The organism is Rhizobium sp. T1470 (genome assembly GCF_042140505.1).
Taxonomy (GTDB): Bacteria; Pseudomonadota; Alphaproteobacteria; order Rhizobiales; family Rhizobiaceae; genus Rhizobium; species Rhizobium favelukesii.
In genome coordinates this window covers 115,343-346,028 of record NZ_CP148092.1, presented here as the reverse complement: position 1 = coordinate 346,028, position 230,686 = coordinate 115,343, and the positions used below count along the sequence as shown (strand labels likewise).

180 protein-coding genes and 12 pseudogenes (2 of these 192 cut by a window edge) are annotated in these 230,686 nt (G+C 59.1%); 112 read left to right on the top strand and 80 right to left on the bottom strand.

What is annotated here, in order from left to right; translation table 11 throughout:
* The 5 genes and pseudogenes from istB to WGT02_RS22690 all read left to right on the top strand — a co-directional run.
* Nucleotides 1-570, top strand: partial view of an IS21-like element helper ATPase IstB gene (istB, locus tag WGT02_RS22710; RefSeq protein WP_024317169.1) — the 3' portion only. The gene continues 186 nt to the left of window position 1, outside the view; the window shows 570 of its 756 coding nt (coding positions 187-756); the start codon falls outside the window, past its left edge; it ends in the stop codon at nt 568-570.
* Between the two features lie 53 nt (nt 571-623).
* Nucleotides 624-1,297: pseudogene (locus tag WGT02_RS22705) on the top strand (DUF72 domain-containing protein).
* Between the two features lie 953 nt (nt 1,298-2,250).
* Nucleotides 2,251-2,763 (top strand): sigma-70 family RNA polymerase sigma factor, encoded by a 513-nt coding sequence (locus WGT02_RS22700; protein ID WP_024317170.1) that lies wholly within the window; start codon nt 2,251-2,253, stop codon nt 2,761-2,763.
* A 481-nt stretch (nt 2,764-3,244) separates the two neighbouring features.
* A complete protein-coding gene (locus tag WGT02_RS22695) occupies nt 3,245-3,664 on the top strand; it encodes a CopG family transcriptional regulator (RefSeq protein WP_024317171.1) in 420 nt (139 codons plus the stop codon).
* 29 nt (nt 3,665-3,693) lie between these two features.
* The gene (locus WGT02_RS22690; protein WP_024317172.1) at nt 3,694-4,980 is read left to right on the top strand and encodes a PHB depolymerase family esterase; all 1,287 of its coding nucleotides are present in this window, start codon (nt 3,694-3,696) and stop codon (nt 4,978-4,980) included.
* An 87-nt stretch (nt 4,981-5,067) separates the two neighbouring features.
* On the opposite strand, the gene WGT02_RS22685 is transcribed toward WGT02_RS22690, so the two are convergent.
* From WGT02_RS22685 to WGT02_RS22675, 3 genes are all read right to left on the bottom strand, one after another.
* A complete protein-coding gene (locus WGT02_RS22685) occupies nt 5,068-6,189 on the bottom strand; it encodes an AI-2E family transporter (RefSeq protein WP_024317173.1) in 1,122 nt (373 codons plus the stop codon).
* A gap of 431 nt (nt 6,190-6,620) precedes the next feature.
* Nucleotides 6,621-6,827 (bottom strand): hypothetical protein, encoded by a 207-nt coding sequence (locus WGT02_RS22680; protein WP_225039993.1) that lies wholly within the window; start codon nt 6,825-6,827, stop codon nt 6,621-6,623.
* 121 nt (nt 6,828-6,948) lie between these two features.
* Complete coding sequence (locus WGT02_RS22675; RefSeq protein WP_024317174.1) at nt 6,949-7,470, bottom strand: sensor histidine kinase; 522 nt, start codon at nt 7,468-7,470, stop codon at nt 6,949-6,951.
* 564 nt (nt 7,471-8,034) lie between these two features.
* On the opposite strand from WGT02_RS22675, the gene WGT02_RS22670 reads away from it, so the two are divergent.
* The gene (locus tag WGT02_RS22670; protein WP_225039995.1) at nt 8,035-9,714 is read left to right on the top strand and encodes an adenylate/guanylate cyclase domain-containing protein; all 1,680 of its coding nucleotides are present in this window, start codon (nt 8,035-8,037) and stop codon (nt 9,712-9,714) included.
* A 105-nt stretch (nt 9,715-9,819) separates the two neighbouring features.
* On the opposite strand, the gene WGT02_RS22665 is transcribed toward WGT02_RS22670, so the two are convergent.
* Both WGT02_RS22665 and WGT02_RS22660 read right to left on the bottom strand, forming a co-directional pair.
* Entirely contained in the window at nt 9,820-10,023 is a 204-nt protein-coding gene (locus WGT02_RS22665) for a hypothetical protein (protein WP_208246913.1), read from the bottom strand.
* Between the two features lie 314 nt (nt 10,024-10,337).
* The gene (locus tag WGT02_RS22660) at nt 10,338-10,802 is read right to left on the bottom strand and encodes a diguanylate cyclase domain-containing protein (RefSeq protein ID WP_176703653.1); all 465 of its coding nucleotides are present in this window, start codon (nt 10,800-10,802) and stop codon (nt 10,338-10,340) included.
* Nucleotides 10,803-11,148: 346 nt separating this feature from the next.
* Here WGT02_RS22660 and WGT02_RS22655 point away from each other — a divergent pair.
* Nucleotides 11,149-11,409 (top strand): annotated as a pseudogene (locus tag WGT02_RS22655) (plasmid stabilization protein); the annotation flags it as partial.
* 306 nt (nt 11,410-11,715) lie between these two features.
* On the opposite strand, the pseudogene WGT02_RS22650 reads toward WGT02_RS22655, so the two are convergent.
* The 6 genes and pseudogenes from WGT02_RS22650 to WGT02_RS22625 form a co-directional block, all read right to left on the bottom strand.
* Nucleotides 11,716-11,935, bottom strand: a pseudogene (locus WGT02_RS22650) (cold-shock protein).
* A 654-nt stretch (nt 11,936-12,589) separates the two neighbouring features.
* Entirely contained in the window at nt 12,590-14,857 is a 2,268-nt protein-coding gene (locus WGT02_RS22645) for a glycosyltransferase family 4 protein (protein WP_208246911.1), read from the bottom strand.
* Complete coding sequence (locus WGT02_RS22640) at nt 14,854-18,093, bottom strand: glycosyltransferase (protein WP_208246909.1); 3,240 nt, start codon at nt 18,091-18,093, stop codon at nt 14,854-14,856. The genes WGT02_RS22645 and WGT02_RS22640 overlap by 4 nt, the downstream gene beginning before the upstream one ends.
* On the bottom strand, nt 18,090-20,435 hold the full coding sequence (glf, locus tag WGT02_RS22635) for a UDP-galactopyranose mutase (protein ID WP_375679451.1): 2,346 nt from the start codon (nt 20,433-20,435) through the stop codon (nt 18,090-18,092). The genes WGT02_RS22640 and glf overlap by 4 nt, the downstream gene beginning before the upstream one ends.
* Nucleotides 20,436-20,494: 59 nt before the next feature.
* Nucleotides 20,495-21,667 (bottom strand): glycosyltransferase, encoded by a 1,173-nt coding sequence (locus tag WGT02_RS22630; RefSeq protein ID WP_225039997.1) that lies wholly within the window; start codon nt 21,665-21,667, stop codon nt 20,495-20,497.
* 257 nt (nt 21,668-21,924) lie between these two features.
* Nucleotides 21,925-22,044, bottom strand: a complete 120-nt coding sequence (locus tag WGT02_RS22625) for a DUF6766 family protein (protein WP_309475092.1) — start codon at nt 22,042-22,044, stop codon at nt 21,925-21,927.
* 807 nt (nt 22,045-22,851) lie between these two features.
* Between WGT02_RS22625 and WGT02_RS22620 the strand changes: the two genes are divergently transcribed.
* The 3 genes and pseudogenes from WGT02_RS22620 to WGT02_RS22610 all read left to right on the top strand — a co-directional run.
* Complete coding sequence (locus WGT02_RS22620; protein ID WP_208246907.1) at nt 22,852-23,775, top strand: PhnA-like protein; 924 nt, start codon at nt 22,852-22,854, stop codon at nt 23,773-23,775.
* Nucleotides 23,776-23,797: 22 nt separating this feature from the next.
* Entirely contained in the window at nt 23,798-24,289 is a 492-nt protein-coding gene (locus tag WGT02_RS22615; RefSeq protein WP_024318608.1) for a ferritin-like domain-containing protein, read from the top strand.
* A gap of 197 nt (nt 24,290-24,486) precedes the next feature.
* A pseudogene (locus WGT02_RS22610) lies at nt 24,487-25,075 on the top strand (IS6 family transposase); the annotation flags it as partial.
* A gap of 46 nt (nt 25,076-25,121) precedes the next feature.
* Here the strand turns inward: WGT02_RS22610 and WGT02_RS22605 are convergent.
* From WGT02_RS22605 to WGT02_RS22545, 13 genes and pseudogenes are all read right to left on the bottom strand, one after another.
* Nucleotides 25,122-25,556: pseudogene (locus WGT02_RS22605) on the bottom strand (transposase); the annotation flags it as partial.
* Between the two features lie 115 nt (nt 25,557-25,671).
* Nucleotides 25,672-27,021: a group II intron reverse transcriptase/maturase gene (gene ltrA, locus WGT02_RS22600; RefSeq protein WP_341353390.1), complete on the bottom strand. Its 1,350-nt coding sequence runs from the start codon at nt 27,019-27,021 to the stop codon at nt 25,672-25,674.
* A 546-nt stretch (nt 27,022-27,567) separates the two neighbouring features.
* Complete coding sequence (ltrA, locus tag WGT02_RS22595) at nt 27,568-28,662, bottom strand: group II intron reverse transcriptase/maturase (RefSeq protein WP_263623046.1); 1,095 nt, start codon at nt 28,660-28,662, stop codon at nt 27,568-27,570.
* A gap of 99 nt (nt 28,663-28,761) precedes the next feature.
* Complete coding sequence (locus tag WGT02_RS22590; RefSeq protein ID WP_208245164.1) at nt 28,762-30,333, bottom strand: IS66 family transposase; 1,572 nt, start codon at nt 30,331-30,333, stop codon at nt 28,762-28,764.
* Nucleotides 30,334-30,387: 54 nt separating this feature from the next.
* Nucleotides 30,388-30,741, bottom strand: coding sequence for an IS66 family insertion sequence element accessory protein TnpB (tnpB, locus tag WGT02_RS22585; RefSeq protein WP_208245162.1), 354 nt, complete (start codon nt 30,739-30,741; stop codon nt 30,388-30,390).
* A complete protein-coding gene (locus tag WGT02_RS22580) occupies nt 30,722-31,180 on the bottom strand; it encodes a transposase (protein WP_208245161.1) in 459 nt (152 codons plus the stop codon). The genes tnpB and WGT02_RS22580 overlap by 20 nt, the downstream gene beginning before the upstream one ends.
* 275 nt (nt 31,181-31,455) lie before the next feature.
* Entirely contained in the window at nt 31,456-32,952 is a 1,497-nt protein-coding gene (locus WGT02_RS22575) for a DDE-type integrase/transposase/recombinase (protein WP_208245018.1), read from the bottom strand.
* A gap of 725 nt (nt 32,953-33,677) precedes the next feature.
* Nucleotides 33,678-33,920, bottom strand: a pseudogene (locus tag WGT02_RS22570) (IS6 family transposase); the annotation flags it as partial.
* 91 nt (nt 33,921-34,011) lie between these two features.
* On the bottom strand, nt 34,012-34,677 hold the full coding sequence (locus WGT02_RS22565; RefSeq protein ID WP_024317221.1) for a nitroreductase: 666 nt from the start codon (nt 34,675-34,677) through the stop codon (nt 34,012-34,014).
* 77 nt (nt 34,678-34,754) lie between these two features.
* A complete protein-coding gene (locus WGT02_RS22560) occupies nt 34,755-35,672 on the bottom strand; it encodes an MBL fold metallo-hydrolase (protein WP_208246905.1) in 918 nt (305 codons plus the stop codon).
* A 665-nt stretch (nt 35,673-36,337) separates the two neighbouring features.
* A complete protein-coding gene (locus tag WGT02_RS22555) occupies nt 36,338-37,090 on the bottom strand; it encodes an SDR family oxidoreductase (protein ID WP_024317223.1) in 753 nt (250 codons plus the stop codon).
* A gap of 91 nt (nt 37,091-37,181) precedes the next feature.
* Nucleotides 37,182-37,589 carry a cupin domain-containing protein gene (locus WGT02_RS22550; protein WP_024317224.1) on the bottom strand — a complete coding sequence of 136 codons (408 nt, stop codon included), beginning with the start codon at nt 37,587-37,589 and terminating at the stop codon, nt 37,182-37,184.
* An 85-nt stretch (nt 37,590-37,674) separates the two neighbouring features.
* Nucleotides 37,675-38,430: an SDR family oxidoreductase gene (locus tag WGT02_RS22545; protein ID WP_208246903.1), complete on the bottom strand. Its 756-nt coding sequence runs from the start codon at nt 38,428-38,430 to the stop codon at nt 37,675-37,677.
* Nucleotides 38,431-38,887: 457 nt separating this feature from the next.
* Here WGT02_RS22545 and WGT02_RS22540 point away from each other — a divergent pair.
* The 5 genes and pseudogenes from WGT02_RS22540 to WGT02_RS22520 all read left to right on the top strand — a co-directional run.
* Nucleotides 38,888-39,794, top strand: a pseudogene (locus tag WGT02_RS22540) (MASE1 domain-containing protein); the annotation flags it as partial.
* Nucleotides 39,795-39,866: 72 nt separating this feature from the next.
* The gene (locus tag WGT02_RS22535) at nt 39,867-43,457 is read left to right on the top strand and encodes a PAS domain-containing protein (RefSeq protein ID WP_263623116.1); all 3,591 of its coding nucleotides are present in this window, start codon (nt 39,867-39,869) and stop codon (nt 43,455-43,457) included.
* Nucleotides 43,454-44,092, top strand: a complete 639-nt coding sequence (locus tag WGT02_RS22530) for a response regulator transcription factor (RefSeq protein ID WP_208246901.1) — start codon at nt 43,454-43,456, stop codon at nt 44,090-44,092. The genes WGT02_RS22535 and WGT02_RS22530 overlap by 4 nt, the downstream gene beginning before the upstream one ends.
* Before the next feature lie 2 nt (nt 44,093-44,094).
* Entirely contained in the window at nt 44,095-44,472 is a 378-nt protein-coding gene (locus tag WGT02_RS22525) for a response regulator transcription factor (protein WP_024317228.1), read from the top strand.
* Between the two features lies 1 nt (nt 44,473).
* A complete protein-coding gene (locus WGT02_RS22520) occupies nt 44,474-45,166 on the top strand; it encodes a response regulator transcription factor (RefSeq protein WP_024317229.1) in 693 nt (230 codons plus the stop codon).
* A 216-nt stretch (nt 45,167-45,382) separates the two neighbouring features.
* Here the strand turns inward: WGT02_RS22520 and WGT02_RS22515 are convergent, their stop codons facing one another.
* Nucleotides 45,383-45,649, bottom strand: a complete 267-nt coding sequence (locus WGT02_RS22515; RefSeq protein ID WP_375679634.1) for a DUF4145 domain-containing protein — start codon at nt 45,647-45,649, stop codon at nt 45,383-45,385.
* A 243-nt stretch (nt 45,650-45,892) separates the two neighbouring features.
* On the opposite strand from WGT02_RS22515, the gene WGT02_RS22510 reads away from it, so the two are divergent.
* Nucleotides 45,893-46,201, top strand: a complete 309-nt coding sequence (locus WGT02_RS22510) for a transposase (RefSeq protein WP_225040001.1) — start codon at nt 45,893-45,895, stop codon at nt 46,199-46,201.
* A 58-nt stretch (nt 46,202-46,259) separates the two neighbouring features.
* Here WGT02_RS22510 and WGT02_RS22505 read toward each other — a convergent pair whose 3' ends face one another.
* The 8 genes from WGT02_RS22505 to WGT02_RS22470 form a co-directional block, all read right to left on the bottom strand.
* Nucleotides 46,260-46,772 (bottom strand): dihydrofolate reductase, encoded by a 513-nt coding sequence (locus WGT02_RS22505; protein WP_208246899.1) that lies wholly within the window; start codon nt 46,770-46,772, stop codon nt 46,260-46,262.
* A 526-nt stretch (nt 46,773-47,298) separates the two neighbouring features.
* On the bottom strand, nt 47,299-48,288 hold the full coding sequence (locus tag WGT02_RS22500) for a tripartite tricarboxylate transporter substrate binding protein (protein WP_208246897.1): 990 nt from the start codon (nt 48,286-48,288) through the stop codon (nt 47,299-47,301).
* Nucleotides 48,289-48,344: 56 nt separating this feature from the next.
* On the bottom strand, nt 48,345-49,850 hold the full coding sequence (locus WGT02_RS22495) for a tripartite tricarboxylate transporter permease (RefSeq protein WP_024317233.1): 1,506 nt from the start codon (nt 49,848-49,850) through the stop codon (nt 48,345-48,347).
* A gap of 9 nt (nt 49,851-49,859) precedes the next feature.
* Complete coding sequence (locus WGT02_RS22490; protein WP_007800836.1) at nt 49,860-50,321, bottom strand: tripartite tricarboxylate transporter TctB family protein; 462 nt, start codon at nt 50,319-50,321, stop codon at nt 49,860-49,862.
* A gap of 142 nt (nt 50,322-50,463) precedes the next feature.
* Nucleotides 50,464-51,447 (bottom strand): tripartite tricarboxylate transporter substrate-binding protein, encoded by a 984-nt coding sequence (locus tag WGT02_RS22485; RefSeq protein WP_208246896.1) that lies wholly within the window; start codon nt 51,445-51,447, stop codon nt 50,464-50,466.
* A 182-nt stretch (nt 51,448-51,629) separates the two neighbouring features.
* Nucleotides 51,630-52,973, bottom strand: a complete 1,344-nt coding sequence (locus WGT02_RS22480; protein ID WP_208246895.1) for a sigma-54 dependent transcriptional regulator — start codon at nt 52,971-52,973, stop codon at nt 51,630-51,632.
* Nucleotides 52,970-54,799 (bottom strand): sensor histidine kinase, encoded by a 1,830-nt coding sequence (locus WGT02_RS22475; protein ID WP_024317236.1) that lies wholly within the window; start codon nt 54,797-54,799, stop codon nt 52,970-52,972. Before WGT02_RS22475 ends, WGT02_RS22480 begins: the two co-directional genes overlap by 4 nt.
* Nucleotides 54,800-55,345: 546 nt before the next feature.
* Complete coding sequence (locus WGT02_RS22470; protein WP_024317238.1) at nt 55,346-55,627, bottom strand: hypothetical protein; 282 nt, start codon at nt 55,625-55,627, stop codon at nt 55,346-55,348.
* A gap of 358 nt (nt 55,628-55,985) precedes the next feature.
* Between WGT02_RS22470 and WGT02_RS22465 the strand changes: the two genes are divergently transcribed.
* From WGT02_RS22465 to WGT02_RS22425, 9 genes are all read left to right on the top strand, one after another.
* Nucleotides 55,986-56,255: an acylphosphatase gene (locus WGT02_RS22465; RefSeq protein ID WP_208246893.1), complete on the top strand. Its 270-nt coding sequence runs from the start codon at nt 55,986-55,988 to the stop codon at nt 56,253-56,255.
* A 159-nt stretch (nt 56,256-56,414) separates the two neighbouring features.
* On the top strand, nt 56,415-57,065 hold the full coding sequence (locus tag WGT02_RS22460) for a Rieske 2Fe-2S domain-containing protein (protein ID WP_024317240.1): 651 nt from the start codon (nt 56,415-56,417) through the stop codon (nt 57,063-57,065).
* On the top strand, nt 57,065-57,901 hold the full coding sequence (locus WGT02_RS22455) for an aromatic ring-hydroxylating dioxygenase subunit alpha (RefSeq protein ID WP_024317241.1): 837 nt from the start codon (nt 57,065-57,067) through the stop codon (nt 57,899-57,901). Before WGT02_RS22460 ends, WGT02_RS22455 begins: the two co-directional genes overlap by 1 nt.
* The gene (locus WGT02_RS22450; RefSeq protein ID WP_024317242.1) at nt 57,898-58,557 is read left to right on the top strand and encodes a glutathione S-transferase family protein; all 660 of its coding nucleotides are present in this window, start codon (nt 57,898-57,900) and stop codon (nt 58,555-58,557) included. The genes WGT02_RS22455 and WGT02_RS22450 overlap by 4 nt, the downstream gene beginning before the upstream one ends.
* 1 nt (nt 58,558) lies before the next feature.
* Nucleotides 58,559-59,938 carry an amidohydrolase gene (locus WGT02_RS22445; protein ID WP_024317243.1) on the top strand — a complete coding sequence of 460 codons (1,380 nt, stop codon included), beginning with the start codon at nt 58,559-58,561 and terminating at the stop codon, nt 59,936-59,938.
* Nucleotides 59,939-59,962: 24 nt separating this feature from the next.
* The gene (locus WGT02_RS22440; RefSeq protein ID WP_024317244.1) at nt 59,963-61,060 is read left to right on the top strand and encodes a BMP family ABC transporter substrate-binding protein; all 1,098 of its coding nucleotides are present in this window, start codon (nt 59,963-59,965) and stop codon (nt 61,058-61,060) included.
* Between the two features lie 3 nt (nt 61,061-61,063).
* Nucleotides 61,064-62,587 (top strand): ABC transporter ATP-binding protein, encoded by a 1,524-nt coding sequence (locus tag WGT02_RS22435; RefSeq protein ID WP_208246891.1) that lies wholly within the window; start codon nt 61,064-61,066, stop codon nt 62,585-62,587.
* On the top strand, nt 62,584-63,684 hold the full coding sequence (locus WGT02_RS22430; protein WP_024317246.1) for an ABC transporter permease: 1,101 nt from the start codon (nt 62,584-62,586) through the stop codon (nt 63,682-63,684). The genes WGT02_RS22435 and WGT02_RS22430 overlap by 4 nt, the downstream gene beginning before the upstream one ends.
* On the top strand, nt 63,681-64,592 hold the full coding sequence (locus WGT02_RS22425; RefSeq protein ID WP_024317247.1) for an ABC transporter permease: 912 nt from the start codon (nt 63,681-63,683) through the stop codon (nt 64,590-64,592). The genes WGT02_RS22430 and WGT02_RS22425 overlap by 4 nt, the downstream gene beginning before the upstream one ends.
* Nucleotides 64,593-64,617: 25 nt before the next feature.
* On the opposite strand, the gene xdhC is transcribed toward WGT02_RS22425, so the two are convergent.
* The 3 genes and pseudogenes from xdhC to WGT02_RS22410 form a co-directional block, all read right to left on the bottom strand.
* Entirely contained in the window at nt 64,618-65,460 is an 843-nt protein-coding gene (xdhC, locus tag WGT02_RS22420; RefSeq protein ID WP_024317248.1) for a xanthine dehydrogenase accessory protein XdhC, read from the bottom strand.
* 21 nt (nt 65,461-65,481) lie between these two features.
* A pseudogene (locus tag WGT02_RS22415) lies at nt 65,482-65,738 on the bottom strand (xanthine dehydrogenase molybdopterin binding subunit); the annotation flags it as partial.
* Nucleotides 65,739-65,838: 100 nt separating this feature from the next.
* The gene (locus tag WGT02_RS22410) at nt 65,839-66,900 is read right to left on the bottom strand and encodes an AraC family transcriptional regulator (protein ID WP_208246889.1); all 1,062 of its coding nucleotides are present in this window, start codon (nt 66,898-66,900) and stop codon (nt 65,839-65,841) included.
* 102 nt (nt 66,901-67,002) lie between these two features.
* Here WGT02_RS22410 and WGT02_RS22405 point away from each other — a divergent pair, with 102 nt between their 5' ends.
* From WGT02_RS22405 to WGT02_RS22370, 8 genes are all read left to right on the top strand, one after another.
* Entirely contained in the window at nt 67,003-67,770 is a 768-nt protein-coding gene (locus WGT02_RS22405) for a 3-hydroxyacyl-CoA dehydrogenase (protein ID WP_208246887.1), read from the top strand.
* 25 nt (nt 67,771-67,795) lie between these two features.
* Nucleotides 67,796-68,983, top strand: coding sequence for an acetyl-CoA C-acyltransferase (locus tag WGT02_RS22400; RefSeq protein WP_024317251.1), 1,188 nt, complete (start codon nt 67,796-67,798; stop codon nt 68,981-68,983).
* 21 nt (nt 68,984-69,004) lie between these two features.
* Entirely contained in the window at nt 69,005-70,132 is a 1,128-nt protein-coding gene (locus tag WGT02_RS22395; protein ID WP_024317252.1) for an acyl-CoA dehydrogenase family protein, read from the top strand.
* A 69-nt stretch (nt 70,133-70,201) separates the two neighbouring features.
* On the top strand, nt 70,202-71,434 hold the full coding sequence (locus WGT02_RS22390) for a 3-methyl-2-oxobutanoate dehydrogenase (2-methylpropanoyl-transferring) subunit alpha (protein ID WP_024317253.1): 1,233 nt from the start codon (nt 70,202-70,204) through the stop codon (nt 71,432-71,434).
* Nucleotide 71,435: 1 nt separating this feature from the next.
* Nucleotides 71,436-72,449, top strand: coding sequence for an alpha-ketoacid dehydrogenase subunit beta (locus tag WGT02_RS22385; RefSeq protein WP_024317254.1), 1,014 nt, complete (start codon nt 71,436-71,438; stop codon nt 72,447-72,449).
* A 3-nt stretch (nt 72,450-72,452) separates the two neighbouring features.
* Complete coding sequence (locus tag WGT02_RS22380) at nt 72,453-73,709, top strand: dihydrolipoamide acetyltransferase family protein (protein ID WP_208246885.1); 1,257 nt, start codon at nt 72,453-72,455, stop codon at nt 73,707-73,709.
* A 5-nt stretch (nt 73,710-73,714) separates the two neighbouring features.
* A complete protein-coding gene (gene lpdA / locus WGT02_RS22375) occupies nt 73,715-75,112 on the top strand; it encodes a dihydrolipoyl dehydrogenase (protein ID WP_024317256.1) in 1,398 nt (465 codons plus the stop codon).
* A 101-nt stretch (nt 75,113-75,213) separates the two neighbouring features.
* Nucleotides 75,214-75,741: a hypothetical protein gene (locus tag WGT02_RS22370; protein ID WP_208246883.1), complete on the top strand. Its 528-nt coding sequence runs from the start codon at nt 75,214-75,216 to the stop codon at nt 75,739-75,741.
* 238 nt (nt 75,742-75,979) lie between these two features.
* On the opposite strand, the gene WGT02_RS22365 is transcribed toward WGT02_RS22370, so the two are convergent.
* Complete coding sequence (locus tag WGT02_RS22365) at nt 75,980-77,362, bottom strand: FAD-binding oxidoreductase (RefSeq protein ID WP_208246881.1); 1,383 nt, start codon at nt 77,360-77,362, stop codon at nt 75,980-75,982.
* A 381-nt stretch (nt 77,363-77,743) separates the two neighbouring features.
* Between WGT02_RS22365 and WGT02_RS22360 the strand changes: the two genes are divergently transcribed.
* Both WGT02_RS22360 and WGT02_RS22355 read left to right on the top strand, forming a co-directional pair.
* Nucleotides 77,744-81,271 carry an adenylate/guanylate cyclase domain-containing protein gene (locus WGT02_RS22360; RefSeq protein WP_040680872.1) on the top strand — a complete coding sequence of 1,176 codons (3,528 nt, stop codon included), beginning with the start codon at nt 77,744-77,746 and terminating at the stop codon, nt 81,269-81,271.
* Between the two features lie 41 nt (nt 81,272-81,312).
* Nucleotides 81,313-81,573 carry a DUF4242 domain-containing protein gene (locus WGT02_RS22355; RefSeq protein WP_024317951.1) on the top strand — a complete coding sequence of 87 codons (261 nt, stop codon included), beginning with the start codon at nt 81,313-81,315 and terminating at the stop codon, nt 81,571-81,573.
* Nucleotides 81,574-81,731: 158 nt separating this feature from the next.
* Here the strand turns inward: WGT02_RS22355 and WGT02_RS22350 are convergent.
* Together WGT02_RS22350 and WGT02_RS22345 are read right to left on the bottom strand one after the other, a co-directional pair.
* Nucleotides 81,732-82,749 (bottom strand): annotated as a pseudogene (locus WGT02_RS22350) (LacI family DNA-binding transcriptional regulator).
* 639 nt (nt 82,750-83,388) lie between these two features.
* Nucleotides 83,389-84,312 (bottom strand): hypothetical protein, encoded by a 924-nt coding sequence (locus WGT02_RS22345; RefSeq protein ID WP_225040005.1) that lies wholly within the window; start codon nt 84,310-84,312, stop codon nt 83,389-83,391.
* Nucleotides 84,313-84,867: 555 nt separating this feature from the next.
* Here WGT02_RS22345 and WGT02_RS22340 point away from each other — a divergent pair.
* The 15 genes from WGT02_RS22340 to WGT02_RS22270 all read left to right on the top strand — a co-directional run bounded on the left by WGT02_RS22340 (nt 84,868) and on the right by WGT02_RS22270 (nt 105,067).
* A complete protein-coding gene (locus tag WGT02_RS22340; protein ID WP_208246879.1) occupies nt 84,868-90,150 on the top strand; it encodes a DUF4082 domain-containing protein in 5,283 nt (1,760 codons plus the stop codon).
* Between the two features lie 20 nt (nt 90,151-90,170).
* Nucleotides 90,171-91,394, top strand: a complete 1,224-nt coding sequence (locus WGT02_RS22335) for a GTP-binding protein (protein ID WP_208246877.1) — start codon at nt 90,171-90,173, stop codon at nt 91,392-91,394.
* 26 nt (nt 91,395-91,420) lie between these two features.
* A complete protein-coding gene (locus WGT02_RS22330) occupies nt 91,421-91,729 on the top strand; it encodes a hypothetical protein (protein WP_024317946.1) in 309 nt (102 codons plus the stop codon).
* Between the two features lie 38 nt (nt 91,730-91,767).
* Nucleotides 91,768-93,912: a peptidase domain-containing ABC transporter gene (locus WGT02_RS22325; RefSeq protein ID WP_208246875.1), complete on the top strand. Its 2,145-nt coding sequence runs from the start codon at nt 91,768-91,770 to the stop codon at nt 93,910-93,912.
* Nucleotides 93,909-95,315, top strand: a complete 1,407-nt coding sequence (locus tag WGT02_RS22320; RefSeq protein WP_024317944.1) for an HlyD family type I secretion periplasmic adaptor subunit — start codon at nt 93,909-93,911, stop codon at nt 95,313-95,315. Before WGT02_RS22325 ends, WGT02_RS22320 begins: the two co-directional genes overlap by 4 nt.
* A 145-nt stretch (nt 95,316-95,460) precedes the next feature.
* Nucleotides 95,461-96,354, top strand: a complete 894-nt coding sequence (locus WGT02_RS22315) for a PaaX family transcriptional regulator C-terminal domain-containing protein (RefSeq protein ID WP_024317943.1) — start codon at nt 95,461-95,463, stop codon at nt 96,352-96,354.
* 186 nt (nt 96,355-96,540) lie between these two features.
* On the top strand, nt 96,541-97,746 hold the full coding sequence (gene pcaF / locus WGT02_RS22310) for a 3-oxoadipyl-CoA thiolase (protein WP_024317942.1): 1,206 nt from the start codon (nt 96,541-96,543) through the stop codon (nt 97,744-97,746).
* Nucleotides 97,747-97,771: 25 nt separating this feature from the next.
* Nucleotides 97,772-98,776 carry a 1,2-phenylacetyl-CoA epoxidase subunit PaaA gene (paaA, locus tag WGT02_RS22305; protein WP_024317941.1) on the top strand — a complete coding sequence of 335 codons (1,005 nt, stop codon included), beginning with the start codon at nt 97,772-97,774 and terminating at the stop codon, nt 98,774-98,776.
* Between the two features lie 105 nt (nt 98,777-98,881).
* A complete protein-coding gene (paaB, locus tag WGT02_RS22300; protein ID WP_037118848.1) occupies nt 98,882-99,166 on the top strand; it encodes a 1,2-phenylacetyl-CoA epoxidase subunit PaaB in 285 nt (94 codons plus the stop codon).
* Entirely contained in the window at nt 99,166-99,945 is a 780-nt protein-coding gene (gene paaC, locus WGT02_RS22295; RefSeq protein WP_208246873.1) for a 1,2-phenylacetyl-CoA epoxidase subunit PaaC, read from the top strand. The genes paaB and paaC overlap by 1 nt, the downstream gene beginning before the upstream one ends.
* A 16-nt stretch (nt 99,946-99,961) precedes the next feature.
* Entirely contained in the window at nt 99,962-100,486 is a 525-nt protein-coding gene (gene paaD, locus WGT02_RS22290; RefSeq protein WP_208246871.1) for a 1,2-phenylacetyl-CoA epoxidase subunit PaaD, read from the top strand.
* Nucleotides 100,487-100,511: 25 nt separating this feature from the next.
* Nucleotides 100,512-101,588, top strand: a complete 1,077-nt coding sequence (gene paaE, locus WGT02_RS22285) for a 1,2-phenylacetyl-CoA epoxidase subunit PaaE (RefSeq protein ID WP_208246869.1) — start codon at nt 100,512-100,514, stop codon at nt 101,586-101,588.
* A 28-nt stretch (nt 101,589-101,616) separates the two neighbouring features.
* Nucleotides 101,617-102,393 (top strand): Phenylacetic acid catabolic protein, encoded by a 777-nt coding sequence (locus tag WGT02_RS22280; RefSeq protein ID WP_208246867.1) that lies wholly within the window; start codon nt 101,617-101,619, stop codon nt 102,391-102,393.
* Nucleotides 102,390-104,447 (top strand): phenylacetic acid degradation bifunctional protein PaaZ, encoded by a 2,058-nt coding sequence (gene paaZ / locus WGT02_RS22275; protein ID WP_208246865.1) that lies wholly within the window; start codon nt 102,390-102,392, stop codon nt 104,445-104,447. Before WGT02_RS22280 ends, paaZ begins: the two co-directional genes overlap by 4 nt.
* 5 nt (nt 104,448-104,452) lie before the next feature.
* Complete coding sequence (locus WGT02_RS22270) at nt 104,453-105,067, top strand: phenylacetic acid degradation protein PaaY (protein ID WP_208246863.1); 615 nt, start codon at nt 104,453-104,455, stop codon at nt 105,065-105,067.
* A 151-nt stretch (nt 105,068-105,218) separates the two neighbouring features.
* On the opposite strand, the gene WGT02_RS22265 is transcribed toward WGT02_RS22270, so the two are convergent.
* From WGT02_RS22265 to WGT02_RS22240, 6 genes are all read right to left on the bottom strand, one after another.
* Nucleotides 105,219-106,229 carry a ScyD/ScyE family protein gene (locus tag WGT02_RS22265; RefSeq protein ID WP_024317933.1) on the bottom strand — a complete coding sequence of 337 codons (1,011 nt, stop codon included), beginning with the start codon at nt 106,227-106,229 and terminating at the stop codon, nt 105,219-105,221.
* Nucleotides 106,208-106,948 (bottom strand): SUMF1/EgtB/PvdO family nonheme iron enzyme, encoded by a 741-nt coding sequence (locus tag WGT02_RS22260; protein WP_024317932.1) that lies wholly within the window; start codon nt 106,946-106,948, stop codon nt 106,208-106,210. Before WGT02_RS22260 ends, WGT02_RS22265 begins: the two co-directional genes overlap by 22 nt.
* A gap of 16 nt (nt 106,949-106,964) precedes the next feature.
* Nucleotides 106,965-108,026 carry an ABC transporter ATP-binding protein gene (locus WGT02_RS22255; protein ID WP_024317931.1) on the bottom strand — a complete coding sequence of 354 codons (1,062 nt, stop codon included), beginning with the start codon at nt 108,024-108,026 and terminating at the stop codon, nt 106,965-106,967.
* A gap of 5 nt (nt 108,027-108,031) precedes the next feature.
* A complete protein-coding gene (locus tag WGT02_RS22250) occupies nt 108,032-108,907 on the bottom strand; it encodes a carbohydrate ABC transporter permease (protein WP_024317930.1) in 876 nt (291 codons plus the stop codon).
* Nucleotides 108,904-109,827 (bottom strand): carbohydrate ABC transporter permease, encoded by a 924-nt coding sequence (locus WGT02_RS22245; RefSeq protein WP_024317929.1) that lies wholly within the window; start codon nt 109,825-109,827, stop codon nt 108,904-108,906. The genes WGT02_RS22250 and WGT02_RS22245 overlap by 4 nt, the downstream gene beginning before the upstream one ends.
* A 122-nt stretch (nt 109,828-109,949) precedes the next feature.
* A complete protein-coding gene (locus WGT02_RS22240) occupies nt 109,950-111,209 on the bottom strand; it encodes an ABC transporter substrate-binding protein (protein WP_208246861.1) in 1,260 nt (419 codons plus the stop codon).
* A 452-nt stretch (nt 111,210-111,661) separates the two neighbouring features.
* Here WGT02_RS22240 and WGT02_RS22235 point away from each other — a divergent pair, with 452 nt between their 5' ends.
* Together WGT02_RS22235 and WGT02_RS22230 are read left to right on the top strand one after the other, a co-directional pair.
* Nucleotides 111,662-113,065, top strand: a complete 1,404-nt coding sequence (locus WGT02_RS22235; protein WP_040680870.1) for a nodulation protein NfeD — start codon at nt 111,662-111,664, stop codon at nt 113,063-113,065.
* A 27-nt stretch (nt 113,066-113,092) separates the two neighbouring features.
* Entirely contained in the window at nt 113,093-113,854 is a 762-nt protein-coding gene (locus tag WGT02_RS22230; RefSeq protein WP_024316850.1) for a slipin family protein, read from the top strand.
* A gap of 301 nt (nt 113,855-114,155) precedes the next feature.
* Here the strand turns inward: WGT02_RS22230 and WGT02_RS22225 are convergent, their stop codons facing one another.
* The 4 genes from WGT02_RS22225 to paaG form a co-directional block, all read right to left on the bottom strand.
* A complete protein-coding gene (locus WGT02_RS22225) occupies nt 114,156-114,752 on the bottom strand; it encodes a TetR/AcrR family transcriptional regulator (protein ID WP_024316851.1) in 597 nt (198 codons plus the stop codon).
* A gap of 106 nt (nt 114,753-114,858) precedes the next feature.
* On the bottom strand, nt 114,859-116,169 hold the full coding sequence (gene paaK / locus WGT02_RS22220) for a phenylacetate--CoA ligase PaaK (RefSeq protein ID WP_024316852.1): 1,311 nt from the start codon (nt 116,167-116,169) through the stop codon (nt 114,859-114,861).
* A gap of 33 nt (nt 116,170-116,202) precedes the next feature.
* Nucleotides 116,203-116,652 (bottom strand): hydroxyphenylacetyl-CoA thioesterase PaaI, encoded by a 450-nt coding sequence (gene paaI / locus WGT02_RS22215; RefSeq protein WP_024316853.1) that lies wholly within the window; start codon nt 116,650-116,652, stop codon nt 116,203-116,205.
* The gene (gene paaG / locus WGT02_RS22210; RefSeq protein ID WP_024316854.1) at nt 116,649-117,443 is read right to left on the bottom strand and encodes a 2-(1,2-epoxy-1,2-dihydrophenyl)acetyl-CoA isomerase PaaG; all 795 of its coding nucleotides are present in this window, start codon (nt 117,441-117,443) and stop codon (nt 116,649-116,651) included. Before paaG ends, paaI begins: the two co-directional genes overlap by 4 nt.
* A 102-nt stretch (nt 117,444-117,545) precedes the next feature.
* On the opposite strand from paaG, the gene paaN reads away from it, so the two are divergent.
* Both paaN and WGT02_RS22200 read left to right on the top strand, forming a co-directional pair.
* Nucleotides 117,546-119,204, top strand: coding sequence for a phenylacetic acid degradation protein PaaN (paaN, locus tag WGT02_RS22205; RefSeq protein ID WP_024316855.1), 1,659 nt, complete (start codon nt 117,546-117,548; stop codon nt 119,202-119,204).
* 89 nt (nt 119,205-119,293) lie between these two features.
* Complete coding sequence (locus WGT02_RS22200) at nt 119,294-121,327, top strand: 3-hydroxyacyl-CoA dehydrogenase NAD-binding domain-containing protein (protein ID WP_208246859.1); 2,034 nt, start codon at nt 119,294-119,296, stop codon at nt 121,325-121,327.
* A 30-nt stretch (nt 121,328-121,357) separates the two neighbouring features.
* Here the strand turns inward: WGT02_RS22200 and WGT02_RS22195 are convergent, their stop codons facing one another.
* Both WGT02_RS22195 and WGT02_RS22190 read right to left on the bottom strand, forming a co-directional pair.
* The gene (locus WGT02_RS22195; protein WP_029710243.1) at nt 121,358-122,104 is read right to left on the bottom strand and encodes a CpsD/CapB family tyrosine-protein kinase; all 747 of its coding nucleotides are present in this window, start codon (nt 122,102-122,104) and stop codon (nt 121,358-121,360) included.
* Between the two features lie 137 nt (nt 122,105-122,241).
* Nucleotides 122,242-123,696, bottom strand: coding sequence for a Wzz/FepE/Etk N-terminal domain-containing protein (locus WGT02_RS22190; protein ID WP_024316858.1), 1,455 nt, complete (start codon nt 123,694-123,696; stop codon nt 122,242-122,244).
* Between the two features lie 347 nt (nt 123,697-124,043).
* Here WGT02_RS22190 and WGT02_RS22185 point away from each other — a divergent pair, with 347 nt between their 5' ends.
* Both WGT02_RS22185 and WGT02_RS22180 read left to right on the top strand, forming a co-directional pair.
* Nucleotides 124,044-125,345 (top strand): polysaccharide biosynthesis/export family protein, encoded by a 1,302-nt coding sequence (locus WGT02_RS22185; RefSeq protein WP_208246857.1) that lies wholly within the window; start codon nt 124,044-124,046, stop codon nt 125,343-125,345.
* 31 nt (nt 125,346-125,376) lie between these two features.
* A complete protein-coding gene (locus tag WGT02_RS22180) occupies nt 125,377-126,912 on the top strand; it encodes an O-antigen translocase (RefSeq protein WP_208246856.1) in 1,536 nt (511 codons plus the stop codon).
* A gap of 323 nt (nt 126,913-127,235) precedes the next feature.
* Here the strand turns inward: WGT02_RS22180 and WGT02_RS22175 are convergent, their stop codons facing one another.
* The 7 genes from WGT02_RS22175 to WGT02_RS22145 form a co-directional block, all read right to left on the bottom strand.
* Complete coding sequence (locus WGT02_RS22175) at nt 127,236-127,898, bottom strand: hypothetical protein (protein WP_225040010.1); 663 nt, start codon at nt 127,896-127,898, stop codon at nt 127,236-127,238.
* 624 nt (nt 127,899-128,522) lie between these two features.
* Entirely contained in the window at nt 128,523-129,701 is a 1,179-nt protein-coding gene (locus tag WGT02_RS22170) for a DegT/DnrJ/EryC1/StrS aminotransferase family protein (protein ID WP_208246854.1), read from the bottom strand.
* Nucleotides 129,698-130,672 carry an NAD-dependent epimerase/dehydratase family protein gene (locus WGT02_RS22165; RefSeq protein WP_024316863.1) on the bottom strand — a complete coding sequence of 325 codons (975 nt, stop codon included), beginning with the start codon at nt 130,670-130,672 and terminating at the stop codon, nt 129,698-129,700. Before WGT02_RS22165 ends, WGT02_RS22170 begins: the two co-directional genes overlap by 4 nt.
* Nucleotides 130,673-130,675: 3 nt before the next feature.
* A complete protein-coding gene (locus WGT02_RS22160) occupies nt 130,676-131,386 on the bottom strand; it encodes a DapH/DapD/GlmU-related protein (RefSeq protein WP_024316864.1) in 711 nt (236 codons plus the stop codon).
* On the bottom strand, nt 131,376-132,482 hold the full coding sequence (locus WGT02_RS22155; RefSeq protein WP_040680869.1) for a DegT/DnrJ/EryC1/StrS aminotransferase family protein: 1,107 nt from the start codon (nt 132,480-132,482) through the stop codon (nt 131,376-131,378). Before WGT02_RS22155 ends, WGT02_RS22160 begins: the two co-directional genes overlap by 11 nt.
* Nucleotides 132,479-133,516 (bottom strand): Gfo/Idh/MocA family protein, encoded by a 1,038-nt coding sequence (locus WGT02_RS22150; RefSeq protein ID WP_024316866.1) that lies wholly within the window; start codon nt 133,514-133,516, stop codon nt 132,479-132,481. The genes WGT02_RS22155 and WGT02_RS22150 overlap by 4 nt, the downstream gene beginning before the upstream one ends.
* Nucleotides 133,513-134,019, bottom strand: coding sequence for an acyltransferase (locus tag WGT02_RS22145; protein ID WP_208246852.1), 507 nt, complete (start codon nt 134,017-134,019; stop codon nt 133,513-133,515). The genes WGT02_RS22150 and WGT02_RS22145 overlap by 4 nt, the downstream gene beginning before the upstream one ends.
* Before the next feature lie 326 nt (nt 134,020-134,345).
* Between WGT02_RS22145 and WGT02_RS22140 the strand changes: the two genes are divergently transcribed.
* The 3 genes from WGT02_RS22140 (at nt 134,346) to WGT02_RS22130 (ending at nt 138,538) form a co-directional block, all read left to right on the top strand.
* Complete coding sequence (locus WGT02_RS22140; protein WP_208246850.1) at nt 134,346-135,587, top strand: glycosyltransferase family 4 protein; 1,242 nt, start codon at nt 134,346-134,348, stop codon at nt 135,585-135,587.
* 532 nt (nt 135,588-136,119) lie between these two features.
* Nucleotides 136,120-137,058, top strand: coding sequence for a glycosyltransferase family 2 protein (locus WGT02_RS22135; RefSeq protein ID WP_225040012.1), 939 nt, complete (start codon nt 136,120-136,122; stop codon nt 137,056-137,058).
* Between the two features lie 31 nt (nt 137,059-137,089).
* Nucleotides 137,090-138,538: a hypothetical protein gene (locus WGT02_RS22130; RefSeq protein WP_024316870.1), complete on the top strand. Its 1,449-nt coding sequence runs from the start codon at nt 137,090-137,092 to the stop codon at nt 138,536-138,538.
* Between the two features lie 15 nt (nt 138,539-138,553).
* On the opposite strand, the pseudogene WGT02_RS22125 reads toward WGT02_RS22130, so the two are convergent.
* Nucleotides 138,554-138,743: pseudogene (locus WGT02_RS22125) on the bottom strand (IS630 family transposase); the annotation flags it as partial.
* A 187-nt stretch (nt 138,744-138,930) separates the two neighbouring features.
* On the opposite strand from WGT02_RS22125, the gene WGT02_RS22120 reads away from it, so the two are divergent.
* Nucleotides 138,931-140,427 (top strand): hypothetical protein, encoded by a 1,497-nt coding sequence (locus WGT02_RS22120; protein ID WP_024316871.1) that lies wholly within the window; start codon nt 138,931-138,933, stop codon nt 140,425-140,427.
* Nucleotides 140,428-141,190: 763 nt separating this feature from the next.
* On the opposite strand, the gene WGT02_RS22115 is transcribed toward WGT02_RS22120, so the two are convergent.
* From WGT02_RS22115 to WGT02_RS22080, 8 genes are all read right to left on the bottom strand, one after another.
* A complete protein-coding gene (locus tag WGT02_RS22115; protein ID WP_225040014.1) occupies nt 141,191-142,573 on the bottom strand; it encodes an O-antigen ligase in 1,383 nt (460 codons plus the stop codon).
* 336 nt (nt 142,574-142,909) lie between these two features.
* Entirely contained in the window at nt 142,910-144,127 is a 1,218-nt protein-coding gene (locus WGT02_RS22110) for a glycosyltransferase family 4 protein (RefSeq protein WP_208246848.1), read from the bottom strand.
* Nucleotides 144,128-144,191: 64 nt separating this feature from the next.
* Nucleotides 144,192-144,812, bottom strand: coding sequence for a polysaccharide deacetylase family protein (locus WGT02_RS22105; RefSeq protein ID WP_225040018.1), 621 nt, complete (start codon nt 144,810-144,812; stop codon nt 144,192-144,194).
* 55 nt (nt 144,813-144,867) lie between these two features.
* A complete protein-coding gene (locus WGT02_RS22100) occupies nt 144,868-145,827 on the bottom strand; it encodes a glycosyltransferase family 2 protein (RefSeq protein ID WP_024316875.1) in 960 nt (319 codons plus the stop codon).
* A gap of 89 nt (nt 145,828-145,916) precedes the next feature.
* Nucleotides 145,917-146,192 carry an acyl carrier protein gene (locus tag WGT02_RS22095; RefSeq protein WP_024316876.1) on the bottom strand — a complete coding sequence of 92 codons (276 nt, stop codon included), beginning with the start codon at nt 146,190-146,192 and terminating at the stop codon, nt 145,917-145,919.
* A gap of 37 nt (nt 146,193-146,229) precedes the next feature.
* Complete coding sequence (locus WGT02_RS22090; protein ID WP_208246846.1) at nt 146,230-147,456, bottom strand: pyridoxal-dependent decarboxylase, exosortase A system-associated; 1,227 nt, start codon at nt 147,454-147,456, stop codon at nt 146,230-146,232.
* Nucleotides 147,453-149,036 carry an acyl-CoA ligase (AMP-forming), exosortase A system-associated gene (locus WGT02_RS22085; protein WP_208246845.1) on the bottom strand — a complete coding sequence of 528 codons (1,584 nt, stop codon included), beginning with the start codon at nt 149,034-149,036 and terminating at the stop codon, nt 147,453-147,455. Before WGT02_RS22085 ends, WGT02_RS22090 begins: the two co-directional genes overlap by 4 nt.
* 18 nt (nt 149,037-149,054) lie before the next feature.
* Nucleotides 149,055-149,867, bottom strand: coding sequence for a hypothetical protein (locus WGT02_RS22080; protein ID WP_225040020.1), 813 nt, complete (start codon nt 149,865-149,867; stop codon nt 149,055-149,057).
* Nucleotides 149,868-150,255: 388 nt separating this feature from the next.
* Here WGT02_RS22080 and WGT02_RS22075 point away from each other — a divergent pair, with 388 nt between their 5' ends.
* From WGT02_RS22075 to WGT02_RS22065, 3 genes are all read left to right on the top strand, one after another.
* Nucleotides 150,256-151,380: a glycosyltransferase family 4 protein gene (locus tag WGT02_RS22075; protein ID WP_331000933.1), complete on the top strand. Its 1,125-nt coding sequence runs from the start codon at nt 150,256-150,258 to the stop codon at nt 151,378-151,380.
* A complete protein-coding gene (locus WGT02_RS22070) occupies nt 151,352-152,287 on the top strand; it encodes a glycosyltransferase family 2 protein (RefSeq protein WP_024316881.1) in 936 nt (311 codons plus the stop codon). Before WGT02_RS22075 ends, WGT02_RS22070 begins: the two co-directional genes overlap by 29 nt.
* 371 nt (nt 152,288-152,658) lie before the next feature.
* Nucleotides 152,659-152,820 carry a hypothetical protein gene (locus WGT02_RS22065; RefSeq protein ID WP_157997387.1) on the top strand — a complete coding sequence of 54 codons (162 nt, stop codon included), beginning with the start codon at nt 152,659-152,661 and terminating at the stop codon, nt 152,818-152,820.
* 33 nt (nt 152,821-152,853) lie between these two features.
* On the opposite strand, the gene WGT02_RS22060 is transcribed toward WGT02_RS22065, so the two are convergent.
* On the bottom strand, nt 152,854-156,483 hold the full coding sequence (locus tag WGT02_RS22060) for a hydantoinase B/oxoprolinase family protein (protein ID WP_208246842.1): 3,630 nt from the start codon (nt 156,481-156,483) through the stop codon (nt 152,854-152,856).
* A 249-nt stretch (nt 156,484-156,732) separates the two neighbouring features.
* Here WGT02_RS22060 and WGT02_RS22055 point away from each other — a divergent pair, with 249 nt between their 5' ends.
* The 5 genes from WGT02_RS22055 to WGT02_RS22035 all read left to right on the top strand — a co-directional run bounded on the left by WGT02_RS22055 (nt 156,733) and on the right by WGT02_RS22035 (nt 159,782).
* Nucleotides 156,733-157,095, top strand: a complete 363-nt coding sequence (locus tag WGT02_RS22055; RefSeq protein WP_225040022.1) for a hypothetical protein — start codon at nt 156,733-156,735, stop codon at nt 157,093-157,095.
* A gap of 158 nt (nt 157,096-157,253) precedes the next feature.
* Nucleotides 157,254-157,766 carry a copper chaperone PCu(A)C gene (locus WGT02_RS22050; RefSeq protein ID WP_024316885.1) on the top strand — a complete coding sequence of 171 codons (513 nt, stop codon included), beginning with the start codon at nt 157,254-157,256 and terminating at the stop codon, nt 157,764-157,766.
* 47 nt (nt 157,767-157,813) lie between these two features.
* On the top strand, nt 157,814-158,182 hold the full coding sequence (copC, locus tag WGT02_RS22045; protein ID WP_024316886.1) for a copper homeostasis periplasmic binding protein CopC: 369 nt from the start codon (nt 157,814-157,816) through the stop codon (nt 158,180-158,182).
* Complete coding sequence (copD, locus tag WGT02_RS22040) at nt 158,179-159,057, top strand: copper homeostasis membrane protein CopD (protein ID WP_208246840.1); 879 nt, start codon at nt 158,179-158,181, stop codon at nt 159,055-159,057. The genes copC and copD overlap by 4 nt, the downstream gene beginning before the upstream one ends.
* Before the next feature lie 122 nt (nt 159,058-159,179).
* The gene (locus WGT02_RS22035; protein WP_024316888.1) at nt 159,180-159,782 is read left to right on the top strand and encodes a HupE/UreJ family protein; all 603 of its coding nucleotides are present in this window, start codon (nt 159,180-159,182) and stop codon (nt 159,780-159,782) included.
* A gap of 59 nt (nt 159,783-159,841) precedes the next feature.
* Here the strand turns inward: WGT02_RS22035 and WGT02_RS22030 are convergent, their stop codons facing one another.
* Both WGT02_RS22030 and WGT02_RS22025 read right to left on the bottom strand, forming a co-directional pair.
* Complete coding sequence (locus tag WGT02_RS22030) at nt 159,842-160,627, bottom strand: SDR family NAD(P)-dependent oxidoreductase (protein ID WP_024316889.1); 786 nt, start codon at nt 160,625-160,627, stop codon at nt 159,842-159,844.
* 25 nt (nt 160,628-160,652) lie between these two features.
* Entirely contained in the window at nt 160,653-161,330 is a 678-nt protein-coding gene (locus WGT02_RS22025) for a FadR/GntR family transcriptional regulator (RefSeq protein WP_208246839.1), read from the bottom strand.
* A gap of 126 nt (nt 161,331-161,456) precedes the next feature.
* On the opposite strand from WGT02_RS22025, the gene uxuA reads away from it, so the two are divergent.
* Nucleotides 161,457-162,644, top strand: coding sequence for a mannonate dehydratase (uxuA, locus tag WGT02_RS22020; RefSeq protein WP_208246837.1), 1,188 nt, complete (start codon nt 161,457-161,459; stop codon nt 162,642-162,644).
* 62 nt (nt 162,645-162,706) lie between these two features.
* Here the strand turns inward: uxuA and WGT02_RS22015 are convergent, their stop codons facing one another.
* Together WGT02_RS22015 and msrA are read right to left on the bottom strand one after the other, a co-directional pair.
* Nucleotides 162,707-163,111 carry a response regulator gene (locus WGT02_RS22015; RefSeq protein WP_024316891.1) on the bottom strand — a complete coding sequence of 135 codons (405 nt, stop codon included), beginning with the start codon at nt 163,109-163,111 and terminating at the stop codon, nt 162,707-162,709.
* A gap of 198 nt (nt 163,112-163,309) precedes the next feature.
* On the bottom strand, nt 163,310-164,011 hold the full coding sequence (gene msrA / locus WGT02_RS22010) for a peptide-methionine (S)-S-oxide reductase MsrA (RefSeq protein ID WP_024316892.1): 702 nt from the start codon (nt 164,009-164,011) through the stop codon (nt 163,310-163,312).
* Nucleotides 164,012-164,211: 200 nt separating this feature from the next.
* On the opposite strand from msrA, the gene WGT02_RS22005 reads away from it, so the two are divergent.
* Entirely contained in the window at nt 164,212-169,686 is a 5,475-nt protein-coding gene (locus WGT02_RS22005) for an alpha-2-macroglobulin family protein (RefSeq protein ID WP_208246835.1), read from the top strand.
* Nucleotides 169,683-171,764 (top strand): penicillin-binding protein 1C, encoded by a 2,082-nt coding sequence (gene pbpC / locus WGT02_RS22000; protein ID WP_208246833.1) that lies wholly within the window; start codon nt 169,683-169,685, stop codon nt 171,762-171,764. Before WGT02_RS22005 ends, pbpC begins: the two co-directional genes overlap by 4 nt.
* 286 nt (nt 171,765-172,050) lie before the next feature.
* Here pbpC and WGT02_RS21995 read toward each other — a convergent pair whose 3' ends face one another.
* A complete protein-coding gene (locus tag WGT02_RS21995; RefSeq protein WP_375679413.1) occupies nt 172,051-172,383 on the bottom strand; it encodes a VanZ family protein in 333 nt (110 codons plus the stop codon).
* Nucleotides 172,384-172,508: 125 nt separating this feature from the next.
* On the opposite strand from WGT02_RS21995, the pseudogene WGT02_RS21990 reads away from it, so the two are divergent.
* The 8 genes and pseudogenes from WGT02_RS21990 to WGT02_RS21955 form a co-directional block, all read left to right on the top strand.
* Nucleotides 172,509-172,718, top strand: a pseudogene (locus WGT02_RS21990) (BrnT family toxin); the annotation flags it as partial.
* Nucleotides 172,645-172,884, top strand: a pseudogene (locus WGT02_RS21985) (BrnA antitoxin family protein); the annotation flags it as partial. The pseudogenes WGT02_RS21990 and WGT02_RS21985, both read left to right, overlap by 74 nt.
* Nucleotides 172,885-174,548: 1,664 nt before the next feature.
* Entirely contained in the window at nt 174,549-174,941 is a 393-nt protein-coding gene (locus WGT02_RS21980) for a hypothetical protein (protein WP_208246831.1), read from the top strand.
* Between the two features lie 714 nt (nt 174,942-175,655).
* Nucleotides 175,656-178,169 (top strand): heavy metal translocating P-type ATPase, encoded by a 2,514-nt coding sequence (locus tag WGT02_RS21975; protein WP_208246829.1) that lies wholly within the window; start codon nt 175,656-175,658, stop codon nt 178,167-178,169.
* Entirely contained in the window at nt 178,166-178,561 is a 396-nt protein-coding gene (gene cueR, locus WGT02_RS21970) for a Cu(I)-responsive transcriptional regulator (RefSeq protein WP_208246827.1), read from the top strand. Before WGT02_RS21975 ends, cueR begins: the two co-directional genes overlap by 4 nt.
* A 139-nt stretch (nt 178,562-178,700) precedes the next feature.
* Nucleotides 178,701-179,240, top strand: coding sequence for a sigma-70 family RNA polymerase sigma factor (locus tag WGT02_RS21965; protein WP_024314447.1), 540 nt, complete (start codon nt 178,701-178,703; stop codon nt 179,238-179,240).
* Nucleotides 179,227-179,994, top strand: coding sequence for an anti-sigma factor (locus tag WGT02_RS21960; RefSeq protein WP_024314446.1), 768 nt, complete (start codon nt 179,227-179,229; stop codon nt 179,992-179,994). The genes WGT02_RS21965 and WGT02_RS21960 overlap by 14 nt, the downstream gene beginning before the upstream one ends.
* A 19-nt stretch (nt 179,995-180,013) precedes the next feature.
* A complete protein-coding gene (locus WGT02_RS21955; RefSeq protein WP_024314445.1) occupies nt 180,014-180,730 on the top strand; it encodes a Bax inhibitor-1/YccA family protein in 717 nt (238 codons plus the stop codon).
* A 135-nt stretch (nt 180,731-180,865) separates the two neighbouring features.
* On the opposite strand, the gene WGT02_RS21950 is transcribed toward WGT02_RS21955, so the two are convergent.
* From WGT02_RS21950 to repA, 3 genes are all read right to left on the bottom strand, one after another.
* Nucleotides 180,866-181,996: an RHE_PE00001 family protein gene (locus tag WGT02_RS21950; RefSeq protein ID WP_024314444.1), complete on the bottom strand. Its 1,131-nt coding sequence runs from the start codon at nt 181,994-181,996 to the stop codon at nt 180,866-180,868.
* Between the two features lie 158 nt (nt 181,997-182,154).
* Nucleotides 182,155-183,138 (bottom strand): plasmid partitioning protein RepB, encoded by a 984-nt coding sequence (gene repB, locus WGT02_RS21945; RefSeq protein WP_024314443.1) that lies wholly within the window; start codon nt 183,136-183,138, stop codon nt 182,155-182,157.
* Nucleotides 183,135-184,331: a plasmid partitioning protein RepA gene (repA, locus tag WGT02_RS21940; RefSeq protein WP_208246825.1), complete on the bottom strand. Its 1,197-nt coding sequence runs from the start codon at nt 184,329-184,331 to the stop codon at nt 183,135-183,137. Before repA ends, repB begins: the two co-directional genes overlap by 4 nt.
* A gap of 203 nt (nt 184,332-184,534) precedes the next feature.
* Here repA and cobF point away from each other — a divergent pair, with 203 nt between their 5' ends.
* From cobF to WGT02_RS21915, 5 genes are all read left to right on the top strand, one after another.
* Nucleotides 184,535-185,302 (top strand): precorrin-6A synthase (deacetylating), encoded by a 768-nt coding sequence (gene cobF / locus WGT02_RS21935; protein WP_024314441.1) that lies wholly within the window; start codon nt 184,535-184,537, stop codon nt 185,300-185,302.
* A gap of 66 nt (nt 185,303-185,368) precedes the next feature.
* Nucleotides 185,369-186,733, top strand: coding sequence for a precorrin-3B synthase (gene cobG, locus WGT02_RS21930; RefSeq protein WP_208246823.1), 1,365 nt, complete (start codon nt 185,369-185,371; stop codon nt 186,731-186,733).
* Between the two features lie 2 nt (nt 186,734-186,735).
* Nucleotides 186,736-187,368, top strand: coding sequence for a precorrin-8X methylmutase (locus WGT02_RS21925; RefSeq protein ID WP_024314439.1), 633 nt, complete (start codon nt 186,736-186,738; stop codon nt 187,366-187,368).
* Nucleotides 187,365-188,096: a precorrin-2 C(20)-methyltransferase gene (locus WGT02_RS21920; protein ID WP_208246821.1), complete on the top strand. Its 732-nt coding sequence runs from the start codon at nt 187,365-187,367 to the stop codon at nt 188,094-188,096. The genes WGT02_RS21925 and WGT02_RS21920 overlap by 4 nt, the downstream gene beginning before the upstream one ends.
* Nucleotides 188,093-188,857 (top strand): precorrin-3B C(17)-methyltransferase, encoded by a 765-nt coding sequence (locus tag WGT02_RS21915; protein WP_024314437.1) that lies wholly within the window; start codon nt 188,093-188,095, stop codon nt 188,855-188,857. The genes WGT02_RS21920 and WGT02_RS21915 overlap by 4 nt, the downstream gene beginning before the upstream one ends.
* Here WGT02_RS21915 and WGT02_RS21910 read toward each other — a convergent pair.
* Entirely contained in the window at nt 188,821-189,591 is a 771-nt protein-coding gene (locus WGT02_RS21910) for a cobalt-precorrin-6A reductase (protein ID WP_208246818.1), read from the bottom strand. The genes WGT02_RS21915 and WGT02_RS21910 overlap by 37 nt on opposite strands.
* Between WGT02_RS21910 and WGT02_RS21905 the strand changes: the two genes are divergently transcribed.
* Both WGT02_RS21905 and cobM read left to right on the top strand, forming a co-directional pair.
* On the top strand, nt 189,590-190,822 hold the full coding sequence (locus WGT02_RS21905; RefSeq protein WP_024314435.1) for a bifunctional cobalt-precorrin-7 (C(5))-methyltransferase/cobalt-precorrin-6B (C(15))-methyltransferase: 1,233 nt from the start codon (nt 189,590-189,592) through the stop codon (nt 190,820-190,822). The two genes, WGT02_RS21910 and WGT02_RS21905, sit on opposite strands and share 2 nt — an antisense overlap.
* 10 nt (nt 190,823-190,832) lie before the next feature.
* Entirely contained in the window at nt 190,833-191,594 is a 762-nt protein-coding gene (gene cobM, locus WGT02_RS21900) for a precorrin-4 C(11)-methyltransferase (RefSeq protein WP_024314434.1), read from the top strand.
* Between the two features lie 19 nt (nt 191,595-191,613).
* Here cobM and WGT02_RS21895 read toward each other — a convergent pair whose 3' ends face one another.
* Nucleotides 191,614-192,426 (bottom strand): TIM barrel protein, encoded by an 813-nt coding sequence (locus WGT02_RS21895; RefSeq protein WP_208246816.1) that lies wholly within the window; start codon nt 192,424-192,426, stop codon nt 191,614-191,616.
* A 702-nt stretch (nt 192,427-193,128) separates the two neighbouring features.
* Between WGT02_RS21895 and WGT02_RS21890 the strand changes: the two genes are divergently transcribed.
* Nucleotides 193,129-193,935 carry a response regulator transcription factor gene (locus tag WGT02_RS21890; RefSeq protein ID WP_024314432.1) on the top strand — a complete coding sequence of 269 codons (807 nt, stop codon included), beginning with the start codon at nt 193,129-193,131 and terminating at the stop codon, nt 193,933-193,935.
* Between the two features lie 98 nt (nt 193,936-194,033).
* Here WGT02_RS21890 and WGT02_RS21885 read toward each other — a convergent pair whose 3' ends face one another.
* Nucleotides 194,034-195,023 (bottom strand): sterol desaturase family protein, encoded by a 990-nt coding sequence (locus WGT02_RS21885; RefSeq protein WP_024314431.1) that lies wholly within the window; start codon nt 195,021-195,023, stop codon nt 194,034-194,036.
* A 245-nt stretch (nt 195,024-195,268) separates the two neighbouring features.
* On the opposite strand from WGT02_RS21885, the gene WGT02_RS21880 reads away from it, so the two are divergent.
* The 14 genes from WGT02_RS21880 to WGT02_RS21815 all read left to right on the top strand — a co-directional run bounded on the left by WGT02_RS21880 (nt 195,269) and on the right by WGT02_RS21815 (nt 219,122).
* On the top strand, nt 195,269-196,171 hold the full coding sequence (locus WGT02_RS21880) for a DMT family transporter (RefSeq protein ID WP_024314430.1): 903 nt from the start codon (nt 195,269-195,271) through the stop codon (nt 196,169-196,171).
* A 281-nt stretch (nt 196,172-196,452) separates the two neighbouring features.
* Nucleotides 196,453-197,202 (top strand): GntR family transcriptional regulator, encoded by a 750-nt coding sequence (locus WGT02_RS21875; protein ID WP_024314429.1) that lies wholly within the window; start codon nt 196,453-196,455, stop codon nt 197,200-197,202.
* A 68-nt stretch (nt 197,203-197,270) separates the two neighbouring features.
* On the top strand, nt 197,271-198,797 hold the full coding sequence (locus WGT02_RS21870) for a putative N-acetylmannosamine-6-phosphate 2-epimerase (protein ID WP_208246814.1): 1,527 nt from the start codon (nt 197,271-197,273) through the stop codon (nt 198,795-198,797).
* A 45-nt stretch (nt 198,798-198,842) separates the two neighbouring features.
* A complete protein-coding gene (locus WGT02_RS21865; protein WP_208246812.1) occupies nt 198,843-200,174 on the top strand; it encodes an extracellular solute-binding protein in 1,332 nt (443 codons plus the stop codon).
* A 52-nt stretch (nt 200,175-200,226) separates the two neighbouring features.
* Complete coding sequence (locus WGT02_RS21860) at nt 200,227-201,093, top strand: carbohydrate ABC transporter permease (RefSeq protein ID WP_208246810.1); 867 nt, start codon at nt 200,227-200,229, stop codon at nt 201,091-201,093.
* 2 nt (nt 201,094-201,095) lie between these two features.
* Nucleotides 201,096-201,917, top strand: coding sequence for a carbohydrate ABC transporter permease (locus tag WGT02_RS21855; RefSeq protein WP_024314425.1), 822 nt, complete (start codon nt 201,096-201,098; stop codon nt 201,915-201,917).
* 490 nt (nt 201,918-202,407) lie between these two features.
* Nucleotides 202,408-203,799 carry a nucleotide sugar dehydrogenase gene (locus WGT02_RS21850; RefSeq protein ID WP_208246808.1) on the top strand — a complete coding sequence of 464 codons (1,392 nt, stop codon included), beginning with the start codon at nt 202,408-202,410 and terminating at the stop codon, nt 203,797-203,799.
* Between the two features lie 111 nt (nt 203,800-203,910).
* Complete coding sequence (locus WGT02_RS21845; protein ID WP_024314423.1) at nt 203,911-205,566, top strand: glycosyltransferase; 1,656 nt, start codon at nt 203,911-203,913, stop codon at nt 205,564-205,566.
* A gap of 10 nt (nt 205,567-205,576) precedes the next feature.
* A complete protein-coding gene (locus tag WGT02_RS21840) occupies nt 205,577-206,707 on the top strand; it encodes an HlyD family efflux transporter periplasmic adaptor subunit (RefSeq protein WP_024314422.1) in 1,131 nt (376 codons plus the stop codon).
* Nucleotides 206,708-206,823: 116 nt separating this feature from the next.
* Nucleotides 206,824-210,540, top strand: a complete 3,717-nt coding sequence (locus WGT02_RS21835) for a NosD domain-containing protein (RefSeq protein WP_225040026.1) — start codon at nt 206,824-206,826, stop codon at nt 210,538-210,540.
* On the top strand, nt 210,537-211,706 hold the full coding sequence (locus WGT02_RS21830; protein WP_024314420.1) for an alginate lyase family protein: 1,170 nt from the start codon (nt 210,537-210,539) through the stop codon (nt 211,704-211,706). The genes WGT02_RS21835 and WGT02_RS21830 overlap by 4 nt, the downstream gene beginning before the upstream one ends.
* The gene (locus WGT02_RS21825; protein WP_208246804.1) at nt 211,703-214,651 is read left to right on the top strand and encodes an SEL1-like repeat protein; all 2,949 of its coding nucleotides are present in this window, start codon (nt 211,703-211,705) and stop codon (nt 214,649-214,651) included. The genes WGT02_RS21830 and WGT02_RS21825 overlap by 4 nt, the downstream gene beginning before the upstream one ends.
* Before the next feature lie 274 nt (nt 214,652-214,925).
* Nucleotides 214,926-217,805, top strand: a complete 2,880-nt coding sequence (locus WGT02_RS21820; protein WP_208246802.1) for a tetratricopeptide repeat protein — start codon at nt 214,926-214,928, stop codon at nt 217,803-217,805.
* 24 nt (nt 217,806-217,829) lie between these two features.
* Nucleotides 217,830-219,122 carry a tetratricopeptide repeat protein gene (locus WGT02_RS21815; protein ID WP_208246800.1) on the top strand — a complete coding sequence of 431 codons (1,293 nt, stop codon included), beginning with the start codon at nt 217,830-217,832 and terminating at the stop codon, nt 219,120-219,122.
* Nucleotides 219,123-219,161: 39 nt separating this feature from the next.
* Here WGT02_RS21815 and WGT02_RS21810 read toward each other — a convergent pair whose 3' ends face one another.
* Complete coding sequence (locus tag WGT02_RS21810; RefSeq protein ID WP_225040028.1) at nt 219,162-220,040, bottom strand: right-handed parallel beta-helix repeat-containing protein; 879 nt, start codon at nt 220,038-220,040, stop codon at nt 219,162-219,164.
* Nucleotides 220,041-220,439: 399 nt separating this feature from the next.
* Here WGT02_RS21810 and WGT02_RS21805 point away from each other — a divergent pair, with 399 nt between their 5' ends.
* The 11 genes from WGT02_RS21805 to WGT02_RS21755 all read left to right on the top strand — a co-directional run.
* Nucleotides 220,440-220,811, top strand: a complete 372-nt coding sequence (locus tag WGT02_RS21805; RefSeq protein WP_024314415.1) for a hypothetical protein — start codon at nt 220,440-220,442, stop codon at nt 220,809-220,811.
* Nucleotides 220,812-221,582: 771 nt separating this feature from the next.
* Nucleotides 221,583-223,022, top strand: coding sequence for an exopolysaccharide biosynthesis polyprenyl glycosylphosphotransferase (locus WGT02_RS21800; protein ID WP_208246796.1), 1,440 nt, complete (start codon nt 221,583-221,585; stop codon nt 223,020-223,022).
* Between the two features lie 49 nt (nt 223,023-223,071).
* Entirely contained in the window at nt 223,072-224,121 is a 1,050-nt protein-coding gene (gene rfbB / locus WGT02_RS21795; protein ID WP_208246786.1) for a dTDP-glucose 4,6-dehydratase, read from the top strand.
* Nucleotides 224,118-225,014, top strand: a complete 897-nt coding sequence (gene rfbD, locus WGT02_RS21790) for a dTDP-4-dehydrorhamnose reductase (protein ID WP_024314412.1) — start codon at nt 224,118-224,120, stop codon at nt 225,012-225,014. Before rfbB ends, rfbD begins: the two co-directional genes overlap by 4 nt.
* Complete coding sequence (rfbA, locus tag WGT02_RS21785; protein ID WP_024314411.1) at nt 225,011-225,895, top strand: glucose-1-phosphate thymidylyltransferase RfbA; 885 nt, start codon at nt 225,011-225,013, stop codon at nt 225,893-225,895. Before rfbD ends, rfbA begins: the two co-directional genes overlap by 4 nt.
* A complete protein-coding gene (rfbC, locus tag WGT02_RS21780; protein WP_024314410.1) occupies nt 225,892-226,452 on the top strand; it encodes a dTDP-4-dehydrorhamnose 3,5-epimerase in 561 nt (186 codons plus the stop codon). Before rfbA ends, rfbC begins: the two co-directional genes overlap by 4 nt.
* A gap of 70 nt (nt 226,453-226,522) precedes the next feature.
* Complete coding sequence (locus WGT02_RS21775; protein WP_029709968.1) at nt 226,523-226,906, top strand: hypothetical protein; 384 nt, start codon at nt 226,523-226,525, stop codon at nt 226,904-226,906.
* 101 nt (nt 226,907-227,007) lie between these two features.
* The gene (locus WGT02_RS21770) at nt 227,008-228,045 is read left to right on the top strand and encodes a LacI family DNA-binding transcriptional regulator (RefSeq protein ID WP_024314408.1); all 1,038 of its coding nucleotides are present in this window, start codon (nt 227,008-227,010) and stop codon (nt 228,043-228,045) included.
* 299 nt (nt 228,046-228,344) lie between these two features.
* On the top strand, nt 228,345-229,424 hold the full coding sequence (locus tag WGT02_RS21765) for a Gfo/Idh/MocA family protein (RefSeq protein ID WP_210363143.1): 1,080 nt from the start codon (nt 228,345-228,347) through the stop codon (nt 229,422-229,424).
* Nucleotides 229,425-229,435: 11 nt separating this feature from the next.
* Nucleotides 229,436-230,338 carry a sugar phosphate isomerase/epimerase gene (locus WGT02_RS21760; RefSeq protein ID WP_024314406.1) on the top strand — a complete coding sequence of 301 codons (903 nt, stop codon included), beginning with the start codon at nt 229,436-229,438 and terminating at the stop codon, nt 230,336-230,338.
* Nucleotides 230,339-230,403: 65 nt separating this feature from the next.
* Nucleotides 230,404-230,686, top strand: partial view of a sugar ABC transporter substrate-binding protein gene (locus WGT02_RS21755; RefSeq protein WP_024314405.1) — the beginning only. Its footprint extends 956 nt past the window's final position; only the first 283 of its 1,239 coding nucleotides appear in the window; the start codon lies at nt 230,404-230,406; the stop codon falls past the right edge of the window.

Genomic DNA, 230,686 nt, shown 5'->3' with positions numbered 1-230,686 from the left:
GCCAAGCTGCGTCATGACGCGCAGATCGAGAATGCCGACTTTCGTGTTGCACGCGGCCTCGACCGTAATCTGTTCATGGCGCTCGCCGGCTGCGACTGGATCCGCAAGCATCATAGTCTGCTTGTCACCGGGCCAGCCGGTGTCGGCAAAAGCTGGCTTGCCTGCGCACTCGGCCACAAGGCATGCCGCGAGGATTTCTCCGTCGCATACCACCGGGTTCCACGGCTGTTCGCCACGCTGGCGCTTGCAAGAGGTGACGGGCGATACGGCAGGATCCTCAAATCTCTCGCCAAGACCGACCTGCTTATCCTCGACGACTGGGGACCGGAAAAACTCAACGATGATCAGCGGCGCGATGTGCTTGAGATCATCGAAGACCGCTACGAGCGTCGATCGACAATCGTCACCAGTCAGGTCCCGCTGGATCGCTGGTGGGAAATTATCGCAAACCCCACGCTCGCAGATGCCATCCTGGATCGCCTCGTTCACAATGCCTATCGCATCGATCTCACCGGTGAAAGCATGCGAAAACAGCGCTTACCGATAGCGGCTGAAACACAGCACGCTTGACCTGAAACAAAACCAGATCCAAACATCAAACAGACCCAGGATCAGTCCGAGAAATGGCCGCCTTCAAATCGGAATCGATGGCCGGCTTCATCGGAATACGCACGGTGGAGTTGAACGCTCCATTCTACTCTTGGCCAACTGTCGCGACCGTCAAAATTTGGTTGCGTCAATCCAGAGCGGACTTCGTCTACACCGTCAAGGTGTGTGAACTCATAACGCATATCAGGCGTTTCGACGGAACAGCTACTCTGATTCGAGACTTCGGTTACATTGCTGATTTGCTCGGCAATCAAATGGGTTGTTTTCTGTTTCAACTACCCCGAGCGTTCGCTACAGTCCGGAGACACTTCGAACTATACTGAGCCAACTTGATCCGAACCGGCGAAATGTAGTGGAGTTCCGTCACAGAAGCTGGTGGAACGACGATACGTTCGCGCAATTCCAGACGGCGGGAGCCATCTTCTGCTCGTGCAGCGGGCCTAGGCTTCCCGACGAGTTGCTGAAGACAGCAGACGATATCTACATTCGCTTTCACGGCACAACACAATGGTATCGACACAACTACAGCGAAGCGGATCTGCTGGTGTGGGCTGATCGGGTAAAGCGACGTGATGCAAGAACTGTATGGGCATACTTCAATAACGACCGCGGCGGGAATGCTATCAGGAATGCCAAGTCGTTCTTGCAGATGCTGGGCTCGCACCCGGGCCTGGACAACCCCGCATGACCGTGATTGACGCTATTTCGATGATACCACCTCAGTCTGCCGACGGTAGCGATACCGGTTTTTCGGCGAAATGTGCTGGGAACCGCACGTTGAACCTGGGTGTTATCCTGCGTCCGCCTCGTCGAGAACACGATCCTTTACCGGAGTGAGGCGCAACGGCGAGTGCCTTGTCATAGACGTCAGAGGCGGATGTCCCTCCCCTGATCGACAATTGTCGACGCCTGCTCCGCGACAGTATCCTTTGCCGCGTCGGCATCGCTGCGGCTACCGCAAAGGCCAGCACAACCCACAAGCGGTTGATCCCGTCGTCTCGTGACCCATGATGTGCCCGGCATGCATTCCAGGCACGAGCCCCACCATACAGGTGGAGGTCCGATCCGTAGATGGGGCAACGTGTTACTTGATAATCGCATCGCGATCATCCTGAAGGACGGGATTGTCGACCTCTTCGCAACGAATGTCGCCGGGGGCCCTGCCAGGTCAATGCTCTCATGATGGTCTCCGCCGGTCGGTGGCGGTCGGCCGTGAAAAGGCGAACCTGCGGTCGAAAGTTTTGTTCCGACGTCCTTAGACAAACGCGGGTATCCCCTGCGCGGGCTGCAAAAAAACAAAGGCTCTCGACCGGAACTTCCATCAACGGCCGGAACAACACCCTCCCCGTTGGGCAAATATGGCCGACGTCACGAGATCTAGGCCAATGGATCACCGCGGATCCGAATTTCAGATGAGTCGAGGTGTGAGTTCCGTAGAACTCACCTCGTTTCAGGACCTCCCGCCAGATGGTGGCCGAGGGGGTTCCTCAGACCTACTTTTCGCCACCCACGAGAATGGCAAGATTCGTTCGTGGCGCGATCACGTCAAACCCAACCTTTTGGTTCGATATCGGACGGTGGGCAAAATGCCGGAACCACTAGTGCTCGTATCCATTGCGGTTGATGTTCGGAGGAACCGCAATGCCGCAATACGCTTCCCTTCAAGATGACATCGTTGCCCTGCGTCCTGTCATGCAGGCCTTCGCGCATCGCTTCACCAGATCAGATGCCGACGCCGAGGATCTTACTCAGGAAACGATCATGAAGGCCCTCAGCCATCTGGATCATTTCACGCCCGGAACCAACCTCAAAAGCTGGATGTTCACCATCCTGCGGAACCACTACTGCAGCCAGTACAAGCGCTCGAAGCGTTGCCGTCCAGCCTCCGATCTCTCCGACGGCTCCTTCGAGATCCCCGTGCCATCGGATCAGGATTGGCCATTGCGGCTGAAAGATGTTTCAGACGCGATTGATCGCCTGCCCCAACAGTTGAGACAAGCGCTAATGCTGGTCGTGGCCGGGCGCTCGTACATGGATGCTGCAAAGGAGTGCGGGTGCGAAATCGGCACCATCAAAAGCCGCGTCGCACGTGCTCGGATGGCTTTGATGCTGGCTTTGGACGAGGTCTCCTTCAGCGAAGCTGCAACACAATAGAACTGCGACCGCGTGCATCAGGCATCATTCGAGGCTGAGGCCGCTGGGCGTGCAAATGGAAGACCCTCCGCCTCGAGCTAGCAGGCCATCGCACCGAGGCGTCGGGCACCGGAATCCACACCCGTGATCAGGGCCACCTTTCCCTGCAGTCTGCCACTGCCTTTGTAGGAATGCTCCCATGCTCCGGGACCGGTTGCATCGCTCCTGCCGGTGAAAGGGACCGAAGGGTCGGACCGCTGCCTCAAAGGCATAGGATTATCGAGAGAATGGGGAGGCGGATCGATCAGCCCTTGAAGAATCAGAATGATGAGCCAGCCATCTCTATCCAAGCATTACTGGTTAGTGGAGTGACGATAGCACCTGTGACGCCCTCGGATCCCTATGCCTCTCCAAACGCCTGATCATTTTCGAGGTTTATCGTTGAGGCCCTTGTAAAACATCCGGATACCATCCATGTAACATCCATGTGGATGGTAAAAGCATGGCTGACAACGTTTACAAGCTTCGCGACAAAAACAGCGAGTCGGAAAAAATCACGATCAATCTCGGCTATGTCGATCTAGGTCGTATCGACCTTCTCGTGCAGGAAGGCTTCTATTCCAATCGCAGCGATTTCATACGAACAGCGATCCGAAACCAGCTCGCCAGCGAGGGTGAGGCGGTCAAACAGTCAATCATCAAGCAAACGCTGGAACTCGGCCTACGCGACTACAGCAAGGCCGATCTGGAAGCCGTGAAGGCCGCGGGAGAAAAGCTCGAGATCAAGGTGCTTGGACTGGCCCGCATTGCCCCGGATGTCACGCCTGAACTCGCCTTGGCAACAATCGAATCTATCACCGTGCTCGGCGCACTTCAGGCCAGTGCGGAACTGAAATCGACATTGGCCGAACGTATTCGCTAGGCCTGTAGCCCCACCAACGAGGACATTCCATGAACGATGATTTCTTCATTGCCGTGAGGCGGGCGACGTCCTTGACGCGAACCTCGAATATTGCCGAGGCAACCCGCGTGATCCAGGATGCACTTGCTGGCCGTCCCGCCTCCGGCGCTCGTGCCTCAACAGAACCCGACATCGCGGACACTCCTCGGGTGCATCATTCGAAACCTTTTCAGATAGATCCCAACGCCGAAATTATCGAGCCGGGCACACAGCCAGCGACCGGAGCCATGGAGCGGCATGACGGTCTTGGATCCGATCGGTTCCGAAAGCCCCTCGGCGAGACACTGCGCATCTTGCGCGAAGGACGGACGGCCTCTGGCGCATTCGCCTCAATGCCGGGCATAGACCTGCCCGGACTGGCGAAACATGGCCCCTCTCCTGCCGTGCCATCTGGAGCGCAATTTCTGACGCGATCCTATGCCTGCGCGGCCGGCATCCGAAGCTACAAACTCTACATACCGGCATCCGCGCTGGACCAGCCACGTGGACTGGTCGTCATGCTCCACGGCTGCAAACAAAACCCCGACGACTTTGCCACAGGCACCGGCATGAACGCCGTTGCTGAGGTGCATGGCCTCCTCGTTGCCTATCCCCACCAGACAGCATCGGACAATCCCTCATGCTGCTGGAACTGGTTCAGAACTGCTGATCAGAAGCGCGATGCTGGGGAACCCTCGATCATTGCAGGAATTACGGCGGAGATCATGGCGGAATTCGACCTCGATCGGAACCGGGTCTTTGTTGCGGGCCTGTCGGCAGGCGGCGCGATGGCCGCGGTTATGAGAGAGACGTATCCTGATCTCTACGGCGCCGTAGGCATTCATTCCGGACTAGCCTATGCTTCGGCAAGCGACGTCATGTCGGCTTTCTCCGTCATGCGAGGCGAAGCATGTCTCATATCTGAACCGAAACCCCGTTACCGCTCCAAACCAGAGGTTCGCACGATCGTGTTTCATGGAGGTGCGGACCGCACGGTCAATCCTTCCAATGCTGAGCGGATAGTCGCGGCCGCCATTCCGCCAGAGCCCAACTCCACAACACAAACGCACACCGGCCGCTCCGCTGGTAAGCGCGCCTATACGAGGAAAATTGTTACAAATGCGCAGCGGCTCCCGGCGCTGGAATATTGGTTGGTCGAGGGCGCCGGCCATGCCTGGTCCGGCGGTGATGCCGGCGGATCGTACACAGACCAGGACGGGCCAGACGCAACAAACGAGATGGTGCGCTTTTTCCTCGAACCCAGCAACGCTTCGCAGGAAAATGTGGCCGCTAAGTAGCTCGAACTAGCGGTGCGCGAGCCTCGCCGCATCCAGGAAAGGATCTTCCAATCGCTCGGCGCACATCGCTGGCAGCAAAAAGCGTAACTATTCGTCACCGCTGAGAAAGTGCCCGATGGCGGCAAGCGGCCGTATTCCATCGCAGACGATTTTGGTGATAGCCAGCATCGGCACCGCGAGGATCGCTCCGGGCACACCCCACATCCAGAACCAAAAGATCAGCGCTATGATAACAAGCACAGGATTAAGGGTAAACCGCCGGGCGAGGAGCAGCGGGGTGACAATCTCGCCCTCGACGATGTGGATCGCAAAATAAAGTGCTGCCGGCAGAAGAGCCAACCACAGTGTGTCGATCACCAAAAGGCCGGCCAGCAGAAAAATCCCGACGCCTAGAAGAGGCCCCATGATCGGGACGTAGTTGAGAAGGAAAGCTGCGACACCCCACAGAACCGGATCACCAAGGCCGGTCAGCCACATGGCAATCCCTGTGGCGAGCCCGACGGCAGCATTCATAAGGGTGATGGTGACGAGATAGGCAGAAATGTTCTTCTCGACATCCTGGGACAATTCCACGACCTGCCGCTTTTCCTTGAAATTGGGGAGAATTTCGACGGCCCGTTTCAGGAATGTGCTGCCTGATACTAGCAAAAAGAACAGGATGACGATCGTCTCGAAGAAGCTGGCGGCAAAGTGGGTCGTGCCCGCGAAGAGCGTCGCAGCGATCGTTGAACCGGAGCCGGTGTTCGATCCCGATCCTTGTTGCATGAAGCCGTCAATCTTGTGCAGAAATGTTTGCAAAGCCTCGACGGGTTCGTTCAGGAACTTAAGGCGCTCCTGCAATCGGGGAATGCCTTCGGGCAGTTTCGCAGCCCATTCGGTCGCCGGACCAGAGATCGCAGCGCCGATGCCAACGATGGCTCCGAACACCAGCAGAATGAGCACGAGGGCCGCAAGGCTTCGCGGAAGACGAAGTTTCTCCAGCAGCCGCATGCCCGGCTGAAACAGAAGTTTGAGGACCAGGGCCAACACGATCGGAAGTACAATTTCCGATGCCAGATACGCCAAGCATAGAACGGCGAGCGCCACTAATATTGCAAGCAGCACAACAATTGGATCGGAAGGAAGATCGAGAGATCTGACCCGCATGTCTGCGACGACCTCTAGCTCTTCTGTTGGGACAACCAATTCGGTCTTGTCATCGATGACCATGATGCTCTCCCTTTGACCGCACAAGCCTCAGCCGGGTGTTTCCGGCCACGGAATAATTTGAAGAAGCGCCCGGCGCGATCAGAAAAGTTCGGAGAGGCCGAACAAAGGCAAAAAAGCTCAGGAATTGTTCACCCCCTGTTTGCCGCTTTTATGGCTCTGCTCGCCGGCCTTGAGAGTTGCTCGTGAGAGCTGTCCTTCCGGTGGTTCCGCTTGACGATGGCATGAGTTCCTCCATTGAAGAGATCGGATGGATCTTTTTAGCAGAACCAGAATGGAGGTTAACTGTTCCGGTTTTATCCGCCGCACCGCGAACAAATCGATCGTGGTCACAGACGGCGTGTGCCCTAGCCGGGGAACTTCATTTTCCGGGAGATCCCTGAGCAAACTCGTCAAACTGGCATGGATATGACGCCGCCGACGTGCCGTTGAGATTAGAGAGGGATTGATGGAAACGCCCGCGCTATTTCGTCCGCAAGTTCTCCTGCGTCGTAGGGTTTACGCAAGGCCGTTTCATGACGATAACCGTCGATAAGACCATCGCTTCCGTAACTGGTCGCTAACACAAACGGAATGCCGCGTTCGTACAGAACCTGTGCGACGGCGAAGGATGAGGTGCCGGCCAGATTTACATCAAGCACGGCGAAATCGATCTCACCGGTACGGGCAAGATGGAGCGCTTCGTTGATGCGGCTGGCTGACTAGAGCACTTGATGCCCCAATTCCGTCAGCAAATCTTCAAGGTGAAGGGCGACCAAGTATTCATCTTCGACGATCAGAATCCGGATTGCTGTCTGGTTGGCCGCCAAGGTCCTTCAGCCATTCTGCCGACCGGCAGGGGTGCATCGATCGTGCAGACGACACCGGCGGGTCCGCCGCCAGCGCCCGCTCGATTAAGCGCGAACCGAAGCCCTTGTGTTTCGGGGGAACGACCTTCGGTCCCCCGTTCTCGGCCCAGTGCAGAATTAGGCGGCGCTCGTCGCCTTCGCCTTCCATCGCCCAAACGATGGAGACATGGCCGTTTTCGGTGGAAAGCGCTCCATACTTCGCAGCATTGGTGCACAATTCGTGCAGCGCCATGGCGAAGCCCAACGCGGCGCTCGGCGCAAGCTGCAGGTCTGGACCTTCGATGTGGAAGCGGTTTTCGCCACCCGCATGTGGCTTGACGGTGTCGGCGATGATCTCCGCCAGGTTTGCACTCGCCCAGCTTTCGCGAGTCAAAACGTCATGCGCCTTTGCCAGGTTGATCAGCCGCGACCCGAATGCATCGCGCGCTTCCTCCAACGTCGAGGCGTGGCCCCGTCCCGATATTGCCTCATCCCACCATCGCGAACTCCGAGACGGCGCTATGCAAACATGGCGGCAAATCGCACGCCTTCAATCCGCCTGAACCCCGCAAGCATTGCACTGACTTGGCTGTCGAATGTTAAGTTTACGATGGCGTCTGAACGCCCCAATCGATCATGCTGGCAATTTGGTCGTAGGGTTTGCCCGTCAGCATCTGCAAGACGAAAACGCCGCAGCCATCATCCCTTGGACATTGCGTGACAAAATTAAAGCGGACCTGACCGGCTGCGGGTTGTGTCAATGCTCAGTTCCTTAACTCAATTCCATAATGCACAGCATCAGCACCACGGAACTGGTAGCTCCGAGTTGGAGCTGCCTCCCATAATGGAGACTGTTGGGTCGGCAGAGTGGCGCTTCTGAAGCGCGAAGCGGGCGGCGACGACTGGCGGCCTAACGATTCGCCGTGACCGAATCGGTGCTTCGACTGTGGGGATGTGGTAGTGTCACGGTGCAGCCGTTGAGCAATGGTGGCGGATGACCCAGAGGCGATTGCAGGCGATCATGGCTACCGACATTGTCGGATACTCGCGGCTGATGGAAGCCAACGAGGAACAAACGCTTGCCGCTCTCGCACGATTGCACGGCACCATACTAGCAACCGAAATCGGCTCGCGCGGAGGGCGGATCGTCAAGCTCATCGGCGATGGCGTTCTGTCGGTATTTGATACCGCGAGCGAGGCGGTGTCCTGTGCCATGAACATCCAGAAGCTTCTCGGGAGCGAGGCCGAACTGAGGGTCTGCCAAGAACAAATCCGCTTGAGAATTGGTATCAACCTTGCGGAAGTCGCCGTGATCGAGGGTGACATTTTCGGCGAAGGGGTGAATGTGACCTCCCGTCTTGAGCGGGAAGCGAGTTCGGGGGGCATCTGCATCAGCGATGCCGCATATGCTCAGGTTAAAGGAACTGCGCATTCACTATTCAAGGACGGGGGAGATATTCGACTGAAGAATATCGCCAAACCGGTCCATGTTTGGCATTGGCCTCAGGCTCCCGTTCCGCGAGCCTCCGGCAGACCGGTCGTAGCGGTGTTGCCCTTCCGAAACCTAAGGGAAGCTGATGATCAGCCATTTGTTGCCGATGGTTTCACAGAAGACATCATAGGAGGTCTAGCCCGCTTTCGAAGTCTATCGGTGATCGCAGCCGCTTCGTCGTTCGCGGCCCAGGACTTGTCCGAAGATACAACCGAGGTCGCTCGGAAATTGGGCGCAACCTATCTCGTCACGGGCGATCTCAGGCTTGCTGGAGGTGTGATCAGGGCAACCGTCCGCTTGATCGAGGCGGCGAACGCTCGGCTCATCTGGTCGGAGAAATATGACCGCTGTGCCGGGGATATCTTCGACATCCAGGACGAAATCGTCAGAATGCTCGTCTCAAGTCTGGTGGGTCAAATTCACAACATCGATTACCAGGAGTCGTTTCGTAAGGCACCCGACAATCTCGAGGCTTACGAATTCTACCTGCGTGGCCTCGCGCATCTTCGAGGGTATGAATCCGATGACAATCTCAAGGCCTGCGAGATGTTCGAAGCTGCTGTCCATCGCGACAACGGGTTTGCTCTCGCCCACGCTTATCTCGCTCTGTCGCAAATCGCGGTACACGGATACGCCAAGGCTCCGCCTGATGTGCTTCGAGATTGCACTTCCCTTGCGAGAAGGGCCGTTCTCCTTGATGAAGCAGAGTCAGGTTCACACCGCGTGCTCGGTCTCGCCCTTCTATATTTGAAGGACTTCGATGGTGCGGAAGGGGAGCTTCGACGGGCATGCGCACTCAATCCAAGCGACGCGAACGCCGCCGTTCAATTGGGCGGACTCCTGGCGCGGCGCAACCGCGTTGAGGAGGGTGTTCGATGGATCGATGAGGGTATGCGGCTCAACCCATTTCCGCCGCACTGGTATTATGCCGTGCTAGGGAATGCGATGTATTTGGGGGGTGCCTATGAAGAGGCTTTGGCCGCACTTCGTCGGCTTCCCAATCCAGGCAAGTTTACTTGGGGACGGATAGTAGCTTGCCTCAATCGAGCGGGACGGTCGAAGGAGGCAGCCGATGAAGCACGACTTCTTCTTGCCGCCCATCCTGATTTCACTATCAATGAATTCTTACGGCATGGCGTAGTGGTTGAGTCCGAGGGGCAGCTTCTGCAGTTCCGAGAGGGTTTCGACCACCTTGACCTACCCAGCTAGCTGGCAAACGGCGTGCTATCGGCTCGATTAAGGAGGGGAGCCTTGGTCACGTGTGGGGGTCCGATCCACAAATGCCAAGCTCCCGCCACGTCCTCGGAGAGAGGATCAGTTGATCAGCAAATTCGGGCTGGTGATGAGGTGATCGTCTTCCACGTCCTCTTCGATCATCACGATCTCGATCAGGTTTGCGGAAGGAAAAACGTGTCGCCTTCCACCTGCCTGAACGACGACAAGACCGTCTTTCATCCGGATGCCGGTGGCGACGAGGTTACGCTCGTGGCCTTCGTGGAAGATCGATACGACAAACATAGTCTTGCCTTTAACAAACTCGACTTAGGTTTGCACACATGCGTTAGCAAATCGTCACTAAAAATTGTAGCGGAACCGCCAGTATCATGCTGTCTGGTCCAATGCGAACTCGGATGCTCGAGGCCGGAACGAGACTCCTGTTGGCTCGTTGAGGCAGTGGAACGCGCGGTATGTCAATCCCGTCAAATGGACCGGGTGCTGCGCATCCAAGCCAGAAAAGCTGGCGACCTGGCCCTGCGCTCACCCCTCGTATACGCGGGGCCATTTTTCGTGGGTAATTCGCGTGAACAGCGAGACCGCGGATACGGGGTCAATCATCCCGTAATCTCGCAAACCACCGCCGCCTTCAATCTCGAGGCCGTCTCGATCAGCACCTGGTCGCCGGCGGCATGACCTAAGCTGTCGTTGACCTCCTTGAAGCCATCGAGATCGATCGTGAGCACCAGTCGGCCCTTCTCCTTACTCATGCGATCGAACTTCTTCTGCAGGCCGCGCCGATTGAAAAGTCCTGTTAGCACGTCGGTGTCAGCATTGGCCTCAAGTTCGGCGCGTCGCAGGTGTTCTTCAGTAAAGTCGATCACCACGCCAATTATACGGAAGGGTGTTCCCTGAGCGTCCCTAAGCAGACGCCTGTCACAACGCATCCAGCGCTCTCCTTCGGTGGTTCGAAGACGATATTCCGCTACAGACTTGTCGACCTTCCCTTCCAGAAGCGGCGTCAGGTCGGCAGCAGGATGGTCATCTTGGTGCACGTTTACCAGGTACGCCTTGAGGTCCATTCGACCTGCCTGGGGTCCGCCGATGAAACGCGCCAGCCGGTCCGACGTCTCGAAACTCTTTGTCTGCAGGTCCATGTGCCAAAAGCCGCCCCTCGGCTTGGGTCCGACTTTACTTCTGTTGCCCGGACGGCGTCACGCAGGTTGCGCACTTCTGTATCAATGCAAAACTGCTGGGGCGCTGACCAATGCCATTACCAAGGCAGCGTTGACCGATGGCACTATCAAGTGCCTCGACCTAACCGATCTCCAACGTGGGTCCGAAGGCCGCAATCACGATTTCCGGTCAGCGGAACTTTGGCGCGAAAATGCAGTTCTCCTTGCTTCATGTCAGCCAAGGAGATGTCCGATGCCGCAAGGTGACAAGTCCGCATATACCGACAAGCAGAAGCGCAAGGCCGAGCATATCGAGGAAGGCTACGAAGATCGTGGTGTTTCTGAGAAGGAAGCCGAGCGCCGTGCCTGGGCCACCGTCAACAAGGAAAGTGGCGGCGGCAAGAAATCCGGCTCGGGCCGGGACCATGCCGAGGACCATGCCTCTTCCGAAAAGGGCGGACGCAAGGGCGGCGCGGCAGCTGCATCGCGAACCAAGGAAGAGCGTTCCGTTGCGCTGACAACAACAACTAATCTGTTATGCCCACTTTGGGGGTCGCTCCAACAGCGATCCATAGGGCATAACGTCGAAGTCGGATCAGGAGGCCAACAAAAAAAGCCGGGGCGAAATCGCACCGACCTTCCTCATCATTGCCTATTTGTCCTGCCAGTACATCCATGGTCAAAAGTCTCAAGCGATGACGGCAATCGCGAGCGGCGAATTCATTCGGCGCTCCAAGCAATGCCGATGTAGGTAAGGCGACGATTGTGTTGTAACAAAGACTCGTCGACCTTCAATCCCGCTCAATGAGACTGACGATTTCTAGAGAGCCCGGAGATCTTCCGCGGCGGTCTTGCCCGACTGTCGATCGCGCGTCGCTCGTAGCTAACCTTCTGGCCGTCCTTGAGCCCCTGAAGGCCGGAGCGCTCGACCGCAAAAATACGCACGAACACATCCGGCAGCCGTCGTCCGGCTGGATGAAAGCGTAACCCTTTTTAGAGTTGAACCACTTGACAGTAGCTGTTTCGAAACCTCGTTTGATTGCGGTGCCGAGATAGCGCCGGACAAAGCTCCTAACAAGGCGTTTTGCGCACCAACTTGGCCCTGGCGCCTCTTCCGCGAAGCGGTTCGAACGCGCTACCGCCTTATCCACTCGGCGTCGTCATCATGGTGGAACCGCCGCCGTTTCCTCCGGCGGTCGGATCCCGGTCGTTGGCTGTGGCCGGTCGACTGACTCCTCCTGCCGGATTTGTTGTCGAAGGTCCCGGCGCCATGCGGCTGCGCGTTGATCGAATTTGGAGCCGTCGACGCCGTGGTTTGCGGATCCTTGTCGATGCTCTCGCCCCAGAACTCCACCGCGCCCAAGCGATCATTGCCCACACCAGGCTGCTGACGAGAACGAGGAAGACTGGTCGGCCGTAGCTTGCCCCTGCCGGGCGTCGGTCGCCGTTTCCTCCATAGTCGAAGGACTGCCCCTCCAAAGCAGCCCCGACTCGGCGCCGTCCTCTGCCGTGAGACCGTGGGGCGGGTCCTCCGCGCCTCGGGGGCTTGGGTGGCCATCTTGGCTACAAAGCTGAACTCCATGTGGACGACGAAGGCGTCGTCCTCGATTATTCGCTTAGATCCCATAGAGAGTTTTTTGACCACTCTGCCACGGCGGAGGTTGTGGCGCGAGAGACTGGAGCGAAACTTAGCTTTAGGAAAGCCCGCTCCTTCCGATAACGTCTCGCTGTATACATTCCAACGCTTCTGCCAGAGGCTGATATACGACGCGAGTTGCGTCAGAAATTTCCGCCGACAGAAGACCGTTTTGACACGGTCGATCATCATCCCATCCGGAATGGTTTAGGATTGGGTACAGGCATATGCCTTCGATCGGAACCCCGGCATCCATCGCGGCAACGACCTCGCTATAAACATACATGACCCAATCAGGGCGCCTTTGGGCTTCGATACCGGTTTCGGCAGCGAATATCGGTTTGCCATATCGGGCATAGGTTTCGATCAGAATAGTTCTAAATGGTTTGTAAAGCACGTTGGTTACGTCGATCGGTGGCCCCCCGTGAATCCACTGATTGTTGTGATAGTAGTTTACCCCAACAATATCGAGATAGCGATCTGCACCGCCGATTTGAGGCCATAGCCTTCCTGCTAATAAATCCCACCCCTGGAACTGCGACTGCCGGTGTGCTTCGGCAACAAGCTTCTCCCAGGGTCGCGAAGGATCGATGATGACATTGATAACGGGATCGCAGTGTACGAAACGCGCCCGTGGATCGACAGCAAGGATGGCATCCATGGCGGCGATGGAAGCGCGCGCGAGTTGGACTTTCAATTCGAACCCGCGTCCGTTTGCAAAAGGGTTCAGGTAGCCGGCGTCACCTCCACTCCACGACAAAAACGAGATCTCGTTCACTGGGCAATAGAACGGAACGTCTCCCGTATTTTTCCGCACCACTGCGGCGACAGCACCAGCAAAATTAGCAAACCGCGTCATAAACTCCTGCCCCCAAATATCGATATGGTCTGGCCAGCCAAAGTGCAAAAGATCCCAGATGACCTGGGTGCCCGCCTCCTTCGCCGCTTCGAGCATTGGAAGAAAGCTAGACCAATCATAGTGGCCAGATGACGGCTCTATAAGATGCCAGCGGAGGCCGTCGCGCACGGTTTCGATCCGGTGCGCTTTCAGTTGATCGTAGTCCTGTCGCGCATGCGAGTCGTGGCCCGTCGAGGCGAGGACATCGAGACGCGTCCCCGCAGTTTCGCCCTCGCCTGGACGGAGGCGGTGCGTTGAACACTCGAAACCGCCCTGAATGAAAGATTTGAATAAACCAGATGGCCCGGCTCGCGCTCGATCTTCCAGGACATCCAGAAAGAGACCTTCCCATCGCGGCACGATCGTAGCAGCGCTGTAGTCATTTTCAACTTTTGACATCAAGGCCTTGCCCAACCGGGCACGCAGATCGGCTGACATAATCAGCTTCATCATGGCCTGAGCGACAGCGCTAGGATCGTTGTAGGGCACGAAGAGACCCGAAGTCCCCTCCTCGACCTGCTGAAGTGCGCCGTTATCAGGCGTCGCGATGACGGGCAGACCTGCTGCACCTGCCTCCGCGAGAACATGCGGCATCCCCTCGTCGCGCGAGAGCCAGGTAAAAATGTCGAAGGCTGACAGAAGGTTGGGAACATCCTTCCGATCTCCGAGAAAGGAAAGCACGTCACCCAATCCCCGCTTAGCAGCGAGTGACTGCAACTCTATCGCGTACTCCGGATGGAACGCGTCGGCCCCTCCTACAATTACAAAACGCGCAGACGCAACGTCCATATGCACCATTGCCGCGGCCTCTATGAAGTCTTCGACGTTTTTTTTGGGATCAAGCCGTCCGACCCAACCCACCAGGACCGAATCCTCGGCCACGCCCAGTGACGAACGGTTTGCGGCACGCCGGGTGGCGTCAAATTCCGAGAAATCGACCATCGACGGGATTTCAAGAGCACTTGATTCACGACCGGCCATCACGGAGGCTGCGGCGTCGCGGATTGATCGACAGACGCCGACGTAGCGACTTGTGAAGTGCTTCGGCCCAGCAAGCGCCTCCGACACCAGCCCGCCATGTTCGATCAGTGGCGGGCGGAGATGGAGACGTCCAAGCGCCGGGTAAATATCGGCGACGTTCTGGCAGGAGACCACCACGTCGTAGCTTGGGATTTTCGTTGCCAGATAGGTTATCGTATCCTCAAACGACAATTCATAAGGGGTCGTATCGACATCCACGCCCAACGCCGTTAGCTGCTCGTGTGTCTGCTCGGGCATGTTCGGCTTGTGGAAACATGCCACGACGTCAATGCGATAGCGGCTTCGATCGAGATTTCGGGCAAGGAGCCGGACTTCGGTCTCTTCACCGCCAACGACCAACCATGCGAATACGAAAAGGATGCGGACTGGTTGTTTGCCGGAGCTCATTCTTGAACCTTGAAAACAATTTGCAGGAATTCCGGCCGGTTCGTAACGAGATCGGCCAAGAATTGCGGCGCATCATCAAATGGAACGACGTGCGTGATCATGTGGTCGCGGATAGCAGAGCCGTGGCTTCGCATAAGGCCCACTGTCTCTCTGGCAAGCCGACATCGGTCCCACAACGCCCCCAATCCCCGCGGCACACGATTGATTTGGGCGCACCTGATGTTTAGACCATTGTGATGAAACTCTTCGCCAAGCCGCAATCCCTGAGCTCCACCTTGGTAAAAGGCGAGATCGATGACTGTTCCCTGCGGCCGCAACGCCTTAAGCGCAGCATGCAAGCTCGTCGCCTGCGCACGCGTCTGGAACACTATATCGGCGCCGCGGTCTCTGCCGCCGTTGTGCCACCGGGCCTTCACGTGCTGCCACACTAGCTCCTCCTCCATCGCGCTGAGGCCAAGATCGTGCGCCTTGTTCTGACGGAATTCCGACGGGTCGCCGACAATGACGTTGGAAGCTCCGCACTTCTGCGCAAACAGCGCAGTCATCAGACCCACGGTTCCCGCACCGAGGACAACGACGTTTCGTCCCTCAATGCCAGCGCCGAGGTAAGGCACGCTGCTTCCGAACGCCTCTGAATCGGCGTGCAAAATTCCATTAGCCGCGATCGGTCCCATCTGAGCGACGAACACTCCAAGCATGGGATCGATATCGTTGGAAAGCGGCACCAGCACGTCATGGCATGGGTCTGCAGTGTGGCCGCTCTTGTGCGCAAACGTCGTCGCGACAATATCGCCGTTCGCGAAGCCGGCTGCCCGCGTCTCCGAGACCCGCGCCACCTCCATGTAGCCAAGAAAGGGAACTGGATAGTGAAGGTCAGCCTCGCCTTCCACAAATACACCCCTCTCCCCATCGAACCTCGAATGGAAGTAAGGGTTGGTATTTTTCATGAACGTGAGTTCGGTACCTGCTGAAAATCCGCTATACAACGTCTCCAACCGGATGTGGCCTTCGGGGGGCGGGCCCTCTTCGTATTCCAAGAAGAATGCTTTCCCCGCACGTTCTATGCCCAGCGAACGAATTCGCCGATGGCCGGGCTGCAGGCCCTGCGGCTCCTCTTTTCGGAATTGATGCCGAAGAGGAGCCATCGGCCTGCGCTCGAAGACAGGAGGGTCGAGTCTTAGGGGTTCGTCTTGTCGAGCTGAGGCTGCGACAGCCAGCGCGATCCGATGCGTTGCGAGCGCGTCCGAGTAGGCACAGCGAATGTGGTTTTCCTGCCCGCGCACGGCGTCGACAAAATCGCGATCCTCGCGCCAGACGGGATCGCCTTCGGCTTGGCGAACCGGACGTCCTGCTCCGACATCGACCATGATGTCATGATCTGTCAATTCTATCGCAAGACGATCGGCGAAGATGTTGAGCCCCACCCTATGGTTCCAGCCGAGAAGGCAGGTTGAGGAAAAGTTGGCGATGACGCCGGATTCGAAGGTCATTGTCGCGGTCGCAACCGCGGGCACATCGAGGCCCGGAAATTCTAAACGATCTTTAAAGCCGACACGACCATATACGTCGGTAACTTCGCCAATGAGGTAACGCGCCAGGTCAATGATATGAGTGGTCTGTTCGATCATCTGCCCACCTGATCGATCAATCTTCCACCACCATTGCGGTGGAGGCGTCTGGTCCAACCAGTAGCCGGAGAGAAGTTGCGCCGGGTTTTCCACCAACAACCGGCGGGCCTCCTCTACAGTATCGAGGTACCGCCAGTGATAACCCACGGCCGTTATCAATTTCGCTCGCGCAATCATGGTTGCAAGTTCTTTAGCAAGGGCCAAATCGAGGGTGATAGGCTTCTCGACAAAGAACGGGATGCCGCGTTGGATCAGCTCCCGTTCCGCATCGCCGTGCGCAAAGGGAGGTATGCAAATATAAACCGCGTCGACCGCTTCGGCGTCCAGCATGGCCTGGTGGCTGGTGAACGCTTTCGCGCCAAAGCGCGATGCCGCGTCGCTTGCGCGACCTAAGTCAGGATCCGCAAAGGCGACGAGCGCCACATCGTCAAACCCGGCAAGGATGTCGAGATGGCGGTGCGCGATTCCTCCGCAGCCGATGAAGCCAATCCGTGTCTTGTCCATGAAAGGCTGTCCTCTTTTGACTTCTGTTTTGGCGGGGAGAAACCGTTGATAGATGGCAACCGTTTCGGTGGCCATCCGATCCGCTGAAAAGGCGCTGTGAAATCGATTCATGCCAGACTGACCTATTGACCTGGCGCGAATGGGATCAGAGAGCGCGTCGATCAAAACCTCAGCTAGGGAGGAGGAATTTCCTGGCTCAGCCAAGAATGGGTGATCTTCGCCAAGCGCTTCGATGGTCCCCCCAATTCGGGTTGCGACGACCGTTAGACCTACAGACATCGCTTCGAGCACCGCCAACGGCAGGCCCTCAAAGCGCGAGGGCAGGACAAAGAGGTCGGCATTCATCATGATGTTGGGAACGTCGTTTCGGTGTCCGAGAAACTGGACATGATCGCGCAGTAACAGTTCGTCGACCAGATCGTGGACAGCGTTCATTTCCTCGCCCTCCCCCACGAGAAGAAGCAAGGCGCTGGGATGGGCTGCAACCACTGTTGGCATTGCCCTTACGAGGGCAGCGTGATCCTTCTGTTTCGAAAACCGCGCCACCGTAAGAAGGGTTGGTCGGGATTGATACGGGCGTTCGCCCATGCCGTGTGCGTCGCTTTCCCCCCGATCCCACGCATAGATCCCGTTGCGGACAACCGTCAGCCGGGCCGGATCCACACCATTTCTTTCAAAACTCTTGCGAGAGGCCTCGGAGACCACGATATGATGGGTAACTGTCAAAATCGCCCTATGATATTGCGCGATCTGCTCAGCATCTGTCAGCACATATGGCAAATGCTCCGTTCGTATGACGGGAATTCCGCAATCGCCCCCTACACGGGCAATCCCGTGTCCCTCCCACCCGATGCCGGCATGGATGTGAAGCAGCGATGCCCCCGACGAACGCAGCCATTCTTCAAATGTCGCCAGGTCATCGGCGCTCTTGATCGCCAAGCCCCAGCGTACGGCGCGGGTCAGCAACGCGGAGTTCTGCGGAGCCGCTAGCGTGACTTTGTACTGTGTTCCAAGCGCCTGTCCGAGCGTAAGCATGTGCTCGCCCATCCCGGACGGCTCGCGGCTGTCGGTGGCGATAACGATGTGCTGCAAGTGACTGGTCATTTCACGCTCGCAGCAATGGTGCTCGCGTGCGCCTTTGACATCTTCCGGTATGTCGCCAGAGCCTGGCCCACCACCTGATCCATATTATAGTACTTGTATGTCGCCAGCCGACCGACAAATGTCACGTCGCTAGAACGTCGCGCAACAGCTTCATATTGCTTGTACAGTGCCTGATTGTCCGGTCGAGGGATGGGATAGTAGGGTTCCCCTTCTCCACCGGCGAACTCATAGGAAATGGTTGTCTTCGGATGGATCTGGCCAGTCAGATGCTTGTATTCGGTGATCCTCGTATACGGCACTGTCTCCGAGGGATAGTTGATCACGCCGACTGGTAGCAGGCGTCTGGCATCATGTGTTTCGTGTCGGAACTCAAGGCTACGGTATGGAAGACGACCGAAGCGATAATCAAAATATTCGTCGATCGGTCCTGTGAAAATCGTATGTGCCTCGGGATGGTCCCTTCGGATGTCCGCGAATTCCGTGCCGAGCGATACGGTGATGTACTCGTGGTCCAACATTTTCTCGAACATCCTAGTGTAGCCATGCAGCGGCATAGCCTGGTAGGTGTCGAGGAAATATCGGTCGTCATCGCTAACGCGTGCCGGGACACGCGAGGTTACCGATCTGTCAAGCTGACTCGGATCGAGACCCCATTGCTTGCGGGTATATCCTTGGAAAAACGCGCGGTAGAGATCGCCACCGACCTGGGAGACAACCGCATCCTTCGCTGTTTCGATCGGATCGCAAGGCTCTGCACGAGCGGCCAAAAATAAGGCGGCCTCTGCTTCGTCCTTCAGATTGAGACCGTAGAACCCATTGAGGGTCGTTCGGTTGATGGGAACTGGCAGTCGATGATCGCCGATGTCGGCGAGCACACGGTGTTGGTACGGCCTCCAATCGGTAAATTGTGACAAGTAGTCGAAAATTTCCTGACTGTTGGTATGAAAAATATGCGGTCCATATCGATGAACGAGGATGCCGTCTTCATTGTGAAAATCGTACGCGTTGCCGCCGATATGCGGACGCCTATCACACAAAAGCACATGCCTCCCATCGGCCGCCAATCTTTCTGCCAGCACCGAGCCCGCAAAGCCTGCACCGACGATCAGGTAGTCAAAGGATGACCTCGACCTGGCGCTTGTCGGTGGAGATGGGAATTGTGTGAGAGAATGTGTGAATGCGGACCGACGGATGATGGCTTCCTCAACCAGCACACTCATCGCGTGAAACGTGTCGTCCCACGACGAAGCGGCGAGAAGGGTATCAACTGATCTCAGCCAGGCGCCGTCGGATTCTTTTAAGACAAGCGCATCGTCGCACGCTGTGGCAAACTGCTCGGCATCCCGCGCAAGAGCAACACCGGAAACGCCCCCGTATTGACGCACGACGTCGGCGATAGGCGTCGATACGATTGGTCGACCGGCAGCAAGATACTCGGGCGTCTTGGTGGGGCTTATGAACCGTGTTGCGTCGTCGAGAGCAAATGGCATCAGTGCCCCGCTCCAGCCCGACACATACGCTGGCAGTTCGCCATATGCTTTTCGGCCCAGGTAATGGATGTTCTCCGCTTTGGGGAGGTCGTCGGGTGAAATCTTGACGATTGGCCCGATAAACACAAAAGAGAGGTTCGGTCTAGCGTTGGCTACACAGCTTATGAGGCCGAGGTCGAGGCGCTCGTCGATGACGCCATAATATCCGAACTTTGGAGCGCTGATGGACCTTTGATCGGCCGGCTCCTCGAGGTTTCCACGAGCAGCGTGGAAATGGTCTACATCGACGCCAGATGGGAAAGGATGAATATTGTCATGCAGATGCCGCTTGGCCTCATACAGGCTGTGGCCGCCGGTGAAGGCCACATCGGCGCGTTTAAGGAGTGCAGCCTCGGCGTCCTTGAGAGTTGGCGGCGCAAATTTGAAGTTGGCCAACTCGTCCATGCAATCGTAAATGACCGCCGCCGCATCGATGTGACGAGCGAGCCCATACATGAGCGGAGTATAGAACAATAGGATCGGGCGGGCCACGCCGTAGATCGACAATAGTTCATCCAACAGGTTTCTTAGTTCACGCTCCCTCTCGTCCTGACCTAACCAGTGAGGGATTCGTGGACGTATGGCTTTCACCGCCGTCCCCTCAAATGGATGGATCTCCAGATAGGCTAAATGGTGATCTGTGGGGATGAACTCTTCGAAATAGAAGACCTGTCTATCTCGCGCGAAACGCTCCATCAAATGCTGGGGACGCTGCAGCACAAAATCCCAGCGCAAATGGGAAAAACATATGATCGGCGCCTTGCGTTGTTCGGCTGTACGGAACCCTTGGGTGAGTGAGCTGGAAAGATTCATTTGCGGATCCGCGGTTTATGGAAGCCTTCCAACCTCCACTCCGGCGGTTTGTTCCGCAGTCATTTCTGCCCCGCACGCGAATCCATGATTTCGCAAAGCTTGCGGACTGAATGTGGCCACGTCCAATTATCAAGGACAACCTGGCGCGGCGAATAATTTGAGAGGTTTTCAAGCATGCTCGAAATGGCATGGTGAAAATGATCCGCTGCTACAGTCTCCCCTGTTCGCGGAGTAATATACTGAAGTCCACACACGAGAGCGCTATTGGCGAGAACCGGCAGGCCAGCCAGCATGTATTCGGTTAAGATTGCCGGGGCGCCGTCGTTGATGCCGCAAACCACGCCGATCTTTGCCTGGTTCATTAGACTATTAACCTCTGCATATGGCACGCCTGGCGGACCAACAAAGTCGACGTCAATCCCCAAGGCTTGCACTTGTGTGCGCAGCATATTCCCAAGTTCCCCATAGCCGCAAACGCAAAGTGCCCTCATGCCATGCGGAAGTTTAGCCAGGGCATCGAAAAGGATATCGTGGCGCTTGTAAGTTTGAGCGGCGGCTACATAGATAACGTCATATCGCCGTGGGCCATCGAGTGGATAGAACATGCTCTGAGACGCAAATTCCGGCCCGATCGGAAGGACCGCCGTCTTCATTTCCGGATGTCGCCGGTTCACCTCCTGCGACTGCCACAAGGCGCCGGTCAGCACCAGATCGAAATGTTGGCTAATTGATCGGGGAACTCGCCACGTAGGGGCATCGATAGAATTGTAGATTTTATAGCTGCTCTTGCATGCAACAAGTATGTCTTCTGAAACGCCAAGCCCCCACACGCAGAGAATATCGGGAGCACCAAACGTAAGGATGTGGGCCAGCATATCATTCGACGCGAATGGCGCCTTTGGGCCGTTCATTGCAAATGAACGGCGAACAAGAAACGGATTAGTCGTCAAATCCTCGGGGGGCGGGCGGTCGCCGCGCCAATGCGTCCAAACTTCGACGCTGTCGACTATACCCATCTTCAAGCAAGCAAGGGGCAGGCGTTCAATGTAACTGCCCTCCACCACTAGATCATGGATTGGCTGTTCGACAGTAAAGGGGGGACTTCCCCGCGCTCCACTGGCCCACTGGGCTCGCAACTCCTCGATAGCGAGCGGCGAGGGAGGCCCGGACCAGCCGGCTTGATAGTCACTGATAACGACAAGACGCTTTTTGCCTAAATATTGCCTGTTCAATACCCTCCACTCCGTCCACCCCTGATGCCGACCATTACGTTCGCAAACCAGCGGTTCGTTCTAGTCGCCGATGAGAAACCCACCGGTCCAATGCACCACACAGTCCGTGCCGTATCGAAAGTCCAGCTTCTCTCGCGGTGGCAATGAAAGCGGCTCGTACCACCAGAACGGCGGCAGAGGGAAACTCACTGCGAAGCCGCGTTGAAGAGGAAGGCGGTCAAAACCACGTAGGCGGACATGTGCAGGAATTCGCTCTCTCAGTTCTCGAACAACGCCGATAGGAAGCTGCCCGACCCCGTGTAGTCGAGCAATGTCAGTTGCGGGAAGCCGTGTTCCGCCAGATCCTGATTGAAGCTCTGCCATCCGCTGTGCAGCATGCCGACGATCGTGACAATGTAGCTGCGATGAGAACAATGGTCAGTCCTTTCTCGCGGAGAAATCGCAGTCCTTCGTTCAGTACGGCAGTAGGATCAGTGTTCGATGCTGCGCCGCGCCCACTTCAGATTAACTTGCATGGCCGACGAACGTTCCCCGCCTGAATGGTTTTCGTGCGGTCGCGATTCCGCGCACCCGCGGTCAGATTCCGACCGGCAGCCATTGCCTCGCGAGTGGTTCCCCGCCATGCCTCATCCTCTCCTCCATCAAAAGAGGGTTTCGATACCTGCATGCATTAGAGATAGCTCCCCTCCAAGGGGGTGACGAGCCAAACCTGCGAGCTACGTCAGCGCGTCACAATCGGCGAGAAAACTATGACCGCCCGGTACCAGGATGACGACGCACGCTTCATCCTGGTTGGATTGGAATTCGAGGGATTTCAAATTTCCAGATTGATGACAAAAATCCGAGATTTCGCGGCCGCCTACATCGAACGTATATCCGCGGAATTGAGGGCGGTCGACCTCCTCCGAGCTACCCTGTGGCGGAGTCGAGCGCCTGGACGGCAGCATGCCTCTCACTGTCTTCCTCCGGATTCCATTTGCGGACATACGTGTTCCCCAGCGTCACCATTGAATCCCTCGCGATCACGAGGCTTCAGACATTCGACACGTCCTTTGCATCCTGCTCGGCATCGATGGCGCTCAAGTTGACCGCTGGCAAAGCGAAAATACTCCTTGGAACATTCGGATGAAGCGGGAGTTGGGACGCATTCACAGAACCGCGAAAAAGCTCTGGAGGCTTGTACAATGTCCCAACCATCCATCTCCCGCCTGCCGGGCGATACTCCGTATGCGGTCAACCCGGTGGACCCGCGCATTACGGCCACTCTCAATAAGATATCATGGGGTGCGGTGTTTGCCGGCGTCGTGATTGCCCTCGCCGCACAGTTCCTGCTCAATCTTCTCGGCGTCGGAATTGGTGCTGCGGTCCTCGATCCCGCCACATCGGACAATCCTACAGCCGCTAGTTTCTCCATCATCGGTGGCCTCTGGTTCGTCGTTTCCGGCATCGTCGCCTCGTTTATCGGCGCATATGCTGCCAGCCGGCTGTCAGGCCGTCCGAGCAAGTCCACAGGCGGTTTCCACGGCATCACCTCGTGGGCCGTCACCACGCTGGTCATTCTGTACCTCCTGACGACCTCGGTCGGCGCACTCGTCGGCGGCGCGTTCAGCGGCCTTTCGAGCGTGGTCGGCGGCGTCGGCAAGACTGCAGCAACCGCAGCGACCACCGCGGCGCCGTCGATTGCCGCGGCAGCCGATCCGATGGCCGATATCGAACGGCAAATCCGCGGGGCCAGCGGTGGCTCCGACCCGCAAGCCCTGCAAACGGCGGCGGTGACGGCGATGAAAGCGGTAGCAACGGGCGACCAGAGCCAGGTCGAGGACGCCAAGGCACGGGCCGCCGACGCTCTAGCGAAAGCTCAGAATACTCCTGTCGACCAGGCCCGTGCGAAAGTCGATGAATACGAGGCCAACTACAGGGCATCGATCGATCAGGCAAAGCAACAGGCTTTGGAGGCGGCACAGACCACGACGGAGGTCGTTTCCAGCGGCGCTCTGCTCGGATTCCTCGCGCTCGTTCTCGGCCTGATTGCAGCATGGTTCGGCGGTGTAGCTGGCACGAAGCCTGGCCCAATCCTTGAAGAATATACACGCGACGGAAACCAATAATCTCAACACGAGGAACACGAACATGGCAGAACCTAAAAACCTCAGTGATCTCCTTTATGAGACCCTCATGGATATCTACTTCGCGGAAAAGCAGATACTGACCGCCCTGCCCAAGATGGCGGAAGCCGCACAATCACCTGATCTCAAGGAGGCATTCGAAACACATCGCGGTCAGACCGAAGATCACGTAACGCGCCTCGAACGGGCCTTCGAACTGATGGGCAAGCCAGCGCAGCCGAAGACCTGTAATGCCATCCTCGGCATCATCGAGGAAGGCAAGGAAGTCATGGAGGCGTTCAAGGGCACGGCAGCCCTCGATCCGGGCCTGCTCGCCGCTGCGCAGGCTGTGGAACATTATGAGATCAGCCGCTACGGAACGATGGTAACCTGGGCGGAGACGCTCGGTTTAGATGACGTAGCTGACCTCCTCGCGGAGACTCTTGACGAAGAGGAAACGACCGACGAACTGCTTACCGAGATCGCTAAAGCGACCGTGAACGCGCGGGCCGCCTGAATCCGGGCACCTCGCGAGCGAGACGTGTGAACATACGAGGTACGTCGGGTTGGTCGTCCTAGCGGCCAACCTGCACGTGGCGACCTAGTTCTAGTTCAACCCCTGAGAGGCTCATCTTGTGCGCGCCCGACGGCGCAGGATTATCATCGGCACCGTAACGTTAACCGTGCATCGATGAAAATGTGGGATCTGGTGGGATGACCAGATTTAGCCGTGATCCTCTTTATCGGCGCCACCGATTTCCAGCGGAGGTGATTGCCCATGCCGTTTGGCTCTATTTCCGGTTTCCGCTCAGCCTACGGATGGTCGAGGATATGCTCGCAGCTGGTGGCGTCATCGTCTCTCACCAGACGGTGCGACGCTGGGCTGAGAAGTTCGGCAGACACTTTGCCAATGATATCCGGAAACGATCAGCCGGCAGGCGCCGGTGACAAATGGCATCTCGATGAGGTTGTCGTCGCCATCGGTGGAAAGAAACACTGGCTTTGGCGCGCCGTTGATCAAGACGGCTTTGTTCTCGACGTGCTGGTGCAAAGTCGCCGCAGTGCCAAGACTGCAAAACGTTTGATGCGAAAGCTTCTGAAAGGGCAAGGCCGTTCGCCGCGTGTGATGATCACCGACAAGCTCCGGTCCTATGGCGCAGCAAAACGCGATATCATGCCCGGCGTCGAACACCGCTCGCACAAAGGCCTGAACAATCGGGCGGAAAACTCTCATCAGCCGATCCGACGACGGGAGAGGATCATGAAGCGCTTCAAGTCAGCGCGACAGCTTCAGCGTTTGGTGATGTCAGGTTAACTTCCTCAGGAACACTTTCCGTTAGGCGGGAGGCTCAGGCAGCGGTGCCCGTGACTGCTCTCCAATGCGCGATCGCTCTGATGCGGTGCAGGTGGACGGCGATGGCGGAGTGTTTGGAGCGTGGCGGGACGAAGAGATTTCGGACCGCCGAAAAGACGCTCGTGAAGCGTTGCAGTGCGCCTGGCGAGCGAAACCGTTGCATTATTCGTTCTCGTTTTCGCAGGGGTAGATGGGAGTTTTCGGCGCGATTGTTCAGCCCTTTGTGCGATCGATGCTCGACCGTGGGCATGATCTGCCGCAGTGCCGCGCCGTAGAAACGAAGCTTGTCCGTGACGATGCGCTTCGGTAAGCATCCCTGCTTCTTCATCAGCCGGGTCCGGCGGGCCTGAACAATCTCGTCGAGAACATAGCCGTCCCGATCGACGGCCCGCCAGAGCCAATGCCTTTTGCCACCGATCGTGATGACGAGTCGAGTGGCCCGGGGGAATTTCACCCCCAGGACTGGGTCACCGGAGGCAGTCACCCGCCCCCGGTTCCCACAGAACGTAGCGTGCGGATTTCCCGCACTACGCTCTTCGGCAGCTTCACAGCACCGCGAGTGCTTGCAGCTTCCCGTAAGGAAGCCGCAGCTTGGGTCGCAGCAGCGGGTTCCGTTCTTTGATCTGGTTGAAAGTGTCCCATGTGAGGCGGCCACCATCTCGGCTGCGGCTGCGTAACATTCGGCACCAGTACCGTTCCGTGGCCCGATACACCTTGAGCAGCGACCGAAGGTTTCCGGCGATGCCATAATAGGCGTAGTGGCCACGAAGAGCAGCGTTGATTTCGCTGACCTGGTCCCTGATGACGTAATGTCGAACTTGCCGCATCAGCTCCTGCAGAGACGAGAGACTACGTCGAAGCCGAGACTTCTCCGTGCGCATCCCGACCTTGAAGTTACCCTTTTGGTTCCGCGAGCAGTACAGCGTCATGCCCAGAAAGTAGATCGTCTCCGGGCGATTTCTGCCGCGTTTGCTCGCATCTCTCTGAGCAAACCGACCAAACTCGACCAACTTGGTCTTGCTCGGCTCAAGAGTGAGGCCAAACTTCCCCAAACGATGACGGAGAGCGTCCTCGACGCGGAGCGCATCCGATTGATGTTGGAAACAGATCACGAAGTCGTCGATATAACGCACCAGCCGGGCTTCGCCCTTGAGCTGGACCTTCACCACGCGCTCGAACCAGAGGTCGAGCACATAATGGAGATAAACGTTGCTCAGCAAAACGCTGATCGACCCTCCTTGAGGAGTTCCTTCATCACTCGGGTGGACAGCCCCGTCCTCAAGGACGCCTGCTTTCAGCCAGCGCCTGATCAAGCTGATCACGCGCGGATCCCCGACTCGATGCTCGACAAACCGGAGCAGCCACTCATGCGACAGACTCCCAAAATAGTTCTTCAAGTCCGCCTCCAGCACCCAGCTCGTCCGGCCGCCGCAGATTGCCTCGTTGAGGGTCGACAGGGCATGATGAGCGCTAAGATGCGGCCTGCCGCCGAACGAGCAGGGCAAGAAGTCCTGCTCGTAGATCGCCGACAGCACCGCAGCTGTGCTGCGCTGAAGCGCCCGGTCCGAAACAGTTGGCACCCCGAGCGGGCGCTTCTCCGTCTTGCCGGGCTTGGGGATGTAAACGCGCCGCACTGCCGGCGCGCGATATCCCTGGCGGTGAATGGATTGGAGCATCGGCTCTATCCATTCTCCAAAGCTCTCCTTCGCCGCCTTCACCGTCTGACCATCCACCCCGGCGGCCGAGCGCTGCGGAATCCTCAACAGATTCCTCTGCACCCGTTCGCGCGTGATGTGATGGGCAAGCGACGTAAAGCGGAGTTTCGGCTCACACCGAGCTTTCGCTGCTATATGTTCAAGTCCCGTTTCCATGGTCAGCTGATCTTCCCTTTGCATGAAAGGCCGTGTCTCCCGTTGAATGGAGCCCATGTTGCCCAAAAACATTTCAACTACCGCTGACCGCTTCCCCATGTGGCCGGCTCTCCCGACCTCGGAGTACTATCAGTCAGTCTGACTTCCACCCGGTCATCAGCCCCTTCTCGCCTCATCGGCTTGGCAGGTCCTACAAGCTTGCGCTTGAACCGGTTGGATCTCCCTTGTTCACGTCAAATCCTTCGATTGCATGCTGGCGGTACGAACCCCGGGAGCACCTTGGACCACTCGCAAAGACGCGGCCTGCGATTCCGCCTTCCCCTTTGAGAGACAGGGTCGGCTACTCCGATCACGTTCGATTTCGGGGCTATCTATCCGTTCACGTATGTTCCGGCCTACAATCTCCTTGTCTACGCTTCGCAGCGGCCGTTACCGGACACCACGCAAGACTCAGTACACGGCTGCTCGCTAGGCTTTGCCGTGGCCGTCATCTCAGACGGCTGAATTCAACGCGCTTGCAAGGCGCAACTCTCACAGATCCGGACGTGAGCGTCTCCACTCATCCGGCTCCTACCGTCCAGCCGTTGCCCGATACAGCAATCGCCAATGTGCAAACAGCGCTGGCTCCCGACGCCTTACGTCCTGGACCCAGTACCGCGCACGCCGACGATGGCGTCTCAGGCGTCGATATTTCGACATGGCCCAGCGTGCCAGGCGCAGATCGAGGTGCATCAATGCTCGGGAAAGTGCCGATTTGTGGTAACGACCATAGTAGTTCATCCAACCACGAAGGATCGGATTGAACATCTTGGCCAGATCATTGATGCGCTTGTCGATACGGCGGTCAAGCTGCCAGTCCCGCATTGTCTGACGGATGGCTTTCGCGGCTCGGTTGCTGATACCCGGACTGAAATTGACGAAGGTCTTGCCCCATCGGTTCATTGCCAGTCTCGGTCGAAAGGTGTAGCCGAGAAAGTCGAACTTCTGATTGGGGCAATGCCCCCGCCGAACGTTATCCTTGCAATACACGATCTGTGTCTTGTTTGGATGTAACTTCAGTCCGCATTCAGCAAACCGTTGCTCAAGATCCGTTTGCAACTTTTGGGCCTGACGCTCGCTGCTGCAATGACAAACGGCATCATCGGCAAAGCGTTCAAACGGAATCTCAGGACGGTGTTTGGCCATCCACCGATCGAACGCATAGTGCAAAAAGAGGTTCGCCAGCAAGGGTGAGATAACTGACCCCTGCGGAGTTCCCCTCTCCCGAGGTTCCAAAGTGCCGTTCTCCAGTTGCACGGGAGCCGTCAGCCACCGTTCAATGTACAACAACACCCACGTGCAGTCGGTGTGCTTTCGCACCGCCCGTAGCAACAGGTCGTGTGGAATGGTGTCGAAGAAGGCCTGAATGTCGAGATCGAGAACCCAGTCATGGCGCCAGCATCTCTGCCTTGCCATACCCACGGCCTCGAGTGCCGACTTGCCGGGCCTATACCCATAGGAATCGGGATGGAAATGTCTTTCCAGTTCCGGTTCCAGGTATGCCTTCACCACCCCTTGCGCAATCCGGTCTGAGACCGTGGGAATGCCCAACGGCCTTGTACCGCCTTGCCGCTTTTTGATCGCGACCCGTTTGACTGGCGGCGGAAAGTAGCTGCCAGATGACAATCGGTTCCAGAGCTTGAACAGGTTGTTCGTAAGCGCTCATTTCCATGCGCGTTGACGTGGCCCATTTGACGTGGGTCGCTTTGTGACGGCCCTATCGGATCAGGCAGCGGTAGTTTTGGCGAAGTTGAAGGGCAGCAAATCAGTGATGTCGGAATCTGTTGCGCGCTGCGGCAGTTCGGTAAGCACGTGGCGCAAGTAGGCCAAGGGTTCGATGCCGCAAGCTCGGCAGGTCAGCATTAGGCTGTAGACGACGGCACTGGCCCTCGCTCCGTCCACGGTGTCGCTGAACAGCCAGGATTTTCTGCCAGTGGCAAAAATTCTGATATCGCGCTCGAGTAGGTTGTTGTCGATCGGCATCCTGGCGTCTTCTGTGTAGCGCGTCAGGTAGTCCCACTGATTTAGGGTATAGGACACGGCATCGCCGATCTTGCTGTCGGGCAAGACCTTCGGGGCGATGTCGTTGAGCCATACCTTGAGAGCATTCAGGATGGGGACACTGTGTTGCTGGCGGAAACGGCGAATGCAATCGGCTTGCGTTTCGCCCTTGTCAGGCTTTGCGTTGCGCGCCTGGCTTTCAATCCGGTAGATCTGCTCGAAGAATTTCAGCGCCTGCTCCGGCGGACCGCCGCCTTTCTTTCTTGCCTTGAGGGCATCGACGAAGCGACGCCTGGAATGCGCCATGCATCCCAGATGGGTGGCCCCTGCCAGCGTGCGCCAGGCGGAATAGCCATCGCTCATCAGGATGCCGTGGTAATCGCCGAGGAAGGCCTGCGGATAAATCTGGCCGCGGCCGGGTTGATAATCGAGCAGCACGATCGGCTCGTCGCTGTCCTCTCCACTCCGATACGCCCACATGAATGATGTGCTGGTGGCCTCCCTGTCCTTTTCCTTCAGCACCTGGACCGTCGTCTCGTCGCCATGGATGATGGCTTGAGACCTGAGCCGCGATTTCAGCGCGTCATAGATGCGGGAGAGATGCCTCTCGCTCGAACCGATCACCCAATGGCCCAGAGCACCGCGGCTGACGGGAACGCCGGCGCGCTCGAAGGCCTGGGCCAGGCGGTAGAGCGGCGTGCCATCGACATATTTGTGAACAAGAGCAAATGCCAGCGTCGAGGCCGTGGCGATGCTGCCCGGCAAGGGCTGCGCGGGCATTGGCGCAAGGACAACAGGCGTGTTGATCCCGGTGCGATCGCAATGGCGGCAGGCATACTTGAGCCGCACATTCTGCAGGACCTTGGCCTTCACCTCGATGTGGAGCTGCTCGGTGACGGCCTCGCCCATGCGATGCATCTGGTGACGGCAGCAAGGACAGGCCTTCTGGTCGTCGGCAAGGTCATATTCGACGCGCTCGCGCGGCAGATGTTCCGGCAGGGGCTTGCGGCCACGTTTCTTGCCCTCTGGCTTCTCGATCGCCGCAAAGCCCGTGTCCGGCAGGTCGACGACCTCCCCATTGTCTCCGCCGGCGTCGTCTTCATCGGCAACCTGCTCGGCTTCATCGAAGAGGCGGTCCACGTGCTTTTCGCTTTTCGGCGCAAAACGATGAAGCCGCGCCAACACCAGTTCTTCCTCGAGCTTGACCACGCGTTCCGTGAGCTGACGGTTCTCCGCCTGCAGCGCCGCAATGCGCGCCATCAACTCCTCAACAGTGGGTTCGCCGGGTCGGATCATCAGATTCTTGAATCTGAACCGTTTCGCCCCGTCAACCGCAGACGTCGAGAACTGTCAGCCGGCGATCTGGTATTGCCGAACCGGATGGCGGACCATCGCGTCGATATCAATGCCGTCGAGAATCCAGTGTAATTGCTCGGTCGTCAGCGTTACCACCATCATCTCCCGACGTGGCCATCGGAACCGGTCTTCCGACAATCGCTTCAGCACCATCACAAAACCGGACCGATCGAAGAACAGGAGCTTCATCCGGTCACGGCGGCGATTGCAAAAGGCAAAGACCGCAGGCGCAAACGGATCGAGCTCCATCACCTCCTGCACCAGGACCGCAAGGCTGTTGATACCGGCCCGGAAGTCGATCGGCTCGCGGTGCAGGTAAACCTTGATATCAGCGCCCAGTCTGAACATGACCCAGAGCTCCGATGATCGCCGTCAACGCATCCACATCACCGCATTCCAGCGAAAGCTTCACGCCGTTCGGCAGCAACGCGCTGATTTTGGAAAAACCTGACAGATGGGCCGTCTTCTCCAGTGATGCCGGTTGTTCTTCACCATACGCGACCGGTATATCCAGCGAGCGCATCCCGACAGGCAGGCTGCCGTCTGCTGCGACGACCGGGATAAACGGCGAGCTTGCAGATACCGCCGACAAGCCAGCCTCCCTGGCCTCCTTGACCCACTTGCGTAGAAGGTTGGCATTGACCCCATGGCCAAGCGCAAGGCCTGATATAGAAACACCAGGCTGGAGGCAAGCCGTAACAAGCCGCGCCTTTGATCCTGGATCATAGCGCCGCCGACCATCACGCCCCACCAACCGCACACGCAGCTTCTGCTCTTCGTCATTCATATTTGGTGTCCACCTATTTCAAGTGGACACTTCATGCGGCAGAGAACTCAACGCGAAAAGGCGCATGGAAATGAGCGCTTACGGTTGTTCTTCACATCCCGCTCAAGATCCTCGATCGACTGATCATCGACCCCGGCTGCACCCCGGTTCGCCTTTACCCGTTGATAAGCCTATAGCGCGACGATCAGGATGAGACGCCGTATTGCCTCGCCTGTGAATGTTCCTGATGCACTTGATCATTGCCTCACAAGATTGCTCCTTTCTGCTGCGAGCGTTCAAGTCGCGGAGAGTTGAGCTGTTTCGGAATTTGCGCCGAAGATCATGGCATGGGCTTTATTTCGACGCCACTCTTTGACGCGCCGTTGCACTGTTCGCAGGAGTCCGTCGGGGTACTCATTCGGATAACGCTCTTGAAGCCGCTCGAGCAACTCGCGGCCTGTCCGCCAAGGTTCCTCCTCAAACCAAGAGCGGAGATCGTCGGTCACGCGGATGAGCGGGTCTGGTCTACGTCGCTCTCGGCGCAGTTTTGGTTTCGCTTTGGCCGTCGGACGGACTTCGCCTTCCGTCCAGGCGTGGCGCAGGTTCTGCAAGAACGTTTCGATATCCGGCGTGGCTGTTGACAGCGAGGCATTGCTGGCAACCTCGACAAGACGCTGCTGCGCTGTTCGAATATCGCGCAATAGTTTCACAGGATCCAACTGATCGCCGATGTGCGATAGCCGATTTCGGACTTCGGTCGGTGTTCTCGGATCTGCCAAGAGCCTCTGATAGGGTGTCGCAGGAGGATGATAGATCTTTTTGACCACCGCGCCATCGCGACGCTTCTCCCGCAGCTTAAAGGATGGCTGAAAGAAGTTTATGAACAAGCGCACCGATCGGTATAGATCGGCCAGGGTCGCAGCGGCCTCGACCCCCTCATAGCGATGATAACCAACAATGCGGCGAACGATCGACCCATTCTTCTGCTCGACGAAAGCCTGATCATTCTTGCGGTAGGGACGGCAACGCGTGAACTCGATATTGGAATCAAGGCAGTAATCCCTGATCGTTTCGTTGATGAACACGCTGTCATTGTCCGTATCGAAGCCGAGCAGCGGAAACGGCATCAGACGCCGCAACTCACTCAACACTTCCGTCAGAAGCTTCTGCTCACGCACAAGCAGAGGCGCACATTCCGTCCAGCCACTGGCAATATCGGTGAGGACTAGCGTTTGGACGAAGCTGCCCCGCGCAACGGGGCCGGAGTGGGAGACAAGATCTGCTTCAACAAACCCAGGCGCGGGATCATCCCAGTCAGAGAATGTCCGGACGGGGACGCTACGCCTTAACGCAGACGAAGCCACCGAATGCCGGCGTCGCCGGCCGCCCGCTGTTTCGCGAATGTCTTTCAGAGCGCGATCAATCGTCGCGGCGCTCATCTGCAATAACAGAGCCCGAACCCGGTCATCCAGGTTGAGGTGTCCGTGCCGCTCCATGGAGATGACCAGCGTCGGGAGCAGCGCCTTTAGCCGCTTTCCACAAACACGGTCGGACGACTCCCACAACACGATAAGCGCTTGGCGGGCGGCTTCGTCATAGATCCGAGGACGTGGTCGAGACGCGACTTGATTATGTGTGCCGCGGAGTAACCGCATCGCATGTTTCCGGTGCATGCCGCTGATCGCAACGAACTGATCGAGAATGCGCGATTTTTCCTCTCGGCTGCCTTGGAGGTAGCGCTTTGCTAAAGCTGCAATCAATTCTTTCTTGGTCGTCACGCTGATGTGCCTCATCTGATTTGCTCCGCACCCACAAATGCTGGGAGCAAATCAGATGAGGCAACGGCCAATAATCAAGGAGCATTTTTGGCGAGGCAATGCGAGTCTCACCTTGTTTGTCGCCGCGCAGATAAGCCTCCCAAACAGCCCGTTTAGGAATATCGAACGGCTTTGCTTTACCCAAAGGCTCCTCCCGCATGACGGTTGACCTTTCGATAAAGCTGGACAGTGTTGCGCCTTCGCTCCAACGCCATTACAGCACCTTCTTCACTACTACACGCAACTCCGTCCCTGTGCCCCGCATCGGTACTCGGATCCTCATGGTGCTTCCACTTGGATGTCTCCCTTCGCATCGGGGCGACAGGTTCCCACGTTCCACACAAGAGCCTGAAGCAAGGTCACGCCGCCTTCATGCCGGACGCCATCTGGGCAGTAGACAGGTATCTCCCAGACTTCTCCCGGGTTAACGAAGCCCACCCGGTTTTGACGCCATCTATGCACTTTTCGACACGTCGTCAGCGGTTCGCTCACGCTCGTCTCCTTGCATCTTACCTGACCGGATCAAGTCCGGCCTTTTCCTCAACGCTCACCACCATCGCTCTTTACGACAGCAGCTTGAGGTGGTTTGAAACCCGCTCCTGCAAGCCGGCTTCGAGGGGCCAGCCCTCATCTCCTGTGCAGCATGGCTGCTTGGGAAGTGCCTAAATCATAGCTCCTCCTTCGCGCCTTCGTGGCGCACCTTCGTCCAAATGCCACACGTCATTTGGGCTCGGTGCTTTGCGCCGCAAGAGGCCGGCATAGTCACGGCCGAACTTCTTCGCCCAACACCGGATCGTCTCATAGGAAACGACGATGCCGCGCTCCAGCAGCATCTCTTCCACTAGGCGAAGGCTCAGCGGAAATCGGAAGTACAGCCAGACCGCCCGAGCGATCACAGCGGACGGGAAACGATGACGCTTGTAGCTGACAGTCGACTCAATCATGACTACCAACTACCGCCTACAACTTCATCATCGGTTAACCTGACATCACCGATTCTTGAGGCGGATGCACTCCTTATTATGAGATATTCGGCTAACCGCCGACGAACGTGACCGTTTCGTGGAGCGGGGCGCGGCCCGTACGGGCGGAACTTGTCGAGAGGTCCTCGTACCCGATCGACATGCCGCAAAAGAGGATGAGCCCGTCCGGGGGTGACAGCACCTCCGCGACCGTCTCGCGGACCTGCGACCACGCCATCTGCGCGCAACTGTGCAGCCCTTCGGCGCGGAGCAGCAGCATGACGCTCTGCAGATACATGCCTACGTCGGCCCATTGGGGCCGGCCCAGGTCGCGGTCGATGTAGCAGAACAGGGCGGCGGGCGCGCCGAAACAGTTCCAGTTGGCGATGGCTGCCCGCTGCCGCGCCTCCCAGTCCTCGCGCGCAATGCCGAGCGCGCTGTAGCGCTCCTTGCCGAAGGCGGATCGGCGCTCCCCATAGGGGGACTTCAGCACTTGCGGGTACATCTCATACTGCCGCTCGTCCCAAGCGTCGCCGTGGGCCACGCGCTCGACGGCGCATGTCTTGAGCTCGGCCAGCGGCGCGCCGGTCAGCACGTAGGTGTTCCACGGCTGAATGTTCGATCCGGACGGCGACCAAGCTGCGGCGGATAGCACGCGCTCAAGCACCTCCCTCGACACGGGCTCGTTTTTGAATCCGCGCACCGCCCGTCGGCTTTTGACTGCCTCGTATACGTCCATGATGATCTCCTCCTTGTCGCCGGCCATCCGTTCGTTCAAATGCCGGTCGTCTAGTTCGGCCCTAATCCGACAGGCGGTCAGTAGTCCCAGAAGATCGGCACCCAACGAAAGGCATCGCCCTCCACCGCCACATGGCCGATGGATGGGAACGGCAGGTGAGTGGCCACCAGAAGCTCGCCGCTCGCCGACAGCTCCCGCAAAAGGCGGATCCGAACGCGGGCCGCTTCCTCGGGGTCGTGTTCGAAGCCGTTGAACCAGTCCGGGTGCTCGAACCCGACAGCGAACACGGCATCGCCGGCGAACATCAGACGGTCGCCGCCGGACGCGAGGCGTACTACGCTGTGCCCGGGTGTGTGGCCGCCGGTGCGGGTGACGACCACCCCCGGCGCGACCTCGTACTCCTCCTCGAACGTCTGCAGATTGCTGCGATACTCTTCCGCGAACCGCTTGGCGGCCGCCCGAAGCGCGTCCGGGAACCCCTGCGGCATGGAGACGTGGGAGAAATCGGGGTGCGTCCAGAACTTGACCTCGGCTTCCGCCACGTGGATTCGCAGGTCCTTACGCAACTGGTCCTTTACCCCGTCGACGAGCAGCATGCCAATGTGGTCCATGTGCATGTGGGTCAGCACCACGTCGGTCACGGACGGAAGATCGATGCCGGCGGCGACCAGCCGATGGGCCAGTTGCCCGGCCTTCGGCAAGTTCAAGTTCGGGTCGTCCCCCAGCCCGGCGTCGATGAGTACGGTCCGGCCGCCGCTGCGCACCACGACCACGTTCAGCCCCCAATCGAGCGTCTCCGTCGGCAGGAAATTGTAGTCCAGCCAGGCCGCCCGGACGGTCGGGTCGGCGTTGTGGCCCAACATCTTGCCCGGCAGCGTCAGCACTCCATCGCTGACCACCATTACGTCAATCTCGCCGATCTTCAACGCGTAGCGCGACGGAACCAACTCGTCGGCCCCCGGTCTACCGGGATGTGAAACGTTGTCCGAGCTCATGTTAACCTCCTGCTGATTTCCTGATTGAATTTCAATACTCGCGTTTGCAATGGAGAGTGAATCACCTTGTGGTATAGGCTGCGTATGTCTCACGCATAGGAATCGTTACCTGTGAATTCATTGCAGTTGTCCCTTCCGATGTTGGCGGGCGTGAAGTTGCCAGCCGATCACACCAAGGCAGATACCGGCTGTACAGATCGCGACCTCGGCCTCCTTAAAGAGGTCGATTGAGGCCGTCGAGTTCAGCGCGACTCTGTCCCGGATCAGCTGTGCCCGGCGTTCGTCGAAGCCCGATTCCCTTCAAAGGTCCTGGCAATATCGGCGGCTTCAACCTCGAAGCGCCTCGCCCGTTGAAGCGCTCATTCAGCGTGATGTCGTGGAGCACGGTCCCGACGGCGACCACCTCCGCGTCGTGTTCGATGGACTGAATTTGTCCCAACCGTGCCGCAAAGAGCCAGGAGCGGATAACGTGGTTGAACAGATACGGTTCACATCGTTCCCGGGCATACTCCATTGCTTGGGTCACAATCGGCGTGTCAGGAACCGAAATTCCCGGTCGGTTGCGTTCATGTCCATCCCAGTTTTGGTTCGGGAAGGGCGGAAGCCCTCCTTATCTCCCAGTTTGCTGGCCGTTCGCTGGTGTCGATGGCGATGTCGGAAGACGTCTAATTGGCCATGGAACGGTACAGCCAGTCGACATAGCTCAGCGAACCGACACGCGCTCCCGCAAGCGGCAGCAATGTGTCATCGTTCAGTTCGACGCCGTAGTAGCGGGCGCTGTTATCTGTCACGACCTGGCGCATGTCTTCGTTTGCTGCAAGGTGCATACGTGCAATCTCGTCGAGACCGAACTGGTCGTGCCCGCCGATCTCCACGGTATCGTTCTTTGCTGCCCCCATCGCCAATTCGACCAGCATCTCAGCGACGTTGTCAGCAGCGATCGGCCTTACTGATGCCGAGGGAAGCCGGAAGCCGTCTCCGTCTGCGCCCATGTCGACTACGCCACTGATAAACTCGAAGAATTGCGTGGAATGGAGGATGGTATAGGGCCGTCGCGCTGCCCTGATGAGATTTTCCTGCACCATCTTCGCGCGGAAATAGTCACTTTCAACAAGGCGCGGTGTTCCCACCACGGAAAGCGCGAGGTAGTGCCTGACCCCCGCATCTGCTGAGGCACCCAACATGTTCCGGGTGGAAGCCTTGAAAAAATCCAGGGCCGTGTCGTCGCCAAACGACGCGGCATTGGTGACGTCGATGACAACGTCGGAACCCACTATGGCCGCTCGCAGGCCTTCCCCCGTCACACTGTTGACGCCGAGTGAGGTGGACGCAGCTGTCACCTCTGCGCCTGCCTGCCCAAGTTTCTCTACGAGGTGCGTCCCGATTCGCCCGGTCGCCCCCATAACCGTGATTTTCATCGACTTGCTCCCTCTCTCGTGCCTTGGGCAGCGGTCTGGTTTAGCCCTGCCATGCAGCTGGCAAACATTGGACCGTCGCCAGCCTGGGGAGTCACTCCACCGGCATGACGACCGGAGCGTCCTTGTTCTTGAGCAGCACGACGATGAATTTCGCCGGTTCCGTCGTGCTCGCATTTCGGCTGATCAAATGAATGTCGGAGGGGCCTTCGTAGAAGGTCTCGCCCGGCGACAAGGTGACTTCTTTCTCTCCCTTGACCTGCATCACGATCGAACCCTCGAGAACGTAGACGAATGCATTTGCGTCGTGCTTGTGGATAGGGTCGGAGCCTCCCGGCCCATACTCGACCGATATCATGAGCGCCTCCTTGCCGGGATAGTTGGGAAGGTCCTTGCTCATGAGCGATGTGACCTTTGCAGCGTTTCCGGCTACGGCAACCTGCAAAGTGCCAAGTAGGCAAACTGAAGCCGACACAAATATCGTTAACAAAGCTGACTTCATTGTCGTTATCCCTTTGGTTGTTGAATGCATATGTGCGTTCGAAAGCTGGGCAAAAGACCAGCCCAGAGATGGTTCGACGCTTAGCTTACTTCGGCTGTTGGGACGAACGGAACCAGTCTTGGAAGCCGACCTTGCCGATCCGCGCACTTTCGCCGGGCACGATCGACTGATCGTTGAGTTCAGATCCGAAATAGCGCGCATGGACGTCTGCCTCGACCATCCGCGGGTCGTTGGCCGCTTTCAGGTACCGGGCAATGATCTCGTTCATGGGAGCGCGCTCGGGACCAGCAATCTCAATCGTGCCGTTAAGCGGCTTCCCGAGGGCGACATCCGCCATCACATCGGCAACGTCATCCGAGGCGATAGGCTGGAAAGCGGCCGGTGACAAACGAGCGACTGCGCCGACCGTCGCTTCGTCGGCAATACCCTTCAGAAATTCCATGAACTGGGTGGAATGGACGATCGTGTAGGGGATGGATGATTCCTTGATCAGCCTCTCCTGGGCAAGCTTCGCCTTGAAGTACCCGTTGTCCGGCAGCCGTTCCGATCCGACGATCGAGAGGGCAATGTGGTGTTTGACACCAGCCTTGGCATCGGCGGCGAGCAGGTTGCGGCCGGCCGTTTCGAAGAATTCAAGCACAGCCTTGTCTTCCCACGATGGTGCGTTTGCAAGGTCAATGACGACCTCGGCACCGGCCAGCGCTTCCGCAACTCCTTCGCCGGTGACGGTGTTGACGCCGGTGTTGGGCGACGCGGCCAGAACCTCGTGGCCCTTGTTGCGCAAGCGCGCTGCGGTCTTGGACCCGATGAGCCCGGTGCCGCCGATAATGACAATTTTCATGACTATCTCCCTCGTTGTGGCGCTCTCGGGCCAAATGACTCGATCGCATCGGAAAGTGACAGGGGAGACAAAATCATTCTATCGTGCAGAGGGTGTAGCGCTCTAGTCACCAGGTATAGGTGACATGTCCAAGGTGATAGGCGCGATACGCAGGATGCACGGGCTGACAATAACTGCTCGTCGGTTCAGCCGCCGACGTGGCTTCATTGCAATTCACTCCGTCATGCGCAGGTTCGAGAGTTTGCTCGATCCGGACACGATGAGTGACCGCGAACGGAGCTATGAGACAATTACCCTCGTTTGATGAGGTGATGTTGTCGCCTGGCCCGGCCGAATTTTTCCGGTTCGCCCGGGCCTATTCCAGCTTTCCAGACACACAGCGCAGCGGCAATGTCTCCCGACAATGCATGGATTTCCATGAGTTGCGACTGGAGCCTTGCGGGATTACGCTCGGATCATGAGTTCGCCAGCTCCAAAATCGAGAATACGTTCTGCACGAGACGCTGATGGTCCTCTGGCTTTCTTTGTCCGACAGGAGCTGCTGATGATGCGCATCTGGTCGCACCGCCCCCAATTCTTGCATCTGGGTCTTTTTATTGCCGCCTATGTCCTGGGCTGCGGATTCGCCCAGTTGCTTGCAATCGTGCCTGGAACAGGTATTTCCATTTGGCCGCCGAGCGGGCTTTTCATTGCTACGCTTGTTCTTGCCTCCAGGCCTAGCTGGCCGTGGTGGATTCTGGGCGGCTGTCTGGCTGAATTGTTCAGCAATTTCCTGTGGTTTCACAGTCCGCTGCCTGCTGCCTTCCTGATGTATATCGGCAACGCTTTAGAAGCGGTAACCGGGGCATGGCTCGTGAGCCGGACTTTGAGGCGACCGGTTCGGCTGGAAACCCTGCGGGAAGTTCTTGCATTCGTCTTACTGGGCGCAGGAATTGCGCCAGTTGTAAGCGCGACGGTGGGAAGTGCGACGCTTGCGTGGTTTGGCATACGATCGCAAACCTTCGGAGCGGCTTGGCCCCTTTGGTGGATCGGAGACGCCACTGGGGTCTTGATCGTAGCTCCACTGGCGCTGGTCGTATTTCAGAACTGGCACGGCAAAGCCCAGTTTTCGGCCCGTTCGTTGGATCGAAGCCTGCGTCCTGGGGCTGATCTTTCTCGGCATCGCCGCCCTTGCCCTGAGCGGTTACCTCCCCTTCGCCTATATCATCATGCCGCCTCTCCTTTGGGCTGCGGTGCGTTTCGAGTTCAAAGGCGCGGCCGTCACCTTGGCTCTCCTCGCACTGATCACCGCCGCTTTCACAATATCCGGCGCCAGTCCGTTTGCCGGCGATCCCGAGTCCCAGGAACACAAGCAGATCATGCTGCAGCTTTTTCTGGCGATCTCGGCATTTTCAGCGCTCATCGTGGCCGCGATATCCCGGCAGCACCAACTGGCGATGTTTACGTTGCGCCAAAGCGTAGAGGCCTTGCGCGACCGGGAGCAGGAGCTCTCGCAACTGGTCGATATGGTCCCGAGCCACGTTTGGCGTCTGAGGCCCGACGGCGAGCCCACCTTCTTCAACAGGCGCATGGTCGATTTCCTCGGTCTGGACGTCAGTGATGCCGACAAACCGGGCATGAGCCGGTTGGAGGCTGTCATTGGAACCGTCATTCATCCCGATGATGCGTTTGAGCTCAGGAACACCTTGAGACGTTGTCTTGTCACTGGCGAGACGTTCGCCATGCGCTATCGACTGCGGCGGACCGACGGCGTCTATCGCTGGATGTCAAGCCGTGCTGAGCCGATGAGGGATCAGACTGGAAGCATCACCCAGTGGTATGGCATCGGTCACGATGTCGAGGACCAGATGCAGGCCGAGGAGGCAGTGCGGCGCAGTGAGCGGCAGCTTCAACAACTGATCGACGCTGTGCCGGCCATGATCTGGACTGTAACGAACGAAGGAAAGCCGGACTACGTGAACAAGCAGTTCACAGAAATTGTGGGCGCTACCCTTGCCGATATGAGAGCGCCTGACGGCATTGCTTCATTAAATTTGATCCATCCTGAAGACAAGCAAAGGGCAGCACAGGCATTGGCCGACTCGCTTGTTACCAGACAACCTTACAGCCTGAGGCTTCGGCAAATTCGGCACGACGGGGTCTATCGCTGGGTTGAGGCCCGAGTTGCGCCTCTGCAAGATGAGTCCGGTGCTATCCTGCGATGGTACGGCGTCAATGTCGACGTCGACGACGAAGTTCGCGCGCAGGAGGCGCTGCGCGAGCGTGAGCGCGAGCTGTCGCTGATCGTTGATATGGTTCCGGTACATATTGGCCGCATGTCGCCCGATGGCGAGCCGACTTTCTTCAGCAAGCGCACCCTGCGATCCATCGGCATCGACCATGTCGCGGCCTGGGACAAGCCGGAGGTGAGCCGCCTGGCGGCACTCATCGGTGCAACCGTCCACCCTGAGGATGGACCGCGCATGCGAGAGGTGCTCAAACATGCGCTGGCCACCGGTGAACGCTATACCATAAGGTATCGCCGGCGCAGCGCGGACGGCGTCTATCGCTGGATGGAGGGCCGCGCCGAACCATTGCGGGATGAAAAGGGAGTAATCGTGCAATGGTACGCGGCCGCCATCGACATCGATGAAGAGGTGCGCGCGCAGCAGGCGTCGCAAGAGCGGGAACAGGAGCTCCAGCAGTTGATCGACGCGGTGCCGGCTCTGATTTGGGCCACTACACCCGAAGGAACGCCGATCTACATCAACAAGCGGTTCAGGGATGTAACGGGCGCTACACTCGAGGATATTACCGCGCCCGATGGTTCGCCGTCCCTGAGCGTGATCCATCCGGACGACAGAGACGCGGCTCGGCAGGACGTCAGCGATTCGTTCAGAACGGGTGCCCCCTACGTTCAGAGGTATCGTCAGCTGCGGATCGACGGCAGCTATCGTTGGACTGAGACCCGGGCAGAGCCGTTGCGCGACGATACCGGTGCGATTGTCCACTGGTACGGGGTCAGCGTGGATATCCACGATCTCGTGACTGCGCAGGAGGCCTTACAGCAAGGCGAACGCCGCTACCGCGACCTCTTCCACTATATGCCCATCGGACTCACCCAGGTGGATGCAAGCAAGCTCATTCCCCTATTCAAGGAGTTGCGGGCACAGGGTGTGACGGAACTCAAAACCTACATCGACGAACATCCCGAATTCCTGCCGCGTGCGGTGGATGCTCTGGAGGTTGAAGAAGTCAACCAACATATCATCGCGATGTTCGGCGCAAAGGATGCCGGAGAGATGCTCGGGCCGATTGCCCGTTACTGGCAACCGAGCATTGCCACCATACGCCGCTCCATCGAGGCGCGATATCGTGGCGAGGAAGTCTTTCAGGAAGAGACCAGGGTGGCGCGCATGGACGGCAGCGTCATCGATGTCCTTTTCACGACCGCTCGCCCCGGTGCGGTTGCCGACAAGAGTCTGGTCGGCTTCATCGATATCACAGAGCGCAAGAAGGCCGAGGTGGCATTGCGCAACCGGGAACGCGAATTCTCGCAGCTCGTCGACTTGGTTCCGAGCCTGCTATGGCGGCTAAGCCCGGCGGGCGAGCCGGTCTTCTTCAGCAAGCGCATGATCGAGTTCCTCGGTTTGGATGTAGGGGATTACGATGGGTCGGAAATGAGCGGGCTAGCTGCAGCCATAGCGGCTCTCGTCCATCCCCATGATGCGGTCCGACTGGCGGAAGCGCTCGACCACTCCTTCGCCACCGGCGAGACCTTTTCGCTGAACTATCGCCTGCGTCGTGCAGATGGGGTCTATCGCTGGATGTCGGGGCGTGCGGAGCCCCTGCGGGACGAGAGCGGGCGGATCGTCCAGTGGTACGGCCTCTCGCATGACATCGACGATCAACTGCGCATCGAGGAGGAGGTGCGCGAGAGAGAACGGTCGCTCTGGCAGCTAGTTGAAACACTGCCCGTAATGATCGATTGCGCCGCGCCGGATGGGGAGCCGCTCTATCGCAACCCTCAACTCCGCGATTTCCTCGGATATAAGCTCGAAGACCTGGACGGAACGGGGAAGTCCCGATTGGCCGGCACACTCGATGCCGGCGTTCATCCTGACGAGGTCGCTGGCGTCAAAGAGAACTATGCGTATTCATTGACTACGGGCGAGCCATATGCGCGCAGACACCGCCTGCGGCGTTTCGATGGCGAATATCGCTGGGTCGAGACGCGTGCTGCGCCAATGCGTAACGCCGGAGGTGCGATCGTTCAGTGGAATGTCATCTGCCTGGATATCGACGGCGAAGTTCAGGCGGAGGAAAAGTTGCGTCTTGCGCAAGAGAGCCTTGCCCGGGCAAGCCAGGCAGCGAGCCTCTCTGAGCTTTCGGCTTCTATCGCGCACGAGGTGAACCAGCCCCTGGCGGCCGTCGTTGCAAACTCGCACGCCTGCCAACGCTGGCTCATGTCCGAACCGCCAAATATCGAGCGAGCGGAGAAAACGGTAGAGCACATCATTCGGGATGCCAACTCGGCGGCTGATGTTGTCAGCCGCATTCGCGCCTTGTTCAAGCAATCCCTGGACACGAGGATCCATACGGCACTCGCCAGCGTGATCAACGAAGCACGGAGCCTGGTGGCTGTTGAAGCGTCACGGCGTCGCGTGCGGATGGAGGTGAAGATCGACGGCGACTTTCCGCTCGTTGCCATGGATCGCGTCCAGATCCAGCAGGTTCTGATCAATCTCATTCGCAACGGCATGGAGGCAATGGACTCTATTGCAGGCGACAGAGTGCTGGGGATACGCATGCGCCATATGGGGGATGTCATCCAGACTGATATCAGCGATCGAGGCCAGGGTATTGAATTTCCCGACAGAATTTTCGAGCCATTCTTTACGACAAAAGAAGACGGGATGGGCATGGGGCTGGCGATCTGCCGTTCGATTGTCGAGTCACACGGCGGACGATTGTGGGCGGAGAACAACGAACCGCATGGCGCGACGTTCATCTTCACCTTGCCGGTTGAAATGAAGGCCGTGCCATGAAAACCGATCATATTGTCTTCATCGTAGATGACGATGAACGAATTCGAGAGGCCCTCTGCGAGCTCTTGGACTCGCATGGCATGCGCGCTGTCGCATTTGGATCTGCGGGCGACTATGTGAACGCGGATAAGCCAGACGTACCTGCCTGCCTCATCCTCGATATCGAATTGCCTGATATCAACGGCCTCGACCTGCAGAAGCAGATCGCGGATGGGGCTCATCCGCCGATCGTCTTCATCACAGGGCACGGCGACATTCCATCTTCGGTGCGTGCGATCAAGCACGGCGCGGTGGATTTCCTGACCAAGCCTTTTAGCGATGCGGATCTAATGGCGGCGGTCCATGCAGCGATTGCCGAGGATCGGCAAAAGAGGTTGGAACGCGCTGAACTCCGCATGCTGAGACAACGCTACCTGGAGCTGACACCGCGAGAGCGCGAGGTCCTGCCGCTCGTCGTGAGTGGTCTTCTCAACAAGCAGGCGGCAGCAGAGCTGGGGATCAGCGAAGTCACGCTGCAAATCCACAGAAGGAACGTGATGCAGAAAATGGCGGCGGCGTCGCTCGCCGATCTCGTGCGTATAGCAGAGAGATTGGAAACACCGATTACCCATTCGCGCAGAGTGGGAGGGAATTGAACATGAACAAGACAAGACATGTCGTGGCAATTGTTGATGACGATCCAAGAATGCTTGAGTCGGTGGGCAATCTTCTGGAATCTGCGGGCTATGTGGCTCGCAGCTTCTCGTCGGCAGCATCGTTGCTCGTCAACGGACTATCGGACCTGGATGTGCTCATCACCGATATAGGGATGCCTGGAATAGACGGCTTTGAACTTCGTGACGTCGTGAAGAAGGCACGTCCGGAACTGCCGGTATTCCTGGTCACGGGCCGCCACGAAATAGCGGATCAGAGCCGTGCTCAAGGCATCAGCGGTTTTTTTCGCAAACCCTTCGATGCCCAGGCGCTGCTCACGGCCATCGCCAATGCGTTACACAAGTCGAGAGATGGAGGGTGACATGAGAGTTGACCAACCGTTGCTGCAGAGTTCGGCGGCGTTATCACCACAGCGCAGAAATGAAGAGGATCAGCCGCTTGTCGCTATTGTCGATGATGATGCATCTATTCGGGAAGCGTTGGCGGAATTGATCCTGTCAGCGGGCCTCCAGCCGGTCAGCTTTGCCTCGACCCGCGAATTGCTTGACGCCGATATATTGGACAGCCCCGGCTGCTTGATACTCGATGTGCGCATGCCCGGCGCAAGCGGTCTCCATTTGCAGCAGCAGCTGGCGGAAAACGGCAACCCCAAGCCGATCATCTTTCTGACCGGGCATGGTGATATTCCGATGACCGTCCAAGCGATGAAGGCCGGCGCGGTGGATTTTCTCACCAAGCCGGTGCGGGACCAGACACTGCTTGACGCTGTGACCACGGGCATCGCGATGGATGCCGAACGACGGGCGGAAGCCATGATCGCCAGGCGCAATATCGAACATCTTGAGACGCTGACGCAGCGCGAGCGCGAGGTGCTGTATAAAGTGGTGCATGGACGTCTTAACAAGCAGATCGCCTTCGATCTCGGCATTAGTGAAGTGACCGTCAAGCTGCATCGCAGCAATGTCATGCACAAGATGGAGGCCGCCTCCATCGGCGAACTGATCCGGGCGTGGGAAACTCTGCCGGCGCAAATGCGTCAGGCCGGCGCGCGCTAAATTGAAACCGCTCTGCGGGAGATCTGCTCCGGCAGAGCGGTTCGAATACAACTAAATATGCTCCGCATTCGATATACTGCGTGCAGCAATTCGGCAGCTTAAGCAGCCAACTCGTATCCATACGAGCAGGGCCGCGGGATTTTGGGCGCCGCGCGCAGATCTTACGCTTGCCGCAGCACCGCGCGCCATCCTCAAAGCGTTCGTCATGGCGGAACGTTATGACAAAGTCGGTGCTGACACGCCCTTCCCTTTCGCTTCCACGAGCTTTCGAGCGGTTTCGCTGAGCCTTGTCCTGCGGGTATCTATAAGGTCTTCAAGTGCTAGCTCGAGAATTTCGAAGCAATCGATCAACGTGGTGAAATCCTGACGTCCTTCGTGACTGCCTACATTTCCAACGTGTCTCAGAGCGTCAAGCGCTTCCTGATGATCGGGCGAGCCAGCATCTTGATCCGTTCCACCAGCCTTTTCCGCGCGTGATACCAAGGTCGTCCAGAAGATGCTCAACCACAATCCTCAAACGGTTCGCGCATGAGCCAAGATCGACCCACAAAAGGCTGAACGCGATCCGCAAATGCTCTTTGCATGTCTTCGACAAATTCTTCGTGCGGGATCTCGTGTGGCGGTTCTACCGGACGCTGAAGAGCGTCAGGCGAAAGCCCTCGCGCGGCCTTGCCGCCGCATTCCACAAACGCTTCGCGCGCATCTTCTCGCTGCGCACCGGCTATCATGACCTCGACAAGCTTCTGGCTCGTCTCTCTCGCCGAAAGGATGAAATTGCTCAAGGTGTTGGAACGGCCGGGCATTCCGCTGCACACCAATGCGTCGGAGAACGATCTGCGCAGCTTCGTCACCAAGCGAAAGATCTCCGGCGGCACGATGAGCCGCGATGGCCGCGTCGCGCGCGACACCATGCTTGGGCTAATGAAGACCTGCAGGAAGCTCGGTCTGTCGTTCTGGCACTATCTCGGCGACCGCCTCGGCCTCGATGGCCAGGCTACTCCGCCGCTGGCCGCCCTGGTCGCGGCAAAGGCCTGAGCGCCCAAGGATCCTGCGCGCCCCGGCGGTCGCCATCTGCATCACCAATCACGCGGGATCAAACCTTGTCACGCGAATTCGGGAATCCGGAGCTGCGTTCATAGATGCGGCGCGTGTAAGGTATCGCACCTTCAACTCGCTCTTCAGCGCAAATTGAGAACTCGTCCTCAGGAACGAATGGGAAAAAGCGGTCACCACCGAATACAGTGTCCAGCACGGTCAGATGAATCCGCTCGGCGAGCGGAAGGAAGAGCTCATAAATCTCCTGACCACCACCAATGATGATCTCTGAACCCGGCAATTCCGACGCCAATGAAAGTGCCTCGCTGACCGACGCAGCCGAGCGCACCTCAGAAGTCTGGGAAGCGAACGAGCGAGATAGCACGATGCAATGCCGACCCGGAAGCGGACGGGGTAGCGAGAGATAGGTCATGCGTCCTATGATCAGAGCATTGCCCATTGTCACTTCCCTGAAAGCTCTTTGTTCGCCGGGGATGTGCCATGGAATATCGTTGCCTTTGCCGATGGCACGGCCGGCATCGATAGCTGCGATCAGGACAATAGGCTTCATGGCTGTGCTCTGTTCAATCGGCAGATGGGCGGCATCGCTCTATCGTGGAATCAGCAAATGTTAGCGGCATCGTCGGTGATCGCAATGTCCAAAATGAGCGCATTTCGCCCGTTGCGCGATGTCCCCGCCTCCGACTGTGGAAAGACACATAGCCGGAGTGAACACAAAATCGGCACTGCCAACAAATTTGCCCCGGTTACACAGCAGGGAGCCTATGGGCAGTTTTGTAGAATCATAACGTATTGAAGTTATGGTAAATCCGCCATTAACCAGAAGCTATGATAGTATTTGATTCCGCCACCCAACAGGATACTGCAGGCCACGCCTCACTGCCGATAAGTATCGCTTATCGATGGTGATGCGGTTTTGGCGTCGCGACAAATGTCGATCACCACTGCGATTGGAAAGCAGCGGCGTCCAGGTTCAGCCGGTCAAAGGCTCCGCTCCTCGCGCTTGGCCAATGGAGCGACGATCGCTGTCGCTCACTCCATCCACTCGGCAACGCTCGCCTGAGATTTGGCAGTGCCTATTCGAGTTCAATCTTGGCGTCGCGCACGACAGGGGTCCATTTGGCGATCTCCGCCTTTACATGTGCGCCGAGCTGCTCGGGCGTCGAACCCACGACAACGGCACTGAATTCGGCCATGCGCTTGCTAACGCCTGGATCGGCGAGCGCCTTGTTGGCCGCCAGGTTCAAACGAGCAACGACGTCTGCCGGGGTGCCGGCGGGCGCAAACAGCGCGTTCCAGGTATAGGTTTCGTAGCCCGGAACGGTCTCGGCAACCGTTTGCACATCGGGGAAGGACGGGGCGCGCTGCTTGGTGGTGACCGCAAGCGCCCGCAGCGTGCCGCTCTTGATATGGCCGGACGACGACGGCAGGTTGTCGAACATGATCGGAACCTGATTGCCCAGAACATCGTTCAAGGCCGGGCCCGAGCCCTTATAGGGGATATGTTCCATCTCCACCCCGGCCATTGCCTTGAAGAGCTCTCCGGAAAGATGCAGCGGCGTGCCGTTGCCGGACGAGGCATAGCTGTAAGTGCCCGGATTGGCCTTGAGGAGTGCGACCAGTTCGGCAAGTGTTTTGGCCGGCAGTGCGGGATTGACGACGAGAACGTTGGGAACCAGAACCAACAGCGAGATCGGGGCGAAATCCTTTTCGGGATCGTAGGGGGTCGACTTCAGGATTAGCGGATTGAGCGCATGCGTCGCAACCGTCCCCATCAGGATCGTATAACCATCCGGATCGGCCCGTGCGACATTGTCGGCGCCAAGATTTCCGCCCGCACCTGCCACGTTCTGCACGATCACCTGCTGGCCGAGATCTTCGGACATCTTCTGCGCGAGAATGCGGGCAACGACGTCAGTCGATCCGCCGGCCGCAAATGGCACGACCATCGTAACCTGCCGATTAGGAAAATCCGCCGCAAGCGATGGTGATCCAGCCACCAGCGTCGCTGCCAAGGAAAGGCCTGCAGCAAGCGTGTCTCGACGCGTCAGGGTCAGTCTCGTCATCCAAATTCCTCCTCGTTGCGGTCTGTTTGTCAAGGTGATGCGATCACCCCGTTTGCTCAGTCTTCTTCCTGGAAGACCTCCTCGCGCTTGGCTTTTACCGACGGCAAGAACACGACCAGCAGGACAGCGAGCGCAATCAGCAGCAGGATGGCACTGATCGGACGCGTCACGAACGTCATCGGATCGCCGCGGGAAAGGATCATGGCGCGCCGCAGGTTTTCTTCGAGCAGCGGCCCCAGCACAAAGCCAAGAAGCAATGGTGCCGGCTCGCAGCGCAGCTTGACCAGCAGGTAGCCCGCCAGCCCGAAAAAGGCGACTGCGTAGAGGTCGTAAACGTTGCTATTGACGCTGTAGACCCCGACGGAACAGAAGGCCATGATGATCGGAAAAAGCACGTAGTAGGGAATGGTCAGCAATTTCACCCAAAGGCCGATCAACGGTAGATTGAGGACAACCAGCATGAGATTGCCGATCCACATCGAGGCGATGATCCCCCAAAACAGCGCCGGCTGCTCGCTCGCCACGTTCGGACCTGGCACGATCCCCTGAATGATCATGGCGCCCACCATCAGTGCCATCACCGGATTTGCCGGGATCCCCAGCGTCAACAGCGGAATGAACGAGGTCTGGGCGCCGGCATTGTTGGCCGATTCCGGCCCTGCAACACCGGCAATCGCCCCGTGACCGAACTCCTGCGGACGGTCGGAGATGCGCTTTTCCACCGTATAGGACGCAAAGGCGGCAAGGATGGCACCGCCACCCGGCAGGATGCCAAGTGCCGACCCGATCGCCGTGCCGCGCAGCACCGGTGCGATCATCCGCCGGAATTCCTCTCGCGTCGGCCACAGACCGCTGACCTTGGCCATCAATACCGTTCGGGTCTTCTCGCCCTCCAGATTGCGCAGGATTTCGGCAACACCGAACACGCCAACGGCAACGGCAACGAAATTCAGACCATCGGCATATTCGCGAATGCCGAGGGTAAAGCGGGGCGTTCCTGTGTAGATATCCGTCCCGACCAATCCGAGCAGCAGCCCGAGCGCCACCATCGCGAGAGCCTTGACAATCGAGCCATGTGCAAGGGCAACCGAGGAAACCAACCCGACGATCATCAGCGAGAAATACTCGGCGGCGCCGAATTTAAGGGCAAGCGCGGTCAAAGGGATTGCGAAGATCGCCACAAGAAAGGTCGAGACGGTGCCGGCAAAGAACGAGCCGAGTGCCGCGATCGACAGTGCTGCCCCTGCTCTGCCGCGACGGGCCATCTGATAGCCATCGATGGCAGTCACCGCCGAGGAAGATTCGCCCGGCATGTTGATAAGAATGGCCGTGGTCGAGCCGCCGTACTGGGCGCCGTAGTAGATGCCGGCAAGCATGATCAGCGAGGAAACCGGCTCGAGCTGGAACGTGATTGGCAACAGCATCGCGATGGTCGCAGTCGCCCCGATTCCCGGCAGGACGCCGATCAAGGTGCCAAGCAGCACGCCGATCAGGCAGAAGAGAAGGTTTTCGGGCGAGGCAGCGGTGGTGAAGCCAAGGGCGAGATTACTGACGAGATCCATCGACGCCTCCTAGAACCGGACCCAAGGGCCGAAGCGCTCGAATGGCAAGCCAAGCGCGTAGCTGAAGACGGCGACCGAAAAGAGGGTTATTGCGGCTGCAAGTATAATCGCCAGCGGCACCTTCATCCGTGAGGAAGCGAAAGCCGCAATAAGCGCCACGACGAACAGCGACGGCACGAAACCGAGACCGCGCACCGTCAATCCAAAGACGATGGGTGCTGGCAGGATAAAGGCCATTCCGCGCAATGCGATCGGGCCAAGCGGTTCGCCCTGGACCCGTGTCGCCTGGATCAGCACGATCAGGCCAAGACATGTCAGGACGACAGCAAGCAGCAGCGGAAAATAGCCCGGGCCCATTCGCAGCGCAGTGCCGAGTTCAAGGTTGAGGCATTGATAAATGAAGAAACAGCCGAGCCCGATGAAGAGCGCGCCGCAAAGGGCATTGGTGCTGTCGAATGTCAATGATTTCATATCTCCCCCTGTGGCGGTTGCCGTCATGTCCCTGCTGTCACGGCACCAAAAATCCAGACATTGCCGCACAAACGGCAAGGGCAGCCAGGTGCTGCCGCAACAGCGCCGCCCGAAACGCATTCCGGGCGGCAACCGACAGTGCTTAGTCGGCGTACTGGCCCGCCGCCTCGATCACCGGCTTCCAGCGGGCAATCTCGGTTTCGAGCTTGGCCTTAAGGGCCGCCGGTGTCGCGTCAGCGTCCGGCGACGGCTCGGTGCCGAGTTCGGCAAAGCGGGCAACGACGTTTTGATCCTTGAGCGCAACCTGCAGCGATTTCGACAGCCGCTCGGTCACATCTGCCGGCGTGCCTTTTGGGGCATAAATCCCGTGCCAGATACCGACCTGGAAATCGGCAAGACCGCCTTCGACGGCAGTCGGCACATCCGGTAACACCTTCAGGCGTGCGGGCGAGGTGACGGCGTAAGCCTTGATCGTGCCACCCTGGATCTGCTTGGTCGTGTTCGTGGTCTGATCGCACATGATGTCGACCTGGCCGCCGAGCAGGTCGGTCATTGCGGGGCCAGTGCCCTTGTAAGGAACCGTGGTCAACTGCGTTTGGATCGCGCTCATCAGCATCATGCCGCATAGGTGGGAAGCCGCGCCGATGCCCGCATTGGCAACGGTAACGCTATCCTTGTTGGCCTTGATGTATTCGACGAGGCCCTTGAGGTCGCTCGGCTCGAAATCCTTGCGCGCAACGATGGTCATCGGCACGTCTGTCACGAGGCCCACATATTCGAAGGAGTTCAAAGTGTCATAGGCAAGCTTGCGGTAAAGCGTGGCGCTTGTCGCCATGCCGATATGATGCAGGAGCACCGTGTAGCCATCCGGGTCTGCCTGTGCGACGCGGCCTGCGCCGAGCGTGCCACCGGCCCCGCCGACATTTTCGACGACAATCTGCTGGCCGAGATCCTTCGACATCGACTCGGCCACGAGACGGGCCACAGTATCCGTCGGGCCGCCAGCGGCGAACGGAACGACCATCGTGATGGTCCGTTCCGGGTACGTTTGAGCGATTGCGGACCCTGACATGAGCGAAACGGCGGCTACGGCCGTCATGGCCAACAAGGCATTCAATATTTTCATTTCATCCTCCCAGTAACCGGCCGGAGCAGCTCCCCCCGCCCCGGTCACAACTGTTACTGTGGAGCGCTCAATGCGCCCGACAACCGGGCGAGGTGCTGCTTGTCGCATTTTCCTGCATCATATAGCACAAGATGGGTAGGAAAGGGGACAAACGGGCGGAATCATGGGTGGATTTCCACCCATCACGCTTCGAGTTCGTCATCACCCGCCCCGCCTTTCTCAAGCCCGTATTTCTGCATCTTCTCATAGAGGGTCTTTCGCGAAATGCCGAGCATCTCGTAAACCGGACGCAAGCTTCCGTGAGCGGCAAGCGCGCTGGCAATGAGGCCACGCTCGTAAGCGGCGACCCTGTCGGCGAGCTTTCGGTTTTGCAAAGCCGCGTCCTCGGGCTGCAGGTCGAGACCGAGAACCAGTCGGTCGGCGGCGTTGCGCAATTCGCGCACATTGCCCGGCCAGCTTCGCGAGCCGATCTTGCCCATCGTCTCCGGCCGTACCTCTATGTCGCTGCGCCCGTAGCGGGCCGCCGCCTCTCGAACCAGCTGGAGAAACAACAGCGGAATATCTGCCTGTCGCTGCGCAAGCGAGGGCACGTGAATGGTCGCGACGTTGAGACGGTAAAGGAGGTCAGGGCGAAAGTGCCCACGCGCCACTTCCGTCTCCAGATCGACCTTGCTCGTGGCGATGAAGCGCACGTCGAGCGATACGGGATCGTTGGAGCCCAAACGGGTAATAATGCGCTCCTGCAGGACACGCAGGAATTTCGCCTGAAGATCGAACGGCATCGAACCGATTTCGTCGAGCAGGATCGTGCCGCCACGGCCGTGCTCGAACTTGCCATATCGCGGTCGAAGGGCTCCGGGAAAAGCGCCGGCTTCGTGTCCGAACAATTCACTCTCGATCAGGGTCTCGGGCAAGGCTGCGCAATTGATCGCGATGAACGGCTTGTCGGCCCGGGCACTGGTGTCGTGCAGCGCACGGGCGACGACTTCCTTGCCGGCGCCCGTCTCACCGATGATCAGCGTGTCGGCATCCGTGGCTGCAATGGCTCGCAGCCGATAGCGCAGATCCACCATGGCCTGCGTGCGTCCCGGCAGACGAGCCTCGATGTCGTCGCGTTTGCCGGCCACAGCACGCAAACGCCTGTTCTCGAGAACCAGGCTGCGCCGATCCAGCGCGCGTCGGATGATGCCAACAAGGTGCTGGGCCGCGAACGGCTTTTCGACAAAGTCATAGACCCCGGCATGCATTGCGCTGACTGCGAGCTGCACGTCCGCATGTCCCGTCACCAGGATGACCGGTATCTCGGAATCCATCTCGCGTATGCGCTGCAAGAGCGTCATGCCATCCATGCCGGGCATCCGGATATCGCTGATCACCACGCCGTCGAAGCCATATCCGACACGTTCCAACACCGGTTCTGCATTGGCGAAGGTAACGACATCCAGCCCAAACAGGCTGAGTGCCTGGGCAGAAGAGCGACGCATCTCCTCCTCATCGTCTATCAGAAGTATCCGGCTGCCGCTCATTCGGCCGCCTCGCTGATTGCCGGCGCGGCATCAAGCACAATCCGGAATTCGGCGCCGCCGTCCTGTGCGTTGACAACCGAAAGGCTGCCGCCGAAATCCCTGATGATGTTGTAGGAGATCGACAAGCCCAGCCCGAGGCCGCGGCCAACGCCCTTCGTGCTGAAAAACGGATCGAAGATTCGATCGGCAATCGATGGGGCAACACCTGGCCCGTGGTCGCGCACAGTCAGGATCACTTTGGCACCGTCGCTGGCGGCCACGACATGGATCCGCCTGTCGTCAAAACCCTCCACCGCATCAGCGGCATTGGTGATGATGTTGACAAGAACCTGCTGCAGGCGCACCGAGCCTGCCTGCACGGCGGCAGATGGTTCGCCGAGATCGACAACGAGCGTCGCGTCCGCCACTTTCAGGCGTGCAGAAACGATTTCAAGAGTATCGGCCATTACGGCCGCAAGCGAAACTGGACCTATCTTCTCGTTGGGCTTGCGCGCGAAATTGCGCAGGTGCCGGCTGATCGACGCCATCCGGTCGATCAGAGCGGAGATGCGAGAAAGGTTGTCACGGGCCTCATCAACGCGATTGCGCGCAATCAGCATCGCGGCACTGTCCACATAGGTCTTGGCGGCAGCAAGCGGCTGGTTGAGTTCATGCGACAATGCCGCTGACATTTGCCCGAGGCCAGCAAGCTTTCCTGCCTGAATGAGATCGGCCTGCGTCTGGCGGAGCTTGCGTTCCGTCAGCCGTCGCTCGCCGATTTCCTCTTTGATGCGTTGATTGACACGTGCCAGATCAGCGGTTCGCTCTTCGACACGCTGCTCCAAATCACTGCGCGCATCGATCTGCATGCGCATTCTCTCCTGCGCGCGTGCGCGACGCTGCAACACGATCGCGACAACCAGCCCCGACAGGCCGATGGAAAGCAGGACCGCAATGAGCATTGTCCGTGCCTGTGCATGCACGGAACTCGTGTCCATCAGGACACTGACGGTCCAGTCTGCGTCGTTCATGTAGTGAGAAAGGGTCAGATATTCCCTGGTGGCGCCACCGTCGGCAATCGTGATCAGGCGATGACCTCCCATATGCTGCTCGCTCATTGGAAGCGGCTTCAACACGGCCTCGGCATAGCGACGCGATGCCTGGGTGCGTTCAAGGCGCTCCTCAGTCAGTGGCAAGATGCCGGAATACAGCCACTCCGGGCTGCCGGTCATGAAAATGATGCCTTCCGGATCGGACACGAATATCTTGTACTCTCCGCCCTTCCACGACGCCTCGATCGAATCGATATCAACCTTAAAGACGATAACGCCGCGTATAGTTTCACTCACCCGAATTGGCGAGGCGAAGTAATAGCCTCGCTTCAGCGAGGTGGTGCCGAGCGCGTAGAACCGCGCCTGACTGCCTTTTGCAGCATCCTGGAAGTAGGGTCGGTAGCTGAAATTCTCCCCCACGAAGCTCGTCGGGCCATCATAATTGCTTGCGGCGATGGTATCGCCATTCATCCTCATCACATAGATGTCGGATGATTCAAGCAGGCTGTTGATCTCTTTCAGATAGGTGTTTGCTTTATCGCGCAGAGCCTGATTATCGGGGTCACTGACGAGTTGCTTGATATCGTCGTGGTCGGCGATTAGCTCCGGGAGCGGTTCGTATCGGCTCAGATGCCCGGCAAGTGCCGAGACAGCGAGGCGCAAGGCGGAGCCGGCCTGCAGTGAGGCCTCGTCCATATAGCTTCGCGTCGCCAATTCTCTGCCGGGAAAGGTGGCAGCATAGCAAACGGCCAATAACAGGCAGAGCCCTACAAGGACACGAAATCGCTGCTTCACGAACCTGGGCTCCTCCCTTCCCTTGGTCTGCCGCCTGTTCCGGCCGCAGGCCAAGTCTAGAGTTCAAAGCCGCAGTTTCCAAGAGCGCACGTTAACAGCACCAGGCAGCTTAGACGCTCGAACGCGAGAGGTGGCAGATTGTGGAAAAATAGCGCCCTTAAACGCAATCATCGTGATGCGTTCACCGCGTCTCACTTCACCACATGGTTACACGCGGTTTCATTCAGTGACGGAACGGCCCTTTGCAGCCGATCGTTTCCTAGCTGAAAGGAGACACCATGCGCGACGAATTGCTTGAAACATCGTACTCGCCGGCCACACTGCAAAAACAATACTGCCTCGACAAGGGTGAAGCGCGACGGTTGCTGACCAGTTTCGGGAGCAGCCAGCATGAAATGGACAGGCTGCTTGCGGCACGAGGCAGGACAAGATTGCATCGAAAGCGCGAAATTCACACACCCATCTCGCGCGCTCCCTTCGGGATCGGATAGCCACTGGTTCTGACTACGATCTCAGACGCCGAACGGCCCGGTGCACCTTAGCCCACTAATGCAAACTGCTTTCAGATCGCGCCCGGTCCTCGAACGAAGCGACGAGCGAGATGCCTTGCTCGAGTAGAATGGTGGCCGCCTTCAGCTCCAGCGGTGAAAGGTCGCTGGCCAGGCCGCGGATCGTTTTTGCAAGACAGGTCGAGTTGGCGGCATACTTGATGTCGCCGATTTCTCGCGCCTGCCCGGCGGTTTCTTCCAGCGCTTCGGCGACCAGCGACATGATGTCGGAGCGTTCGCGCAATGTCATTTCGTCAAGCGTCTTGCCAGGTTCCTGCATCGAGATCTCCTTAGCGCGCATGACTGCGATGGGATCGTCCAGCCGCTACACAATCTCTCTCATTGGCCTCTCTCATTGGCGGGTATTAGCGGCGAGGACCGCCTCACACCAAAATGGATATTGACATCTATCAAGACAAGGCATGGCTTCCACGCCGCCGACACATGCCAAGACCGCCGCTCGCAAAGACCGCCGCCATCAATGCGAGAACCCTTCCTAAAGCAGCTGATCGTGACGAAATTTAGCAGGTGCACGTCGCCCCCAGATGAAGCTGGAACCGGTGACAAGAGCATCACGGGGCTTTCGCAAGTTCTTTTCGGCGCTATGCTATCACCAGAGGCAAGCCCGCGAGACCTTCATGACCGAAGAACATCAAAGCCCATCGCAGGAACGGATGACGATCCTTGGTGATCTTGATGCCGCCTCCTTCATTCCATGGATTGAACGCCACGCGGCAAAGCTTGGGCTGTCGCAGGCCATATCTCATACGAGCGCCGATCGGATCGAACTGGAGGTCACCGGGCCGACAGAACTGATCGACATGATGGAGATGGGCTGCTGTCTCGGGCCGATCGACGTCTGGGTCGAAACGATCCTTCGCACACCGGTCGGCAGCGACGCAGATTGACAGTTGCGCAGCCGCAGAATTATCCCCTGCCCTTTATTTAATCAGCGTTGCCAATGCGAAATAATTATGCAAACGTGAGGGCTGTCTGGAGCAGGCCGCCCGCCTTTGGCGTCGCGTTTGCAACTGGCAAGACATTGATAATATTGTGAAAGTTTAGCCATGCCACCCGATACGACGGGCTGTTGGACGCCAGTCGCCCTTTCCGCGGATCTGCCGTCGGGAACGGTAATGCCGGCACGCACACCGGCCGGATCGATCGCGCTGTGGAGAAGCGAGGCAGGGCGTGCATCTGCATCGGCGGACCGATGTCCGCATCGTGGCATGCGCCTGTCCCATGGCTTTGTCCGCGGCGAGGCTTTGTCCTGCATCTATCACGGCTGGAGTTATGCACAGGCCGGACACTGTCTGCGCATTCCGGCCCATCCGGGCCTCATTCCGCCGCAGACGATCCGCGTCGCAACACAACAGGTCGAAGAATCCGGCGGGGTGATCTGGGTCGCTGTTGGAGAGCGGGACGACGGGCCACCGCGATTTCAAGGCCTCTTGCCTCTGCGCTCGCTGACGGCTGATGCCGGCATCGCCGCCATTGAAGCCGCAGCCGGCGAAAAGACGGGCGCCGACGGCCTTCTCAGGACCGCGCGGCATTCGAAAGAGATGTCACTTTTGCTTGTCGCACAGGCGCAGGCCCAGACGCTCGTTCATGTTCTTCTCAATGGCGATGCCACGCCTTGCGAACGCATCTTGGCCTCCCGGGCCGCCGAGACCGTCCGGCGCGTGGCCGAAGACGTCGAAACAAAAGGGCTTGCGTGATGGCACAAGGAGCGATGCTCGACGAGTGGTATCCGGTCAGCCTCTTCAGCCAGCTCGACGGCAAGGCGTACAAGACCGCTCTGATGGGCGAACCGATCGAAGTCTCACGCGACGGCGGCAGCGCTACAGTCACCTCAAGCGATCGGCGCCCCCTGCCCGTTTGCGTTCGCTATGGCCACGTCTGGTCCTCTCTCGGCGCCCCGCAAAAGGACCTGTTTTCGATCCCCGAGGCTGATCAGCCTGGTCGCCGATTTGTCGATGTTGGCGTCGTTCGCGTGCGGTGTTCGCCGCTTCGCGCCGTGGAGAACTTTCTCGACATCGCGCATTTTCCCTTCGTGCATACCGACATCTTAGGGGCCGAACCGCACACCGAGGTGCAGAACTACAGGGTCGAAATCCGAAAGGACGAAGTCTGGGCAACACAGGTGAAGTTCTACCAGCCACAGGCTGCAAAATCGGCAAGCGGCGGCATCACGACGGAATACATGTACCGGGTGCCGGCTCCGACCTGCTCGGTGCTTTACAAGACCTGCCCGCCGCGCCCCAGCGAATGGGACGTCATCACGCTCTTCGTGCAACCGCTCGCTGAAGATCTGTGCGACGTCTGGCCATGGATGGCGCTGTTCGACGATGTCACACCGATGACCGATCTCATCCACTTCCAGCAGACGATCTTTCTCCAGGACCGGTCGATCCTTGAAAACCAGATCCCGCCTCTTCTGCCACTCGACCCCGGTATGGAAATCCCGACGCGAGCCGACCTGACGTCGGTCGCTTACCGACGCTGGCTGAAACGCCACGACTACACCTATGGCGCACAGTTGGTGGCGCAATGAAGCTCTACGATTATATCCTTTCGCCCAGCTGCTACAAAGTGCGTCTGATGGCGGCACTGACGGGCGTCAAGCTCGATATCAGACCGGTGGATTTTCATCCCGGCGCCGAGCATCGCGGGCTCGAGCTCATGGCGATTAACCCTGCAGGCTCCATACCGATCCTCAAGGACGGCGAGCTGATCCTGACCGAATCGTCTTCCATGCTTGTTTATCTAGCGGCAAGGAGTGCTCCAGAGTGGCTCGGCGGCGGCACGGCCGAGGAAGCCGCCCGCGTGCAGCAGTGGCTTTCCTTTTCGCACCGGCTGACGGCAAGTCTTGGCGGCGCGCGTCTGCATGAGATGCTACTGCGTCCGGGGGATATTGCCGTCCTCCAGGCACAGGGGATTACGGCGCTACGCGAGTTGGAAGCCGGGCTCGTCGAACAGAAGCTGCGCGGCATGCCGTTTCTCGCATCACGCCATCCGACAGTCGCCGATATCGCCTGCTTCCCCTACGTGGCGCTCGCGCCGGACGGTGGCGTTTCACTCGATCCCTATCCCGCAATCCGCCTCTGGTCGCGCGCAATCCGCGCGCTTAACGCCTTCATCGAGATGCCCGGCATCCACCGACTGCACGAGCTGAAGCCCGAACCTCAGATCGGGTCGGGCGAGGAGTGACATGGCCGGCTATCTCCTGAAGAACTGCGCGGCTGTGATCGTTAACGAGGGCAAGGGCCCGACAGTCCAACGCAATGTCGACATTCTGACAAACGGCCGGGCGGTCCAGGCGATCGGCGAAGATCTTGGCCAAAGCGAGTTGCCGGTCGGAACAATCGCACAAGATGCCGCCGGCTGGTTCGTCTACCCGGGGCTCGTCAACACCCACCATCACTTCTTCCAGTGCTTCGTGCGCAATCGCGCTGATCTCGACTGGACGAAGCTTTCGGTTATCGAGTGGCTTGACCGCATCTATCCGGTCTTCTCGCGGCTCAACGAGGATTGCTTCTACCACGCCTCGCTCACAGCGATGGCCGAGTTGATCAAGCATGGCTGCACCACGGCCTTCGACCACCAATATTGCTTCCCGCGACATGCCGGCAAACGGCTGATCGACCGCCAGTTCGAGGCAGCCGAACGTCTCGGGATGCGCTTTCACGCCGGTCGTGGCGGCAATACCTTGCCGAAGTCTAAGGGCTCGACCATTCCGGATCAGATGCTCGAAACGACGGACGAATTCATTGGTGATTGTGCACGCCTGATCGACAGCTATCACGATGCGAGCCCCTTCAGCATGCGCCAGGTGGTGGTCGCCCCCTGCCAGCCGGTTAATTGCTACCGTGAGACCTTCGTCCAATCGGTCGCGCTGGCGCGCGATCGCGGCGTCCAGATGCACACGCATGTTGGCGAGGGCGAGAGCCCGGTCATGGCGGCGCGGCACGGAATGCGCACGGTCGACTACTTAGCGGAACTCGGCTTTGCCGGCCCCGATGCCTTCTATGCCCATTGCTGGGAACTGACACATGACGAACTGCGCAAAATGGCTGCAAGCGGCACCGGTGTTTCTCATTGCCCAGAGCCGGTTTATCTGGTTGGCGCCGAAGTGACGGACATCCCCGCCATGGCAGCGTTCGGCCTTCGGGTGGGGCTCGGCTGCGACGGAGCAGCCTCCAACGACAATTCAAATCTGATGCATTGCCTGCACTCAGCCTACATGCTGCAGTGCCTGGCGGCATCCACGCGCCTCCACCCGGTTCCGCCTCCGGTCGATTTCCTCGGCTATGCAACAACAGGCGGCGCGGCCCTGCTTGGCCGCAGCGACATCGGTCGACTTGCACCGGGTATGGCCGCTGACCTTTTTGCAATCGACACACGGCGCATGGACTATGTCGGCACACGCCACGATCCGCTGAGCCTAATGGCCAAGGTCGGCATCGGCATGCCGACCGACTTGACGATGATCAACGGCCGCATCGTCTGGCAGAAAGGCGAATTCGCGGGCCTCGACGAAGCCCGACTGTTTGCCGAGGCCGAGGCCGCTCTTTCGACCGTGGAATTTTAAAACACCAAAAAGGGGAACCAAAACATGACAATGATAACCCGCAGAACCCTGATGCAGACAGCCGCCGCTGCCGGCCTGGCCGGCGCCATTGGCGGCCGCGCGGCGCTGGCGGCTGACAAACCGCTCGGCATCACACTCGTCGTCCCCTCTCCGGTCGGCGACGTTGGCTGGGGGCACGCGCTCGCTGCCGGCCTCGACCCCATCAAGGCCGCGTATGGCGACAAGGTGAAGGTGACGGTCGTCGAGAATATTCCCGAGGGCCCGGACGCTGACCGGATCATGAACAAGACGGTCGCCGACGGAAACACGTTCCTGATTGCCGGCTCCTTCGGGTATCAGAACGGTGCCCTGCAGATTGCCCGCCGCAATCCCAAAGTCACCGTCTTGCATGCATCGGGCTTTCAGGTGGCTCCGAACTTCTCGCCATTTGCTGCCAAGTATTTCCAGGGCACTTATCTGCTTGGCATGGCGGCTGCTGCTCTTTCCAAGACCGGCAAGCTCGGTTCGGTTTCTGCCTTCGCCATCCCCGAGTTGATCACCTCCATCAATGCTTTCACGCTGGGTGCCCAGGCCGTCAGGCCCGATATCGAGGTTTCGGTCGTGTGGGTGAACTCGTGGTTCGACCCGGCCAAGGAGCAGGAAGCGGCAAAGGCCCTGATTGCCCAAAAATGCGACGTGATCTTCTCCAATGCGCAAGACACCCCCTCTGTCATTTCGGCATGTGAGGAAGCCGGCGTCTATGCCTTCAACCTCAACTCGTCGATGAAAAGCTACGCCCCGAAGACCTATCTAGGCTGCGTCTCCACAGACTGGTCGCCGTTCTTCAAGGCCTCGGTCGATGCCCATCTATCCAACACGTTCAAGGGCGCAAATACTTTCCTTGGTGTTGCCGACAAGGTTGTCGAGGTCGTGGATTGGAACCCTGCGATCCCGGCCGACACGATGACCAAGATCAAGGCGGCAGAAAAAAAGATTGCCGACGGAAGCCTTTCGCCGTTCACCGGACCAATCACCAAGGCCGATGGCAGTGAGGGTGCTGCCTCCGGCAAAACCCTGACGGATGGCGAAATCGTGGCCATGGACTGGCACGTCAAGGGCGTGACCACGCCTCTGCCGAAGTAAGCCATGACCGTCCCGCTCCTGTCGCTTCGCGGCATTTCGAAAAGCTACGGCCCGATCCATGCCAATCAAGGCATCGATCTGGATGTTGCGCCGCAGTCGATCCATGCAATTCTCGGAGAAAACGGGGCGGGCAAATCGACGCTGATGAAGATGATCTATGGCGTCGAGCCGCCAGACAGCGGGACCGTTGTCTGGCGAGGCGAGCCCCTGGCTTTTGCCTCCCCCGCCGAGGCGAGGCGCAAGGGGATCGGCATGGTCTTCCAGCATTTTTCGCTGTTTGAGACCCTGACCGTCTTGGAAAATATCCAGCTGGTGGTTCCAGGCAGGAAAGCCGATCTCATGCAGCGCATCGGCAAACTCGGGCGTGATTTCGGCCTGGAGGTCGATCCGCTCGCTCATGTGCACACGCTCTCCGTGGGCGAGCGACAGCGCGTAGAAATCACACGTTGCCTGATGACCAGTCCAAGGCTGCTGATCCTTGACGAGCCCACATCCGTCCTGCCGCCGCAACTCATCGAGACGCTCTTCGACACCTTGCGCAGGCTGCGCGATGGCGGCGTTTCCATCCTCTTCATCTCCCACAAGCTGGAGGAAATTCGGGCGATCTGCGACAGGGCGACGATCCTGCGCGGCGGGCGTGTCACGGGACATATCGACCCACGCATGCATGATGCCCACGACCTCGCCCGCATGATGATCGGTCGCGACATGCCCGAGCCTATGCCGGCGCTGCCGCTGTCGGGCGGCGAGAAGCGGCTTGAGATCATCGGCCTTAATCACCGGCCCGAAGATCCTTTTGCCGTACCGTTGAGCGATATCACGCTCACCGTTCGTTCCGGCGAAATCCTCGGCATTGCCGGCATTTCGGGCAACGGTCAAGGCGAGCTCGCCTCGTTGATCTCTGGCGAGGTTCAACTGGCGAAAGAACAGCGCGACAGGATCTACATGATGGGGCAGGATGTCGGACGGCTCAACGCCGCCGCCCGACGCCAGCTTGGATTTGCATTCGCCCCGGAGGACAGGCTCGGACGGGGTGCGGTTCCGGAGATGTCGCTGGTTCTCAACAGCCTGTTGACGGCCCATCCCTTGACCCTCTTGCGCCATGGCCTGATCGATCAGGCGAAGGCGACGGCCTTCACCGATGACTGCATTCGCCAATATGACGTTCGCACGCCCGGCCCGGACACTGAGGCCGGCGCCCTTTCCGGCGGCAATCTGCAGAAGTTCATCGTCGGCCGCGAGATCATGCTTTCACCCAAGCTGCTTTTTGTCGCGCAACCCACCTGGGGCGTCGATGTTGGCGCCGCGTCCGCGGTGCGCCGCAGACTTGTCGCGCTACGCAATGACGGCATGGCCATTCTCGTGATTTCCGAGGAACTCGAGGAGCTTTTCGAACTCTGCGATTTCATCCAGGTGATGCACCACGGCACGCTTAGTCCGCCGCTCGTGACCAGGGATACCCGACCCGAGGAGGTCGGCCGTTACATGATTGGCGCACAGCCCTTGCCGAAGAAGGTCATTGCATGAGTGCCCTGTCCGTTGCCTTTCTGCCCACGCTTGTGCGCCGGGAGCGCGCTTCGATTGCCGCAACGCTGGCAGCACCCTTCCTTGCCCTTTCGGCGGCCACCATCCTCAATCTCGGCCTCTACGTGCTGATGGGCCGCGATCCGGTCGATGTTGTCTACGCAATGCTGCTCGAGCCCTTTTACTCCTGGGCTTCTTTTGCGGAGGTGCTGTTGAAGGCGGGACCGCTTCTGCTCATCGCACAGGGTCTTGCGATCGGCTTTCGCGCCAAGGTCTTCAACATCGGCGCCGAGGGCCAATTCATTCTGGGCGCCATTTTCGCATCCGCGATCCCCGTCTGGTTTCCTGAGGCAACCGGGCAGTGGATTTGGCCGGTGATGCTTTTCCTTGGCGTCATCGGCGGCGCCTCTTGGGCTTCGCTCACCGCATTCTGGCGCGTCAGGCTCAATGCCAACGAAATCCTCGTTTCGCTCATGCTGAGCCTCGTTGCCGCGCAGCTTTTGAACTTCCTGCTGCTGGGCCCGTGGAAGGATCCGAACGGCTTCAACTTCCCCCAATCCGTGATGTTCCAGTATGACGCCATGGTGCCGATCCTGATTTCCGGTACGCGCGTCAACGTCTCGCTGCTGATTGCCATCGCCCTTTCATTGGCCGCCTGGGTTTTCATGCAGAAGAGTTTCACCGGCTACAAGCTCCAGGTGGGTGGCCTGGCGCCGCGCGCGGCCGGTTATGCCGGCTTCAGGCAGGGCCGGGCGATCTGGCTATCGCTGCTGATCGGCGGCTGCGCGGCAGGCCTTGCCGGGGCGGCCGAGGTCGCAGGCCCCTTGGGACAGCTGCAGCGCTCGATTTCTACCGGTTACGGCTATGCGGCCATCATCGTCGCCTATCTCGGCGGCTTGCATCCGATTGGCATCGTCGCCTCCGCATTGTTCATGGCAGCACTTTATATCGGCGGCGACAACGCCATGGTGTCGGCAAACCTGCCAATCGCTGCGGTCCGTGTTTTCCAGGGCAGCCTGTTGCTCGCCTATCTGGTTGCCATCGCCTTCGTTCGCTATCGTCTCGAATGGCGCCGGAGCGCCTACTGGAGCCAGCCATGAACGCCATCGCGTTCATCCTTGCTGGCATGCTCGCGGCTGCGACGCCGTTTCTTCTCGCCGCGCTCGGCGAGCTGGTGGTCGAGCGTGCAGGCGTTCTCAACCTCGGCGTCGAAGGTCTTATGGCCTTTGGCGCGGCACTTGCCTTCATCATCGTCTACCATGGCGGTGGACATCTTCTAGGCTTCGTCGTCGCGGGGCTTGGCAGCGCCATCCTTTCCGTGGTCTTTGCGGTTATCGCGCTTGGATTTCGGGCAAACCAGGTGGCAACAGGACTTGCCATCGGCATCCTTGGCCAGGGTCTGTCTGCACTCTTCGGCAAGACCTATGAAAGCTTGACGGTCAAGGGAATTCCAAAGCTTGCCCTTCCCTGGTTGTCGGACATCCCGATCGTTGGCGGGCTCTTCATCCAGGACGCCGTCGTGTGGCTGTCGCTCGCGGCAACGCTCGCCATCTGGGCAATGTTTGCCTATTCGAAGATCGGCCTCGTTGTGCGCGCCGTCGGCGAGAATCCCAAGGCCGCCCACGCGATTGGCTATCGCGTCATTGCCATTCGCTTTGCCGCCGTCGCATTCGGCGGCGCGATGGCCGGCTTTGCCGGCGCCTATGCGGCAGTGGTCTACACACCGCTCTGGGCAGATGGGATGATCGCCGGGCGCGGCTGGATCGCGATCGCGCTTGTCGTCTTCGGAACCTGGATGACCGGCCGCATTTTCCTGGGGGCATGCCTCTTCGGTGCCGTATCATTGATCAGCCTTGCCGCCCAGGCGACGGGATTGAACGTTCCGTCACAGCTGCTTGCAAGCCTTCCCTATCTCGTCACGATCATCGTGCTCGGCATCATTTCGGCAGATCGTCGCCTGTTGAAGCTGAATGGCGTTGCCTCGCTCGGCGAACCTTTCGAGCGTTGACCTTGGGGATTAAAGCCGGACCGCTTTAAGCTACTGTTTTTTTGGTACTGGCCAACGCGTGATACGACAGGGCGGCCACCATGATTTCGGCGGCTGCAAGCGTTGCAATGACGGCGGGACGCTTGTCCTTTATGGCCGTGCCGCCGATCGGGCAGACGAGGCAATCGATGAGCTCTTTGCTCCCGACTTCGTGCGTGAGCCAGTTCTTGAAGGTCGCCCGTTTTGTCTTCGAGCCAATCATCCCGACATAGGCGGCATCGCCCCGACGCAGTGCTTCGGCGGCGATCAGAAAGTCGAGCGCATGGTCGTGGGTGAGAATGACGAATGCGCTTCCCGCCGGCGCATCGCGCACGATCGCCTCTGGCATTGCCGTCAGGCATGTTTCAATGCCCGATGCACGCGACGCGGCAAGCTCGTCGTCGCGGGTATCGACCAGCACCGTACGCAGGGGCGCCAGCGACAATGCCGTTGCCAAAGCGTCGCCAACATGTCCGGCGCCAAAAACATAGACATGAGGTCTTCGGGCCATCTCGGCGTCGGTTCGCGCAATCAGCTCGTTTGCAACGTCGCGCGTCACTGGGGTGAACGACAGCCCGACCCGACCGCCGCAGCATTGACCAATTTCCGGACCAAGCGGAATGCTCATCGTTGTGGTCGGCTGGGATTGGCGAAGCGTGCGTCGTGCCTGATCGATCGCCATATATTCCAGCTGCCCACCGCCGATGGTTGAAAAGCAGCGGCTCTTGGCCACCAGCATCCAGGCATCGGTATCGCGCGGTGTCGAGCCGACTGCTCTCGTCACTTGGACGAGAATGCAATCTGGCTCTTGGCGCAGAAAATCCCGCAAATCGTCGCGAGCGGCAGGCATACCGGTCAACCTTCCTTCAAGAGCACGCATGCATTCGATGGCCATCAGCACACGTTCCGGCCTCGCCGACGCATCGATGCAAGGAGGAATATAATAGTCTGCAACGCTCGCCACCGCCATGGAGATTGCTGCAAGCACGGAGATTGCAAGTATCAGGGGGGCTCGCCGACGGCTTTCGACCGACGAATGGTGTCTTCGCGGTTGACCGACCACTCGGCAAGGCGGATGCTGAATATTCTCGGCCGATCGGCGGCCAGAGGGATCTTGTAGGTCGACGGGTATTTCCATGCCGCCGGCGAAAGACTTTCAAAATTTTCTGGGAAATTCAGGGCGTAGATCCACGAGAAGTGGCGGATATTCTCAAGCGTTGTGTCCACCTTATAGGGCGGCTGCACCGCTTTGCCTGCGGAAAGCGTCCGGGCTTTTCGACATCCATTTGCGAAAGGCGCGGAAGAAGGCACTGGGCTCGGAATAGCCAAGCTGAGCGGCAATATCGCCGATGGTCTTCGACGTGTTGAGCAGCATGTCGACGGCAAGATCACGGCGTATATCGTCCTTGATGCCGGCATAGCTCTGTCCCTCGTCACGAAGCCGGTGACGCAAGGTGGACGGCGGCATGCGCATGTCTGCGGCAAGATCCCCGAAATTCTTCCATGCAGATGGAGGCACCTTGTCGAGCCGCCGCCTGACACTGGAAGCAAGCCCCGCATCATAGCGATAACGCACCAGAATATTGGCCGGCGCCCCTCGCAAAAACTGCTTCAGCGCCTGCTGCGTGCGCATGATCGGCAGCTCCAGCATCGCACTGTCGAAGCCAAGGCGGCTTATCGGTTGCCCAAACCTGACCGGCGCGCCGAAGAACAGCCGATAGTCGGCCTCCTGCTTCGGTTCGGCGCAGCGAAAGTCGACGAGCCGGATCGGAATGCGCCGACCAACCAGCCAGCAGGTTATTCCATGGATGAGGATCCAATAGGTGCGATAGGCGAACGCCGAACGCGGTCCACCGGCATCGGCCAGCTCGATCTCGGCAAGCCCATCCTTGACGACAAGCTGACCGCGCGGATCATCCAGCACGACGTCGAGGAAACGCAGAGCCCGGCGCAGCGCATGGCCGAGCGTTCGTGCATGCAAGACGCAATGGCAAAGCAGGGTAAAGCTGCCGCTGCGCATCGGCCGCCCGCCCATCCCGAAAAACTCGTCATCGAGCTCTCGGGCGATGGCAAGCCACAGAGCGCCGTAAGTTTCGGCCGATACCGGCTGATCGACCACCGCCGGCAGCCCCAGCGAAGAAAGCAGTGGTCGTGTCGGCCGTCCCATACGCCTCAGGCTATCGAGCGCCTCCTCGACGAATCCCGGCGCGATCATGCGCCTATCGATGTCAGCCACCAGTTCCTCCCACTTATGGCAAAACTGTCCAAAACAATGCAGCACTTTAGTCATCGCTTGCAATATGGCGACGGAATAGAATCCACTTCCTTGGGATCGTACCGGAAGGATGGCACATCCCACAGGCGACGATCGCAAGGTGATGGGAGGAGACCGATGCTGATCCGTGGAGCAACCTTTATCGTGACCGGCGGCGGGTCAGGCCTCGGTGCGGCAACGGCGCGTATGCTGGTTGAAAACGGCGCGCGCGTGGTCATCGCCGATCTCAACGATACAGTCGCAGAGGCAATTGCCGCAGAGCTTGGCACCAATGCCTGCTACGTCAAGGCCGACGTGACCAACGCGGAGGATGGAGCCGCTGTGGTGGCAACCGCGCTGGAGTCATTCGGCGGCTTGAGCGGGCTCGTAAACTGCGCTGGCGTGGCGCCGGGCGAGAAGGTCATCGGCCGCGATGGTCCCCACAGTCTCGACAATTTCGTGCGGACAATCAGCATCAATCTCGTCGGCACCTTCAACATGATCCGTCTAGCGGCATCGGCCATCCAGCATCAGCAGCCGGATGCCGAGGGCGAGTGCGGCATCATCGTCAACACCGCCTCGATCGCGGCCTTCGACGGGCAAGTCGGCCAGGCCGCATACGCTGCCTCCAAGGGCGGCATCGCCTCGATGACGCTTCCGATCGCCCGCGAGCTTGCCCGCCACGGCATTCGCGTCGTTTCGATTGCCCCGGGCATTTTCGAAACGCCGATGATGGCAGGCATGCCGCATGAAGTGCAGGAAGCGCTCGGCAAGAGTGTGCCCTTTCCGCCGCGCCTCGGCAGGCCCGCCGAATTTGCCGCGCTGGTGCGCCATATATGTGAAAACAGCATGCTGAACGGCGAGGTCATTCGCCTCGACGGTGCGTTGCGCATGAGCGCGCGCTGACCGTTTGTCTGGAAGGATTGAGACAATGGCTTTGCAGGACCCTATCGTCATCGTCGGTGCAGCGCGCACGCCGATCGGCGGTTTCCAAGGTGAACTCAAAGAGGCAGCCGCACCCGAGCTCGGGGCCGCTGTTATCCGCGCGGCGCTTCAGCGCAGCCTGGTCGAGCACGATGCCGTCGACGAGGTCGTGTTCGGCTGCGTATTGCCGGCAGGCCAGGGCCAGGCACCTGCCCGGCAGGCGGCAATCGGGGCAGGCCTGCCCTTTTCCACCGGCGCCAGCACCGTCAACAAGATGTGTGGCTCCGGGATGAAAGCCGTCATGCTGACGCATGATCTTCTGGCGACGGGAAGCGCCACTGTCGGCGTCGCCGGCGGCATGGAAAGCATGACCAATGCGCCCTATCTCCTTGATCGTGCCCGTGGCGGCTACCGGCTTGGCCACGGGCGCGTCATCGATCATATGTTCCTCGACGGGCTGGAGGACGCTTATGACAAGGGACGCTTGATGGGCACCTTCGCCGAGGACTGCGCCGAGGCATATCAGTTCACGCGCGAGGCGCAGGACCATTATGCGGTCACATCGCTGATGCGCGCGCAAAAGGCCATCGAGGCCGGCTACTTCGACGCCGAGATCACGCCGGTCTCCGTCACCGCGGGAAAGGGCGAACAGATGGTCAGCCGAGACGAACAGCCCGGCAAGGCAAGGATCGACAAGATTCCGCTCCTCAAACCGGCCTTCCGCGACGGCGGTACCGTGACCGCAGCCAACTCCAGTTCGATCTCCGATGGTGCGGCCGCTCTCGTGCTGATGCGTCGTTCCGAAGCCGAACGCCGGGGATTGAACGCGCTTGCGACAATCAGCGGCCATGCCACGCATTCGCAGGCGCCCAATCTCTTTGCCACCGCTCCGATCGGCGCCTTGCAGAAGCTCTCCGATCGGATCGGCTGGCCGCTCGATACCGTTGACCTTTTTGAGATCAATGAAGCATTTGCCGTTGTCGCCATGGCTGCCATGCGCGACCTGAGGCTGCCGGACGAAAAGGTCAATGTGCATGGCGGGGCCTGCGCCCTTGGGCACCCGATCGGTGCGTCTGGCGCACGTATTCTCGTCACGCTGCTTGCGGCTCTCGAGCGCTATGAGCTGAAGCGCGGCATGGCTGCCCTATGCATCGGCGGTGGCGAGGCAACCGCCGTTGCAATCGAGCGTCATTAGAAGGGCCGGGAGGAGACGAGCATGATCCTTTCCGATCTGAGCCAACAAATCCGCGATCTTGCGCGCGATTTTGCCCGAAAGCGCCTTGCCCCGGGTGCGGCTGCGCGCGACCGGGAGCACAGGTTTCCACGCGAAGAACTCAACGAGATGGGTGAACTCGGCATGCTCGGCATGCTGGTTCCCGAAGACTATGGCGGTTCCGATACCGGCACTGTCGCCTATGCAGCCGCACTTGAAGAAATCGCCGCCGGCGACGGACCATGCTCGACCATCATGAGCGTCCACAGTTCCGTGGCCTGCGTGCCGATCTTGAAATTCGGCACCGATGAGCAGAAGCAGCGTTTCCTGCCCAAGTTTGCCAGCGGCGAATGGATCGGCGGCTTTGCACTGACGGAACCGCAAGCAGGTTCGGACGCATCCAATCTGCGCAGCCGGGCGCGCCGCGATGGCGATCATTACGTGCTCGACGGTGCCAAGCAGTTCATCACCTCGGGCAAGAATGGCCAGGTGATCATCGTCTTTGCCGTGACCGATCCGGATGCCGGCAAGAAGGGAATTACCGCCTTCATCGTCCCAACCGATACGCCGGGCTACGAAGTCATCCGCGTGGAGGAAAAGCTTGGGCTGCATTCGACCGACACTTGCCAGATCGCCTTCAACGGCATGCGCATCCCGGCCGAATTGCGGCTGGGTTCGGAGGGCCAGGGATATCGGATTGCGCTCGCCAACCTCGAAGGCGGTCGCATCGGGATCGGCGCTCAGGCAGTCGGCATGGCGCGTGCTGCCTTTGAGGCTGCGCGCGACTATGCGCGCGAACGCACGACTTTCGGCAAGGCAATCATCGAGCATCAGGCGGTCGCCTTCCGCCTCGCCGACATGGCAACCCAGATCGAGGCCGCCCGTCAGCTGGTGTTTCATGCCGCGACGCTGCGCGACAATGGTCTGCCGTGCCTTTCGGAAGCATCGATGGCCAAACTCTTTGCGTCCGAGATGGCAGAGCGGGTCTGCTCGGATGCGATCCAGATTCATGGTGGCTACGGCTATATGGCCGACTATCCTGTCGAGCGTATCTATCGGGATGTCCGCATCTGCCAGATTTACGAGGGAACGAGCGACGTGCAGAAAATGGTGATCGCGCGCAATCTATAAGAACGAGAAATGCGGCGTTCCGTTTCTGAGGAGAGAAACGAACATCGCAGCTGGGAGGGAAACTACGATATGACGGACGCAGCTCAACTGAGCCTCCATGTTCCAGAACCCGCCGTGCGACCGGGCGGCCAACCTGATTTTTCCAACGTGAAGATTGCCAAGGCCGGTGTGGTGCCGCGCCCCGAGATCGACGTTGCGCCGGAGGAGATCCGCGACCTTGCCTATTCGATCATCCGTGTGCTCAATCGGGAGGGCGAAGCCGTCGGCCCGTGGACGGGCATGCTGTCCAACGAGGAGCTGCTGACCGGCCTGCGCAACATGATGAAGCTTCGCGCCTTCGATGCCCGCATGCTGATGGCGCAGCGCCAGGGCAAGACGTCGTTCTACATGCAGCATCTGGGCGAGGAAGCCGTCAGCTGCGCCTTTCGCAAGGCCCTTCGCAAGGGCGACATGAATTTCCCGACCTATCGGCAGGCGGGCCTTCTCATCGCCGACGACTATCCCATGGTCGAGATGATGAACCAGATCTTCTCGAATGAAAGCGACCCGTTGCGCGGCCGTCAGCTGCCGATCATGTATTCGTCGAAGGAGCACGGCTTCTTCACCATCTCAGGCAATCTGGCGACCCAATATGTGCAGGCCGTCGGTTGGGCCATGGCTTCGGCCATCAAGAACGACAGCAGGATCGCGGCGGCCTGGATCGGCGACGGCTCGACGGCAGAATCCGATTTTCATTCCGCTTTGGTCTTCGCCTCCACCTACAAGGCCCCGGTCATCCTCAATATCGTCAACAACCAGTGGGCGATTTCCACCTTCCAGGGGATCGCACGTGGCGGCTCCGGCACGTTTGCCGCGCGCGGACTTGGTTTCGGAATTCCTGCCTTGCGCGTCGACGGCAACGATTACCTCGCCGTCTACGCGGTTGCTCGCTGGGCCACGGAACGAGCCAGGCGCAACCTTGGGCCGACCTTGATCGAATACGTCACTTATCGCGTCGGCGCCCATTCGACATCGGACGATCCAAGCGCCTATCGGCCGAAGACCGAGTCCGAAGCCTGGCCGTTGGGTGACCCGGTGTTGCGTCTGAAGAAGCATCTGATCGTCAGGGGCGCATGGTCGGAAGAACGCCATGTTCAGGCCGAGGCCGAAATCATGGACGAGGTCATCGAAGCCCAGAAGCAGGCAGAACATCACGGCACGCTGCATGCCGGTGGCAGGCCCTCGGTGCGTGACATCTTCGAAGGTGTCTATGCGGAAATGCCGCCCCACATTCGCCGCCAGCGGCAGAAGGCAGGTTTCTGAGATGGCCAGGATGACGATGATCGAGGCCGTGCGAAGCGCCATGGACGTTTCGATGGCCCGCGATGACGATGTGGTGGTTTTCGGCGAGGACGTCGGATACTTCGGCGGGGTGTTTCGCTGCACTCAAGGGTTACAGGCGAAATACGGCAAGACACGCTGTTTCGATACGCCGATCAGCGAATCCGGCATCGTCGGTACGGCCATTGGCATGGCGGCCTACGGCTTGAAGCCCTGCGTCGAGATCCAGTTCGCCGATTATATGTATCCGGCCTACGATCAGATCACCCAGGAGGCGGCCCGCATCCGCTATCGCTCGAACGGCGACTTTACGTGCCCGATCGTCCTTCGCATGCCGACGGGTGGCGGCATCTTCGGCGGCCAGACACACAGCCAGAGCCCGGAAGCGCTGTTTACGCATGTCTGCGGATTGAAGGTGGTCGTGCCCTCCAATCCCTATGACGCCAAGGGACTGCTGATTGCCGCCATCGAGGATCCGGATCCGGTGATGTTCCTGGAGCCGAAACGGCTCTACAACGGGCCGTTTGATGGTCATCACGAACGGCCCGTCACCCCATGGTCGAAGCATGAGCTCGGCGAGGTGCCCGAAGGGCATTATTCGATTCCGATCGGAAAGGCCGACGTTCGACGCGCAGGCTCGGCGGTGACGGTGATCGCCTACGGCACGATGGTTCATGTCGCGCTGGCGGCCGCCGAGGATACCGGCATCGATGCCGAGGTGATAGATCTACGCAGTCTGCTGCCCCTTGATCTCGATACCATCGTGCAATCCGTCGGCAAGACGGGACGCTGTGTCGTCGTCCACGAGGCGACGCTGACGTCGGGATTTGGCGGCGAGATCGCATCGCTCGTGCAGGAACACTGCTTCTACCATCTTGAAGCGCCTGTCGTGCGCGTCGCCGGCTGGGACACACCGTATCCGCACGCCCAGGAATGGGATTACTTCCCCGGCCCCGGACGTGTCGGGCGAGCACTTGCCGAAGTCATGGAGGCCTGAGACATGGGCGAATTCATCATCAAGATGCCCGATGTCGGCGAAGGCGTGGCCGAGGCCGAACTCGTGGAATGGCATGTCAAGGCAGGCGACCCGGTAAAGGAAGATATGGTGATCGCCGCCGTTATGACCGACAAGGCGACCGTCGAGATCCCGTCGCCGGTCACGGGGACTGTCGTCTGGTTGGGTGCCGAAATCGGCGACAAGATCGCGGTCAAGGCGCCGCTTGTGCGCATCGAGACGGGCAGTGGTGCGGCGATCGAACGGGTCGACGCGCCTGCCGCTGCTGGCGCGAAGGCTCCTGAAAGTGCGCCCCCCCCGACAGTTCAACCAAAAGACACAGCTGCGCCGACGGCTGCCCTCCCACCACGACCTCAGGCCGCGGTTCCCGCAGAAAAACCGCTGGCGTCGCCATCTGTTCGGCTTTTGGCAAGGGAAAGCGGCGTCGACCTGCGTCAGCTCAAGGGATCTGGCCCCGCCGGTCGCATCCTTCGCGAAGACGTCGAGCAATTCATCGCGCGCGGCGAGCTGCCCTTCCTCCAACCGGCCATCGCGAAAAAAACGTCGACCGAGGAGGTCAAGCTCACCGGCCTTCGGCGCCGGATCGCCGAAAAGATGTCGCTGTCGACCTCTCGCATTCCCCACATCACCTATGTCGAGGAAGTCGACGTGACCGCGCTGGAGGAGCTGCGGGCCACGATGAACCGCGACCGCAAGCCAGAGCAGCCGAAACTCACCGTGCTGCCGTTCCTTATGCGGGCAATCGTCAAGGCGGTTGCCGAGCAACCGAGTGTCAACGCCACCTTCGACGACGATAAAGGCATCCTCACCCGGCATGGCGGCGTCCATATCGGCATTGCCGCCCAGACACCCGCCGGACTTGTCGTGCCCGTCGTCAAGAACGCTGAGGCACGCGGCATCTGGGATTGTGCGATCGAGATGAGCCGCCTGGCCGAGGCGGCGCGCGCCGGTAGCGCGACCCGCGACGAGCTCAGCGGCTCGACCATCACCATCAGTTCGCTTGGCGCGCTCGGCGGCATCGTCTCGACACCGGTGATCAACCACCCGGAGGTCGCCATTATCGGCGTGAACAAGATTGCCGTGCGCCCGGCCTGGGATGGCACGCAGTTCGTGCCGCGCAAGATGATGAACCTATCCTCGAGTTTCGACCACCGCATCATTGACGGATGGGATGCTGCCACCTTCGTCCAACGTGTCCGGGTGCTTCTCGAAACACCCGCCCTGATTTTCATCGAAGGCTAGGATTTATGAAAGAGATCGTCTGCAAGCTTCTCGTCATCGGCGCTGGACCCGGCGGTTATGTCTGCGCCATTCGAGCCGGGCAACTCGGTCTCGACACCGTCATCGTCGAGGCTGACAAGCCGGGTGGCACCTGCCTCAACGTCGGATGCATTCCTTCCAAGGCCCTCATCCATGCGGCCGAGGAGTTTGGTGCTGCCAAGCAGATGCTGACCGGCAGAAACGCAATGGGCATCGGTATCGAGGCCGCAACCATCGACCTCGCCAAGACCATTGCCTGGAAGGACGGCATCGTCGGCCGCCTGAACAGCGGTGTCTCCGCGCTGCTGCAGAAGGCAAGGGTCAAGATCGTTCACGGCCGCGCGGCCTTCCGCGACGGTAAGACGGTCGAGGTCGAGACCGAGACGGGCATGCAGGTCATCCGCGCGGAGACTGTTGTTATCGCCACAGGTTCTAAGCCCGTGGAACTTTCCGCCCTTCCTTTCGGCGGTCGGGTGATCTCGTCCACCGAGGCGCTCTCGCTCGGCGAAGTGCCGAAGAGACTGGTTGTCGTCGGAGGCGGTTACATTGGCCTCGAACTCGGTATCGCTTTTGCCAAGCTGGGCTCAGAGGTAACAGTCGTCGAAGCCACCCAGCAGATACTGCCGCAATATGATGCCGACCTGGTGCGACCCGTCGCGCGCCGGCTTGGTGATCTCGGCATTCGCACCCTGACGGGAGCGGAGGCAAAGAGCCTCTCGGACGACGGCAATGCACTTGTCGTCGAGACATCGGGCGGACAGCAACAACTGCTGCCTGCCGACCGGGTGCTTGTCACGGTCGGTCGGCGGCCGCGATCGGCAGGCTCAGGTATCGAAGAGCTCGATCTCGATCGCAGCGGGCCGTACCTTCGCATCGATGATCGCTGCCGCACCTCCATGCGGGGCGTCTATGCAATCGGCGACGTCACCGGTGAACCGATGCTGGCCCATCGCGCCATGGCGCAGGGAGAAATGGTCGCCGAGATCATTGCCGGCAGGAAGCGCGCCTGGGACAAACGCTGCATTCCGGCGATCTGCTTTACCGATCCGGAAATCGTGACTGCCGGGCTTTCGCCGGACGAGGCACGTGCTCAAGGCTATGCGATCCGCGTCGGACAATTCCCGTTCAGCGCAAATGGCCGGGCGATGACCATGCTGTCGGAGGAGGGCTTCATACGCGTCGTCGCCCGGGCCGATACCAATCTCGTCCTTGGCCTGCAGGCCGTAGGCGTCGGCGTTTCCGAACTCTCAGCGGGTTTTGCACTGGCCATCGAGATGGGCGCGCGGCTGGAGGACCTCGCCGGTACGATCCATGCGCATCCGACGCGCAGCGAGGCTCTCCAGGAGGCTGCCCTCAAGGCGCTCGGGCACGCATTGCACGCCTGAAGCGATTTCCGTCCCAAGCTCGGATCGCGAGACGCAAAATCGGTTTGGAGCTGGGGCATTATCTGATAGCTAGCGCGCTCATGCTGACGGAGCAGTTGAGAATGGCGGCCGCATTGTATCGAGACTACATCGTTGACCTGAAAGCCAGGATCGATGACCTTCACGCCAACGCGGAGCGCTACCAGACCTACGCGTTGACGATGGAACTGCTAGCCCAAAAGAACCTCGTCAGCTACTCCGCAAAGAAAGCGAAAGGTCTGACGGAAGGCCTGTCCTACCGCCGCGACTTCACGACCGGTCAGGCTGTCCAGATGCAGCAGCAGGGTGCCTATCCTCTGTTCGCGGGATTTTTCAATCTCGGCCAGTTTCTGGCCTTCACCGGACAGGGGCGCGAGCAGGATGCGAAGCAGTTCGCCGAGCTTCTAACCGACAATTGGCAGTACCCGACCTGCGCGGTGCATTTCGTCTTCCGCCAGAAGGGACAACCAAAGACTTTGTCGACAAGGATGCATTTTGTTGGATTGAACGGAGAGGCGGAAGCTGCAGCCTACGAGCAGAAGGCCCATCGTGCGGGCAGCATGGTGCAGCACCGGCCCTTCTCGTCTAATCTGTTCTGGGAATGGAAATAGCCGCTGCGCACGCAGTGCCAGGCATCGGCAAATTCGTACGTTGTTCGTCATCTCGCCGCCCCGGCTCGTGTTCCTTTTCACCAGAAGCATGCGGCAGGGCGCTGACATTTTCGACGACTTACTCGGCCTGTCCTGGCGCGACGCAGCCGTCGACCAGAATGGTGTGGTGTCCTGCGATCACGGCCGTTCGACGGTGGCGTTTCTAGGCAACGCCGCTCTCGGCAGGCTCCTCGAGAGGTCAGGCTGCAGGACGGATGTTGTGGTTCATCCGGAACAAGTTGCCCGGGTCGTATTTCCTTTTCAGGTTGACGAGACCCTCGTAGTTGTCGCCGTACGTGGCCTTCAGGCGTGCGTCGCCTTCGTCGCCCATCATGAAGTTCGGATAAGCGCCGCCGAGATCGAACGGGTGGACGGCCTGCCAATAGTCGGTTGCCCATTTCTTCAGCGTCGGCGCCTGATGCGGGTCGGCGTCGACCCCAGCAATCACCATCGACCACGTGGCATCGCGGCAATTCCATGCCGTTTCATTTTTTGCCTTGCGGTGGACAGCGGCGTCGATCGGGTAGAGGTGCATGCACGAGGGTTCGCTGGGCGCCTTGGCAACCTGCTCGATGTGCGCTTCGATCGCTGCGTCGGGAAGCGTCTTCACGAAGTCGCCCTTCCAGTACCATTGGAGGCCTTTCGGATAGAGCCCGTCGAACATGGCTTGAAGGGCTGGGTATTGTATCGGACCGGCAAAATCGATAATCGGCTCGGGAAGCGCCTTGCGGACGGCGTTGACTGCCTTCTCCCCGTCGGCGACTGCCCCGTTGTATGAAACGAGCATCACGCAGATCCGCTTGCCACGATGGTCCACCGGGAATGGATCGGCCGAGGGAACTGTCTGTAGCCCAAGGAAAATGTAGAACTCGTCCGGCGCGGTCGGCAGAAACTCGCGGTACCAGCGCATAATATCCGCGGCCTTCTTCAACTCCCAGAAGATCGGACCGGCATAGACGGTGTCCGCAGGGTGCGCCTCGAACAGAAAACTGGTAACGACGCCAAAGTTGCCGCCGCCGCCGCGCAGCCCCCAGAAGAGATCGGGGCGCTCAGTCTTACTCGTGATGACGAACGTGCCGTCCGCCAGCACCACGTCGGCCTCGATCAGATTGTCGATGGCAAGCCCGTATTGGCGGGTGAGGTATCCGTGGCCGCCGTTCAGCGTCAGGCCCGCTACGCCTGTGGTCGAGACGATACCGAAGGGGATTGCAAGCCTAAAGCCGTGGGTGGCATGGTCGACGTCGCCAGTTGTGCACCCGCCGCCGACGCGAACGGTCCGCCTTACCGGATCGACGCGCACACCCCGCAGCAGCGACAGATCGATGACGAGGCCGTCGTCGACGCTGGCAAATCCAGCTCCGTTGTGGCCGCCGCCGCGGACGGCGATCGGAAGTTCGTTGTCGCGGCCGAAGTTTACGGCGGCACTCACGTCCGCTGCATCCGTACACTTTGCGATCAGCAGCGGCCGCTTGTCGATCATGGCGTTGTACAGCTTGCGGGCGTCCTCGTAGTCGACATGATCGCGTCCGATAAGAGCGCCGCGAAGATTCTGTGTGAGCTTCCCGATGTTTTCGCTGTTCATTACACCCTCCTGAAGCCGAGCCTGGAGTTCCTGACGTCGGATCGAACGCTGGCGAGACGCGTTCACGAGAACGATGCACTGACGACTGACTTCGCTCCCCACAGCGGCCGATTTTCGAGCTCAAAGAATGCGCTAAAAGATGCGGATAGTCTATAATCCTCCCAGTCATAGCTAGCCTTGAAGATGCCGCGCCTGAGCGGCGAAGGAAAATGAGCTTCGCAAATTCGGTCATGAGCAAACCTGATGCCCAGGGGCGTCCCGACGGGATACTTTGATTTCCTCGATCCCCTCCGGGTGCGAACAGCCCCTGCGCCACAGCGTGGCACGACGGCGACGCTCGTGGTATTTTTTTTTAAGAACGGTGGAGCGGAATGGACGTCGATGCAGACGATTGAGGATTGGCTAAGTCAACTCGGTCTTGGCAAGTACGCCGAGGCCTTCGTCGAGAATGACGTTGATCTGCGAGCGCTCCCTCATATCGCGGAATCCGACCTCCGGGAGCTCGGCGTCTCGCTTGGGCACCGGAAGATTATTCTAGCTGCTATAAACGGACTTGCGCAGCAACGTCCGGACGAACAGCCTGCTGCTTCAGCCGCTACCGAGGCCGCGTCCGAAACTGCGGCTGACCGGCGACTGCTCAGCGTGCTCTTCTGCGACCTGGTCGGGTCGACCGCGCTGTCGGCGCAGCTCGACCCGGAAGACATGCACGAGTTGACTCGCCGTTATCAGGATAGCGTCGCCGGCGCAGTCACGCGGTTCGGAGGCTACGTCGCCAAGTATCTCGGAGATGGCGTGCTTGCCTATTTCGGATGGCCCATGGCATACGAGGACCATGCCGAGCGTTCAATCCGGGCCGGCCTCGAGGCGATGGCCGCCGTCGACGCCCTGCAGTCGCCCAACACGCAGCAATTGAAGGCGCGCATTGGCATCGCATCAGGGCACGTGGTCGTTGGCAACACCGACGGTAGCGCGAAGGAGCGTGCATCGATCGCGGGAGACACTCCCAACCTGGCAGCACGCCTGCAGGCCGCGGCCGCCCCAGGCCAGATCGTGGTCTCCGACAGCACCCGCCGCCTCGCTGGGCAATCGTTCGAAATCCAGAGCCTCGGCGAGCAGGAGCTCAGAGGCTTCACCTCGCCCATTGCGCTGTTCGAAGTCCGCGGTGAGCGAGAGGTGGATAGCCGTTTCGAAGCCTCGCATGCCACCGGGCTTTCGAAATTTGTCGGCCGCGTTAGTGAGATCGGGCTGCTGCTCGAACGGTGGGAGTTGGCGAAGGCCGGCCAAGGCCAGGCGGTCTTCCTGTCGGGGGAGGCTGGCATCGGGAAATCTCGCCTAATCGAGGCTTTCGAAGAGCATCTGCAAGAGACACAGCATGAACTCATCCGATTGCAATGTTCACCCTATCACGCTACCTCGGCCTTTTACCCGATCGTCGAGCGACTAAGCCGGGTCGCATCGTTTGCCCCGACAGATGACCGGAACACGCGCGTCGAAAAGTTTTGCACCCTTGTTCGCCTCTACGGCGAAAGTCCCTCCGAGGTTGGCGCGATCTATGCCGAGCTGCTTTCGCTCGACGTCGGCGACGAGTTCAGGCCGCCGGATCTCCCCGCCCACCAGCGCAAGGAACTTCTCGTCCGCACATTGGCGAACCGTTTGCTGCTTGCGGCCAGGATCGCACCGGTGCTCATGGTCGTCGAAGACGCGCACTGGATGGACCCGTCCACCAGCGAAGTTCTGAGAGAAGTCGTCAGCCGGCTTCACGGCACAGCCGCCCTTGTCGTTGTGACCCATCGACCGGAATGGAGCGCGGACTGGGCAAGCGGACTGGCGCAGGCGACGACCCTCTCCATTGGGCGCCTGACCCGGCAGCAGATGCGCGAGCTGATCGAATCGATGGTCTCCGACATTCCCGAACAGCTTGCCGAACGGATTGCGGAGCGAACGGACGGAGTGCCGCTGTTCGTCGAGGAGTTGACCCGGTCGATCGTGGAGAGCGGAAAGTCGACGTCGCTCAACTTAGAGATCCCGGACAGTCTGCAGGGCTCCCTGATGACACGTCTCGATCGTTTGGCGACGACGGCCAAGAAGGTCGCGCAAATTGCCGCCGTAATAGGCAGGGAATTCGATCGCGGCCTTCTTTCGAAGATCGCAGGCCTCGACGAGCGAACGCTCGAGGAAGCACTGAACCAGCTCGAGTCCAGCCAGATCGTCGTCGAAGGCGGCGTTTTGCATGATGCTCTCGTTTTTCGCCATGCGCTCATTCAGGATGCGGCCTACCAATCGCTCCTCAACCGGCGCCGTCGACATTTCCACGAGGAGATCGCCAGGGTTCTCATCGACCAGTATGCCGACGTCGCTGCCACGCAGCCCGAGCTCATTGCCCAGCACTACGAGAAAGCGCAACGGATTGAGCTCGCGCTTCCCTACTGGATGAAGGCCGGAGAACGCGCCCTTGCACGATCAGCCAACTATGAGGCGGTCGACCATTTCCAGAACGCCCTGGCGATCGCAGAGCAGTTGCCCAAAGGACCTGACCGGCAAACGGACCTGCTCGCCGCGATCCTAAAACTCGGCGACGCCCTCTTCGCTGCGGGCCGCATGACGGATTCGCTGGCGAAATACAGGCTGGCTGCCCCATTGGCACGCGAAGCGACCGACACGCAAGCCTTTGTTCGCGCGGTGATCGGTCTTGACGGCTCCAAATTCCTCTCCTCGAATTCGCTTGCCGAAACGTTGCCGCTTCTCGAGGAAGCCCTGGCGATGGTTGAACCAGCGGATAAGAGGTCGCGATGCCAGCTTCTCAGCCGCCTTGCGCGGGCATACACCTACCTGAGCGACAGCAAGAACGCCGCAAAATGCCACGGTGAAGGAATCGAACTGGCCCGACGGGTTGGCGATAAAACTGCGCTTGTGGAGCTCTCCACTCTGCCATTCCTGACACCGGCACCGGTCAAATCCGTCATGGAGAGAAACGATCGGATCGTTCGCCTAGATGAAATAAGACGCCTCGCGGGTGAGATCGACGACGACGATGTGCAAAGCCGAGCGCTTTCAATTGACGCCTACGTCTCCACGGAGCTCGGCGACCGCGCACGAGCCGATCGGGCGGTTGACGCGCTGGAAGAACTTGGTACCAAGCGGCAGCATCTCAACGTCCAGTTCTACGCTCGCATCGCAAGAGCGATGATGGCCATCCTCGATGGAAGGTTCACCGCCGCGGAAGAGTTCGCTGAAGAAGCGCTGAAGCTGGGGATGCGGAACCTTGGCGCGGCGCCCGAGGGCGTTTACGGCATGCAGATGTTCGCGATCCGACGGGAGCAGAGCCGCCTCTCGGAGGTCGCACCGGTCATGAAACTGTTGATCGAGGAAAACCCGGAGGAAACCATCTGGCTACCGGGTTTTGCCTTGGTTGCCTTTGACCTCGGGTATCGGGAAGCGGCCCAGCGGAGGTTGAGCGAGCTTGCCCGCACGGGCTTCGCCCTTCCGCTTGACGGAAAGCGAAGTGCGTCCCTCTCGTTCCTGACGGAAGTCGCCGCCGGTCTCGGCGACGCGGATGCTGCCCAGACCCTCTATAAGCTTATGCTCGACTACAAGGAGATGACCGTCACGATAGGTATGGCGACCGTTTGCTTCGGCGCGGCAAGCCGCTATCTGGGAGTGTTGGCAGCCGCGTTGGGTGAATTCGACAGAGCGTCGGAGCACTTTGAGCACGCGCTCGAGATGAACTCGGCAATCGGCTCGCGGCCGTGGCTCGCACACACACAGGCAGATTATGCGGACTTGCTGATGAAAATAGGTAGCCGGGCCGCGATAAAGAGAGCAATGTCGCTATCCGAGCATGCCCGGTCAACTGCGGCCGAACTGGGAATGGTGCGGCTGCAACAGCGACTGAAGCCAACGATTCATTAGGACCAGCAGTTCGCTGCTTTTGGTGGGAAGAAGGTCTCGTCATGCCACGCTACATCATTGAAAGAAACTTTGCAGAGCAACTCGATTTATCGAAAGACGGGGTCGAGCAAATCAACCTGATCAACGATCAGGAAGGAGTGAAGTGGATTTTTTCCTTCCTCAGCGCGGACAGGAAAAAGACTTACTGCCTTTACGAGGCGCCAAATACGGAAGCCATTCTCGCCGCGGCCCGGAGGAACAATGTCCCGGCGGATGTAATCATTGAGGTTAGCGAGGAGATCGGTCCCAATATGTTTGCGTAGTGCTTCTTCGCCACGCACACTCTTGGCGCAAGGCGCTGCCGCGCATGCTGCCCAGTCGTAACAGGTCCAGAGAAATATTCGTCATATCGCAATGGCATACTGCGGGCCGCGAGCTCTCGCTGCGCTGCTGGCGATCTAGGTCCCCTAGATGATAACCACTAGCCGCCCCGAATCGAGCCCCGCCAAACCAGCTCGGCACGGAGTCTGATCGACTGCTCGGAAATGGTGTCGCCGTTTTCCGATTGCGGTTGCGAAAGCCACTCCACTGCCTTGGAAGCTATCGCTGAAACCGGCTGCGCGAAGGTCGTCAGGTCGTAGGACGACCATGAGGCCTGGTCGATATCGTCGAAGCCGGCAATGCATAGCTGGTCCGGCACCGATATCGAAAACTGGTGGCGGGCGGCGTCCATGAATCCGCAAGCCAGGAGGTCGGTTGCGCAAAAGACCGCGTCCGGGCGCTCGGTGCGCGTCAACATTCGCTGCGCCAGGACTTTCCCTGCTTCATAACCCGTCCAGCCATGGCGTTCGACGGAAACCTTGATTCCGAGCGCATTCGCTGCCGCGACAAATCCCTGTTCTCGAGCCATCAGGCTTGGTGTTCCAGCTTCCGAGTTGGCGAAGGCGAGCTTTCGGCATCCGGCCCTGACGAAAGCCGTAACCACACGTCCGGCCGCCTCGTCATCGTCGAGATTAATCCGCAAAGGACCGGGCTGTTCGTCATCGCGGTTGATGAGGACAAGCCGCTGTCCGCTGCGCAGACAGAGTTGCGCAATGGATTTGTCCGGCATTCCCGAGAGCATGATCGAGGCATCCGCGCGATAGCGGATCGCCTGGCGAAGGGCACGATCAACGCTGCCGTCCGAGCGATCCGTATTGATCAGCATGGCGACCTTGCCGGCGTTCTGAAGCAATAGTGTCAGTTCGCGCAGCAAAGCAGAACGATAGGGTGTTGCCACGTCCGACACGATGAGACAAACAATGCCGCTCTCATTGCGCATCAGACCGCGGGCGAGCTCATTGACGTGATAGCCGAGCGCTTCGGCGGCCTCGAGCACCTTGCGCCGGGTCTCCGTCGATACGCTTGCACCCGGCGTGAACGTCCGCGATACCGCCGAATCGCGACACACCCGCCCTCTCGGCGACCTCCTGGGCGCTAGCAAACAGCTTTTCGGACACGCAGTTGGATCTCCGGTTTCGATGAATTTTGCACGTTGCTGCAAGAGCGTGCAAGCATCCCGGTCGACAGCGATATATGAAACTTTCAAGACAGACGCTGCTAGGGTCAGCTTCACGAGAGCCCGCATTTGCACGCGCTTGCAGTGTCGAATCGGTGACGCCGCTGATTGCGACATGAAGCAGGCTTGTGCAAAAACGGTCGAAAAGGGTGGCGTCAGAGCGACATTGTGAAAACGCGGCGGCTTGCGCCCGCGTTTGTCCTCGCCACAGAGATCACCGTCTATCGCAGCGGCCGCCGCGACGATCTCACGGGGGAATTCGCGTCTTTGGCAGCGACCTCTCGCGTCACAGCATGCCCCCTATCGGTTCTGCATGACTCGGGATCTGAAAAGTCCAGGGACCCCCATTGAGGCTGGGTCGGATTCAACATTGTCGATCACGAGGCTGTTGGCAAATTTGTTGATGGACGGTTCGCGCCATTGATCGACAGCCTGCAAGACCCGTGACCAATGGCTGGTCGTCGATCGTCAGGACCATTTCAGCGCTTGGCGGCAAACAGCGCGCTGTCGCATTGAGCAGGTGTTGCGATCGAATGCACCTGCTCATTAAGCGACTGGCCATGGCACAACCAGATGATGATCAGTTGATGAAGCGGATTGCCAGCATCAGCCGATCGCCAAGGGTGGGAGGAGATGCCCTGTGGAAGCAGGAGGTGTCCTGAACGAAGCCCGTGCCGGCAGGCCCCTCGATGGTGATTTCATTCTCCTGACCGTATTGTCTGTAGACCGCCTCCTGGCTTGCACGCGCCGACCCGAGCAGCATTCGCAACGGCTTGCGCTTGTGCGAGCGTTTCATCATCACGTGCGCTCCCGAATAGCGGTCCGTGTCGGTGATGTAGAAACTCGCATAAACGAAATTATAGCCCTCGACGTCGTAGTGATAGTCGATGACGCCATGTTTCAAGCGGCGTCGTTCCTCGTCGCTCATCGATGAGGCAAAGCTCCAATCCAGAATCGTCGTGATCTTTCTGGGCTCGTGACCGAGATACTTGCGAACGATTGAACGCAACACCGGATCATTGATGACCTTCTGCACTGCAGGGCATCGCGCAGGGTCTGATACGCCTCCAATCGGCATAGGTCTTCCGTCAGCAGCTACCCCGCCTGAGACATCAGAATAGCGAAAGGTCGGTCCTTTCGGATCATAGATCGCGTGCAAAGGCTCAGAGAGCGCGAAGGTCTTGATCTCGTCCACGATATGACCGGGCAGGTTCAAGCCAACGAAGACGGCTTCATCTCGGATGGTTTGAACAATATCGGCAATCTTTGCATCGCCAAAGAGGGTCGGCATCAGCCACTTGCCCATGCTTTTGCGCGGGGGCATGAGAAATTCGACTGCGCCTCGACCTGAGCTGTATGCGACGCGAACGGTTCTGAAGCGTCCTAGTATATAAGCGAGATTTTTTTGTTTAATTCGTCTTGCAATGCTGGCGATACCCATTGCTTTATTCCTCCCTGGGACTCTCAACCCCCAGCCCCGACGCAATTTAATATGACTATTCATGTCTGGGAATTTATCAAAGCATCGTGAGTTGATGCCGAAAGAGGTATTTCGAGGTCAACTTTATGGCGTATGGAATGAGCTTTTCGCTCGCACCGGGAACTCTTCCTCGGCGGTTTGGGTGTGTGCGCAGGTGGTGCAAGATGTTCGAGCGGCCGTTCGCGGTTCATGACGCAAAAGCCGCAACGCTGCCCGACCGTCGCCACCCCGATGAGGCCTCCTGATCGACCTTGTCGTTGAAACTGTCCCCAATCAAATCTCTCGTTAAGGTAGATCCACTCACCCCTGATGCTCGCGACGGCGTGCGGCGCGATCGGTAGGCCGGGAGATAAGCGGCCCGTGAAAAGGAACGGATTTCAAAACGATACCAATCCTCTTCTGGCCACGGTTGGCCGCCGACATCCGGTAGGCCCCATCGCCTTATACACGCACCAATAAGCCTATCGGGGTATGCCCTGCGGTGCCGGATACTGCGGATTACTGTCGTTCTCTCTCGCCACAAACGTGACAGGATAGTGCCCGTGGACATGTGTCGCATTGCGATTGGGGGCGTTTGGAATGTTGAGGATCAGCATCAAAAACCGCGATTTTTTGAGCGCCTACGGTGGCACCTCGAGTGTTTACAGCGCAGCGACTGCGGGCAGTGCTCTCCTCGTGAACGCAACGATGGTTTCGTCGACTGGCGGCGACCGGCCGATTGCTGACTTGGGTGCAGTGGGATCGGTGAACGCCTCGCTGACGGGATCTCCGGCTGCGGCATTTCCCCTCCTGAATGGGGCGGCCGCGCAGCAAACGCCGCAGGCAGCAAATACCGTTTCTCCGGTCGACAGCAGTGCCATCTTCGCATTGGATGCCGCAACAACGCCAACAGCGAGCTCGACGGATGGTTCCCAGCCGGCAGCAAAGCCACGCACCGTCCTGCCACCCGACCCCGCCACCGCCATCGCCACAACGTCTCTGGACCCTGCTTTGTCGGACGCTCCCACTGCCTCGTTAGTCTCGGGCGTGAGTGATACGTCGAGTGCTCCGATCATGAAGTTCTCCTCGGCTGCAAGTGTTGACGCGACACGTGTTGACGCGACAAGTGAGGACACTTCATCTGCTTCGACGACGGCGGCCACGGCCACAGCGACGACGGCTCCGCTGGCGCTTGTAACAACGGCGGCCGTCGCCGCCCCCGTCAACAAGATCGCCAAAGAAAACGAGAAACCGGGCGATCCGATCAGCGAGTGGGGCCTCGACGGCGACGGCGGCGGCACGATTCAGGGCTTTGCAACCGAAATCAGCACCAACATTGGCCAGACCGTCGACTTCAAGATCGCGACTGACTCGACCCACTACCGCATCGACATCTATCGTCTGGGCTATTACGGCGGCGATGGTGCACGCAAGGTTGCCTCGATCGACAAGTCACTGACGACGGCGCAGATACAGCCGCACCCCATCGTCGATATGTCGCTCGGCCTGATCGACTGTGGAAACTGGTCGGTCTCGGCGAGCTGGGAGATTCCGGCAGACGCCGTATCGGGCGTCTATATCGCCAAGCTGGTCCGCGAGGACGGCACGGAAGACGCAAGCATCATTCCATTCGTCGTGCGTGACGACGCCTCAACCAGTGACATCGTCTTCCAGACCTCTGATACGACCTGGCAGGCCTACAATGCATGGGGTGGGGCAAGCCTCTACTACGGGGAGGTTCCGGTCGATCCAGCAGATATGATCGGCTACCTGCCGCCCAATTGCAGTTGCGGCCTGACGGCAATCGGTCGTGCATCTGCCATCAGCTACAACCGTCCGATTATCACGAACACAAGCCCGACTGGCGGAACGTGGGATTACATTTTCGGCGCCGAACATTCTGCTATCCAGTGGCTTGAGCAGAACGGCTACGACGTATCCTACGTCTCCGGCGTCGATGCGGCCCGAAATGGCAATCTGCTCCTCAACCATCAAGCATATCTGTCGGTCGGACACGACGAGTACTGGTCTGCCGAGCAGCGTGCCAATGTCGAGGCTGCACGTGACAGCGGCGTCAATCTCGCCTTCTGGAGCGGCAACGAATGCTATTGGAAGGTGCGTTGGGAAAGCAGCATCGACGGCAACGGTCAAGCCTATCGCACGATGGTGTGCTACAAGGAGACCTGGGGAACGAGCAGCGATCCGAGTGACATCGGCACCGGCACATGGCGGGATCCACGCTATGCCGATCCCGGACAGCAGCCGGAGAACGCATTGACCGGTACCATGTTCACGGTCGACAGCTACCGCACCGACACCATTTCCATACCGTTCGACTATTCAAATCTTCGCTTCTGGCGCAACACGGACGTTGCCAACCTTCAGCCTGGCGAAACCTATAATCTCGTTCAGAACCTGCTTGGCTACGAATGGGATTCCGACGTCGAAAACGGGTTCAGACCGGACGGCCTGATCAACCTGTCACTCTCTTCGGTGGCGGTAAGCACTTATCTTCGTGACTATGGCACCAGCATTGGCGATGCTGTCGCAAACCACAGCCTGACAATGTACAGGGCCGAAAGCGGAGCCTTGGTATTCGGCGCCGGCACCGTCTTCTGGTCATGGGGACTAAACGACCAACACCAGGGTACGTCCACGCCAACCGACCCTAATGTCCAGCAAGCCATGGTCAACATGTTTGCAGATATGGGAATCCAGCCAACCACGCTGGACGCCAGCCTTATCCTCGCCACGCAATCAACCGACAGCGTCAAGCCAACATCGACGATCACGTCGCCAATCATTGGTGCGAGCTTCGTCGAAGGCCAGCATGTCACGATCACTGGCACCGCCCAGGACTTCGGCGGGGGCATCATCGCCGGCATCGAGGTTTCGACCGACGGTGGGACGCATTGGTTCAAGGCAACTGGCCGCGAAAACTGGAGCTACAACTGGGTCGTCCAGGCGAGCGGTACCTACACGATCATGTCACGTGCTGTGGATGACAGTGTCAACCTGGAGACGCCATCCTCCGGAAAGCAGGTTGCCGTAACCTTGCCCGACACAACGGGTCTTTGGACGCTGGCATCCAAACCTGTGCTCGAGACTGCGATCGACCGCGACGGTGTCGAACTCGGGCTCCGCTTCCAGTCCACCACGGGCGGCTACATTGAGGGGATCCGTTTCTACAAGGGCTTCTACAACGTCGGTGAGCATACGGTCAGTCTGTGGGACGCAAATGGTACGCTGCTTGCAACCGGTGTATCAACGGGCGAATCTCTTTCCGGCTGGCAAACAGTCATGTTCTCCTCGCCGATTCATATTTCGGCCGGAACGACCTTTGTCGCCTCCTATCATAGCAATGGTTATTACTCTGTCACCGAGAACTACTTCACCTCGACCTACAGCAGCGGCGTACTGAAGGCAGTCGATGGCGGCAGCGCCTATGCATATGGCGCAACCAGCACTTTTCCGGGCAATAACGCTGGCGGATCCAACTACTGGGTTGACGTCGTGTTCGACGCCGGTCCAAACACTTCACCCGTTGCAACCGACGATGGCGGCTTCACCATCTCGCGCAACGGCAGTTTGACATTGTCATTTGCCTCTCTTGTAGCAAACGATACCGATGCGAACGGCGATGCCCTGACGATCATTGGCGTCGGCAACGCAGTCAACGGAACGGTTGCTCTGGATACTCAAACTGGCAACGTCATCTTCACACCGAACGCGAACTACACCGGTCCGGCCAGCTTCAGCTACACGCTTTCCGATGGGCGGGGAGGAACGGACCAGGGAAGCGTAACCGTCTCTGTGGAGGAGATTGCGGCCGGTGTCTCGCTGTTTCAACCAAACGAAGGGCCAACCGGGCAAGCCTTTAGCGACAATTCCGCCATCGAGTTGGGCATGAAGTTTACGGCATCGAGCAGCGGTTCGCTCACCGGAATTCGATTCTACAAGGCGGCCGGCTCTACCGGCACTCATACTGGCTCCATCTGGAGCGCCGATGGCACGCTGCTGAGCACGGTAACGTTCACAAATGAGTCTTTAAGCGGCTGGCAGACTGCGCAGTTCTCCAATCCGCTCCAAATCCAGGCCGGGGTGACATATGTGGCGTCCTACCACGCGACCGGGACCTACGTTGCGACAGCGGGCTACTTCAACTCTGCGCATACCAATGGTGCTCTGACTGGCCTTTCGGCGACGGCAAGCGGCGGGAACGGTGTCTATTCCTATGGAACTGGCACGACTTTCCCAACGTCTAGCTATCAGGCATCCAATTACTGGGTCGATGTCGTATTCAACCAATCGACGGTGAATTCAGTGCCCGTTGCAGCTAATGACAACGGCTTCAACACATACGCAAATACGGCATTGTCAATCGCCTCGGCAGCTCTTCTAGCAAACGACAATGACCCGGACGGCGATCCACTGTCGATTACGGGCGTTGCGAATGGGGCAAACGGCACGGTCACCTTCGACAGCATCACGAATACGATTATGTTCACTCCGACGGCAGGCTACGTCGGAGCAGCAAACTTCTCCTACACTATTGCTGATGGCCGGGGTGGAACTGCCTCCGCAACGGTCAGCTTGACGGTTGGTCCGCAGCCAACGGGCACCGGTCTGTTTTCGTCGAACGACACACCGACCAATCTCGCGGAAAACGATCCAGGATCCGTCGAGCTCGGCGTCAAGTTCGTTGCCTCCGAACGAGGCGAGATCGCCGGCCTGCGCTACTATAAGAGCGCGCAGGATACAGGCACGCATGTCGGTTCGCTGTGGAGCAGCACGGGGATCCTTCTGGCGTCGGCAACATTCACGAACGAAACAGCAAGCGGCTGGCAGTCGGTAACCTTCTCGCAGCCTGTCAGCATCTCGGCAGGCGTGACCTATGTGGCGAGCTATCACTCGAACGGCTTCTATGCTGCGACGCCAAACTATTTCGCCAGCAGCCATTCCAATGGCGCCCTGACGGCGCCGTCAAGCGGCAACGGTGTCTATGCCTACGGTACAGGCAGCCTGTTCCCGACTGCGACCTACAACGCAACAAACTACTGGGTGGACGTACTTTATCAAACGGCAACTCAAAACGCAGCGCCTCTGGCTGCGAACGACACAGGGATTTCCGGCGCAGCGAATACGCCGTTGACGATCCTTGCCTCAGCCTTACTCGCCAATGACAGCGATCCCGACGGCGACGCAATTTCCGTTACCGGCGTCGGCAATGCAGTGAACGGAACGGTGTCCTTCGACAGCCAGTCGAGCATGATCACATTTACACCGTCGACGGGCTACACCGGGTCTGCAAGCTTCTCCTACACAATCACCGACGCGAAGGGCGCAACGGCCACGGCGCAGGCATCCCTCGCCATTTCTAACCAGGGCAGCGAGCAGAACGTCTTTGCCGCCGGTACGACGCCTGCGATCATCTCGGTCAATGACAACAGCCCGGTCAATCTCGGCATGAAGTTCCAGTCGGATGCAGCAGGCTGGATCACCGGCATTCGTTTCTACAAGAGTGAGGAAAATACCGGAGCCCACACGGGCTATCTCTGGACGGCAAGCGGCACATTGCTTGCGAGTGCGACCTTCACCAATGAGAGCGCAAGCGGTTGGCAGTCCGTCAATCTCTCGCAACAGGTCGCAATCGATGCCGGCACGACATACGTCGTCTCCTACAGCACGAACGGCAATTATTCGGCAACGGGCAACTTCTTCAGTGACAGCACGACAAACGGCAATCTGCAGGCCATGTCGTCGGCGCTCAGTGGTGGCAACGGCGTCTATGGATACGGCTCCAGCGGGCTGTTTCCGACAAGCACATACAACAGCACCAATTACTATGTGGACGTGGCATTCAAGCAGCAGCTCGCAGCGTAATGGCGAGTGGGGGAGTATCAATGACAGGTGGCGACACGCGCCTCCCAGTAACGGTTTTGGCGGGTTTCCTCGGCGCGGGAAAGACAACCATCCTCAACCATGTTTTGCGTAACCGGGAAGGACGCCGGGTCGCCGTGATCGTCAACGACATGAGCGAGATCAATATCGATGCCGAGCTCGTTCGTGATGGTGGCGCCAATCTGTCACGCACCAATGAAACGCTGGTCGAACTGACCAATGGGTGCATCTGTTGCACACTGCGCGACGATCTCTTGAGCGAAGTGCATCGGCTTGCTGGCGACGATCGCTTCGACTACCTGCTGATCGAGGGCACCGGCATCGCCGAACCTTTGCCGATCGCCGCCACATTCTCCTTTCGCGACGAAAATGGCAGTGCGCTCTGCGACGTTGCGCGGCTGGATACGATGGTTTCCGTCGTCGACGCAGCGAACCTGCTTGCAGACTACTCAAGCGCAGATTTCCTGAGTGATCGCGGGGGGACCCGCGACGCCGATGACGAACGGACACTCGTCGATCTCCTGGTGGAGCAGATCGAATTCGCCGATGTCGTCGTCATCAACAAGATCTCGGATGTCAGTTCCGAAACACGCGCGATGGTGCGCCAGATCGTTGCCGCGCTCAATCCCGATGCCCGCGTCATCGAAACGGACTTCGGCGATCTGCCGCTTTCCACCATTCTGGATACCGGTCTTTTCAGCGAAGCCAAGTCGGCCCGTCATCCGTATTGGCACAAGGCGCTCTACGGCTGGGGCGATCATGTCCCAGAAACCGAAGAGTACGGCATTTCGAGTTTCGTCTATCGCGCGCGCCGCCCCTTCGACCCCGCAGCGCTCGATCGCTTCCTCGCGCAGCGTTGGCCGGGCCTCATTCGCGCCAAGGGGCACTTCTGGCTGGCAACACGGCCGAGCGAAATCGGACTGCTTTCCATTGCCGGCACACAGCGGCGCACAGACACCAAGGGCTTCTGGTGGGCGAGCGTGTCCAAGGCACATTGGCCACGCTATCCGCAATTCCGCCAGTTGCTCGACCGTTATTGGGATGCGGTCTGGGGCGATCGCCGCCAGGAACTCGTTTTCATCGGCACAGGCCTTGATCAGCAGGCAATCAGCACCGCACTTAACGACTGCCTGATCGGAGAAGAGGCAAGCTTTGACCCCGATCTCGGCAGAAGTCTCACGGATCCGTTCCCGGCCTGGAAACACGCGCAGCATCACCATCCATGATCACTCATCAAAACGAGGAGACGACAATGAGCAATGAACTCTATGCAGACGGAATTGGCGAAATCACCGTCACCGGCACCATTGTGCGTATCGATCTGATGTCGCTGTCGGCCACGGAGCGCGATGCGAGCAACAACCCGAAGCCTGTCTTCCGCCAACGCATCATCATGCCGGTCGACGCTTTTGCGAACGCAGTCGACCTGATGCAGAAAGCACTGGGCGGACTTGTGGAAGCCGGGGCCGTGCGCCGTATCAACGATCTGCCATCAAGCCCGAAGGCTGAAATCATCCAGCCGTCTGGTGCGTCGGCAAACGCATCGCCGAACTTCAACTGACCTTCATCTGGTTTTCAACGCAGACGCTCGGGTGGGCCATGAGTACGTTTTTGCACACCAATCTACACTGCCTTGCACTTGTCGCGCGCCATCACGGCGTCGATCTGTCACCCGAACGCCTGCAGCACGACTATGCTGTCGACGAGCGGCCGGTGGAAGTCCGGCAGTTGCTGCGGATGGCCAAGGATGCCGGTCTTCGCGCCCGGCAGATTAGCCTCAACTGGTCGTCGCTACTCCAGTTGGGCGAGGCCTTCCCGGTTCTGGCCCAGCTTGAAAACAGCAACTGGGTCGTCATTGCCGGACCCGCGATGGGTGAGGAAGAAGCAAAGGTCAGGGTCCTCGACCCCTTGGCCGAGCGACCCGATTTCATTCTTCTGAACGAGGAGCAATTCACCAGATCCTGGCGTGGATCCGTGGTGATGCTAAAGCGGAACTACAGTCTGCATGATGCCGACCAGCCGTTCGGCTTCCGTTGGTTCATTCCCGAAATCATCAAGCAGCGCAGCTTCTTCCGCGACGTTGCGCTTGCGGCCATCGTCCTTTACGGGCTTGGCCTGACGACCCCGATCTTCTTCCAGCTCGTCATTGACAAGGTGCTGGTCCATCAAAGCTACGCAACGCTGACGGTCCTCACCGCCGGCATTGCCATTGCCCTTGTTTTCGATGCCGCGTTCAGCTTCCTGCGACGCTATCTGCTGCTCTATGCGACAAACCGGATCGATATCAGGGTCGCGACGCGGACCTTTGGACATCTGCTCAATCTTCCGATTGCACTCTTCGAACAGGCATCGGCGGGCGTTCTCGTCAAGCATATGCAGCAGACCGGCCGCATTCGCGAGTTCCTGACGGGGCGCCTCTTTCTGACGCTTCTCGACGGCGTGTCTTTGATGGTCTTCATTCCGATCCTGCTTCTCTACAGCGTGAAGCTCACGCTCGTCGTCATGGGTTTTGCTGCCCTCGTCGGCCTCGTCGTCATGCTTCTTGTCGGCCCCTTCCAGCGCCGCCTGCAGGCGCTCTACAAGGCCGAAGGCGACCGGCAGGCTCTGCTCGTCGAAACGGTGCACGGCATGCGTACCGTCAAGTCACTGGCGCTCGAACCGCGTCAGCGCCGCGCCTGGGACGACTACTCGGCGCAATCGATATCCGTACGTTTCCGGGTCGAGAAGATTTCCACGGTCGCTCAGTCGATGACCGGGCTTCTCGAGAAACTGATGAGCGTCGCCATTATCGGGCTTGGCGCGCTCGACGTCTTCAGCGGCGCCATGACGATCGGCGCGCTGGTCGCATTCAACATGCTGGCTGGGCGGGTCTCGGGTCCGCTTGTCCAGATCGTGACGATGGTGCACGAGTACCAGGAGGTTGCGCTTTCGGTACGCATGCTCGGCGAGATCATGAACCAGCGCCCGGAGCAAGCCGGCCGCGGTCGCGGCATCCGCCCGCATCTTAGAGGCAACATCGAATTCGACAAGGTAACGTTCCGCTATGGGCCGGATGGGGCCCCTGCGCTCGACGACGTCTCCTTCAGCATTCCGGCCGGCTGCGTATTTGGCGTTGTTGGCAAGAGCGGTTCTGGCAAAACCACGATCACTCGCCTCATCCAGGGTCTTTATCAGAACCAGCAGGGCATCATTCGAATGGATGGTTATGACAGTCGGGAGATCGACCTCGTGCATCTGAGAACGAGCACCGGCGTCGTGCTGCAGGACAACTTCCTTTTCCGGGGCACCGTTCGCGAGAACATCGCGGCAGCAAAGCCCGACGCCAGCATCGAGGAGATCATGGAGGTCGCGCGTATCGCCGGCGCCGAAGAGTTCATCGAGCGGCTTCCACGCGGCTTCGACACCATGCTTGAGGAAAACGCCTCGAACCTATCCGGCGGGCAGAGGCAGCGCCTGGCTATCGCTCGGGCACTGATCACCGATCCGAAACTTCTGATCCTCGATGAGGCCACCAGCGCGCTTGACCCCGACAGCGAGACGATCATCCGCCAGAACCTCAGCCAGATCGCGGCTGGGCGAACGGTGGTCATTGTCTCGCACCGCCTCTCCACACTTGTCGATGCGGACGCCATCCTGGTCGTCGAACGCGGCAAGATCGCCGATATCGGCAGGCATGATCAACTCGTGACGCGCTGCATGACATACCGTCACCTGTGGTCACAGCAGATGAGGCAGGTAGCATGACCGCGCGCGCTGAAAAACCAAGAGAGAACCTGCCTGTTCCGACGACGGCCCCAGTCACGCAACCAGCACTCAGGCGCTCGTTGCCGGCCGCGATCGCGGAATTCCAGTCCGATGCTGTGGAGCTTGAAGAGCGGGCTCCTCCAAGGGTCGCCCGCATGACGCTCTACGGCATCACTGCGCTCATTACCGCGATCATTGTCTGGGCGTCCGTCTCGTCGATCGACGAGGTCGTTGTCGCGCCCGGCAAGCTGATTACGACGATGCCGACCATCGTGGTGCAACCGCTCGAGACGTCGATCATTCGAACGATCAATGTCACGGCCGGAGAGATCGTCAAGAAAGGCCAGGTGCTCGCCACGCTTGATGCGACGTTCAGCCAGTCTGACGTCGATCAGCAACGGGCAAAATTCATAGCCCTCGACGCCCAGGTGAAACGCCTGGAAGCCGAGCTTGCCGGCACGGACTACACCAAGACGGCGGGCTTATCGCGCGACGAACTGCTTCAGATGCAATTGTTCGGGCAGCGCCGCGCCTATTATGCTGCACAGTTGCAGAACTACGATCAGCAGATTGCCGCCCAGGCGGCGACGATTGCTTCAAGCCGGAACCAGGAGGCAGTTCTTGCGGATCGACGCAAAACGCTGTCACAGATCGAGGGCGCCAGGGAACGGCTGTATGATCGCGAGAGCGGGTCTCTGATTACGCTTCTGGGATCGCGTGATGCCCGTCTTGACGTGGAAACTACCCTTACGGCGGTCCAGGGCAAGGCTGATGAAGCCGAACACACCTTGTCCAAGCTCAAGGCCGACCGGCAGGCGTTCATCGAGGACTTCCGACGCGCCGCCATGGAGCAGCTTGTAGAGCTGCGTAGTCAGCGCGACACTGCCGCCGAGGAACTGAAGAAGATGGAGCTTCGGCGCGACATGGTGGTGTTGACCGCACCAGCCGATGCGGTCGTCCTTGACCTGGCGCAGCGCTCCGTCGGCTCGGTGGTTCGAGAGGCGGAGCCCATCGTGACGCTGGTTCCGCTCAATGTACCGCTGGAGGCCGAGGTCTCGGTCAACACGCGCGACATCGGCCGCATTACCACGGGCAAGGAAACGCGGATCAAGTTCGATGCGTACCCGTTCCAAAAATATGGCACCGCGTCTGGAACAGTGAGAACGGTCAGCCGCGATGCATTCACCCCGTCACAGCAGGAGGCAGCGAACCAAACGGCCGCCCCCTACTTCAAGGCACGCATACCGCTTGCAGACACAAGGCTGAAAGGTTCCGACGAGCCCGTGCGACTGCTTCCTGGCATGACGGTTTCCGCCGAGATCATGGTCGGCCGCCGCACGGTGATCTCATACTTCCTCTATCCGATACTGCGTGGGCTTGATAGCGCAATCCGGGAGCCGTGAGAGGATGGAATGATAAGATCGGCAGCAAGGCCTCCACCGTCCCGGAGCCTTGCAGCTCCGCATACTGCGGCTGCACGCCGTAAACGGGGGTGCAGCTACCCCTTTAATGTGATAGGCCGCGCCGGCACGTTCCAAGGAGGGTTCAGTGACGGCAGCGACCAATCAAGCAGACGTCCAGGCAAGGGAACTGATAGGAACCATTCTTGCCGAAAGTCCCCTCAAGGCAGCCGGTTTCATCGTGACGATCTACGGCGACGTCGTCGAACCGCGCGGTGGTGTGGCATGGATCGGCAACCTGATTGAAACCTGCGCCGACGTCGGCATCAGCGAAACCCTCGTCAGAACCGCCGTGTCGCGACTGGTCGCCTCGGGACAGCTTCTTGGTGAAAGGGAAGGACGGCGAAGCTACTATCGCCTATCCCAGTCTGCCGGGCGCGAGTTTGCCGCAGCCGCCATGGTGCTCTTCGAACCTTTCGAGGATCGCGGCTGGCAGTTCGTCCATATGACAGGCTTATCTGCCGACGAACAGATGCAGGCGCTCCAGCGCGCTGGCTTTGCGCGTCTTGGACCTCGCCTGGCAGTTGGACCTGCAGGGCCACTACCGGCAACGATTGCCGGCACGGTCTTTGGTGCCGAAACCGCGTCCGGCCAAAAGGCACTGGCGGCCTTCGTCGCGGATTATTGGGATCTTGCTCCGCACGCTGCTGCCTACCGGCAATTCCTCGCCCAATTTGAGCCGATCGCCCGATTCCTGGAATCTGACGCGCCGGCTGCGAAGACGTCCTTGGCGGTGCGGCTGCTTTTGACGCATCGCTTCCGCAGTGTCTTGCTGCATGATCCGAGACTACCCTCCCCCGCCTTGCCAAAGGATTGGCCCGGCCAGGATGCACGGCGACTCTTCGCTTGTCTTTATCGAAAACTCTCGCCCGCCGCCGACGCCCATGTGGCGCGCAACTTCGTCACGGCGGTCGGGCCGTTGGCGATAGCGACTGCCGCGACCGACCGTCGACTGACCGGCCTTTCCAAGCAGCGCGTCTAGCGCCCGAACCCGTCCTGGCCTCTTGCCCAGGTGTTTGTGGTATACTCATCGGGCATAGCCGCAAACATCACAATTTTTGTCTAATTGTCTGTTGATATGTGACATGTGGCATGCTAATACATGACCGATCGGTCGGTTAATCAAATTTGCATTGATCGACCTTGAGGGAGCAGGAGGAAACCGCGCATGTCGGAAGCGTTCATCTGTGATGCTGTTCGCACACCCATCGGCCGCTATGGGGGTGCGCTTGCTGCAGTGCGCGCGGATGATCTGGCAGCCCTTCCACTCACCGCGCTGATGGAACGCAATCCTGGTGTCGACTGGAGCAAGGTCGACGATCTCATCTATGGCTGCGCCAACCAGGCGGGCGAAGACAACCACAATGTCGGTCGCATGGCCGTGCTACTGTCCGGCATGCCCGTCACTGTTCCGGCAACAACCGTCAATCGCTTGTGTGGATCGGGCATGGATGCCGTCGGCATGGCGGCAAGGGCAATCCGCGCCGGCGACTGCGACTTCGTGATCGCCGGTGGCGTCGAGAGCATGAGCCGCGCGCCCTTCGTCATGCCGAAGGCAGACAGCGCCTTTTCCCGGAGCAATGCGGTCTACGACACGACGATCGGCTGGCGCTTCATCAATCCAAGGATGAAGGCGAAGTTCGGCGTCGATTCCATGCCTGAGACAGCCGACAACGTGGCAGGCGATTTTGGCGTCAGCCGCGCCGACCAGGACGCGTTTGCGGCTCGCAGCCAGGCCCGATGGGAAGCGGCTCAGGAGGCTGGCCTGTTCGCCGACGAACTGGTCAGCGTCAAGGTTGCGCAGAAGAAGGGTGATCCCGTTGTCGTTGACCGCGACGAACACCCACGCCCGGGCACGACGGCCGAGCAGCTTTCAAAGCTCAAGGGAGTAACCGGCCCGGACTTTAGCGTCACGGCGGGCAATGCGTCGGGCGTCAATGACGGTGCTGCCGCCCTCATTGTCGCGCGCGAGGCGGCTGCAAAAGCGCAGGGTCTGAGGCCGAAGGCACGCATCGTCGCAATGGCTGCAGCCGGCGTCGAGCCGCGCATTATGGGCGTTGGTCCAACCCCTGCCGCGCGGCGCGTGCTGGAGCGCGCCGGGCTTGCAATCGGCCAGATGGACGTGATCGAGCTGAACGAGGCATTTGCCGCCCAGGCGCTCGCCGTGCTGCGCGATCTGGACCTCCCCGATGATGCGCCCCATGTCAATCCGAATGGCGGCGCCATCGCAATCGGCCATCCGCTGGGCATGAGCGGCGCCCGGCTGGTCACGACGGCGACCTACCAATTGCAGCGCCAGGGCGGTCGCTATGCGCTTTGCACCATGTGTATCGGCGTCGGTCAGGGCATCGCAATCATTCTCGAGCGCGTCTGACGCGCGAAGGCAAAGGAGACGAACCGTGTACGCACAGATGGTCAAAACCGACAGCGCCCGTGTCAAGACGCTCGACGAGCTGGACCCGGTCGAACGCGCGTTTCAGGAACGAATTGACGCCGGCCAGAAGGTCGAACCGAAGGAGTGGATGCCGGAAGGCTACCGCAAGACGCTGATGCGCCAGATCAGCCAGCATGCTCACTCAGAGATCGTCGGCCAACTGCCGGAGGGCAACTGGATCACCCGCGCCCCGACGCTGCAGCGCAAGGCCATCCTGCTTGCCAAGGTGCAGGATGAAGCCGGTCATGGATTATACCTCTACTGTGCGGCCGAAACACTCGGCATCAGCCGGGACGAGATGTACGAGCAGCTGCACAGCGGCAAGGCAAAGTACTCCTCGATCTTCAATTACCCGACGCTCAGCTGGGCCGATATCGGTACGATTGGCTGGCTGGTCGACGGTGCAGCCATCATGAACCAGGTGCCGCTGCAGCGCTGTTCCTACGGGCCTTATGCTCGCGCCATGGTTCGCATCTGCAAGGAGGAAAGCTTTCACCAGCGCCAGGGTTTCGACATCCTGATGAAGATGGTGAAAGGCACGCCCGCCCAAAGGGAAATGGTCCAGGACGCGCTGAACCGCTGGTGGTGGCCGTCGCTGATGATGTTCGGACCCTCGGACGATGCATCGGTGCACTCGGCCCAATCGATGGCCTGGAAGATCAAGCAAAACTCCAACGACGAGCTACGCCAGAAGTTTGTCGACCAGACCGTGCCACAAGCCGAGTATCTCGGCCTGACGCTACCGGATCCGGATCTGACGTGGAACGAGGAAAAGGGCGGCTACGATTTCGGTGAGCCTGATTGGACCGAGTTCTTCGCCGTCATCGCCGGCAATGGCCCGTGCAATGGCGAGCGCCTCAGCGCCCGACAGAAGGCATGGAACGACGGCGCGTGGTTCCGCGATGGTCTCGTTGCCCATGCCGAGAAGATGACATCGCGCCGCGCCGCAGCGCCCACCGCCGCCGAGTAATGTGCGCACGCCTCTCGGGCGTCCGCACATTAGCAGTCGCAATCGTAACAAATACGCGATTTTCCAGGCCCTTTGGCCGCGGAGCGCGAGCAGGGAGAAACATCGATGCCCAGCGAATGGCCCCTTTGGGAAGTCTTCATCCGCGGCCAGCACGGCCTCAATCACCGGCATGTCGGCAGCCTGCATGCGCCGGACGCCGAAATGGCCATCAACAACGCCCGCGACGTCTATACCCGCCGCAATGAAGGGGTGAGCATCTGGGTGGTGCGCTCGAGCGAAATCACCGCAAGTGCTCCGTCGGAGAAAGGGCCGCTGTTCGACCCGTCAAACTCCAAGGTCTACCGCCACCCGACGTTCTTCGACATTCCCGATGAAGTGGGGCATATGTGATGAGCGCCCCCTCCAACACGGCCGTCAGCCCGACGGCGCTCTTCGAGTTCCTGACGCGGATCGGCGATAACGCGCTCATCCTCGGCCACCGTGTGTCCGAGTGGTGCGGGCATTCGCCGGCACTGGAAGAGGACATCGCGCTTTCCAACACCGCGCTTGATCTGATCGGACAGACCCAGCTCTGGCTCGGTCTTGCCGGTGAAATCGAAGCTCAGGGCCGCAGCGCCGACAATCTTGCCTATCTGCGCGATGCCCGCGACTTCCGCAACGTGCTGCTCGTCGAGCGCCCGAACGGCGATTTTGGGAAGACGCTGATGCGTCAATTCCTGTTCGATGCCTGGCATTTCCTGATGTTGAGAGCCCTGCGCTCGTCGACCGACAAGCGCATCGCCGACATCGCGGAAAAAGCCTCGAAGGAAGTTGCCTATCATCTCGATCGCAGCCGCGATCTGATCATCCGTCTTGGTGACGGCACCGCCGAAAGCCACCGGCGCATGCAGGAGGCGCTCGACGATCTCTGGGCCTACACCGGCGAACTTTTCGTCGGCGACGCGTCCGATGCCGAGCTTGCTGCGGCCGGCATTGCACCGGAGCCCGAAAGCCTGAAGGCGGCGTGGGACGAGCTGGTTGATGACGCGCTTTCAGACGCGACGCTGAAGAAGCCGGTCGACGGCTTCATGCATAAGGGCGGCAAGCGCGGCGTTCATACCGAGCACATGGGCTTCATCCTCGCTGAACTGCAGTTCCTGCAGCGCGCCTATCCGGGCGCGAGCTGGTAAACGGAAGGAGGCGGTTATGACAGCCGCGACGTTGCCATCGATCGCTGATATCTGGCGGTGGCTTGAAGAGGTGCCGGATCCGGAAATCCCGGTGATCTCGCTTGTCGATCTTGGCATCATCCGCGGTGTCGCCTGGAAGGAGGACATACTGGTCGTGACGGTGACGCCCACCTATTCCGGCTGTCCGGCGACCACGCTCATCAACCTCGATATCGAGCGGGCGCTAAAGGAAAAGGGGATCGAAAAGCTCAGACTGGAGCGCCAGCTGTCACCGGCCTGGACGACCGACTGGATCAGCACCGAGGGTCGCGAAAAACTACGCGCCTACGGCATTGCGCCGCCCGTGGACGGAACGGCGATAGACGGCATCCTGCGCCAGCGCGTCGACCGGCTCTCCGGCAGCTCCAATCTGACGATCGCCTGTCCGCGTTGCGGATCGACGAACACGGAAAAGATCAGCCAGTTCGGCTCGACACCGTGCAAGGCGAGCTATCGCTGCACCGACTGCCTGGAACCATTCGATTATTTCAAGTGCATCTGACCCTTTGCCTAGTGAGGTCCCCAATATGGCACGTTTCCATTCCCTTCAGGTCACCGACATCCGGCGCGAAACGCGCGATGCCGTCGTCGTTACGCTTACCCCGCAGGACGAGGACCGCAGCGCGTTCGATTTCACGCAGGGCCAGTACCTGACCTTCCGCCGCAAATTCGACGGCGAGGAGTTGCGACGTTCCTATTCGATCTGTGCGGGGCGGGATGAGGGCGTGCTGAGGGTCGGCATCAAGCGGGTGGACGGTGGCTGCTTTTCGACCTGGGCGAACGAAGACCTCAGCGTCGGCGACACCATGGAAGCCATGCCGCCGATGGGCGCGTTCTTCACGGCGATCGAGCCTGATGTTTCCAAGACCTATCTGGGATTTGCCGGCGGAAGCGGCATCACACCGGTCCTTTCGATCATTAAGACGACGCTTTCTCGCGAGCCACGGTCACGCTTCACGCTGGTCTATGCCAACCGGCAAATCAGCTCGATCATGTTCCGCGAGGAGCTGGACGACCTGAAGGACACCTATCTCGGCCGGCTGTCGGTCTTGCACATTCTGGAAAGCGAGGCGCAGGATATCGATCTCTTTACGGGTCGCATCGACGTCGACAAGTGCGCCGGCCTGTTCAAGCACTGGATCGATCTGAAGGCCATCGATACGGTCTTCATTTGCGGACCGGAACCGATGATGCTGTCGATTGCCGCTGCACTTCGCGATCACGGGATGCGCGAGGAACAGATCAAGTTCGAACTCTTCGCATCCTCCCAGCCGGGACGCGCTGGCCGCAGGGCGCAAAGTGCTGCGGGCGTCGACAAGGACACGGCCTGCCAGGCAACGGTGACGCTCGATGGCGCAACCCGTGTCTTCAAGATGCCGAAACAAGGGCAAACGCTGCTCGAGGCGGCGCTCGAAAACCACATGGACGCGCCCTACGCCTGCAAGGCAGGTGTCTGTTCCACTTGTCGAGCCAAGGTCCTGGAGGGTGAGACCGAGATGGAGGTCAACCATGCGCTCGAGGACTACGAGGTCCGCCAGGGCTACGTCTTGACCTGCCAGTGCTATCCGCTGAGCGACCGCCTCGTCGTCAGCTACGACCAGTAATCGGTCGGGGACCGAGGGAGGAATGCCGATGTCCGATACGATGCCGATCGAGGAATATCTGCTCAAGGGGGGCGTGCTGACGTCGCCGGACAATGCGCCGCCGCGCTATCGCGGCGAGCTCTTGCGCCTGATGGCGAGTTTCGTCGACAGCGATCTTGCGGGTGCGGCCGGCTTTGCCGACACGATCAACGATGCGCCTGGTATCAAGGAGCGCATCGCGTCTGCCAAGATCGTGCTTGAAAAGACCGACCATGCCGGACGCGTGCTCGAGATCATGGGTAGCTTCGGCGCCGATATCGGCCGCTATGCCGCGCACCATCCATGGGACGCCCGCCTGAAGCGCGACACCGATATCGGTGCAGCACGAAAGGGCGGCGACATGCGCCTTTCTGTTTTCCACTATCCCCTTGAGGGCTGGATCGATGCAGTCGTTATGAATGTGCTGATGGGCACTGCAAGCACCATCCAGTTGCGGGAGCTCGCTCACGTCTCCTACCAGCCACTTGCCGAAGTGTTCCGCGCCATTCTGCCGCGCGAGGCGCATCACACCGAACTCGGCATCGAGGCGTTGAAGCGGATTGCCGAAGATGAGGAAGGGGCGAAAGCGGCCCGTGAAGCGATCATCTATTGGCGGCCGCGCGTTGCCGCAAGCTTTGGGTTCTCCGGATCGGTGCGCTACCAAACACTGTCCCGTTTCGGCCTTCGCCATACCCCTAACGAGACGCTGCTGTCTGAATGGCAGGCGGCCATCGACGCGCAGCTTGCTGCGCTCAACCTGAACCGACCGGAAGGATTAAAACAATGAACGTTCTGGTAAAGGAGCCACGCCGCCTCGAAAGCTATGTCTATGGCCGCTGGGTTCCCGGCACGAAGGATGGCGCTGAACTGCGCGATGCCTCGACAGGTGCACCGGTGGCGCTGATCGATTCTGCCGGCGTCGATTTTGCGTCGTCTCTGGCCTACGGCCGCGACAAGGCTGGCCCCGCACTCAGGCGCATGTCGTTTCATGAGCGCGCCGCCATGCTCAAGGCACTTGGCCAGGCGCTGATGGACCGCAAGGAGGAGTTCTACGCCCTGTCGTCGGCGACCGGCGCCACCAGGACAGACAGCTGGATCGATATCGACGGCGGCATCGGCACTTTGTTGTCCTATGCCTCAAAGGGTCGACGCCAGCTGCCCAATACGCGCGTACTCGTTGATGGCGACGTGGAAACCCTGTCGCGAGACGCAACGTTCTCGGCCCGGCACATTCTGTCGCCACTGCAGGGCGTCGCCATTCACATCAATGCCTTCAACTTCCCGGTCTGGGGCATGCTGGAGAAGCTGGCGCCGACCCTCATCGCCGGCATGCCGGCGATCGTCAAGCCGGCAAGCCAAACGGCCTATCTCACCGAGCTTGTCGTGCGTCGCATGGTCGAAACCGGTCTTCTGCCAGAGGGCGCAGTGCAACTGGTCTGCGGTTCGGTCGGCGATCTCCTCGACCATGTCGACGGGCAAGATGTCGTAACCTTCACCGGTTCGGCCTGGACGGGCCGCAAGCTGAAGACCCATCCGGCGATCATCGAAAATTCGGTGCGCTTCACCATGGAGGCAGATAGCCTCAATGCCTCCGTCCTCGGCCTCGACGCCGGCCCCGGCACGGAAGAGTTCGACCTCTTCGTCAAGGAAGTCTCTCGCGAAATGACGGCAAAGGCCGGCCAGAAGTGCACGGCCATCCGCCGCGTCATCGCGCCACGCGCCTATTGCGACGCGCTGGTCTCCGTCCTTGGCGAGCGTCTTGGCAACACCACGCTCGGCAATGCCGCCGATGAATCCGTCCGCATGGGCCCGCTTGCAAGCCTTGCTCAGCGTGACGAGGTCCGCGCGCGCATCCGCGATCTTCTCGCCGATGCCGAGATCGTCGCCGGCGATCCGGACAAACCGCGCGTTGTGTCGGGTGACGCTGAAGCCGGCGCCTTCCTCAATCCGGTCCTGCTTTATTGCGACAAGCCCTGGCAAGCCAAGGCGGTGCACGATGTCGAAGCCTTCGGTCCGGTCAGCACGGTCATGCCTTATGACAGTGCCGAGGAGGCGGTGGATCTTGCCCGCCGCGGCAAGGGAAGTCTCGTTTCTTCCGTCTTCACCAACGATCGCATCTTTGCCGAAGAGGTGGTCCTCGGCATGGCGCCGTTCCACGGACGGGTGCTGATCGGCAACCGCACGAGCGCCAAGACGTCGACCGGTCATGGCTCGCCGCTGCCCGGCCTCGTGCATGGCGGTCCAGGACGCGCCGGCGGTGGCGAGGAATTGGGCGGCCTTCGCGGGGTCATGCACTACATGCAGCGCACGGCGGTGCAAGGCGCACCGACGCTTTTGTGTGCCGTCACCGGCCGCTGGGTTGCCGGTGCCGACGTGCGCCGTGATGGCGAGCACCCGTTCCGCAAGTCGCTTGCAGAACTGCAAATTGGCGACCAGCTGGTAACCGGTACGCGCACGGTCACGCTTGAAGATATCGAGCATTTCGCCAACTTCACAGGCGATACCTTCTATGCCCACATGGACGAGGAAGCCGCACGCGCCAATCCGTTCTTCGACGGCCGCGTCGCCCACGGCTATCTGATCGTCGCCTTCGCCGCCGGTCTATTTGTTGACCCGGCCCCTGGCCCGGTTCTCGCCAATTACGGGGTCGACAACCTGCGCTTCCTCACGCCGGTCAATCCGGGCGATACGCTGCAGGTGCAATTGACCTGCAAGGAGATCAACCCGCGCATCGGCGCCGAGCATGGCGAAGTGCGCTGGGATTGCCGTGTGAGCAACCAGAGTGGTGCGACGGTTGCCCAGTACGACGTGCTGACGATGGTGGCCAAGACAAGGGACTGATTAAGATGGCGCAGGTCTATTCCTATGATGGCGTCGTGCCGGTGATCCATCCAACGGCTTTCGTCCATCCGGCCGCCGTGGTGATTGGCGACGTCATCATTGGACCGGCCTGCTATGTCGGCCCGTGCGCCGTATTGCGCGGCGATTTCGGGCGGATCGTCATGGAACGTGGTTCGAACGTTCAAGAGACCTGCGTCGTTCATAGCTTTCCTGACCTCGAGGTGGTGATCGGCCAAGGCGGTCATATCGGCCACGGCGCCGTGCTGCACGGCTGCCGCATCGGTCGCAATGCCATGGTCGGAATGAATGCGGTGGTCATGGACGAAGCCGTGATCGGCGAAAATTCGATCGTTGCCGCCATGGCTTTCGTCAAGGCAGGCGCTGAAATCCCGGCAAACAGCCTGGTGGTCGGATCACCTGCCAGGGTCATTCGCGAACTCAGCGAAAAAGAAGTCGCCTTGAAGCGTCAGGGAACGGGCGTTTATCAGCGCCTCGCACTGGAAGCCAAGGACAAGCTTCGACCCGTCGAACCGCTCAGCGAACCGGAGGCAGATCGTCGGCGGATCCAGGCTCCCGCGTATGACCCGCTGATCCTGGAGCGGCTGAAATTCGGTGATTAAGCCAAGGCATGCCCCCCGAACGGGAACAGGTTTCGGGACAATGCGAAACAAGAACTAAAGCGCAAGGCCGTCGTGGATAGGGCAGCGCAACTCAGCTTGGCGCCAAGCAAGTATCTGCATTGATCTAGGACCAAAATCGGGATCGCCACGCTCAGCGAACAGATTCGCGCGTCAAGACATAGAGGTTGCCGCCCAGCTCGGAAACGACGATCCGCCGCTCGTCCCAGACAAGCACTGACACCGGGCGGGTCAGGCCCTCAAGAATAGCCTTCCGTTCCCGTGCCGTTTTATTGAACTTCAGCAATCTCCCACTCGCCTTCCGAAAACCTTCTTTCTGGTCGTAGGTGCCGTGTTCGAGGACAAGCATCTCTCCACCGTTGTCGAAAGCAATGCTCACGGGCGCATTGAGTGCTTCGACGTCAATCCGCGGCGTTGACTGATCGCCAGCCTCGGGAACCGAAACGATCTTTCCGGCTCCTGTAAGGAAGGGAAAGCCGCCGAACAGCGCTATATAAAGGCGCCCGCCGTGAAGGGCGATACCGGCTGGCACCGCATCGGTTTCGTAGCTGTTGCCTTCGGCGAACTCGGTCGGTGAAAGGCTGCGGAGCGCCGTGGGCGCCTGCCCCATGCGGCGGAATGTCAGAAGCGTGCTTTTGTGGCCGTCGGGCTGTAGGCGTTCGACACTGTTTCGCGCGGAGTCGATCACGTAGTAGCTTCCGCTCGCCGCAACGAAGTCGAACGGATTCCAGAAATCGCTACTGATGACACGGACCTTTCCGCCCGCGTCGAGCGCAACGAGCGCGTGGTCAAACGGCCCCTGCTTGGAGCCGACTGGCGTCCATCCCTGGGCGACGACAAGGCCATCATCGGCGCGGACGACACGATATGGACCGGTCGGGTCGCCGATCACGTCGAGGCCATGGGGAAATACCGGACCGAATGCGACAAGCTTGCCGTCCGCGCCGCGCCGGTAGAGCCGGCCGCTGGCGAGATCGCTGACGAGCAGGTCTCCGGCGTCGCGAGATAGGCCGGCGAAGGCGGCACCAGGCGTGTTGAAGGTCTTAAGCGTGTAGCCGGGCGGCGCCGTCGGTTCAGCACCGGCACCGGTGGCTTGGAGCAGCAGAAAACCGGAGACGATAATCAAAGTGTAGAACGGACGCATCTGAAGCCACCATTGGCTGAGAACCGGAATTCCGGATCATAGGCGAGCCGATAGGTCGTTGTCAGGTGGTTTGGATCGCTGTTCCAGGAGCCACCACGAAGCACGCGGTACAGCCCGGCGCTCCTCGCCGCGGTCCCGCCTTCATACGGCGCGTAGACATCACGGGTCCACTCCCAGACATTGCCGACAAGATTGAGGACGCCCTCTTTGCTTGCGCCATCGGGAAAGGACGCCGCCGGTGCGGTCATCGGATACCCATCGCGCGCGTCGCCGGAACAACAGGCATCCGCCCCAGAATTTGCGCGCGCATTGCCCGGTGGGACCTCGCCCCATGGAAACGCGCTGCCCTTCGGTCCGCGTGCCGCCCGCTCGTATTGTTGTTCCGATGGAAGAACCAACCCGTAGTGACGGCAAAATGCATCGGCGTCTTCCCAACTGACCCCGACGACCGGCCGGTCGTCCAATCCCAGGATCGGGTGATTGGCGTAGAAGGCCGCCCGATGGCCGGTCTCCTTGACGAAGAGCCCATATTGCCGGTTTGTAATCTCGGTGCGATTGATCGCAAACGCCTGCCCCTCCACTTCGCGCCGCGGGCGTTCGTTTTCAGGGCCGTCGTCGCGGCCGAAGATGAACGTCCCGGCAGGAATTTCAATCAGCGGATTTGCAGCGATGAGGCCGCCATCGGCAGCGGTCGCACCAAATGCCAGGGTGATCACCATCACTGCCGTCCAAAGGCTAGAAGTCAACACGATCTTCAGTCTCGCCATTGAACAGAAAGACGCGATCCGTCGCGACCTTGACGCCGATCTGCTGGTCGATCTGACCCGTGAAATTCTTGTCGGCACGCAAGGTCATGAGTTGACCTCCCAACCGCAGGCTCACAAGCGTATTCTCGCCGGTGAGTTCCGCCGAATAGATCGGCGCGACCAGATTGACGTCTACATCACCGGCATCAGTCGGGTGGACGTCCTCGGGGCGGACGCCGAGGACAGCTCGAGGGACGCTTGCCTGGCCGATACCCGCGACCCTGAGGCCGGCACTAATGAACACACCGTCTCTCACTTCGCCCGGAACTAGGTTCATCGGCGGCGAACCAATAAAGCCGGCAACGAAGAGCGTGCGGGGATCGTTATAGATCTCCCGCGGCGTCCCAAGCTGCTCGATGACGCCCTTGTTCATCACGGCCACGCGATGGGCAAGCGTCATCGCTTCTATCTGGTCATGGGTCACGTAGATCGTCGTGACCTGCAGCTCATGTTGCAGGTGCTTCAGCTCGGCGCGCATCTGTGTGCGAAGCTTGGCATCGAGATTGGACAGCGGCTCGTCCATCAGAAAGACGCGTGGTGTGCGCACGATAGCGCGGGCAAGTGCCACGCGCTGGCGCTGACCGCCGGAAAGCTCCTTCGGCAGCCGCGACAACATCGAGTCGAGTTCCACACGCCGCGCGACTTCGGCTATTCGCCGCTTGCATTCAGCCGGCGGCACTTTGCGGATCTTTAGCGGGTAGCCGATGTTGTCTTCGACGGTGAGGTGCGGATACAAAGCATATGACTGGAATACCATTGCAACGTCGCGATACTTGGGAAGGACACCGTTGACGCGGTCCTCGTCGATGTAGATGTCGCCGAATGTCGCTTCCTCGAGACCCGCGACCATCCGCATGGTCGTTGTCTTGCCGCAACCGGAAGGTCCGAGCAAAACGAGAAACTCCTTGTCCCTGATCTCGAGGTTGAAATCATTGACGGCAACGAATTCGCCGAACTTCTTGCAGACGTTTTTGAATGTGACGGACGCCATAGGTCTCAACCTTTGACGGCACCCAGGGACAAGCCCCGGACGAGATGCTTCTGGACGATGAAGGCGAAGATGACGATTGGCACGCAGGCCATGAACCCCGCCGCACTGATTTCACCCCAATAGGTGTTGTACTGCGTTACGCGCCCGGCAATGCCGATCGGCAGTGTCTGCGACTGCTCGGTGAGCGTGATGATGAGGGAAAGTAGAAACTCGTTCCACGAGATGATCAGACAGAAGATGGCGGTGGCTGCAAGCCCAGGCCGGGCAAGAGGCAACGCCACGTGCAGGAATGCGCCCCACCGTGTGTCGCCGTCGACCATCGCCGCCTCCTCCAGTTCGACCGGAAGATCCTGGAAATAGCTCTTCATCATCCACGTCGCGAAGGGCAGATTGAAGGCGGTGTAGGCGACAATGAGAGCCGACTTCGTGTTGAGCATGTCGAAATAGTTGAAGAACAGGTAGAGCGGAATGATGCTGACGATGGGCGGCATCATGCGCGTTGACAGGATCCAGAACGAAATCTGCTTCCGCCACTGCCAGGGATAGCTGAACCGTGCCAAGGCGTAGCCGGCCATTGTGCCGAATGTCAGGGAAACGATCGTCGTTCCGATGGCGACGAGAAAGCTGTTCAGCGCGTAGCGTAGGAACGGACGCTGGATAAACGCTTCGTTGTAGTGTTTTAGGGTGGGGTTGCGGGGCAGCCACTCCGGCGGCACTGCGAAAATGTCGATATCATATTTAAACGAGTTGGTCGCGATCCAATAGATCGGAAAAAGTGTGACGACCAGCGCGACAACGATCGTCAGATAGGCCAGCAGGCGGATGAGCGCCTCTGTGGTCCGGCTGCGCGCGTGTATTTTTTTTGGCAGTGTCATGGTCATTCCGCCAACCGCATGCGTTTCATGAACCAGGTGCTTAAAACGATCGTTACAAACAGCACAAAGAGCGACATCGCCGCCGCGTAGCCTGGATCGGCGAAGCGGTAGGCGACCTGATAGATATAAAGGCTCAAGACCTTGGTTCGGTCAGCCGGCCCCCCTCCCGTCAGGATGAAGACCAGATCGAAAAGACGCAGTGCATCCATGACACGCAGGAGAAGCGCAATGGCGATAACCGGTTTGAGAAACGGCAGCGTCAGGTCCCGGAACTGCTGCCAGGACGAGGCTCCGTCGAGCGCGGCGGCCTCGTAGGGCTCGACCGGCAGGCTCGCCAACCCCGCCAACATGAGAAGGAATATGAAGGGTGTCCATTGCCAGACGTCGGCAACGATGATCGAGAACATCGCAAGGTTCACGTCGCCCGCCCATGCCTGCAATGGCAGACCGAGGCGGAACATGATTTCGTTCAGGACGCCGAACTGAGGCTCATAGATGAGCTTCCATGTGATCGCGACCGCGATCGGCGGCAGCATCATGGGGATCATCAGAACGGTCTTCAGAAAGGTCAACTTGCGAATGAATTTATCAAGGAGCAGCGCCAGACCGAGACCGAGGATGAATTCCGACGTCACCGCCGCGACCGTAAATATGATGGTGTTCCAGAGCGCGACGTGAAATTGCGTGTCGGAAAAAAGCCGCGCGAAATTACCGGCACCGACGAACGTCCAGGGCAGATCGGGATTCGGGCTGATTTTGTGAACCGCCGCATAGAACATGTAGACGCTGGGAAAAATCGTCAGGCCCAGGAGTATGAGTACCGTCGGCGCAAGCATGAGGAAGCGCAAATGCCGCTCTACCCATCGCTCCAGACCGCCACCCGATCGAAGCGGCGCGGGCATGGTTCCGCTTTCCGACGTCAACATTGACCTCTCCCGTAAAGCCCTGCCCCGGGGCGCCTGAATTCTCGGGTTTCAAGCTCATCGGGCGTAATTGCCGGCGCAGGAAAGGAGCGGCGTCCGAAAACCCCGCTCCGAATAGCTGTTGCCTAATAAAGGTTCGTAATCCGTGAGACCGCCTCCTGCGAGCTCTTCAGAGCCTCTTGCGGCGTGATCGTGCCTGCGACCGCCTTGGAAAGCTCGATGCCGAAGGCATTCTCGATCTCTGGCCACTTCGGGTGACGCGGACGGGGAGTCGAGGCCTGGATCGCCTCCATCAACACCGGATAGTGCCGGAACTTCTCTTGCGAGGTCAGTTCCGGGTCGGTGAAGACCGAGGTCCGGACAGGCGGATTGCCCCGTAGGGCCGAAACCTTGATCTGTTCGGGCGAGGTCGCCCACATCATGAAGTCGAAAGCTTCCTGCTTATTCTTGGAAGCCGACATGATGCCCATCGTCCAATGGCCGATTTCCGAGCTGCCCGGTTTCGTTCCAGCAGGAATGGGACTGTAGGAGATCTTGCCGACCATCTTCGATTGGGTCGGATCTTCAAAGGTCGCAACCCAGTTCGGCCAGTTGATCGAAGACGCAGCAGTACCGGCGGCGAGTGCGGTGCCAACCTCGTTGGCGTTGTAACTCTCCACGCCCTTCGGTGAGACATCGCGCAGCGCCATGAATGTCTTCATGGCAGCGGCCCCTTCAGGCGTGTCGATCGTTACCTTGGTTCGGTCGGCGTTGAACATATCAGCGCCATAGGACCAGAAGATCGGCATGAAATCGGCAACCACCGGATTTCCCTGGCCGCCTCGGAAGACGTAACCGAAATAACGGCCACCTCCGCTTTCTGTCAGCTTCTTGCTCGCCTTCAACACGTCATCCCAGGTCTTTGGAGTATCTACCCCAGCTTCCTTGTACTTGGCAGCGTCATAGAAGAACATCTGCGCATTCCCCACATAGGGCAGACATACATAGGGCCCGGTATTGTAGGGATTGCGGCAGACCGCCAGCGACTTCGAAAGGAAATCACTGTCCGGCCCTTCCATTCCGGCCTTCTTGAAGTAAGCGGTCAGATCTTCCAGATGCCCGTTCTCGGCGAAAAACGGAATCCACGGATCGTCCATGAGGATAATGTCGAAGACACCGGACTTGGTCGCGCCGGCATTGGCGCCTTGCTCGAACACGTTGGCATAAGGCGCCTGGACGGCCTCCACCTTCGTGCCCTTCAACTTTCCGTAGTCGTCGGCAGCGGCCCTGAGACCGTCACCCTCGCTGCCCGATGGCACGAGGATCGTGATGTCAGCCCATGCGGCTCCGTTGATCGCGAGCGCGGACGTCGCAATAGCCAAGGTGAGAAACAATCTGCGAAGCATTGTACACCTCCCATTCCGAGATGTTATCCCGAGGCGTCTTTATCGGGGGATTCACTCTTTCCGGCATAGCGGAAACGCTACCTCGACACCCAGGCGAACCGCTCTGCGAAAAGTCGAAACGTCGCCCGGCATCTCATCCTCGAGCGAGTTGCAAATATTATCACATCGGGAGCTATATTTAGAGTGCCTGTATTCGCATTTTCTTGATTCTTGCCCTGGTCGTCATCGCAGTTCTGGGGGTCGGTTTTTCCGACGTCCTAAGCTGTCTGATGAAGGGGTAGCGGCAACAATTTTGCATTGCGCTCAAGAGCCCATCTGGGACTTGAGGCGTCGCATCCTCGCCAAGCTAAGCTGACGGTACGAGCGAACGCTTGAGCTTTGCGTTCGTCTTTGGGCGCCGCTTCCGACGCTTTCCTTTCTCTTTGTGATTTCTGACACATATATTAGAAATCATGAGCGTTCCGCAGGTGGTAGCGCTGAGCTTAAGGTGTTGGCGGTGGCTGCCGCCAATCCTGATCTCGTTGTTCTCGCTGCTCTCAGCTGTGGGCCTGACGGCCCTGCTGGCATCGGAATCCAAGCGCGCGGCTATAGTCTTGAAGGTGAACGGCGCCATCAGTCCGGCGGCTGCCGACTATGTGATGCGAGGCCTTCAACGTGCCGGCGAACGTGGCGCGGGCCTGATTGTCCTACAGATCGACACACCAGGCGGTCTCGACACCTCCATGCGGGAAATCATTCGCGCAATCCTTGCGTCGTCCGTGCCTGTGGCAGGTTTTGTGGCACCGAGTGGGGCGCGGGCGGCCAGTGCTGGCACCTATATTCTCTACGCAAGCCATATCGCGGCAATGGCGCCAGGCACCAATCTCGGCGCTGCGACACCGATTGCACTTGGCGGAAAGCCCTTCGGCGGCGAGCCGGAGCCCAACAAGGACAATCCGAGCGGCAAGCCGCCGCAGCCTCCCCGCGACGCCAGCGAAGCGAAAGCTATCAACGACGCGGTGGCGTACATTCGAGGGCTTGCGGAACTGCGCAATCGCAACGCCGACTGGGCAGAAAAAGCAGTGCGCGAAGCTGCGAGCCTTTCATCGACCGCCGCCGCGCGCGAGCACGTCATCGATTTCACGGCAGCTACCGTTGGCGATCTCTTGACCCAGGCCCAGGGACGCATGGTCCGGGTCGGCCAAACAGATGTTCGGCTCGATACCGCCGGTCTTGTCGTCGAGGAATTCCAGCCGGACTGGCGAACGCGCCTACTTTCCGTGATTACCGATCCAAACATCGCAATCATCCTCATGATGGTCGGAATCTATGGCCTGATCTTCGAATTTCTTGCGCCTGGGACAATGCTTCCTGGCACGATTGGTGGCATCTGCCTGCTTCTTGGGCTCTATGCCCTGGCATTGCTGCCGGTGAGTTTCGCCGGCATCGGGCTGATCATCCTCGGCGTCGGGCTGACGGTGGCAGAGGCGCATTCGCCAACGTTCGGCGCGCTCGGCGTCGGCGGCGGTGTGGCGCTGGTGCTCGGCGCAACCATTCTGTTCGACACGGATATCCCCGGCCTAGAAGTTTCCTGGCCCGTACTGGGTGCGATCGCAGCCGCCAGCCTCGCTTTCAGCCTTGTCGTTGCTCGCCTCGCATTCACCTCGCGCTGGCGCGAGGTCGCCACCGGTGCAGAGCAGATGATCGGAATTTCGGGCAAGGTTGAGAGCTGGGCTGGGGCTAGGGGTTACGTCATCGCGCATGGCGAGCGGTGGAAGGCGATTTCTGCCGAGCCACTCGCCGCTGGTGACGGCGTCAGGGTGACCGGCCGAAACGGGCTGACGCTCGAAGTCGCACGCAGCCTGCAGGAGATCTAGCGGCCTTAGGAAGCAGGAGAAGAAGAAATGGGTATGTTTGCAGATCTCGCCTTTTATCTTGTGGCGATCCTTATCTTGCTCGTCATCGTCGCATCCGCGGTCAAGATCTTGCGGGAATACGAACGCGGCGTCGTTTTTACACTTGGCCGCTTTACCGGCGTCAAGGGACCCGGCCTGATCCTGCTCGTCCCTTACGTCCAGCAGATGATACGGGTCGATTTGCGTACGCGCGTACTGGATGTCCCCAGCCAGGACGTCATTTCTCACGACAACGTCTCGGTGCGCGTCAGCGCGGTGATCTATTTCAGGGTCATCGATCCCGAGAAGTCGACGATACAGGTCGAGGATTTCATGATGGCGACAAGCCAGCTTGCCCAGACGACGTTGCGCTCGGTACTCGGCAAGCACGACCTCGATGAGATGCTGGCCGAGCGCGACAAGCTCAACTTGGACATTCAGGAAATCCTTGACGCCCAGACGGATGCGTGGGGCATCAAAGTTGCCAATGTCGAGATCAAACATGTCGATATCAATGAATCGATGATCCGCGCAATTGCCCGTCAAGCGGAAGCCGAACGCGAGCGTCGCGCCAAGATCATCAATGCCGAGGGCGAGCAGCAGGCCGCAGCGAAGCTACTCGAAGCGGCCGAAATCCTGGCCAGGCAACCAGAGGCTATGCAACTTCGCTATTTGAGCACATTGAACGTCATCGCCGGTGAGAAGACTTCGACGATCTTGTTCCCCTTTCCAATGGAGCTCGGGAATCTACTGCCCGTCAAACCGAAATGATGAACCGTTATTATCTATTGCCGCGATCTAGCGGATGGCTCCCTCAGGTCAGCAGCTGCATCGCCTTAGGGCAATTGCTCATCTGAGGGCCGCCACCAACGTAACCGCCTGATCCGGGCATCTGCCCAAAAGGCTTAAAGCGGAATATAACCTGGCATCACCAGAACAGCCTTACGGTCGGATCGCCGACAAGGGGTCATCGGCGAACTCAGCGAGAAATCGCCGAGAAGGCGCCAGGGAGCCCGGATACGATCCATCCATTGATGCTGGATCGGCTGAAATTAGCAATCAAGCCTAGCGCTCAGCGCACCGCCTTGACGCCCTCGAGGATCAGGGTGGTGGCAATATCGGCATATTCGTCGCGGCTGACAGGACCGCCCGGTCGAAACCACATATAGACCCAGTTCATCATGCCGAAGAGCGACATCGTCACCGGCATCAGCAACGGCTTGTTCGCGTTGAGATCCGGATTGATCTCGAAGATGGTGTTGGAAAAACGCTTGACGATCCTCCGTTCGATGGCACGCAGCTCGTCAAGTTGCGCTGGCGAGAGCGCGCTCGTACCGTTCAGCTGCACCTTGTGCTCGTTGTCGGCGCCGCGATAGTTTTCCAGTACCAGGCGAACGAGAAGCCGCAATCTTTCCTGAGGAGAAACGCCGGGTTTATCCGCGGCAGCAAGGGCAGCTTCCAACTCTTCGAGATGGTTGCGAATGATATCGAAGATCAGGGCGTCCTTGCTCGGGTAGTAGTGGTAAAGCAGGGCTTTGGAAACGTTGCTGCGCGAGGCGATGTGAGCCATGGAGGCTTTCTCCATCCCCATCTCGGCAAACACGGCAGCGGCGCTGCTCAAGAGGCTGCGTTGTTTCTCTTCAAAGTCGATCGCGCGCGTTCGTGCCATATTATCCTGCGTTCCTGTTCTTTCTCCGCGCCCTCCACGCGACGAGCTTTCGACAGCTCTTGCTTGACGCTTCCCGGAATGTCACCACGCCGGGAAGCAATCGGCTTTATTCCTTCGGCCTGTTGTCGACGACCCGCTTGGCCTTACCCTCGGACCGTGCGACTCCACCCGGGTCGCGAATCTCGATCTTTGTGGTAACACCAACGACGCTCTTGATGTAGTGGGCAAGGGCTTTTGCCGAGGAAGCGCGCGCAATTTCGTCGGCGGCGTCAGGCGCGCACTCGACATGGACGGTCATCTGATCCATACGGCCGGCGCGGCTGAGCTCGATCTGGAAATGCGGGGCGAGCCCCTGACATTTCAGGATCTGCTCCTCGATCTGCGTCGGGAAGACGTTGACGCCGCGCAGGATCATCATGTCGTCCGAGCGGCCGGTGATTTTTTCGATGCGCCGCATGCAGCGTGCCGTGCCGGGCAAGAGCCGCGTCAGGTCGCGCGTGCGATAGCGGATGATCGGCAGGCCTTCCTTCGTCAGCGTCGTGAAGACGAGCTCGCCCATCTCGCCATCGGGCAGAACCTCGCCCGTGGCCGGGTCGATAATCTCGGGATAAAAATGGTCTTCCCAGACATGCAGCCCGTCCTTGGTCTCGACGCACTCACTGGCAACGCCAGGCCCCATGACTTCCGAGAGGCCATAAATGTCGACCGCATGCATGTCGAAAGACTGCTCGATCTCCTGACGCATCGCGTTCGTCCAGGGTTCGGCGCCGAAAATGCCGACCGCCAGCGAGCTCTTACGCGGGTCGATCCCCTGGCGGCGGAATTCGTCGAGGATGGAGAGCATATAAGAGGGCGTCACCATGATGATGCGTGGCTTGAAATCCTGCATCAGCGTGACCTGCCGCTCGGTCATGCCGCTGGACATCGGCACGACGGTACAGCCAAGCCGCTCGGCGCCGTAATGGGCACCCAGGCCGCCGGTGAAGAGCCCATAGCCGTAAGCGACATGGACCATGTCGCCACGACGGCCGCCAGCGGCGCGGATCGAACGCGCCACCACGTCTGCCCAGATGTCGATATCCTTCTGCGTGTAGCCAACCACCGTCGGCTTGCCTGTTGTACCCGACGAACCATGAATGCGCGTCAGTTTCTCGCGCGGCACGGCAAACATGCCGAAGGGATAAGTGTCACGAAGATCCTTCTTGGTCGTGAACGGGAACTTCGCCAGATCGGCCAGCGATGTCAGATCCGACGGATGGACGCCCACCTCGTCAAAGCGCGCGCGGTAGAAGGCGGAGTTCTCATAGGCGTGGCTCAACGACCATTTCATCCGATCGAGCTGGAGTGCCGCAAGTTCATCGCGCGAGGCGGTCTCGACGGCGTCGAGGTCGCCGGGGCGGGGTGATAGGTCTTCCATGTCTGTCTCCTCCAAGATGAACGGCCGGTCGCTTTAAGGCCGCTCCGGCAAGAGGGTGCCCTTGACGGTGCGCGAGTGACCGCGAAATTCGGCTATCTGCTCGCCGTTCTGATTGGTCACGTTGATGTCGTAGATGCCGCCGCGACCGCGCCGCGAAACCTCGCGCGCCGTTGCCGTCAACCGGTCGCCGGCAATGGCCGGTGCGATGTAGGTGACCGAGCAATGTTGCGCGACGGCCCGCTGGTTGTAGGTGTTGCAGGCAAAGGCGAAGGCGGAATCGGCCAGCGTGAAGATGTATCCGCCATGGCAGGTTCCATGACCGTTGGTCATTTCAGGCTTGATAACCATCGAGATCACCGCCACGCCCGGTGCTACCTGCTCCACGGCCATGCCGAGATGACGCGTGGCGTTATCCTCGCGCCACATCGCGTCCGCGCAGGCGTCGGCAAGCTCCTGCGCCGTCAGAACGAGCCTGTCGGTCATTGTCCCCTGAACTCCGGCTTGCGCTTTTCCAGGAATGCGGAGACGCCCTCGGCGTAGTCGGCGCTGCGCCCAGCCTCACGTTGAAGATCGCGTTCCAGCTCCAGCTGCTCATCCAGCGAGTTGGTCGCCGCGGCCTGAATGGCGCGCTTGGTCATGCCAAGGCCCCTTGTCGGCCCGGCGGCAAGCCTGACAGCAAGTGCGGTAGCTTCATCAAGGAGTGTGGCATCTTCGACCACCTTCCAGATCAGGCCCCAGCCTGCCGCCGTTTCCGCGTCGAGCGGCTCTGCTGTCATTGCGAGCGCCTTGGCACGCGCTTCACCAAGCAGGCGGGGCAGGCTCCAGGTCCCGCCGGAATCAGGCACCAGGCCGATCTTGGCAAAGGCCTGAATGAAGCGCGCCGAGCGCGCAGCCAGGGTGATGTCGCAGGCAAGCGCAATGTTGGCGCCGGCGCCGGCTGCGACGCCGTTCACCGCGCAGATGACGGGCTTGTCGAGTGTCCTGATGAGGCGGATCAGCGGGTTATAAAAGAGCTCGATCGTGCGCCCGAGGTCGGGAGCAGCGCCGCCCTTGCGTGGATCGCGATCGCCGAGATCCTGCCCGGCGCAGAAGCCTCGACCAGCTCCGGTAAGAAGCACGGCGCGCACGGACGCATCGTCATGCGCACGCTTAAAACCGGCGCGCAGAGCCCGATGCATGTCCTCGTTGAAGGCATTGAGCTTGTCGGGGCGGTTGAGGGTCAGCGTAAGGACGCCATCGGCAAACGCCGACAGGACGGTGTCGGATTCGGACATGTTTCCTCCAGTTCCGCCAGGATCGGGCGGTTCATGAAAAAACTCTTGCATAAACCGACCGGCCGGTCAATTATAAATCCAGAGCATGAGAGGACCATGTGAATGCACACCCTGTTTGCCCGCCACCAGCAGACCCTTGCCGCAGCCCTGAAGGCAGCGCAGGAACGCGGCTACTGGTCGGCCTATCCCGAAGTCCCGAGTGGCAAGATCTATGGCGAAACCGCCAAGGACGATGGTCTGTCCTCCTACAATGCCCGGCTTGGCAGGCCCTTCGATCTGCCCGGTCATCCGGCAACGGCAACGGTTGGCACTGAGGTTTCGCCGTTCGGCCCGCCCCTTGGCATCACCTATCCGGCTGTGGACGCCATAACGCTGGTTGAAGCCTCCAGGACTGCGGCTCCCGCATGGGCTGCCGCATCAGCGGAAACGCGCGTCGGGATCTGCCTTGAAATTCTCGCCCGCCTCAATCGCATCAGCTTCGAAATGGCCAACGCCGTCATGCATACGACCGGGCAGGCGTTTGCCATGGCGTTCCAGGCCGGCGGCCCGCATGCGCAGGATCGTGGTCTTGAGGCCCTTGCCTATGCCTTCCAAGAGATGACCCGCACGCCCGCTCAGGCCGTTTGGACCAAACCGCAAGGAATAGCCGAGCCAATCGTTCTCGAAAAGCACTGGCGGATCGTGCCGCGTGGCGTCTCGCTGGTAATCGGCTGCCAGACCTTCCCGACCTGGAACAGCTATCCGGGCCTGTTTGCCAGCCTTGCGACCGGCAACACGGTCATCGTCAAGCCCCATCCGGGCGCAATCCTGCCGTTGGCAATCACCGTTTCGGTCATCCGTCAGGTGTTGAGCCAAGAAGGATTTGCCGCCGACGTCGCGCTCCTCGCCGCTGATGCGCCCGGCGCCGAAATCACCCGCGATCTCGTTGAGAACGATGCCGTGTCGATCATCGATTATACGGGCTCGAACAGCTTCGGCGATTGGCTGCGCCGGCATGCCGGAGAGGCTCCTCTCTACACGGAGGAGGCCGGTGTCAATTCGATCGTCGTCGCTGCCACAGACGATTTCGCCGGGATGTGCGCCAACATCGCCTTCTCCCTCTGCCTCTACAGTGGCCAGATGTGCACCGCGCCCCAGAACATCTACGTCCCCAGGAACGGCATAGAGACGAACCAGGGTCACAAGAGCTTCGACGATGTTGCAGGGGGTATTGTTGCGGCAATCGACGACCTTGTTGCCGATCCGGCGCGCGCCGCCGGCGTCTGTGGCGCTATCGCCAATCCGGCAACCTTGGCCCGTATTGCGACAGCCCGTGGCCTCGGAACGATCATTCGCGATTCTGCCCCGATCAACGCTGGAGATGCGCGCACGGCAACACCCCTCGTCCTTGCCGTCGATGCCGACAAGACGGATGCGCATGAGGAAGAGCGCTTCGGTCCGATCGCCTTCATCGTCGGCGTCGCGGATGCAGACGACGGCATCGCAAAAGCGGCAACGCTTGCCCGCCGCAAAGGTGCCATCACCGCGGCACTCTACGACACGAACGACAACCGAACTGACGCTGCCGTGGACGCCTTCGCAAAGGCCGGCGTCAACCTCTCGATCAATCTGACTGGCGGCATCTTCGTCAACCAGAGTGCTGCGTTCAGTGATTTCCATGTCACCGGTGCCAACCCGGCAGGCAACGCCAGCCTGACAGACACAGCCTTCGTGGCCAACCGATTCCGTATCGTCATGTGGCGCCGCCCGAAGGCGGCGTGACGGGGCTTTGACTTAACCTATGTTCTCTTGGGGGGAGCACCTGATTGCCGATAAACGCATTCGCGAAGCCTACGTGGGAATATGACATCATGACCGTGACCATCGAACGCGCCGGCGACGTCGCCATCGTCACCATCGACAACCCGCCCGTCAACGCCCTGTCGCAGGCGCTGCGGCAGGATTTGTGGAATGCGGCTGAGACGCTGGACGCCGATCCATCGGTGCGCGCAGTGGTTCTGATCTGCGAGGGGCGGACCTTCATCGCCGGTGCCGACGTCAACGAATTCGGAAAGCCCCCGACACCCCCTCACCTACCGGATCTCGTCGCACGCATCGAGACGGCAGCCAAGCCATGGGTCGCCGCAATTCACGGCAGTGCGCTTGGCGGCGGCTTCGAAGTAGCGCTCGGCTGCCGTTTTCGCGTGGCGGTACCGTCAGCGAGCGTCGGCTTGCCCGAAGTCCGCCTTGGCATCGTACCAGGCGCCGGCGGCACGGTGCGGCTGCCACGGCTCGTCGGGCCGGCGCTTGCCGCGGAAATGGTCACAACCGGCACGCCGGTGGCCGCGCCCAGGGCCCGTGCGCAGGGTCTGATTGACGCGGTCGTCGAAGGTGATCTGGAAAAGGGGGCGATCGACTTTGCGCGCGCGGCCCTCGATCAGTCTCTTCCGCTTCCACTTCGCCAACGAGGTGTGCCCGCAGTGGACGCAGCGTTTTGGGAAACGAGCACGACGGTGGTTGCCGGCCGCGCCAAGCGCGAGGACGCGCCGCTCCGTGCACTCGCCTGCGTGCGCACGGCGGCTGAGGCCGATTTCGAGGCTGCAATGGCCTTCGAACGCCAGACGTTTCTCGAGTTGCGCGGCTCGTCCCAGGCTTCTGCCTTGCGCCATGTTTTCTTCGCGGAACGTGCAGCCCTGAGGCCGCCGGAGCTTGGCGGTGTCGAGCCCCGGAGGATCCGTTCTCCCGCTGTGATCGGTGGCGGAACCATGGGTGCAGGAATCGCGGCAGCCCTTTGCGACGCGAGATTGCCCGTCACGCTGGTGGAGCGCGACGAGGTTGCGCTCGAACGCGGCCTTTCCAACCTGCGCTCGATTATTGACGGTTTGGTCAAGCGCGGTAAGATCAGTTCCGAAGCCGCGGCCGAGCGGCTGTCGGCCGTAACGGGCACGACCGACTATGGCCTTCTCGCCGGAGTCGACCTCGTCATAGAGGCGGTATTTGAGGATATCGACGTCAAGCGCGACGTCTTCAGCAGGCTGTCTGCAGTTTGCCGCGCTGACGCCGTGCTTGCCACCAACACCTCCTACCTCGATCCAGAAGAGATTGCGGCCGGCATCAAGCATCCAGAGCGCTTTGTCGGGTTGCACTTCTTCAGCCCGGCTCATGTCATGAAACTGCTGGAGATCGTGCCGACAGCTCAAACCACGGCGGCGACACTGGCGACGGGTTTTGCGCTCGCCCGCATGCTGAACAAGATTCCGGTGCGCGCCGGCATCTGCGATGGCTTTATTGGCAACCGGATCCTGAAAATGACCCGCGCCCAGGCCGAGCGCCTGTTGCTAGCAGGCGCGACACCACAGGCGGTCGATGCGGCGATGCGCACCTTCGGCTTTCCGATGGGCCCCTTCGAGGCTCAGGACCTCGGCGGTCTCGACATTGCTGCCTTCCAACGCCGGGCGGCGCATGCGCGCGGCGATACTCCCTTTGCACCGGTCGCTGAGCGGCTTTGTGCATTGGAGCGCTTTGGGCACAAGAGTGGCGGTGGATGGTACGACTACACCAAGGGCGACCGTACGCCGCAACCTTCGAAAATCGTTGCTGGCATCATCGGCGAGCTTGCGACCGGAACGCCACAACGGCAATGGGATGAGGCTGCGATCATCGACTGCATCGTCTTGCCGATGGTCAACGAGGCCGCGAAGATCCTGAAGGATAAGGTCGCGCTCAGGTCAGCCGACATCGACCTTGTAGAAATCCACGGATATGGGTTCCCACGCTGGCGGGGTGGTCTGATGCATTATGCTGAAGAGCGCGGACTGACAGAAATTGCTGTCAGGCTCAACGCGCTCGCGGCAGACGGTCTGGCCGAGCCGCCCTGCAATCAGTTTGAGGGATGGGTTGAATAGGGAGCAGGACTATCCGGGCCGCGGCTTGTCTCAGTAGCCGTATTGCGTCTGACTGTGTTGGCTCTTGTTGAGGACAACGCCTAGCACGTTCGTCTTCTCCTGCAGGCTCTGCTCGCAAATATCCACTTCGCTCATCGTGCTTTGGTCGGAAGCAGCAACGAGGATGACGCCGTCTACATTCGGCAGGAACGCAAGTACATCATCGGTCGACAGCATAGGCGGCAAATCATAGAGGATGACGTCCGGTTTTACCTCCTGACGCATCGCTTGTAGTGATTGAGATGCCGCGCCACTTTGAAGGAGTTCGGCCGAGAAGCGCATTGGCTGTCGGTTTGGCGCAATCGCGAGGTTGTCTCCGTATCGAAAGAACGTTTCGCGTAAGCCAGCGTCCCCCTTCAGGAAGCTCTCGATTGAGCCTGAATTTTTGATGCCAAGGGCCTTGCCGATCTGCGGGCGCCGTAGATCGAGATCGACGAGCACAGTTCGACAATCCCCCTGATTGGCCAGACTGAATGCGAGGTTCAGCGCAACGCAGGTCTTCCCGCATGAAGGGGTCGGAGACGTGATGGCAACCGAGGTCCACTTGTTCTCCCTAAGCAGACGCAGCAGCTTTGTGCGCATCATGTCAAAGGCAGCATGAGCCGGGGATGATCCGTTCAAAGTGATGACGCGATTGTTGGCAGCTGCATCGTGGTCAACAACAAGCGGGGGTAGTCCCTCCCATGCGCCTCGCACAATATCCAGCGGTTCCGGCAATGCCGGGCTCCGATCGTCCATCTCGGCAATTCCTCTACTGCGCGACGATCTGCCAACAAATTCCATTGCATTTCCTCAATCACTGCGTCGAAGCATGACGCTACTCGGGTTCACTTTTTGGCCAGCAGTCCGGGAAGACCGGCAGTCATCCCACGACGTCAACGGTGGCTGAATATTCGCGTGACGCTATTGAGCTTCCTTTTCAATGGTGGCGTTCGGGTTTCGTAGGGGGTGTTGATGAAAGGAATAACCGCAAGTGGCTGCGCCTGGAGCATCTGGACCAATTCAGCCGGCCGGCGGATCGTCTTGTTCAGTATTTCAAGCAATGCGATGACTGCGAGACTCAAGCCAAGCCCTGCGAGGATGCCGCCAATAACGATGAGACGACGTTTCGATCGCAGTGGTTGTTGCGGTTGGGTGGCTTCCTCCAGAAGTGAGAATCGCCCGCCGTCGGAACGTGCCTCCATCTGCTGGCCCAACGAGGCTTCTGCCCGTTTGGCAATTGCCGTGTTGTACTGCGTTTGCGTATTCGCAAGCGTGCGCTCAAGGGCGTTCAGTCGAATATCGGTGGCTGGCGTGGCGCGGATGGATTGCGTCAGTTCTTCAATCTTCCCGGTTATCTGCGCCCGCTCCTGTTCGATCGCTTCAATCCGCCTGTCCACGTCGGAGAGCTGAAAATCAAGACCCGATGGCGCCTTGGTGTCGCCACCCTCTTGCTTCTTGGGGACCACCTTGCCGCGCAGTGCGGCGATGCGCGCCCGCAGCGCGACTATGTTTGGGCTCGTTTCCGAGAATACCGTAAGCTGATCGGAAAGGGCCTTGTTCAGATCGAGCAGCATTTGTTGTTCCGCAGTCAAAGGCTCGCCGGTGGGATATTTGCCGGTAACCATGTAGGTTTCAACCAGAAGACTGCGTCTTGTGCGAAGATCCGATTGCTCCCGCTCGAGCGATATCAGCCGTTCCTGCAATGCGCTCTGCTGTGTGCGACGAAAACCCAGGCTTTCGGGAAGCGTTTCTCTGTTTTCGTTCTTGAATTTCAGGAGTTCCGCCTCGACACGAGCAAGGTCGCCATCCAGTCTTTTCACCTCGTCGTCAAAGAACTCCAGAGTATTTCCTGCCCTGTCTGTTCTTTGTTTCTGATTGCCGGACAGGATCGATGTCGCAAGCTCATTGGCGACCTGCGCTGCCAGGAGCGGGGACTTGGCCTCGAACCCAATCGTGAATACCGATGCACCGTCGCCGCCGCTCAATTCTGTTTCTTCAAAAATGATGCGGGAACGCATGTTTTTTACAAGGTATTCGACCGGCGGCTGTTCCTTTTCGCCGGCGTAGATGTCGAGCTTTGCTGCGAGTTTGACAAGATTGTCCCGCGTCGTCACCTGCTGCTGGATTATTTGCAACTGGCCCATGGAACTGGTCTGGACAGTGGACCGGACGAGGTTGACGGGGATCTGCGGCGCCTCGACCAGGATCTTTGCCGACGACTGATAGGTGCGTGGCTGAAATACCGCAAAAATAAGAGCCAGAACCGTACTCGCTGTTACGCACAGCAGGATATACGGCAACCTCCGTCGAAGAATTGAAAGGTAAAAGTGGACATCGATGTCACCCATTACGAATATATCCGAACTTGAAAACTAGAGCGGCGTAGTGCGAGGTGTCATCTTCGACCAGATTTGAAAGGCATGATAGTTGGTCGTTAGTGTATATGGCATGGTCGTTCGCTAGTCCATTTGGGTAGCTTTCAATCTCGCCTTGCCGTCATGTTTCGTTACTGATTCCAGCCAATCAATTCTTTTGAGTGTCGCGAAGACTAACTCCTATTGATTACTTCTGGCATATTGCCCCGAAAGATAGCGATACCGTAGAATGAAAGAATAAAATCATCGCTGTACCAGACAGCACCCACGGCAGCTCCTGCTTCAGCTCGAGGTGTCGCGAAATCTTGTTGGAGCGTTACATGATATTGCACACAGGTTTCGACAAGCTTCCGCGCGCTGTCCCACGGCTTGTTGCAACTGCGAGTGCTTTGCTGTTTGTCCTGAATGTCGGCGCAGCCCTCGCCTCCCCAATTTTCCCCAACACGAAGATTCGGCTGACGCTTGTCCAGTGGATGCCAACGAAGGGAAGCTACGAGCAATGGGCTGCCGTGGGGGGGGAATATACAGTCTCGGACCAGGGGACAATCATTGTCCCACTGGTTGGCGCCGTGTCCGTTGAAAACAAGGACGAAGCGGCTCTGGCATCGGACATCTCCAAAAAGCTGAAAGAAAAGATCGGGCTGGTCGACGAGCCAGCCGCTACCATCGAAATCCTGAAATACCCACCGATCTATGTCGTGGGCGACGTCAAAAATCCTGGCGAATATGAATTCCGAACCGGGATGACGGTTCTTCAAGCCTTGGCGGTGGGCGGAGGCCAGATGCGGGCACTGGATGCGACCGAAAGCCCACAAGCGGTTTTCAAACTGGTCGGCGATGCAAAGGAGATCGATGACTCGATCATGCGCAGTGCCGCAAAAATTGAGCGCCTGGAAGCAGAAATGGCGGGGCAGCCAACGTTCCGATCCAAACAGAAACAATCGAACGATGGCGATGGCGCTGCCGTATACCAGCAGGAAGAGGCCATATTCTCGGCGAGGGCAAACGAGCTTACGAGGCAGACGAAATCGTTGAATGCGCTTCGCGATCTCCTCTCAAGCGAGATCAGCGTGCTTGAAACGAAGATAAAGAGTACGGACGCAAACATAAACTCAGCGCAACAGCAGCTCAATAGCACCATTGCCCTCATTGAACGCGGCGCACTTGTCGCAACACGACAGGCAGAAGCCGAGCGCGTGATAAGAGCTTACCAGAACGAGCGCCTTGATCTTACCGTCCTGATAATGCGGGCCCGGCAAAGCATCAGCCAGACGACGCGGGATCTTGAAGGACTTGCAGACAGAAGACAGACAGAAATTGCTTCGGCTTTGCAGTCGGAGCGCGCCGTTATGAGCAGTTTGCAGGTTAAGAAGATCACAACTCAGAAAGTGCTTATGGAAACCCTGGCATCGGGCGCGTCGTTGGGGCCCGTTGGAAAACCAAAGCTTGTGTACACCGTCGTCCGCAACAGTGGTGGCAAGAGCACCGAGACACCCGCTTTTGAGGCCACGTCAATGGGGCCGGGAGACGTCTTGAAGGTCACCCTTGTCGCAGCGTCCCAAACACCTGCGTCAATATCGCCGGATATGTCCGCATCGACACCACAGGGCGTCGGCCAATGATCTGCGTATTTATCATTGCAAAGCAATCTCAATGAAGCCTGGTTCTCTAAATCCGACGCCCGCTACCCTTCCCAGCGGTCAAGATAGCAAGAGTTACAATCAGATCATCAGGTCCACCATGCTGATCGGTGGCTCGTCCGTCATCAATGTGGTGTTCTCCATCGCCCGAAACAAAGCCATGGCGCTGCTTCTCGGACCCGAAGGCATCGGCATGATGGCGCTCTACAATTCAGTCGCAGATATCGCTCAGACCGTCGCAGGTCTTGGCATCAATGCCAGTGGTGTTCGGCAGATAGCGGCTGTCGGTTCGCACGATGCCAAGCGGATATCAGAGGTTGTCGCGGTGCTGCGCCGCGTTTCCATCATCCTGGGCTTGGTGGGAGCGGCACTCTTGCTTCTTTTTTCCGGACCTGTGGCAGAGTTCACCTTCGGAGATCGCCAGCATATGGTCGGCGTGATGATCCTGTCGCTCGCGGTGTTCTTTCAGGTTGCAGCTGCAGGAAGAGGAGCGCTGATACAGGGTGTGCGCGACATTTCCGGTCTCGCCTGGATGAGTGTGCTCGGGGGCCTCTTCAGTTTGGTCGTCGGGGTGCCGATCATTTATTTCCTGGGCTCGCGTGGGATCGCGATAGCACTCGCGGCAGCAGCTTTCGCAAGCTTCGTAATCTCGTGGTGGTTCAGCCGGAGGATTGATATCCCTAGCGTCTCTCTGTCAGCGGGACGGGCACTGCAGGAAACGAGCGCGCTATTTAAGCTTGGCATCGTATTTATGGCGAGTGGCTTTTTGACAATGGGCAGCGCCTACGCCATTCGTCTCATCGTCTCGTCGGAAAGCGGGTTGCATGCGGCTGGCCTCTATCAGGCAGCATGGTCCTTGGGAGGCCTTTATGCCGGCTTCATCCTGCAGGCCATGGGAACCGACTTCTATCCACGCCTTACCGCTGTTGCCGAGGACAACGCAGAATGCAACCGACTGGTCAACGAACAGACTGAAGTGAGCATCCTATTGGCAGGTCCAGGTCTGATCGCAACACTGACGCTGGCCCCAGCGGTCATGGCGCTTTTTTACTCCTCGGAGTTCCAGGGGGCGGTCGAAATTCTGCGCTGGATTTGCCTTGGAATGATGCTGAGAATTGTGGCCTGGCCGATTGGATTCATCGTACTTGCCAAGGGCGCTAAGGCGATTTTCTTCTGGTCAGAAGTCGCCGCGACCGTTGTTCATGTTGGACTTGCTTGGCTGTGTGTGCCTAAATTCGGCGCTGCAGGGGCAGGCTTTGCATTCTTCGGCCTCTACGTTTGGCACGGCATCCTGATATATTGTGTTGCACGACGCTACACGAATTTTCGCTGGTCACCGGCCAATCGCAAACTGATCATCGCCTATCTTCCGATATCAGGATTGGTGTTTGGCGCCTTCCAGTTTTTGCCGCTCTGGCAAGCAACCAGTCTCGGGCTGGCGATTGCGATCATGGTCGGCCTCTACTCCCTGAGGATGCTTGCAGGTCTGCTACCTGAACACGCGTTTCCGCGACTGATCCGGCCTCTTCTAAACATGCGAGGGGTTTGAGGCAGACCCGTCAGTCGCAATCATGCAGATTGGCAAGCCCTTCTTCACGTCGCATCCCCTCGCGACAACGAGGCGACTTTTCAGCGCGATACGCCTGAAATAGACTGGTCGTTGGCAACATCCACCAGGGATGGCTGCAATCAGTGACAAAGCGCCGGGCACTGTCCTGCGGCCGAGCAGAACACATGCTTTTTTGAGCGAGGAGCTTGACATCTTCCCGGCCGCTTCGACGGCGGCGGTGTATTGTGGCATTGTGGTCGCGGGCGACCTCGTCGATGATTTCTTCATGCGATAGATCGCATCCGTGCCAGGCGTTCAATGACCTAACTGGCGACACGTCCACCTATTTGCTGGACGACTTTTGCTCGCCGCCACTCGCTGGCGAGCAGCACAATGACAATCCCAGCCATCTCCAGAATCCAGTACCATTTGAGGCCTAGGAAACGGCTTCTAAAGAAGCTGTCGAGATGATGGAAAGATGCCGCACGAATTAGCACGTACCCGAGCACAAACGTCGAGCCGACCAATGCAATCCACATCTGAATTGGCGACGTTCTAACCCAGTAGATAAAGGCTGGTATAATGGCCAGGCACACAGCGGCAACGCTAACCACGAAATAAATTTGAACAGCCTGGCGTCGTTCATACCAGCCCTCCGAGTAAGCAAGCATGCGGCCAAGCTCTGTCATGCCAGACTGAAGGTCTAGCTGCTTATTTATGCCGAGAATGAAAAAGAATACTGAGATAATGCGCCAGATATGCGCGTCGGATTTGTCGTTCCAATTTTGCCGACGGACGCACCCCATAGTCATCCAGCAGCTGACGCTGGCAAGCAAGTAGAGAGCGACTGTAACCCATCCCGCGATCGTGGGGTCGCCAATGCCGGGGTGCCAACTGAACTCATAATTGTCTACCACTCCCGCCCCCCCGAAAAGTGCATGCGTTTTTGAAGTGCCAATCTTCACGGTTTTCATCTTCGTCGGCAAGTTCGCCTTTTGGCGAACTGTTCCCAGCGCCGAAAAGAAACGAACGGTGTCCGCCGACTGCGTTTTTAGACGCCACGTTTTGAACGGTGGAGACTTTCGCGAATCCAACCAAACCGGCATGCCCTGCAGGTTTTGGAAAATCCGGACAAGGATTCCACTGAATTTCGGACAGCGATATCAATGTCTCACGATAGGGTGCATTCCAATAATCCCGGTAAATCCGGGACAAGGCTTCGGCACAAACGGCCGACCTTGGCCGACGCCGGTTTTTATTCTGTCTCTGACTTGAACGTGTAAAGCATGGGGCGATCCGATCGATTTTGAGAGTGACGCACAAGCCAGATCGTCCGGCTCCCGCGATATCGGAGCGGCTGAACATCAGCAAGACAATTGGCAAAGACGCAGCGCAACTGTCAGACCGAACTCGATCAAAGAATAGAGCGCACGACCGTCGAGGAGATGTCGAACGCCATCACTTGCAGTGCGCCAAAGGGCGAAGTTGGCGTCGGCAATCGCCAGGTCGGGCCAGACAAGCCGGGTCGTTTACATTGACTGGGGAATCCGGTCAGGCCTTTTCCCAGGATCACTTCAGTCTGACGGCGGCCGCAAGCTGCAGGTGGGAAATCAACCCACCCGCTCAATCGCCAAATGGGGCGAGACAGAGGCCTGCACTGCCTCCACGACGCAGGTCACATCGATCCCTTCCATCTGCGCAAACAGTGGCAGAATGATCGAGTGCTGCTGTGCTGCAACGCTTTGCTGAAGGCTCGTCACAACCCGGTGTGACCCAGGCACGGAATAGGCGCCCTCGAGGTGAATGTTCATGATCCCACGTCTTGTCGAAACCCCTCGGTCAAGCAGCTCCTGCATGACATCGCGTTGATCCAAATATGATGCCAATTTGAGACAGAAGCTCTGCCAATTGCTGCGAGCCCAAGTGGGCTCGTTGGGCAGCTCGACATTCGCTGCCGAAGAAAGCTTCTCGGTGTAGTGGCTCGCGATCTCGCGCCGCCGCGCGATGATCGTCGGAAGGCGCTTGAGTTGTTCTCGACCGACGGCGGCCTGCATATCGGTCATTCGATAGTTGTAACCAAGCTCGGGATAGGATTCGAAAATGACCTGCTTGGAACCGTGCCGTACGGCATCCGTGACACTCATGCCATGCTGCCGCCACAGGCGAAACTTTCGGTCATACTCGGGATTGGCGGTCGTCAGCATACCGCCATCGCCCGTTGTCACTACCTTACGGGGATGAAACGAAAAGCAAGCAATATCGCCATGGGGCTTGCCAATCTTTTCCCAACGACCCTTCCAGAGGATTTCGCTACCAGTCGCGCAAGCAGCATCCTCAATCACCGGGATGCAATGACGGGCTGCGATCGCAACAATACGATGCAGGTCGCAAGGCATTCCGAGCTGATGGACGCAAACGATGGCCTTGGTGCGGGGCGTGATGGCCGCCTCGATCAGGTCAGGATCGATGTTGTAACCATCTTTCTCGATATCAACGAAGACCGGCACGGCGCCACAATAGCGGATCGCATTTGCGGTTGCGATGAACGTGTGGCTAACGGTTATGACTTCATCGCCAGCGTCGACCCCGACCGCCTTGAGAGCAAGGTGAAGCGCGGTTGTGCAATTTGAAACGGCGCATGCGTGCCTAGCACCAACAAAGTCGGCAAACTCTTCTTCGAAGGCAGCCACCTCAGGCCCTTGTGTAACCCAGCCCGATAAAATAACGCGTCGGACCGCCTCGACTTCATGTTCATCGAGAACAGGCTTGGCAACCGGAATCTGGCTCATGCTGCCTCTCCTGCCTTCACGCTTTTTTCCTGGCGCCACCACGCCACAAGATCACGCAGGCCCTCTTCCATTGTCACCTGTGAGCTAAAGCCCAGGAGCTCCTCGGCCTTGGCAGTCGAAGCAAGGCGTCGCGGCACGGCATTGACTTTGCGCGCCGGCCCAAATTGGGGCTCTAACGATGAGCCCATTACCTTGGTCAGCAGGGCCGCAAGCTCGCGAAGGCTCGTCTCGCTACCGCTTGCCACATTGAAGACCTCGTCAGTCACATCGGATTTCGCAGCAAGCAGATTAGCCCGCGCAATGTCGTACACATGCACGAAATCCATCGTCTGCGTACCATCGCCGAGGATGATCGGCGGCAAGCCGCCGGCAATCCGTTCCATCCAACGGATCAGAACTTCCGTGTAGGCGCCGTAAACATCCATGCGGGGTCCATAGACGTTGAAGTAGCGCAGTGCCACGTAGCGCAGCCCATACATCTCCGCAAAGCTGCGCAACAGCCCCTCGTTGAAGGCTTTGGCGGCGCCATAGATTGTACGATTATTGTATGGGTGATGCTCCTCCGTGGTCGGGAAGCTGTCGGCCAATCCAAGGACCGAAGCAGAGGACGCTGCTACAACCTTCGACACCCCGGCCTGAACGGCGGCTTCAAGAACGTCGAATGTCCCGCCCGCCAGAACGTCAAATGCAAGCCGCGGCTCCTCCGCGCACTGCGTAATGCGAATGGCAGCCTGGTGGAAGACGACATCGATACCTTGGCTGACTTCCTTGAGAAGCGCTCGATCGCGAATGTCTCCCTCGACTATGGTTACGGGAGCTTTGTCGACGGCGTCAGCCAGATTCTCTAGTCTGCCACGGACGAAGTTATCGAGGATCAGTATTTCCTTCGGTTCCTCACGGGCGACAAGATCCGCAATGTGCGATCCGATGAGACCGGCGCCGCCGGTGATCAAAATCCGTTTGTCTTTCATACTTCAACTCTCCGAATTTGGTCCGCCCGAATCCTGATCCGATCGCCAGCGGAGGAATTTTGCAGGAACGCCGGCAACGACAGAGAAGGGTGCGACATCGTCAACGACAACGGCTCCCGCGCCGACAATTGCGCCTTTACCAATAGTCACACCTGGAAGGATGGTGGCATTGGTGCCGATGTCTGCCCACGCGCCAATGCGGACCGGCCTGATTTCTAGGTCGGTGCGGATAATTGGCATGTCGACTGGTATTGCAGTGTGACTTGAGCCCAGCACCTTTGCGCCAGGGCCCCACCCGACATGATCTTCAAGCACGAGGTCACGCGCGTCAAAATAGGCTTGGGGCCCGATCCACACGTTGTTGCCGATCCGGCAGGTGCCGTCGAATCTGCCCTGAATGTAGGATTGTGCGCCGATAAAGACCCCCTCGCCGATCTCGAACGTTTCCGGATGCTTGAAACCGGCGCCGCTACCGACCTGCAAGCCGTTCCCGCAGGTGCGCGCCAGGCTTTTCCAGATCGCCTTACGCATGAAGCTGTCAACGAACCCATCGCCGGTCGCAAACCGTGCGTAGAGTTCAATGAGGCCTGCGGTGCCATACGTGCGCGCCAGCTCTTTTGCCAGCTGAACGACATAGTCAGGGTCCAAGGCGGGTTGCTGGCGCCCGTGCACGGCCAGGACAAGACGCACGCCGGTGACGGGGTCAGCTGACATAGGCGTCCTGCTCCACAGCAGCGGCAATCTGATCGACTTGTTTTATTGTGAGCTCCGGATAGATCGGCAACGAGAGAACTTCACGCGCTGCGGCCTCAGATATCGGGAGATCTCCGGAACGATAGCCAAGATCGGCGTGCGCCTTTTGGAGATGGATTGGTATCGGGTAGTGGAGCCCGGTATGAATGCCCTCTGACCGCAACGAGTGCTGCAACCGCTCGCGGTCGTGGGTGCGCACGGCGTAAACGTGGTAGACATGCCGTCGATCCATCATCGCAATGGGGACGCGCACGGATCGCGAGCCGGCCATGAGCTTTGAGTAGCGATCGGCGCGAACCCGTCGTGCTTCCGTCCAGGCTTCGAGATGTCGAAGCTTGATGCGCAGGATTGCGCCCTGGATTTCATCCATGCGGTAGTTGAAGCCCTTGAGTGTATGGTGATAGCGCTGTTCCTGGCCCCAGTCCCGTAACATTCGGATTTTCTTGGCATGCTCGTCGTCATTAGTGACGACGATGCCGCCTTCGCCACAGGCGCCGAGGTTTTTGCCAGGGTAAAAGCTAAAGCAGCCCGACACACCGATGCTTCCCGCACGCCGTCCCTTGTATTCTGCCCCATGAGCCTGGCACGCGTCCTCAATCACCGGAATTCCGTGCTTGTCAGCGATGGCCTTGATTGCGTCCATGTCCGCCATCTGTCCATAAAGATGGACTGGCATGATGGCCTTGGTCCGCGGTGTTATCGCGGCTTCCAGCTTGCCTGGATCCATTGTGAGCGTCGCCGGTTCGACATCAACGAAGACAGGACGAGCGCCCGTATAGCTGACTGCAGATGCAGTCGCGACGAACGTGAACGAAACTGTTACGACCTCGTCACCTGGGCCGACGCCGGCAGCAAGCAGAGCAAGATGCAAAGCGCTTGTACCGGTGTTGACCGCGATCGCATGCTTGGCATCGCAATAGGCCGCGAACTCCTCCTCGAAGCGGGCGACTTCCTCGCCAAGCACATAATGGCCCGACGCGAGCACGCGCAGCACGGCGGGCTCGACCTCGCTCTTGATGGCGGCATACTGAGCCTTGAGATCGAGCAGGGGGATCATGCAATCATCCTCGCCGGCTCGAGTTCGACGACACGCCCGCGCTGCGCGAGCGACTGGGTGGCAGCCTCAAGAATGCGCACAACCCGAAGTCCCGCATGGCCATCGGCGATCGGCTGGCTATTCGTGACGACGCAGTCGACAAACTGCTTGAGTTCGCGGCCAAGCGCTTCCGTCATATCGAGTTGAGGTGCATACATGTCACCGGTTCGATAGCCCACGCGCATATCGTAGACTTTCTCACCGTCAGCTTGCGGATTGCCGTTAAGCGTGATGCCCTTGTCGTAAACCTTGATCTTCTCGCTCGGCTCCAGGTCGTCGTAGACGATCATCTTGCTACTGCCGCCGATCAACGTACGGCGCACCTTGACTGGTGCCAGCCAATTGACGTGGATGTGGGCAATCATTTTACTCTCGAAGAAGAGCGTCAGATAGGCGATGTTCTCCGGTTCGCCCACGACATGCCCCATGCCTGTGGCCGAGACCGCCACCGGCTTTTCCGGCAGAACGTAGTCCATAATTGATAGATCGTGGACGGCGAGATCCCAGATGACGCTGACGTCGTGCTGGAAAAGGCCGAGATTTACGCGCACGGAATCGTAGTAGTAAATGTCTCCCAGACCGTTCTCGATGATTTCCCGCATCTTGCGGACCGCACCCGTGTGGATGAAGGTGTGGTCAACTGCGAGAATAAGGCGTCTTCGCGCAGCCTCTTCCACCATCCGACGAGCTTCTTCAGAATTCGAGGCCATCGGCTTTTCGACAAACACGTGCTTGCCGGCCATCAGCGCTTTCATTGCCAGCATGTAGTGCGCCGATACTGGGGTCGCGATGGCGACCGCATCAACGAGAGGGTCACGCAACACCTCGTCGAAGTCATCGGTGATCTGGACTGTCGGGTAGCGCAGCTGGACGCCTGCTAGGCGGTCCTTCTTGAGATCACACACCCACATAAGCTTTGCGCCAGGCGTTTCCGCAAGATTCCGGACCAGGTTCGGTCCCCAATACCCGTAACCGACGACGGCAACCCCAATCATCTTGCTCTCCCGGATGACATGATTTCGACTGGCGCATCCTTTGCGCGGCCGATGATTCTTGCCGGCACGCCGGCTACAATTGCGTAGGCGGGCACATCCTTGGTGACGACCGCACCCGCGCCAATCTGTGCGCCCTCTCCGATCGTTACCCCCGCGACGATGGTGGCGTTGCTGCCTATCGACGCGCAACGCTTGACGAACGTCGGCACGACTGACCAGTCCGCGTCGGACTGAACGCTACCATCCAGGTTGACCGCACGTGGATGCAGGTCGTTGGTGAACATCACGCCGTGACCTACAAAGACGCCGTCTTCGATTGTGACGCCTTCGCAAATGAAAGAGTGGCTGGAGATCTTGCAGTTTTCTGCAATCGAGGCATTTTTCTGGATTTCGACAAAGGTGCCAATACGCGTTCCAGCGCCAATGGAACAACCATATAGATTTACCAAATCCGGATGATGAATAACGACGCCGTCACCCAAGGTGACGCTCGGTGCGATCATGTCGTTAAGGTCCCCTGTTAGATTAACTCAGAAACGTAGGAGCATCGGTGAGCCGGAATTTGCCTTTGCCGTTGCTTCACTATCGGCCCGCATAACAAGACAACTTTGCCTTTCTGCAGTAAAGCGAGCAAAAATCGGTATTTAGTCTACCCGAAAGTCGTAGATCTAACGTATTGTACGCGGCCATATCGGTGTATTTTAAATATATATTCACGTAAAATAATTATCGAAAGTTGGTATTGATGTTACTTCGTCACCCAGAACATATACAAGCTTGATGAGTGGTCGGGCAAATCTGTCGAAAGCGCTCTTAATGGAGGGGTGTATTGCGTATTCTCGTATATCCTCACGATTTGACGCTCGGCGGCAGTCAGATAAACGCAATTGATCTTGCTGCTGGAGTTGCCGAAAGGGGCCACGAGGTTATCGTTTACGGTATTCCCGGGCCTCTCGTTGATTACATAGAGGAAAGGGGTCTTCGCTTCCTGCCAGCTCACGACCTTAAATACCGACCTGCGCCATCGCGAATTGCGCAAATTGCGGCAATATCTCGTCGCGAGCGACTTGATCTCATCCATGCGTACGAATGGCCGCCGTGTCTCGATTCTTATTTTGGCGCGGCTCTGGCTCTGCGTGTTCCGCTCCTATGCACGGTTTTGAGCATGCAGGTCATGCCACACATTCCGGCATCGGTTCCGTTGATTATGGGAACGGCTGACCTCGGCGAGGAAGCGCGTAAGCGTCATCGGGCGAATGTCTGGGTGCTCGAGCCGCCAATCGACGTGGAACGTGACAATCCGCACATCAGCGGAAGAGAGTTTCGGTCTGCACACGGCGTAGGAAACGAAGATTTTTTGATCGTAAGCGTCTCACGTCTGGCGCTCGATCTTAAGCTGGATGCACTGGTAAGAGGTATCGACGCAGTGGATCAGCTTGCAAGCTCACACCCAGTGAAACTCATTCTGGTCGGAGATGGGCCGGCCCGTGGTGCGCTGCAATGTCGTGCGGATGACGTAAATAGACGCCACGGGCGAGAGGTGGTTGCGCTAATTGGCGCTGACCCCGATCCGCGCAGCGCTTATGCGGCAGCCGATCTTGTGATTGCCATGGGGAGTTCGGCACTTCGAGCGTTGGCAATCGGGCGCCCGCTCATCGTTCAAGGTGAGCAAGCTTTCTCTGAACTGTTCGACCAAACCAGCTGTGAGCTTTTCTTAAGACAAGGCTTCTACGGACTGGCAGATGGTGCATCCGGCCCCAGTCGATTGGTGGCACAAATCGCGCCCCTTATTCACCAGCCAGACCGACGCAGCGAACTCGGCCAATTTGGCAGAGAGTTCGTGAGTAAGCGTTTTGCATTGCACCGAGCTGTCGATTTTCAATTGGATGTGTATACGTCCGTGGTCAAAGCCTCCCCCGCAGCTCGGATCGGCGAAGCACTCCGCGCCGCTGGTCTGGCAGCGTCAGTGGAAATCGCCAATCACAACCCTTTTCAAAAGCGTCGAAATCGGAACCTCCAAAAGACGATACTATCAGCAGCACGATCTGGTGAATGGCCCCCCTCTTTTTGAGGTTTTGGCGACTACGATCGATGGCATGCCACACGTGTCGACAACGACCATCATGCCCCCTTCTTCGTAAACGTGACGACTGCAGCACGATATGGAGTATGGACATTGGCTAAACGCCATGCAGCCTCGGAAAGCCTTCGAACACCTCGTCATTAAGCTTCGGCCGCGCGTGTGAAGCTCGGCCGTAATCCCCAAGCTGCAATCGGTCTTTCTTCCTCCACACCTCTCGTTCATCCTTCCAGGGTCAGGGCAAGAGTGTCTCTTGCGCCGTCAGCTTGCCAGCCAGGCGAGCTGGCCGGGAAGTATCTGCGCCGTCTCATATGAAACCTCCCGGTGCGCACCACCCAGTTATTGCCCTCCAAGCGAAACCGAGTCCGCGCGCACGGTCCCCAAAATCCCTACAGCGTTAGATCCGATTGTGACCGCGGGACCGACCGAGTTGCTGGTCTGCAATCTCAGCCACTATCTCTTTGGGAGATCGGACGGCTACCACCTATTGGGCAAATTACATTGCAAGCCAAAGAAGACTAGGATGGCTGCGAATGCCGAACTGCGCACAGGAGCCTTTATGCCTAACATCGTCTCGGTGATACTTCCAACCTATAACAGAAGTCGCAGTTTAGTCGCTGCGATGAATAGTGTCCTTATCCAATCACATAAGGACCTTGAACTGATTGTCGTTGACGATGCCTCATCCGAAGATATTGAAAGCGTGGTGCGGGGAATAGGCGATACTCGGGTCAGGTATGTCAGGCGACCACAAAACGGCGGTGCAGGTGCTGCGCGCAATACGGGCCTTGCTCATGCCACAGGTGATTACATAGCTTTTCAAGACAGCGACGATATTTGGCTACCCAACAAACTCGAGCGACAGCTTCAACTTCTTGCGTCATTACCCGAGCACGTCCAGGTCGTGACGGGAGCTAAAATTGTTTACTATGGCCCCACACGCATGTTGCAAGCGCCGCCGCCAGAAGGACCGCTTCGTATAGACGAGAATCAGCTGGTCCGACTTTTGACGGAGAACCGGATCAGTGTTCAAAACGCGCTGTTCCAGAAGGGTTGCTTCCCCGGAACGGATTGGTTCGATGAGTGCGCGAGTGCCAATGAGGATTGGGAATTCGCAATTCGGCTGGCTCAGCACACGACCATATACGAGGATATGGAACCGGTCGTACTTGGCTTTATCTCAGCCGATAGCATATCCATGAATGATCGCAGAGAGCTAATTGGATACCTGCGTATACTGAGGAAGAACAGAACAATACTTAGAAAACTGAAGATTCAACGATCGCTGTTGATGATCGGAGCTAGTAGATACTTTCTAAAGCTTGGGAAAAGATCCACTGCGAGGAAGTTTCTTGTGGCAAGTTTTTTGGATAATCCGCCGAATATCAGGCTCCTCATATCGCCCATGGTCAAAAGGGCTATGCATTTAAGTTCTTGGCGGCCAAACCGGGCGGGAGCGTGACGATTTGCCGACGGTCGCGACGGAGAGGCCGATGAAGAGACTTGCAGCGTTGATAGCGTCGGCATCGATGTTCGCCACGAGCGCGGCTGCGACCCCGGCGGTGGCTACAGCGACCGTCAATTTTCGCTCAGAGCCAGGCACGGGCTATGGCAGCTTCGGAAACATCCGGGAGGGCAGCCCGCTCGACGTCTCCGAATGTGATGCCAGCGGGGCTTGGTGCACCGTCAAGTTTTTAGGCAGGGATGGGTCCGTCAACGGCAAATACATCAATCGCACCGAACCCGACAGACCGCCGTGGCCGCGCAGCTTCATGACGGGCAACGGTGCGACGCTGACGCTTTTCCAGCCTCAATTCACCGACTGGCCCGCGTTCACCGAGCTCAAAGCCAGCGATGCCGCAAAGCCGATCTACGGTGTCATCAGCGTCAGCGGAAAGACCGTCGCACACGACGATACGGACCAGGTCGTCATCACTGACATCAAAGCGACACAGGTGGACTTCTCGACCCTGGACCGGAAAGAGCCCACCGATCTGGCCCTCGAAGTCCGCAAACTGATGCCAACGGGTCCGATTACCGTGTCGAAGGAACGGCTGGCGGACAGCCTTCCCACCCCGACCTCCGGCCACCCCTCCACGGGTGGCATCGTGGTCCTCGGACGCAGCTTCCCGAACGAGACCAACACGGGCGTCCCGGACGACCTCAAGTCGAGCCTGACGCCGTACACCGGCTCCTGCACGATCACCGCTGCAGACGTGAAGATCGACCGCAAGGTTATCACCTGCGATCAGCTCCGGCTCCTTGGCCCTAAGACCGCCATCACAAACTCGATCATCAACGGCACGGTGTACTCCGACTGTTGCTACCTGAACGGATCCTACAGCCTGACAGACTCCGAAGTTCGTGGGCCAGACTCCACGGCCACCGTGGTCGGTGAGGCCAGGTTCAAGCTCCTCCGCGTCGAGGTGTCAGGTGGCTCTCGTTCGGTGAACTGCAACACCACCTGCGAGATCCGCGACTCCTACATCCACGGCCAGTACGGCGACAAGCGTGGCATCGACCACGAGTCCGGCATCCGGCAGGACTCACACGGCACGTTCGTGCACAACACGATCTCCTGCGACGCCATCGCTTACCCCAACCCCACCGGAGGCGCGGGATCGGGCTGCTCTGCCGCGGTCTCAGGCTATGGCGACTTCGGCACCGTGAACAACAACACGTTCACCGACAACCTGATCGAGTCCCGCGAGGGACTCACCGGTCAGGCCGCCAGCTCGTACTGCGTGTACGGCGGCTCCACCACAGGAAAGCCGTACCCGAACGCGCATCACATCGTGTTCACCGACAACATCTTCCGGCGCGGCGGCATGGGCAAGTGCGGCATCTATGGACCAGTCACCTCGTTCGACTCCAACGCTGAAGGCAGCCTCTGGCAAAGCAACCTCTGGGACGACGGCGCGACCGTTCCGCCCGCCAACTAGAGCGCGTCCGCTTTGATCGAGGTCATATCCTGCGGCCGCGAAGTAGTTTGCACATTCCTGCGGTTTGCAAAGCGTCCCGATTTTCCCGACGGTATCCCACAACGCATCAACCGACCGCTCTTTGCCCACAGAAGCGCTTTCAGTTTGGAAAGGGCCATTTCAATGGGTTGAAGTCGGGACTGTGGGGCAGGAGATAGAGCAAAAACGCAGCTATACACGCAAAAGCTTCCTCGTATACGTATAGTCCTCCACCATACTTGCGTTTTCATCCAAATAGATGACCCACGAGTGCGTTTACGTTCATGAACACTATCGGGTAAACTTGGAAAGCTTCGCCCCGGGATGCGGCCGGATCTGCATTACTTAGGCATCCTCCTCCAAGGGAAAAAGACATGTTGCTGCCAGGACAAGATAACTTTGATGGACAGTTCGTCATTTCGACTGTCGCCAAGCCATGCCCGCACGGCTGGCAGCAACGTCAACTCGGCACGCTTTTCCTGAACTTGGCTCCGACAACGCCTGTTGTGCCGGTGGTGGATGCCGACAACCGGTCCATCGGCTTGCTGTTAGGTATGCCCATCGACCTTGATCGAGGCGTTATTGTCGACGGGCAGTACAGGGTCGACTGCAAGCTGGATGACGTCCAAGACCTGGATGATTTCGTTGAGAAGAACATTTATCGATTGGCTGGAAGCTTCCTGTTCGTCCTCAGCGCGCTCGGATCGAGACGCATCTACCTTGATGCCAATGGCACACTCTCGGTGGTATATGATCCAGAGGCAAGAGTTGCTGGCGCGACCGCTTCGGTTCTTCTCGACGCCGTCGAATATAAGAAGCGTTTTCGAGCAGAACTTTACAAAACCCTCGATATCGAGGACGCCGGTTGGTTCACGGCCGGCCTCACGGCACACGAGGGCATCGAACGTCTTCTTTGCAATCACTACCTGGATTTAGACAGCTGGGCGGCAAGCCGCCATTGGCCGGTCGCAACAATCGAGGTCTCTCCCGATCCAGTGTCGACTTGCGCAAGAATCTGCGACCGCATTTCTAAAACGATAGAGATCCTTGCACGCGCCGGCAGTACCAGTGTAGCGCTGACTGCAGGCAATGACTCGCGCCTTCTGCTGGCATGTTCCCGGTACATGCTCGCGAACCTGACTTTTGTGACTGTGGCGGCGCCGACAGCAGATTTGGATGTCGCCTGCGCGAGACGCCTGGCGCGTCAGTTCGGCTTGCGGCATCAAGTCTTGCAGTACCGTGAGGCAACTGAAGCGGAGGCGGATCTTTGGCGGTTTAGAGCTGGTCACTGCGTTGGCGGCAACAACGTCAAGATGCACCCGAGCGTCAAGCCGCTCGAGGGACGACCCTTTGTAGGTGGCCTTGGGGGAGAAGTGGGCCGCGGCTTCTTATGGCTGAATGCCAGACCTGACACAGTCATAGACGCCAAAGGTCTGGTGGCTAGGTTGAAGTTGTCACGGACCGCCGAGGTGGTAAGCGCGGTGGATAACTGGCTTGCCCCCCTTGCCCATTTCGACGCTTTTTTCATATTGGATCTTGCCTATCTTGAATTGCGGATGAGCACGTGGGGATTTTGCGATTCGTATGTAAAACCAAAGCAACTCGAAATTCACCCCATGATATCCAGAGCAAATTATGTGGACATGCTGTCCCTTCCGCCGGAGGTGAGACGCAAGGGCGACATATATTTCCAGGCCATCGAAGCCCTCTGGAAAGAGGTGTCGGAGGTTCCAATCAACAAATACGGGAACTACAGAGACATGCTACGGCCGGCCAAGGAGGCGATCCGACATCCAAAGCGAGCATCAAGGAAAGTGATGCAGATCGTCGGCGCCTGGAGATCGAGGACGGCTGAAAAGAGCCGGACGTGAACACTGCGGCGCTCATCGCAGGCGGTATTTCGGGTCATTGAGTCAGCGTGAGGCGCGGCTTTCAAAGGTGTGCTGGGGAAGCGCTCGAGACTCATTCACCAGCCGAGCCTCAGAATTGCCTCGGCACGGAAAACGCATCCGAACAAACCGAACCGAAGCGCTCTTCCTTCACCGGCAGGTGGTGTCCCGGCAACCTTCGCGCCGTTTCGTCAAGTTGATGATCGTGTCGAGCCTGGACAGGAACAGATCTTGCTCCCTTGGATCACTTGGTTTTGGCATCCGCGTGCCGGCGAGATCCGCATCACCCCATCCCGACCCTGCAGCCCGATGAATTCACAACTCTCGAGGAAGGTCCTCGATGCCCCAAGTGCCACAATCTACGTGACCGCCTTTCAACCATCAATTTCGAAAGGCCCGCGGTTAGATTCCGTCACCAGATGGCCGTTTCGCGGCCGCTTACGCCATCATTGATCGCTCAGCGCGTCGCCCACAACGACGGCAGTCCGCCCGTCGATCTCATCCAGCCTGCCCGACCAGCCGCTGTTCAACGCGTCCAAAAGAGGCAGGATCTTGTGACATATTCCGGCTAGGCCGAATAGAAGGGGTCAGTGAACGCTTAAGGACTGTTTGCAGTGACAACTGAATCTTGCCACCAGGCCAACGGGGGTACGTTACATCGGGCAAGAACGCCCAGGCGGTTCGAGAGCATTTTGGAGTCCGCTCCTGTCCCATCGTGGATTGGTGCACTGTGCAGCGGTTCCACTCACGAATACTTCAAACTTATCGATATCAGCGTCATCGGAGCAGCTGCTTTCTGCCTAAGTGGAGGGCTGCCTAATCCTAGGTTTGTGCCTGCGCCACAAGCGCTTCGAGCTTGCGATTCGCCCTGCACAACACGATAGCGGGCCCGCGGCTTGCGAACATTGCCATTGTGACGTTCTGATTGCTGGCTGCTGCTGCAATCGAGAATCCACACACCGGAGCCGACTAGGAAGAAAAACCAAACGTATGCGGCCACCCAGAAATGCACGGTTGAGCCAACGAAGACAAGGGCTACCATGCAGATGAGATAGGACGTCCTGCAACCATCAATATCAGGATCGATATCAGTTTTCTTCGCGACAGAGAGCCAGATAGAAAGCAGGGATAGCACCATGAACAGGAAACCAGGCACGCCATGCCGCATAGCCATCAATAGCCAGAAGTTGTCGACACTGTCTCCTGGCATCCATTGTGGCCGCGCCCAATCACCCAGCCCAATTCCAAAAATTGGATGATTAGCGACCGATGCAGACCCATACTCCCAGATCCAAAGCCGATACCATCCGGTCTGCTGATCAAACGTGAAATGCGAAATATAGAACTGCGCCGGTGTTTGATTGGAGCCAAGCTCAACAATGAGATAACCGACAAATGCAACTGCCCAAAGCAGCTTCCAGCGAGCGGTAAAGCCGCCAAGAACCTTGTTCCACTGCAGCAAGGCAATTTGGAAAACCACCCCGGCCAGCGGCGCAGAAGACATCGACAGGAACGCGGAAAATCCCACCAAACCGGTTAAAACGCCGCGCGAAATACCCGACACCTTTCCCTTCGTCGCTAGGTATGTCAACGCGAGCATGCTTCCGCAGAACGTACCAAATAATATCGAATGGTTAAAAGGTCCCTGGACGCGCGAAAAGCCCATCCGGGGCGCCATCCATGTTATTGCCTCCGTCCGGAATACTGATCCAAATGCGAGAAGCAGCAAGTTGGTCCCCGTCACCCATTCATAAACGGTGAATGGCAGCAGGCATATGATCAGTTTGGCGACAAACACCACCATATTGCGGAAGTCGTCAGCATTGCGAATGCAAACCCGAGCCAGGAGGTACGAACCGATCGTTTCTATGAAAAGAATGCCCGAAGGCTCAATGGCCTGGTCGATACCCTGCACGACCACAAAGGAGATTGCCGCCCACAAACAAAAAAGAATGAGGCCGAAATCGGCCACTCTTTTTTTCCCCGCTTTCCCCTGCGACCACTTGACGATGCATGGCAGGAGCGCGAGCAGGAGGATAATCCGATAGACAGAAAGATTGAGCGGCCCAATTGGAAGTACCCACGGGACCAGCAGGCCAGCAAGGAAAACCTTGACCGGCCACGCCAAGCGCGTCTCGTCTGCTTGGTCGGAAGCTGATTTCCGGGTCGCGGCGATGAGATTGTCTGGCGGCCGTGCGCCTTGATCGACTGTCGAGCTGCGTAGGTTTGTCTGCCCCGAGCGAGGTCCGTGGTAGTTGCTTGTTATCATTTTCTGCCCGGTCTCACTCACGCTCGACAGCCATTTGGAAATCGATCAATGACCAGGCCAAATAATAGTCACTATTACCTCCGACCGCGATTAATACTTCTGATATTTGCGTCGTCCAAATTGACTAACGTATGGTGATTTCGACAGCCAGTCTTCGAGAGCTCTGCTGCCGCTCCCCAACCCGAGCGTAGCCGTTCAACTCCGCACTCGGCCATTGTTCATAAGGTCGGCATAAATTGAGTCCATGCGGTCAAGTTTGGAGGACCACAAAGCAGTTTGCGTCGCGTGGGCATAAGATGCAGCACCCATACGCACACGCAACGCGGGGCTTACCACAAGCCTGCGTACGGCATCGGCAATGTCGACCGCAAGTGCGTCCGGCGTAGAGATGCCAAGCTTAATTGCACAGAGATCCGACGTCGCACTCCCGGGACCGCCGCGATCAACCACGACCAGCGGCAGTGAAAAACTCATGGCTTCGAGTGCAACGTTTCCACCCGGTTCGCGGTAGCTTGGAAAGACGAAAACGTCCGCCTGTCGATAGAATCCGGGAAGCTCATCCTTTGGACGCCACCCCAAGAGGGAAACCCGCTCGGAAAGACCCAGAGACGCTATCAATGCCTCGCATGCTCCGCGATCGGGTCCATCTCCGACAATAGCAAGCTCTACGGGCAAATCACGCAACAGCGCCATGGCGTTAATAATGTCTCGCGCGCCCTTCGTCCGGATTAGACGCCCCGCGTATAACAGCCTCACCGGACCTGATTGTCCGGATTTGACTATCGGCGGAGGCATCACGTCGATACCAGTCTCGCTCATGACTTCGAAACGCCTTACGGGAACTGCGGACAACTGTTCTTCAACGTATCGCGCTATACCCAGAACGCAGTCGGCACTTCCATATGTTCCTCGTAGGAGTGGGTCCCAACGAAGACGGTGGCGATCCAGATTGCGCAATCGAGTGTACCACGGGGAAGAGCCATCCTCCCCTACAAACCCTGGGGGAGTATTGAGGCCACCTCCAACTGGCCCGATAACGAGTGGCAAACCGAGATTTGCCGCTGGCGACGGATACCGCATCGCGACTGGGACGGGCTGATGCACAATATCGAACCTCATGCCATCCGTAAGTGCTTGCCGTATCCACCGTCGCGCACGGTAGTAAAAGGGAATGTAACCAGGCTTGAGAATGCTGTTCAGTCGCTCCGCCCGGCCAAGGACCGGAGGCTCGCTCCACTCCACGATTTTCACGTTGCTGAGTTGCTGAGCGGCAGGCGTTGCACCCTTCTTATGATAGGTCAGTAACGTCACGTCGTGACGCTCACCGAGCCGCCGAGCCCACTGAAATGCGACCCACGCCTCGCCAACATCTTCACCATTGCATGTGGGTGCCACCAGCAGCAACTTTGCCATCTCAGTCTCTCCCTCCGGTCAATGCTCTTCGGCGAAGACTTTCCAAGCCCTGACGCGCTGATCCTTACACTCGAAACTTCGTCCGCGCGGCGTTACGAAGCTTTCTCCAGAAAGGGATCTTTCCTGACAGAACATCGTCTAGCCAGCTGTCAGCTGTCTCTGATCGCACCGAATTTCTAGGCTTAAGGAAGCCCTCCACTTTAGCGCTCCCTCCCCCGCTTGAGTAAGCCGCCCTGTATCCCGCATTTCGTATCTGCTTCAAAACAGCGCCATTGTACCATCCAAACGGCATCGAAGCCGCGTTGACGGGGCGATCACATATTTGTTCCAGCTGAGCTTTTGACGATTCGAGTTCATAGAGAAGCTCGTTGGCCGTCAGTCGCGTCCAGTCACGATGACCAACGCCATGGCTACCTATACGCATTTCCAAAGCAATAAGAGTGCGGATGTCATCCGCTGTAAGAGAACCCTCCTTCCCTATACGGCCGGTCAAGACAAAGAATTGCGCGCGAAGACCGCGTTGGCGAAGTTCGGGTGCAGCAATCAGGAGATCGGAGGCGTTTCCATCGTCGAACGTGATCGATATTCGTTCGCGTGCGGGATGAGAAGCAATCCGATCGAGGATCGTCAGGAAGCGATCATGGCTGACCCAATAGTCGGCTTCGCCCGGCTCAAGCTCACGCATCGGCTCTCCAATCCCGTGGAAATTAACGATGCGGTACTCACCTACTCTCGCCATCCTAGCCCCGCGTGCTTTCCAGAAATGCAGCAGCTGACCGCAGCGGAGCCAATGCGCCGACCAACGCTGCACGATGCGACGCTCCCCGCCACGACCGGGCTGCGTGTCCAATAGCCACCCCCAGTTTGAAAAGCGAGGTTCGCAGTGCCCCGTGGTGACGGCGGTAGTAACGAATCCTGTTGGCGGTCAGCAGTGCGAACAGCCGGGGTCCCGTGCCGCTTCCCCCGCCGGCATGCATCACCTTCGATCTCGGCTCATAAACAATGTCATATCCCGCCTCGCGGATCCTTCGCTGGTAATCCACCTCTTCACTGTAGAGAAAAAACGACTCGTCCCACGCGCCGACAATTTTGCGGACCTCAGACGTTACAAGCAGCGCCGATCCCGTGGCCCATTGGACAGACCGGCGGCGATCGTACTGGCCAAGCTCGCCAACGATCTCGCCAAGCCCCAGTCGAGCAGCCAAATTTCCGCCTAAAATTGAATCCGCCCAGGCGGTGATGATCGAGGGCTCGCGTCTCAAAGTGGGATCGATGGATCCATCTTCCTTATAGTTGAGCGGAACGACCACTCCCACTTTCGACGTTGCCACCTGCTCGATTAACGGCTTGACTGCGCCAGGATAGAGCCGAAGGTCAGGGTTTAAGATAAGCAAATGGGCACCGGCATTTGCTCTCCGGGAAGCAATATTGATCGCTGCCGCATAGCCGGCGTTTCGGCCCGTTCGGATAACTGTTGGGCGCAGGGGATGGTCCTGAGCGATCTCTGCGGACCCGTCTTTGGAATCATTGTCGACTACAATAACCTCAAACCGATCCACTCCCTCCAGGCCGTCGACAAGGGAATCCAATAGCGCCGGCAAGGCATCGGCACTATTGAACGTTACGATGACGACGGCGACGCTCGCCCCGGCTGCACTTGCGCCGAAGGGGTAGAGGACATTGTCTGCTAACGCTGTCATGTCTGCCTCACATAGTTCAGTTCGCCACCCGATCGCGAGCTCATCAAAAGCCTCGCGAACTCGCTTGGAAGCCTCGCGTTCCGAATTCTCTAGCCGACAGCGACGTCGGCTTTTGGCCGATGCAGGTCGACGAATGATGCAATCGACCCAACCGTTTCGAATAGTTCAGCGCTGAAATCGTCGTCATCGATCTTGATCCCAAACCGAGCTTCAAGAGCGGCCGCCAAGCTGAGCACTGCAAATGAATCAAGTTCCGGCAGATTTCCGAACAGTGGGGTTGATGGGTTGGCGATGCGGCCCCGGTCATTGATTTCGAGGGTTTCGGCGATGACGTCTTTCACGGACTCGAGTGTTGAAGAATTCATGATGCCTCCAGTGATTGCGAATACTGATAACGACGGATCAAACGAGCACCTCCGGCGGCATGGGATGACCCAGAAATGCGGTTGGGCTTGCGGTCAAGCCATATGCGCCGGCTTGGAAGACAACGACGAGATCGCCCACGTCTGCGGGCGGCAAAGAGACATTGTCGCCGAGCAGATCCAGCGGGGTGCAAAGGCACCCGACCACCGAAACGATCTCCCGCTCGATGCTATTCATCTTGTTGCCGATGACGATGGGATAGTTGCGGCGAATTACCTGGCCAAAATTACCTGATGCAGCCAGTTGATGATGGAGCCCTCCGTCAACGACCAGATAGACCCGTCCTCGCGAAACCTTGCGGTCAACCACTCTCGTGACATAGACGCCAGACTCGCCGACAAGGTACCGGCCGAGCTCAATGACAATTTTCGCACCAGGCAATAAAGGGCGGATTGTGTTTTCAACCAGCTCAGTAAGCCTTTTCCCTACAGGAACGAGATCGAGAGAGCGGTCCTTTTCAAAGTACGGGATCCCGAAACCGCCACCGAGATTTAGGTAGCGAACGGAGTGACCATACTTTCCGGAAAGATCCAGCAGCAGTTCGACATTCCGAGAGAAAGCTTCGCAAAGAATATCCGAGTGGAGATTTTGTGAGCCCGCGAATACATGAAATCCGAGGAAATCCAGGTCTGCGCTGGCCAGTTTTTCAAGCAGCGACGGCACCTCTTCGGCATCAACGCCGAACTGTTGCGGTCCGCCGCCCATCTTCATCCCCGAGCCCTTGACCTGGAAATTCGGGTTTACTCGCAAGGCGACCCTTGGTCGGATGCCGAGACGATTTCCAGCTTCGATAATGCGCGAAGCCTCTGACTCCGATTCCATCTCGATCGTCACGCCAGCAGCGACAGCCTGGGCCAATTCGATCGCCGTTTTGCCGGGTCCGGCAAAACTGATGCTGGAGGAAGGCACCACGGTATCCAGCGCGGTTTTCATTTCGAATGCGGAAGCGACATCGAATGAATCGACAAGTCCCGCCAGGTGCTGAACCACTGCCGGCATCGGGTTCGCCTTGATGGCATAGCTGAGTTTGACGTCCTTCGGCAGAACCGAGCGGAGATAGGCCACTCTCGCGGTTATCAATCGGCGGTCGTAAGCGAAGAAGGGTGTCGTTCCGACGCGGTCGGCGAGACGATCCAGGCGGACTCCGCCGACAGCCAGGCAGTCTTCAGCAACGTCGAACATGTCGATAGAAGGATGTGCGCTCACTGTCCCAATTGCTCCCTCAAGAGTACGCGGTCGAACTTGCCGTTTGGGTTGGTGGGAATTGACGCCATCTCGATTACCTTTGACGGCACCATGTATTGCGGCAATCGATGTCTGAATGCTGTCAGCAAGGCGCCAACATCCAGCGTTTCGGCAACCGGACTTGCAACAAGAACGATACGCTGCCCAAGGGCTTTGTCATCTATCCCCATGGCAACGGCGTCGCGCGTCAGACCCGTGGCATAGGCCACTTCCTCGATTTCGGTTGGACTGACACGATACCCAGACGTCTTGATCATTTCATCGCGCCGGCCGACGAAGTACAAGAACCCCTCTTCGTCCCGGACCACTGTATCTCCGGAAAACACGGCCAATTCGGGTTGCCGCCATACGGCGCCGGTTCCTGGCCACGGCCGAAAGCGTTCGCTGGTGCGGGCGGGATCGTTCCAATACCCCAGCGCCACAAGCGGACCTCGGTGGACCAACTCCCCCGGTTCGTCAGGATCACACAGCGTTCCGTCCGGCCTCACGACAAGGATTTCTGCATTGGGGATCGCCTTTCCGATCGAGTCCGGCCGACGATCGATTTCAGACGGGTCGAGATAGGTGGACCGAAAAGCCTCCGTCAGTCCGTACATCAGGTATGGAAGCGCATCGGGAAAGGAAGACCGTAACCGGTCAAGTGTCGCCTTGGGCATCCTCCCGCCTGTATTTGCAAAGTAGCGCAGTCGAGCGCCGACCTCGGCTGGCCAGCTAAGGCCCGCGACCTGAATCCAAAAAGGTGGAACGCCGGTAATCCCCGTGACCTTGTGCTTCTCGCATAGTCGCACAACGTCAAGAGGCAGGAGGTAATTCATAAGCACGACATGGGCGCCGGAATTGAACGCCGTTGTCAACTGGCTCAACCCCGCGTCGAAACTCAGTGGCAGCACCGACAGGATCGTGTCGTGCGGACCGTTTCCGAGATAGTGACTAACGCTCTCAGCGCCCACGATCATGTTGCGATGGCTGAGCACCACGCCCTTTGGCTTTCCCGTACTTCCGGAGGTGTAGAGGATCGCCGCAACATCACAATCGACGCCTGCAGAGGGAGGTTCGTCTGCTTCTACCGGAACCAATTCGACCCACGAATGGGTGGCTGGAGACTGTTTATCATTCTCAATCTCTGATCCCGGCCCGTCGACAAGGACGACATGTTCCAACGATGGAATGTCGGCGAGGTGGTCCTGGAGTTGAGCCAGACGATCTGTTGATGTCACCAATATCCTGACATCGCAGTCGGCCAGTATGTAGGCGACTTGCTGTGACCTCAATACGGGATTGATGGGCACCGTTACGCAACGTGCCGCCGCCGTTCCGAATATCGAAACGATGGTCTCAAACCGTTTATCGAGGAGAACCGCCACGCGGTCGCCTGGTCTCGTTTCGAGGGAGCCAAGGCCTGAAGCAAATCCGCAGGCGTTTTGCCATAGCTCAACGTAGCTACTGGTGATGTTCTTGTATGTCAGCGCGGGAGAATTGCCGAACGACGCTGCCTCATGGCGAAGCAGATCGGAAATATTGCACTTAATCGGCGGCTGCATTGGTGTCCAAACTCCTCACTACCAAGGTACGCAGGTAAGTTCGCTGTAGAGGTAGTCGACCTCGCTCGCAGACACTCGGTCGCTCAAGAACATCTTTGGACGCGGCGATCGAAGCGAGATGGACAGTTTTGGGTGCACGTCGGCAAAGCGGTCTTCGACAAAGGTCGCGACAACACCAAAGCGCGTTAGCAGGTAGCTGTAGATCTGGTGAGCAGTCTCCGCGAAAAGGTCGCGATCTCCGACATGCAGGATCGATGCGAACACCCGCAGTCTTTTGCGCGTATCCTTGCGGAATATGACGTAGCAGCAGCGATCGCGCTTTATCACAGCGAGATGATGTGCGGCAGGGGCAAGGACATGGTCCTTGTAGATACCAAGATTGCGTTCGTCGAGATGACGCTCGATTAGACGTGGATCGGTGACAATCGAAACGCCGCTTCCCCAACTCGGCCGCGGAAGGTTTATCACCAGGGCAGCTGCTGTGTCGATTTGCTGGAACTTGAGGCGACGATTGAGCGGAACGACATTCCCGCTTGGCGACAGATCGGTGAACGTGTAGCCACCCTGGTCAAGGAGTGCCTTCAGGAGTCGCAGGCCATGCGCTCGATAGCCATCCAGGACGCACCAGGCACTCAAGTTGCAGAACTTCTCGACGCTTTCTCCAACGCGTCGCGCCGAATAAAAGGCAACATACACGCCGACGATGCGTTCTCCACTGACCAGCATGTAACCGTGATTGGGGGACGTTGCCTGCCATGATGGCCGTATCGCCGATGCCCATGTCGCTGATGACAGTCGCCCATTCAGCTCTGCATGAAGGAAGTCTGCCACTCGCTGCACGTCGCCAGAAGAAATCGGACGAAGCAATGTACTTCCATCTCTTTCTCGGAAAATTTCCTCCGACACTGACGTGTTTTCCTTTTGCCACTCATGTAAACAAGCAAATATCGAAATATCTTTACATACAATACTATCCAGATTCATAGATACCCATATGGTTGAACCACGGATCAACCAAAGGCCACCCTTTTTAACCGGTTTGGTAACTAGAGTGGCGTGGCGGCGGGACCGTATCATCGAGCCTTGATGTGTTTTCAACACACGGGAGGCTGTCATTCCTAGCAACCATCACATTCTGATCCTGGTCGAGAATCTGCCGGTTCCGTTCGATCGTAGGGTCTGGCAGGAAGCGAAAGCGCTAATTGAGGCCGGCTATGAGGTGTCGGTGATATGCCCCAAGGGAAAGGGACACGAAAAAAGCTACGAAGTCCTGGAGGGGGTCCATATATACCGGCACGCTCTTCGCGAGGCCTCTCGTGCAGCTGGCTACTTGAGAGAGTATTGCCTTGCGCTTTTTCACCAGACCTGTCTCTCTTTCCGCGTTCGCCGGCGCCAGTCAATCGACGCCATTCAGGCGTGCAATCCCCCCGACCTGATGTTCCTGGTGGCGCTGATCCATAAATTGCTATTCGGCACACGCTTTGTATTCGACCACCACGATCTCAGCCCGGAACTCTATGTTACCAAGTTTGGGCGCAAGGACATGTTTCACCGGTTGCTCTGCTTCTTTGAACGGCAGACATTCCGGATGGCGGACGCCAGCATCGCGACGAACGAGACCTTTCGTGACATTGCCATCGCACGCGGCGGCATGGCTCCCGATCGCGTCGTCGTTGTCAAGAGTTATCCGGAAGCTTCCCGTTTCCGGCGCACCCTTGCTGATCAGTCGCTCGTCGCTCCCGGCAAGCACCTGATCGGCTATCTTGGCATCATGGGTGAGCAGGATGGCGTGGAGACCATGGTGCGCGCCCTCGCCGAGATTATCCACGTGCGCAAGCGAAGCGACGTCCATGGCCTCATCATTGGCGATGGTCCAGAACTTGGTCGGCTGAAAAAGCTCGCAGCCGAGCTGAACCTTGGCGATTCCTTACGCTTCAGTGGCTACCTGAGCGGTCAGCCTCTCATGGCGCATCTGTCTGCGCTCAACATCGGTGTCATTCCAGATCCGCCCAACGAATTCAACGACAAGCTCTCAATGAACAAGGTCTTTGAATACATGATGCTGGGCCTGCCCATCGTTCAGTTCAACCTTCGGCAAGCGAGGCGCGATGCTAGGGAAGCGGCCCTTGTGGTCCCGGAGCATTCGCCAGAAGGCCTCGCGGACGGAATTCTTGCGCTTGTGGATGATCCGCAGCGGTGCATGGAGATGTCAGCTGCGGGACGAGCCGTCGCCGAGCGTGAGTTCCAGTGGGCAACCGAAGCTCGCCGCTATTTGACTGCCTACCGCACGGTGTTTCGCAGGAGGTTGGACGTCAATGATAAGCGTCATTATCCCGCATCTTGACCAGCCCGAAATGCTCCGAAGGTGCTTGGCTTCGCTGACACGCGAGGTTAACCCGAGGCTCTCGGTGGAGATAATCGTGGTGGATAACGGGTCGAAACAGATGCCCGTGGAGGTTTGCGCGTCCTTTCCAAATGTCAAGCTTCTGTCGCAATCGGTGCCCGGTCCAGGTCCGGCGCGCAATCTCGGTGTAGCAAACGCGGCCGGAGACACCCTTGCTTTCATCGATGCTGACTGTATTGCCGCGGATGGGTGGTTAGATGAAATCGAGCACCAGTTTTCCTCTGATGCAAAGAAGTCCATCCTTGGCGGAGACGTGCGGATCGGTTGCGAAAATCCAAGCCACCCGACGCTTTTGGAAGCCTATGAAAGCGTGTTCGCCTATCGCATGAAGGAGTACATAGCAAAGCAGGGATTTACGGGAACCGGCAACCTGGCAGTGCGCGCGGAGGTCTTCGCCTCGGTCGGTGAATTTGGGGGCATCGATATCGCCGAAGATCGTGATTGGGGTCAGCGAGCTTTAAGAGGAGGCTATCGAACGCATTATTGCGAGAAAATGATTGCCTACCATCCCGCTCGCAAGAGTTTTTCGGAATTGGCCTTAAAGTGGCAGCGACACACTGCCCATGATCTTGCCCGTATAAAGGGCAGACGCGGCTGGAGGTTGCGCTGGATCGTGCGGGCCGCCGCTGTTGCTCTTTCTCCCGTTGCAGAAGTGACACGGATTTGCAGCTCAGCGCGCCTGAGCGGTTGGAGGTCGCGCGGACTGGCTTTTGTTGGCCTCGTCCTTATCCGCGGCTACAGAACCGCTATCATGGTTTCACTTGCCTGCGGCGCGACTGATGCGATGACGCTAAGCCGTCGCTGGAACCCGCGGTCCATAGCTGGAACTCCTTCAAAGAATAGGTGAGCCATCGTCATCGCGCCGAACATCGCAGATGACATCCGGAAGACGCGAAAATCTGGCCAAGGTTGACACCGGTCGAAAGGGTGAAAAACATGCCTTGCTTTGCCTGTCGGTTCTGACCGTCGTTAGCAGCGCGCAGGCAATCGACCTAGCTCGTTTCCTGGCCCGAACAATTCCGGCGTGCCGAAGGGCACTGAGCTTACGCCCTACACGGGTCCATGCGGAATTACCGAACCGAACACGGTGATCGACGCCAAACGGGTGACTTGCGACTTGCACATCAAGGCGCCCGGTGTTCGCATGACGCGGAGCACGACAACCGGATCGATGTCGACACCCCGGCGCCTCCGTTACGATCGAGGACAGTATGGTCGATGCGGGAGACAAGCATCCATTTCTCACCCGATTGCCTTATCGAGGACTCGTGGTTGCATGGCCAACATGAGCTCAAGCAGCGCACTATGGCCGGTATCGACGACGTCAATCGTCACCCCGTCATCCACACCTGGACCCACAAGCTCGCCGAGGCCGCCTGATATGCTTCGAACCACGAAAACGCGCTACTAGGATCAGTTTCCAACCCCGCCGGCGGTCGGCGTGATGACCGTGACGGCCTCCCCCGCCTCGAGCACTGTCTGATCACTCGCCCTTAGTATTTCGATCCGACCATCCAACCGGCGGACACTTGTCACCCCAACCCTACCGTCGCCGCCTCCATTGAGGCCCCGAGGCGGACGGTTGCGGTGGGACGACAGGATGGCGCATTCCATCCGTTCCAGAAATCGAATGGTACGCTCAGTCCCGTCGCCGGCGGTCCACTTGCCTTTTCCACCGGAGCCCTCCCTGATGTGAAAGTCCTCCAATAGAACTGGGAATCGCAGTTCCAGCACCTCCGGATCGGTCAGGCGGGAATTCGTCATGTGTGTGTGGACGCCAGCCGTTCCAGCAAAGCCGCGGCCGTCGTTCATCTGGCCCGCCGGCGAGCCCGAGCAGATCGTTTCGTAGTATTGGTATTTCGCGTTGCCGAACGTCAGATTGTTCATCGTCCCCTGCGCATTGGCCATCGACCCCATTGCGCCGAAGAGCGCATTGGTCACGTGCTGGGATGTCTCCACATTCCCTGCTACGACCGCAGCCGGATAGGCCGGCTTTAGCATGCAGCCGTCCGGAATGATGATGTTGATCGGTCTCAGGCAGCCAGCATTCATTGGAATGTTGGCCTCGACCATCACTCGGAATGCGTAGAGAACTGCAGCGCGAGTGACCGGCTCCGGCGCATTGAAGTTGTTCATCTTCACTTGCGAGGTTCCGCTGAAATCCACAGTGGCCTGGCGCTTCTTGCGGTCGACCATGATCTTGACCTTGATCACCTGGCCCGTGTCGGTCGGGTAATCGTATTGAGCGGTATCCGGCAAGCGGTCGATGACACGACGCACGCTTTCGGCCGCGTTGTCCTGCACATGACCCATATAGGCTTCGACCACCGAAAGACCGAAATGAGCAACCATTCTGCGCAACTCCGCCACGCCCTTCTCGTTGGAGGCAATCTGCGCCTTTAGATCCGCGATGTTCTGGTGCGGATTGCGCGCCGGATAAGGATGATTTGTGAGGAGCTCGTACAGTTCGGCCTCGCGAAAGCGACCGCGTTCGACCAGATGGAAGTTGTCGAAAAGCACCCCTTCCTCATCGACGGTCGTCGCAAGCGGGGTCATCGAGCCCGGCGCCGTGCCTCCGACGTCGGCGTGATGTCCGCGGGAGGCAACATAGAACAGGATGTCGCATCCGGTGTCGTCGAAGACAGGCGTGACGACCGTTATGTCCGGCAGATGCGTGCCGCCGTTGTAAGGGGCGTTCAGAGCAAACACGTCGCCTGGGCGAATATTACCCGCGTTCAACCTGATGATCGTCTCCACCGATCGGTCCATCGAGCCCAGATGCACCGGCATATGTGGTGCATTGGCGACCAGCGCACCGGTCCGATCGAAAACGGCACAGGAGAAATCCAACCGTTCCTTGATGTTCACGGATGAGGCGGTGTTTTGCAGCGTGAGGCCCATCTGTTCTGCAATCGACATGAACAGATTGTTGAATATCTCCAGCATCACCGGATCGGCCAGCGTCCCTACTGCTGCTGCCGTTTTCTTCTTTTCAACGCGACGGAGCAAGACGTGGTTCTTCTGGGTGATCTCTGCCTGCCATCCGGGTTCGACGACGATCGTCTGATTGGCTTCGATAATGAGCGCTGGACCGAGGGCCTGACCACCGGGCAGGAGATCATCACGCTTGAAGACGCTGGTGTCGCGCCAGACGCCATCGAAAAAGACGCGACGATTTTCAGCGGTGCGAGAAACCCCGGCTACGGTCTCCTGGTTGCCCTCTTGGTGCCTTTCAGCGGAGCGATCGGTCCCCTCGACGCCAACGGATTCGACGACAATCATCTTTTCGTCGTAGACGAAGCCGAACTGCGCCTTATGCGCCCGCTCGAAATCGGCCCGCGCCGCCAGTATCGAGCCGTGGTAGAAATTGACCGGCAGCGTGGTGTCTGTACCCTCGTAACGGAGATCCAGGATGGGTCTAAAGTCGATTTTGTTGGCTGCTATGCCTTGTGCCTTCAGCTTCTCGCCGACGTCGGCGGTCAAGGAAGCGATCAGGCGGCTAAGCTCCAAGAGCGACTCTTCCGACAGCGGTTTGATAAACGCTTGCTGACGGGATGCGAAGAGCGAAGACAAGCCCATGCCGTAAGCCGACAGCAGCCCGGAAAAGGGATGGACGAGCACCATTGACATGCCGAGGGCATCGGCAACAAGGCAGGCATGTTGCCCTCCGGCACCACCGAAACAGTTCAGCAGGTAGCCCGTCACGTCATAGCCACGCTGTACCGAGATTTTCTTGATCGCGTTGGCCATATTCTCGACCGCGATCTTTATGAAACCTTCTGCGACACTCTCCGGGCTGTATCCGGTGGCTGCCTGGGCCGACAGGACCTCGAATTTGGCGCGTACGGCATCGGCGTCGAGGGGCTCGTTCTGGCCTGGCCCAAAGATTGCGGGAAACAGATCCGGTTGCAGCTTGCCGAGCATGACGTTGGCGTCTGTCACCGCCAATTCCCCGCCACGACGATAGCAGGTCGGTCCCGGATTGGCCCCCGCCGAATCAGGCCCGACGCGGAAGCGGCCGGCTTCAAAATGAAGGATGGAGCCGCCGCCGGCGGCGACCGTATGAATGCGCATCATCGGCGCCCTCACTCGAACCCCTGCAACTTCGGTATCGAAGGCGCGTTCGTATTCGCCGTCATAGTGGGCAACATCGGTTGAGGTGCCTCCCATGTCAAAGCCGATGACCTTGTGGAAACCGGCGAGTTTTGCAGTTTCCACCATACCGACCACACCGCCTGCCGGCCCCGAAAGCAGTGCATCCTTGCCCTGGAACAAACGTGCGGCGGTTAGACCACCTGATGACATCATGAAATTGAGGCGCGGCGACGCCTTTCCGGCGCTCTCCACCCCGAGCTCGCCGGCCACCTGCTGAACGTAGCGAGATAAAATCGGCGAGAGATAGGCGTCCACGACGGTCGTATCGCCCCGGCCGACCAGCTTAAGCAGCGGAGATACGTCGTGGCTCACCGAAATCTGCTTGAATCCCGCCGCCCGGCAGAGGTCTGCGACCGCTTTTTCGTGCTGCGGATACTTGTAGGAGTGCATGAACACGATCGCGACTGCATCAATCCCGTCGGCTCTTGCTCTGGTGATCGCCTGCTCCACACCGGAGGTCTCGAGCGGCACCTCGATCGAGCCATCCACGCGAACACGTTCATGGACCTCCGCCACCCGCTCGTACAACTGTTCCGGCAGAATGATCTCCTTGGCAAAAATGTCAGGGCGGGCCTGGTAGGCGATGCGAAGCGCGTCACGAAACCCCTTGGTGATCAACAAAAGAACCCTGTCGCCCTTGCGCTCCAGAAGCGCGTTTGTGGCAACGGTCGTCCCCATGCGAATCTCGCCAATGCGATCGGAAGGTATCGGGTCGGCCGGCCCGAGACCGAGCAGACCGCGAATTCCGTGGATCGCCGCATCGCGATAAGATTCCGGGTTTTCGGAGAGAAGCTTTCGCGGATGCAAACCGCCATCTGGCGCACGGCCAATGATATCCGTGAACGTGCCTCCGCGATCGATCCAGAAATTCCAAGCCCCATCAGTCATGTCCCGTGCTCCGTGCTGGACGCCAGAATATCGCAGTCGGTGCCGCGACCGCTCAACCAGACAATGTACAAATTGCCCTCCTCATTCAATGTGCAGCACTCACGCGTCGCAACAGCGTCAGCGATCGCGCCGCGAGCCCCTTTCAAATTGCCGCATTGAGATTTATTGAAGTCTCGCATACTGACGTCCTGTCAGGGAGAATGACGGTTGAGAGCGAGGCAAGCGAAAATCACGCAATGGATGGCACGCATGATCTGCGCCATCGCGCTGCTGCTTGTCGGCTTCGCTCATCAAGCGCCATCCTTTGCCAAGGACGCCCTCGTCCCCGCCGAATTTGCCGAATACGTTCTGCCGGACGGCACGCTTCCCGTGATCTGCGTAGCTGGCAAAGCCGGTGGGATGCACAAGCATGAGAAGGCGCAAATGCATGGCTGCGAGGCCTGCCGGATCGGTGCCTCGGTCTTGCTGCCGGTTCCTCAGAACTCTGGCACGAAGCTTATTTGGACCTCAACCTTTGCCAGGCAGGTCTACGACACCGATATATCTCTGCGGCGAACACTCCCGCCAAATACCGGCCCGCGGGCACCTCCCCGCAATTGGGCATGTGCTTGACAGCGAATCCCGCAATGCTTGCAGTTAAGGTGGCCCCTCTGGGATCCGTTTAACCCGAAGCAGAGCGTTTCCACATCGCATTTTCATTTCGCAAGGAAGCTCCCGTCGACGCCGCGGTTTTTCGTGCCGTTTAAGAGCCTATCCTGTTGGAGACCATTATGAAGCAGCTTTTGAGACTCGTCACAGCCCTGTTGTTTGCTGGCTTGTTCGCCGCAATCGCCGATGCCCATGACTTCAAGGCCGGAGACATCGCAATTGGCCACCCGCATGCACGCGCCATGGTGCCGGGCGCCAAGGTCGGCGGCGGATACCTCAAACTCACCAACACCGGTTCGACCGACGACAAGCTTATCAGCATCACTTCTAAGCGGGCAGAAAAAACGGAAGTCCATCAGATGAGCGTCAGCAACGGCGTGATGACAATGCGCCCCGTCGCCGGGGGGCTCGTCATTCCAGCCGGCCAAACCGTCGAGCTGAAGCCAGGCGGCTTCCACATCATGTTCATGGAAGTGGCAGAGCCCTTCAAGGAGGGCGAGATGATCAAGGCGACCCTGACATTCGAAAAGGCGGGCTCCGTCGACGTCGAATTTGAAGTTGGCAACGCTGGCGGAGCCAGTGCCAAAGACCACCACTCCGACATGGACGGCATGGATATGCCCAAACCGCAATAGGCTCCTACCCCTTACGAAACCGTCGTCTCAATTTAGAAAGTAAGAACATGCCGACACTTTCCCGCCTTGTCGCATTGTCCACCGTTGCGATCCTCGGCGTTGCCGGGCAGGCCCTTGCGCATGCACAGCTGACGAAAAACGTGCCTGCCGACAAGGCAACGGTCGCGACCTCCCCTGCCGAACTCGACCTGCACTTCTCTGAAGAACTCGACATCAAGTTCTCCGGCGTGAAAGTCACCGGCCCGGACAAGGCGATGGTGAAAACCGGCGACGCGATGCTGATGGATGAAGGCAAAACCTTGATGGTCCCTCTTCCCGAAATGCTTGGCCCCGGCGCCTACGCCGTGGAATGGCACGTCCTTTCAACGGACGGCCACAAGACCAATGGCACTTACGGGTTTACGGTCAAGCCGTGACACCAGATGCTGCACTCATCCTGTGCCGCTTCCTGTTTGATGCCGCCGCCGTGTTTTTATGGGGCGCATCGGCCTATCTCTGCTGGGTCGTGCCTGCTGACCTGGCCGCACAGGTGAGCCGACGGCTCCGCAACTGGTACATCCTCGCACTCCTTCTCGTCATCGGCACGACCGCATCGCTGCTCCCGTTGCGCGCGGCAACGATCGGGGAAGGCTGGAGCGATGCGCTTGGGCCCGAGATGATACGAACCATTCTTTCAGGAACAAACGTCGGGCGAGCCTGGATTGCCCAGGCCGGTGCCACCGTTCTCCTGGCAATTTCGTGCCTTGCGCCAGTCCCGTTCAGACACCGCGCCCAGGCGATCATCGCCGGATTGCTGTTGATCAGTCTGACGATCAGTGGTCATGCCGCGATGAACAGTGGTTGGCTGCGGGCACCGCAGCGCCTTAACGACGGCCTTCACCTCCTGTCCGGTGGCGCCTGGCTCGGGGCCCTGGTGCCTGTCATCGTCATCCTGCCGATGCTTCGCGACGCACGGTGGCAGAATGACGCGCGGGCAGCGCTGATGCGGTTTTCGACCGCGGGCCATGTTGCGGTCGCAGTCGTGATCGCGACCGGCATCATCAATACGTTCCTGATCATCGGATCGCCTCCGCTGAATTGGCGGCTCGACTATCAGTTCCTGCTCAGCATCAAGATCCTGATCGTGTTTGTCTTGGTCGCGCTTGCGATCACCAATCGCTACATTCTTGTCCCGCGGCTCGCAAGCAGCCCATCGCTGCAGTTGCTGAAATGGGCGACTGCCGCAGAAATGGTCTTGGGCTTGGCGGTGCTAGGCCTGGTTTCGGTGTTTGGCACCATGCCGCCAACCTGAGGGGCCCGACGCTTCCAAATCGCTCTACGTCAAATGACGGTGTCGCTCGATTTTTTGCTTTATCCTTCTGATCCGGCATGCCATTTTTTTGCCGTCAACATTGCACACAAACGGGGGCATCCATGTTTTCAAAGAGCATCAAACTTAACGTCCTGCTCGCGGCTGCCGCCCTTGCTCCGTCGCTCGCCTTCGCCCACACAGGCGTCGGACAAACGGTTGGCTTCCTCCACGGCTTCAGCCATCCGGTTTCGGGTCTCGATCACGTGCTCGCCATGGTTCTGGTCGGCCTTATCGCCTGGCAGATTGGCGGCCGTGCGCTTTGGCTGGTTCCTTTGACCTTCGTCTCGGTGATGGCTATCGGCAGCGCCCTCGGTATGATGAGGATCGCCTTGCCCTTTGTCGAAGCCGGAATTGCTCTTTCCGTGATCGTCCTGGGCGCTGTCGTTGCGCTGGGCATCCAGGCTCCGGTCGCCATCGCGGCAGGGGTCGTCGGCCTGTTTGCGATCTTTCATGGACACGCGCACGGCTCAGAGATGCCGGCCGCTGCGGGCGGTGTCGCTTATGCGGCGGGTTTCATGCTTGCGACCGCAGCACTGCACCTTGCCGGCATTGGCCTTGGCTATCTGATCGGCAAAGTCAGCGAGCAGCGGGGCGCAGTTGTCGCACGTTCGGCCGGCGGCATTGCCGCGCTGGCCGGCATAGCCCTGCTCACCGGCCTCGTCTGACGTTTGGTGGGGTGCGGCTAGGGACCGGGGCCAAGGCAAGGGGATTTTGAAAATGGGCTTCAACGCACGCCTATACCGGCCGTCAACCCGCCATCGATCCGGTGGTCCGATCCGGTAATGAAGGAAGCCTTGTCCGAGGCGAGGAAGGCAGCAAGCGCAGCCACCTCTTCGGGCTCGCCAATGCGGCCAAGCGGATGCGCTTTTCCGAAACGCCGAAAGACGGCATCGACATCGGCATCGGCTCCTTCGAACGTGCGCGCGGCCAGCTCCAGGATCGGCGTGCGCACCGAACCCGGGCTGATCGATACGACGCGTATCTTGTCTGCGGCGAAGTCGATCGCCATGGCGCGCGTCAACGCATGGATCGCGCCCTTCGAGGCGACGTAGGCTGAGACGCCGGGCTGGCAGGCAAAGCCTTGCACGCTCGAGATGTTGATGATGGCGCCGCCGCCGCGCTTGCGCATTTCCGGCACGCCATGCTCCGCCGTCAGATGGATCGAGCCGACGTTTACCGCCATGCAGCGCATGAAGGTCTCGAAGGGCGTGTCCGTGGCATTGCCATAGGGATGCACTGCGGCCGAGTTGACGATGATATCGAGGCCTCCATACACAGCAATGGTCTGGACAAAGGCATCACGCACGCTGTCGGGAATGGAGACATCCGTATGGATGACGCGCAGGGCCAGTCCGTCTGCAGCAGCGATCTCGGAAAGTTCAGCATTGGCCTTTTCATCGATGCCGAGGGCGGCAACGGCGGCGCCCTCTCGCGCCAAATGCAATGCGATCGCGCGTCCGATCCCGGTCGTGCCCGTGACAACTGCGGTCTTGCCGGCAAATTCTCCCATCAGTCTTCTCCACCTCTTGCCGCATTCATTCAGAAATGAATTCGAGACCGGCGCTCAGATGCCGATCCATGTGATAGATGAAAGCAATCCGGTTGCGATCGCGCAGCGCTTGAAGAATGTCGCTGTGCTCGCTCACAACCATCTGCAGCGTCAATCGTTGCGATTTACCCGCGAGCATCAAGCGCTGAATGACCGGCTTCAGCATGCCATAGGTTTCCGACAATGTGCGATTGCCCGCGCCATCCACCAGCATGCGGTGAAACTGGAAATCGAGTTCGGAGGCACGCTCGGCGTTTTGCGCTGTCAGAATGGACACATTGACCGCCGCCATGTCGGCAACAGCCTGTTCCGTAATGCGCTCAGCGAGCACATCGAACAGGTTCATTTCCGTCAGCCGCCGATACCCCTGTATGTCGCGGAAAGCATCGACGGAAATCTCCATGGCAAAAGAAAAGAGATCGCGCATCGCGTCTTGATGCTGGTCTGTCAGGACGGCGCCGACCTTTTGCCTGGATTCAGCCACACCATACGCCTTCAACGTGCGGAAGGCCTCACGCACCGTATTCCGACTGGACTCGAACATCGTGGCCAGTTCGACCTCGCTCGGCAGGACGTCACCGACGCCAAGTCCGCGCTCGCGGATCAGAAGGCGGATTTGCCGTACGACGTCATCGACGGCCGAAGCGCGATTGCCTGACTCCACGCCAATGACCTCCGTTTTCCATACGACCAGCCTAATATGTTGGGCTTATTTTCACAATGATCAATTTCTTCTTGCATCAAGTGATGAGATTGCGATTAATTGTCCAACATTTCGAGGAGATGTCTTATGTTGGAAAGTTGGCGCTGGTTCGGGCCTCAGGACCCGGTTACATTGTCCCATGCCCGTCAGGCGGGCGCAAAAGGTATCGTGACAGCCCTCCACCATATCTATGACGGCCGCGTCTGGAGTCCGGAGGACGTCGCCGAACGAATGGCACTCGTCAGAGATGCCGGCATGGTCTGGTCGGTCTGCGAGTCCATTCCCGTCAATTCGGCAATCAAACTGCGAAACGAAAACTGGCACCGTTATGTCGACGCGTGGAAGCAGAGTCTCGCCAATCTCGGCAAAGGTGGCGTGCCTGTGGTCTGCTACAACTTCATGCCGGTCGTGGACTGGACGCGCACAAACCTCCTTTACCCAACCCCCGTCGGCGGTCTGGCGCTGCGCTTCGACATGATCGACTTCATCGCCTATGACGTCTTTGTCTTGAAGCGGGCGGCGGCCGAAGACAGCTACGACGCTGAACTCGTCGAGGCAGCGCGAAAGCGATTGGCGGGCATGAGCGAGGAGGATGTGCAAACCCTCGAAAAAAACATTATCGCCGGCCTGCCCGGCGGTGAGGACAGCCACACGCGCGAAGCCATCCGCACGCACATTGCAGCGTTCGACGATCTCTCAGACGACGACATGCGCAGCAATCTGGTCGACTTTCTCAAGGAGGTCGTGCCGGTGGCCGTCGAAAACAATGTTCGTCTTGCAATTCACCCCGACGACCCTCCGTTCTCGTTGTTCGGGTTGCCGCGCGTGGTATCGAAGGCGGACGATATAGAGACCATTTTCGCGGCGGTCGATCACACCGCCAATGGCATAACCCTTTGCGCCGGTTCCTACGGCTCGCGTCACGGCAACGACGTCGTCGAGCTGGCGAGCCGCTTTGCCGAGCGCATCCACTTCGCGCACCTGCGAAATGTCAGCAAGGAACCAGATGGCTCCTTCATCGAAGCCGAGCACCTTGGCGGAGACGTCAACATGGTCTCGCTGATTTCGCTCCTGCGCCGAGAAGAACGTCGCCGCGCCGCAGTCGGCAGGACCGACAGCATTATTCCAATGCGTCCCGACCATGGCCACCTCCTGATCGACGACCAGACGAAGACGGTCAATCCAGGCTATTCCTGCATCGGCCGGCTGAAGGGACTGGCGGAGCTCAGAGGCGTGATCGCAGCGGTAGATCAGCTGGATGTTCGAGCAGCATGATGACCACGTCGTGATGTTGACGGTTGGCGCATACCGGTCATCCGGGAATTCACATCACAGCGTCATCCACTCCGGCGCACATCGAGCGCATGGCGCAAAGAGGTCTGCACAATCGATGGCGTGGCCGGCTTGCTGAGGATGTCCAGCGCTCCCTCAACGCGCCCCACGACAGCTTCAGGGTTGCCGGTCATGAAAACCACAGTTACGCCAAATTCCTCGACGAGCCGTTGTCCAATCTCTGGCCCCGTTGCACCATCGGCCAAGTTGACATCCACAAATGCAATGTCAGCCAGCGGCGCCAGCGTCAGCGCCTGCTCCTTGTCGCGGGCGACACCGGCCACGTTCAGCCCCATGTCCTTGATGGTCGATTCAAGGTCAAGGGCAATCAGGAATTCATCCTCAACGATCAAGACGCTTTGACGCGCAACACCGTATGTCGGCCGCTTGGTTTCGACATCGCTGGCCATGAAATGTCCCTTGCTTTACTCATTTTACAACACTGGTGACGCTCAACTGCGTGTTGGTTGGCGCCGGGGTAACGAACGTCAGGACGATATGTTCCGGGTTGGGGCGCAATAACTTGCAGGCAAAATATTGTTAACATTGACAAATCGTTAACAACGCAACCGCAGTGCACGGAACATGCCAGGTTTTTTTCGGGGATATCAACCCTTTGCCTTGAGAACGAGGACAGGTCGGCTGCGAAAGTTGCGCGGAAACACCGACCTCAGGTTTTCGATTTTCGGCAAGTCGTTGATGACGATGTACGGATTTGTCGGATTGAGAGCGAGATAATCCTGATGGTAGCGCTCGGCTGGATAGAAGCCCTCCAGATTGTCGACCTCGGTTACGATCGGGTCCGGAAAGATGGCGGCCCGGCCGAGCTGTGCAATGTAGTTCTCCGCGATCCGACGCTGCTGCGGGCTCGCCACAAACAATGCCGATCGGTACTGTGTGCCGGTATCGGGACCCTGGTGATTTAGCTCTGTCGGATTGTGGGCGACCGAAAAGAAAATCTGCAGAAGCGTTCCGTAGCTGACCTCGGAGGGATCGAAGATCACCTTTACCGACTCGGCGTGACCTGTCGTTCCAGTGCTGACCGTCTGGTAGATCGCCGTATTGCTTGTTCCCCCGGCGTAGCCAGAGACAGCCGATTTCACGCCCTTCACATGCTGGAAGACACCTTGAATGCCCCAGAAGCATCCGCCTGCGAACACCGCGGTTTCGGCGTTTGCCTCGATGGGCTCGTCGATTGCCGGCGGCGGGAGGACAACAGCTCTCTCGGCGGCAAAGACGGGCGATCCCAACAAGGTCACGACAGCCAGAATGAACCGAAAGTCAAACCTTCGGAGAAGAAAAGCGGACATAGCGAAGTCTCCCAATTCCATGACGCAACGATGGTGCATGGCGCTGCGCCAAGCAAATCAAAACCCAGCACCTCACGCCGATGTGAGAGCGCTGCGGCAGCACCTGGCTCATTGCGAAACAGCGCATTTGATCGAGTTGACAACCGGACGTGGAGTGCGGAGAGTGCAGCCGGATCAGCGCCAGCATCTCGGGGGGAACTATGTCTGTACGCGCGTTTTTCGCTATCGTCGCCGTTGCTGTCTCGTCAATCATCGCAAGCCTTCCCGCCGTGGCGGCGGATACGAAGCGCCAGATCCAGACGATCCAGGACGCCGATTATTTCGGCTTCGATCTGCGCACCGAACAGAACGTCACGCTGGATCAGTGCAAAACGTCCTGCATCGGCGACAAATCCTGCAAGGCGTTCACCTACAATCCGAAGGTGAAGTGGTGCTTCCTGAAGTCCGATTTCAAGACGATGAATGCCTTCCCGGGCGCCATTGCCGGCAAGATCGTCGAGACATCCATGCAGCAGGAGCCGGACATCGGCGCAGCCCCTCGCCTCACCTTCCTCTCCGGCGACGTGATCCAGCAGGCGCGCGACGACAAGGCCAATCTTGACGTGGCCGATGATCAGCAGGGCCAGAGCGCTGACAGTCTGATTGCCAATGCCCGCCTCGACCTGACGGCGGGCAATGTCATCGAGGCGATGAAGTCCTTCCGCAGTGCGCTTGCTCTTTCCCGGGAGAATGCGGATCTCTGGCTGGAAACGGCACGTGCCGGGGACAGCTTTGTCAAGACCGACGACAACAATGGCGGCGAGATCTACGGACAGGCTGTTCTTGCCGCTGTGAACGGCTACGAGTTGACCCGGACGACGTCGAGCCGTGCCGAGGCGCTCTCCGTGCTGGCCGCCGCACTCGAAAAGAACACCAATTATCGCGCCGCCCTCAACGCCTACAAGGCAAGCCTGGCGCTCGTGAACGCCAAGGACGTTCAGGCGGCGTTCTTGCAGCTCAAATCGACGCAAGGATTTCGCATTACCGAGCATACCGTCGACGCAGACAGTGCAACTCCGCGCACCTGCGCGACATTTTCGGAGTCCCTGGTCAAAACTGTGGACTATACGCCTTTCGTGACGCTGAACGGTGCCGCCCCCAAGGCACTCGAAACCAAAGACAAGCAGATCTGCGTCGAGGGGCTGACGCATGGCGAAAATTACAAGATCACCTTCCGTACGGGCTTGCCTTCTTCAGTCGATGAAGTCCTGGAGGCTCCGGTCAGCCTCGATGTCTATGTCAAGGATCGCACTGCCAGCGTGCGCTTCACCGGCGACAGCTTCGTGCTGCCGTCGACCGCGCGTCGCGGAATTCCGATCGTTTCGGTCAACATGGCCTCCGCCACTCTCAAGCTCTACCGTATCGGTGATCGTGGCATCGCGCCGCTGTTGACGAGCTCGCAATTCCTGACCCAGCTCGATGGTTACAGCGCACAGCGGATCGAAGACGAAAGCGGTGAACTCGTCTGGCAAGGCTCGATCGATATCGCGAGCGATCTCAACAAGGACGTCGTCACCAGTTTTCCGGTAGATGAGGCAGTGCCCGAGCGCAAGCCGGGCGTCTATGTGTTAACGGCAACCGCACCAAACGCCCCGGACCAGGACTGGAATGCGCAGGCGACGCAATGGTTTGTCGTCTCCGATATGGGGGTCACGACCTATGCGGGCACGGATGGTCTCAACGTGTTCACCCGCTCGCTTGCATCGGCAAAACCGATCGCCGGCGTCGAGCTGCAGCTTCTGGCGAAGAACAATGAGGTGCTGGGAACCGCGACGACCGACGAGAAGGGTCGCGCGACCTTTACCGCCGGTCTGATGCGTGCCACGGCAGCACTCACGCCCGCGGTCATCACCGCAAAGCAAGGCACCGCCGACTACGTCTTCCTCGACATGACCCGTGCTGGTTTCGATCTGTCCGATCGCGGCGTAACGGGACGCGCTTCCCCAGGTGCCATCGATGTTTTGACCTGGACCGAGCGCGGCATCTACCGCGCCGGTGAGACGGTGCATGCTGCGGCACTCGCGCGCGATACCGATGGGAAAGCCATCGAGAACCTGCCACTCACCTTCATCTTTCTGCGTCCCGATGGTGTCGAGGACCGCCGGATCGCCAGTCCGACCAGCAATATTGGCGGTTACTCCGTCGACCTGCCTGTTCAGGAAAGCGCCATGCGTGGCACCTGGACGATGAACATTCACACCGATCCGAAGGGCTCACCAATTGCGACGAAGACATTCCTTGTCGATGACTTCGTGCCGGATCGCACCGACATGGAGATCAAGACCGAAGCGAAGGTTATCGGTCCGGACACTCCGGCAACCATCAACATCAGCGGCAAGTATCTGTACGGCGCGCCAGCCGCAGGGCTTTCGCTCGAAGGCGATGTCGTCATCAAGCCGACACGGCAGGCGGACGCATTCCCTGGCTACTTCTTCGGCCTCGCCGATGAGGAAGCCAGTGAAGACACCCGCCAGACCATCGAAGGCCTCCCCGAACTCGATGAGAACGGCGAGGGTATTACGGAGTTGACTGTTGGCGATCTGCCGGCGACGACGCAGTTGCTCAATGCGATGGTCTACATCCGAATGCAGGAAGCAGGCGGTCGCGCGATCGAGCGATCGCTCGCCCTCCCCGTCAAAAACCAAGGCCCGATGATCGGCATCAAGCCGGAATTCTCGGGCGACCTTGGAGAGAATTCGATCGCCAACTTCACCGTCATCGGCGTTGGAGCCGACGGCGAGAAGCAGGCGATGAGCGGCCTGCGCTGGAAGCTCTACAAGCTCAACCGCGACTACCAATGGTATCGCGACGGTACTGCCTGGAAATACGAGCCGATCTTCACAGCGGAGCAGGTTGGCAACGGCAGCGTCAGCGCGGCCGAGGACGGGGCGAAAATTTCCTCGGCGGTCGCTTGGGGGCGCTACCGCCTTGAAGTCGAAAGCACTGAGACCGACGGCCCTGCGTCCAGCGTCGAGTTCGACGCCGGCTGGTTTGTCCAGGCAGCGTCGACGGAGACCCCTGATGGGCTTGAGATCGCCTTGGACAAGGACAGCTACAAGGTCGGCGAAACAGCCAAGCTAAAGGTCTCTTCGCGCTATGCCGGTGAGTTGATGATCGCGGCCGGCACGGAAAACCTCGTTGCCATCCAGAACGCTACGGTTGGTGAAAACGGCGGCGAAGTCGACATCCCGGTTACCGCTGATTGGGGCGCTGGCGCCTATGTGACTGCGACCTTGTTCCGCCCCGGCGATGCACAGGAGAGCCATATGCCAATGCGCGCCATTGGCGTCAAATGGCTGAAGGTCGACCCCGCCGACCGCGCATTGCAGGTCACGATCGACGCGCCGGAAAAGATGCTGCCGCGCGCACCGCTTCCGATTACGCTGGCCGTTGCAGGTGCAGGCGTCAACGAGGATGCTTATGTGACCGTTGCTGCCGTCGATGTCGGCATTCTCAATCTCACCCGATACGAGCCTCCGAACCCCGAAGATTGGTATTTCGGCCAGCGCCAGCTCGGTCTCGAGATCCGTGACCTTTACGGGCGGCTGATTGACGGTTCGCTCGGTGTTACCGGCAAGCTCAAGACAGGCGGTGATGGCGGTAGCGTGGCGCTTGAGGGAAGCCCCCCGACGCAAAAGCTCGTCGCCTTCTTCTCCGGTCCGGTAAAGCTCGATGCCAAGGGCAAGGCAACCGTCAGCTTCGACATCCCACAGTTCAACGGCACAGCCCGCGTGATGGCGGTTGCCTGGTCGAAGGCCGGCGTTGGCCATGGCACGAAGGATATCGTCATCCGCGATCCGGTCGTCGTGACGGCGAGCCTGCCGCGCTTCCTCGCGCCCGGTGATGCGTCCGAGCTTCGCCTCGATATTGCCAACACCGACGCCCCAGCAGGCGATTACAAGCTGACCGTTACCGGCAACGACGCGGTGGGTGTGAACCAGGCTTCGCAGGCCATCCGCCTTGAATCGGGTGCCAAATCGGCCCTGACACTTGCAGTAACGGCAAACCAGCCGGGCGACGGCAGTGTTTCGATCAATCTCTCGGACGCGGCAGGCCTGTCACTGGATCAAACGGTTGACGTGCCTGTCCGACCAGCTGTTTTGCCGATGACCGAACGCCGCGTGCTGGCGCTCAATCCAGGCGCTAAGCTGACAGTCGACGAGGCGCTATTGGCAGACAGTGTGCTGCCGGGTGCCGCCGTCAGCGTCAGCGTCACGCGCTCGGCCGCCTTTGACATTCCGGCCCTGTTGATGTCACTCGATCGCTACCCGTTCGGCTGCGCCGAGCAGACGACGAGCCGTGCCCTGCCGCTCATCTATCTGAGCGAGCTTGCCAGGCAAGCTGGCCTTGATGACGACGCCGATGTGAAGAAACGCGTTCAAGACGCAATCTACCGGGTGCTTTCATACCAGGCCTCGGCCGGAAGTTTCGGCCTTTGGGGACCTGACAGTGGCGATCTCTGGCTTGATTCTTATGTCACCGATTTCCTGACGCGCGCTCGCGAGCAGAAATACGACGTACCGGATCGCGCCTTCGCGCAAGCGCTCGAGAACCTGCAGAACGCCCTGAGCTACGACGTCAATGTCAAGGAGCAGGGCGATCAGATTGCCTATGCGCTTTACGTCCTCGCCCGCAATAAGAAGGCTGCGATCAGCGACCTTCGATATTATGCTGATACGATGATCAACGACTTTCCAACGCCGCTTGCCAAGGCCCATATCGCGGCAGCGTTAGCGCTCTATGGCGATGCAATCCGCTCGAAGAATATCTTCGTCGACGCCTTGCAGATGTCAGAGCAATCGATGGTCACAAGGGTCAATCTTTCGAGGACTGACTACGGCTCGATCCTGCGGGATGGCGCCGCGATCCTTGCCCTTTCAGCCGAAAGCCGTCCTGTCCCGCCGGTGGTTCCGGAACTGGCGAAGGCTGTCGCCAAGGAATGGAACCGCAACAAATATACCAGCACCCAGGAACAGGCATGGATGCTGCTTGCCGCTCGCGCCATTCAGGGCGGCGACGACTCGATCAAGATCGACGTCAACGGCGCGCTGCACAATGGCGCCTATATGGCAAAAATGACTGGAGACGCCTTGACGGGCAATGCGCTTACCCTCACCAACCAGACAAGCGATCCGGTCTCCGCTGTCGTGACGACGGTCGCCGCTCCCGCTGTGCCGCCGCCCGCAGGCGGCGACGGCTTTGCCATCGAGCGTACTTACTACACGATGGATGGCGAGCAGACGAACGTGACCGAGGCAAAGCAGAACGAGCGTTATGTCGTCGTTTTGCACATCACGGAAAGCAACAGCTGGCCGTCGCGCATCGTCGTGACGGATCTGCTGCCGGCCGGCTTCCAGATCGACAATCCAAGCCTTGTAGACAGCGCTCAACTGACGAACTTTGAGTGGATCGGCGAAGTCACGGCCGCCCATACGGAATTCCGCAATGACCGCTTCGTGGCGGCGTTCAACCGCTCGGCGGACGACAACCGTGAAATCAATGTCGCCTATGTCGTGCGCGCCGTCACACCCGGCACTTATGATCATCCGGCCGCCGTCGTTGAGGACATGTATCGGCCACAGCTTTCTGCCCGCACGGCGACCGGCAAGATGGAGGTCACCCCAGCACCGAAATGAGACTGACAAGGAAGCTCGCGATTGGAAGCGTTGCTGGCATCTTCCTTGCCGGCGCTGGGCTGGTCTTGCTCGACGCTGCCGACCAGGCCTATCCGCCGCCACTCGACAAGGCCTATACGGTATCTGCGGAAGTGCTCGATGCGGACGGTCAGTTGCTGCGGGCCTTCGCAACACCGGACGGTCTGTGGCGTCTCAAAACCACTGGCACCGATGTCGATCCACAATTCCTCAAGATGCTTGTCGCCTACGAGGATCGGCGGTTTTACACGCATGGCGGCATCGATCTGCAAGCGATCGCACGTGCCGCCGTCCAGCTCGTCACCAATGGCCGCATCGTCTCCGGCGCATCGACGCTGTCGATGCAGGTCGCGCGGCTGATTGAACCACGCCAAGGCCGCTCTTTGTCGGCGAAGCTCTTGCAGATGGCACGCGCGATCCAGATCGAGCGGCGGCTAACGAAGGATGAGATCCTAAATCTCTATCTGACGCACGCACCCTATGGCGGGAATCTCGAGGGCGCGCGGGCTGCAAGCCTTGCGTATTTCGGCAAAGAGCCGCGGCGGCTGACGGTCGCCGAGGCCGCCCTTCTCGTCGCGCTGCCGCAGCTACCGGAAAAGCGCCGCCCGGACCGCAATCTTGCGGCCGCGCAGACGGCTCGCAAACGGGTGCTGCAGCGTGTCGGCGTCGCCGAAGCTGTTGGCGAGGGTGAGGCGGCACGCGCTGAAGTCGTTCCGGTGCCGGCACGGCGCATGCAACTCCCGGCGCTCGCCGCCCATGTGGCCGAGGCGGCCCGCCGCAAGGATCCGAAAGCGCTGCAATACGGGACGACGCTGAAGAAGACGGTGCAGACCGGATTGGAAGCCGTTGCCCGCGCCGCCGCATTGAAACTCGGTCCGAAGCTGTCGATCGCCATGGTCATGGCGGATGCGCAGACGGGCGATATCGTCGGCGAGGTCGGTTCAGCCGATTACTTCGATGCCAGCCGCTCTGGCTGGATCGACATGACGCGCGCCAGCCGCTCGCCGGGCTCGACGCTAAAACCGTTCATTTACGGTTTGGCATTCGAGGAAGGTCTCGTCAGCCAGGAGACGATCATCGAGGATCGCCCCGCCGATTTCTTCGGCTACCGCCCACGAAATTTCGACATGAGCTATCAGGGCGATGTCACGGTGCGCGAGGCCCTGCAGTTGTCCCTGAACGTGCCGGCCGTAAAGCTGCTTGATGCCGTCAATCCGGCGAAGCTGCTGATCCGCTTTCGCCGCGCCGAGGTGCGGCCTCTTTTGCCCCCGAACGAAACACCGGGTCTTGCAATCGGTCTCGGTGGCCTCGGCATCACGCTGAAGGATTTGGTGCAGCTCTACACCGCGCTCGCCAATCGTGGCCGGCCTTCGCTCATCGGCGACGGCGTCAACGAGCGGCCGGGCAAGATCGATGGGGAGGGCCTGCTTGACCCGGTGGCCGTCTGGAATGTCGCCGACATCCTCTCCGGCGTCATTCCACCGCCCGGCGCTCCCAAACGAGGGATCGCTTACAAGACCGGTACGAGCTACGGCTACCGCGATGCGTGGTCGGTTGGTTATGATGGACGCTATGTTCTTGGCGTTTGGGTCGGTCGCCCTGACAACGGGGCTGCGCCGGGATTGACAGGGTACGGGACTGCGGCCCCTATCCTCTTTGAGGGTTTTGCAAAGTCGGGGATCGCAACCACGCCCCTTCCCCGCCCGCCATCGGGAGCATTGCGGATCGCACAGGCCGAACTGCCGATCAGTCAACGTCGCTTCGCCATCAACCAAAATGGCCTGTTAACAACATCGAGCCGTGAACCGGCACCGCAGATCGTCTATCCACCTGAGGGCGCGCATGTCGACCTTGGCGCAAGAACTGGCGACCTATCGCCGTTGATGCTGAAGTTGCAAGGCGGACGGGCGCCTTTCCGCTGGCTTGCCAACGGCAAACCATTGCCCGACGTCTCTCGGCGTCGCACCAATCAGTGGATTCCGGATGGTGGCGGTTACTCGAAGCTCACAGTGATTGACGCCATGGGCCGGGCCGCAAGCGTCGGTGTCTTCGTCGAATGATCATCTGAAGGGAAATCGACCAAGGCTGTCTCCAGATGCTTTTTTAGCGTCCAGGAATTTCCTGCCCTCAGCCACAATTGCAATTGGCCCCGGTGGGTTCTCCGATCGAAACCCAAGCCCCCGGAGATGGTTCATCCGCATGGAAGTTAAAGACGCCGATAGGAGGCACGACCAAGTCGAGGTGTTATTCCGAGCCGCTCAAAAAACGACCTGGGTTCCATCGATAACGAGTTGATCAGCCATCTGAAATGGTTCGGCCGGAAATTTGACTCACCTTTAGAGCAGACTAGCTCGAGCGCGGCGGACGGATCCAGTTTGCTGCAAACCCCAGAGCCACGCCGATTGTTGCACCGACAGCTTTCACAGAAGCGTCCTCAAGCCGCGCATGGCGGGTTGGTGAGAAATACTGGAGGAGTTCTATCGCGGCCGCTCCGAGTATGACCAGGATCGCGCAAGCCCAAAAGTGACGGGGATAGGCTACCACGAACAGGAGAGCCATTGCTGTGAAGGCGAGTGCTCGGTCATAGCGCACGGACATGACGTCGTGCGGTCGTATACCGATCGGCGAGACGGTCACGAACAGGATGGCAGCAAGCGACAACCACGCGGCTATCTTCACGAGTCGGTCAAGAACCATTTACGAAGGATAGCCAATCGTCGTGTTTGTATCCAGTCGGTTGTTTGGTTCAGCGATGCGCTTCATTGTAGCCGACTGGCCGGCGGTGCCCGATCTGAGACATAGTTAGCGAGCAGCGCATTCATGCGCTCGGCCGCACCGATGACGGAAGGTTGCTCCATATCACCTTCACGCTTCGGACAAACGAAACGAGAATCCGGGTGATTTCCGCCCGGGATATGAGCCGAAAGGAGCGGAGCTATAATGAGCAGGAAGCCCGATCCCGTGCCGCACTTCAGCACGGAAGCCGAAGAGCGGACTTATTGGGAACACCATGACTCTGCCGATCATATCGACTGGAGGAAAGCGGCGAAGGTGCGATTGCCGAACCTGAAACCATCGTCCACCTCGATCTCGTTGCGCCTGCCCAACTCTCTTCTGGAACAGATCAAGGTCGCCGCCGCAAAGCGCGACGTTCCATACCTGTCGCTGATCAAGATCTGGCCTGCCAGAAGATCGATACATCCGGAACGAAGCGATGATCTTGTTGCAACCGGCGAGTTTTTGCACCAGGGCGTCGTGCGCCCATTCACCTACAAAGGGAGAAGCATGCCGGTCGACCTGCCCGGATACTATCCCGAACACGGTAACAAAGGCCCCCACGTCGGTCAGGAAATGGCAGACGGCGCGCTACAGGCGCTAAGGAGTGAAGTCGCAGAGAAACCTCTCCGACCACGATTTTGAACCGACCACAGAACTAATTTAAAGACCAGGGCGCGATATGGGTTGGTGGAGCTTGAAGGCGGAAAGCACAGGCGCATTGTACCCCGCGTGCCCTACGATCTTTCGCGCCTCCTGAGTCGCCGTCACGTGATGCCCTTCGTTATAACCGAATGGTATCCTCGACAGGCTTGTGAGCAGGCGCCGTGGCCAGGAGAACAAGACCGTGATTTGCTAACAATTCAATGGAGCCGTACCAGGCGCTGGGCGGGTAATTGTTGACCTGAACTGCACGAGTACGGTCCCACCCACTATATTACGGCCCTTGAATATACAACTTTTGAGCGACGAAACCGGCCAATTTGGGAAATAGCAGCTTCGACTGCCCTCGTTCAGAATGACAGGTGTCAAAAAATGGGGATTGCCGATGGCCGAAGAATATCGTCTCCGTATGGAAGGCTCAGGCTGGTCTATCATTGATCAGGCAACGCATGAGCCAGCGCGCCTGGATGGCGTTCCTCTCGCCGCGATGGAAGCTGAGGAAGCGAAGCATCTGTTGGCCATTCTCAGGAGCATCGATCGCGTGCGGACCGCTTCGAGACGATTGGCATCCGCGAACAGGAAGCGCTCCGATACGACGCAAACTGAGGCCAATCGTCAAATCGATGCTAATTTTGAGGCGCTGAGACCATTCAAAGCCTATTGCGCGCGCTGCGACAGCTGCGCAAGGCCATGCAAGCAAGCAGGGGCTGAAGCCGATGAAGCAATTGCCTGAAGCGTCGATGGCGCGTCTGATCGTCTTAGCAGGTCAAGAGGTCACTGGACTGACGGGAGACATCGCCCCGGTGACCTCCCGAGCATTCTGCCATGGGCACCACAGAGGCATTCTGCGACTTGGCCTGAATGCGTTGGCTTAAAGGGCTCGACACCTCGTTGGTCCTACGCCGCCGTCCTCCACAAAGTCTCAAATGGCGACTGATATCTTTGACGACATGACCATCGGGCCGGCGAGCTTCTCCTGGGAAGGCACCCAGCCTCCGCCGGTTCCAGCCTCTGTTCGGCTAGGTTTTCATCCATTGGTACGCGTCTCACTTTGGCCGAAAAATTCGAAGACCATGCACGACGATCACAAGGAGATGCGGCGACCCGACCTCCACTGGTCCCTTGCTGATCGGCAAATACCGGCCGGGGCTGCATGCGCCATGCCCCGGCCGGCGCACTTTACCGGCCGGGATGAATGCATCGATTAAGAGATCGAGCACTGTGGGGAAGCAGTTCATACGTCCAAGTGAGTACGTGCCATCAAAGAGAAGTTGCGACACTATAGGCCATCCTAAATCGAACGGTTGTATCGAACAGGGCCATCAATCATCGTCGGCTTTCTCTTGTTTTGCGTCGTCGGCAATCCACGACTGCATCTTGCACGATGCGATCACCAAGAGGTGAGCATGATCAACAGCGGGGAACCTCAGTGGGAACTCGACGACGAGTTTAAGACGTTGACGATCACGTTTCCGACAGATCCGCCGGTCGCGTTCGTGCTTGACGCAACTTCCGTATCAGATCTTATCGAAGGCGCCGGCCAGATCAGGGCTGAGATGCCGCCGCCTCATGACGAGAATTGGGAGGGTGGGCAGATGGTCGACGCCGTTCTTGATCCACGTTGGTACTCAGAACCCGACGCACTGCTTGGAGAACCGCTTCTTCACATTCGCGATCCTCGCTTTGGGTGGCTGCACTATGCCCTGCCGCGAGAATCTGCCAGAGCGCTCGGAACCCTCCTTATCCTGCAGGCTGATGACGTGCCCGCCGAGGAACGAGGACCCCATCGCAAGAACTGAGCTCCTTCATCGACCGGAAGCTTTTTCCTGACGTGCGAGCAGCAGACCGATGTGCTTTGATACCTGCAAGGTGCGGAATTTGTCGCAATTGGTATTTCAGTATCTGCCAGATGACCGATGCAACCCGCTAAAGGCCTGCCCCGGCAGGCCCTTTGTTTTAGTGCGCCACTCTTAAGCGTCAGGCGACCAAGCTGGCCGCTGCCTCATCACCGTCGTTGCCGCCTGGCGCCGGTTGTGACCCACGGCGCCGTCCCCTCTCCGATTGCCGATTTGCCGAACGTCTTCAAAGGATCCGCCCCTTCATGGCCCACGAGTGCGGCTCACTTCACCTGCCTTCTTGCCTGAAGACGTGCTGTTTCAGCCTCGTCCAAGATCTCGCGTGACAAGGCGCCGTGGAGATCCTTTCAAGAAAGCAGTCGCAAGCCACGTTGCAAGACTACCCTGGAGCCAACTTGCACTTCCTCGCCTAGGTAAGAATTGCCGAAACGTTCAAGCAAGCCAATGCATTACAGGCTATCCGGCCGCGCGCGCCCATATCTCGTCTCACGAAACCCGATTCAAACACGCGGTCAGGGAGCTTAGTCTCATCAATTCCGTTCATCCGACACTGCCGACACTGCGCGTTGATTTAATGCCGAACATTTCCGCTTGACCTTCCAGGTGCTGGAAGGTTCATAAGAGGTTCCGCTGCCCTATTAGGCAAAGGAGACTCGGATGGATAGCACGCACGACCACCACAATCACGAAGAACATGGTCATGACCACGGCGCTGACGCTGCCGCCGACGTTGTGCGTGATCCTGTCTGCGGAATGACGGTCGGTCCCAAGGCCGGCAAGCCTTCGCTTCAATATGGCGGGCATGTCTATCATTTCTGCTCCGATGGCTGCCGGCGAAAGTTCGAAGCTGCGCCGCAGGACTATCTGACGGCGACGGATCCGGTCTGCGGCATGACCGTCGATCGCGCGACTGCCAAGCACTTCCTAAAGCACGAAGGCGAAAAATTCTACTTCTGCTCGGGCGGCTGCAAGACGAAGTTCGAGGCCGATCCCGCCGCCTATCGCGACGGAGATAGACCTGCCCCAGAGCCGATGCCGAAAGGGACCCTTTATACCTGCCCGATGCATCCCGAGGTCATCAGCGATCATCCGGGCGACTGCCCGAAATGCGGCATGGCGCTGGAACCGATGGGCATTCCACCGGCAGATGCAGGTCCGAATCGGGAACTGGTGGATTTCACCCGCCGGCTCTGGGTCAGCGCTGCACTCTCGATCCCGCTGCTTGCAATCAGTATGGGCCCGATGATCGGTCTGCCGCTGCGTGACTGGATTGGCGAACCGCAAGCCACGTGGATCGAGCTGCTCCTCGCCACACCGGTCGTCCTTTGGGCCGCCCTGCCTTTCTTCCGCCGCGCCTTTGCCTCCCTTGTCAACCGCAGCCCGAACATGTGGACGCTGATTGGACTGGGTGTTGGCACGGCGTATCTTTACAGCGTCGTCGCGGCGATGGCGCCCGGCCTATTCCCGCATACCTTCCGCGGCCATGGTGATGCCGTTCCTGTGTATTTCGAAGCGGCGGCCGTCATTGTCGCTCTCGTGTTCGTCGGCCAGGTTCTGGAACTGAAGGCAAGAGAAAGAACCGGTTCGGCCTTACGCGCATTGCTTGACCTTGCACCGAAGACCGCACGGCGCGTCAATGCAGACGGCTCGGAGACCGATGTCGCCATCGATGAGATACGGGTCGGCGAGAGTGTGCGGGTTCGTCCGGGCGAGCGCATCCCGATTGACGGTTCCGTCAGCGAAGGGCAATCGACTGTCGACGAGTCCATGATAACAGGCGAACCGATTCCGGTCGAAAAGCGGACGGGCGACGCGGTCACCGGCGGCACGATCAACAAGAACGGAACGCTGGTCATGATCGCCGAGAAGGTCGGTGCCGACACGACGCTGTCGCGCATCGTCGACTTGGTCGCAAGAGCGCAGCGTTCGCGCGCGCCCATCCAGGGTGCCGTCGACCGCGTTTCGGCAATATTCGTTCCCGCTGTCATTGCTGCTGCTGTCATGGCCTTCGTCGTCTGGAGCTTTGTCGGCCCAGAGCCCCGCATGGCGCATGCGTTGCTTGCCGCCATTGCCGTACTCATTATCGCATGCCCTTGCGCACTCGGCCTGGCGACACCAATGTCGATCATGATCGCGACCGGCCGCGGCGCTCATGAAGGCGTTCTGATCAAGGATGCGGAAGCGCTTGAACGCTTCGCACGCGTCGACACGCTGATCGTCGACAAGACGGGTACGCTGACTGAAGGAAAGCCCAGACTGACAGATGTTGTTCCCCTTGGCGGCATCAGCGACACTCGCCTGCTAAAGCTGACCGCGAGCCTTGAGCGCGCATCCGAGCATCCGCTCGCCGAGGCAATCGTATCCGGCGCGCAGGAACGCGGCATCGATCCGAGCGATGCCAGCGACTTCGAAGCGAGAACCGGCAAAGGCGTCCTGGGCAAGGCCGATGGGACAGTTGTCGCGCTCGGCAACGCCGCAATGATGGATGATCTCGGTATCGACGTCACCCCCCTTGCCGAACAGGTTCGCTCGCTGCGTGATGACGGCAAGACGGTCATGTTCGTGGTCGTCGATGGCCGTCTCGCCGGTTTCGTGGCCGTTGCCGATCAGATCAAGCAGACCACGGCAGCTGCCATCAAGGCGCTGCACGACAACGGGCTGACGATCATCATGGCCACGGGCGACAATGAACGCACCGCGCGCGCCGTGGCAAAGAGCCTCGGCATCGACGAGGTACGCGCCGACATTCTGCCAGAAGGCAAGAAGGCCTTGGTCGATGAGCTGCGTGCCAAGGGTGCGGTCGTCGCCATGGCCGGCGATGGCGTCAACGACGCGCCCGCGCTCGCCGCAGCCGATGTGGGTATCGCAATGGGCACGGGCGCTGATGTTGCCATGGAAAGTGCCGGTCTGACGCTGGTGAAAGGTGATCTGAATGGGATCGTTCGCGCGAGGCGGCTGGCGATGGCCACGATGCTCAATATCCGACAGAACCTCACCTTCGCTTTCGGCTATAACGCGCTTGGCGTGCCGCTGGCGGCGGGTGTGCTCTATCCTGTGTTCGGATTGCTTCTGTCGCCGATGATCGCTGCCGCCGCCATGAGCCTGTCGTCCGTCTCGGTCATCGCCAATGCGCTGCGACTGCGGTTCGTCAAGCTACAGGAGATCGCATGAATATCGGGCAAGCCTCGCAACGCGCCGGATTGGCGCCGAAGACGATCCGCTACTATGAGGATATCGGCTTGATCCGCCCCGAGAGAAGTGGAAATGGCTATCGCGACTATGCCGAAACCGATGTCCACAAACTGCGCTTTCTGCAGAGATCGCGCGGCCTCGGCTTTTCCGTCGAGGAATGTCGCCAGCTGCTGGCCCTCTACGAAGACAAGAGCCGGGCGAGTGCGGATGTCAAGGAACTGACGCAGGCGAAGTTGAGCGAAATCGATCGCAAGATCCAGGAACTCACCGGACTGCGTCGCACGTTGGAGCATCTGATCCACGCATGCCACGGCAACGACAGACCCGATTGTCCGATCCTTGTGGAGCTGTCGGACGGTCGACCTGAATAAGCCTGCGCATCGTTCTACGCGGTTTTGCGCCCGGCATCGTCCCGATGTCAGGCCGTCGCTTTCCCATCGATGACCAAACGCTCATTCGAATTTTTGTCGACGATGGAATAACTCTTCGCTCAAATCCGTATACTCAATCATGGAACGCAAAGAACGCCCATTCGACGTCATAAGCCAGCTGGCAGCGCTTCGGCGCTATGCACGCTCGCTCGTGCGCAATTCGGATGATGCGGAAGATCTCGTTCATGACGCCCTGCTGCGGGCCTACGAGAAGAAGCAGAGCTTCCGCCGCGGTGGCAACCTGCGCACCTGGCTGCTTTCGATCCTGCACAATGCTCACATCGATCGCGTCCGCCAGGATCGATCCTTGGCGCGCCGACACGAGGAAGCCGCCGTCGAGACGGAGCAGTCGCTGCAGGCCGCCCAGGAGCATGCCGTACGTCTCCAACAGGTACGAGACGCGTTCTTCCATCTTCCGGAGGAGCAGCGCGAGGCACTGCATCTGGTTGCGATCGAGGATCTTTCCTACCAGGAAGCGGCAACGGCCCTCGGCATTCCGATGGGCACCTTGATGTCGCGCATTTCGCGCGCCCGCGCGCAGCTTCGCGAATTCGAGGAGAAGGCGCCGCGCGCATCGGGTTTGAGATTAATCGGAGGCAACGGCAATGAAGGCAATTGATCCTATCATCGACGCTGATCTCGATGCTTATGTCGACGGCGAACTCGACGTGGCGCGTCGCATTCAGGTCGAGTCCTTCCTGTCAGAGAACCCCGCGATTGCCGCGAAGGTCATGGCTGATCTCAGCATGAGGGGCGAATTGCGTCTCGCGCTCGCCGGCGAAAGCGCGTTCGGCCGTCCCGATACGCGCGATGCGGCGCGACGTTTGGAACGCGGCCTCGCCTATGGCCGCATCCTTCATTCGGTGCAGCGCATCGCAGCCGTCGGCGTTCTTGTTGCTGCAGGCTGGGTCGCCCATACCTCCTTCGGCGCATTTACGGCGACTGAAGTTGCCGCCTCTGTGCCTGCCCCGGCCTATGTCGAGGATGCGGTGCGCGCCTATCATACGGCGCTGCTGCGCCAGTCCGTGCCATCTCAATCCGTCGCAATCTACAAGGCGGAGGATATTCGCGCAGCGACTGCGATCGTCATGCCGCAACTGCCGGAAGACTGGAAGATCGCCGATGTGCAGATATTCCCGTCCGAGTTCGGCCCGAGCGTCGAAATGGCGATCAAGACGTCGCAAGACAAACAGATTTCGCTCTTTGCCGTGCGACCGGGCGCATTCGCCGTGCGGTCCGTAAACCATGTCGCGCTCGACAAGGCAGAAGCGGCCTACTGGCAGATTGGCGATGTGGCCTATGCGCTCGTCGCTGGCGATCGCGAGATAAACCTGGATGCGGCAGCCGATCGGCTCGCCCGCACGCTTTATTAGTCCAACCGAGGAGATCAGTATGAACCCGACCAATCCGCGTTTTGGCTACGGCTCGGCCGCAGGCTCGCAAGCGCTGTTCGACGAGGGGCTGCGCCAGCATATGCTGCGTGTCTATAACTACATGGGCGTCGGCCTCGTTATCACGGGCATCGTCGCCTTTGTCGTCGGCAGCACGCCAGCACTCTATGTGCCGATCTTCCAGTCCCCGCTCAAGTGGGTGGTGATGCTTGCGCCGCTCGCCTTCGTCTTCTTCTTCTCGTTCAAGATCCAGACGATGTCGGCTAGTACGGCACAGATGACCTTCTGGGCCTTCTGCGCGGTCATGGGCCTGTCGCTTGCATCCGTCTTTCTTGTCTTTACGGGCACGAGCATCGCACGCACCTTCTTCATCGCAGCGACCATGTTTGGTACCACCAGCCTTTACGGCTATGTGACGAAGAAGGATCTCTCCCGCTTCGGCTCGTTCCTGATGATGGGTCTGATCGGTGTCATCATCGCGAGCATCGTCAACATCTTCCTTGGCTCCAGTGCGCTGCAGTTCGCCATCTCGGTCATCGGCATCCTCGTCTTTGTCGGTTTGACGGCCTACGACACGCAGAACATCAAGGAGCAGTATGCCGAGAACTACGATCAGGAATCGAACCAGAAGCTTGCTGTCTTCGGCGCGCTGTCGCTCTACCTGAACTTCGTCAACATCTTCCAGCTTCTGCTCAATTTCACAGGTGAGCGAGAGTAAGGATCAGCGCTTCTGGGGGCAATGGAAGCGCTAGAGCGCCCGGTCCGCACTCTGTGACAGGATGCGCGGATCGGGTGTTCACCGAGAAAAAGCGGCCAGGTCTCCACGCCCGGCCGCTTTCTTTTTAGTCTCGGATCAGATTATGCCCCAGGCGCGATAGCGCCCTCGTCCGGTGATTTCACGGATGCCAATGTCGTTCAGCAGATTGAGCGCGCCGCGACTGGTCACCTGCAACTCGCGCGCCACCATTGCCGACGAGACCATCGGCCGCGACAGGACGAAGTCCGCAAGCCGCGGCAGGCTGCTGTTTGATCGGCGATCCCTGAAGCGGATTTCCATTTGCGTGCGCGCCAGCGAAAGACGGTCCATTTCCTTGAGTCCTACGGCAGCGCTTTCTGCCATGCCCTCTAGAAAAGCCTGCAATCGCGTCAGCCGGTCGCGCGCACGTCGCCGCTCATGGCGTATCGTCTTGAGGCCGGCATAGAAGGCAAAAAGATGGGACGTGACCTTGCCGCGTGCGCGCAAATAGCTGGCGACCAGAAGGCCTCCAAGCCAATGCTGCCGACGAAGTGGCTCGATCCTCTCCCAGGCATCAAATATCAGAGCTGCGCCGAGCGTCGCTGGCAATGCGTCGGCGATGGCGATCGTCTTGCGCCATGCCCCGAGGCGCGCAACCTCGTCCCATTCCTCGTCATCGAACAGGCCGAGGGGATCGTCGCTGCGCTTCTCGCGCGTGCGCTCGGGCGTGTCGTGTGGCTCGGACCTGCCGAGATGGCCATGGCTATCCAACAAACGCTGCGACCTTTCCAGGATCGCATCGATCGCGGCCAGTTCAGCGGAGAGAAGACCATCCACCTCGCCTTCTGCATCCTCGTCGACCAAAGGCTTTGTGCTCTTGATTTCGAGGGGCCCCTCCCCTTCCATGCCGCCGGCCAGAACCGACAATCCTGCGGGGCTCAGCGCCCAGTCGGGTGCGGCAGTCCAGATGCGCCTTCGCATTCGCAAAATGGAATGGGCGATCGTCAGCTCGTGGCTTGGCGTGCGTGTATCCATGCGGGCATCGTGCAAGACGAGGTCTTCGACGTGAACCAGTTCACCGGCGACCCACAAGGCACCGATAGCGTCAAAGAAATGTCGGCGTTCGGCAAAGCCTTCCGCGACCGTGACGCGTGTCGTCCTTTCGTCCAGCCTCGCCAACCCATCCTCGGCCTGGACGATCGTCGGCAACAGGCTGACCAGCAATGGACTGTCGATCTCATAGCGCATTGTTAGCTATCTTAATTTTTCCGCAACGGAATCCAAATCACGCTTAACTTCCGTCATGTATGGCATCGATCGTCGGCGCACTCAAATCGCCGCACGGTGAATATCGACTGGGAGCGAGCCGGTTTTCGAGGCAGACTGAGCGCACGCCGGCCGCGACGCTACTTTCCAGCCTTGAATGCCTCATAGAGTTCATCGAGGTGGCGCGCGACGTAGCCGCCAAAATCCGCCGCATCGCCTGTCTTTAGCGCGATGGTAAAGGAATCGCCCGCGCTGCGGATGCGACCCTTGATCTTGCCGTCCCGCTTCGGCAACCATTCATACTCCGTGGCCTCCTGTCTCTCCGGCTTCTTTGCCAGTTCGGCGACAACGAGGTCGAAGCGACGATCGCTCGCTTGAGCGGCAAAGTCCTCCGAGCCAAGCAGCCCCCGCAACCTCGATGTCGTTGCGCTGGTCCAACCTTGCGCAAGCGCGATCCATTTGCGACGTCCCGCGGCCGGCGCGGCACCGATCGTCAGGATGGCCTCCATTGGAATGCTCTTGGCAACCGAGATCAGTTTTGACAATTCCGTCTTGTCGGTCGAAAGGGCCTTCATGATAACAGGCCGCTCGAAACCCTTGCTCTCGAGATTGAAGGCAAAGACGGCTCGTTCAATATAGGAGAGGTTACGTCTCGCGGAATTCTCGATACCTTGCGCGATGACGACATCGACATCATCCAGTGTCCGGATGATCGCCTGCACCTTGCGCCCGAGCAGTCGCAGCGCCTGGAGCCGCCGATGTCCGTAAACCACCTGGTAACGCGTATCGTGCTGCGGATGCCGTCGAACGAGAATAGGCACTTCCTGTCCATCTTCCTCGATCGACCGTACCAGTTCGTCCGCGACATCCTGGGGAAGTTCCGCCAGCCGATCTCTGACGAAGGACATGTCGATGAGTTCTGGATCGAGTTCAACGACGCGCTCGCCAGATAGCAGCGCCTCCTGCATCGCCCTGCTTTCTTCCTCCATGCGCCCAAGCGTCAGCGCCATCGAACGGACCGGGCCGGCCGGGCCGCGCATCGGCGTTTCATCCTCCGAGTTGGCCGCGGCCAACTCCTGCGCAGTATCGTCGAACAGTCCCTTCAGTCGATCCCGTCTGCTCATGTCCGGCCCCATGCTTTGTGAATTCCCGCCAACACCTCACCATTCGCAGCGTTGACCGACTCCAACGCGCGGTCATAGGTCGAACGCCGGACCTGACCTCGCTCGATCTCGTAGAGCGACTGCTTCGTCAGCCCGGCATCGGCGATCGCCGTGGACTTCAGGATGGTCGCCGTCAGCACATCGTCGCTGAAAAGGTTGCGCAGCAACGCCACGATCTGCGACTGCGGCGCATCGAACGGCTCGTGGCGCGTGACCACATATTTGATGAAGTCATGTTGCAGGTCGCCACCGGCCTTGCGCACGACGGACAGCAGATCCGAGGTCATCAACAAAAACTGCGACATCGACGCAACGTCGACCATCTGCGGGTGGATGGTGATCAGAAGCGACGTTGCCGCGCACACGGCGCCGAGCGTCAGATAACCCAGCTGCGGCGGGCAATCGATGACGACGACATCGTAGTTGGCCTCGACCTCTGAAATGGCAACACCGACACGCCGAAAGAACACCTCCCCGGTCCGTTGGCGATCCCCGAGCGCGCGCGGCGTCTCGTGCTCGAACTCCATCAGCTCAAGATTTCCTGGCACGAGGTCAAGTCCCTCGAAATAGGTCTTGCGTACGACGTCCTTGAGCGAACGACGGCTCGCATCATAGCGGATCGCGCCGTAGAGCGTATCACCGTCAGCCAGATCGAACTCCGGTTGGACCCCGAGCATGGACGACAGCGATGCCTGCGGATCGAGATCGATTGCCAGCACGCGGTAGCCGTTCAGCGCCAGGTACTGGGCGAGGTAAAGGGTCGTGGTGGTCTTTGCCGAGCCGCCCTTGAAATTCGTCACCGCCACCGTCTGCAGCTTTTCGCCCGGCCGACGCCACGGAAGATAGGAGAGCGCATCCTTCGGCTTGATCCGCGCCATATGGTGGCGCAGCTCGTTAATCTGGGCGAGCGTATAGGACCGTCGGCCGTTGACGGAGACGTCTGGCTGCGGCCCCTTACCGTCGAGCGACAGCTGGCGCAGGTAGCCGTCGGACACACCGATCATTTGCGCCGCTTCGCCGGACGTAAACGTCCGCAGCGTCTTCTGGGACAACGGCGGAAAGAGCTTTTCACGAAGAAGCTTCAGCTGACGCGAAAGTTGGTTGGCGTGCCGCTCGATGCGGACATCCGTCGTCGATACGCTAATGTTGTCCAAAACACTCGATCCCTATCAATGCGCTTTTCTGTCAACATCGCGCTAAAAAGCGTATCGAGAATGCCATGATTCGCGAATCGCGACAAGAATGGCCATGGCTGGCAGGCACTCGCAAAGTTGGCCGCGGCCAACTGCGCCTTACCCTCTTGCGGCGACGGCTTGGTTGCGCCACAAACGAGCCGAACTGAAAAAGGTAAGACGGCGTGCCTCATATCCACATCATCGGCATTGGAACAGGAAACCCCGAGCACGTCACCATTCAGGCGATCAACGCCATGAATGCCTCCGACGCCATCTTCATCCCGACCAAAGGCCCGGAAAAAGACGGTTTGGCTGCTGTTCGCCGCGAGATCTGCAGCCGCTACGTCACCAACAGCAAGACTGAGATCATCGAATTTTCCGTACCAAAGCGAGCCACAGCCGACCGGACCTATCTCGAAAGTGTGGATGCGTGGCATGCCGCCATTGCCGAGACCTATGTCAGGCTCATCGAAGGCCTGCCAGAGGCCGGTACGGGTGCCTTCCTGATCTGGGGCGACCCCAGCCTCTACGACAGCACAATCCGCATTCTGGAACGCGCCCGTGTAGCCAGCAGTTTCGGCTTCGCATTCAGCGTCATTCCCGGCATTACGAGTGTACAAGCCCTTGCTGCAAGCCATCGCATCCCGATCAACCTTGTCGGAAAGCCGCTCGAACTCACCACGGGTCGGCGTCTCGTCGAAAAAGGCAATCGGGCTGAAAGCACGGTCGTCATGCTCGATGGCGAGCTCGCCTTTTCGAAAATCGATGACCCCGACGCGGAGATCTTCTGGGGTGCCTATCTTGGCACGCCCGACGAGATCACGCGCGCCGGACGACTGGCTGACGTTGCCGACGAGATCGTCAGAGTACGGGCTGAAGCGCGTGCGCGCCACGGCTGGATCATGGACATCTATCTGCTCCGCAAAGGTCACGATTTCGATGATCTTTGACGAAGATCATGGTTTTGCGCGGATTGTCCCAATCATATAAGGACATGAGCGAAGGAACTGGCGACAATGGCACCTGGCGAACAGACGGCGCGCGATAGCCGGGAGGAGGTCCCCTCGCCCCGGATGCGTCGTGGCGCCTGTCCGACGCTGCTGGAGCCGATGCAAACGGGCGACGGTCTGTTGGCGCGGCTGCGGCCGGCCGGCGGCATTCTTTCGATCCAGCAATTCATCCAGTTGGCCGAGGCAGCGCACAGGCACGGTAACGGGATACTCGAGATCACAGCGCGCGGCAGCCTGCAAATTCGCGGCCTTGGACCACAGACCGTCCAACCGCTCGCAGCCGATCTCGACGCCGCCGGAATCTCGGTTCCCGCCGGTCCCGTGATTGAACTCTCACCGTTGCATGGCATCGCGCCTGACGAGATCGGGAACCCCGCCGAGATTGAAGCACTGCTGCGCGACAAACTCGCCGCGGAGCTCCTTTCCCCCATGCTGGCGCCGAAACTCTCAATTCTGATCGATGGTGGGAGCAACTGTGGGCTTGCTGCCGTTGCTGGTGACATTCGTGTTACCGCCGTATCCGCCGGTGTCTGGCAAGTCGCCATCAACGGCGACGGACGAACCGCACTGCCATTGCTGATAGGAAGCGCCGATCAGGCTGTTCGAGCAGTTGGAGATCTGCTTCGCCTGCTCATTTCGCTTGGCCGGCACAAACGATGCCGCGATGTCGAAGGCGCGCGCCTCCTGTCGGCCTTCCCCGCGATGGAGCTGATGAAGCGCGCAAGAGCCCCCGCATTCCAAGATCCCTTGGTCGGCACCCTTACCCTTGCGGATGGCGCCGCAGTTCTCGGACTGAGGCCTCGCTTCGGGCAAGTACGCGCCAGCGATCTCGTCGCGTTCCTCGGCTCAGCCAAAGCTTTCGGCGCAACGCAAGTCCGGCCGAGCCCTGGACACATTTTCTTACTGGCTGAGCTCACATGTCGATCCGCGATACTCATTGCGCAGATGGCGTCGAGGTATGGCCTGTCTACCGACCGTCACGATCCGTCGGCGCACATCGCCACGTGTGCAGGCGCCGGCGCCTGCGCCTCAGGCCATTATCACACCAAGGCCCATGCAGAGAGATTGGTGTCCATCGCTCCCGAATTGCTGGACGGCTCCATGGTTGTTCATCTCTCCGGCTGCGCCAAGGGGTGTGCCCATCCGCAGCCGACCCTTTCCATTGTCGGCGCGCAGGACGGCTACCATCTCATCCTCAACGGGAAGGCTTCGGATGCTCCCGATGCACAGATTGCTAGCGGCGACATCGATTCCGCTATAGAGGAACTCGCTCGCCTCATCAAAAACGAGAGACACGCTGGCGAATCGGCTGCTGCCTGCCTTAGACGGGTCGGCAAAGGCGACGTCACAAGGGCGCTGCGACAGGGATAGGAATGCCGGACTACGATTACATTCACAGCGGCGATGCGATCTATGAGCGATCTTTTGCGATCATTCGCAGCGAAGCTGACCTTTCACGGTTTTCTGCGGAGGAAGCCGATATTGCCGTGCGCATGATCCATGCATGCGGTCTCGTTGAAGCGGCAGAGCATTTCGTGTTCGCGCCCGGCTTCGTCAGTGCCGCACGCGCAGCCTTGCATGATGGGGCACCGATCTTTTGCGACGCAGAAATGGTGGCGCACGGCGTCACCCGTAGGCGCCTGCCAGCACACAACGAGGTGCTTTGCACGCTGCATGATCCGCGCACGGCGGAACTGGCAAAGCAAGCCGGCAATACCCGCTCGGCTGCCGCGCTTCAGCTTTGGCTGGAGCGGCTTGGCGGCAGCGTCGTTGCCATCGGCAATGCCCCGACGGCCCTCTTCCATCTTCTTGAATTGTTGCGCGACGGCGCACCGAAACCGGCAGCAATCATCGGGATGCCGGTCGGTTTTGTTGGCGCAGCTGAATCCAAGGATGCACTTGCCGAAAATTCCTATGGCGTACCATTTGCAATCGTGCGTGGCCGCCTCGGTGGTAGCGCGATGACAGCAGCCGCCGTAAACGCTCTGGCGAGGCCCGGCCTATGAGGAACCTTGGCCGCCTTATCGGCGTCGGCACCGGCCCCGGCGATCCGGAACTCCTGACCCTCAAAGCCGTCAAGGCGATCGAAGCAGCACATGTCGTCGCCTATTTTGCCAAGCAGGGCAGGGGCGGCAACGGCAAGTCGATCGTCGAGCCTCTCTTGAGCGCAGAAAAGACGTTGTTGCCGCTCTACTATCCGGTGACGACCGAGATCGAGAAGAGCGAGGAGGCTTACCGCAACCAGATTACCACCTTCTACGATCAATCGGCAGACGCCGTCGCTGTCCATCTGGAGAAGGGCCGCACCGTTGCCGTGTTGAGCGAAGGGGATCCCTTGTTCTACGGTTCCTATATGCATCTGCATATACGGTTGGCGAACCGCTATCCAACCGAGGTCATTCCCGGCATCAGCGCCATGTCCGGATGCTGGTCGCTTGCCGGTATTCCGATTGTCCAGGGAGACGACGTCCTTTCCGTACTACCCGGTACGATGGCTGAAGCCGAGTTGCAGCGGAGGCTGTCGGATACGCAGGCCGCCGTTATCATGAAGGTTGGACGCAACCTTCCCAAGATTCGCCGCGCGCTGGAAGCGTCGGGCCGCCTTGCCGAAGCCGTTTATGTGGAGCGCGGTACGATGGCCAATGCGGCAATGACAAAGCTTGTCGACCGCCTTGATGGCGACGCCCCTTACTTTTCCCTGGTACTCGTGCCCGGCTGGGAGGCCAGCCGGTGACCGGGACGCTCTTCGTGATCGGAACGGGCCCGGGCAATCCGCACCAGATGACGCCGGAAGCTTTAGCCGCCGTGTCCCAGTCAACCGAATTCTACGGATACGGACCCTATCTCGACCGGTTAAACCTGCGATCCGATCAGCGGCGACAGGCATCCGATAACCGGGAGGAGCTCGATCGGGCATCGGCAGCTCTGCGCGCGGCGGCGGCCGGCGCGAGCGTCTGCGTCGTTTCCGGGGGAGATCCAGGAGTCTTCGCGATGGCGGCGGCCGTCTGCGAGGCCATTGACAACGGTCCGCAAGAATGGCGCGCGGTTGATCTGATCGTGCTACCGGGAATTACCGCCATGCTTGCGGTCGCCGCCCGCGTCGGCGCGCCGCTTGGCCATGATTTTTGCGCCATATCGCTGTCGGACAATCTAAAGCCTTGGAATATCATAGAAAATCGCCTGTTGATGGTGGCCAGAGCAGGCTTTGTCATCGCCCTTTACAACCCGATCAGCAAGGCACGACCCTGGCAATTGGGTAGAGCGTTCGACTTGCTGCGCGCCGAGCTTCCCGCGGCGACGCCGGTGATTTTCGGCAGGGCGGCAGGACGTGCCGACGAATGTATCACCGTCCAGCGCCTTGCCGACGCCGACGCAGCAACCGCGGACATGGCAACCTGTGTCATCATTGGCTCGCCTGAAACGAAGGTGATCTCCCGAGACGGCAAGCCTGATCTCGTCTACACTCCGCGCTCCATTGCTGAGGGGAAGAGGTGATCGATCGCTGCCAGCATTGCTTCGATCGTTGCGACCGTCTGCATGGCGGCAGCAGGCGCGCGTGCGATCATAATCACCTCGATGCCGAGTTGGCGTGCTGCCTCGATCTTTGCATAGGTCGCCGAGCCACCACTGTTCTTGGTCACCAAGGCGTCGATTCGATGGGCGCGAAACAGCGAGGTTTCACGTTCGACATCATAGGGGCCTCGATCGAGCACGAGGCAGACGTTAGGAAGGATAAGCGGCGGCGCAACTGGATCGACGCTTCTCACGAGGTAGAAGTGCTGGGGAGCCGCTTCGGCGCGATGCGCTTCCTGGCGACCGATCGCCAGGAAGACCCTGCGGGGGGAGGAGCCAAGCGAGCCGATTGCTTCGGCAACAGTCGCGACATGTGTCCACCGGTCTTTCGGTTCAGCTCTCCATTCGGGTCGGCGCAGCGCCAATGCGGGAATGCCGCTTGCCGCCGACGCCGCGCCGGCGTTCCGCGAAATGCGAGCTGCGAAGGGATGAGTTGCGTCAATTATGAGGTCGAACCGCCCTTCCTGCAGAAACGCCGCAAGCCCTTCAGCTCCGCCAAAGCCGCCGATGCGAACCGGAACCGGCTGATGGGACGGTTTCTCAGTCCTGCCCGCAAGGCAAAGCAGAACGTCATACCGGCCTGTATCAGTGAGCGATTGGGCCAGCGCACGCGCTTCGCCAGTCCCCCCAAGCATCAGGATGCGGATTTTGCCCATGTGTGATATGCCTTCTGCTTCCAGCCGACGCTGGCTGACTATTATCGGCATCGGAGAAGACGGTCCAGCCGGTCTGGGCGATGAGGCAAAACAGCTGATCGCGGCCGCACCTGTCGTCTTCGGCGGCAGGCGGCATCATGAGTTGGTGGCCGCGCTCGTCACCGGCGAGAGGCTCTGTTGGGAAAGTCCGTTCGATCGGTCCGTCGAGGCAGTCGCCGCGCGCCGCGGTTTGCCGGTCGTCGTCCTCGGCTCGGGCGATCCATTTCTTTATGGAATCGGGGCTACTTTATCCCGACGTATCAGCGCCGAGGAAATGCGGGTCATTCCAGCCCCATCCTCGTTCAGCCTGGCCGCCTCGCGTCTGGGCTGGCCGCTGCAAGAGGTGGCGACGATTTCTCTGCACGGCCGTCCACTCGAACTGATCCGACCGCACCTGCATCACGGCCGGCGGATTGCCGCACTGACCTCAGACGCCGAGACGCCGAGCCAGCTTGCAGAACTTCTGCGCGTCTCCGGTTTCGGCCAGTCCCAATTGCACGTCCTTGAGGCGCTTGGCGGGCAGCGCGAGCGGCGACGCCAGGCACGCGCCGATAGCTTCGATCTCGGTCAGATCGATCCACTAAACGTCTGTGCCATTGAGGTCGTGGCAGGGGAGGGGGCGCGGGTGATAGCGTTTACGCCGGGGCTCGATGATACGCTCTTTGAGCACGACGGCCAGTTAACCAAACAGGACGTCCGTGCGATCACGCTCTCAGCGCTTGCTCCCCGCCACGGCGAACTGCTCTGGGATATTGGAGCTGGCTCCGGTTCGATCGGCATCGAATGGATGCTCGCCGATCCGTCGCTGCGGGCAGTTGCAATCGAGCAATCAAGCGAGCGAGCGGCACGAATTGCGCGCAACACGCTTGCCCTCGGTGTCCCCGGGCTTGCCATCGTCGAAGGCAAGGCGCCCGAGGCGCTTGCGAACCTACCTGAACCTGATGCGATCTTCGTCGGCGGTGGCGGCAGCGGGGCAGGCGTGCTCGACGTGGCGCTTCAGGTGCTAAAGGGGGGAGGGCGCCTCGTAGCCAACGCCGTCACGCTCGAGATGGAGGCGCTACTGCTGTCAATGCATGAAGAGCGCGGCGGCACGCTGACGCGCATTGAAGTATCGCGCTCTGCACCCATCGGCGGCATGAACGGTTGGCGGCCAGCCATGCCAGTGACGCAATGGCGCTATATAAAGAAGTGAGAAAAAAAACATGACGACTGTGCATTTCATCGGCGCGGGACCGGGTGCGGCGGATCTGATCACGGTGCGCGGCCGCGACCTCATCGCCCAGTGCCCTGTCTGTCTTCATGCTGGATCGATTGTGTCGCCGGAATTATTGCATTACTGCCCGCCTGGGGCGCGTATCATTGATACCGCGCCGATGTCGCTCGACGAGATCGAGTCCGAGTACCTGCGCGCGGCGGCCGCCGGCGAGGATGTGGCGCGACTGCATTCGGGCGACCTTTCGGTTTGGAGTGCAGTCGCCGAGCAAATCCGCCGGCTCGAAAAGCATGGCATCGACTACACGATGACACCTGGCGTGCCTGCTTTTGCGGCCGCTGCCGCCACCCTTGGTCGCGAGCTGACCATCCCGGCAGTAGCGCAAAGTCTGGTGCTGACGCGCGTTTCGGGGCGTGCATCGCCCATGCCGAACGACGAAACGCTGGCGAAATTCGGCGCAACGGGGTCAACTTTGGCCATCCACCTTGCCATTCATGCGCTGGGGCAGGTTGTTGCAGAACTAACGCCGCTCTACGGCGCCGATTGCCCGGTTGCGATCGTCGCCAAGGCATCCTGGCCAGATGAACGGGTCGTGCGCGGAACGCTTGGCAACATCGAGACAAAGCTGACCGCCGCTCCCATCGAGCGCACGGCGATCATCTTTATCGGCCCATCGCTGATGGCCACCGACTTTCGCGAAAGCTCGCTTTATGACGCCACCTACCAGCGACGCTTTCGCGGTCGCGAGTAGGGGGAAGGGCTCACTCGGCTCAGACCTGCGTCGAGAGGTAATCCATGCTCGCCCGCAGCGCCTTTTCCGGATCCTTCAGATCGTGTACTTCGGCTGCGAAGGGCTCGAACGAGAACAGTCCCGCATAACCCGCTTCCATCAGCGCCCTGATCTGTCCGGTGTTGTCCAGACGATCATTTGCCGCCACCAGGACGCGGTGCGGATCGCGCATATCGGCGACAGAAACGGTGGGATCGTCGACGCCCGAGATATGGACCAGCCCGGTCAGCTCGGGAAACAGTTGTTCCTCGCCGGCAAGGTGATGATGGAACGTGTCATGAACGAGCTTGAAGGTCGATCGGGCCGCCAGGGCATCAATTGCTGCGGCGGCCTCCGCCTTGGAACGAAGGGAGCAAATGTCAAAGCCCAGTGGCTCCACAAGCCCGACGATCCCGGCAGCATCAAGCATGGGCTTCAGTGCAACCAGCGACTGGCGCAGATTCTCCTGACGCTCGCCATCGGCTCGACCGGTGCCATCGTTTTTCGGGACAAGAACGAGCGCCTGTGCGCCGCATGCCTTCGCATATTCGATCAGTTCCCGTGCTTCATCGGCACGCGTGGCATTCCACTCGTTGAAGCGCTGCAGCGCATTGATCGAAACAATCGTCGTCGCATGGCGTTTCGCCGCCGCGGCGACGGTCTCCGGCGAGGTTCCATCGATGATCGCGTTGCCTGTGAGATCGTTGCGAATCTCGACGGCATCGATGCCAAGCGCGGTGGCCATGCCGAAGAAGTCTTCAATCGGCAGCGACGGCGCCGCCATATGGTTGAGGGCGAAACGAGGTGTTGGCATTTCAGGTCTTCTCCTATGCCTTGGTATTCGGGCAAGCCTATGGGCCAAGCAACTCTGTATCCCAACCGGAAGCGTGAGCGCATCTCCTTCGAGCGCCGTCAATCTCTCATTCATGACAGAAAATGGAACGATCTTGAGAGGGCCCTCACAAGGAGGCTCCGCCAAGCGCATCGTAATAATATTTATCGGGCGCCAGCAGAAAATGCCAAATACAAATCACAAGCTTGCGTTGTATATCTGGCTCCTGTCAGGAAACTGAATAGTTACTACAGTTGCAATCCACAGAATTAACCATGCACAAATGCGATCTTTAAGCGTATTTCTGCCGAAAATACGCTGATGCCGTAACATTATTCAGGATTTTTATTCCAACAAATATCAGCGCGAGCGAGGTCATCATGTCACTTTTACCGTGCACTGAAACTACATTTCACGATTCGCCAACGAGTGGTACATTTTTGTATATTTAGATTTCTCCGGTTAACTTTTGGAAATATTTTTGTATTGCTTATTAGCAAGCATGTATGTAGTTTCTTAATAAAGTAGAAATCCATCATTCAACAAAATTGTGGTTGGGCAAAGGTTGGGGATCTACTTTACTTGCATACTAAAGGGGATCATCACTGCGCTCAGGGGACCTTCGCAAAGTATTGCGTATACTTCGTGCGAACCATCCCCAGCACTATAGGGTATGAGGCTAGTATGAATTACGTACCTTCAGAGTTTGAAAGTGCAAGAATACCATTGAGCAGGCTCCGGCCTGTAACGACACCATCCAAGGCAACCATAGATTTCGAGCATTCTGACGAGACACACGGCGATGATCAGTGCCTGCTGATCGTCGACGCCAGAACACTCGAACGCGAATGCCTTGCGACGACATTAAGGGCGAATGGCCTTGGCATGAGTGCTGTTGCCGTTGGCTCGATCGCAGAATGGCGGAAAAAGAAGGATACCTGCCAACCGGTTGGCGCGGTTCTCCTCAATATCGCTGGCGGCAAGGCAAATGATGCAGCGCTGTGTGAAGAGATCGCGAATATCACCTCGGAACTTGCACCGGCTCCAGTGATTATTCTGGCCGATGGTGATGACCTTAGTCAAACGTTGAGAGTACTCGAATACGGCGCGCGCGGCTTCATTCCGACCTCCGTCGGAATCGAGGTTTGCGTCGAGGCAATCGCCCTGGCGGTTGCAGGCGGCACCTTTATTGTCGCGGGCAACAGCTTTTCTGCGGCGGCAGCAGCAACAGTGAAGGCGAGCCAGCAACAACAGCGGCCGAACGAGCTCGCGCGCATCTTCACGTTAAGGCAAGCCGAGGTCGTGCAGGCGCTTCGCAAGGGAAAGGCGAACAAGATCATCGCCTATGAACTCAATCTACGCGAAAGCACGGTCAAGGTTCACATCCGCAATATCATGAAGAAGCTGAAGGCAACGAACCGGACGGAAGTTGCTTACAAGCTCAATGATATTTTCCAAAGCGATGCAAGGTGGGCGACACCTGCCGAGTAAGTTTTTCCCGGCTCGCGTTTCCGTACATCGATATATCTCCACAGACGGCGCGCAGCAAATGGCTGAGCGCCATCTGCGGTTAGGCGTCCCACCCTCTTTCACCGCCGCTTGAACCGGCTGTGCCGGCCGATATCACTCTGTGCGACCTGCTCCTCTTGAGACAAGGGGCGCATTTGCGGCTCGCGGCGACGTCCTAGGATCTGCTTGAACCCTTTGGCCGAAAACGGTTGGACAAGCTGGGCGATGAAGCCCTCGGCAATCCGTCCACTGATGCCGATCTCGGCAGGCGGCCTGCGCGCCGGATTGAAATAGGTGCCAAATAGCTGATCCCACAGCACAAGATTCTCGCCATAGTTCGTATTTCCTTCGGCAAGCACCTTGGAATGATGCCAACGATGCAAGCGAGGTGTGCTAAAAACCAGGTCGAGCGGGCCTGTGCGAACATCCATGTTGCAATGAGTGAGAAGGCCGATGAAGGCTGTGACGGCGCTGATCCAGAGAAAGACGGGCAGGGGCGCTCCCAGGAGGTAGAGGGGAACCTGACTGAGCGCGATCTTGAAGAGCGAATCGACCACGTGAAAACGACCGGTGTTGACGACCCACAGGCGCTCCACGCTGTGATGCAGGGCATGAAATCGCCACAACGACAGGATCTCGTGGGCGGCGCGGTGTGCGACGTAAAGACCGAATTCGGCAATGATCAAACCCAGCACGACTTGGAAGACGAGGGGCCATTGGTCCGGCCATATCGCCGTCGGCGACGTAAGCGCCGGCTGCACGACCGTCGCGAGCGCCATTGGGGCAGATGCTCCGATGGCCGCTGCAATCTGCACGCCACCCTTGGTCAGGAGCGTATGGGCGATGTCGTTGAAGGTTTCGCCATCATGCTTCAGCCAGTCTTGCTCATAGGGCATCAACCGCTCGAAGCTTGCGATTGCAGCCACGAGCGTCAGATAAACCAGATTGAACCACAACAGGGGTACCTTTGTGTGGAAGGCAAAGCCCGCCCCGATCAAACCCGCCGCGAAGAGCGCTGGCCACAGCGCCCACGACGTCGCCATGTAAAGCGCCGACTTGCCGTCATTCATTCCACGCACCCTCTGCTTGCCCTAAGACTGCTCATGATACACCGCAGTTGCGTCCGCGAGGCAAGGCCCGAAGCGAGGATCTGCCATAAGGTCGCACAGATGAAGCAACGGGTAGGGGTACCAATCAAAACCGGGCCGAGAATTCCCTGGCCGTCCGACGGCACTCTGCGATTGATTTCTGGCGATTGTCACGAGGCGAGCTTCTTGATAGGCGTCATCCACAAGATGTAACCCGTCGCAGGCCAATGCTCTCACCATCCCATGACCACGCCCCGAGCCCGCTCGTCGGAATTGCGCTTGCTTGTTCCGGCTATTCGCTGTTTGCCATCCAGGACGCGGTGGTGAAGTGGCTCGTGGCCGATTACGCGGTCCCGCAGATCCTCTTCATGCGCAGCATCATGATCGTTATCGTCGCCGGCATCATGGTCCGGCGGCTGCGGCATCCTTCCATACTGAAAAGCCCCCACCGGAAGTCTCTGCTCGTGCGTGCCGGACTCATGCTTGCTGCATGGATGGCCTATTACTCGGCTGCACGCGATCTCGGCCTTGCCGAGATTACCACGATGTATTTCTCAGCACCCATCATGGTCGTGATGCTATCGATCCTCGTCCTCAAGGAAAGTGTCGGGCCGATGCGCTGGTTGGCGTGCATCGGCGGGTTCGCAGGCGTGGTGCTGGCAGCCAATCCAGCAGAAGCACCAAGCCTTGTACCGGCCGGAATGGTCATCTTCGCCGGTTTCTGCTGGGCGTGGAGCACGGTGCTTGTTCGCCTTGTCAGCCGCACTGAAAGCACGCTGAACCAGATGATGGCAACAAGCTTTCTGTTCGTTGTCGCTTGCGGCGTCATGCTGCCATGGCTGTGGAAGACGCCGGATCTTTTCGGCTGGATCCTTATGATCGGCCTCGGCTTCGTGGCTGCAGCCGGCCAGTATCTGCTTTACGAGGGCTTCCGCTACGCACCCGCCTCAACACTCGCGCCGATGGAATATAGCGGCCTCGTCTGGGCGTTTCTCTACGGCTATCTTATCTGGTCGGACGTCCCGACACCGCATGTGGTGGCCGGTGCTGCGCTGATCGTTGCCTCCAGCCTCACACTTGTCTGGTGGGAGCGTCGACAGATGCTTTTGACCCGCCGCCTGACGGCATAGTGTTGGTCACGCAGTGGCTCGTGGGCCGCCCGTGCGCGCCGGCTTCGTGCGCCATGCTCAGCTTTTAAGAAGCCAGAACGATTTCGAGCTGGTTTCGAGCAGCAAGTGTCCGCATCAGAACTGTCATACGGCACTGATGCCGAGCAGCCCGCACATGGCCCGATCCGGAGTGGTGCCATCGGGTCGCTCGTCAGCAATTGCATGAACAGTATAATACCAGTATAGCTCCAGATAACGATTTCCATAAATCTTTTGGCAATCGGTCCATCGCGAGGGGAGCCATGCCAAGTACCAGCTTGATCGAACGCGTCAGCAAGGAGTTCAGCCTGACGGCGCCCGATGTGCCCCTTTACAAACGGCTCAGGTCGGCCATTGAAGCTGCCATTCGTTCAAACGTCGTGAAAGCCGGCGCTGTTTTGCCGGGCGAGCGGGTTCTTGCCGAGAGCCTGTCGCTGTCGCGTGTGACGGTGCGCAAGGCGCTGGCATTGCTTGAGGAAGAGGGGCTCCTCAATCGCCGCCATGGTTTCAAGACGGAGGTCGGATCGCGTGTCGAGAAGTCGCTGTCGACGTTGACGAGTTTCTCGGAGGATATCCGCGCCCGTGGCATGGTGGCCGGATGCATATGGATTTCCAAGCAGATAAGCCGCCCATCGCCAGCGGAGATGATGGCGCTCGGCGTGTCCGCGAACGCAAATGTCATCCGCATGAAGCGGGTTCGCACCGCGGACGGCGCACCAATCGCGGTCGAAACGTCCACCGTTCCGACCCGCTTTCTTCCAACGCCTGATCTGATTGGAGATTCGCTCTACGAGGCCCTTGAGGCGCGTGGCTTCATGCCCCAGCGGGCAATCCAGCGCATGCGTTCGAGAGCGGCATCCAGCGACGATGCGCAGCATCTGCACTGCGAGGTTGGCGCTCCCCTCTTGATGACTGAAAGACGCTGCTTCCTGCCTGACGAACAGATCGTGGAATACTGTGAGACACGCTACAAAGGCGACGTCTACGATTTCGTTTTCGAGTTGCAGCGATAAGACCAGTTACAAACTGGTTGTAATCTGGTATTTTCTATCTATCGTGATGCCGAAATGGAGTGTCACGAGTGCGACACGACGACATCAAGAAGAGTCTTATCGTATCGTGCCAGCCGGTTCCCGGCGGGCCGATGGATCATGCGGATTTCGTCGCGGGCTTTGCAAAGGCCGCCCTTAAGGCTGGCGCCAAGGCGTTGAGGATCGAGTCGGTCGACTATGTCAAAGCCGTACGCCCCGTCGTTGCCGCTCCGATTGTCGGCATCGTCAAGCGAGATCTTCCCGACAGTCCGGTTCGCATCACACCTTTCGTTGCCGACGCCGAAGCGCTGGCCGATGCCGGTGCCGATATCATCGCCTTCGATGCGACCGACCGCCGCCGCCCGGCTTCGGTGGAGGAGCTTGTCGGCACTGCCAAGGCAAGGGGCAAGCTGACGATGGCAGACTGCTCCTCCATCGCCGATGCGCAGCGAGCCCTTGCCGCCGGCGTCGATTTCGTCGGCACCACACTGTCCGGCTACGTCAACGGGCCGGAACCGGTCGACCCTGATATCGAACTCATCGTGGCGATGCGAAAACTGACACCCTATGTCATCGCCGAGGGTCGCATCCGTTCGCCTGAGCAAGCTTTCGCGGCAGCGCAAGCCGGGGCGTTTGCCGTTGTCGTCGGCTCTGCCATAACCCGCACCGAGCACGTGACCTCATGGTTCAATGAGGCGATCGGCAAGGCATATCAGCGCCCGCACGACACGAAGCGGGAAACCGTTCTTTCCATCGACATCGGCGGCACCAAGACGATGGCGGCGCTCATCAGCGGCGCTGCTGTTCTGGAAGAGATCGTCGTTCCCACCGAACGCGACGCCGGGCCGGATGCCTGGCTCTCGACGGTGTGCAAGAGCACGGCAAGCTGGCGGAACCGATACACACGGATCGGCATTGCGGTGACCGGCTTTATCCAAGGTGGGAACTGGTCGGCGCTCAATCCGGCGACCCTACCCATTCCCGATCTCTATCCTCTTCAAGACCGGGTCACAGCTTTGCTTGGCAGGCCGGCTTATGCCGTCAACGACGCGCAGGCTGCGGCGTGGGGGGAATACAAGTTCGGGGCAGGGGTAGGTTGCGACCTTGTGTTTCTGACGATCTCGACCGGCATTGGAGGCGGGATCGTCATCAATGGGAAGCCGCTTTCAGGGCTTGCCGGCCACTTTGGCCTGATCCGGTCGCCATCGCAGGGGCAGGTTCCATTTGAAGATCAGACGTCAGGCAGATGGATTGCCCGCGAGGCGTTGGCGGCGGGCCATCCGATCGATGCGGTCGACGTTTTCGACCGCGCGCGCAACGGCGAAAGCTGGGCCGCCGATATCGTGTCGCATTCGGCCCATCGCGTTGCGATGCTCTGCCGGGATATCCAGTTGATGCTCGATCCGGACGCGATCGTCATCGGCGGCGGCATCGGTCTGGCGCAGGGGTATCTCGATCTCATGCGCAGCCACCTGTCGGGTCTGTCGCCCAGTCTTACGCCGCGTCTCGTGGCGGCAAAGCTCGGCCGCCGCGCAGGCATCATTGGCGCCGCGGACCTTGCTGGAGACGAAAAGTAGCGGCGAGCGAATGGCATGAAACCCAACAAAAGAAAGGGAACGACGATGAAATTCAACACTGGGTCTCTTCCGGCACTGGCTCTGCTTCTTGCGAGCGTTACGCTGCCGGGCATGGCAAACGCGGCTGTAACTGTGCTCGGCTGGCCGGGTGGCTCGGAGGAAACCGCGCTCAGAGCCACGGTCGAAGCCTACAATGCGCAAGCCGGCATCAGCGACGCCGACAAGGTGCAATTGCTGTTCTTCAACCGCGATGGCTTCTTCGACAAGCTGCAGGCCGACATGGCCGCCGGCTCCGACGCTTTCGATGTCAATCTGGTCGCCACCTACTCGATCGGCCGTTACGCGCCATACATGGAAGCGGTTGAACTGGGTCCTGAGGCCGCCAAGGTGTTTGGTGAAGCCGTGCTCAAGACGATGCAGTTCGATGGCAAGCAATATGGCGTGCCCACGGATCTGTCGCTGCACTTCATGTACTACCGAAAGGATCTGGTTGACGCCTTGATGAAGGATGAGGCGGCAAAGAAGACCTACGAAGAAATTGCCAAAAAATACCTCGGCAAGGAGCTGCAGCCGAAGGATCCCGACAGTTGGACCTGGGACGATTGGGCAGCAACCTCGCTCTATTTCAGCAAGCAGGTGAATTCGGCGAGCCCGGTGCGCTACGGCACTGTTCTTCAGATGAAGAACCTGCTTTTCAACATGATGGTCTTTCAATCCCTGCCGCGGTCCTATGGTGGCGATTGGATGGACAAGGACGGCAAGATTACGGTTGATTCCGATGCGTACAAGACCGGCCTCGAGCTCTACAAGAAGCTCTATGATGCAGGCGCGTCGCCGAAGGATTCGCTCAGCTACGAGTACGCTGAGACCAACGCGGCATATGGCTCGGGCCAGGCTGCAACCGCGCTGCAATGGAATGCCGCTGCGGCCGATCTGACCAACGCCGAAAAGTCGCCGGCCGTGGCCGCGGTGACCGGTATCGTCGCGCCGCCCGCCGGCCCTAACGGGCGCGCCGATCACATTCATGGTCTCGGTCTTGGCCTCAACAAGAATGCCAAGAACAAGGAAGGAGCGACCAAGTTCCTGAAATGGCTGGCCACGGAAGATGCAGCACTTCTCTACGCCAGGAGCGGTGGCTCTCCGGCCCTTTCGCCCGATGTCGTCGCCAAGGTTTCCAGCGACCGTCCCGACCTCGTCAAACTCGGTGAATTCGCCAGCAAATACGGCTACGTGATGAACGGCGCCACCGCCGCAAGCGCCCTGTCGGTTTACGAGCTTCAGGCCAAGGAATTCACGGGTTTCTGGTCCGGCCAGCAAGGCCTCGACGAGGCGCTTGCCCATGTCAAGACGGGCATGCAGGATCTGTTGAAGAAGTAAGACGAACCCGGCGTCAGGTTTCGCCTGGCGCCGGCCCATCGGGCGGACCATAATGGCTATTGTAAACCGTGCCGAAGGCAGAGCCTACCTGACGCCGCTTGTGGCGTTCCTGCTTCTCTTCCTGGGCTTTCCTTCCCTCGTCAACCTCATCTATTCCATCTCGACCGTCAGCTTTGAGAGCCTGCGCAGTCCAAGCCTCAGCGGGCTCGGCAACTATGCTGCGGTGCTTGCCGACCGGGAATTCTGGCAGGCCGTATCGTTCTCGATGCGCTTTGGTGTCGTGACCGCACTTGCCGAATGCCTGATCGGCCTGTTCCTCGCGGTCTTTCTTGCGCCACTCATTGCAAGACGATCGTTTCTGATGGCGCCATTGATGCTACCCTTGATGGTCGCCCCTGCAATGATCGGCCTGATGTACCGGCTCGTCCTGCACGAGTTCGCCGGGCCGGTTCCCTACTATCTCTTCTCTTGGTTCGGTGACAGCCCAGCCTTCCTCGACATCAACAATGCCTTTCGCACGCTTGTCGTTGTCGAGACGCTGCAGTGGACGCCGTTCGCCTTCCTGCTGTTTTACATGGCCTACGTTGCGATACCGCTGGATGTGCGCGAGGCGGCCTCGCTCGATGGCGCACCATGGTACAAGGTCCTGTGGTGGATCGAGCTTCCGCTGATGCTGCCCACGCTCGTCATTGCCTTGTTCATCCGCTTCATCGACGGCTTTCGCGTATTCGACAACGTCTATGCGCTGACCGGCAGTGGTGCCGGCGGATCGACAACATCGCTTTCGATCTACATCTACCAGGCCTTTTTCAAGGAAGGCGCGATCGGCAAAGCCGTTGCCGCCTCCGTCGTGCTGTTCGTAGCATCGCTTGCCGTGCTCTATGGCCTCAACTGGCTCGCCGGACGCAGGAGGACATAGCGATGCTGAACGCTGCTCGTTGGATCGTTTTTACGGCTGCCGCCCTGGCGATGAACTTTCCGGTCATCGTCACATTCGTCACCTCGCTGAAGAGTGCGAGAGAACTATCGGTCAACGCCGGCCTCTGGGTCAGCCAGCCGACGCTGGAGAATTACCTTCGCGTTCTGACGCAGACGGACCGGTTCAACATCTACTCCTACCTTTTCAACAGCACGATCGCTTCGCTCATCGGCACGAGCCTAGCGATCATTCTCACCTTCCCGGCCGCCTATGTCATCGCCCGAAGCGAGGCAGGCAAGCGTACCGTGTTGCCGATCATCATCAACCTGCGGGCAGTGCCGCTGATCATCTTCGCAATCCCGCTCTACATGATGTATCAATGGCTTGGTCTGTTGGATACGCAGCTCGGGCTGGGGCTTATCCTGACGATCGTCAATACACCACTTGCGCTTGTCATCATGGTCAACGCCATTTCCGATGTGCCTCTGGAACTCGACGAGGCCGCGAAAGTCGATGGCGCCAGTACGTGGCAGGTGATGGTGATGATCATCAGGCCCGTCGTTCGGCCAGCATTGGTGACAACCTTCATCTTCGGCTTTATCACTGCCTGGAACGAGTTCCTGTTTGGCCTCATGCTGACGACCAGCCAGGCAGTCCCGATGACCGTCGGCGCTTCCTTCTTCTTTGCCGCCAGCGGAGGCGGGGTGCAGTGGGGAACCGCATCGGCCGTCATGATGCTCGGCGCGCTGCCACCCGCCGTGCTCGGTCTCGTCATGTATCGACAGATTTCCGGCTCGCTGACCGCAGGCGCTGTGAAGGGGTGACCACCTGGCAGCCCTGAAGCTTTGTAAATCCCACGGGCGCGGCACGGTGAAGCACGGTTCACAGAAACATTACGGCCAAATAGCAATAAATACTTCTCATGAAAGTATTGGCGGCAGCGTGCGCAATCTTGCGAAGTCCCAGAATGAAATACACTCATCTGCGCTGATTTGAACGCAAAACAGCTGGTGGTTAACCGTGAAAAGCAAGAGCCTTTGGCTCGGACATTGCGCTGCGCACCTTCCAACGTCACCCATAATCGTTTGATTTATTTTACTTATTTAAACCTCAAGAAACGCAGCCGAAATCTATATTATGTTTCTCTAATTTTTATCTATTGCATACATCGTTATTTGCGCTTAGCATAATTGTCACCGCGACAACAAAGACGGTTAATAAACTACGTCTCGTGGGGGTTTCCTTAGACTGTAAGCAAGTGTTTCCGCGAAGAAATTCTCCGGAGAGTTTAACTGTGCGCAGACGAGGTTAAACATGGAACTTGAGCTGAATTCGGTCCGCCTTGCCTCCAAACAAAAAGTCGCCGTTCTAGACAATTACTATCCAAGCGCCGAGGCCCGTCCCTATCGCGTGAGTGTCTTTGGCGCTGGTTATGTTGGTTGCGTTTTCTCCGCATGCCTCAGCAAGGACGGATTCGCCGTCGTGGCGGTCGATCCTGACCGGTTTAAGGTCGAGCGTCTTGCCGGAGGTCTGGCTCCGATCGTCGAGCCCGGCCTGGACGAGCTTTTGCAACACGCGCACGCAAACGACCTTTTGAGCGCAACCCACTGCGCAGTCGACGCCATCAACGATACCGATATCTCGTTTTGCTGTGTCGGAACACCGAGCCAGTCGGATGGCACCTTGAACACCGATCACGTTCGTCAGGTTTGCGAAGACATCGGCAATGCGCTGCGGCACAAGGGCGACTTTCATATCATTGTCATGCGTTCGACGATCCTGCCCGGCACGATGGAAGAGCTCGTCATTCCAACGCTGGAGAAGGCTTCAGGGAAGATCGCCGGACGTGATTTCGGCGTCGCCTACTACCCCGAATTCCTTCGCGAGAGCACGGCAATCGCCGACTACTACAAGCCCGGTGCGATCGTGTTCGGGCAGTATGCGGATGATACGCGCTCCATTGATGCGCTGAAGACGCTCGTCGGCCACATTGGCGTCACACCGCATGTCATTCCGATGGGCTGCGCGGAGATCGTCAAATATGCCAGCAACTGCTGGCATGCCGTCAAGATCAGCTTCTCGAACGAGATCGGCAACATCTGCAAGGCCAAGAACATCGACAGCCACGTCGTCATGGATGTGCTGTGCTCCGATACGCGCCTTAATATATCCCGGGCCTATATGAAGCCGGGCTTCGCCTATGGCGGTTCCTGCCTTCCGAAGGATCTGCGGGCGTTGACGGCACTCGGGCGCGCCATGAACGTGCCGACGCCGGTCCTGGACGCCGCGCGGCTTGCCAATGCTGTTCAGATCGATCATGCCCGTTCGCTGGTCGACGCAGCCTCACATGAGACAATCGGCTTCATCGGCGTGACCTTCAAGGCCGATACAGACGACCTCAGGGAAAGCCCATTACTTGAACTCGTCGAGGGTTTTCTTGGCAAGGGCAAGGATGTGTTGATCTACGATCCCCATGTTGCCAGGGATGCGAGCCAGGGCCGCAATTTTCTCAAGCATATAGCGCCGCTCCTCCACGACAGCATCAAGGACGTTATCGCTGCATCCGAAGTCATTGTCGTCGGCAACACGTACCCCGGTCTGAAGGATGCGATCGAAACCGCCGGCAAGCCGGTAACCGTCATCGATCTGGCGCGCATCGAAAGACCGGAAAACAGAAACGTCATCTATCACGGCCTGTGCTGGTGACATGCACGTCGCCGGCCGCCCGACAGGGCCGGCGTATCTGGTCAGGTATACACGGGAGGAGGCCCGCGCTTCTCGAGAAGCAGCACGGCATGATCACCGAGGCATGGAGTAATGGCAAAAACGCAGTATGCCGATGGCTATGGAGCAGTTGCCGCGCCGGTAGATCGTCTACTGGCAAAGGTGCCCGACGGTCGTGACCCCAGATCCGCTTCACGGCTCGTCGCCTGGAGCGAAACGCTGGAAGCCCATCTCGTCTATATCGCTTTGATCCTTTGCATCGCCTCCGCAACACCCCTCGATAGTCTTGCAAGTGCCCATTCCGGTGCGCTTTTCGGCCTCGGTTTCCTCGCGGTCTGGCGATATGGCTGGGGCCTCGCGCATTTTGTGCGATCCAACATCTACCGCTCGATCGTCTTTCCAAAAATGCGCGCCGAGGCCGACGATGCGATGCGTGAATGCGCTGACATCGAGGGCAGCCAACATGTTTTCCTACTCGTCACCAGTTTCCGCATCGACGGCGATACGACTTCAGCCGTCTACCGCGCCGCGTTTGAAGCCGCAAAGCAGGCACCAGGTGGCGCGACCGTGGTCGCCTCCATCGTCGAGATGGGAGACCAGCGTCTGATCAAACTGCTTTACCGCCTGATCTGCGGTGAAGACACCAATGTTCGCCTTGTCATCACACGCATCGCCGGGACCGGCAAGCGCGATGCGCTGGCTTATGCCTTCCGTGCGATTTGTCGGCAGGAGCCCAAGGCGGACGATGTGGTGGCCCTAATCGACGGCGACTCGATCGTACCTTTTGATTTCGTCAGCAAATGTATCGGCTTTTTCCGGGCCGATCGCAGCGTTGGCGCGCTGACGACCGACGAGGTCTCACATGTGCATGGCAAGGCAAAGTTCCATATCTGGTACAGCTTGCGGTTTGCCCAGCGCCATATCCTCATGTCGTCGAACGGATTGTCACGCAAGGTGCTGACGCTGACGGGTCGGATGTCGATGTTCAGGGCGTCGATTGTCTGCGATCCCGATTTCGTGAGGCAGGTCGAATCTGACTACGTCGATCACTGGCGGCTCGGCCGGCTGACGTTCCTGACCGGAGACGACAAGTCGAGCTGGTTCTGGCTCCTGCGCAACGGTTACAAGATGCTCTACATTCCAGACGTTGTCGTCGCGACCGTCGAGGAGCCACCGTCCAAACACTTCCTGCCAGCAGCGACACAGTTGATGGTGCGCTGGTTCGGCAACATGCTGCGCACGAATTCACGGGCGCTGGCACTCGGACCATCGAAAATCGGCTTCTTCACCTGGTGGACGATCTTCGATCAACGCGTCTCGATGTGGACCTCGCTCGCTGGACTGGCAATGGTTCTCCTCGTGGGATTGTTCGAGGCACCGTTCGCCTTCCTCATCTACCTTCTGTGGGTGCTCGCAACGCGCTATTTGCTGACGCTGATGCTGTTTAACTCGCGCCGCCGCGTTTCGGCCTTCTACCCCTTCTTCATCTATTTCAATCAGATCTACGGATCGGTCGTCAAAACCTACATCTTCTTCCACCTGAACAAGCAAAAGTGGACGCGTCAGAAGACGACGCTTTTAGACAACCGGACACGCTTCGAAAGCCGCGTTCGCGACGCCTCGTCAACACTTGTTCATGTCATCGCGCTCACCGTTTTCGTGACGATCGTCGCCGTTGTCCTCGGACAACTGGCAATTCCGGAAGCACCCATATTTGCAATGGCCTACGGGCTGGACCCGGTAAATTGAGGGAGTGGATATGAACGTCGTAAAGTTCGAAGCGGATGTACAACGCCAGCATGCGCGCTACAAACTTCCCTTAAAATGCGTGATCGACGGATACCGCTACACCTGTCTCGACTGGTCGGTTGGTGGTGTGGGGGTGGCGACCGGCAAGACCGTGCTGCCCGAATTCAAGACATTTCCAGTTGACCTTGAATTCCCCTTCGACGGCTTTGTCTTCACGCTAAGGGTGGATGCACAGGTTCGCTACTGCGACCCGACGAAGGGACGCACAGGCTTTCAGTACATGTCGCTGACGGAGGAAAAGCTCCGCTTTCTGCGCTACGTGCGTGATGCTCATCTGAGTGGCGAGGTCGTCACACTCAACGACGTCCTGGATCTGTCGAGCCGATCCATCGATCCGCGTGGTCGGAAGAAGGATGGCAGCTCCGAGGAACACGCCGCTGGCGGGTGGTACGAGGCGGTGGCCAGGCGGTGGCTGCGAATTGTCGTAACGTCGATCCTCGGCATCGGGGTGCTGCTTTTCTTATGGGGTGCGCTTTATCAGCGGCTCTGGACGTTCCGCGCCGACCAGTCCCTTGTGACGATCGATTCGGCTACCGTGATCGCGCCGTCAGACGGTGTCGTCACCAACATCGTGACGCAAGGCGCGGTGAAGGCCGGCGATCCCGTGGCGACGATCCTGCCCACGGCCAACAACCGCAGTGTCACCGTGCTGGCGCGCTGTGACTGCATCATTCAGGACGTTCAGGTCGGACTGGACAGCCAGGTCCGAGCCGGACAACGGCTTCTTTCACTGAGCATGCAGAATGCCAAACCGCACGTCGTGGCGATGGTGGACTATTCCCAAGCCCTGCGTCTCTATAAGGGCGCGCGTGTTCTTGTCGAGCTTCCCGATGGGAAGAGCATTTCGAATGCTGCCATCCGCGATCTGCCGAAGCTGACAAGCACCGATCTTGCCTCTGGCAACAAGATCCCGATCAACATTGACGTCGGCGACGCAGATCTCGCCTCGATCGTCGGAACGCCGGTGACGGTGCGGTTCGTGCATTCGCCGTGGACGACCAGGACCCCGCCGCAAATACTGAAGAGCTTCGTCGACACGACCGGGACCGAGAGCCGACCAGCGGCGGAAACCAAGGGATAAGAGGAGCGCTCCAGCCAACCAGGTGAGTGAGAGCAAATCGTATCGGACGAGTTCGATAGCAAGGAATGACGAGGGAGTTAATGCGTATGACGTGCACAAAACGAGACCTCGCGAAATTGACCGCCTCAGCTCTGACTGCCGGAGCTCTGCTTTGGGCAAGCGGGATTTCTCCGGCATTTGCTCAGACATCGGACAGTGTTCAACAGATCGTCGAGAAAATCCGGCAATCCGTTCTTGACGTAGATAAATCAAGGACGCCCGCTGAGCGGATCAAGGCCTATGACCGCGCCCGCGACCAGTTGGCCACGCTCGCGGCAGCCGCGGAAGGTGGTGATGGTTCTGCCAGAACTAGCATTGCCAATTTCGAGGCGGACGGCATTACGCCCGACGTCGTCACAACGGGTACCCTGAGCGCCACCTTCGCAAGCCTGACCGACAAGGGGGCCGACCCGGACGCGCGCGTCGCGACAAGACTGAGGATCGACGATCTTATCGACGCCCTGTCGGCGCCGGAACTCAAAGTATCGGCTCTGGCCGACTATGCGCGACAGATCGCGAGCGACCACGATGCCGCCTTGACCCTCTTGGAAAGGGCAATCGATGTCAGCGCACAGCTTGCCTCGGCGGATGAGAAGAATGCCGCGCTCAACAACATCGCCCAGGTCGGAGCCTATGTCGAACCGAAGCTGACCTCCAACATCATCAATAGGGCCGTCGGTGGGATGTGGCCGGCTCGCATGCGTGGATTTGCCCGCTACGATATCGCCCTGCGCCTGCTCGGCGATAAGAAACTCGGCAAGAAGGACATCAAAGACGCCAAATTCGAGGACATCTCGGCAACAGTGAAAACCGAACTAAAGGCCGGGCGGATAGATGAGGCCCTGCTGTTGGCGCTCGCCGTCGATCCGGAATCGTCCGAACATCGCGCCGACGTCGTCAACGAGGTCCTGAGCGCAGCGCTCAAAGCAAATGCAGTGAACCTTTTCCCGGTTTTCGCCACGAGCCTCGCCGATCGGAGTGATCAGGAAGACCTGATCGTCCGCATCGTCAAGAACCGCGTCGATGCCGACCGTCTGATCGACGCGACGGCAATGACCGGGGCGATGGAACGTGGCCCGGGGCTCGCAGAGATCGACTTCACGCTTGCCTCCGAACTCAGCGATCGCGGGCTGGCGAAGATGGCAACACAGCAGTACGATCGGGGCACGGAGATCGTCAAAGTGTTGAGCGGCGATGCCAAGGAAGCCGCCCTGATTGCAGCCATAGGTGGGGCAACCGACCTCAAGCGCTTTGATGACGCCCAGGCGTTCGCAGATCAGTTGACTGACATGCAAGGTGCATCCAATGCCCTGGGCAATCTTGCCAAGGCGTTTGCAGACAGCGACGATTTGAAGAAGGCCGAAGCGCTTCTCCCGAAAATCACCACACTCAAGGACCGGGAGCAGGCGCTTTCAGGCATCGGTCGCGCCCAGGCGAGAGAGGGAGACCTCGATGCCGCAACGAAGATCGCTGACGAGATCGCAAACGACGAAGACAAGGGCCGCGTGCAATCGGAAATTGTCCGGGTCTTGGCGCGCAACGGCAAAATCGACGACGCAATGGGCCTTGCAACGTCCATCAGGGAACCGGAATACCGCGTCGAAGCGCTCCTGCGGCTTGCCAAGGAAATATCGGCAACGGATGGGGCCGAAAAGGCGGAACATGTCGTCAGCCAGGCGATCGCGTATGCAGGCGGGGTGGACGAGGCAGACAAGCGCGACGACCTGTTCTTCGACATTATCGACTATTTGTCGAAGTCCAACCAGATCGAGCTTGCAAAAAAGCTCGTCAGCAAGATTTCCGACGAGAAGCTGAAGGCGAAAGCAGCAGGACGCATTGCAAGCCGGGCTGCATTGTCTGGCGACACCAAGAACGCCATCGCCTATTTCGAAAGCCAGCCCGCCGCCCGCGATGAGATGCTCAAAGCCGAGGTGATGATCGCGGCCGCCAACGATCCGGCCTACGTCGAGACGGCCGTTCTTGCCACCAGGGAATTCCACGATCCGATGCTTCGGGTGCGCACCTTTCGCGCCATTGCGCAAGCGCAGTTGCGTCACCTCGACCGGCTCGGTTGGGGAATCGGCAAGGGCGACCCCTCAGAGTATAAGGACTGGCTGAAGAAGGTGGCATTGGCGGCTATGGACGAAGACCCGGCCCACCTTTCGACGCCTGTCTTCAGCGATGGCCGAATGTCTCTGCGCACGACATCCGTCATAAGCGCCCCGCTTGCCAAATACGGATACCCCGACATAAGCAAGACAGCCGCGACGACGCGCTCGATGGTACCGCTGCCGACGCCGGGACGGATCTCGATAACGCTCGGAAACCTCAGTCCCTATGAAAGCAAATTCATGGAGGATCTCGCAGGCGGATTTACCGGTCTGTCCCACGCTGCGCGCGCACAAGGGCTTCTTTATCCGCGGATCATCGTCATTCAAAGCGGCGTCTACACGCTCGGCAGTCTGGCAATGCAGCTCGATAGCATGGCCGGCGAGCCGCTGGTCGAGCGGGACGGCGACATCGTGACGCTTCGCGCGCCGTTGCTCGTCGGCGAGAAGGCAGGCTTGATCTTGTCCGGTCAGGAGGCGTCTACCTATCGCTTGTCGGCCACTGCCGGTGCCTTTCTGGCGGTCGGCGGCAGGCTCTACATTCAGGACACGACCGTAACCTCATGGGATGAAGCGCTGTTGAAGCCGCGCAGTTCCAGCAAGGACACGCGCGGTATATTCCGGCCCTTCATCGTCGGCTGGAGCAATTCCGAAATGTATATTGGCGGATCGGTCTTGGATTCGCTGGGGTACGCAGCCTCGAAGTCTTTCGGCCTGACGTTTTCGGCCGGACCGAAGACCATTGCCAAGGCTCGCGAGCAGTTGCGAAATCCGACAGGCATCGTCGTCGAGAATTATTTTCACAACTTCGAGTACGGCTTCTATTCCTATGAGGCCGATGACATCTCGCTTATCGGAAACGAGTACGCAAACAACGTCCTTTATGGCGTTGATCCCCACGACCGCTCGCAGCGGCTGCTGATTGCGCTCAACACCGCGCACGACACGATGGTCAAGCATGGGATCATCATCTCCCGCGGTGTCGATGCCAGTTGGCAAATCGGCAACATGGTGTTCCACAACAAGGGCTCCGGCCTGATGCTCGACCGCGACAGCGTCGACAATCTCGTTTACGGCAACCTTTCCTTTAGGAACGACCAGGATGGCCTGACATTCTTCGAGAGCAGTTGCAATCTCGCGGTCGCCAACGCGTTCGTCGACAATGGCCGCTCCGGCGTGCGCATGCGCAACAGCTGGGACATCGGTGTCCATGACAACGCCATCGTTCGCAACAAGCTCGAGGCGATCAGCGGCTACATCAGCGACCTGTCGCTCGCACAGGATGAGCACAAGCGCGATCTGGTGATGGATCCTTATGTGCCACTGACGACCTTTACCGCCTCCGGCAACCTGATCTCTGCAAATGGCAAGGGGATAAAGGCCGCCGGCGTCTCGGGACTCACATTGGCAAAGAACGAATTCCGCAATCAGGAAGGTCGTCTCCTCGACGGCGACACACGCCCGTTCGAGGGCCACGTGCTGCGCTTCAACGGGCATCAGGACGTGGCGATCGCATCCACATGCCGTCCGCAGCGGCCGGAAAATTACGAATGCGCCTTCAGGGAGGCGGGGTTCTTGGGGGAGAACGATGCACTTTTCTTTGACAGCAAAACTTCCGGCAATTGCACCGACGCTCGCGGCTCCGTGCAGTTTGAAAGTTTCCATGGAAAAGGAGACAGCAGTTGAAAAATGCGGCTCACTCTTTTCTCGCGGCACGCAGCGGGATCGCCCTGCTAGCGGCCGTCCTCAGTGCGGTTGCGGTGCCGGGCGCGACACAGGCATCCGTGGCGCAGGCAGCAAACGGCGGCTATCAGGGCCTCTTTGACGTGAAGGCACGCAAGGATTTTCTCGCGCAGAACCCATCATCTGATGCTCGCAAGGCGTGCCTTGCGGTCGACGCCGACGCCAAATGGCTGAACATCGAGGTTATCAAGGGTCTGACGACCACACAGGGATACGGCACGGACCGGTCCGGCAATCAGTACGCCTGGGCGGTCATGGTCCTGTCCGGCCGCGCGCTTGCCGGTGACAAACGGGCCGAGGAGATGCTCACGGCCTTTCTGCTGAAATGGGCTGACGCCGGCGCATTCTCTGAAACCGAAAAGATTCACGACGCCTACTACGCTCTGAAACGTCTGATGCTGCCGACTGTCGTGGCCTATTCGATCATCCGCGACGGGCTCGGTGATCAAGAAAAGCAGAGGCTGATCGCCTGGATCGATCCGCTGGTGCGACGAACCGATCAGATCTTCGAGGGAAGCGTCGACTACAACAACCACCGCTATCTGGCCGACAGCGTGCTGATGGCCTGGGGCAGCCTGACGGGCGACCAGGAGCTTTATCAAAAGGGGCTCGACCGCTTTGGTATCATCCTGAACGACGCCCGTGCCGACGGCAGCCTTCCTCTCGAAACCCGCCGCGGTGCGCGCGCACTCTGGTATATGCGCCAGTCGCTGACAAGCATGACCGTCATGGCCGAAATTGCTGCCGGCGGGCAGGACGCCCTGTTCGAGGCCACGGCTGCCGTCGATGGAAGGAAGAAATCCATGTGGACGGTCCTGTCCTACTGGATGAATGGCATGACCAACCCGATCCTGGTCAAAGCCTACTCCGCCGAGAACTACATTCCCGGACCGGAACAGGACTTCATGAAGCCGGATTTCGGCTTCCTCGAAAACAGGGGCAACGGACGCCACTACCTGGCGTTCCTCGAGGCTGTGGCCGCTCATGAACCACCGAACTTCATTCAACGGCGTGCAGGCGCCCTCCTCGAACGAGAAGGAGCAAACGAACGTCCTCTCATCGACGAATTCGCCGGCGGCAACGCCACCTGCTTCTGGAGGCAAGGATGAGACCGCGCCAGAGGCACTTCTCCATCTTGCTTGCAGCCGGCTATCTCGCCGTCTCAGCGCCGATCATGGTAGCCGCAGAGCCAACGGCAACGCCGGCCGAGCAGGTCGATCTACTGATCCAGCAGACGGATGGTGAGGCGCTTTTGAGGGTTGCCAAGCAGTTGCGGGGCGGACTGGCAGTCTCGGCCGACAATCCGTTGAGGGTGCCAAACTTCCCGAAAGCACGCCAAGCTCTTGAGACAGCCGTGACATTGCCCGGCGCCAGACAGGCGGAAGCAAAACTGCTGCTCGCCAAGATGATGCTGGCAGGCGAGGGGGGACCGGTTGACGTCGACCGTGCGCTGGCACTCCTCGACGCCGTCATCAAGACGGGCAATGCCGAGGCGGCCTATATCCGCGGGCAGAAGCTCGCATCTCTTCCAAGCCGCGATCAGGACGCGCGCGACAACCTCAATCTTGCCCTTCGCCTCGGCGACGGCGCTGCGGCATTCGAGCTTGCAAAGCTTTCCGGCGCAACACCGGCACAGGCCGCTGCGATGACGAGCTTCGGGCTTGACCTTTTGCGTCAGCGCGTGGCGCGAGGGGATGCAGGCGCGGCCTTCGATCTCGGCGGATACTATCGAAAGCTGTCGGACAAAGCCGAGGATCAGAAGGAGGCCTTGGCTTGGTATCGAAAGGCGGCACAATTGGGCCAATCGGCAGCCGTCGTGTGGGTGGCACGTCTGCTCGGCAATCCCGACACGCCGCTCTTCGATCCCACAGCCGCAGTCGAACAATACCAAACAGCCGCACGCGACGGATCGATCGAAGCCGCGCAGGAATTGGTGCGGGACTTTGCTGATGCCGGTCCGCTGAAAGTTCCACCGGACGTATACGACGTTTGGATTGCCAAACTGATCGACGCCAAGGACGCGACGGCGGTCCTTTATTATTCCCAGGCATTGCAGGAAACGGCCGAGCAGCGCAGGCAGTCGTCGGACCAGCTCTATGAGGCGACAATGGCCGGCGACGTGGCTAACGTCGACGATCTGATCCGGATCGGCGAGAGCTTTCGCGACGGAGCAGGTGTCGTCATCGACCAGACGCGCGCCGCAAGCATTTTCCGGCTTGGCGTGAGGAATGGCTCCAACGCCGCCCTCACGCGATTTGCGCATCTGGTTATCGATGCCCCGTCTCTGAGAAGCCAAGAAAACGTCGCCCTTGCACTTGAAAAGCTGAGCGGGCTGGCGGCGAAGGGAAGCGTCACTGGACAGCTGCTGCTCGGCGACATGTACGCCAAAGGCGTCATGGGACAGGTGGACGAGACGAAAGCTATCGACCTTTATCACAGAGCCCTTGCAGCAGCCGAATCGGTCGAGGTGCTCAATCGCCTGGCCGAGGTCTACCTCTCATCCGCCGATGTGAACAAGCGCAAGAAAGCCTTCCCCTATATCGAGCGCGCCTCTCGAGCCGGCAGCGAGAGCGCCATGCTGAAGGAGGCCGAGGCCTATGCCGATGGCGAAATCGTCGGCCAGGATTTCGATAGGGCAGTCGCGCTCTACAAGAAGGCAATTTCGCTTGGCGCCACCGATGCCTTGGTCAGTTTGGCGAACCTTTATCTTTCGCGTGGCGGGGAGACCGCATTTCACGATGCACATAAGGCCTTCTCCGATGCGATCGCGGCAGGGAACCGGGAAGCGCCGGTCGAAATGGCGCGATTCCTCAAAGCAAACGGCAAGCTGGACGAGGCGATCGATCGGCTGACCGCTGCCGCTCGAAAGAACAACAGCTCGGCTGCTGTAGAGCTCTACGAATATGCGTCAGAACGGGCGCAGGATCCGAATGTCGGGGCGCAATGGCTGCGACTGGCCCTGAAGACGATGAGCGATGTTCCGCGTGAGAAAGTGCATCTGGCAAGCGTCATGCTGATGCCGTCGGATATACGCCTCAATCTCCAGGGAGCCGCGATGCTGCGCGAGCTTTCCGGCGCAAAAATTCCCGGTGCTGCCGTCGCCCTGTCGAGCGTCTATATCGAGGGGAAAGGAGATGTCAAAGATGTCCCCGCCGGCCTGGAACTATTGGAGCAGGCGTCCCAGAAAGGCGATGTCGATGCCATCTTGAAACTTGGCGACCTCTACATGGACGGCAAGTTTGTCGAAGGCAACGGCCAGAAGGCCGTCAACTATTACCGCGCGGTGATCACACTCCATCCGGACGATCCGGTCGCCAACTTGCGCATGGCGCGCGCCTATCGGGAAGGGCGAGGCGTTGAACGCAATCTGGCTGTTGCGGCGACCTACCTGAAGATTTCCTCTGATGCGGGAAGCCGGATGGCGACGCGGGATCTTGGCCTCGCCTACATCTGGGGCAGCGGCGTCGAAAGGCAGGAAGACACGGCCGTTCAGCTGCTGCGCTCTGCGGCCGAGCACGGCTTTGCCTTTGCCTGGCACGATCTTGCGGAGACATATGGCTCTGCCATCGGTCCCGAGGTCGACGCGTCCCAGAACTTCAGACTGAACATGCGCGGCGCCAGGGAAGGTCACGTATCGGCGATGATCGGAGCGGGCGTCGCACTTCTATCCGGCTTCGGCACCCAGCGCGATCCAGAGGCTGGCATCCTGTGGCTGGAACGGGCGTCGGCCAGCAGCGGCTGGGATGCTCCCGATGCGATGCACAGACTGGCCGAGGTCTACAAATTCGGCGTCGGCGTTGGCAAGGATCCGAAGAAGGCGCGCGAATGGGAGCTGCGAGCGGCAAATGCGGGCAGCGCCGCTGCAATGTTCCATCTGGCCCTGGATCTTGAAGCCGCCAATACGGACGCAAGCAAGGCCGAAGCAATCAAGTGGCTGCAGAGAGCGCGCGCCCTCCAGCATGTTCAAGCCGCAAAGAAACTCAAAAGAATGGGTGCGGAAGACATGTCTTCCGTATCGCTGCAGGGGGTCGAGGACAATGATGTGGAAGAGTGAGCGCCAACGCAGCGTCACATTTCGCAAGCGAATACCGCGCCCATCGCTCGCAGATTTGAACCTGGAGGGAAACCGAGGGCGCAATTCCCGTGTCCTTGCCTGTACAGCGCTCATCGTGCCGGCCCGGAGCGATTGTGGAGTTTGGCCGACCCACAACTGGGTCGTCCTGGTGAGGAACGAGATTATCGCGCGGGCAAGCCAGCGCATGCTCGAAAAAATGAGATCGGCAAAGCACGAGAGTGATGACGGTCGCAAACAATGAGGTAGCGTTTAAATGTCGCACGGAAACGAGATTTGGGGTGCGGCCGCCGGCCGCCGGCTTGGGCGTTTCCGAAAGACCGCGCTCGCAGCGACGCTTGCCTTCTGCGCGCCGGGTCTTGCAACGAACGTCGTTGCCGCCACCGCCACTCAGACATTGATTCCACTGAGCCCGGATTTCGACTACTCGCACATCTGTGTCGCGCCGCCTGCGGTACCTGCGCCACGCAACTGGAGCCGCTTTGACGGCAAGAGCCAAAGCACGATCTCGCCCGACGACATGCTGCAGGACGCGCAAACGCTCTTCAACCCCTACAGTCAATATCAGAGAAGCCCGGCGACCGCTGAACGCATGGCCCTTTACCTCAGCCAGGTGCCTTTTGCCGGAAGAGGTCGGGCACTCCATCTCTACGGTCGCATTCTGGCCGATGACGACGATGCCTCTCTGCGCGCCGATGACATCGTCAGGGCCGAGGCCGAGGCAATCAAACGCGGGACGATCGAGGCGGGAACCTTTCTCGGCCGACTCTATCGCGAAGGGGAGGTCGTGCCGGCCGACCTCAAGACGTCACAAGCATACCTTACAGCGGCAGCAAATGCCGGCGATCCGAACGCCGAGCTTGAGCTTGCGCGCCTCTACTACCGCAATCCTCAACTGGCAGAGACCGCGCACACCAGCCGGGTTTATCTGGATCGCGCGATCTCGAAGATGTCGGAAAGGCTGGGCACCGGCGATTGTAGCGTCCTGACCGGTTTTGCCGACATCCTGATCGATCCCGATTTGGGGCTCGATGACAAACAGACCTCGGCAGAATGGCTGCAAGCTGCCGTAAAGCTCGGTGATGTCAGGGCAATGTCAACACTGGCGCGCCGCTACCTTGAGGACAATGGCGTTGTCGCCAATCAGCAGCAGGCAATCGGGCTTTTGAGGCAAGCATCAGCGCTTGGACATTCAGCAAGCCGGCTGACCCTTGCTGATCTCCTGCTTTCAACCTCACAACAAGGTAGCGGCAAGGACGAAGCATTCAAACTGCTGGCTCAGGAAGCAGAGCGCAACAACCCGCGCGCCTATGAAATGAAGGCCGCCTACTATCGTGGTGCCTACGGGGCCGGAACAGATCCCGGTCTCGAGCTGCAAAGCCTGCAGAAGGCGGCTGTGCTGCCGGACGCCAGCCTGCGCACACTGGAGCAACTCGGCATCATCTATGCGCGCGGCAGCGCTGGCGCACCGAATTTCGAGCTCGCCAAGCAAACGCTGACGAAGGCGGCCGATCTTGGCTCGTCGCGTTCCGCATTCGAACTCTACAACCTTGCCTCCGGTGAAAAGCCATCGATAAGGCTGGACAAGGATCCACTGGAGTATTTGAAAGCCGCCGCCGACCACGGCCTCGGGGTTGCAATGAGCGAGCTGTCATCTCTCTATTCCTGTGGAACGGGTGTCGAGAAGGACCGTGCCAAGGCACGCGTCTGGCTTGAAAAGGCGGCGGCCGCAGGCAACGCGGCAAGCCTCTTGAGGCTTGCAGACGAGGCTTTTGCCAACCGCACAGCTGATGGCGATGCCGCAGCGGTCGACTATCTCGTGCAAGCGGCTAAGCAAGGCGATGTCGAAGCCATGATGCGTGTCAGCCAATCTTATCGCAACGGCCGCGGAACACCGAAGGATGCGGCCGCGGCCAAGACCTGGCACCAGCGGGCCATGACAGCCGATCCTGGCGTTGCGACGTTGACCGAGGCGCGAGCGCTTCTGTCGCCGGATGCCTTAGAGGAGCGCGACGCTATCAAGGCAAGAGCGATGCTGGAGGCGTCGGCTCCGACCGGAAATCCGGACGTGCTCTTCGAGCTGGCGAGGCTCTACATCGATCCCGATCCAACACTCGAGCCAGATCCCAAGAGGGCCACATCCGTCTTCGTCGAGGCGGCGTCCAGGGGCAGTATCCCGGCCATGTTGCGGCTGGTGGACATGAAGGTGGCGGCCGCCGACGGCGGTGGAGCGGATTGGCAGCAATGGCTTTCTCGCGCCAACGCGTCTGGCGATTTGCGCACGCTCCTCAAGCGAGCCGAACTTGAAGGCGACACCGAGCGCCAGGCAACCGTTTTGAAGGCCGCCCTCAGCCGGCCGCTTTGCCTGGAGAAGGAAAAGATACAGGTTGCCTTGGCGATACGAACCATGCCGCAATTCAAGCAGGACTATCTCGGTCTCTTCGATCAAGTGATGGCCGAGCCCACGAAGGATCCAAGCACGCAATACCAGGTTGCCCGTTTTCTGCTGAACGAACGGCCGGCCGAAAAGGCAAGGGCAATCGAGCTCATGAAGGACGCTGCCGAGGGTGGAAAGCGCGAGGCCATGCGCGAGATCGGCCGGATGTATGGCACCGGCGAGGGTTTGCCGATGGATGACAAGACCAGCTACATGTGGCTGGTGAAAAGCGCGAGGCTTGGCGACGAGGGGGCCCTGGAAAGCCTGGTGACAGAGATCCTGTCGCAGCAGACCACGCTCGACGATGCCACACGCGGTGACGAGAAGGTGGAAGCGCTGCTGCGCGATCTCGCGGCGCAGAATTCACAGCAGGTCGCAACCCTCTTGTCCAGGCTTTATCTGCGGCTCTGCGAAGGCAGCCCCGCGTTCACGCAAGCAGCCAAAACTTGGACCCTGAAGGCAGCAACGCTCGGGAATGGAGCCGCCATGCTCAACGTTTCCGATTTCTACGCGGCTGGCACCCACGGGTTCGAGCACTCCGATGCCAAGAGCACTGAATGGCTCTCGAAGGCGGCGCATGCGGGCTACCGCGGCGCTTTTGAGAAATATGCAATCGCGCTGCAGATCGGCTTCGGCACAAAAGCTGATACCGAAGAAGCGCAGCGCTGGCTCACCAAGTCGGTCGACCTGGCAAACTGAAACGTCAATGCAGGAGTAGGCGTCATGAAGAGCATCCTACGCATATTGCTGACCGCTCTGATGGCAACATCAACACTCGCGACCGCTGAAGCGGCGAAGATCGTGAAGCCGACGCCAAGGCCCGTTGTCGAGACATACGCGAATTGGGAGGAGCTGCGGATCGCGAAGGGCTGGCCCGAAGTCAATGCGGCGGTCAAGCTTCCCTTGCCCAAGCGTCTGTTGATCGCCACAGCGGCACTGACCACACCCGAGCGAAAGGTGCGCAATCCCAATTATGGCTTCGCCCTTCTGCTCGCAGGTCCAACGTCGCGGGACGCCACACGGCTTCTCGCCAAGGGCGTCTTGATGAACGAGTATGCCTTTGGGGACAGAACCCCGGCCGTCCTGCGCTCGCTTGCGGCGGAGGCCATGCGTGGGTGCAAGAGCTGCGTGGCGGCCTACGGATTGATTCAATACGCCGGGTTGGATGTCCCGCAAAATGACGTGGTGGCCTATAAGTGGTATCGATGGGCAGCTGTTGTCGGGAATGCCAAGGGCATCGAGGCGACAGCGCTCGCTCTTGCCGAAGGCCGCGGCACCCCCAAGAACATCCCTGAGGCGAAGAAATGGGCGGTTCGACTTGAACCGGCACGCCGAGCAAAGCTCTACACCGAGATTGCCAAGCGCATCGTGCTCAGCAAGACGCCGGACGATGTCGCGGTGAGCTCAGACTTGCTCCTGCAATCGATAGCGCTCAATCCGCTCGACGCCGGCAGGCCCGCGAAGCAATTGCTCAATCTCGATTACCCACCATCGGTACAGGACGAAGCGATGGCTGCCATCCGGGCGGAGGGACGGGCGGCCGATCCAAATGCGCTGAAGGTGATGGCACAGGTCCTGTGGAAGAAGGACAAGCCGGAGGCGGTCGACGAGGCAATTTCGATATTCCAGACCCTGGCGGAACGCGGCAACGCTGATGCCATCGATTATCTGTCACGGGCTCTGCAGCGTTCCGATGTCAACAAGAGCCGGAAGGACCAGATCATCGGCAGTCTTCAGTCGGCTGCAGCCAGTGGATATGCGAGAGCCTCAAAGGTGCTTGGCAATGCCTATTACTACGGCACCGGCGTCGATGCCTCGCTTGAGAAGGCACAGACCTATCGCGAAAGCGCAGCCAAGCAGAATGATCCGGAGGCGCAATATCTTCTGGGCATGATGATGCTTCAGTCGACCGACGACGCGCAGGACGACGCGACAGGTCGGCAGTGGTTGGAAAAGTCGGCAGCGGGCGGATATCCCCTGGCGCAGGCCGCACTTCAGAAGCTGTCATCCAATTGAGAAGCGGACCGAGACACCTGGCTGCGGCGGCAGCAACCGTCAGCATTTGGCGAGTGGTTCGAGCGGTACCTTGCCCTTTTTCTTTTCGGAACTGCTCTGCGAGGTGTTGCCGCACACCTTGCCCTGTGGACCGCGCTCTGCGCGCACGACCGCTACTCCGACTTTGCGAAACGTGTTGCCATAGACATCGTTGTGGAGGCCGTCCTTGTCGCTGTCACCACCGAGACGCACCCCAGCGCCTCGCACATTGCTAACAGTGTTGTAGCGGAAGACGTTGTTGTTGCCGCGAGAATCGAAGCCGCCCGAGTTCTTGTCCTTCTGGCCGGAACATTGATTGTGCTCGACGATGTTACGGCTTGACCCTTCCTTGATATCAACGCACTCGTTGCCCTTGGTGTCGATGACATTGTGATGGACGAGATTGCCGTCTGAGGCGTCGACGGATCGGTCCGGAGCTCCATGAGCGCCCCGCTGCTCCGGCGCGGTGCCAATGTAGATGCCCTCGCCGTTCTTGCCGCCATCTCTGAAGGCGAAGTCGTAGCGGCCGCAATTGCTGATCTGCGAATAGGCAATCTCGTTTCGACGCGTCTGGTAGCGAAGCCTGATGCATTCACCACCGGCATTTTTGACGGACATGTTCAATATTCGCAGGCCCGTTACGCCGTCTCCACGCGTCTTGCCGATGACATAGATGAGCTTGTTGCGATAACTCCTCTTGTTGTTACCGGCGCCGACCTTTCCATCGACGGTGAATCCGCGCAGCACCGTATAGTCGTGGTTGATTTCGATCACCCTCGGCGCGCCAGCTCCCTTGACGAATGCCGACCGAGGACCGGTGATCACGATCGGTTTGCCGGGCTTGCCGTTTCGGACCGTCTTGAAATCTTCATAATACACTCCGGGTTTAAGCCGGATCACATCACCTGGCTCTGCTTTGTTGAGGGCAGCCTGGATGCTGCGCCTTGGCGATGGAGAAACATCAAGTGTCGCCGCGAAACTCGCACCGGCGAACGCCGCGCAGCTGCAGAAAACCGACATGCGAACGACAAGAAAAGACGCCAAAAATCCGTGAGCCATTGTGAACCTCTTCGCACTCGCCGAAGGATTTAGCTGCCAGTGAAAGCATTGCTTGCAGACGGCAAGATCAACGTACATTCACGCCCGCTGAAACATAGAAAGAATTTCTCACAAGACTATGTCAAATCATTGATACAAGCTCGGATCGTCTCTCGTTTTTCTTCTTGAGATTCGAAAAAATCTTGTCGATTAGCTTGTGTTAATATAGCTTTACATTGTTGACAACGAAGGAGCTGGATCATGTTGAGATTATTCCTTGTCGTCTCCGCCCTACTGTCATTGTCCGTGCCTTGCGCTGTCGCCGACAGCCCTTGGTACCGGATTATTCCGGTACCAAACGCGCCGGGCTGCAAGGTCCTTGCCGACCCGAATGGCCGGCCGATTCAACAACGATACGAAACGGGCGGGGCACGCATCTATGCCATCGGTGGCAAGGCATGTCCGCAGAAATTCCCCGGAGAAAGCTACGCCACGATTTCGACCGCGCGGTCGATCACGACGGATGGAAACTTCGCGCGCATCATAACCAAGACGCGCAAATTGGTGGTCAGCCGCGGGGGCACGGGCAACCACTATCAGTTCGCAATAAACAAGCTAGACGCGGTGAGATAGGAAACCGGCTGGAAACGGCGCTGGAGCGAAGACGTTGGTCCGTTCGCACAAGTCCGATTGCCATCAGCAAGCGGGCTCCGGCGCCAACCAGTCGTCGACCGCCTGTGCGTCGAATGCTCCAGGAGGCGAGCCCTCCACGACCCGACGACCGTGCCTGTCATCAGCGGGCAAGCGAACGCGGTTTGAGCCGCTGTCGCGGGCGACGAGCCCAAAACAATTCATCCAATTCTCGGGCGACCGCAGGCCATTTCAAGACGCGCTCATGGCCGTGGCAAATAGCGTTCTTGAGGACGCGCCAGTCGTATGGCCAGTCGTGGCTTGAGCCATCGGCATCGTTTGGAATTCTGTGTCGTTGTCGATTGCGATGAGCCGCAGATGCTGACGCGAAAGCTTTCCGCCTATACCTTAAAAGACCTGCCAAACGCCCAACCTTGGTCGCTTTGTACGCGAGTGGAAGCCGGTGCGAGCGTCTGCTCGAGAGGGCGATATTACCTTGTCTCGTCGATCCAGCGGGCGTCATCTAACTGGTTGATTCGACTAATCTATGTCGAGCGGCGTGGTGAAAGAGGAGACCGCACGCGCAGCTTGATCTCAGGAGCAGACAATAAATTCCTTCCTTCTCTACAAGTATCAAGAATATATTTAAAGTATAACACAAGTAAAATATTCTTTCAAAAGGCATCTCTCGTTACGCAATAAGGCGTATTCGAGGATAATTGTTGCGTACGTTCAACTCATGTTAACTATTAGGCAGGGTTGAGGGTGTGAAACATGACCATTCCAGTCGAGCATAACTGGGACCTGCACCTTTCCGTCAAGAGCGACCGGAGATGGTTCGGTTTCAATAGCTTTGCGATCACCGGCATTGCGGCGGCGTTCGATTTTATTCTTCTCATCGCGGCGAGCGCCGCGGGCCATCTGTTTTACGAACGGATTGTCTTTGGTGGTCTTGCTGACCCGTCACTTTACGTTGGCATCGGTCTGCTCGTTGCCACGATTTTTGTGCTGGCCATGTTTGGCGTCCATGCTTATCGACCCGGCGAGATGCTCTCGTTCCGTCGCCAGTTGGTGTTGATTTCTGCACTTCTGCCCGCGGTGCTTTTGTTCCTTCTGGCCGTTGTCCTGTTCCTAAAGCTCGACACGACGGTATCTCGGGGTGCAATCATAACGACGTCGGTTCTCTCCATGGGTGGACTGATCGCTTTGCGCCTGTTCTGGCACCACCATCTCCACAGGGCCGTTGCACGCGCTGCATTTCCCACCCGTCGCGTCCTTTTGATTTGCCCAGGCACGATGCCGACCGAACCTGTCGTTCAACGTGCCGCTCTCAGCGGTCTATCCGTCAAGTACACGATGCGGATCGCCGAGGCCGATCTGGCCCTGGCATCAACCAGCGACGCCTATGAGAAACATGGCATAGCCGAGGTCGATGAGGTGCTGGTTGCCTGGAGTGACTTCGCGAATTTGCGTGCCCTGGAAGAGTGCCTGATCACGCTTCGCCAATTCTGCGTGCCGGTGAGCGTCATGTTCGGCGGCATCGTTGGCGACGTCGTCGAAGGCTTTGCGCAGACCGTCGGCGAACGACGTGTATTTCAGACACACCGGCCGCCTCTCGACGTTTACGAGCGCGGGCTGAAACGAGCGTTCGATATCGTCTTTTCGATTGCCGCCCTGGTGGTCATGTTTCCGATCTGCGCCGTCGTCGCGGTTGTCATCAAACTCGACAGTCCCGGACCGATTTTCTTCGTGCAGTCGCGAAAGGGGTATAGTGGCCGCGCGTTTCGCATCCTCAAGTTTCGCAGCATGTCGGTCATGGAGGATTCCACTGACGTGCGCCAGGCAACACGCAACGATCCTCGCATCACTCGCGTTGGCAGCTTCATTCGATCGACCAGCCTGGACGAACTGCCTCAATTCTGGAACGTCCTTCGAGGCGACATGTCGGTGGTCGGTCCGCGCCCACATGCGTTGGTGCACGATGATCTCTACGGAGCGCTTATCGCTCAATATGCTTCACGTCGGCATGTCAAACCGGGACTAACGGGCTGGGCTCAGATCAACGGATGCCGAGGCGAAACGCCGACTGTGGATCGGATGGCTGATCGTGTTCGCCATGACCTCTGGTACATCAATAACTGGTCGCTGTGGCTCGATCTGAAAATCGTCTTTTTGACAATGGTCTGCATGGTTGACCGCAGCAACGTCTACTAGGTGGTCATCGTTAGTGAGTATTTGCGTTAGTGCGAAGGGTGTGTAAGCGATGATTTTGGTGACTGGCGGCGCCGGTTTTATCGGCTCGAACTTCATTCTTGACTGGCTGGCTCAAAGCGACGAGCCCGTTCTTAACCTCGACGCGCTGACCTATGCTGGCAACAGAGAGAATTTGGCCTCGCTCACGACAGACGCCAGGTACACGTTCGTCCATGGAAGCATTGGAGACGGCGCTCTCGTAACCAACCTCATGACGCGATACCAGCCGCGCGCAATCGTGAACTTCGCCGCCGAAAGTCACGTTGACCGCTCGATCCATGGGCCCGAGGACTTCATTCAGACCAACATCGTGGGCGCATTCCGCTTGCTGGAAGCAGCCCGGGCCTATTGGGGCGGGTTAAGGGATCGCCAGGAGTTTCGTTTCCTACACATTTCGACCGATGAGGTTTTTGGTACATTGCAGGCCGGTGATCCTGCCTTCGATGAACAAAATCAGTACCAGCCCAACAGCCCTTACTCCGCCAGCAAAGCAGCCGCGGACCATCTGATGCGAGCCTACCATCACACCTATGGTCTGCCTGTGCTGACCACCAATTGCTCCAACAACTACGGTCCATTTCACTTTCCCGAAAAGCTCATTCCTCTGGTCATTCACAACGCCATTTCGGGTCGCCCATTGCCGCTCTACGGCGATGGGCGGCAAATTCGCGACTGGCTCTATGTAAAGGATCACTGCAGCGCAATTCGGCGAGTGTTGGATGCAGGCCTGCCGGGGCAGACCTACAATATCGGAGGCTGGAACGAGCGGACCAATCTTGAGGTCGTGATGATGCTGTGCGACGTGCTTGACGAACTTAAGCCAAGAGCCGATGGCAGCTCCTATCAGGAACAGATCACATTCGTGACCGATCGTCCGGGCCACGACCGGCGCTATGCGATCAACGCGGGCAAGATTGAAGCAGAGTTGGGTTGGCGACCAGCCGAGACGTTCGAGACCGGCATCAGGAAGACCGTTCGCTGGTATCTGGATCATCCGGACTGGGTCCGCAATGTCACCTTGGGCAGCTATCGCAACTGGATCGCAAAGCAATACGCATGAACATCCTGCTGCTTGGCAAGAACGGCCAGGTGGGCCGGGAACTTCATCGAACGCTTCTTCCGCTCGGTGCGGTGACGGCGCTGGAACGGCGAGACCTCGACATGGCGGCGACGGACACCCTTCCTGCGATCTTGGAAGCTCATGCGCCCGATCTCATCGTCAACGCAGCCGCCTGGACTGAGGTTGATCGCGCAGAATCGACGCCCGATACCGCTTTCCGCATCAATGCCGATGCGCCGCAGATTATCGCTCGGTTTGCCCGCGACCGCGGCGCGACGCTCATTCACTACTCGACAGACTACGTATTCGACGGCCGGAAACAGAGGCCATACGTCGAAAGTGACGACACCAATCCGCTGAACGTCTACGGGCAATCAAAGCGAGCAGGCGAGCAAGCGATCAAGGCATCAGGCTGCAGGTTCGTCATATTGCGGACGAGCTGGGTTTTCTCGGCGACGGGTGCCAATTTCATCAACACCATCCTTCGCTTGGCGCGTGAACGGCCGACGCTGCGAATTGTTGCCGACCAGTTTGGCGCGCCGACATCAGCCGAACTTATCGCCGACGTTACGGCGCTGGCGGTGGCGGCTCATCGCCAAGGGCAATTTGACAGCGGCATCTATCATCTGACGGCGCAGGGCCAAACCAGCTGGCATGAACTTGCATTCTATGTCGTTCGACGTGCGCGTGAACTGGGGTTCACCCTGCGGACTGATGTTGGCGACATCGAGCCCATTGCGACGGAGGAATACCCACTGCCTGCAGCGCGGCCGCGGAACTCCTTGCTCAACTGCGATGCACTCGCCAGTTGCCTGGGATTGGATCTGCCGTACTGGAGCGTGCACGTAGACAGGATGCTTGATCAACTCAGAGAACGGGAGCCGCAGACGTGACTCGAAAAGGCATCATCCTCGCCGGCGGTTCCGGCACCCGCCTGCACCCCGCGACGTTGGCAATCAGCAAGCAGTTGCTGCCGGTCTTCGACAAACCGATGATCTACTATCCGCTGAGCACGCTGATGCTCGCGGGTATCCGGGACATACTCGTCATATCGACCCCGCAGGATACCCCGCGCTTTGAGGCGTTGCTGGGGACCGGCGAGCAATGGGGCATCAACTTCTCCTATGCCGTACAGCCGTCGCCCGATGGCCTGGCCCAGGCCTTCGTCATCGGCGAGGACTTTCTCGAAGGATCACCGAGCGCCCTTGTGCTCGGCGACAATATTTTTTACGGACATGACCTGCCGCTGTTGCTCGCCAGCGGCATGTCGCGCACAAGCGGCGCAACCGTCTTCGCCTACCATGTGCTCGATCCCGAACGCTACGGTGTCGTCGAGTTCGACGGAGCAAACAGAGCCCTGTCAATCGAGGAAAAGCCGTCTCGAGCGAAATCGAACTATGCCGTAACAGGCCTTTATTTCTATGACGAGAGGGCTGTCGAGTATGCCAGGCAGCTCAAGCCCTCGGCGAGGGGCGAGCTAGAGATTACCGACCTCAACAGCCGCTACCTGAATGACGGCAGCCTGACGGTGGAAATCATGGGTCGAGGCTATGCCTGGCTCGATACGGGCACCCACGACTCTCTGCTTGACGCCGGCCAGTTCATTTCGACGCTGGAACACCGCCAAGGTCTGAAGGTCTCCTGCCCAGAAGAGATTGCCTTCCGAAACGGCTGGATCGACGGTGGGCATCTCGAGCGCCTGGCTGCACCGCTTGCCAAAAGCGGCTATGGCAAATACCTGCTGCGGCTTGTGGCGGAGGCCGGCAATCAATGAAGGTAAAGTCGCTGGAGATCGCTGACGTGTTGCTGATCGAGCCGACGGTCTATGGCGACGATCGCGGCTTTTTCTTCGAGAGCTTCAATCAGGCGCAGTTTAGTGCGCTCGTCGGTCAAGATCTCACCTTCGTGCAGGACAACCACTCCAAATCGGCAAGGGGCGTGCTGCGAGGACTGCACTACCAGATCAAACAACCGCAGGGAAAACTGGTGCGCGTCGTCGACGGAGAGGTGTTTGACGTTGCCGTCGACCTGCGCAAGGCGTCGCCGACCTTCGGCAAATGGGTCGGGGAAACCCTGTCTGCCGACAACAAACGGCAGCTCTGGATTCCGGCCGGTTTCGCCCACGGCTTTCTTGTGCTTTCCGAGTCCGCGCAGTTCCTCTACAAGACCACGGATTTCTATTCGCCGGAGAACGAGCGGGCGATTATTTGGAATGATCCGACGCTGAACATTCGCTGGCCGATCGATACGATGCCCATTCTTTCGAGGAAGGATGCGGTGGCGCAGGCGTTCCCTGATGCGGAAGTCTTCGCCGGTTCACTGGATTCTTGAATTCGCTTTCGTCGCATAGTTGAAACCGTGCCAGCGCGTCTGCATGTTCCTGCAAAGCGGCGATAAGAGGATGTCCGACGTGTCCGACGAAATTGTCAGTGGGTTGCACCTGGTCGTCGTTGCGCAAGCAATCGCGTGGCTGCTGTTTGCCTTGATTTTCTTCGTGACGATTGCCCCCATCAGGCTGCGCCCGCGAACGATCACGCGCGTCAACCTCGACAGAAGCCTCGCCTTCGCGGCAATGGCGTTCTTCTTTGTGCTTGGCTATTCACATTCCGCGGCACTGGTTGGTGTCAGCTGTGTGATCGGCGCGGGCATTTCGGAATTGCTGCAGCTCTTGTCGCCGTCGCGCCATGCGCGACTGCCAGACGCAATGGCGAAATCGACCGGAGCCGCCGCCGGCGCCCTCGTGGCTATGGTGGCGCTGGCGACATCCGGCTCACTGGCGATTTGAACACCGGGCCCCATCGCTCGTCGTAAGGACGCTTTCCGGAAACGTTTTAGTATGGCAGATAGGAAGGCAAATCGTTCCATCGGGGAGGAAGATTGCCGCAGATGAAGGGTATTCGCCAACTCGCCAAGCATCTCGACATTTCAATCGGGACGGTTTCGCGTGCGCTAAACGACAGGCCCGACGTCAACGAAGAGACGCGCAAGCGTGTGCTCGCAGCCGCCGAAGAGCTTGGATATGTGGCGAACCAGTCCGGACGCAGCCTGCGTCAGGGCACGACAAACGTCATCGGCCTGATGATCGAATCCAGCAAGGAGACGGTCGAAAACAGCGACAACTTCTTCCTTGGCGTCACCGGCGGCTTGCAGAGCGTGCTGTCGCGTCACAAGCTTGACCTGCTCATGCTGCCGTGCCCGAATGATGAAGACCCCCACGAGTATCTGAAGCGGATGGTCGCGCGACGGATCGTCGATGCCATGATCATCTCGGCAACGCAGCGCGTCGACAAACGCATCGACCTGCTGGTGAAAGCCAAGATCCCCTTCGTAGCACTCGGCCGCAGCACATCCGGCGGCAGCCACACCTGGATCGATCTTGACTTCGAGGGCGTTGCTGCCTGCGCCGTCGATCGCCTGGTATCGAAGGGACATCGTCGTATCGCTATCGCCGCACCATCCAACGACATCAACCTCGGCTATATCTTCGTCGATACCTATCGGCAAGCCCTTGAGCGGCATGGCATCGCCTTCGATCCGTCGCTGGTCATCCGCGTCAAATCCAGTGAGCAGGGCGGCTATCAGGCCGGCCACGAGATGCTGCGGCTCGACAGCAAGCCGACGGCGATCATCCTTATCTATGAGCTCATGGCGATCGGTCTCTACCGGCGCCTGAATGAGGCAGGCATTATTCCCGGTCGCGATCTCGCGGTCATCGGCTTTCGCGAAGAACCGCGCGGCAAATTCCTGCAGCCATCACTCACCTGCTTTCGCATGTCACTGCGCGATCTCGGCGTCGAGCTTGCCGAAACCTTGCTTGCGACAATGCCGGCCTATGCGGCGCACTACCCGAAAGGCGCACGCAACACGATCTGGCCTCTCGAACTCGTTCCCGGAGAAAGCGACGCTTTTTCTCTCAAGGCATAAGCTCGGATGTCTTGCCAGTCTGCTCACTGCAGCGTTGACGAGGGCGCAAGTCCGCGTCCTCGTTTGCCGACTGACGACCTTGGCGCCGATGACGTCATCTGTTTGAACGATCCATCCTCGCTGCAACGCTCGTGCACCGGTCAGCCTTTGAAATCGACGGTGATATTTTCCTTGCTGCGGCGCAATATCGATTTGCCTAAGGGTCCGCATTTGCAGGCGTTTTCCGCAGCATTCTTGCAAGAACCGCATGGTATTGACACCAGGAAACGTTTCCGCTTAGTATCGTAAACGTTTACGGGATGCGTTTCGGGAGGAAAACCAGAAACGATCCACCGGAGGAAATCGTGACTTTGAATGCCGTTCTATGCGGGTGCGGAGCCATGTCCAAGGGTTGGCTGCGCGCTATCCAGGAAACCCCGGCTCTTAAAGCCGCCATAAAGGTCAAGGGCCTTGTCGACGTCAATCCGGCAGCAGCCGAGGCGCTCGCCGCCGAGTTCGGCCTCGAAGGGGCTGTGACCGGTACAGATCTTGCCGACGTCATTGCAAGGTCGAACGCCGACATCGTGTTTGACGTCGTCGTCCCGACGGCACGTTTCAACGTCGTCTCCACCGCGCTGAAGGCCGGCTGCCACGTTCTCAGCGAAAAGCCGATGGCAACCTCGCTTGCAGAAGGAGCGGCCCTGATCGATCTGGCGGCTGAAACCGGCAAGATCCACGCCATCATTCAGAACCGTCGGTTCATCTCGGGCGTGCGCCGCATGCGCCGTTTTGTCGAGAGCGGGTCAATCGGTGACCTGACCGCCATCCATTGCGATTTCTTCCTCGGACCGCATTTCGGGGGCTTCCGCGAAGAGATGGACAATGTCTTGCTCCTCGACATGGCGATCCACACGTTCGATGCCGCCCGCTATGTCGCCGACAAGAAGCCGCTCGCCGTCTATTGCGTTGAACGCAACCCCAAAGGCTCCTGGTACAGGCACGGCGCATCTGCCAATGCGACCTTCGAATTTGCCGATGATGTCGTCTTCACCTATCGCGGCTCCTGGTGTGCGGAAGGCGAGCGCACCAGTTGGGAAAGTGAGTGGCGTCTCGTCGGCTCAAAGGGCATGCTGACCTGGGATGGCGCCGATACGTTCAGCGCCGCCGTTGCCGGCAATGAGCCTGGTCTGTTGCATGGCGTTGCGCCCGTAAACGTTCCTGAACCGGCTCACGAGGAAGAAACGCATGGCCATGCCAGCGTTATTTCGAGTTTCGTGGAGGCGATCAATACCGGCAAGCGGCCTGAGACGGCAAGTTCCGACAATATCAGAAGCCTCGCCATGGTCTTCGGCGCGATCGAGAGCGCCAAGACCGGCAGGCGCATTGAGATTTCAGCATAAGGAAAGAGATTGTGAGCAACCCTGCCAAGTCCATTCGTATCGGCACCATGGTCAGCGCCTCCAAGGGCGGTGCCGACAAGCGTATCGGCCAGATCGCCGATATGGGCTTCGAAAGCTTCGAGCCCTTCTTCTGGCAGACGACCAACGGCCAGGATCTTGCCGAACTTGGCAAGCGCTGCGTCGATGCCATCGGCGGTCGTGACATTACCATTTCGACGCTTGGCATGTTCGGCAATCCGCTGGAGACCGCCGACATCGACCTTGAGACGCTAAAGGGCTGGAAGGATTGCATCGACAACGCCCACCATTTCGGCGCAACCTGTGTTGCCGGCTTTACCGGCCGCATCCGCAACAAGCCGCTGACCGACAGCCTGCCGCGCTACAAGGAGATCTGGAGCGAGCTTGCGAAGCGTGCAGCCGACAAGGGCATCAAGATCGCCTTCGAAAACTGCGCCATGGACGGCAACTGGGCGACCGGTGATTGGAACATCGCCCACAACCCGGATGCCTGGGAACTGATCTTTAACGAAACCCCGGACGATCATATCGGCCTGGAGTGGGAGCCCTGCCATCAGATGGTCTATCTGATCGAGCCGCTACCGCAGATCCGCAAGTGGGCAAAAAAGATCTTCCACGTGCACGGCAAGGACGCGACGATCCGCTGGGATGTCATCAAGGAGCACGGCATCTTCGGCAAGGAGAAGTTCGTCTTCATGCGCACGCCGGGCTTTGGCGACAGCAACTGGACCGACGTTATTTCCGAACTGCGGCTTGCCGGTTGGTCCGGCTCGATCGACATCGAAGGCTGGCACGACCCGGTCTACCGCGACGATTTGGAAATGACCGGTCAGGTCTACGCACTGAACCATCTCAAGCATGCCCGGGGCGGCGACTTCGTCGTCGATCCGGTCTGATGACATCGTGGCCGGCGAGGAGGAATCGCCGGCTTCCGACAGGATAACCACAAAGGAGGAGAACTATGGGTATCCGCAAGTTTGCAGTAATCGGCGCTTTGGCGCTGGCAGGCGTTTCTCTCTTCGGCCTGGCCGCCAAGGCCGAGGATGTCACCATCACGGTCTGGTCGCTGGACAAGGATGTCCAGCCGGCGCCGAACCTGGTGAAGGAATTCAACGCGCTGAACAACGGCATCAAGATCGAATATCGCGAGATCCAGTTCGACGATGTTGTCAGTGAAGCGATGCGCGCTTATTCCACCGGTCAGGCGCCAGATATCATCGCTGTCGACAATCCGGAACATGCAA

Excerpts from the sequence above, each read along its gene's own strand:
- WGT02_RS22700 (WP_024317170.1), top strand. The coding sequence starts at position 2,251 with ATGCCGCAATACGCTTCCCTTCAAGATGACATCGTTGCCCTGCGTCCT.
- WGT02_RS22695 (WP_024317171.1), top strand. The coding sequence starts at position 3,245 with ATGGCTGACAACGTTTACAAGCTTCGCGACAAAAACAGCGAGTCGGAA.
- WGT02_RS22690 (WP_024317172.1), top strand. The coding sequence starts at position 3,694 with ATGAACGATGATTTCTTCATTGCCGTGAGGCGGGCGACGTCCTTGACG.
- WGT02_RS22685 (WP_024317173.1), bottom strand. The coding sequence starts at position 6,189 with ATGGTCATCGATGACAAGACCGAATTGGTTGTCCCAACAGAAGAGCTA.
- WGT02_RS22670 (WP_225039995.1), top strand. The coding sequence starts at position 8,035 with ATGGCTACCGACATTGTCGGATACTCGCGGCTGATGGAAGCCAACGAG.
- WGT02_RS22665 (WP_208246913.1), bottom strand. The coding sequence starts at position 10,023 with ATGTTTGTCGTATCGATCTTCCACGAAGGCCACGAGCGTAACCTCGTC.
- WGT02_RS22660 (WP_176703653.1), bottom strand. The coding sequence starts at position 10,802 with ATGGACCTCAAGGCGTACCTGGTAAACGTGCACCAAGATGACCATCCT.
- WGT02_RS22645 (WP_208246911.1), bottom strand. The coding sequence starts at position 14,857 with ATGAGCTCCGGCAAACAACCAGTCCGCATCCTTTTCGTATTCGCATGG.
- WGT02_RS22640 (WP_208246909.1), bottom strand. The coding sequence starts at position 18,093 with ATGACCAGTCACTTGCAGCACATCGTTATCGCCACCGACAGCCGCGAG.
- glf (WP_375679451.1), bottom strand. The coding sequence starts at position 20,435 with ATGAATCTTTCCAGCTCACTCACCCAAGGGTTCCGTACAGCCGAACAA.
- WGT02_RS22625 (WP_309475092.1), bottom strand. The coding sequence starts at position 22,044 with ATGCTGCACAGCGGATGGCAGAGCTTCAATCAGGATCTGGCGGAACAC.
- WGT02_RS22620 (WP_208246907.1), top strand. The coding sequence starts at position 22,852 with ATGTCCCAACCATCCATCTCCCGCCTGCCGGGCGATACTCCGTATGCG.
- WGT02_RS22615 (WP_024318608.1), top strand. The coding sequence starts at position 23,798 with ATGGCAGAACCTAAAAACCTCAGTGATCTCCTTTATGAGACCCTCATG.
- ltrA (WP_341353390.1), bottom strand. The coding sequence starts at position 27,021 with ATGCAAAGGGAAGATCAGCTGACCATGGAAACGGGACTTGAACATATA.
- WGT02_RS22590 (WP_208245164.1), bottom strand. The coding sequence starts at position 30,333 with ATGATCCGACCCGGCGAACCCACTGTTGAGGAGTTGATGGCGCGCATT.
- tnpB (WP_208245162.1), bottom strand. The coding sequence starts at position 30,741 with ATGTTCAGACTGGGCGCTGATATCAAGGTTTACCTGCACCGCGAGCCG.
- WGT02_RS22580 (WP_208245161.1), bottom strand. The coding sequence starts at position 31,180 with ATGAATGACGAAGAGCAGAAGCTGCGTGTGCGGTTGGTGGGGCGTGAT.
- WGT02_RS22575 (WP_208245018.1), bottom strand. The coding sequence starts at position 32,952 with ATGAGGCACATCAGCGTGACGACCAAGAAAGAATTGATTGCAGCTTTA.
- WGT02_RS22565 (WP_024317221.1), bottom strand. The coding sequence starts at position 34,677 with ATGGACGTATACGAGGCAGTCAAAAGCCGACGGGCGGTGCGCGGATTC.
- WGT02_RS22560 (WP_208246905.1), bottom strand. The coding sequence starts at position 35,672 with ATGAGCTCGGACAACGTTTCACATCCCGGTAGACCGGGGGCCGACGAG.
- WGT02_RS22555 (WP_024317223.1), bottom strand. The coding sequence starts at position 37,090 with ATGAAAATCACGGTTATGGGGGCGACCGGGCGAATCGGGACGCACCTC.
- WGT02_RS22550 (WP_024317224.1), bottom strand. The coding sequence starts at position 37,589 with ATGAAGTCAGCTTTGTTAACGATATTTGTGTCGGCTTCAGTTTGCCTA.
- WGT02_RS22545 (WP_208246903.1), bottom strand. The coding sequence starts at position 38,430 with ATGAAAATTGTCATTATCGGCGGCACCGGGCTCATCGGGTCCAAGACC.
- WGT02_RS22535 (WP_263623116.1), top strand. The coding sequence starts at position 39,867 with ATGTTTACGTTGCGCCAAAGCGTAGAGGCCTTGCGCGACCGGGAGCAG.
- WGT02_RS22530 (WP_208246901.1), top strand. The coding sequence starts at position 43,454 with ATGAAAACCGATCATATTGTCTTCATCGTAGATGACGATGAACGAATT.
- WGT02_RS22525 (WP_024317228.1), top strand. The coding sequence starts at position 44,095 with ATGAACAAGACAAGACATGTCGTGGCAATTGTTGATGACGATCCAAGA.
- WGT02_RS22520 (WP_024317229.1), top strand. The coding sequence starts at position 44,474 with ATGAGAGTTGACCAACCGTTGCTGCAGAGTTCGGCGGCGTTATCACCA.
- WGT02_RS22510 (WP_225040001.1), top strand. The coding sequence starts at position 45,893 with ATGACCTCGACAAGCTTCTGGCTCGTCTCTCTCGCCGAAAGGATGAAA.
- WGT02_RS22505 (WP_208246899.1), bottom strand. The coding sequence starts at position 46,772 with ATGAAGCCTATTGTCCTGATCGCAGCTATCGATGCCGGCCGTGCCATC.
- WGT02_RS22500 (WP_208246897.1), bottom strand. The coding sequence starts at position 48,288 with ATGACGAGACTGACCCTGACGCGTCGAGACACGCTTGCTGCAGGCCTT.
- WGT02_RS22495 (WP_024317233.1), bottom strand. The coding sequence starts at position 49,850 with ATGGATCTCGTCAGTAATCTCGCCCTTGGCTTCACCACCGCTGCCTCG.
- WGT02_RS22490 (WP_007800836.1), bottom strand. The coding sequence starts at position 50,321 with ATGAAATCATTGACATTCGACAGCACCAATGCCCTTTGCGGCGCGCTC.
- WGT02_RS22485 (WP_208246896.1), bottom strand. The coding sequence starts at position 51,447 with ATGAAAATATTGAATGCCTTGTTGGCCATGACGGCCGTAGCCGCCGTT.
- WGT02_RS22480 (WP_208246895.1), bottom strand. The coding sequence starts at position 52,973 with ATGAGCGGCAGCCGGATACTTCTGATAGACGATGAGGAGGAGATGCGT.
- WGT02_RS22470 (WP_024317238.1), bottom strand. The coding sequence starts at position 55,627 with ATGCAGGAACCTGGCAAGACGCTTGACGAAATGACATTGCGCGAACGC.
- WGT02_RS22465 (WP_208246893.1), top strand. The coding sequence starts at position 55,986 with ATGACCGAAGAACATCAAAGCCCATCGCAGGAACGGATGACGATCCTT.
- WGT02_RS22460 (WP_024317240.1), top strand. The coding sequence starts at position 56,415 with ATGCCACCCGATACGACGGGCTGTTGGACGCCAGTCGCCCTTTCCGCG.
- WGT02_RS22455 (WP_024317241.1), top strand. The coding sequence starts at position 57,065 with ATGGCACAAGGAGCGATGCTCGACGAGTGGTATCCGGTCAGCCTCTTC.
- WGT02_RS22450 (WP_024317242.1), top strand. The coding sequence starts at position 57,898 with ATGAAGCTCTACGATTATATCCTTTCGCCCAGCTGCTACAAAGTGCGT.
- WGT02_RS22445 (WP_024317243.1), top strand. The coding sequence starts at position 58,559 with ATGGCCGGCTATCTCCTGAAGAACTGCGCGGCTGTGATCGTTAACGAG.
- WGT02_RS22440 (WP_024317244.1), top strand. The coding sequence starts at position 59,963 with ATGACAATGATAACCCGCAGAACCCTGATGCAGACAGCCGCCGCTGCC.
- WGT02_RS22435 (WP_208246891.1), top strand. The coding sequence starts at position 61,064 with ATGACCGTCCCGCTCCTGTCGCTTCGCGGCATTTCGAAAAGCTACGGC.
- WGT02_RS22430 (WP_024317246.1), top strand. The coding sequence starts at position 62,584 with ATGAGTGCCCTGTCCGTTGCCTTTCTGCCCACGCTTGTGCGCCGGGAG.
- WGT02_RS22425 (WP_024317247.1), top strand. The coding sequence starts at position 63,681 with ATGAACGCCATCGCGTTCATCCTTGCTGGCATGCTCGCGGCTGCGACG.
- xdhC (WP_024317248.1), bottom strand. The coding sequence starts at position 65,460 with ATGCCTGCCGCTCGCGACGATTTGCGGGATTTTCTGCGCCAAGAGCCA.
- WGT02_RS22410 (WP_208246889.1), bottom strand. The coding sequence starts at position 66,900 with ATGACTAAAGTGCTGCATTGTTTTGGACAGTTTTGCCATAAGTGGGAG.
- WGT02_RS22405 (WP_208246887.1), top strand. The coding sequence starts at position 67,003 with ATGCTGATCCGTGGAGCAACCTTTATCGTGACCGGCGGCGGGTCAGGC.
- WGT02_RS22400 (WP_024317251.1), top strand. The coding sequence starts at position 67,796 with ATGGCTTTGCAGGACCCTATCGTCATCGTCGGTGCAGCGCGCACGCCG.
- WGT02_RS22395 (WP_024317252.1), top strand. The coding sequence starts at position 69,005 with ATGATCCTTTCCGATCTGAGCCAACAAATCCGCGATCTTGCGCGCGAT.
- WGT02_RS22390 (WP_024317253.1), top strand. The coding sequence starts at position 70,202 with ATGACGGACGCAGCTCAACTGAGCCTCCATGTTCCAGAACCCGCCGTG.
- WGT02_RS22385 (WP_024317254.1), top strand. The coding sequence starts at position 71,436 with ATGGCCAGGATGACGATGATCGAGGCCGTGCGAAGCGCCATGGACGTT.
- WGT02_RS22380 (WP_208246885.1), top strand. The coding sequence starts at position 72,453 with ATGGGCGAATTCATCATCAAGATGCCCGATGTCGGCGAAGGCGTGGCC.
- lpdA (WP_024317256.1), top strand. The coding sequence starts at position 73,715 with ATGAAAGAGATCGTCTGCAAGCTTCTCGTCATCGGCGCTGGACCCGGC.
- WGT02_RS22370 (WP_208246883.1), top strand. The coding sequence starts at position 75,214 with ATGGCGGCCGCATTGTATCGAGACTACATCGTTGACCTGAAAGCCAGG.
- WGT02_RS22365 (WP_208246881.1), bottom strand. The coding sequence starts at position 77,362 with ATGAACAGCGAAAACATCGGGAAGCTCACACAGAATCTTCGCGGCGCT.
- WGT02_RS22360 (WP_040680872.1), top strand. The coding sequence starts at position 77,744 with ATGCAGACGATTGAGGATTGGCTAAGTCAACTCGGTCTTGGCAAGTAC.
- WGT02_RS22355 (WP_024317951.1), top strand. The coding sequence starts at position 81,313 with ATGCCACGCTACATCATTGAAAGAAACTTTGCAGAGCAACTCGATTTA.
- WGT02_RS22345 (WP_225040005.1), bottom strand. The coding sequence starts at position 84,312 with ATGAATAGTCATATTAAATTGCGTCGGGGCTGGGGGTTGAGAGTCCCA.
- WGT02_RS22340 (WP_208246879.1), top strand. The coding sequence starts at position 84,868 with ATGTTGAGGATCAGCATCAAAAACCGCGATTTTTTGAGCGCCTACGGT.
- WGT02_RS22335 (WP_208246877.1), top strand. The coding sequence starts at position 90,171 with ATGACAGGTGGCGACACGCGCCTCCCAGTAACGGTTTTGGCGGGTTTC.
- WGT02_RS22330 (WP_024317946.1), top strand. The coding sequence starts at position 91,421 with ATGAGCAATGAACTCTATGCAGACGGAATTGGCGAAATCACCGTCACC.
- WGT02_RS22325 (WP_208246875.1), top strand. The coding sequence starts at position 91,768 with ATGAGTACGTTTTTGCACACCAATCTACACTGCCTTGCACTTGTCGCG.
- WGT02_RS22320 (WP_024317944.1), top strand. The coding sequence starts at position 93,909 with ATGACCGCGCGCGCTGAAAAACCAAGAGAGAACCTGCCTGTTCCGACG.
- pcaF (WP_024317942.1), top strand. The coding sequence starts at position 96,541 with ATGTCGGAAGCGTTCATCTGTGATGCTGTTCGCACACCCATCGGCCGC.
- paaB (WP_037118848.1), top strand. The coding sequence starts at position 98,882 with ATGCCCAGCGAATGGCCCCTTTGGGAAGTCTTCATCCGCGGCCAGCAC.
- paaC (WP_208246873.1), top strand. The coding sequence starts at position 99,166 with ATGAGCGCCCCCTCCAACACGGCCGTCAGCCCGACGGCGCTCTTCGAG.
- paaD (WP_208246871.1), top strand. The coding sequence starts at position 99,962 with ATGACAGCCGCGACGTTGCCATCGATCGCTGATATCTGGCGGTGGCTT.
- paaE (WP_208246869.1), top strand. The coding sequence starts at position 100,512 with ATGGCACGTTTCCATTCCCTTCAGGTCACCGACATCCGGCGCGAAACG.
- WGT02_RS22280 (WP_208246867.1), top strand. The coding sequence starts at position 101,617 with ATGTCCGATACGATGCCGATCGAGGAATATCTGCTCAAGGGGGGCGTG.
- paaZ (WP_208246865.1), top strand. The coding sequence starts at position 102,390 with ATGAACGTTCTGGTAAAGGAGCCACGCCGCCTCGAAAGCTATGTCTAT.
- WGT02_RS22270 (WP_208246863.1), top strand. The coding sequence starts at position 104,453 with ATGGCGCAGGTCTATTCCTATGATGGCGTCGTGCCGGTGATCCATCCA.
- WGT02_RS22265 (WP_024317933.1), bottom strand. The coding sequence starts at position 106,229 with ATGCGTCCGTTCTACACTTTGATTATCGTCTCCGGTTTTCTGCTGCTC.
- WGT02_RS22260 (WP_024317932.1), bottom strand. The coding sequence starts at position 106,948 with ATGGTGATCACCCTGGCATTTGGTGCGACCGCTGCCGATGGCGGCCTC.
- WGT02_RS22255 (WP_024317931.1), bottom strand. The coding sequence starts at position 108,026 with ATGGCGTCCGTCACATTCAAAAACGTCTGCAAGAAGTTCGGCGAATTC.
- WGT02_RS22250 (WP_024317930.1), bottom strand. The coding sequence starts at position 108,907 with ATGACCATGACACTGCCAAAAAAAATACACGCGCGCAGCCGGACCACA.
- WGT02_RS22245 (WP_024317929.1), bottom strand. The coding sequence starts at position 109,827 with ATGTTGACGTCGGAAAGCGGAACCATGCCCGCGCCGCTTCGATCGGGT.
- WGT02_RS22240 (WP_208246861.1), bottom strand. The coding sequence starts at position 111,209 with ATGCTTCGCAGATTGTTTCTCACCTTGGCTATTGCGACGTCCGCGCTC.
- WGT02_RS22235 (WP_040680870.1), top strand. The coding sequence starts at position 111,662 with ATGAGCGTTCCGCAGGTGGTAGCGCTGAGCTTAAGGTGTTGGCGGTGG.
- WGT02_RS22230 (WP_024316850.1), top strand. The coding sequence starts at position 113,093 with ATGGGTATGTTTGCAGATCTCGCCTTTTATCTTGTGGCGATCCTTATC.
- WGT02_RS22225 (WP_024316851.1), bottom strand. The coding sequence starts at position 114,752 with ATGGCACGAACGCGCGCGATCGACTTTGAAGAGAAACAACGCAGCCTC.
- paaK (WP_024316852.1), bottom strand. The coding sequence starts at position 116,169 with ATGGAAGACCTATCACCCCGCCCCGGCGACCTCGACGCCGTCGAGACC.
- paaI (WP_024316853.1), bottom strand. The coding sequence starts at position 116,652 with ATGACCGACAGGCTCGTTCTGACGGCGCAGGAGCTTGCCGACGCCTGC.
- paaG (WP_024316854.1), bottom strand. The coding sequence starts at position 117,443 with ATGTCCGAATCCGACACCGTCCTGTCGGCGTTTGCCGATGGCGTCCTT.
- paaN (WP_024316855.1), top strand. The coding sequence starts at position 117,546 with ATGCACACCCTGTTTGCCCGCCACCAGCAGACCCTTGCCGCAGCCCTG.
- WGT02_RS22200 (WP_208246859.1), top strand. The coding sequence starts at position 119,294 with ATGACCGTGACCATCGAACGCGCCGGCGACGTCGCCATCGTCACCATC.
- WGT02_RS22195 (WP_029710243.1), bottom strand. The coding sequence starts at position 122,104 with ATGGACGATCGGAGCCCGGCATTGCCGGAACCGCTGGATATTGTGCGA.
- WGT02_RS22190 (WP_024316858.1), bottom strand. The coding sequence starts at position 123,696 with ATGGGTGACATCGATGTCCACTTTTACCTTTCAATTCTTCGACGGAGG.
- WGT02_RS22185 (WP_208246857.1), top strand. The coding sequence starts at position 124,044 with ATGATATTGCACACAGGTTTCGACAAGCTTCCGCGCGCTGTCCCACGG.
- WGT02_RS22180 (WP_208246856.1), top strand. The coding sequence starts at position 125,377 with ATGAAGCCTGGTTCTCTAAATCCGACGCCCGCTACCCTTCCCAGCGGT.
- WGT02_RS22170 (WP_208246854.1), bottom strand. The coding sequence starts at position 129,701 with ATGAGCCAGATTCCGGTTGCCAAGCCTGTTCTCGATGAACATGAAGTC.
- WGT02_RS22165 (WP_024316863.1), bottom strand. The coding sequence starts at position 130,672 with ATGAAAGACAAACGGATTTTGATCACCGGCGGCGCCGGTCTCATCGGA.
- WGT02_RS22160 (WP_024316864.1), bottom strand. The coding sequence starts at position 131,386 with ATGTCAGCTGACCCCGTCACCGGCGTGCGTCTTGTCCTGGCCGTGCAC.
- WGT02_RS22155 (WP_040680869.1), bottom strand. The coding sequence starts at position 132,482 with ATGATCCCCCTGCTCGATCTCAAGGCTCAGTATGCCGCCATCAAGAGC.
- WGT02_RS22150 (WP_024316866.1), bottom strand. The coding sequence starts at position 133,516 with ATGATTGGGGTTGCCGTCGTCGGTTACGGGTATTGGGGACCGAACCTG.
- WGT02_RS22145 (WP_208246852.1), bottom strand. The coding sequence starts at position 134,019 with ATGATCGCACCGAGCGTCACCTTGGGTGACGGCGTCGTTATTCATCAT.
- WGT02_RS22135 (WP_225040012.1), top strand. The coding sequence starts at position 136,120 with ATGGCTGCGAATGCCGAACTGCGCACAGGAGCCTTTATGCCTAACATC.
- WGT02_RS22130 (WP_024316870.1), top strand. The coding sequence starts at position 137,090 with ATGAAGAGACTTGCAGCGTTGATAGCGTCGGCATCGATGTTCGCCACG.
- WGT02_RS22120 (WP_024316871.1), top strand. The coding sequence starts at position 138,931 with ATGTTGCTGCCAGGACAAGATAACTTTGATGGACAGTTCGTCATTTCG.
- WGT02_RS22110 (WP_208246848.1), bottom strand. The coding sequence starts at position 144,127 with ATGGCAAAGTTGCTGCTGGTGGCACCCACATGCAATGGTGAAGATGTT.
- WGT02_RS22105 (WP_225040018.1), bottom strand. The coding sequence starts at position 144,812 with ATGCGTGAGCTTGAGCCGGGCGAAGCCGACTATTGGGTCAGCCATGAT.
- WGT02_RS22100 (WP_024316875.1), bottom strand. The coding sequence starts at position 145,827 with ATGACAGCGTTAGCAGACAATGTCCTCTACCCCTTCGGCGCAAGTGCA.
- WGT02_RS22095 (WP_024316876.1), bottom strand. The coding sequence starts at position 146,192 with ATGAATTCTTCAACACTCGAGTCCGTGAAAGACGTCATCGCCGAAACC.
- WGT02_RS22085 (WP_208246845.1), bottom strand. The coding sequence starts at position 149,036 with ATGCAGCCGCCGATTAAGTGCAATATTTCCGATCTGCTTCGCCATGAG.
- WGT02_RS22070 (WP_024316881.1), top strand. The coding sequence starts at position 151,352 with ATGATAAGCGTCATTATCCCGCATCTTGACCAGCCCGAAATGCTCCGA.
- WGT02_RS22065 (WP_157997387.1), top strand. The coding sequence starts at position 152,659 with ATGCGGGAGACAAGCATCCATTTCTCACCCGATTGCCTTATCGAGGAC.
- WGT02_RS22060 (WP_208246842.1), bottom strand. The coding sequence starts at position 156,483 with ATGACTGATGGGGCTTGGAATTTCTGGATCGATCGCGGAGGCACGTTC.
- WGT02_RS22055 (WP_225040022.1), top strand. The coding sequence starts at position 156,733 with ATGATCTGCGCCATCGCGCTGCTGCTTGTCGGCTTCGCTCATCAAGCG.
- WGT02_RS22050 (WP_024316885.1), top strand. The coding sequence starts at position 157,254 with ATGAAGCAGCTTTTGAGACTCGTCACAGCCCTGTTGTTTGCTGGCTTG.
- copC (WP_024316886.1), top strand. The coding sequence starts at position 157,814 with ATGCCGACACTTTCCCGCCTTGTCGCATTGTCCACCGTTGCGATCCTC.
- WGT02_RS22035 (WP_024316888.1), top strand. The coding sequence starts at position 159,180 with ATGTTTTCAAAGAGCATCAAACTTAACGTCCTGCTCGCGGCTGCCGCC.
- WGT02_RS22030 (WP_024316889.1), bottom strand. The coding sequence starts at position 160,627 with ATGGGAGAATTTGCCGGCAAGACCGCAGTTGTCACGGGCACGACCGGG.
- uxuA (WP_208246837.1), top strand. The coding sequence starts at position 161,457 with ATGTTGGAAAGTTGGCGCTGGTTCGGGCCTCAGGACCCGGTTACATTG.
- WGT02_RS22015 (WP_024316891.1), bottom strand. The coding sequence starts at position 163,111 with ATGGCCAGCGATGTCGAAACCAAGCGGCCGACATACGGTGTTGCGCGT.
- msrA (WP_024316892.1), bottom strand. The coding sequence starts at position 164,011 with ATGTCCGCTTTTCTTCTCCGAAGGTTTGACTTTCGGTTCATTCTGGCT.
- WGT02_RS22005 (WP_208246835.1), top strand. The coding sequence starts at position 164,212 with ATGTCTGTACGCGCGTTTTTCGCTATCGTCGCCGTTGCTGTCTCGTCA.
- pbpC (WP_208246833.1), top strand. The coding sequence starts at position 169,683 with ATGAGACTGACAAGGAAGCTCGCGATTGGAAGCGTTGCTGGCATCTTC.
- WGT02_RS21980 (WP_208246831.1), top strand. The coding sequence starts at position 174,549 with ATGATCAACAGCGGGGAACCTCAGTGGGAACTCGACGACGAGTTTAAG.
- WGT02_RS21975 (WP_208246829.1), top strand. The coding sequence starts at position 175,656 with ATGGATAGCACGCACGACCACCACAATCACGAAGAACATGGTCATGAC.
- cueR (WP_208246827.1), top strand. The coding sequence starts at position 178,166 with ATGAATATCGGGCAAGCCTCGCAACGCGCCGGATTGGCGCCGAAGACG.
- WGT02_RS21965 (WP_024314447.1), top strand. The coding sequence starts at position 178,701 with ATGGAACGCAAAGAACGCCCATTCGACGTCATAAGCCAGCTGGCAGCG.
- WGT02_RS21960 (WP_024314446.1), top strand. The coding sequence starts at position 179,227 with ATGAAGGCAATTGATCCTATCATCGACGCTGATCTCGATGCTTATGTC.
- WGT02_RS21955 (WP_024314445.1), top strand. The coding sequence starts at position 180,014 with ATGAACCCGACCAATCCGCGTTTTGGCTACGGCTCGGCCGCAGGCTCG.
- WGT02_RS21950 (WP_024314444.1), bottom strand. The coding sequence starts at position 181,996 with ATGCGCTATGAGATCGACAGTCCATTGCTGGTCAGCCTGTTGCCGACG.
- repB (WP_024314443.1), bottom strand. The coding sequence starts at position 183,138 with ATGAGCAGACGGGATCGACTGAAGGGACTGTTCGACGATACTGCGCAG.
- cobG (WP_208246823.1), top strand. The coding sequence starts at position 185,369 with ATGGCACCTGGCGAACAGACGGCGCGCGATAGCCGGGAGGAGGTCCCC.
- WGT02_RS21925 (WP_024314439.1), top strand. The coding sequence starts at position 186,736 with ATGCCGGACTACGATTACATTCACAGCGGCGATGCGATCTATGAGCGA.
- WGT02_RS21920 (WP_208246821.1), top strand. The coding sequence starts at position 187,365 with ATGAGGAACCTTGGCCGCCTTATCGGCGTCGGCACCGGCCCCGGCGAT.
- WGT02_RS21905 (WP_024314435.1), top strand. The coding sequence starts at position 189,590 with ATGTGTGATATGCCTTCTGCTTCCAGCCGACGCTGGCTGACTATTATC.
- WGT02_RS21910 (WP_208246818.1), bottom strand. The coding sequence starts at position 189,591 with ATGGGCAAAATCCGCATCCTGATGCTTGGGGGGACTGGCGAAGCGCGT.
- cobM (WP_024314434.1), top strand. The coding sequence starts at position 190,833 with ATGACGACTGTGCATTTCATCGGCGCGGGACCGGGTGCGGCGGATCTG.
- WGT02_RS21895 (WP_208246816.1), bottom strand. The coding sequence starts at position 192,426 with ATGCCAACACCTCGTTTCGCCCTCAACCATATGGCGGCGCCGTCGCTG.
- WGT02_RS21890 (WP_024314432.1), top strand. The coding sequence starts at position 193,129 with ATGAATTACGTACCTTCAGAGTTTGAAAGTGCAAGAATACCATTGAGC.
- WGT02_RS21885 (WP_024314431.1), bottom strand. The coding sequence starts at position 195,023 with ATGAATGACGGCAAGTCGGCGCTTTACATGGCGACGTCGTGGGCGCTG.
- WGT02_RS21880 (WP_024314430.1), top strand. The coding sequence starts at position 195,269 with ATGCTCTCACCATCCCATGACCACGCCCCGAGCCCGCTCGTCGGAATT.
- WGT02_RS21875 (WP_024314429.1), top strand. The coding sequence starts at position 196,453 with ATGCCAAGTACCAGCTTGATCGAACGCGTCAGCAAGGAGTTCAGCCTG.
- WGT02_RS21865 (WP_208246812.1), top strand. The coding sequence starts at position 198,843 with ATGAAATTCAACACTGGGTCTCTTCCGGCACTGGCTCTGCTTCTTGCG.
- WGT02_RS21860 (WP_208246810.1), top strand. The coding sequence starts at position 200,227 with ATGGCTATTGTAAACCGTGCCGAAGGCAGAGCCTACCTGACGCCGCTT.
- WGT02_RS21855 (WP_024314425.1), top strand. The coding sequence starts at position 201,096 with ATGCTGAACGCTGCTCGTTGGATCGTTTTTACGGCTGCCGCCCTGGCG.
- WGT02_RS21850 (WP_208246808.1), top strand. The coding sequence starts at position 202,408 with ATGGAACTTGAGCTGAATTCGGTCCGCCTTGCCTCCAAACAAAAAGTC.
- WGT02_RS21845 (WP_024314423.1), top strand. The coding sequence starts at position 203,911 with ATGGCAAAAACGCAGTATGCCGATGGCTATGGAGCAGTTGCCGCGCCG.
- WGT02_RS21840 (WP_024314422.1), top strand. The coding sequence starts at position 205,577 with ATGAACGTCGTAAAGTTCGAAGCGGATGTACAACGCCAGCATGCGCGC.
- WGT02_RS21825 (WP_208246804.1), top strand. The coding sequence starts at position 211,703 with ATGAGACCGCGCCAGAGGCACTTCTCCATCTTGCTTGCAGCCGGCTAT.
- WGT02_RS21820 (WP_208246802.1), top strand. The coding sequence starts at position 214,926 with ATGTCGCACGGAAACGAGATTTGGGGTGCGGCCGCCGGCCGCCGGCTT.
- WGT02_RS21815 (WP_208246800.1), top strand. The coding sequence starts at position 217,830 with ATGAAGAGCATCCTACGCATATTGCTGACCGCTCTGATGGCAACATCA.
- WGT02_RS21805 (WP_024314415.1), top strand. The coding sequence starts at position 220,440 with ATGTTGAGATTATTCCTTGTCGTCTCCGCCCTACTGTCATTGTCCGTG.
- WGT02_RS21800 (WP_208246796.1), top strand. The coding sequence starts at position 221,583 with ATGACCATTCCAGTCGAGCATAACTGGGACCTGCACCTTTCCGTCAAG.
- rfbB (WP_208246786.1), top strand. The coding sequence starts at position 223,072 with ATGATTTTGGTGACTGGCGGCGCCGGTTTTATCGGCTCGAACTTCATT.
- rfbD (WP_024314412.1), top strand. The coding sequence starts at position 224,118 with ATGAACATCCTGCTGCTTGGCAAGAACGGCCAGGTGGGCCGGGAACTT.
- rfbC (WP_024314410.1), top strand. The coding sequence starts at position 225,892 with ATGAAGGTAAAGTCGCTGGAGATCGCTGACGTGTTGCTGATCGAGCCG.
- WGT02_RS21775 (WP_029709968.1), top strand. The coding sequence starts at position 226,523 with ATGTCCGACGTGTCCGACGAAATTGTCAGTGGGTTGCACCTGGTCGTC.
- WGT02_RS21770 (WP_024314408.1), top strand. The coding sequence starts at position 227,008 with ATGAAGGGTATTCGCCAACTCGCCAAGCATCTCGACATTTCAATCGGG.
- WGT02_RS21765 (WP_210363143.1), top strand. The coding sequence starts at position 228,345 with ATGCGTTTCGGGAGGAAAACCAGAAACGATCCACCGGAGGAAATCGTG.